The following is a 227,555-nucleotide window of genomic DNA, read 5'->3' as shown; positions in this document are numbered from 1 at the left end:
GTCTATCTCAACCCTTCCACATCGTTGAGCGAAGCCGCGCGCCTCGAACTCTAAAAGATATCGGGCCTTAGCCAAGCATTGCCTTCCCTGATCGCAGGATAGGCGCAGATGGCCAGCCGCGCCATTTCCTCAACTCGGCTCGCTCTATCATGGTCACGGCTGTTTTCGGCCACTTCGTAGAGGACCTTGCCGAACGCCGCGTATGCTGTCTTCAATCAGCGCTCGCAGGTCGTTGGATGGTTCTCTGTCTCGGCGCGGCGGCTCCGTGGCGAGAGCCCACAAGGTTTTTGTTCTATGTTTGTTCTCTTTGAAGAGAAACCCGGCTGCTAGCGGGGACCCCGGTATTGTTCCATTTCGGGACCAAAGTGCTGGCATTGCTCTTGCTTCGGACGTGGTGCCGGTTGATCCCGGTCCTGATCGCGAACTTTGATCAGGTGTAGGCTCGCCGGGCTTGAGGTGGTTGGGGTTTCTTCGCCCGGCGAGTTCCGCCACGCTAAGAACAAAGGCCGGCGCCCTCGCCGAAGCTTATCCGAATGGCGCCGGCCACGGGCGGGATTGGGATCCGCCGCGCCTCGACATAGCTGAGTCGTTACGTAGCGTCAGGTGGTGGCGGACACTTTGGCTTTCCGCTTCGCAGGTACCTTCTTGGCTGGTGCGACGGGTTCAGCCTTGCGGCCAAGCCCGGCGGACTTCGCCAGTTGCGAGCGCTGAGCGGCGTAATTCGGAGCCGTCATCGGATAGTCGCGCGGCAAGCCCCACTTCTCGCGATAGGCGTCCGGCGTCAGACCGAAGTCCGTGCTAAGGTGTCGCTTCAGGGATTTGAACTTCTTGCCGTCTTCGAGGCAGATAATGAAGTCTGGCGTCACCGACTTCTTCGGGTTGACCGCGGGAGTTTGCGGCTCAACGACAGGCGCGATCGGCGTACCAAGCCCGGACAGAGACATGTGCACGGATGCGATTAGTTCAGGCAGGCCGGTAGCCGGTACAGGGTTCTTACTTACGTAGGCGGACACAATCTCCGCAGTAAGCTCGGCTAGTTCGGCGGCGCGGTGGTCGGATTCTTCTGTCAATGTGTCGGTCCTTTTGTCTGATTTGTCCCATCTCTATTTGAGTAATGTCCAGTACGCAACTGGGCCTGATCTATTCTAGGCCAATGATGGCGGCCGGCTTTGCGGCGCTGGGCGAGAGCGACGCCGAAGTTGACGCGTTCTTTTTGGCCGTGACTAAGCTGTAGACCAATAAAACAGGCGGCCCGTCAGCCATCCAAGTGACGGGCCGATTACATGCGGATTATATAAAATAACGGAACGTCCAACGGACAAGTACGGAACCAAGGCGGTTACGTCAGACCTTTGCTCGCATGGCGCAAGACTTTGGTCCTGCCGTCTTTTTGTGAAGAACGGAAGTTGATCGGCACGACATGGGAGCATCCGCAACGGATCGATAGCAAACTGAATTTAGGCGGCTATGGTGTGAACGCGGAAGTCGGGTCAGATCCGCTTGAAGTCCTTAAGCCCTAGGCGTATCCGCTGGCCTTCCGCGAAGGCAAGGGCGACCGATTCCAGGTCGAATGATCGGGTAAGTTCTTCGCCGTTCCCAACAACACGGACGAACCACTCGCCCATGGCCTCGACTATCTCAACGGACGTGTGGTTTGCGCCGCCTTTGGTGTCGTCCATCGCAACTGCCTCGTGTCTGGATGGGGACAAGACGAAACAATATGACTGCTCGCCTTTCAAGCGCTAAAAGGCCGGCGCCTGCTTTTGCGGGGGGCTCTGGCAGGCGCCGGCCGGACGGTCCAATCAGGTCCGCCGCGATGATCCAGTTAGCTGATTCTTGACGTGACGTCATGTGGTCTGGCTGGCCGGAGCCGTGCATGACCGAAACGTGGCATCAACATGGGTAAGCAGTTCGGCGCGCCTCCTGCATCGCCTGCACCCGAGCGGCCTTGAACCTTTGCCGCCGGTCAATGGCTGACAATGATCGGCAGCCTGTATCGAGCCTGCTATGCGGCTTCACGCCGGTCCTGGCCATCAATCGAAGACGCAAGATCGGCTTCGATTTCCGCAAGCTGCCGGCGCTTATCGGCCAGTTCACCAGAGAATCCGAACTCGCCGCCCTGACGCGAGCGATAGGAGGTGAGCCTGAGCTCGGCATCCTCAAGACGCTGGCGGTATTGTACCTGCTCGCCCTCGAAGCCGGCCAAGGCATGCTCGAGGCGAGAAATCGCACCAAGCGGCGTGGTGGTCACCGGCAGCTCGATCTCATCATTGGCGCCGGTGCGCATCAGCAGGGTGGCATAGCGGTAGCCGTCCTTGCCGAAGCGCTCGCCGGAATATTCGAAGTCGAACCCGCCGATGGAGGCGATAGTGGTTTTTCCATCCTGCTGAAGCTGCACGAGGGTCAGGATTTCCTTCATCAGCGCACGACCGGCGAGTTTGCGCTGCGTGAACGCCTCGCCCCCGACCACCATGCTGAACCCATCGCCGGTCGTCGGCACGAGCCGCTCGATATCCTTCCCGACCTCGCCGATGCGCCGGGTCGAATATTCGATATCGCGCTCGGCATCGCGGATCTGCCGCCGAACGGCGTGCTCGTCATCAATGTGGGCCGCGCGAAGGCGCTCCAAACGAGCAATGTCTGCCTCCAGACCTGCCTTCTGCATCAGACGCGGATCGCCCGAGGCGATCGCCTTGGCCATCGCGAACTGGCTGGCCTGCCCCTCACCCATATCCTCCAACCGCCGAATGGACATGTCTCCGGACAGGGCGGCCGCGATGAACCGGGCCTTGCGCTCATTGTTCTGCCACATCTGGGCATCCATCGATCCTTCCGTGGCGTAGGCGAAGATATCGATGGCTTCGTGCTGGTTGCCCTGCCGCAGGATACGGCCTTCGCGCTGCTCGATCTGGGAGGGAAGCCACGGCACATCGAGATGATGCAGCGCCTTGAGGCGGAGCTGCGCGTTGACGCCGGTGCCCATCGTGTCGGAGGAGCCGATCAGGAACCGGATTTTTCCAGCCCGCACATCACCGAACAGGCGTTGCTTGGCCTCCGACTTCCTGAAATCCTGCATGAAGGCAATTTCCGATGCCGGAACGCCCCTGCGGATCAGCTCGTCGCGAATCCAGCGATAGGCCGAGAAGCCTCTGGTTTTCTCGACGCTGATCGTGCCGAGATCGGAAAAAATCATCTGCGCTGCGCCCGGAAGCTCGAACGGCTTGCCGTCGGCGCGGACATAGCTGCTTACCGCTGTTTCTTGCCAGATACGGAAGGCATTACCGATCAGGTCGTTGAGCTTGTTGTCCGGCTCATTGTCATTGTCCGGATCGACCAGGCGCAGGTCGATAGCAGCGTGCCGGCCATCGGTGATAACCGAGAGCAGGATGTCGTCACCAGGTTCTGCCGGACGGTCGCGTTCCTCGATGGCCTTGATGCGGGCGTCGAGCACCGTCTGGTAGCGCTTGAAGGCCGCGGACGGCTTGGCGGTGATGATCTGACGTGCGCCGGTCGAAAGCGTCGGCACCTTCACATATTCCCGAAGGTCTTGCGGCATCACCACATCCGCGAAGGAGCGGAACATGGCGATCAGCTCCGGCACGTTGACGAAGGTGGCGAAGCGCGTCACCGGCTTGTATTTGCCGGATGGCTGCAATTCGAGTTCAGTCGTGACGTCGCCGAAGGTCGAAGCCCAGGCGTCGAACTCGTGCAGGCCGCGCTGAAGCAGCGCCTCGTAACCGAGATAGCGCTGCACCGAGAACATCTCGCCAAGCGTATTGGTGATCGGCGTGCCGGAGGCGAGCACGAGCGCCCGGCCCGGGTTCTTGGTCTCGATGAAGCGGGACTTCACATAGAGATCCCAGGCCCGCTGCGAGCCGTTCGGATCGACGCCCTTGAGCGTCGACATGTTGGTGGCGAAGCTGAGCTTCCTGAACTCCTGGGCTTCATCGACGATGATCTGGTCGACGCCGATCTCGGAGATGGTGAGCAGGTCGTCCTTGCGGGTCGCCAGCGCCTCCAGCCGTTCCTTGAGCCCCTCCTTCAGCCGCTCAAGGCGCTTGCGCGAGACGCGGTCGTCGCTGTCGACCTTGGTCAGCAGCGTCTCGTAGAGTTCCAGCTCGTCCTGGATTATCTGTTGCTCGAATGCCGACGGTACGCCGATGAAGCGGAAGGCGCTGTGCGTGATGATGATCGCGTCCCAAGTGGCGGTCGCCGCACGCGACAGGAAGCGATGTCGCTTGGCTAAAGAAAAATTCGTCTCATCGGCCACGAGGATTCGCGCGGTCGGATAGAGCGCCAGAAATTCGCGGGCCGCCTGTGCAAGGCAATGGCCGGGAACGACCAACATGGCCTTGGCGATCAGGCCAAGCCGGCGCTGCTCCATGACGCCCCCGGCAATCGTCATGGTCTTGCCGGCGCCGACGGCGTGGGCGAGGTAGGTCGAGCCGGCCGAGACGATGCGCCAGATGCCGCGCTTTTGGTGCCCATAAAGAGAAAAGGCGCCGGAGGCGCCTGGAAGCTGCAGGTGATCCCCGTTGAATCTTCGGGGGGCGATGTTGTTGAAGCGGTCATTATAGACCCGCGCCAGCCGGTCGGTGCGGTCGGGATCGGACCAGATCCACCTCTGGAAAGCGGTCTTGATCTTCTGCAGCTTTTCCTTGGCGGCTTCCGTATCCACAACATTGAGCACGCGCTTTTCAACAGGACCCTCCTTCACCGTATCGAAGATCTGCGGCACCCGGCTGTTCAGTGCGTCGGCTATGAGCTCGCCGGCATGACGGCGATCGGTGCCCCATTCGGACGTGCCGGCCGCCATCCATCCGAATTGCCGCGCCTCTACGGTCCACGATGCCATCTCCGGCATATGATGGATCCTGATCTCGGCACCCATCGTCTCCTTGACGAAGGCGACGACATCGGCGGCGGGGATCCATGGTGCGCCAAGACGGGCGGTAATATCGGAAGGCCGAAGATCGGCCGGCTGAACCTCGACCAGGGCACGGACATTGCGCTCGAAGACGGGGTCGAGTGCGGCAGCGGCTTTTGCGGCCTTGAGCTTGTCGCGGACCTGACCGGAGAGATAGGCGTCGGCCGTTGGCCAGGAACCGGTCTCCGGATCGCGGTAGATGGCGTCGCCGAGTTCGCCAACGACGTCATCGACATCCTCATGCAGCAGCTCGGCGATGTGATCGATGTCAACATGGCCGCGTTCGTTGAGCACGACGGCAAGCGCATCGGCGGCACTTGTGATGATGGGTGCCGCGGGCGGCGCGATGACGCGCTCGGTGAAAATCGGACCCGGCTGGGCGGTGTTGGTTTCGAGATCGTAGTCTTCGATGGAGGCGACCAGCCAGCAATCGGGATCGTCGAGGAAGGGCTGCAGGTTCGGCCGGCGATGCACTTCGCGGACCTCACCGGTCTCGGCGTCCTCGCTGGTGGAAACGACGGTCGTGTTGATCGGGCCGAAGTCGCGCACAAAATTCGACCAGGCGATGCGCAGCCTGACTTGGGCCGGCTTCCAGGGCCGATCGAACTCCTGGCCCTTCAGGACTTCACGCACGGCATCACGGATGGGGATCAATTTGCGGAGGATGCGCGCGTGCTTTTCCGGCACGCCTTCGCTCGCCCTACCCTTGCGCACGGTGATGGTTACAGCAGCGCCATCGATCATCTGGACGAGGGCCGTGTTTTTCGCGACGAAGAAACTGCCCTCGCGCACGCCGGCGCCTGCCGGCAGGGCATCGACGATATCGGCACTGGGCTCGGCGTCATGATCAATTTCGTCCGGCTCGCCGTCATAAATTTCTTCCGGAAGGAGGGAGATCGCTGCGGTGAGCGCCCGCTCCAGATCGACACCGGGATGGGGCAGGCAGGAATAGGCCTCGCCGTAAGGCCCCGAGATCGTGGCATGCGTGCCGAGCACGAAATCCGGGTGGCGCGCGAACCAGCGGTTGACGCGGATGGCGCCTTCATCCTGCGTCGCCTGGCGGACTTCCTCGATGTCGAGCCAGGACAGATCACCTTCGGGCTCGGTGACCTTGCGCTTGCGGAAAAAGAGGATGTCGACCACGACGTCCGTGCCGGCGTCCGTTCGGAAACTGCCTTCGGGCAAGCGCATGGCGGCAATCAGGTCAGCCGTTTTCGCAATGTGTTGGCGCGCGGTGCTGTCTGCCTTGTCCATCGTGCCCGAACTGGTGACGAAGGCGGCAAGAGCCCCTGGCTTCAGCAGATCGACCGACCGGGCAATGAAGTAGTCATGCAGCCGCAATCCCATCGACCGATACGCCCGATCGGAGCGCACGGTTCGATCCGAAAACGGCGGATTGCCGATCGCAAGATCGAAATGTGCAGGCAGGTCGGTGCACAAGAAATCACCATTCACGATACGGGCACGAGGCTGCACCAGCCTGGCAATGCGCGCCGTGACGGGATCGATCTCGACACCGGTGACATGGCTCACGCTCCGTCGGTCTTCGGGCATCAGCGCCGGGAACAGGCCCGTGCCAATGCCGGGCTCGAGCACACGGCCCCCGCGCCAGCCGAGACGCTGCAATCCCGCCCAGATTGCCCGAATGACGAACTCCGGCGTAAAATGCGCGTACTGCGTGCAGCGCCCGAGCGAAACATATTCCTGGCCCGTCACCGCATCCTGCAGCTCCAATCCTATTTCGTCCCAGCCCTTCCGGAACCCGTTCTCGCCCGGGCGGCGGAACACGGCATTTGCAAGGTCGGATGCACCGAAGCCGGTGAACCGGATCAGCCGAGCCTGTTCTTCCACTGTCGCGGGACGATCCGCTGCCTCGATATCGGCAGCGAGACGGATCGCAGCGAGATTGTCGCGGGCGCGTTGTTTCCAGCCACGGGCCAGCCCACGGTCGCTTACGAGAAAGAAGTTCTCCCCTCGAGCCGCACATGTGTCTACCCGTGGGAAACCGGGAGCAGTTTGGGGACCGGTCTTCGGCTCTGGTTCGACAGGAGCCGGCGAAGGATCGTCGCCGAAGGCGGTGACGCCAAGACCGAGGCCTGACGAGAGTGCAGTATTTCCGAAGAGATCGAGCGTGAAGGGGTCGTCGTTGGACATTGAGATAGTTCCTTGCGAGAAGCCGCGCGCAAACCTCCGACCGAGCGGATCGGCCGGAGGACCGGCGGCACGGGTTGGAGGGATCAGCGGCTAATCAGCGAGAGGGAGATGTCGCTCTCGCTGAGCTGCACGTTGAGGTGCGTTGCGCGAAAATTCCGGTCGAAGAGCGGGGTCAGCCGGTCGGCCTCGATGAATTCGATGCCGTCATCGCCGCCGAAATGCCGGCGCTTGTAGTCCCACCAGTCGGGATTGCCGACAGGGTGGCATTGTTCCGAATAGACGACGAGCGCGCGGGCGCCCTCGGCGAGTTTGCCGTTGGACAATAGGTAGACACCCTCGTCGCCGACGAGCCAGAGGCCGGGCCGCTCGCCCTCGCCAGGCTTCGTCCCATAGTAAGGATTGCGGAAGCCGCCATTGGCGGCGGCATCGGCAATGCCGCGATCGATCACCTTGCGAACTGCAAGAATGGGAAAAGTGAACATCGCCCCACCTCACGCCGCCGCCTGGATCGGGAGATGGCGCAGATGCACCGGCAGCTTGGCCGCGATCTCATCATCAGTCAGCTCGTCGAGCAGCTTCAGCATGGTGCCCTGCCGGCCGCCATAACAGAGCACCGTGCGCTTACCGCGATGCTCCGGCAGCCAGCGGTCCCCGGCATAGCCACGGTAATCGTCGTCCGTGGCGCTCCAGATATGCTCCAGCCGCTCTTCGCGCGTCATCGCCTTCACCGGCCAGGACTCGCGCTCGACGATGGCATCGCGCATTTCGGCAGGCGATTGCGCGACATTCAGGTCGCAATAGGCATGATAGTAACGCGTTCTGCCGTCGATGCGCAGCGTGTAGAAGACGCTGGTGATGCTGTCGGCAAGGAACTCGCGTAGCGCGAACATATCGCCTCGCATCCAGAGCGGTGGCAGGATCTCCAGCATGTAGTCGTGCTCGACGCGGCCTACTCCAAACCACTCCCCGCTATAAAGAGATCCGGCATCGACGTGATCACGGTTCGGGCGCTGTGCATGGCGGTCGAATAAACGGAACATCTGCCGGCGGTCGGCAATGCCCTGGTAGACTTTACGGATGGGAGAAAAGGGGTTCATCGGCGGGCTCCTTCAGCCTCGTCGGGCTGAGCGCGCAGCACCCTCGTGGATGCCCATCATCTTCAGCCCTTCATGACCCCTCCCCTGCGGCCGCCTCTCCGTCCGGGCGGGTCAAGGGCCGGCGCAGCCGGGCGAAGCTTCACCCTTGCACGCGACCGGCGGGCATGCGGCAGCCGGGTTTCCCCTCCCTTTCTCCCTTCTTGCCCTCCCCAATTTGGCGGTGCGAACCGGCTGTCATGCCCGCGCGGGCGCACCCTTTCGAGTTGACATGACCATGGCAAAGCCGGGCCGGCGATCCTCAAGCCTGCGGCGGCGGTTGAGTGATCGGCATCGTCAGGCGGATGCAGCGTCCTGCAACATCGCGTTCCAGTCTTCGGCCAGCGGCTTCAGCCGCTCAAAGTCGCAGGCGACCTCGCCGGCAAGCTCACGCAGCCTCGAGACGAATGCCTCGCCCTGCGGGTTGGCGTCGGTGGCCGCTACAAGCCGCGTGTTCGGCCTCCCCGCCAACAGGCGAAGACCGGCGTCCGTCGCCGGCGACCAGCCGCCGCCGGTGCTGGCATACAGCGTGTCGCGCCGGATCCGTTCGATCGCGGCCAGGCTCATGGCGTCGATCGCCGCTTCGGTGACGCAGATGCGGGTGGCTGCCACCGTCCCCAACCGGAACAACACCTTGCCGCCTCCGGCCGCAAAACCACGCCATTGCGGGCCGCGCTCCTCCCAGCCGGTGACGATATCGGCCAAGTCGCTGTGGGCGGCCCACATGCTGCCGCGCGGGCCTTCCCTCAGAACGTTCTGACCGATCGCGGTTCGGATGACCTGTTCGGGAATTTGCCGCTCATCGCGCAGATAGCGCCAGGTCGCCGACCCGCGCCACGGCTTGCGTCGCGCCGCCCATCGTTGCGGGACGGACTGGTCGGGTTCGGTCTCGCGGGACTGCCGTTTCCATTCGGGCTCGCTCGGCACGAATCCCACAAGAGATGCTACCTGCACGAAGGCTTCCAGGAAATCGCCGCCGTCCAGATGCTGCACCAGCGAATAGACATCGCCCTTTGCATCCGACAACGGGTCGAACCATCCCTTGCCGTCATGGATGACGATGATGATATCGTCGCCACGGCGGTATTTGACCGCCTTGCGGGTGCTTTCCTTGAGGTCGACCGCGAAGCCGCCCGTCTCCAGCACGGCCGCACAGCCGACCCGGCCGCGCAGCTCTTCTATATCAGCCTTTTCCATTCTTCTCTCCCGGCAGCCTTCCGGCCGGCCTTTCTCCAAGTCTATCTCTTCCACACAATTCGCGGAACACTCCGCGACCGCCGCGAAGAGCAAAGGGCGCAAGGGCGCGGCTTCCGCCGCGGCGCAGCCTCCCTTGCGGCCTGCCGCTCGCAAGCGGCACGCCGTGGCATAGAGGGCCGGTTCAATGAACCGGCCGACCTCCTGTGTATGGGCAGTATTCGGCGATCGCGTCGACTTCGTCGCCGTCGAGGTCTTCGGCAGGAAGGACGCCGTATTCGTTGTCATCGACCTTGAACAGGATGACCGGCGTCATCAGGATTCGAGCGAGGTTCCAGGCGTGGCTCTGAGCGAGGCTGAGTTCGTGCGACATTTGTTTGGCTCCTTGGTCGCGGGGACCATTCCCCGCTCGACAGGCGCCCGTCGGGTCCAGCCGGGACCGCGATCATCGCGATGGCGAAGCCATGAGCGACGGCACGCTTTGCGTAGTCCGACCCCGCAGCGGGTTGATCGGCAAGGTCCGGGCTGGAACAAGGGAATTAAGCCGAAAGAGCGGGAAATGGGCTCTGCACAGGAGCCACGTCACTCGGCACGAAACCTCGCGGATTCATGCCTGCGGCGTTTGCAGCTGACTTACGCCGGCTTCATGAAGGTCTAGGCGACGAACCGTTCTTCCTGTCCCGACGATGGCGCCGGGATAGTGGCGTCCGCAGAAAGAACCCCATCCAGGGAACACCATGATCGGGCTGACCGCCGATAGCGTTGTCGCCTAGGATTGGCGGTGAAGGAAGCTGCCGAAGCCGCGTATCCAGGTCCTTGTAGGCATCGATGTGGAGTCTGGAAAGGCGACCGGAGTAATACTGCACGCCCATCGTCGGTACTGATCAAGTGAGGGACGTGCTGGATTTCATAAGCAACACGATGATTATTGCCGCAGTATGCTGCGAATGTTTTTGGCCCGAATGGCCGCCGCGGCCTCAGCAGCAACCTTCGCCATGAAACGTCGCGTGAACTGGCCTACCGGAACGATGGACTCCAAAGCCCATGAGGTCGCGAGGTCATCGACATTGAATTCGCCCACGATGACCCAGGCCGGCGTATAGAGTTTTGCCCTCTTCGCCTCAGTCTCCGGGATCTCGACGCAACGCCGGTCAGGTCCCGGAGCCTTACTCGTGATGGGAAAAAGCAGAGGCCGCGTGCGGCCATCCTTGCCTGCGACGATTACCTTCACGCAAGTCGGCCGAGCCTTTCGGCCCCCCTCTTCACCGCATCGAATTCGCGCGCCCACAAGTAGGAATAGAGAATGACGTGGCCGTGTTCAGGCTCGGTCATTCTCCACTGTCCCTCAAGGTGACGGCGTCCAGGCCAGCGAGAATTTCGTCACGCTCGGCTCCCCTGAGGTCTTCGACACGATACGCCCGCTGTGCGCTTCGTCCCGACAATCGATCGAACTGTTCAGCGGTCAGGAGCACAAATTTGCGCTTACCGCGCTTTGTGATCTCGACAGGCCCTCGGTATGCCGCCTCGACCACCTCGCCGGATTTATTGCCGAGGTCGGTTAGCGTAAAGCTGGTCATCCTAGCTCTCCATCTTTACCGCTAAAACAGGAAGTCGTCGAAGGCATGCAGTTCGACCGCGGGTACCAGTCGCCCTACTTCGTCACCAACGCCGACAAGATGGTTGCCGAACTCGAGGACGTCTACATCCTCCTGCACGAGAAGAAGCTCTCCAACCTCCAGGCCATGCTGCCGGTTCTCGAAGCCGTCGTGCAGACCTCGAAGCCGCTGCTGATCATCTCGGAAGACGTCGAAGGCGAGGCCCTGGCCACGCTGGTCGTCAACAAGCTGCGTGGCGGCCTGAAGATCGCCGCCGTCAAGGCACCGGGCTTGGGTGATCGCCGCAAGGCCATGCTGGAAGACATCGCCATCCTCACCGGTGGCCAGGTCATCTCGGAAGACCTCGGCATCAAGCTCGAGAACGTTGGCCTCAACATGCTCGGCCGCGCCAAGAAGGTGTCGATCTCCAAGGAGAACACCACCATCGTCGACGGTGCCGGCAAGAAGGCCGAGATCCAGGGCCGCGTTGCCCAGATCAAGCAGCAGATCGAGGAGACCACCTCGGGCTGATTTCTGTATCGTCTATCCGCCTATACGCAGTGACGGCCCCAGCCGCCAGCGGTCGAAGATGCGCGACAAATCGTGTGCAATTCATGTTGGGAAACCGACGCAAGGGCACGTGCGCGTCAATCGCATCCACCCCATTCACAAAACCGGCTCCGTGGAGTACTGGGAACGCAGAGAAATCTCCGGTCGCAGCCTTACCCGGTCAAAACAAGGACTCAAACCATGAATGCCCTCGTCATCTGCTCCGGCGGATTGGACTCAGTTTCGCTCGCTCACAAGGTGGCGACCGAGCAGAAACTCATTGGCCTGCTTTCGTTCGATTACGGCCAGAGGCACAAAAAAGAACTCGGCTTTGCCTCTATCTGCGCGAAGCGGCTGGGTGTTCCTCACCAGATCGTCGATATCCGCGATGTCGGCCGGAACCTGAGTGGCTCGGCGCTGACCGATGATGCGGACGTACCCGACGGGCACTATGCCGAAGACTCCATGAGGATCACGGTGGTGCCGAATAGGAACGCCATCATGCTGGCCATCGCCTTCGGGGTTGCCGCCGCGCAGAAGGCGGATGCGGTGGCCACTGCCGTCCACGGCGGCGATCATTTCATCTATCCCGATTGCCGGCCCGCTTTTATCGACGCCTTTCAGACGATGCAAAACCATGCGCTCGCAGGCTATGCCGATATCCGCCTTTACGCTCCCTATGTGAATATGTCGAAGGCCGACATCGTCAGCGAGGGGGCTAAGTACGCCACACCGTTCGAGGCGACGTGGTCCTGCTACAAGGGCGGCGCACGTCATTGCGGCCGCTGCGGGACATGCGTCGAACGGCGCGAAGCATTCGATCTGGCCCGCATCACCGACGCGACAGATTATGAGGACGCCGACTTCTGGCTCCACGCTATCCAGACAAGGAGCGCGTGATGTTCCGCATTACCAAGGAGTTCCACTTCTCGGCCTCGCATCAGCTCACCTCCCTGCCACCAGACCATCAGTGCGCGCGTCTACACGGCCACAACTACATTGTCGTCGTGGAACTTTCAGGGGGCGAGCTGGACGAACATGGCTTTGTGCGCGACTACCAAGACCTGTCGGCGCTCAAGCACTACATCGATGGGACGTTCGACCATCGCCATCTTAACGACGTTCTGGGGCATGACCGTGTCACGGCGGAATGTCTGGCCAGACACTTCCACGACTGGTGCAAGTTGCGGCTACCACAAACCTCCGCCGTGCGGGTGAGCGAGACGCCGAAAACCTGGGCGGAATACCGGCCATGACGTGCGCGTTGCATCCCGGAATCCGCGTCAGCGAGATTTTTGGGCCGACCATTCAGGGCGAAGGGATACTGATCGGCTTGCCGACGGTGTTCGTAAGAACGGGTGGGTGCGATTATCGCTGTTCGTGGTGCGACAGCCTGCATGCAGTGGACAGTCGCTTCCGCCATGATTGGGAGATGATGTCTGCCGACGCGGTCTGGCAAAAGGTCATCGCGCTTTCCGGCGGTCAGCCGGTGATGGTGTCGCTGTCGGGCGGCAATCCGGCCATCCAGCCGCTTGGACCGCTGATCGACCGCGGGCATGGTGAGGGCTACCGCTTTGCGTTGGAAACCCAAGGCTCGGTGCCTAAGGAATGGTTCACGGATCTCGACGTGCTGGTGCTCAGCCCCAAGCCGCCCTCAAGCGAAATGACGACGGATTGGGCCGCGTTCGACGCCTGCGTCGAGGCGGCGCTGGACAAGCCACAGATGGCGCTCAAGCTCGTCGTCTTCGACGATGATGACTATGCCTACGCCAAGGACGCCGCGGCGCGCTACCCGCAATTACCCGTCTATCTGCAGCCCGGCAACCACACGCCGCCGCGTCCCGGTAACGAAGACGCGTCCATCGACATGGCCGGTGTGATGAAACGCATGGAATGGCTGGTCGAAAAGGTAACCCGTGACAGGTGGTTCGAGGCGCGTGTACTGCCCCAGCTTCATGTTCTGCTGTGGGGAAACAAACGGGGCGTCTAGCCCAGGCGGAAGGATTGCCGACGACGAGCAGACAGACATCTATAGCAATCTCACCCAATTGGGTGAGATTGTAGCTGATCACCGCCGCGGGCCGAAGGCGCTTGACAAAGTAGCGCTGGCCCGTTCAATTCGGCGCATTCACCAGGGGAGTCCCGGCAAGGGGCTGAGATACTGCTGGCTTTCGCGGCGCAGTGACCCGTTGAACCTGATCCAGTTCATACTGGCGTAGGGACGGTGCAAGCGCTTTGCGGGAGTTTACGCCCGAGGTCCTGTTTCGGCAGGGCGACAGAAGCGTCTTTTCATCCTTCCGGCACAGAACTGGGTCTCCAATGCATGAGCAAAGGAGCATCAAGATGAATGCCCTCACCCCCACCGTGTCGACGGGACCACTGCCCGCCTCACGGAAAATCCACAAGCCCGGCGTCCTCCATCCGCAGATCAGGGTGCCGATGCGCGAAATCTCTGTCCATCCGACCGCCGGCGAGCCGCCCGTCACCGTCTACGATCCGTCCGGCCCCTATACCGACCCGACGGTCGAAACCAGCATCGAAAAGGGCCTTGCCCGGCTTCGCCACGAATGGATTACGGCACGCGGCGATGTCGAAGCCTATGACGGCCGCCACGTCCGGCCGGAAGACAATGGATTTGCGGCTGGCGAGCGGCTGACGCCAGAATTTCCGGTCCGCAACCGGCCGCTCAGGGCCAGATCAGGCAAGGCAGTGACCCAGCTCGCCTACGCGCGCGCCGGCATCGTCACACCCGAAATGGAGTTCGTCGCCATCCGTGAGAACCTCGGCCGCGAGATCGTCCGCGGCAAGCTGCAACGCGACGGCGAAGCCTTCGGCGCGGCGCTCCCCGATTTCGTCACGCCCGAATTCGTGCGCGATGAGGTGGCGCGAGGGCGGGCGATCATTCCCGCCAACATTAACCACCCGGAGAGCGAACCGATGATCATCGGCCGCAATTTCCTGGTCAAGATCAATGCCAATATCGGCAACTCCGCTGTCACCTCCTCGATGGCCGAAGAGGTCGAAAAAATGGTGTGGGCGATCCGCTGGGGCGCCGATACGGTGATGGACCTCTCGACCGGCCGCAACATCCACAACATCCGCGACTGGATCGTGCGCAACGCGCCGGTGCCGATCGGCACAGTGCCGCTTTACCAGGCGCTCGAGAAGGTCGGCGGCATCGCCGAGGATCTGAGCTGGGAGGTCTACCGCGACACGCTGATCGAACAGGCCGAACAGGGCGTCGACTATTTCACCATCCACGCCGGCGTGCGGCTGCACTACATCCCGCTGACCGTCGACCGGGTCACGGGCATCGTCTCGCGCGGCGGCTCGATCATGGCCAAATGGTGCCTGCACCATCACCGGGAAAGCTTCCTTTACGAGCATTTCGCGGAGATCTGCGACATCTGCCGCGCCTATGACGTGTCCTTCTCGCTCGGCGACGGTCTTCGTCCCGGCTCGATCGCCGACGCCAATGACGCAGCACAATTCGCCGAGCTGGAAACGCTCGGCGAGCTGACGCAGATCGCCTGGGCGAAGGATTGCCAGGTAATGATCGAAGGCCCCGGCCACGTGCCGATGCACAAGATCAAGGAGAACATGGAAAAGCAGCTCGCCGTCTGCGGCGAGGCGCCCTTCTACACGCTTGGACCGCTGACGACCGACATCGCGCCGGGCTATGACCACATCACCTCCGGCATCGGCGCGGCCATGATCGGCTGGTTCGGCACCGCCATGCTCTGCTACGTCACGCCCAAGGAGCATCTCGGCCTTCCCGATCGCAACGACGTCAAGATTGGCGTGATCACCTACAAGATCGCCGCCCATGCCGCCGACCTGGCGAAGGGCCATCCGGCCGCGAAAGTCAGGGATGATGCCCTTTCCCGCGCGCGCTTCGAGTTCCGCTGGGAGGACCAGTTCAACCTGTCTCTCGACCCCGAAACCGCGCGGTCCTTCCACGACCAGACCTTGCCCAAGGAGGCGCACAAGCTGGCGCACTTCTGCTCGATGTGCGGACCGAAATTCTGTTCCATGCGTATTTCTCACGACATCCGCGCCGAGGCACAGAAAGAGGGCATGGCGGCGATGGCGGCGAAATACCGCGAGGGCGGCGATCTCTACATGCCAGCTGGCGAGACCGACGCACCGCTCATGCCAGAGGCGCCGGTAACCGTCATGAGGGTGTTGGTCAAAGGGGCCGGCGTCGCCGGCCTCACCGCCGCCTTCGAGCTCGCCGCCCGCGGCGCGACGGTCACAGTCGCCGAGACCCGGCATGGCATCTGTGGCAACGCATCGTGGTTCGCCGGCGGCATGCTGGCGCCATGGTGCGAGCGTGAAAGCGCCGAGCAGCCTGTGCTGGATCTCGGATGCGACGCTGCCGACTGGTGGGATGCGGTGCTGCCGGGTCAGGTGACACGCGCCGGAACACTGGTCGTGGCCGCGCCGCGCGAGGCGGGCGAGCTTGACCGGTTCGCCAGCCGCACGTCCGGCCATCGGCGTGTCGATGAAGATGAGATTGCGCTCCTGGAACCCGACCTCGCCGGCCGCTTCAGGCGCGGACTGTTCTTCCCCGATGAGGCTCATCTCGACCCGCGGCACGCGATGGCGGCACTTCATGACAGGCTCGCTGCCATGGGTGTCGAATTCCGCTTCGGCGCCGATGCCCGGCACATTTCCGGTTTCGATCGCCGGATCGACTGCACGGGGATGGCGGCAGAAGACGACGGCCTGCGCGGCGTGCGCGGCGAGATGCTGATCCTGCGCACGCCGGACATTTCGCTGTCACGCCCGGTCCGGCTGCTGCATCCGCGCTTTCCGCTCTATGTGGTGCCGCGTACCGATCACCGTTTCATGGTTGGCGCGACGATGATCGAAAGCCAGTCCACAGGACCGGTCACGGCGCGTTCGATGATGGAGCTTTTGGGCGCGGCCTATGCTCTTCATCCGGCCTTCGGTGAGGCTGGCATCATTGAGACCGGCGCCGGCGTCCGTCCGGCCTTTCCCGACAATCTGCCGCGTGTCGAGGAATGTGGAAGCACCGTCGCGATCAACGGGCTCTATCGCCATGGTTTTCTTCTCGCCCCCGCCATGGCGCGCCAGGCGGCCGACCTGGTTTTCAATCAAGGAACCAAGGAGCTTGCGCATGAAACTGATGGTCAACGGCGAAGCGCATGAGGTTGCCGCCACCACGCTGGCGGAGCTGCTTGCCGCGCTAGACTATGAGGGCGATTGGCTGGCAACGGCCGTCAACAGCGACCTGGTGCACAAAGCCAACCGGGCGGAGTTCCAGTTGAGCGACGGCGACCAGATCGAAATCCTCTCGCCCATGCAAGGCGGTTAGACCATGTTCGAGCTTTATGGGACCGAGCTTGCGTCACGCCTGTTTCTCGGCACCGCTCAATATCCGTCGCCGGCCATCCTTGCCGATGCAGTCAAGGCGTCGGGCACGTCGGTGGTGACCGTCTCGTTGCGCCGTGAAATGGCAGGCGGCAGGGCCGGCGAACAATTCTGGTCATTGATCCGCTCGCTCGGCGTAAAAATCCTGCCCAACACCGCTGGCTGCCATTCTGTCAAGGAAGCGGTCACGACCGCGAAAATGGCGCGTGAGGTCTTCGGTACGACCTGGATCAAGCTCGAAGTGATCGGCAACCACGACACGCTACAACCGGACGTGTTCGGCCTGGTCGAAGCCGCCCGCCTCCTGTGCGAGGACGGTTTTGATGTATTCCCCTATACCACCGATGACCTTGTCGTCGCCGAGCGGCTGCTGGAGGCGGGCTGCAAGGTCTTGATGCCGTGGTGCGCGCCGATCGGTTCCGCGCTCGGGCCGGTCAACATCATGGCGCTGCGCTCGATGCGCGGACACTTCCCGGATGTCCCACTGATTGTGGACGCGGGGCTCGGACGGCCGTCGCATGCGGCCACCGTCATGGAACTCGGCTTTGACGCCGTGCTCCTGAACACGGCGGTTGCCAAGGCGGCTGATCCGGTCGGCATGGCGCGCGCGTTCAGCAAGGCGGTCGAGGCCGGTCGTGAAGCTTTCAGTTCGGGAATGCTCGAACCGCGCGACGTCGCCGTGCCATCGACGCCGACAATCGGCAAGGCGGTGTTTTCATGACGCTCGATCCTTTCTACCTGATCGTCGACAGCGCTGCCTGGGTCGAGCGGCTGGTGCCGCTCGGAGTCAAGCTGATGCAGCTTCGCATCAAGACCATGGATGAAGCCGGGTTGCGCGCGCAGATCCGCAAGGCGAAGGCTTCATGCGCCAAGCACCACTGCCAGCTGATCATCAATGATTACTGGCGGCTGGCGATCGAGGAAGGCTGCGACTTCGTTCATCTCGGCCAGGAGGATCTCCAGACCGCCGACCGCTTGGCAATACGGGCAGCCGACGTGAGGCTCGGACTGAGCTCACATGATGATATCGAACTGGAAACGGCGATGGCCGCCGAGCCCGACTATATCGCGCTCGGCCCCGTCTACCCGACCACCCTGAAGAAGATGAAATGGGCGCCGCAAGGGGTCGAACGGATCAGCGAGTGGAAGCGCCGGGTCACGTCGATTCCTCTGGTCGCCATAGGCGGCCTCAACCCTGACCGGCTCAACGGTGTCTTCGCGGCTGGCGCCGACAGCGCCGCGGTGGTCACCGACATCACGCTGAACGACGACCCTGAGGCGCGCACGCGGGAATGGATCGAAAAGACAGGCCAATGGCGCTGAGGCGTGAGCCTCACGTGCTTGTTGTAGGTGGATCGGATTCCAGCGGCGGTGCTGGAATTGCGCGCGACATCGAGACGATCTCCTCCATAGGCGTGCGCACCTGCCTTGCCGTCACCGCGCTGACTGTGCAGACGCACCAAGCCGTCACGGCGATCCATCCTTTGCAACTCGGTCTGGTAGCCGATCAGATGCGGGCGGCGCTGCAGGCCAACAAGGTGGCGGCCATCAAGATTGGCATGCTCGCAACGGCCGAGATCATCGTGGCCGTTGCCACAGTGCTGCGTGAAAATCCGCACGTGCCGGTAATACTGGACCCGGTGCTGGCGTCGACATCAGGCCGGACGCTTCTGGAAGCCGGCGCCATCGCCGTCATGAAGCAGGATCTGATGCCACTTTGCTGTATTGTTACACCCAATCTCATCGAGTTGGCGCTCCTTGTTGGCTCGGAACTGGCGGTGGATGAGGACGGCGCAGTGTTGCAAGGCCAGGAATTGCTGAACGCTGCAGCGCAGGCCCTGCTGATCAAGGGCGGCCACGCATCGGGACATCGATCAACCGATGTTCTGTTGCGCTTCGATCAAGAACCAATCCGCTTCGACACACCGCGCCTGATCTCATCGATGCGCGGGACGGGTTGCATGCTTGCCAGCGCGATTGCGGCGCATCTGGCCAATGCGAGATCGCTTCAAGATAGCGTGCGCGAAGGCAAGCTGTTCGTGTTCGAGAAGCTCCGGAAACATGCAGCCGAAAACAGCGAATGACCGTTTTGCGGCGGTTTGCCGACCACCACATGGGAGCGTCTGACGAGCGATCTCCCTTCTCCAAAGAAAGCGAGTTCGAGGGGCCTCTGAAGGAGCGGAAGAACTCGCGTTTCCTTTTTTCACGGTCCGCTGAAAAGTCTTCAGCCTAAACATGACTATTGTGGTTCGCCTGTCGTATTTCCGAACGCCATTGCACGGTAGAGTGACTGAACCTCATCACTTGCGTTGCACGGAAGGCCAGGAGGCCATCGTACAAGCTGAGGCACCACAAGACGGCGCAGACCGTCACGCTCTTCAAAGAAGAATATTCTCCAGGGGATCGTCATCATTGATCCGGCTGTCGGGAGGCTCGGGCAGCTGAAAGAGGGCGATGGCTATGATATGGTCAGGGACGGGCTGGCATCGTTTGCGTCAGACACCTGCGCGGATCGCCTCCCAAAAATGGCAGGCCGGTCCCGGCATCGAGACGCCGTCGCGAGATTTTCGAGGGGGCGGTGGCTTCGCTGTCAATTGTCCGCAGGGCGAAATCCGGAGCAAATGAGTGTGCGCTAAAAGGCATAGCCGCCTCCGCAAAGCGGAGGCGGCAACAAAAGCGCAATCAGCTGACGCGGCTTGATGCCCCTTTCCAGGATTGCCTTGGTGATGACGCCTGTCACTGCGCCCAGCTCAAGAACCGGCAATCCGGATGCCGGATTGATAACGCTTGCCATACGACGCGCGGCATGAATGACGTTGGCATGAGCGCGCCCACTCGTTTCTTGTCCTTCTGCCAGCCCTTGAAGAATTGCACTTCTTCTTCAAACTTCCTGGCGAGGCGCTCCTTCAATCGAAAGACCATATCTGCTCCCTGCTCCTGCTATTTGTCTGGGTCATTTTGACGACGCACTCTATCCCCTTGCCAGACTGGAGACCGCCGACAGCGGTGCTGTCGCAATAGACGGCTAGTGTACCGTCGCAGTGATTGTGACGGGTTAGTCTACGCCGAGAATGGGCAGGTCCTGTGGCGGGACGAGCAACTGGATGCTGCGAGCGACACCGGGCTGCTTGTCGATCAAGCCGAGTTGGTTGAGGGTCTTGAGCATCTGATGGACTGACGGTGCGGTGACCCTGAAGTAGCGCTGGAAGTCCGCCTCCGCCGGAGCGCGGCGATTGATCTGCGAATAGGCCCAGATGAAGGCGAGGTACTGGCCTTGTTTGGCGGTGAACCGTACTGTCGGCGCCGGCGTCTTTCGGTCAAGCAATTGATTGATCGGGATAGGGGGACGCCTCGCGACGCCACCCCTCCCACACCACCGGGCATACGGGTCCGTACCACGGCGGTTCGATCGGATTAAGCTTGGGCAGAGACATGGAGTCGAGGGAGGCCGAGAGACTCGAAGTAATGGTTGCGCAGGGCCTGTTGGACCGCCGGGTGTCCTGACATGCGCCAGAATTCCGTCGGCGAACCGGCGGCAGCCGCAGCACTGAACTTTGGGACGCCACGATGGCGCAGTTCCTTGAAGCGGTTGTGCCCGTTCCCCCATTGCCGCCAGAGATACATGCGTAGTCTTCGGCGGATCCACGCTTCCAAGTTCGTAAGCACCCGTGGGGTCTGGCAGAAGCCGAAGTAACCGCGCCATCCGATGAGGTATGGCTTCAGCTCTTTGATCAACTGCGGCAGACTGATCCCCCGTGTCCTGCGTGTCATGTCCCGGATCAGCGTCTTGAATTTGTCGAGGGCCTTCGGCGCGATGCGCCGCTCGCTCCCGTCATTCGAGATGCTGAACCCCAGGAACTTCCGCACCTCCGGTCGCGCCACAGCGCTCTTTTCCTCGTTGACCTTCAGCCGCAGCTTCTTGGTCAGGAACCGGCTGACGGAAGCCATGACCCGTTCGCCAGCGCGGCGGCTGCGAACATAGATGTTGCAGTCGTCGGCGTAGCGGCAAAAACGGTGGCCACGTTGGGTCAGTTCCTTGTCGAGATCGTCGAGCAGGAGGTTGCTTAGGAGGGGCGAGAGCGGGCCGCCTTGCGGGGTCCCCTCGTCCACCGGACGGACCAGGCCGTCCTCCATCACCCCCGCATTGAGGAATGCACGGATGAGTTTGAGCGCACGCTTATCGGACACCCTGGCGGCAACGCGCGCCATCAGGCTATCGTGATTAACCCGGTCGAAAAATCTTTCGAGGTCGAGGTCAACCACGTAGCTGTAACCCTCGGCAATGTAGCATTGCGCTTGGGCTACTGCCTGATGGGCGGAGCGTCCCGGGCGGAAGCCGTAGCTGTGCTCCGAGAACGTCGGGTCCCACTGCTCTTGGAGGACCTGCAGCATGGCTTGCTGGATCAGTCTGTCGACGACGCAAGGTACGCCGAGTTTTCTGACCCCGCCGTCCGGCTTGGGGATTTCGACCCGCTTGACCGGCTGCGGCTGATAGGTTCCCTCAAGCAATCGAGACCGGATGCTTGGCCAGTGCTCACGCAGGTAGCCCTTGGCATCGTCGATGGTCATCCCATCCACGCCTGGGCTACCCTTGTTGCTTCGAACGCGTTTCCACGCTGTTTCCAGATTCTCTCGGCTACATACCGTCTCCATTAGCTGTTCTGTCCAAACCGGGCTTTCGGGTGCCGACTTCGCCACGAGTGGTTCGGCCCCTTGGTAACCGTTGACAGGGGCTTCACCCCGATCCCTCGGTGCCAGGGCCAGTGAACACTGGGTCTTCTGCCGCTTTCCACTCATGAGTTGCCAGTCCTACTTGCCACTTCCAGTCGTTCGGGCCTTCGATCATCGTTTCCGGCTCGGCCTATCCATTTGCTCCGCCTTTCGGCCTTGGAGTGCCTCACTAGCCTTACCGACAGCATCACCTACTATGCCCTCTGCTGACTCCTGCATCACGGTCAGGTCACCTTGCGGTTCCCTCAGTTCCGAAGTCGGAACATGACGCAGGCCTCCCCAGGTAAGTTCAATCGCCTTCCCCGCGCACCTGCCGGATCTACAGCCCTGCCCCTTGATGGATATGGACTTCGCGACACGTTGCCCGCTCGTCCAGCCAGGGATGCCTCATATCCGGTTTCTGTTCGTCAGGTCGCGGTTTTGCTCCACGCTTCCTTCAGACACCACCTCGCGGTAATGCCCTTGCGCTTTGCTAAGCCTTCACCTCCATCAGGTTGGCTAAGGGACTCTCACCCCCAAGCGGTTGAACATGCTGGGCACACAACTAAACCGCTGCCGCGGTAGCTGACGCGCGGGTCTGGCCTGAGGAGGCCCCTGTCTGAGAAGATTTGGTGTCGAGCCAACCTTCCAGACAGGAGAACCCCAGATGGCCCAGATAAGCCCTCTGCGTCAGCGGATGATTGAAGATCTGACGATCCGCAATTTGTCACCGGAGACCCAGCGATCCTACGTGCATCACGTGGCGAAGTTCAGTCGATTTTTTGGACGATCACCCGATCAATTGGGATACGAAGAGGTGCGCGCCTATCAGGCCCACTTGGTGGGCCGAAGGGTCTCGTGGGGCGCGTTGAACCAGACCGTTTGCGCCTTGCGTTTCTTCTACGGCGTGACGCTGGGTCGATCTGATCTGCCTGAGCGGATCGCTTACGCCCGGACGCCGCGCAAGTTGCCGGTCGTGCTGAGCGCCGATGAGGTGGTCGGCTTTCTGCAGGCCGTGAAGGGGACGAGGAACCGGGTCGCTCTGATGACCACCTATGCGGCGGGCTTACGCGCCGCGGAGGCGGCGTGTCTGCGGGTGAGCGACATCGATAGCAGCCGGATGGTCATTCGCATCGAGCAGGGCAAGGGCGGCAAGGACCGCTATGTGATGCTGTCGCCGCAGCTGCTGGAGATTTTGCGCGTCTATTGGCGGTTGACCAAGCCGGGGCGATGGCTGTTTCCCCGGCGCGATGGCCGCGGCCCGATCCACCCGCAGACCTTGGGGATCGCCTGTCGAGCAGCCTGCGAGTTCCTGGGCGTTGAGAAGCGGGTGACGGTGCACACCCTTCGTCACAGCTTCGCCACCCACCTTTTGGAAGCCGGCACGGACATAAGGATCATTCAGGTGCTGCTGGGCCATCGCAGCCTGGCGACGACGACACTGTACGCCCAGGTCTCAACGGCAGTGATCGGCCGGACCGCCAGTCCTTTTGACCAACTCCACATGGAGATCACGCCGCCCGGCTGAGCCGCGCGCCATGCGCCCGGATCTGGAAGTGGCGGATGTATTCCACCGTCACGGGGATGATTATCGCCGCGACCATGCCGGCCATCTCGGGCGTGTCGAGCGCCGGGTCATGGCCGCGGTGGAGGCGTGCCGGACCGCGGCCCTGGGTGGTCACGCCGAACACTGCACCGACTGCGGCCTCGTGCGGCAAGCCTATAACTCCTGCCGCAACCGCCACTGCCCTAAGTGCCAGGGCCTAGCCCGCGCCCAGTGGCTGGCCGAGCGGCAGGCTGAGCTGCTGCCGGTCCCATACTTCCACGTGGTCTTCACCGTCCCGGCCCAGATCGCTGAGATCGCCTTCCAGAACAAGGCGGCGGTCTATGCGATCCTGTTCAAGGCCGCATCCGAAGCCTTGAGGGCGGCGGCGGCCGATCCCAGGCATCTGGGCGCCGAGATCGGCGTGGTCGCCGTGCTTCATACTTGGGGTCAAAATCTCCACCATCATCCGCATGTCCACTGCGTCGTGCCGGGCGGCGGCCTGTCGCTCGAGCCTGCCCCGGCGACGGCCGGGGACCGGCGATGGATCGCCTGCCGGCCGGGATTTTTCCTGCCCGTGCGGGTTCTGTCGCGCCTGTTCAGGCGGCTATTCCTGGAGCACCTGCAGGACGCCTTCGACGCCGGCCAGCTTCGCTTCTTCAGCGATCTCGCCAGCCTGGCCGACCCTGCCACTTTCTGCGCCCAACTGGCTGGACTGAAGCGGATCGAATGGGTCGTCTACGCCAAGCCCCCGTTCGGCGGTCCCGAACAGGTCCTCGCCTATCTGGGCCGCTACACCCATCGCGTCGCCATCGCCAACAGCCGCCTCGTGAGCCTGGACCAGGGAAAGGTCAGCTTCCGCTGGAAGGACTATCGCCACCACGACAAGTCCAAGCACAAGCTCATGACCTTAAGCGCCGACGAGTTCATCCGGCGCTTCCTGCTGCACGCTCTTCCAGACGGATTCCATCGCATCCGCCACTACGGCCTCTTCGCCAACGGCCACCGCGTCGCCAAGCTCGCCCAGTGCCGTCTTCTTCTGGCGGCGCCCACGCCGCCGACGCCGGACCCGACCGCCGACTATCGCCAGCGTTACCGCTGTCTCACAGGGCGCTCCCTGGACATCTGTCCGGGCTGCGGCGGCGCCATGGCCTCGCTCGGCCCGATCCCGCGCAAGGCCCAGACCTGGCCAGACACCTCATGACACGCCGCGCACCGACACGCTCGCACCGTCCATCCCGGCGTCTGCTACAGTCGCCGCCGGGCCTTTGCGCGCCGCTAGTCAAAGTCGCAGCCTGGCTATCGCCAGCAACGCTGCACCTCAGCGTCAACGACCCAATGGCGCCGTCTCTCGCGTCGCAGATGGTCCTGCATCGCGACGACGGGCGACTGCCCCAGAGCGATCGGCGAGCCCGCTCCGGCGCCTCGGACACACTGTCGACCCCTAAATCCCCATAGCCCCGCCCGCCATCCCGCGGTTCAGTTCAATCAGGCTTCAATGTAGTCGCGACCCATGCGTGCCCGCCCAATCGCGCCCGCGACCACACAGAACCCTCCAGATTCATTGTAGATTCACCTACGGCTCTTCCACCAAGAAGGGCTTTGGGAATGAACATACGATATCGGGTCGAACTCAGCCAATCCGAACGAGACGAGCTGCGTGCTTTGGTGAGCGGGGGTAAACTGCCGGTGCGGCGGCTCAAGCGGATGCAGATCCTGCTGGCCGCCGACGCCGGGGTCGCCGACGAGGCCATCGCCATCTCGGTGCAGACCAGCGACTCGACCATCTACCGCACCAAGAAGCGCTTTGTGGAGATCAGCCTGGAGGCCGCCCTCAGTGAAGGGCCGCGTCCGGGGGCGGCTCGCAAACTGAGCGGCAAGCAGGAGGTGCAACTGGTGGCGCTGGCCTGTTCTGATCCGCCGCAGGGATGCGCCCGGTGGACTTTGAAGCTTCTGGCCAACGCCCTGGTCGAAGTGATCGAACACCCGAGCGTCTCACGCGACACCGTCCGCCGGCGGTTGAACGACAACGATCTGAAGCCCTGGCAACAGAAGATGTGGTGCATCGCCAATATCGATGGGGAGTACATCGCCCGCATGGAGGATCTCCTCGATCTCTATGCCGAGCCGCATGATCCCAAGCGACCGGTGGTCTGCTTCGATGAAAGTCCGATCCAGCTCATCGGCGAGGTGCGCGTGCCCATCGTGCCGAAACCCGGAAAGCGATACCGCTACGACTCCGAGTACAAGCGTAACGGCACGGCCAACCTCTTTGTCATGGTCGACGCCAACCGGTCGTGGCGCAGGGTCAAGGTCACCGACCGGCGCGCAAACGAGGACTTCGCCGTCTGCATGCGCGACCTGGTCGACGTGGACTATCCCGGCGCCGACAAGGTCCGCGTCGTGATGGATAACCTATCAACCCACACGGCCTCCGCTGTCTATCAGACCTTTCCAGCAGTCGAGGCGCGTCGGATCTTGCGACGCCTGGAGTTCCACTACACACCCAGGCACGCCAGTTGGCTCAACATCGTCGAGATCGAAATCGGCGTTATGCGCCGCCAATGTCTTGATCGCCGCATCGCTAGCCGCGACCTCCTTGAAACAGAGGTCCGGACCTGGGAACGCCGCCGCACCGAAAGTGGCGCCCGCATCCGCTGGATGTTCTCCACACAGCAGGCCCGAGCGAAGATGGCAAAATCCTATCCCACGCCATCTCTCAAAGAGTCATAATCACCGCGACGCGACACTAGCCCCCCGTTCCACACTGCCATTTATGCGACAATTTCGAGCACAAATGGCGAACATACCGCAGGCTGAACGTCAACCTTTTGGCGCGTTCAACAGCGTTTCCAATTGTCGGACGCTTTCGAGCACCAAGTTGAAATTCGGCACAGGCCCAAAGATCATCGCGGCCATGGCAACATAATCTCGCCGCAGGGCGTCAACCATTTCGTCATTTGGCAGCAAGGCGAAGGTCGGCGGTTCGGCTGATGCAAGGTCGTAGTCCTTGCGGTTGAAAAACATGCGAGCATGAGCCACGCAGGCGGCGCCAAGATCCCTGTTCGCGAACGCCCGGCGGCCGGTTTCGGAGCCCATGAGCCGGTGAATGTCATAGTAGTGGCGCGAGATCCGTTGTCCGCCACCACGCAGTTCACCCCGACGCTCAAACCACCGCCGCAGGCCGTGAAGGATCACGACCTTGTCCCAAAAGGTCCGCTCCGGATCGACTGTAGTGACGTTGGCCACACTCAGATCGAGACCTGGCGCGTCCTCATCGACATAGGGTCGGATGATCTGCTGCGTGTTCGGATCGAGTGCCGACTTCGCGCCTGACTCAATCTTCACTGCCGGACGGACATACGTCTCAACAGGCGTTGCGGTCGGATACCAAAGCAGGAGAGTCTGCTTGTCATCGTCGTCAGCTCTTACCTGAAAGTCTTCGAGCGGCAGCCCCGTGCGCTCTGCGGCGGCAGCTACCAATGCAGTCAAGGCCGCCGCCGCCATCGGCCCTTGGATATGGGCCGTACAGGCGTCCCTGATGGCATCCAACTTGGCCTCACGCTTGGTACGGCTGAGGTTCTGAAGTTCGGCGATCGACGTCCCCTCCCCCAGATCATCGCGGAACACAGTGACGTGTAAAAGTAGGCGGCAAGCGCCGTGTCGCCTCTCGGCGACCGGTTTCTCACCGCCTCTTCCCGAACCGGACTTGCGACTTTCGTTACGCATCCGGCTCTCCAGAAGACATGGCGAACTCAGGCGTCCCCATCCAGGCGAGGCGGTATCGGCAGCTCGGGGTCATTGCGAGCAGAAATTGCTCGGTGAATCCGTCCCGCCAGACCGTGCGCGTGCACCGCAACTGACTAGGCCCACGAGAGGCCTGGAGTTCATGCGCTGACGCTTTTGGGCGCTTGTACCGCAGCCAACGCCATATTCGGTCTCCGACGTACCAGTCGAGACTGGTAAATACATCGCAGGCATAGGCGCAGTAGCGGTAGTAATTCGCCCATCCCCGTAGGATGGGATTGATCTCTTGGAGCTTTTCTTCAAGGCTGACGAGCGTGGTATTCCGCTTTGTCAGTTGCTTGATCCGGTGACGCAGATCGGCGACCTTGTGCTTTGGAACTTGAACGCGTGTGCCGAAGCCATAGCATTTGTTCCAATACGCGCCGAGGCGGAATCCGAGAAAATCGAACCCCTCGATCAAGGCCGTGACCTTTGTCTTTTCCGGCGACAGTTCCAGTCCCGTGGTCTCACGCAGGTATTCAGCCAGAGCGGATTTCTCCGCTAAGGCTTCCTCCCTAGTTCCTGATACCAGCAGGATGAAGTCGTCGGCGTAGCGCACGGGTAGGAATATGCAGCGACCGGCTTTCCGGTCGCTGCCCCGTGCACTTCGGGCCGCTGTAACCCCGTCGATCTTGCGATGAGGATAGAGTTTCGTGCGGTGATCCGTCCACCTCTCGTAACGCTCCTCGATCGCACTAAGCACGATATTGGAGAGCAACGGTGACTTCACTCCCTGAACGCAAAACGTAACTTTTGTCAGCCGATGGCGACTTCCCGTTGGAAGGCGATGACGCGTTGCCGGACGGCGGTATCGTCGTGTGCATCGGGAGCGAGTGGCAGATGATGACGGTATCGTCGTCGACCAAGACGTCCTTGACCAGCAAGCGGACAATCCTCTGTCGGTCGCTGACGTCCAGCGATTGCGCCGATGCCCGTAATTTCTGGAGGAAGGCGGTCAGCGTCTCGGCGAGACGCAGGAATATCATGCGATCGGCGGCCTGATCGCGGATTGCCTGCAATTCGGTGCGCATGGTCTGCTCGCGGGCACGTAGCTCCGGCATGCGACGGCGCAGTTCCTCCAGCGACAGGAGATCCTCTTGGAAGGCGGTCACCAGCCGTTCCATGCTCTTGCTGACGCGCAAGAGTTCCCGTTCGAGGGCCTCTTGCCGCCGTTTCGTCGGCTCGACCGCACGGGCCGCGTCAAGACGCCGGTCGAGCTCGGCGCGGATCAGCGTGGGGTCCTCGATCAAGCGCATCATCTCCCGCCACACCACTTCATCGAGCAGATCCTGACGGATCGGCCGGCTGTCGCATACAGATCCGCCGAGATGGCGCCAGCTATCCGCCCCGAGGCAGCGGTAGTAGTGGATTTTGCGCGCCGACGTACGGGTCGATGTGCGTGACAGCGCGTAGCCGCATTTGCGGCAGGACACCAGCCCCTGCATGATGCTCGGTTCGATCGTCCGGCGCGGGGCAAAGCGCTTGTTGTCGGTCAGGCGTTCGGCCGCCAACGCGAAGGTTTCTTCCGTCACGATGGCGGGAACGGGCACTTCGATCCATTCCTCGCGCGGCCGCTCGTGCTGGCTGGTATTCTCGCTGAAGCCCGCCCGGCCCGACAAGCGGAACGGCTTCGTCACCTTCTGCCGCGGTGCGACCTGTGTCTTGCCGAAGCAGGCCGTTCCCTTGTAGGCGGGATTGCGTAGCATCCCCCACACCACCGACCGTTCCCAGCGGGTGACGCGCCGGCGCGTCGGCAGTCCCATCTCGTTGAGAAGGCGGGCGAGGGCGCCAATGCTCAGGCCGCCGACCGTATAGTTCTCGAACACCAGTCGCACCACTTCCGCCTCGGCTGCATCGACTTCATAGCGCGCCGGCGCGTCATTCGTCTTACGAATATACCGATAGCCGTAGGGCGCCCCACACAGCACGGAGACTTCGCCGGCCCTGGCCCGGTGGCGCTTGCCGCGCCGCGAGCGTTCGAGAATTTGGGCCCGTTCGTACTCGGCGATCATGCCCTGGAACTGCAGCATCAACTGGTCTTCCGGGGTGTCGGCATGCGGTGCTTTGATGAAGACGGTCTCGACACCGCGGCGAGCGAACTCCTCCATCAAGAGAACCTGATAAGCATATTTTCTGCTCAACCGATCCGGGGAATGGATCAAGACAGCTTGGATGTGTCCCTCGGCCGCCAGGTCGCGCAATCTCTCCAGCCCCGGCCGCGCCAGGCTGGCGCCGCTGAACCCCGCGTCTTCGATGATCCATTCATCGGGCACGCTGACCCCTTGCTCGCGGGCGAACGCGACCAGCGCCGCCGTCTGGCTGGCAATCGTGTTGTCCTCCTTCTGCTGATCGGAGGACACCCGGGCATAGATCGCTGCGCACGTCATTGCTTGCCTCCCTTACCCGCGGACCCGCGCCGACGATGCGAATCCGCTCCGCAACCAGGATCCCGTAGACCTGTGCCAACTTGGCCGGCAGCAGGCGGTCAAAGACAGGCCCGAGAAGGACGCTGCGAACATCGCCCTCCCGCCGGTCAGCCATGGCCGTCGGCTTCGCCGAGAAACGCCCGAAGCGCCCGACCCACCATGGCGCTGATCGTCGTCCCTTCCGCCGCCGCCCGCGCTCGAATCGCGTCGACCAAACTGGGCGGAAGCTTGAACGTCACGGCCGTCGTGGGCTCGGTCACCGGCACCGGTCGGCCGATCGCATGCGCCTCCTCGATATACCGATAGGCCTGACGCCGGGACATGGTGAATTGGCGCGACAACGCCATGGCTGCCTCCGCCACGCTCAGCCCACGCGCGAGCAACCCATGGGCAGCATTGATCCGTTCGGTCTTCTGCAAATCCGTCGAGCGCGGCATATGACGTATACATATTACCTTTTAAGACGATAATCAAGCACAGAACGAGAACGATCGAGCGAAATCGACCGGTCAAACTCAAAGTTACCTTTTGCGTTCAGGGAGTGATGATTCCGCCTTGAGGCGTGCCATTGTCTGTACGGAGGAACTGATCCTCTGCCAGTACGCCGGCCTTCAAGAACCGCCCGACCAGCCGCGTCACCCGACGGTCATACGCGAGAGCGCAACCGATTCATCAAGTGGTGGTGCGAGATTTGGTCGAAACAGCTTTTGATGTCGCCTTCGATAACCCATGGGTACGGCAACCGGCTCCGTCGATTGTCCTGATCGCGTTTAAACGGCAGGGTGGCTCGGCGGAGGTACTCCAAAGCGCCATGGCTGCTCCTTCCGGGGCGAAACCCATAGGAAACATGCCAAAACTGCGCTTCGAAGATAGGCTCCAACAAGAGTTTGGCCGCGCCCTGTACGACGCGGTCCTTGATCGTAGGAATGCCCAGGGGTCGGTATTGTCCTGGTTTTCCGGCCTTTGGGATAAGGATGCGCTTCGAAGGGCTGGGCCGATATGCGCCGAGACGCAACTCAACCTGCAATCCTTCCAGAAAGCGCTCTTCACCACATTTGGCGCGGATCCGCCCTACGGTCATCCCGTCGACCCCAGCGGTGCGCACGCCTCGATTAGAGGCCACGCGCCGCCAAGCACAGCGGATCGTGCGGATGTCGGTTAACCAACCCCACATGTCCCGCCATTTGTCGTCAGGATTTGCCTGACTCCACTGATAGAGTTTGCGTTGAACGCTGAGTATCCAAGCCTCGTCAGCTTGACGATCCATGTCCATGGATCATTTCTCCGTCATACAAGTCTATCGTCTTCCTGCTTCCCTTCGCCATGTGCATGGCTTTCCCATGCTCCGACTACTACGAAAGCTCCGCCCTCAGACTCGTCCTTCTCCGGTCGTCGCGGCTAGCCCAGTTCCGATCTGGGCAGGCGAGCTGAGTTCCCGTGTTCCGATCTTCAACCTTTGTGCCGTTAGGCGGTGAGCTATACCCCTTGCGATGCGGGAGATGGGCCAAGGAGAACCACTCCCATCTCGAATGCTATGTTCGCATTCACCAGCGAGGAACATTGAGCCGCGCCAGTTCTGTTCGCATTATATTGCCTCCCACGCCATCGCGCGATTTGGAGACGGTCTCGGATATAGAGGCTTCCAACGCTCACTTCGTTATCTCACCATGGGCACTGCGGTAGCCCGACCTGCGCTCGATGGGCGCATCCGGTACAGTTAAGGCCGCTCTGCTTATGACACCCAACCGGCGACACCCGGTCGAGCTTTGCGGCCCCCTTCCATCTACTGTTCTCTGTAGAGGGGCGGCGTTACAGCCGCCGGTCGAAAATCAGCAAGTTTGGGAGGTGATACCTAATGAGACCTGTGCGCGGGTGTCTAGACTGGCGTGTTGATGTGTGATTCTCTCAATCAGTACAATGGATTGGGGGATGCGATGTGTAACCGGGGCAGATTACCGGGCGGTGGGGGTTTGCAGGCGCGTGCTTTCGTGATTCACCCTTTGCGTGACGCTACCACCGACTGATTCGCTTGAAGGCCTGTCGCTCGCGGAACTCCGCGGGCTGGTTTCTGCGCTGATCGGCGAAGTGCGCGGTCTTCAAGGCCGGGTCGAGAGCCTTGAGATCGAGAACCGGGCGCTACGCGCCGAGAACCAGACCCTGAAGGATGAGATCGCCCGGCTGAAGGACCTGCCGCCGCGTCCCCCGGTCAAGCCGACCAAGCCATCGGGCATGGAGAAGGCGACGCAGCCGACATCTGGCAAGGGCAAGCGCCGCCGGCGCGGCGCCAAGCGCGACGGCGGTCGCGTGAGCCGCGAGGTGACGGTTGCGGTGAGCGCTCCTGCGGGCTCTCGCTTCAAGGGGTATGAGACGATCCTGGTGCGCGATCTGGCGTTGTCGGCCGAGGTGGTGCGCTATCGCCGCGAGCGCTGGGTGACACCGACCGGCGAAACGATGGTGGCGCCCTTGCCGGCGGGGATCATCGGCGGCTGGGGCGCGAACCTGCGCCGCTTCATTCTGGCCTGTCACATTCAAGGCCAGGTGACGACGGAGCGGTTGACGGCGTTGTTGACCGGGATCGGGGTCGACATTTCGAAGCGCCAGGTGGTGCGGCTGATTTCGGAGGGCCTGGAGGCCTTCGCGGCGGAGGACCGTGACGTGCTGCGCGCCGGGCTGGCTACGGCGCCCTGGATCACCGTCGATGATACGTCGGCGCGCCACGCCCACCAGGACGGCTACACCACCCAGATCGGCGATCGCCGCTTCACCGCGTTCCGCACCGGGCGATCGAAGTCACGGGAGGCGTTCCTGGCGACGCTGCGTGCCGGGCACAGCGATTACTTCATCAATGAAGAGGCCCTGGCCTATATGCGCGGCCGCAACCTCGCCGGTCCGGTGATCGCGCGGCTGGCGGCTGCGCCGCACAAGGCATTTGCCGACAGCGCCGCATGGCAGGCGCATCTGGCCGCACTCGGCCTCGACCAGCTCGCGGTTGAGCCCAACCCAGTCAGGATCGCCACCGAAGGGGCGATGTGGGGAGCGATCCGCCACCACGGCTTTCTCGCCGATACCGTCGTCGTATCCGATGATGCCGGCCAGTTCCGCATCGGCGACCATGCTCTGTGCTGGGTCCACGCCGAGCGGCTCGTCCACAAATTGATACCCGTGACCCCGGATCAACGTCAGGCCGTCGACATCATGCGCCAGTTGATCTGGTGGTTCTATCGCGACCTCAAGAGCTACCAGCGTGCTCCTTGTCCGCGCCACGCGGCGGCCCTGCGCGCCCGCTTCGAGCGCCTGTTCAAACGACGAACCGGCTACGTCATGCTCGACCGGCTTCTTGCCAGGCTGCATCGCCGCAAGCATGAACTCCTGCGCGTTCTCGATCGTCCCGAGATCCCACTCCACACCAATGGTTCGGAAAACGACATCCGCACCTTCGTCACCAAGCGCAAGATCTCCGGCGGAACCGTCAGTGAGGCAGGCAAGAACGCCCGCGACGTCCTGCTCGGCCTGATGAAGACCTACATCAAGCTCGACGTCTCATTCTTCCGCTATCTCGGCGACCGCCTCGCCATACCAACACAAGAGTCGATTCCGCCGCTCCCGGATCTCGTTAGGCAAGCCGCTCAAGCCTGACTGCCCGGTAATCTGCCCCGGTTACATGCGATGTCACGTCGGCACATTGGTCAGGAAAAGTTTGGTTTTGTCGTTGATCGCGGCCAGCATTCGTCTTTGGATGCGCTTGCCAGACTGATTGACTGGGTGCCGATCGATCAGGCCCTTTGTGTGATTTCCTGCTCTTCGAAGGGCGAGCCTGCCTGGCCGCCAGAGGCGTTGTTCAAGGCGATGCTGCTGTCGATCTGGTACGACTTGTCCGACGTCAAGCTTGCCGAGGCGTTGGACGACAGAGGATCGTTCCGACGGTTCTGCGGGTTTTCGGCTCAAGAGCAGACACCTGAGCGAACGGCTTTCGTGCGTTTTCGAAAGGCTCTTGTGGCCCATGGTCTGGACAAGACGCTGTTCGACGAGATCACCGGCCAGCTCAAGGCCAAAGCGATTCAGGTGAAGACCGGCACGCTTGTCGATGCGACGATCATCGCCTCGGCCAGCGAGGATGACGAAGAGGGCCATTGGGTCAAGCATAAGGGCCGACCAGCGGTTCATGGCTTCAAGGCCCATGTCGGTGCCGACGCCGATACAGCTCTGGTCGAGGAGATCGCCGTCACACCCGCCAACATCAACGACGGCAAGGCCGGTCCCGATGCTCTGCCTGACAATCCCGGCCAGGTGTTTGCCGATAGCGCCTATCGCGGCAATCATTTCGGCGACGCGGTGCGTGCCAAGGGTGGAACGCCACGCATCGTCGCCACCGGCATGTGGGGACGGGACGAAGCCGAAACACTGGCACGCCTTGAGGCCTGGAACCAACCGATCCATCGCATTCGTGGCCGGATCGAGAAAATCTTTGGCACGTGGAAACGAAGCTACGGCCTTCGCCGGATGCGATGGCGAGGGCTTGCAAAGGCAGGCGTTCAAATTCGCCTCACTGCCATCGCCTACAATATGAAACGCAGTTTGAAGGTCATCGCTATGGCTGGATAGCGGGCAAAAACACCACTGACGCTCACACGAGAGCGTCAGAAGACACAGCCGACGACGTCGGCGCTGATATCTTTGGACCCTTTACCCCGGAAGCGGAAAAGATCAAACAAAATCAACGCTAAATGCTTCCTGCGCACAGGTCTCCCTAATAATAAGTCATACTTCACCTCCCGCGCCGTCACGGCGCACCGATGTCTTCCGAGAACCGGCTGATCAGGCCGAATCCCTTGGAAAGGGAAGTGCCGCCTTTGAACAGCAGCCGTGGACTACCGTCTGGCATGCCGTTGAACAGCGCGTCCAAGGTCCAGCAGACCCAAAAATCCTTTTCGATATTCTGCGGCGTGGAGCTGAGACGCTGAGCTGTTGTCGTAAACAGGCCCGCCCTTGTCTCGGTGTCGGCGCTCAGGACCTGGTCGTAAGCAGAATTCATTGGCTCGGCATTCTCGGAGGCGTAATCCCGCTCGGTTGGAGCCGGCCTTGGGAGACCTCAGCGGCTTCCTGCAGTAGGGGCTTCAACAGAACTTGCATCCAGGCGGGAAGGGTTGGCAGGCCGTCGGCCAAGTCGGCACGGAGGCGGTCACCTTGGTCGGGATCGTTCAGCAGTCGGCGCAGGCGCCGGAACAGTTTCCGGTTCCCTTCATCTTGGCCTAGCATATCGCGCATCCAATGCAGCGCCTGGACGACGCGCATTGCCGGACGCCCAGCCCAGTAGAGTTTGCTGGCCGACGTGGGCCGGAAGGTGATGTCGAGGTTGCCAAGGCGAATCGGCCGCAACCGTGCGTCGGCGTGTACGACAATGCGGGCCGGCACTGCGTCAGTCAGGCCGAGGTCATTTGCCGCGGTCATGCCGTCAACGAGAACCCGGATCTGATCGCGCCGCGCCACGGCGTCGATTACGCCACGTGGGTCTGGTGGGCTTTTCTGCTGGGTCAAGGTGTTGAATGTCGGTCGATCGTAGAGCCCGCGATCAATCCGCCGCAGTTCAGCTGCCTTGACCATCCGCTGCAGCACCTTATCCACCGCATCGCGATTGCCGAGGTCAAGAAAATCCGCAGGCGTCCAGACCGTGCGGGGTGAACTTGCCGCCATGCGATGCTGGATTAGAGCCTTCAGGTCTGATCGAGTTCCACTCATGTCCGAAATATGTATACGTATTTCGGACAAATGTGAACCTTCGAGTGTCCGAAATATGTCCACATATTTCGGACCAGCATGGGGTGACGACACAATCCCCCGTTACTATCCAAGTTCGTGAATTGCTACGCTCGGCACAACAGCCTTGGCGATCTCACATAGATGCTGGTGATGCGTAAGATAGATCACCTGACCGGCACTTGCCATTTCGCCAAACAACCTGAAGACCTCCTCGGAACGGACATGGTCGAAGGTTTCCATGATGTCGTCTGCGATGAAGGGTACGGAGGGCCGAAACTGCGCAAACTCGTAGTACCCCGCAAGCCTCAGGGCCAGATAGAGCTGAAAGCGCGCGCCCTTTGACAGCGCGTCGGCTACCTTGGATTGCCCATCGCGCTGCAACGCGATGAGCACTTCCCCACCCTTCACAGGTTGAGTTGTCAGGCCGGAGTACTGGCCGCGCGTCATGAGGGCGAATGCGTCTGATGCGCGCTCCATCATCCCGGAGCGGTGACGCTCGCGGTAGAGACGCAGAGCATTTCCAGCCGACATTATTCCCAATTTCAGCTCGATATAGCGGACGGCCTTTTCCTCGATTTCCAGAAGGACGGTGCGCCGTTCGGCATCTATGCGGGCAACAGCGCTGTCACCGCCAATAGCGTCCAGCTTGTCGGTCGCGCGCGTCTGTCGAATGAGCTGGTGCTGTATCGCCTCGTCAGAAGCGCGAAGCCGTTGCTCGGCTTCAGCCTCCTCGACTGCGAGGCTGTCGAGATCGACAGCATCCAGTATCGAACGCGCCTGCTCGAACCCTTCCACCGCGAGCTCGGCAGAAACCTGCTCCTCAAGTTCGGCGACCGCAACGCGCAGCCGGTCCCTGTCGCGCAGCAGCTGGTCGCGCTCGACGACTTCGGACAAGGTGGCCACGCCAAAGACGCTCAGGATCTCGTTCTTGCCGCGCTCATGTGCGGAAATCTCAGCATCGAGGAGTTCACGACCATCCTGCAGGCGCCGCAGGTCATTGACGAGGCTTGCCTTGGCCTCGCGCATGCGTTCGGCGCGCTCCAGGCGCTCGGCAAGCCGAATGGCCAGCTGTTCGGGTTCGTCGTCGGCCGCCTCGCCCGCTTCGGAAGCGACGGCGGTAACCTCAACGAGGAAACTCTCCCTGTCGGCCTCCATCTTGTCGACACGCAGCTGCATGGCCTCCCGGTCCTGAAGACATTTGGACAGTTCAGCCAATTGATCGAGGACGCCGCCGATGCCGGGCGCCGAGACGCCGTTCTCAAGCCAGGTGCCCTTGAGCGCTTCGGCAACGCCAGCCTCCCATTCATCCTCACGCCGCTCCGCGACCTCGATGGCGCGGCGCCTGGCGGCCAGATCCTCTTGCCTTGTGCCAACGGTCTTGAGCGCTTCGGTGCGCTCAGCGTCCACCTTGAATTGTCTCTCAAGGAACAGCTCTGCCACGGCCATGACCGTCTCCAGGCTGTCACCAGGATCGGAACCGACGCCGACGCTCGCCAGAGCACCGTTCAACTCCAGGCGTATTCGCCCTTCCTCATCAACCGCCCGCTCGGCTTTCTTGCGCGAAAGCTCGATCTCCTCCCAGGCCGCGAGCGCATCGATGCGGGCATCGATGCGGTCCTCGATCAGTTCGATCAGCTGTTCGGGGGATGTTTCCTGGCACGGTCCGAGCAGCTCTCTGGCGGCCGTGCGTATTTCCAAGAGCAAAGCCTCCCGATCTGAGCCGTTGCGGGCAAGTTGATCACCCGCATGCGCGGTGGTGGCCGCGGTTTCTGCGAGGTTGCGTTTTGTACTGCGAATCTCGACCAGTTCCCGGGCGTTGGCCAAGCGGCCTGCTCCGACACTGTCGTCTCGGGCCATTGCTGCCGCGAAATCATCCGCCGTTTCGCCAGTCAGGTCATTGCGATGCCTTGCCCAGGTCTCGTCGCGGGCACGCCGAATGACGTCGGCCGCATCATCGTCGGTGACATCGACAGAGGCACGAAGGGCTTCCAGCCGCGCCGAAAGCAAGTCGTGATTGCCCTGGTGCTCGGCAAGACGATCGGAAAGGACGCCCCTGCCCTTCCCCAGCACCGCAGCCAGCGCCTTCCATGCGCCAAGCTGCGCAGCATTAGGAATGGCGATCCGGGCCAGTGCCCGAGCATCTCCCGACCAGGGATGCAAGCGCCCGATCGCGGCCTCCCATCGAATTGCACCCGCATCCGCGGTCTCGCGTGCCGCCTTGGTTTCGCTTAGGTGCCCACTGGCCCTTGCCGTCGATAACGCCGAGACCAGCCTTGCCCTGGCAGGCTCGGGCACGGCCCGTTCTTCGCCGACACGTTCGCGTGCCGCCGGGAGCGCATCAGCAGCAGCCGCGGCCTCCTCGCGCGCAACGCGCACGCTTGTAACAATCCCGGATCGCTGCTCGACCATGGTGCGCACAGCGCCAATGGTTGCAGCAGGCAAGAGCAATTTGGCAGGGTCAGGCTCGGAGGACCTTCCCAGTGCGGCAAGGCAGGTCGCCACGGCATTCCCGAGGATTTGCAGCTCCGTCCTGCGGCTTGGCAGGTCCAGGCCGGCCGAGACGTGGCGCACCTTGCGGTCGGCCAGGCCGCGAACCCGTTCGGAAATCGCAAGGATCACCGCGTCCACGTCGACTGAGGCGATCTTCGTCGTTACCCGTTCGAGTTCTTCCACACTCGCGGACAGCCGCGTTCTCAGGCTGGCGTCGGCCTCGATCATGTCGGCCACACTGCCGGTCCAGGTCCGTGACGGTGAAGCGATCTCGGGCAACTTGGCCAATTGCGCTTGCTTGCGTCGGATATCGGCAAGGGTCGGGATCGCGCGAAGATACTTCGCGATGGTATCGAGCCTGGCCGACAGCACCGACCGTTCGGCGATGCTGCGGTCGTATTTTTCGGTCGCGTCGAGACGCTCGGCTTCAAGGCTCTCATAAGTCGACGCCAAGGTGTCGACCGCGTCCTTACTGGCCTTCAGTTCCGCAAGCCGCTTCTTGAGCAGCGCAAGTTCGGTTCCGTGTGCCTGTTTGCGATAGAGCCTGTCCGCTTCGGCCTCGAGCACGCTCAATGTATCGCTTGCGTGCCCGAGGCCGGCGCTGGCCGTGAACAGCAGCTTGCCTAGGTCGCCGCGCGATTCCAGGATTGATTTTCCACCTGCTTCCAGCGTTTCGTCGTCCAACGAGAACATGGTCTCGTATGCGTCGCGAGACAGGCCGGCCAGATGTGCCGATATCGCCATTTCGCTGACCGGTTGCCCAGTCTCGTTCAACAATGAGTTGGTGCGCTGTTTCGTGCGTGTGAAGGTGTGCTCCGCGCCGCCGAGTTCAAGCACCCCGCCGATGCGCATCGCGCTATACTCGTGCAGGAAATTGTAGCGGCTGCGTTCCTCGATGCCGAACAGCAGGTCGAGATAGCCGGCGAGCGCGGTCGACTTCCCGGCTTCGTTCAGGCCGAAGACGATATGCAGGTCGGGACCCGATTGCGGCTTCGGCCCGAGGTCGATCGTCCTGTCGGTGAACTTGCCATAACGGATGAGATCAAGTCGCCGGAGCCTCATTGTGATCCACCGGCCTTGAGGCGGGCGGTGACCAGGTCGGCGCCGTTGGCAAGCACCCTGTCGAGGAACAACTCCAGCTCAGCCTCGTCCTTGCCGGCGAAATCGCGCCCGTCAGGCGGAAGATCCGCGATCATCTTCTGTACCAACGCCCTCGCCTCGGCACGAAAAGCTTCCGATCTGGCATCGGCACGCATGGATTGAGCGAGTTCGAAAATCGGATCAGCGACGCCCTCAGATGTCTCGGCTGCGGGTGGCGAGACGTTAAGTTCGAGCTTCTCCACCCAGGTTTCGCCTACCTGTTCCGCGACCTGCTCAGCTTCCGCGAGCAGCAGATCCCGGTCGCGGATCAGTGCCCACGACGAAGGCGACATGCCGGTCAGACTGAGGCGTACCACGGCATGGCGGGATCTGACGGAGGCCCGGATAGCTTCGAGCGCGGATCGGACACGCCCGACGACTTCGGACCATTCCACCGTTTCGGTCAGGTTGACGCTCACCCGCTCGAATTGCGCGATACTGGTCAGCCTTTCCTCGATCTCGATGGTGCGGTCGTCTCGTATCGTCACCAGGGTGACGGATTTCTCTCCGGCCTCGTTGATGTCCCTGCCCTGCGGAATTCCTGGCATCACCACGGTGCTCGCCCCAGGATGGACTTGGCGGACATGGATGTGCCCGAGCGCCCAGTACTCGAAGCCATGACTGTGCAGGTCGGCGACGTTGCAGGGCGCGTAGACGTCGTGGCCGGGCGATCCGGCCAGGCTCGTATGCATGATGCCGACATTGACCGCGCCTTCACGCGGAGCTGAATACTTGGGAAGCAGACTGTCCGGCGCCTTTGGGCTCGCGAAGCTCAAGCCGTGGAACATGACGTCAAGCCCACCGGCTGTCTGCAGCGCTGACTGGGGACGGCCGCCGAAGATCGTGACCGTGTCCGGGAACACGAGCTGTTTCGATATCCGCGACATTGCGTCATGATTGCCACGGATCTTGAAAACCCTGATGCCGGCCTGGTGAAGTCGTGTCATCTGTGACGCCAGAAACCGCGCCGTTTTCATCGACGTCTGGTCGCCATCATAGAGATCGCCGGCAATGACCAGGGCATCGACACGTTCCGCAAGGCAGAGGTCAACTGCGGAGATGAATGCCTGACGGCTGGCGTCTCCGACAAGTTCGGCAAGGTCGGGGTTTCGCATCGCCAGCGAACGCAGCGGCGAGTCGAGATGGATGTCGGCCGTGTGTACGAATCGAAATGCCATTGAGCGGTCTCCGGCCGCGAACATACCGGTGTTCGACCGAGGCTCGATAGAAGAATTTCATAGCAGCGGTGTTGGCTTTCTATCGCGTTGGACGGTGTGATTGTTGAAACTCAGCCGAGCCCGGCAAGGGGGAAACGTGAGGTGGGGTTCAGGGCGTCACAAAAAACCACAGTCGCATGTACTGGGCAATCAAGTGTTGGACACAAGAAATAGTACCGCTTGTTTCGTTGGAGATTGACTTTGTACCCGATTACTTATCGGAATGACGGCTGATCGGGGGAGACAAATTGACAGTTCAGGACGTGCACGCGTCACCGCCCTCTCGGGTGACGGTTTGGGATGAGTTGGAGATTTGGGCGAAGGATTTCTCGCCCTGGCAAAAGCTGACACTTGCTTGGGCGGTGCGCTATGGCGTTCTTACTGCTGAGCAGATCAAACAGGTCTACGGTGTGTTCCTGCATGGATTTGGGTTGGCGCACGAACCAAGTCCTAAGCTAGAGATTCCAGCAACAATAACCGGCAAAGCGAGCGGGCTCGCCTCGCAAAAACCCCGGCTCTTGCGAATTCATGACGTCAGCGGCGTAAATGCGCTGACCCCATCTGCGGAGCTGGTTTTTTCGCCCCAGCTGACGCTCATCTATGGTGGAAATGGTGCTGGAAAAAGCGGCTTTGCACGCATCCTGACGAATGTGTGTTTCAGCAGAACTCGGCACGCGATCATTCCCGACATTTATGACGATACCGCTCCAAGAAAAGCCTCGGCTACCATTGTCTTGGTCGATCACGCTGGCAACGAAATCCCACTCGTCTTCGATGGAACGATGGAGCATGCCGAGCTAAAGAGGTCTTTTGCGGTTTTCGACAGTTCGGTGGCGGGAAAGCATTTGACAGACTCGGGACCTCTTGGCTTCAAGCCGGCAGGTTTTGACGTATTTCCCGAGATGGCGAGGGTGTATGGTCTGTTGGCTCAGAAGCTGGCCGCCGCCATCGACGCGCGACCAAAGCAAAATCGCTTCGTAAACGCTTTCATCGGAAACGTAACGGCCGCTTCCGCGGCTGTTGCTGCACTGGGGCCAAAAAACCGACCTGGCGGCTCTACGGAAGCTAGCCGAGTATGGCAAGGACGAACATGCCCGAGTTGAGGAAATCCAGCGTTTAACCTTGGAATTGCAGTCCACCTCGCCGGAGGAGAGCATTCGACGGCTCACGGAAGCGCGTATGCCAGTCGAGGTTCTGCGTGACACCTTAAAGCAGCTGCGCGCGGGTCTATCGCAGACTGAGCGGGATGGGGCGAAAAGCCTACTTGCGGAATTCAACGACACCGCCAGGAAGGTAGCGGCAACCGGTACGGCATCGTTCAAGTCGGAAAAGTTGAAGGGTGCCGGTGGGCCGGAATGGGAAAAACTCATTACAGCCGCTTACAAGTCGGCTGCCCTTGAACACGGTCATTATCCAAACGACGGTGACAGTTGTTTGCTTTGCCAGCAGCCGTTAGGCGACCAGGCCGTTGAACTTTTCGAGCGATATTGGGAATTCCTCACCAGTACGGACCGGACGGCGCTGGTGGCCTTGGACAACCAGATCAAGGCCAAGATCAAAGGTTTCGAGAGCCTAACCCTCGATATTTTCGGCGAAGACACCATTGCGCGAACATATCTCAAGACTGCGCACCCCTCGCTCAATGAGCAGATTATTCAGCTCCTTGCCATCCTCAAGCTCGACCGGGATGCCGTCGTTGTAGCCTTGCAAAAGGCCGGAGAGACATTTCCAGGCGACGGCACCATGGATTTGACGCCAGCATTTGAGGCTGTGATTACAAAGATTGACGCGGATATAGCAGATTTGAAGCTTCTCAGTGTCGCGGATGCCATCGCCAAGCTCGACGCCGAGAGGGTGGAGCTTCGTCATCGCGAAGTTCTAAGCAAGAATCTCGATGACATCGAAAAATACGTAGCGGATCTCAAATGGTGTGAGGTCGCTGACTCTAAGGCCAAGCCGGCTTTGAGCCCCCGCCGCCTCACCGAGAAAGAGGGGGAACTGTTTTCAAGGGTCATTGCAGAAACCTACAGATCGCGACTCGGACAGGAATGCTCCGGACTCGAATGTGCCATCCCGGTTGAGTTTCGCACCAAAGGCCAGAAGGGGCAGACGATCCGCTCGCTTGCCATCAAGGAATTCGCTTTGGATCAAATCCTGAGTGAGGGTGAGCAAAGGGCCGTTGCCTTGGCAGACTTTCTGACCGAGGCCGCTCTCAATGAGCTCAATGCCGGGCTAATTTTTGATGATCCGGTCAACTCCCAGGACCATCAGCGCAAGGAACGTATCGCTGGCCGGCTGGTAGAGGAGGCCAAGAGCCGGCAGGTTATCATATTCACACACGATCTCTTGTTCTTCACCAAGATTTGCGGCGCAGCAGAAAAAGCCCAGATCGAACCAATGATGCACTGGGTTCAAAGAGGCATCAACGACAAGCCTGGATTCGTCAGTCTTAACGACGCCCCGATTTCCACGCCCCAGTATCTCAAAACCAAGCTGGCGGAAGAAACGTTGGCCCAAGCGCAACAGCGGCTCGGCTCGGCTCGGGTAGATCTGGTGCGCAAGGGCGCCAACCAGCTACGGCGCACAATCGAGGAGGTGGTGCCACACCTGTTGCTCAAGCGTAAGCGCGAATTTCTCCGCACCTTTTTCCATTGAGCGTGTTTTGGCATGAAGTGTCCACTTAACGGAGGTGGACACCAAGTGATTGAGGACGATGAACAGAAACTGCTGGTGAGGCGGATTTTGCGCAACGGCCGCCGGCGGTACGACCCGGCGTCGAAAGAGCGGCTAGTTGCGGCCTGCCTTGAGCCTGGCGTGTCGGTATCGCGACTTGCGCTTGAATATGGGATCAATGCCAACCTTCTTCGGAAATGGATAAAGACGACCAAAGACGCCGGTGCTTTGCCGCCACCTGCACCGTCTGCGTTCATTCCAGTTCAAGTCACCGCTGCGGACCACAGCCTGCCTATGCAGAGCAATTCGGTGGACAGGCCTGCTGCGCGTGGTGAAGAGCGGCTGTCGAAGTCGGAAAGCATGGGCTCATTGCCACTCCCAGCCAAGGTGAGCGCGTCTTTGCCGAACGGCGTGAAGCTGGTGCTGGAATGCGGTGATGTAGACGCGTTGACGGCGATCATTGGAGCTCTGGGCCATGTTCAGACTGGGCGCTGATCTCAACGTCTACCTGCACCGCGAGCCGATCGATTTTAGGGCCGGCATCAACAGCCTTGCGGTCCTGGTTCAGGAGGTGATGGAGCTTGACCCATTTGCGCCTGCGGTCTTTGCATTTTGCAATCGCCGCCGCGACCGGATGAAACTCTTGTTCTTCGACCGGTCCGGCTTCGTGCTGGTTCTGAAGCGGCTGACCGAAGACAGGTTCCGATGGCCACGCCGGGAGACGGCGGTGGTTACGCTGACGACCGAGCAGCTCCATTGGATTCTCGACGGCATCGACATCGATGCAATGGTGCGCCATCCGGTGCGGCAATATCAGGTTGCGGGCTGACGGCTCCCGAATTGTGCGGTTGACGCGTCGGTGCGGTTCAGATTCAAAACTACGATGAATCGACCTGGCGAACCGACTGTTGAGGAGTTGATGGCGCGCATTGCTGTGCTGCAGGCGGAGAACCGTCAGCTCGCAGAACGCGTGGTTAAGCTCGAGGAAGAGTTGGCGCTGGCGCGCTCACATCGTTTTGCGCCCAAGAGCGAAAAGCACGTTGATCGCCTTTTCAATGAAGCCGAACAGGTTGCCGATGAAGACGACGCCGGCAGCGAAGATGGCAATGTGGTCGACCTGCCGGACACCGGCTTTCCGTCCACCGAAAAGCCGGAGGGAAAGAAGCGTGGCCGCAAGGCCCTGCCGGAACACCTGCCGCGCGAGCGCGTCGAGTATGACCTTCCCGAAGATCAGAAGGCCTGTCCTTGCTGTCGTCACCGGATGCACCACATGGGCGAGGCCATTACCGAGCAGCTTCATATCGAGGTGAAGGCGAAGGTCCTGCAGAATGTGCGCTTCAAGTATGCCTGCCGCCATTGCGACCGTACCGGCATCAATACGCCGGTCGTGATCGCGCCGATGCCCGCGCAGCCCTTGCCGGGCAGCATCGCCACGGCCTCGACACTGGCATTTGCTCTTGTTCACAAGTACGTCGACGGCACGCCGCTCTACCGCTTGAGCCAGGCATTCGAGCGAGCCGGCGTGCCCGTCAGCCGCGGCGCTCTGGGGCATTGGGTGATCGGATCGAGCGAGAAGCATCTCTCCCGCATCTATGACGCACTGAAGCTGCGGCTCAGGTCTCAAGCACTCATCCATGGCGACGAGACCACCGTCCAGGTCCTGAAGGAAAAGGACAGGGAGGCCACCAGCACATCATTTATGTGGGCATACCGGAGCGGCGAAGAGAGTAACGAGCCGATCGTGCTGCTCGATTATCAACCGGGTCGCGGCCAGATTTATCCGCAGGCCTTCCTCGGCGATTACCGCGGCATACTGATGAGCGATGGCTATACCGCATGGCGCACGCTGGCAGGGGCCACCCATGTGGGATGCATGGCCCATTCCAGACGTCGCTTCGTCGATGCCCTCAAGGCAAGAAAGAAGGGGGGCGGTCCGCCGGAGCAGGCGTTCAAGTTCTTCGAGCAGCTCTACCGGGTTGAAGGCCAAGTTCGGAACGAAAAGCCGGACAAGGGCGAAACACAAGCCGATTGCATTCGCCGCTTTCGCCAGCAACACAGCGTTCCCATCCTCAATGCTCTCAAGACATGGCTCGACGACATCGCGCCGAAGGTCTTGCCCGATAGCAAGATCGGCGACGCCGTGTCCTACACTCTGAACCAGTGGGAGTACCTGACGCGATACACAGAAGACGGCAGGATGCCGATCGACAACAACCTCCTCGAACGCGATATCAGAATCTTTGCAACGACCGATTCATACTGCACCTCTCCTCAAACGTCCGGAAACAGGGACTTTTGGTTTTCCATTTTGATGCGACACGGGCCCCTGTGACGCGGAAACTGGGTTACTTGATCCTTTTCCAGGTCCGTGGCTCGTATTTGGTGCGGCGCATCCGGAACAACCTGCTCGGTAGGGAGCACGCCCTCCTTGATCAGTCGACGGACACGATGGGCTGTAACTCCAAGCTTTTTGGCAGCTTCGGTCAGCGTGAGCCATTCGCCATTCTTTTCGGCGGATCGGTAGCCGTGGATTTTATGGACCGTGCGCAGTGCCCCGACACGGCGCGCCGTCCAGGTTTTGCCTTGTCCGGTCTGCATTCCCATCCGGTTGAGAGTGGCGGCAATGTTTGCGTCGGACCAGCGGGTAGCCATAGACCGCATGACGGCAAGGGCGGCCTCCGGAGTACTCTGGCCATGTTCGCCAGCTTTGGGTTTGCGAATACGCAGCTGGGAGTGCTGGCCACCCCTCCAGTGGATCGTCAAAATAACTTCACGTTGCTCTTCATCGACGTCAGCGATGATATCCGACACGAGGGTGCGGAGGAGCTGCTGACGGCAACGCATATCGACGTCAGGCGCGCGCCAGGCAGCCTCCAGGTCGGTGGCAATGCCAGCAAAATCGGGAACTGGGGTGACAAGATCGATTTGTCGCGCTTGGGCCAAACCCGCTTCACAGGCTTCCACGCGCCTGAGCGCTGCCTCCCAGCTCTTCTCAAGTTGGGCAGCGATCAGCCGGTTGTCGGGGTCGCAAGCGGCATAGCGACGCTCAGCGAGAGATGCCTCGTATCGAGCTTGCTGCAAGTCCAGCTCCACCATACGGTGTCGTTCTTCCAGATTATCCCGATGCGCACGATCAGCTTCCATTGCGGCCTCGATCGCCATTGGCGTCACGGCTCTCAATATCTCTTTGCCGATGGCAGGGTCGATGCGAGATGCGCCAAAAGTCATGCATCGCGGCTTGGCCAGCATCTGGTTGATACGTTCGCAGCGGTAATAGGGATGACCCGGAGGCCGGCCCGAATAGACAACGCCCAACCGCCTTCCACATCGGCCGCAGGTGAGCAGGCCCGCAAGCAGCGCACGGCCGCCACGACCCGACTTGATGCCGCCTTTCTGTCCAAAGGCATTGACGGCGATATGGCTCTGGTTCCGCTCAAACTCACTCCAATCGATATAACCTTCATGATGATCCTGGAGCAGCACTTCCCACGTTCCAAAGGGCTTGTTGTGGCCGTAGCTTTTGCGAGCCCTGCCATCGACAATCTCCGTTCGCTTCTCGCTTTTACCATAGACATAGACCCCGGCGTAGAATGGGTTCTTCAGGATCGAAATAACACTTCGATAGCGAACCGGCACCCAGTCGAAGGACACCGTTTTGCGCCCGTCAGAAGGGCGGGGAAAATGGAAATTATCAGCCGTCAGCGAAATCAGCACCTGGCGGGCGCTGCCAAGCTCGCGGAAGCGCGAAAAGATGAGGCGGATCGCCTGCTGTACCCGAAGATCAGGATCAAGCCCCAGACCGTATTCACGATGCCAGATATAGCCGATCGGAACACTGAGGCGCAGTTCCCCCCGCCGCGCTTTGGCGCGAGCCGCGTCAAGCATGCGCGTTCGCAATATGCCGAGCTCAAACTCGCTGATGCTGCCCTTCATACCCAACAACAATCGATCGTTAGGCCGACAAGGATCGTACACCCCGTCGAGATCTATGACGCGCGCTTCAACCAGGCCGCACAGTTCCAGGAGGTGGTGCCAATCCCGGCCGTTACGGGAAAGGCGCGATGCGTCGAGGCAGAGCACTGCGCCAACTTTGCCTGTGCACAGGCCGCTCACCAGTCGCTCGAAACCAGGGCGGTCGACAGCGCCGCTGGCGGTCCGACCAAGGTCATCGTCGATCACCTCGACATCATGGAATCCCCAGCGGCGCGCAACATCCACAAGTTCATATTGTCGCCGCTGGCTTTCCAGGTTGTTCTGGACCTGACCGGGGGTCGACTGTCGAACGTAGACCACAGCTTTGCGCTTCAGCACCGTCGCTGGAAGGAGATCATTGCCCGTCATCGCTCGTCTCCTTCGTCGCGACGCCGGCCGCGGCCATCAGGAGGGTCGCCAGCACGGCGACAACAACGCTTCGTTCCGGGTCGCTCAGGCCTCGCATCTGCGGCGTATCGAGCGGCATGCTCAGCTGCTGGGTCAGCACCGGTAATGTCGAGGGTGGTGGTGGTAAAGCCTTCATGGCGCGCCTCCTGGATGGCCGTGAGTCCATCCGTCGAAGTCTGCCTGAAACCGCGCTCGGTAAGCAGTCTATGAAGCTCTACAAGTCCAATCACCGCAACGCGCGGTTCGCCCATCTCCATGTTGGCGCAAAACGCCCGATCCAGCATCCACTCTGCGACCTGAATGATCTCACCCGGCCTAATCTCGACCCGAATGATCGAACCGTTAGCCCGATCCTCCCGACCTTCATGCCGGAATCGGCCGCCGTAATATGGATGCCAGCGATAATGAAACTCTACCATCTGCCCGACATGGGCAGAATGACCCTGCGATGGCCACCGGCAGAAAATCCTGGCTGTTCAGCGATACCGTGGATGGAGCCAGGGCCAGCGCCGTCATATACAGCCTGATGCTGACCTGCCGCGCCTGTGGCGTCGAGCCCTTGGCCTACTTGCGCTACGTCCTCAGCGAATTGCCGCAGCGCGCCACAGACGCCGACATCACCGACCTGCTGCCCTTCAACTTCGCCAAAACCGCCGCTGCATGATCCGATGCAGCCGTCTGACAGCGACCCCGTCAAACGGGCCGCGTCAACGCGCATGGAAATGAGCGCTTACGCTCAAGCAGGTTGTGAAACGCTGGGACGACCGCATCATGGTGACGGCGCTTCGACGCGTGATGTGGGATCAGGATCTGATTGAGGAAATCATTGATGTGTTCGAGATGTGTTCTGCCATTATGGAAGGGCATAGTCACACTGAGGCAGGTACAGAAGCGCCCCCAACCATCGAAAGGTTGGGGCAGCTTGTCGAGCGCGCCAAGGCAATCATCACCAAGGCAAAACCGGATAAGCCTAACCCGACTTGAACAGTTGGAGGTGAACGGATGGCGAACGCTGTCCGTTAAGCTATTGAATTCACTCGCCTTGAGTTTTCGGCGCGAAAATGTGTGGTAACAACATTTGATCTGCTAGCCGCATGTTGTATGGATTTTATGGCATTTATTCGCTAACAACGCTGGCATGTTTGTCGTTGAGAGAGTCGCGCGCGGCCACCGCTATCTTTACCTCGTGGAAAGTGTCCGCGACGGCAAAACCGTTCGCCAGCGCACGATAAAGGCGCTGGGCCGCAAGGATGCGCTGGTTGCCAGCGGCGAACTTGACAGATTGGCGGCCTCGATTGCGCGCCATGGCGAACGCAGCCTCATCCTGTCCGACATTGACGCGGGGCGAATTGCCTCTCGCCGCATCGGCGGTCCGCTGTTGTTCGGGCGGCTGTGGGAGCGGCTCGGGATCGGCGAGGTGCTGGAAGAGGTGCTGGAAGGGCGCCAGTTCGGCTTTGCGGTGGAACGGGCGGTGTTCGTTGGCACGCTGCATCGGCTGTTCGTCTCGGGCTCGGACCGCGACTGCGCGAACTGGATGGCCGATTATGGTATCGAGGGCGCCGAGGGTCTGGCGCTCCATCACTTTTACCGGGCCATGGCGTGGCTGGGCGAGGAACTCGGCGAAAAGGCGCAAGGCGCGCTGGTGGCGCGCTGCGTGAAAGACGCGATCGAGGAAAAGCTCTTCGCGCGCCGGCAGGACCTGTTCACCGACCTCAGCCTTGTGTTCATGGACACCACCTCGTTGTGCTTCTACGGCGCGGGCGGCGAGACGCTGGGCAAGCGCGGGCATTCCAAGGACTTCCGCCCCGATCTGGCGCAAATGATCCTGGCGCTGGTCGTTGATGCCGAGGGCCGGCCGATCTGCACCGAGATGGTGCCCGGCAACACCGCTGACGTGACCGTCCTGTTGCCGGTGGTCGATCGGCTGCGAACGCGCTTCGGCGTCACACGCGCCTGCGTTGTCGCCGATCGCGGCATGATCAGCGCCGATACCATCGCCGCGCTCGAAAAGCTGGGCATGGAATACATTCTGGGGGCCCGCGAACGCTCGAGCAGCGTGATCCACAACGTCGTGCTCAATGACGCGGCACCGATGGTTCCGCTCGTTCTCGAGCGCCAGCGCGGTGAAACTCAGTTGTGGGTCAAAGAGGTCAAGGTCGGTAAAGACCGCTATATTGTCAGCCGCAATGACGCCGAGGCCGAGAAGGACAAGGCCGACCGCCAGGCGATCATCGCCGGCCTCGAGGCACAGCTCAAGAAGGGCGACAAGGCACTGGTCGGCAACTCGGCCTACCGGCGTTACCTCAAGGCCAGCGGCAAGAACTTCAAGATCGATGTCGGCAAGCTTGCCGAGGAAGCCCGGTACGACGGCATCACCGTGGTGCGGACCAACGCGAAGGTGACCCCGCTCCAGGCCGTGCTGCGGTATCGCGATTTGCTCGAGGTCGAGAGCCTGTTCCGCGCCGCCAAGGCAACCTTCAATACCCGGCCGATCTTCCACCAATCCGATGCCGCCATCCGCGGGCATGTGTTTTGCTCGTTCCTGGGGCTCGTACTCAGCAAGGAACTGTACCGCCTCTGCCGGGCCAAAGGCCTGACGCCCGAATGGCAGCCGCTTCTACGCGATCTCGACCGCCTCCAGGAAGCCACCATCGAAAAGGATGGTCGCATCGTCACCACCAGAACCCACGTTACGGGCCAAGTAGGCAACGTCTTCAAGGCATCTGGCATCGCTCTGCCACACAACCTCGACGAACAACTCGCCTGAGATCATCCCCAAAATGTAGTGGTAACACGCGCCGGCGCGCGCCTAACGTGCTGATATAATAACATATTCTTACAGGCGGTGTTTAAGTGGGGTCACACAGCCTGATTTTTTTGGTTTTCCCGCGCTCCTTCGAGATGCAGGTTCTCGATCGCTTGGGCGTTGGTGCATGGGTCCGGACTTGAGCGGATGTCGATCTTTGAAGCGGCAGGCTATGCCGTGGCCGCCTTGCGGCGGGCGGATTTCGGGCGTGCGCAGGCAAGCATGCGGTTAAGGACGGCGCAGCCGATGGCGACTTCGGTCTGCTGAACGGGAAGCGACCGTGCCCGCAAACGCCGCCCGATGGTGGACTTGTATCGCCCTATGGCGGTCTCGACCAGCGAGCGTTTGCCATAACCGTTGGAGACCTGCCATTTCATCCGGCCGTCTCTGCCGATTGCGGCGATATGCTGGTCCCTTTGGCCGGCAGGTCTATCGTCGAATGGTTCGACCGCGTTGACGCGAGACGGAATGACGATTGCGGTGGCAGCGCTATGATCGATGACTGCGTCGTAAGTCGGTTTTCCGTCATAGGCGCCGTCAGCAGTAAACTGTCCGATCGGACCGCCAATCTGGTCGAGTAGTGGCTCAACTTGAGAGACATCGCCAGTGTCCTGATCAGTCAGGGTATGGGCAATGATCTCGCCGCTGTCGGCATCCAGTGCCAGATGCAGCTTGCGCCAACTGCGACGGGATCTGGCGCCGTGCTTCTCCTCCAGCCACTGACCCGCGCCGTAGACCTGCAGGCCGGTGCTGTCGACAAGAACATGCACTGGTCCCTCCGGCGCAACCTGGCGATCATGCCGTTTGTTGGGCGATTGCCATTTCCGCGCCCGACGGCTCAGGGTGGTATGATCGGGGACAGCGAGCGCCAGCCCCATCAGTTGCAGCACCGATTCCAGCAAGCCTTCTGCCTGGCGCAGCCGCAGGCCAAACACAAGGCCCAGCGTCAAGGTGGTCTCGATCGCCAGATCAGAATAGCGGTGCTGGCCGCCACGTGTCTTGCGTCGTGGCGCTTGCCACCTGGACAGGGCTTCCGGCGTCACCCAGAGGGTCAAACTGCCGCGATGACGAAGTCCTGCCTCATATTCTGGCCAGTTCGTCACCCTGAACTTCATCTTCTCAATATGATGGCGGCGGCTGGTATTGTGTTTGAAAGGCATGGCTACGCTACAAAGGCTATTGCGGTGACCGCTTGCCTAAACCCACACCAATAAACGATCCGTGCACCAACGCCGTGTGGCATCGCTTTTCCTCGGATGCCCCATTCTTTCCGCCGGCGCTAAATCCACAGGCGCGGCCGGTCTTGGTCGCTCACGCCCTCCATGGCCTCGTGCTGTCTGCCATTGAAATCCGTGTGCGGGACGCGTTCCGGAGCGAAGATGTTGGAGGCCAACCACGTTCATTGTGTGTCAAGCGAAGTGAGGATTTGACCCGGACAGTTTCTCAATTCGGCCGACACATTGTGAGCTTCACTGCTTGAGTGCTGCACGGTGTTACCGATCGGGCAGGAGGCTGACCCGGTGATTGCGGGGTGCGCTCGTTGTCGGATTCTCGACGATGTCGGACATGTGACACAACGCTGCCAGAGCGATCCCAGCGTTCCAAACGATTTCCCGGTTGGCACGACAGATGCAGTCCTGTGCGCAAAAGCACTGCGACGCCGTCCACTGAGGAGAGCCTAGCTGATGATCGCGTTTTTGGAACATGCGGGTGCAGCCGCCAAAACTGAGTGTTCCCGAGCAGACGGAAGCCATTGCGCTTTCATTTCTCTGGTTGTGCGGACATGACCGAATTCGATTTCCGCCCAACAGTGAATGCACCCGACGATGACCCCCATCTTTGGCTTGAAGATGTAGAAGGTGAACGGGCACTTGCGTGGACCGCCAGCCAGTCGGCAAAGACCCTGAAGCACTTTGGTGGAACGCAGTTCGATCGGGACCGGGCGGCACTGACGGCGATTTTCGACCGTCCCGACGGGGTTCCCCTGGTCATGCGCCGCGGTCAGTATCTCTACAATTTCTGGCAGGATGCCGGAAATCCCCGCGGGGTGTGGCGCCGGACCACCCTTTCCGTCTACGTGAAGGCGGATCCGCAGTGGGAGCTACTGCTCGATCTGGACTTCCTCGCCGCGAGAGACGGAGAGGACTGGATCTGGGGCGGCGCGTCGATCGAGCCGGAGAAACGGGAAAGAGCCGTTCTGCGCCTGTCGCGCGGCGGCAGCGATGCGGTCGTGCATCGCGAATTCGATCTAGGGACTCTGAGCTTAGTCACCGACGGTTTCAATCTCCCGGATGCCAAGGGCGGCATTGATTGGCTCGACCCTGACACGCTTCTGCTTTCCAGTGCGATTGGTGATGGCATGGCCACCCGCTCCGGTTACGCGCGCACCGTGCGGCTGTGGAAGCGTGGCGCGGATCCCCTCGCCGCGCCGGTAATCTTCGAGACCGGTTCCGAATCCCTCGGCGTGTCTGGCCATCTGGACCGTACCGCCGAAAGCGAGCGCCTATGGTTTATCGAAAAGCCGGCCTACTTCGAGAAGATAGCCCGCATTGGCGATAGAAGCGGGCCGAAGGTTGAGATCGACCTTCCTCGGGACGCCTGGTGGAATGGCTTCGATGACTGGCTGGCGGTAAAGCCGCGCAAACCCTGGACGGTTGGTGGGACGACCTATGCCGCCGACGCGCTGATCGGCATCTCGCTTTCCTCTTTCATGGCCGGCGAGCGCGGATTTAGTACCCTGTTTGAACCAGCCGAAAGGCGTTCCCTGCAGTCATTCTTCTGGAATGAGGGGAAACTCGTCAGCTCCTACTTCAGCAACCTCGTTCCGCGATTCGAGATGTTCACCCCCGGTCCCCAGGAATGGACGCGCCGAACCCTGGACACTGTGCCCGGCGCGAACAATGTCCAACTCTGGTCACTCGACGCAGAAGATCACGAAACCAATGGAGAGGTCTTGGTCTGGGCTCAGGATCCGATCACGCCGCCGCAGCTTTCCCTATTCGATCTCAATGCCGCGCCGCCTCTCAGCGCTTCACTAATCCTGAAGCGCAACCCGGAGAATTTCGACGCATCCCGACTGACGGTCACGCGCCACGAGGCAGTCTCGATCGATGGTGAGATGATCCCCTATACGCAGGTCGGTCCGGCGGACGGGAACGGCGATGCCCCGGTTCATCTCACCGCCTATGGCGGGTTCGGCATGTCGCTCCTGCCCTCCTACAACTCCGCGCTGGGCAAGCTGTGGCTCGAACGCGGCGGCACGTGCGTGGTGGCGAACATCCGTGGGGGCGGCGAGTTCGGCACCCGTTGGCACGACGCCGGGCGCAGACAGGGCAAGCGTCTCGCCCATGACGATTTCGCCGCCGTTGCGGCCGACCTCGTGCGAAGGGGCATTACGCGGCCGAGCCGGATTGCCGCCGAGGGCGGCTCAAATGGCGGCCTCCTGATCGCCAACATGCTTACCCGCTACCCCGAGCACTTCGGCGCGCTGTTCTGCACAGTTCCGCTTGTCGACATGCGCCGCTACACCAAGCTCCTGGCGGGCGCGAACTGGATCGACGAATATGGCGATCCTGACAAGCCGGCCGATTGGGCTTTCCTGAAGGAAATCTCCGCCTATCACGCCGCAACGCCGGGACAGCCTTATCCGCCTGTCCTGCTCGCCACGACGAAGCGCGACGACCGCGTCCACCCGGGCCATGCGCGCAAGATGGCTGCAAAGCTGCAGGCTCTTGGCTATCCCGCTTACTTCTACGAGCTCAGCGCGGGCGGGCACGGCTACGGCAAGGACAATCGCGAGCGGGCCGCATTCATCAGTCTTGGCACCAACTTTCTACGCAGCATGATCGGCTGGCAAGCCGATAGCGCTCATTGACGACCGGGGGCGCGACAGGAGCAAACTAGGAACAAGTGAGTACAGATCGACGTCTGCGACAACTGTACAAATAATGCGTGCAGAGTTTGCGTAAATGCGCGCCAGAGCTCTGTCGATCTCAACCAATACAGCAGACCTATTCACAGTGCGGCCCGTCATTTCTGACATGCAAGGAGACAATATCATGGCAACAAAGCGAACGAACGTGGCGCGGGGAGCAACAGCGGCCATCGTCCTGCGAGGTATACGGGTCGCAAGTAACGGAAGCCGACACGTTGTGTCGCCTTTGTCGGGTCCGCGACACAGTCTGGGTCTAACCGATCTATTGTTTTGCCCGAGGCTAAGCCACTGAAAGCAAACGCCATTTTTTTGCTTCGGCCCAACTCGACGAGCTGGCACGAGCCTTGAAACCATAAGGGCGAGGCGGCGAGAGCTGCCGGCCGGTATTCATGTCGCGGGCAGCCGCAAGAGAACAAAGGAAGGAAAGCTATATGGCAGGTCTGCGTCAGATCGCATTGTACGGCAAGGGGCATCGGGAAGTCGACCACGTCTTCGGCCGCAACGGCCGAAACGTTGCGCTCGTAGTTTCCCCAGTCGCGGCAAAGATGCCGCTTATCGAAAGGATGGGATGATGGAACCGAACCATCAAGAACCGGCCAGCCTCTCCGGCACCCCGCAGAAGAAGAGCTGGCGCAAGCGCATCGCCATAGGCGGCATTGCGATAGCGGCGCTTGCCGGCGTCGGCGTCGCCGGCGCGCTCAGCCAGGATTACGAGCGCATGCAGCGCTTCGGCATGGGCGGGGGCCATGGCGGACTCGACATGCACATGCAGGCCAACTTCCGGCGCGGGATGGGGTTCGGCCAGCATCGCTTTGAGCGCATGCTCGAAGAGGAGATCGACGCCACGCCCGAGCAGGAAGAGAAACTGAAGGCGATCAGGGACAAGTTCCTCGACGGTCTCCGCCCGATCATGCTCGGCTTAGTCTGTACCCTAAACGATGTCGACAAGCTGCCAACCATCGACCGCGAGGCAGCGGAGAAGCTGCGGGCCGCGCTCGTCGCGGCCTTCGACGAAGCCTCGCAAGCTGACGACGGCGCTGCTCGACGGCGCCGCGGTGCTGACGCCCGAGCAGATGGAGAAGCTTGTCGAATTCTGGGATTAGCCGGCACCCGCTGGTAAGCTTTGTACCTGCACAGTTTCGAATCGGAGCAGACAAACGAGCATGGCGGAACTAGGTTCTCATCGTAGACGACGACAGGCGCCTGTCCGCCATGCTCGCGAAATACCTGACACGCAACGGCTTTCGCGTGAGAGGCCGAGACGGCTGGTGCAGGCATTTCTCGACGTCATGCTGCCCGACATGGACGGCTTCCAGGCCCGCAACTACTGATCCCAAAAACAGGACCATTCACATGAAGAAGCCCAATCCAGTAGATCGCCGTGAAACCGCCCGCAGCCACGCCGGCGACCTGATCCACGAAGGTCTGCGCCAGCACATGCTGCGCGTCTACAACTACATGGGCGTTGGCCTCGTGGTCACCGGCCTGGTCGCCTTCATGGTGTCATCGACGCCGGCGCTCCACGTGCCGATCTTCTCCGGCCCGCTGAAATGGGTGGTGATGCTGGCGACGCTCGCCTCCGTCATGCTGTTTTCGTTCAAGATGCAGACCATGTCGGCGGCCAGCGCCCAGGCGATGTTCTGGGCGTTCTGCGCGGTCATGGGCCTGTCGCTTGCTTCCGTGTTCCTCGTCTTCACCGGAACCAGCATCGCGCGCACCTTCTTCATCGCCGCCACCATGTTCGGCGCAACCAGCCTCTACGGCTACACGACCAAACGCGACCTGACCCAGTTCTCGTCGTTCCTGATCATGGGCCTGATTGGCGTGGTGATCGCCAGCATCGTCAACATCTTCCTCGGCTCGACCGCGCTGCAGTTCGCCATCTCGGTGATCGGTATTGCCGTCTTCATCGGCCTGACCGCCTGGGAAACGCAGACAATCAAGGAACAGTATGCCGAGAACTTCGATTCGGAATCGCGCCAGAAGCTCGCCGTCTTCGGCGCCTTCTCGCTCTATCTGAACTTCATCAACATCTTCCAGCTGTTGCTGAATTTCACAGGCGAACGCGAATAGCCGCGCCGGGCAGAGCCGGCCAAGGTTGGCGCCCAGACTTGGATATAGAGCCATGGCCGGAGGGCGACCCTCCGGCCAACAATCGACCCGAAGGCCCGACCACACCTTGAGTCCGCAAGGGCTTTTGCTACATTGCCCGCTGCATCAGCCTGCACACCGGCCGCGCGAGGACATGTGCGCAAGACAGCCTAACGCTTCATGGCGACGGCATCTCGGCGACCGTCGTCCTACCGCGTGAGCGATCGCGTCTACGACGCCGTCATTGATCGGGCGCCGGTCCCAAGTATTGCGTGGGCGCTGCGTCCGTGAGCGGGTTGCTGCTCGCCGCGGCGTGCCCTGTACCCTGTACACGCATCGCCTCGCCGGAGCGCAGCCGGCCGCACTGTGACCAAGGCCTTCGAAGGCCTCGTCGATATCGGGGTGGTCGAAAGCCGCCGCGGCATGGGCATGTATGTTGCCGACGGGGCGCGCGAAAAGCTGCTCGCCCACGAGCGGCGCAAATTTTTAGCCGAGGACTGGCGCGCATAATCGCCCAGATCAAGGCCCTCGGAATCGATCCCGCAAAGCTGTTGAAGGAAAGCCAAGCACATGAGTGATACTGCTCTCGCCCCCATTGTCTCCGCCCGCGGGCTGCGCAAACATTTCGGCAAGACCGAGATCCTGCATGGGCTCGATTTCGATATCCCCGCCGGCCGCATCTATGGCTTGGTCGGTCATAACGGCGCAGAAGACCACGACGCTGAATGCGCTCCTCGGCCTCACTTCCTACGAAGGCACCGTTCGCGTCCTCGGCGAGGATCCGTACCAGAAACGCGCCGCGCTGATGGAGAACGTCGCCTTCATCTCCGATGTCGCCAGCCTGCCGCGCTTCCTCCGGGTCCGCGAGCTCTTCGCGCTCATCTCCAACATTCATCCCAGGTTTGATCAGGCCAAGGCCCGCGGCTTCCTCGAAGGCACCGACGTCAAGATGGAAGCCAAGATCAAGCACCTGAGTAAAGGCATGATAGCCCAGCTCCACCTTGCCGCGGTGATGGCCATCGACGCCAAGCTGCTGGTGCTCGACGAACCCACGCTCGGCCTCGACATCACCTATCGCAAGCGCTTCTACCGCCGCCTGCTCGATGACTATCGTTCCCGCTACGTGCGCCGCCATCATATTCGGCGACGTATCGCGGGCCAATCCGACGACGGTGCGCTGGTGGCAATTCGCCCAGTCGATGACCGACCCCGGTGAAGGGAATGCTCACTGGCCCCAACGCGATTGTCTATTTTCCCAAGATCTGCGATTGAGGTCGGGGTGTTGTCACCGTTTCAGCGGGTAAGATGGGATAGGCAATCTCCGGCAGCTTTCCGGTCAGCGAATTAAGGAAGGCAACGAGCAGGTCGAGTTGGTTTTCCGTAATTCTTCGCCAAGCTGGGTGGTCCCCATGATGGCGACGGCCCGTCTCAGGTCCCAAACCTTGCCCGAATGAAAGTATGGCGCGGTGATTGCTACGTTGCGCAGCGGCGCCACACGGAAGAATCGTCGGCTGCATTGGTGTCAAATCGGCCCTTGTCGTTCTCCTGCAGAACGTCGGCGCTAGGCTTCTCAACAAGGCCGAATGTGTAATACCCTTCCCCTCCAATGTTGGTACCGGAATGGCAAGACGACAGCCCTTTTCCATGAAAAGCGCTAGGCCCTGTTTCTCTTCGGGGCGTTGTCACGTTGTTTGAAATGTGGTCGCGTGAGGCCGATACCGCGCTTTTCAGGCAGGCCGTGCACTCACGGCTTCCCACGCGGCCATTGCCTGGCGTCGATGGTTCGAATTTGTGCTGCGGAGCGGTTGGTCTGGGATGGGACGAAGAGATTTCGGACGGCGGAGAAGATCGACACGAAATGCTGCAATGAGCCGACCGACCGGAAACCCTGTCGCGTTCGTTCCCGTTTTCGGAACGGCAGGTGAGAATTCTCCACCCGGTTGTTCAAGCCTTTATGCGAGCGGTGTTCCACGTTCGGCATGACCTGGCGTTGGGCCGCCCCGTAGGAGCGCAGTTTGTCGGTGATCATACGCTTTGGCGGCAGACCCTGCTTCTTCAGAAGTCGCGTCAGCAGGCGCCTGGCGGCCTTGGTGTTGCGACGCGTCTGGACAATCTCGTCGAGCACATATCCGTCCTGATCAACCGCTCTCCACAACCAGCATTTCTGACCGTTGATGCGCACCGCGACTTCATCCAGGTGCCAGACGTCGGCGACTTGCGGCGTATGCGGCGCGCATAATCAGGGCCGTGCTTTCGGCACCATCGGCGGATGGTCTCGTAGGAAACGACGATCCCGCGATCGAGCAGCATTTCCTCGACATCGCGCAAGCTCAGATTGAAACGGAAGTAGAGCCAGACAGCACGGGCCACGATTTCGATCGGATAGCGGTGGTTCTTGTAGGTCGGTGCACTCACGGTCATGGGTGCGCTGCTACCTCAATTTCCTTACCCCTCAATCAATGTGACACCACCTTCCGCAATGGTACCACGCGCGACCGCAAAAATCCTGCGGCCCACCTCGGATGGATACTGACTATGAGATGGCCGCGTTGGTTATTCGGTGTCTCGGAAAGCCTCATGCGAAGTGTTGCAGAAATGCTGATAAGGCGGGAGATGTGTTTTCGTGATGCCATGCCAGTGCCAGTTCGATAGTCGGTGCGTCGCCGTCAAGTTCAACCGCGACGACTCCTTTCGGAAACAGCAATGTGGACCGTTGCGGCAACAGACATATGCCGCCCGCTGTACTGATGAGCGATAAGGCCATTACCAAGTTCTCGGACTCATAAGCTGAAGTGAACTCGACGCCGTGCCGAGCTGCATATGTTTGAATAATATCGAAAAGTACCGGCGCATCGCTGGCGGACACACCGATCATTGGTGCCCCGACCAGCTGTCGAATGTTCAAGGAAGCTTCAGCGGCGAGTGGGTGGTTGACAGGCAGTGCGACGATGAGCCGCTCCCGACGAATGATTTTCGCCATCAAACCCTGAGATTGCTTGGATGGCCGAATGAAGCCGGCATCAACGCGCCTTTCACGAAGGGCCGAGATGAGCAATGGGGATGGTAGGCTCCGCAGTACAATCTCGCCACTGCCGAGGCTGCCGCCGACAGCACCCATGACGCGTGGGAGTTCCTCGATTTCGACGCCAGGGACAAAGCCTAGCGACAGTGAGTGCGCATTTGCCTTGGCCGCCTGCCGGACGCGCTCTAAGGCCATTTCGGAATGCTCTAGCAACAATCGAGCCTCAGCAAGAAGAATGACCCCGGCCGCCGTCAACGATATCCGACGACTGGTTCGCTCGAGGAGGCGCGCGCCGACATGCTCCTCCAGGTCGCGAATTTGACGGCTGAGTGACGGTTGAACCGTGTTGAGGCGACTTGCTGCGCGAGTGAAGCTGCCTTCATCGGCAACGGCAACGAAGTAACGGAGATGACGAAGTTCCATGGTGGTGATCTATAGCGAATTGGTATCGATCCAGCAAATCAAAGTATTGGCCCTTCCCCATTCGCGCCCCTATGTGAAGCTATGGCAGTCACGAATTGCTACCGCAATCAAGGAGCGCATAATGAATGATCCATTTGGATCAACCAAACCGGAGCAGTTGAAGGGCTTCATCGGCAAGCACTTCATCTATACCTACGAGAATGGCTGGCAGTACGAAATGTATCTCAAGGACTCTCGTACCATCGACTACCGTATCCACAGTGGCATGGTCGGTGGGCGGTGGGTCCGGGATCAAGAAGCGCATATCATCCGGTTGAGTGATGATGTCTGCAAAATTTCGTGGGACGAGCCCACCGGCACCACTGTGAGCGTGGCAATCAATTTCGCGGAGAGACAGCTACACGGAATTATTTTTTTTCCGCGATGGGTAGCTCAAGCCCCGGAAAAAACCATTTGTTTCCAGAATGATCACTTGGACGCCATGCTAACCTATCGAGATACCGGGCCCCACTATCCCAAGCTTGTGATCGACGAGTTTGCTCCTATTACATTCATCGAGGATCGGGGCGAGCGCGACGAGACCGTAATCGACTGCGCGCCGGCGGATCTTCCCGACGGCTATGCTGCGCGCCGCGGCTGATCTGGCGACTTCGCACCCTGCCGATCACGAGACTGTCGCTGCTTCCGCATGCGCCAGGTTCGATCTCGCCCACGTGCAGTCATATTTCATGGCCACGGACGACCGCATCAACAATGTCGCCGTTGCAATGCTTAAAGCCTGTAATCATACCACTGCTCAAGAAATGGGCGAGAAACAGACGAGGTCTATTTTCGATGTATATCGATCCTGAAGTGAAAAATCTCTTCGCGAAAATAAACGAACAACCCGCCCCGTCGATGGATCAGCTTAGCGTGGCTGACGCGCGGCAGCGATATTGCGATCAGAGCGCAGTATTGGGCGGACCGGTGGTCGCGATAAACCAGGTCGCGGACTTCGCCGCGGAAGGACCTGCGGGCGCAATTCCGCTTCGTCTGTACCGTCCTGATGGTGTACCCGAGGATGCCGCACCGGCATTGATCTACATCCACGGCGGTGGATGGGTTATAGGCAGCATCGAGTCGCATGACCGCGTATGCCGTCAGATTGCGCATCGTGCCAGCTGCGCGGTGATATCAGTCGAGTATCGCTTGGCTCCCGAGCATCCAGCTCCCGCCGCTGCGGAAGACGTTATCTCGGCCTTGATCTGGATTGTCGATCATGCCACGGAGATCGGCGTCGATGCCGGTCGTCTGGCTGTGGGCGGTGACAGCGCAGGCGGTAGCCTGACGGCAGTCGCGGCCCTCGCGGCAAGAGATGCCGGTATCCCTCTACGCTGCCAGATTTTGATTTATCCGGCCACCGACAACAGAGACAGCGCATGGTCGTATCCATCGCGGATCGCCTATGCTGAAGTTCCGCCTCTGACACGTCCCATAATGGAATATTTCCGGGAAAGTTTCTTACCCGACAAGACGGCTGCGCAGGATTGGCGAGTGTCGCCGCTGGTGGTCGAGTCTGTAGAAAATGTGGCGACAGCTCTGGTTATAACGGGGAGCTGTGACGTACTGCACGACGAGGGAGTGCTTTACGCAGATCGATTAGAAAAAGCCGGCGTGGCGGTCATACGCCGGAATTTCCCCGGCATGGTCCACGGCTTCATCGAAATGGCAGGCGTGCTGACGGCCACCCACCTCGCTCTCGACACCATCGCATTCGTACTGCGCGAGCAGCTGGTTCAATCAAAGTAACACTGTCAGTGCCTTTGCCTATCCAACTCAGCGACACCTTTTGCCGAAAGCACCGGCTCCGGCATCGTAAACTTAACGCTGCGAAGGCACGATTTGGAGTTCTGCCTTTGGTTCAGGCGGCATGAAGGCGTGCGATCTGGCGCCATGTTTCCATGGCTATTGCTCGCAGCTCGCGATGATGGGTGGATGAGATGTCGTGGCGGGGAATGTGAAAGAGGTTGGCGATCGGGTCGTGGATGGAAACAAAGCGTTGAAGCTGCCTGGCTGACTTGAAGCGCTTATCCTCTCACGCCTTCGGATCGGCTGATGGGAGTTTTCCGCCCGATTGTTCAGGCCTTTGTGCGAGCGATGTTCGACGCTGGGCATGATGTCGCGTTTTGCGGCGCCATAGGACCGGAGCTTGTCGGTGATCATCACACGGGGCGAACGGCCTTGTCCTCTCAGGAGTTTTCTCATCAACCGCTTTGCAGCCCTGGCACTCCGGCGGTTCTGGACCAGGACGTCAAGGATGAAACCATCCTGATCGACGGCACGCCATAGCCAGTGTTTCTTGCCGGCGATCGTGATCACAACCTCATCGAAGTGCCATTTGTCACCGAGCTTGCCGGCCGTTCGCCTCCGGATATCATTGGCAAAGTGTCTGCCAAACTTCTCCGCCCAGAGCCTCACGGTCTGGTGAGAGACGATGATGCCACGCGCTGCCAGCATATCCTCGACCATGCGCAGACTGAGCGGAAAACGGAAATAGAGCCACACCGCATGGGCAATCACTTCTGCAGGAAATCGATGGCGACGATAGAGAGGATCACGGGCAGGTTTGGTCATGCCGCTAAATCCCACATCTTTCTGGAAAACCAGTTAAGTTTACGATGCCACCCACACCAATAAAAGATCCGTGCACCAACGCCATTAGAAAGTGCTAAACTAATGGTCGGCCACGCGGTCGATGACCGGTAGCCTGAGGCACGCCAGGAATGCCGACCCTCTATGGATAGCCGCAGGCATGCGTTTCAAAGGGCTTGATCTGAACCTTCTCGTCGTGCTCGACGCCCTGCTGGCCGAGCGCAATCTCTCGGCGGCGGCACGCCGCATCAACCTCAGTCAGCCGGCCATGAGTGCGGCCGTCGCCCGGCTGCGCGATTTTTTCGGCGATGAACTGTTCAGCATGAGCGGCCGAGAACGTATTCTGACACCACGTGCGGCAGCACTTGGCCCCGCAGTCCGCGAGACTCTCCAAAACATCCAGTCCTCGTTTATTTCGTCGGATCCGTTTGACCCTGCTCGATCCGATCGCCGCTTCAGGATCATTATTTCCGATTTCGCCGCGCTCGTGTTTTTTGAAAAGGTCGTGGAGCGTGTTGCCCGGGAAGCCCCCGCCGTCAGCTTCGAATTGATGCCTCTCGACGGCAGCCCCGATGAGGTCCTCCGGCGTGGTGAGGTCGATTTTTTGATCACTCCGGATGTGTTCATGTCGAACGCGCATCCAAGAGTGGCGCTTTTCCACGAGAGGCTCGTATGCGTAGGCTGTCCCACGAACAAGCAGCTGCCACGGCACCTTACATTCGAGAGATACATGTCGATGAGGCACGTCTGCGTCAGGTTCGGACGTTTGCTGAAGCCCTCCATCGAGGAAGGGTTCTTGCTTGAGCATGGTCTTAAAAGACGTGTCGAAGTCGTCGTGCAGGGCTTCAGCATGATCCCGCCCATGGTGTCCGGCACAGCTCGTATAGCGACCGTGCCCCTCCGGCTGGTCAGGCATTTCGAAAACACGTTTCCCCTTCAGGTTGTCGAACTTCCGCTGCCGCTTCCCGGTTTCACCGAAGCCGCCCAGTGGCCGGCTCTCCACAATAGCGATCCGGCAAGCATCTGGATGCGAGAGATAATGATGCAGGAGGCAGAGCTGGATCGGGAAATTTGGACAGGGGTTATAAGTGGAATTTCTGCCTGAACACGGCGTTGGTACACGGATCTTTTATTGGTGTGGCTCAACTTGAGAGACATCGCCAGTGTCCTGATCAGTCAGGGTATGGGCAATGATCTCGCCGCTGTCGGCATCCAGTGCCAGATGCAGCTTGCGCCAACTGCGACGGGATCTGGCGCCGTGCTTCTCCTCCAGCCACTGACCCGCGCCGAAGACCTGCAGGCCGGTGCTGTCGACAAGAACATGCAGTGGTCCCTCCGGCGGAACCTGGCGATCATGCCGTTTGTTGGGCGATTGCCATTTCCGCGCCCGACGGCTCAGGGTGGTATGATCGGGGACAGCGAGCGCCAGCCCCATCAGTTGCAGCACCGATTCCAGCAACCTTCTGCCTGGCGCAGCCGCAGGCCAAACACAAGGCCCAGCGTCAAGGTGGTCTCGATCGCCAGATCAGAATAGCGGTGCTTGTCAAACGGCGTAAGCGCTCATTTCCATGCGCGTTGACGCGGCCCGTTTGACCGGGGTCGCTGTCGGCCAGTTGCATCGGATCAAGTAGCGGCGGTTTTGGCGAAGTTGAATGGCAAGAGATCGGTGATGTCGGCATTGTCCGCGCGCTGCGGCAATTCCGTGAGGACGTGGCGCAAATAGGCCAAGGGCTCGATGCCGCAAGCTCGGCATGTCAGCATGAGGCTGTAGACGACGGCACTGGCCCTGGCTCCGTCCACAGTGTCGCTGAACAGCCAACTCTTTCTTCCAGTGGCAAAAATCCTGATGTCGCGCTCAAGCAGGTTGTTGTCGATCGGCATCCTGCCGTCTTCGGTGTAGCGCGTCAGGTACTCCCACTGGTTCAGGGTGTAGGACACGGCGTCGCCGATCTTGCTGTCGGGCAGGACCTTCGGGGCTATGTCGTCGAGCCATGCCTTGAGAGCGTTCATGATGGGGACGCTGTGTTGCTGGCGGAAACGGCGGATGCATTGATGTCGCGTTTCGCCCTTGTCCGGCTTTTCGTTGCGCGTCTGGCTTTCAATCCGGTAGAGCTGTTCGAAGAACTTCAGCGCCTGCTCCGGCGGGCCGCCGCCTTTCTTTCTGGTCTTCAGTGCATCGACGAAGCGACGTCTGGCATGGGCCATGCACCCCAGATGGGTCGCTCCTGGCGTTGGTGCATGGGTCCGGACTTGAGCGGATGTCGATCTTTGAAGCGGCAGACTATGCCGTGGCCGCCTTGCGGCGGGCGGATTTCGGGCGTGCGCAGGCAAGCATGCGGTTGAGGACGGCGCAGCCGATGGCGCCTTCGGTCTGCTGAACGGGAAGCGACCGTGCCCGCAAACGCCGCCCGATGGTGGACTTGTATCGCCCTATGGCGGTCTCGACCAGCGAGCGTTTGCCATAACCGTTGGAGACCTGCCATTTCATCCGGCCGTCTCTGCCGATTGCGGCGATATGCTGGTCCCTTTGGCCGGGAGGTCTATCGTCGAATGGTTCGACCGCGCTGGCACGAGGCGGAATGACGATTGCGGCGGCAGCGCTATGATCGATGACTGCGTCGTAAGTCGGTTTTCCGTCATAGGCGCCGTCAGCAGTAAACTGTCCGATCGGACCGCCAATCTGGTCGAGTAGTGGCTCAACTTGAGAGACATCGCCAGTGTCCTGATCAGTCAGGGTATGGGCAATGATCTCGCCGCTGTCGGCATCCAGTGCCAGATGCAGCTTGCGCCAACTGCGACGGGATCTGGCGCCGTGCTTCTCCTCCAGCCACTGACCCGCGCCGTAGACCTGCAGGCCGGTGCTGTCGACAAGAACATGCACTGGTCCCTCCGGCGCAACCTGGCGATCATGCCGTTTGTTGGGCGATTGCCATTTCCGCGCCCGACGGCTCAGGGTGGTATGATCGGGGACAGCGAGCGCCAGCCCCATCAGTTGCAGCACCGATTCCAGCAAGCCTTCTGCCTGGCGCAGCCGCAGGCCAAACACAAGGCCCAGCGTCAAGGTGGTCTCGATCGCCAGATCAGAATAGCGGTGCTGGCCGCCACGTGTCTTGCGTCTTGGCGCTTGCCACCTGGACAGGGCTTCCGGCGTCACCCACAGGGTCAAACTGCCGCGATGACGAAGTCCTGCCTCATATTCTGGCCAGTTCGTCACCCTGAACTTCATCTTCTCAATATGATGGCGGCGGCTGGTATTGTGTTTGAAAGGCATGGCTACGCTACAAAGTTGCTATTGCGGTGACCGCTTGCCTAAGCCCGCACCAATAAAAGATCCGTGCCCCAACGCCAGTTCGCTATAGAGCGGCACGGTTGGAGCGTGTGCGTCGATCACCTTCACGACGGTGGCGGTGAGGGGGAGATTCCTCTTCTCAGCCTCCCACGCTTGCCGAAATCGCTGGACGGTTTCGGCGGCGGTGTCGATGACAAGCTTTTCCGGCAGCAACGCCTTCGCCGCCACATGCCGAAGCTCATCAGCGTCGAGTTCGGCCATCTTCTTTGTTCGCGAGAAATTGAGGGCGGCCGTATCCTCGCCCTCCATATAAGGAACGGTCGACACCAGGTCGTAGGCTGGCGAGAGCGCAGCCGTTCGTCGGTCCGGATAGATCAGCGACCAGTTCTTGAGGTGCATGTCGCCATTTCCGATCAGCGCACTGAATACGAGGCGCCGGATAAACTCAGCGGCGCCGGCATCGCCCGCTTCTGTGCCAATGACGCGTGCGATGTTTGCGTAGGTCGCACGCTTGTACTTGTTGTCCGGAAAGACACCGAAAACCTGCGCGAAATCCTCGGTGTGGACGGGACCGTCACCGGTCCGGTCGAAGCGGCTGACAGCGAGCGCCTGTCCCTTTAGTTCGCCAAGGCCGTCTGGAATGCCGGCGATCGCATCGAGATCGATCAGGTTGATGATCGGTACCTCCATGCCGATCATTCCGGCGATCGTCATCATCGAGAATTCGTTCTCCGGAACGCCGGCGAACTGCTGAGACGGAAGCTTCACGATCCAGGAACCACCGACTCCTTCGGCGGGAATGGTCAGGCCTCCGCCCTTTCCGGCGTTCTGGAACGCGGAGAACTTGAGTTGCACACCAGCGAGCGAAAAGCGCAGCGCATTAGGTTTGGCATTCTCCGGCAAATCCTCGTCGGCGCCAGGTGGAAGGGCGTCACCGGCTGCGGGATGAATAGACAGCGCTCCCGGCAGATCCAGGCCAAGCACCCAGAGCAGGAAGAATTCACGTTGCTGATTGACCCCAGCCCGCTCGGCGAGATAACGCCGCAGCCCTCCCTCGGGTAGCAGGTTCGAGAAGAATGGCGGCACAACCCGCTGTGTCGGGCGAATTTTGGTAATGAGGCCACCCAGATCGTCTTTGAACGAAAGGCTCAGGGTTGGCCGATCCGGGTTTTCGACATAGTCTTCGTTGAAGGCAAAGATCGTCCGGTCGCCCTGCAAATGGGTTAGCGTGCCAATGGGCTCACCGTAGAGCCGCACATCGAGAACCGAGACGTCAGGCATCGTCGTCACCTTCGTCGAGCGAATAGGCTGGCCTCGGTTCGACTGAACCGCCATGGGCGATCGAATTACGTAAGCGCTGCAGGTTCTGCGCGATGTCACGGATGACGGGCGCCGCTTGGTCGCTCGCCTGATAGCGCTCTAGCCGAGCGATCAGTTCGCGCACGAGCTGCATCTCCTGATCGGTGAGAGTCATTCGCCGCAGGAAACGCAGCGTATCTTCGACCCGATCGAGGTCAACCGAGCTTCCGTAGAGTTCCTTCATTTTCTTGACCAGCCGTTCGGCGCGGGCGAAGCGCTTGTCGTTGCGCTGACCGGCATGAATATACATGTCGGGCGTTGCCTGCGCCTTGATCAGGCCTAGTACCGCGGGCACCAGCTTCTTCGGCACGAGCATGAGCTCAAGATCGAGCGCGCGGGTTATGTCGATGAAACTCGACAACCCAGGCTCCATCTTGCCGCTCTCGATTTGGGAGATATGGCTCTGCGTCAGCCCGGCGCGCTTACTGAGGGCGCGCTGACTAAGACCGGAGGCCTCGCGGACCTCGCGTGTTTGCGTTATCAGGCTTTCGCTCTGGTAGGCCATGATACATAATCCTAGATCAAATGGGCCGAACGATCAGGATGAGGTATCTACCTTGACATGCCGCCGCCGTCAACGGCCTTGATGTAGAATAATGATCATCAGGCGCTACTTGATACAGGATCATGCATCAAATTATATCCCCCAATCCGAATGTGGCATTCTTCCTATGGAGTGAAGACATGGCGGCCAAGCCAACAGGTCAGTTGCGATCTTGGATAGAGGGACGCTACCCAGTCAAGTTACCGAAAAGTTTGCGACACATCCAGGCGGATGCCTCGTCGGTGACCGAGGCGGACCGTGCGGCTGAGCGGGTGATCCTTGAAGGGCTGCGCGAGGCGCTGGCCGGCGTAACTTGTGTGGCGGAAGAGGAAATCGCCGCCGGCGTGGTGCCGGTGCTCGAAGGCGATGCGATCCTGCTGATCGATCCGCTCGACGGCACCAAGGAATTCATCAACCGCAACAGCGACTTCACGGTGAATATCGCGCTTGTCCGCCAAGGCGTTCCGGAATTAGGCGTAGTTTATGCTCCGGCAAAGGGTGTGTTGTACTCCGGCCGTCCGGGCGAAGCGACCGAGGTATCAATTGCGCCGGATTTCCAGCCGGCGGCCCGCCGCAAGATATCCGTACGAAGGGCAGCCAAGCGGCTTACCATCGTCGCGAGCCGCCCCCACCGCACGCCCGAGACCGACGAATTCATCGCTAGGTTCCCGGGCGCGGAGATCGTCTCTGTGGGCTCTTCGTTGAAGTTCTGCCTTTTGGCGAGCGGAGCGGCTGATCTTTATCCGCGCTTCGGTCGTACTATGGAATGGGATACTGCGGCCGGCGATGCCGTGCTGCGGGCGGCTGGTGGACGAACAACGCTTCTCGAAGGCGGCCCGCTTCGCTACGGCAAACTGGGGCAACAGGACGAGGCGGATTTCGCCAATTCCTGTTCATAGCAGACACGTCACCGGCTGCGATTGATCAAAGTTCGCACTCTGGAGAATAACTCAACCGATTGGTCGGAGTGGAACAGACGCTCGTCACTTCATCAACATCTGCCAGTTGCTGCTGAATTTCACTGGCGAGCGTGAGCAGCGACTGTCCGTTGTGCGGCGATAGCGAGGTAACCGGAGAGATCCTCCGGCCACAATTTGTTCTCGCAAAACCCGGCCACACCTTGCGTCGCCAAGAGCTTTTGCTAGTCTGCCACAGCACCGGCCTTCAACAGCGGCCCGCGAGGATATGTGCCACAAGACAGTCAAACCCTTCATGGCGACGGCATCTCGGCTGTTATAGTCGGCCAGGGCGCCGAACTGGTGTCGCTGCAGGATGCGCAAGGATTTGAGTTCCTCTGGCAGGCCGGTCCGGCCTGGCGGCGCCATTCTCCGTTGCTGTTTCCGATTGTCGGCCGGCTGAAGGGCGATCAACTGCGTCACCGCGGCCAGACCTATACGATGAAGCAGCACGGCTTCGCGCGCGACAAGCCTTTTGTGTGGGCGGACAGGGGACCTCGATCCTGCACGCTGGTTCTTACCGACGACGCCGACAGCCGCGCGCACTACCCCTTCGCGTTTCGCCTGGCCGTGACTTACACGCTGGAACGCCAGCAACTCGGGGTGACCTTCGAGGTCACCAACACAGGCGACGAGCTGTTGCCGGCCTCAATCGGCGCGCACCCGGCGTTCAATTGGCCGTTGCTGTCGGAGTTACCTAAGGAGGCCTACCACCTGACATTTGCCGATGATGAGCCGGCGCCAGTTCCTCGCCTTAGCGATGGCCTCCTGCTCGCAGCACCGCGGCCGACGCCCATCGAAGGCAGGACGCTTGCACTATCCGAACGGCTGTTCGATGACGACGCCGTCATCCTGGATCGTCCCGCAAGCACCAGCGTGCGCTACGCGGCCGAGCGTGGTCCGGCGATCGAAGTATCATGGCAGGGATTTTCAGAACTGGGCATCTGGTCAAAGCCTGGCGGCGCCCCGTTCCTGTGCATCGAACCCTGGCATGGCATAGCAAGCCCTGTGGACTTCGATGGCAACTTCATCGATAAGCCGGGCCTGATGCTGGTCGCACCGGGGGCGAAGCGGTCGCTTAATTACGGGATCAGACTGGAGCAGGGGCCATGGTGATCCCCGGACCATCCGGAGAAGCAACGCTCGTGGGGTACCCAATCAAACTTGGCTTCGTCGGCAGCCATGCGCTTACTTCGCCATTGTTATCGGCTGAAATCCCATCAAGGGCGATCCGGTATCGATCTTGTTGTCGCCTTCCAGCGAAGAGATTGCGGCAAACTCGCTTCGCGCTATCCGAATGTGGGGGTTGCCGCAGACAACCAGGCTGTGCTCGAAGAACGCGACACTATCACGCTGGCGGTCCGGCCGCAGATTGCCCCCAGCTGTTGTCCGAATTGCGGTTTCGGCGCGACCACCACTTTATCAGCCTGATCGCCACGCTATCGGGATGTGTCGCAAACTTTTCGGTAACTTGACTGGGGCATGACAGCTCTTCGATTTTCGGGAGCGCTCAATGTTCAAAGGCAGGCACTTCGATCGATCCGTGATCCTTCAGTGCGTGCGGTGGTATCTGGCCTACAATCTGAGCTTGCGTGATCTGGAAGAGATGATGGCCGAGCGAGGCCTGAACGTCGACCACTCCACCGTGCATCGTTGGGTCGTCCACTTCTCGCCCCAGCTTCTGGAGCGTTTCAACAGTAAGCGCTCATTTCCATGCGCGTTGACGCGGCCCGTTTGACGGGGTCGCTGTCAGACGGCTGCATCGGATCACGCAGCGGCGGTTTTGGCGAAGTTGAAGGGCAGCAGGTCGGTGATGTCGGCGTCTGTGGCGCGCTGCGGCAATTTGCTGAGGACGTGGCGCAAGTAGGCCAAGGGCTCGACGCCACAGGCGCGGCAGGTCAGCATCAGGCTGTATATGACGGCGCTGGCCCTGGCTCCATCCACGGTATCGCTGAACAGCCAGGATTTTCTGCGTTCGAGGAGGTTGTTGTCGATCGGCATCCTGCCGTCTTCTGTGTATCGCGTCAGGTACTCCCACTGGTTCAGAGTGTAGGACACGGCGTCGCCGAGCTTGCTGTCCGGCAAGACTTTTGGGGCGATGTCGTCGAGCCATGCCTTGAGAGCATTGAGGATGGGGACACTATGTGTGAACGCGAATTTTGCCACACCGTCGCCGAAGTGATTGAACGGAAACAGATCGCGGCTTCCGGGCGAGGCCTCCACCTTACGGTACAGCTTCCTAAACCCTGCCCCACCCCGATGTCCGCTGCCGGCGCGGAATCCCACCCCCAACGATTGACCAATAACATAGCGTACTGGTGGTCCGGGCGGCGCCTACCAGGAAGGACGATGGACACTGTCCTCCCTTGGGCCTTGTGCACGCCGGCCGCCCGAGCCAATGTGGAAAAGGTCAGCGTCGAGGGGCGTTGGTGCGCGGATATGAAATCGAACGCATTTCGATCATTAATGTAGTTGGTTATGCCTGCGTGACTTGACGCCGGATAGACTCCGGGCGTGCCCATGCCAGCATGCGGTTGAGAACGATGCAACCGATGGCAACCTCGGTCTGTTGAGCCGGAAGAGAGCGTGCTCGCAGGCGCCGTCCGATCAGCCCCTTGTATCGTCCGATGGCTGTTTCGCTCAGCGCCCGCTTGCCGTAGCCGGTGGCTGCCTGCCATTTCAGCCGACCGTCGCTTGCGATTGCGGCAATGTGCTTGTCCCTTTGACCAGGCGGTCCGGTATCACCGCTTTCCACCGCCGTGGAACGCGGTGGAATGACGATGTTCGCGGTTGCGCTGTGCTGCAGGATAGACCGATAGGTTGGCTTGCCGCCATAGGCTCCGTCGGCTGTGAACTGGTCGATCTCGCCGTCGATCTGATCGAGCAGCGGTGCCACCTGGGAAGGATCATCCGTGTCCTGATCTGTCAGCCTTTGGGCAATGATCGCGCCACTTTTGGCATCCACTGCCAGATGCAGCTTGCGCCAGTTGCGACGTGATCTGGCGCCATGTTTCTGCTCCAGCCATTGCCCGGCGCCGTAGACTTTCAATCCCGTGCTATCGACAAGCACATGCAGCGGGCCGTCCGGCAGCGGCGGGTTTCGTCGGGCTGATGGCTCCCACTTCTGTGCCCGACGGCTCAGCGTCGTATGATCTGGAACTGGGACTTTCAGCCCCATGAGATCCAGCAGCGAGTGGAGCAATCCCTCGGTCTGGCGCAGCCGCATTGCCAAGACGCAACCCAGCGTCAGCGCTGTCTCAATGGCGAGATCGGAATACCGGGCTTGGCCGCCGCGGGTCTTGCGTCGCGGAGCGCGCCATCCCGCAAGTGCCTCCGGCGTTACCCATAAGGTCAGGCTACCACGCCGGCGCAGACCTGCTTCGTAGTCACGCCAATTCGTCACCCTGAATTTCATCTTTCCGACGTGATGACGACGATCTGCGTTGTGTTTGTACGGCATGGCACTCGCATCAAGCTGATTTCGATCCTGCCTGCCTATCGCCAAACCGTTGACAAAGGATCCATGCACCAACGCTGGCCAGCACCGCTATTCTGATCTGGCGATCGAGACCACCTTGACGCTGGGCCTTGTGTTTGGCCTGCGGCTGCGCCAGGCAGAAGGCTTGCTGGAATCGGTGCTGCAACTGATGGGGCTGGCGCTCGCTGTCCCCGATCATACCACCCTGAGCCGTCGGGCGCGGAAATGGCAATCGCCCAACAAACGGCATGATCGCCAGGTTGCGCCGGAGGGACCAGTGCATGTTCTTGTCGACAGCACCGGCCTGCAGGTCTACGGCGCGGGTCAGTGGCTGGAGGAGAAGCACGGCGCCAGATCCCGTCGCAGTTGGCGCAAGCTGCATCTGGCACTGGATGCCGACAGCGGCGAGATCATTGCCCATACCCTGACTGATCAGGACACTGGCGATGTCTCTCAAGTTGAGCCACTACTCGACCAGATTGGCGGTCCGATCGGACAGTTTACTGCTGACGGCGCCTATGACGGAAAACCGACTTACGACGCAGTCATCGATCATAGCGCTGCCGCCGCAATCGTCATTCCGCCTCGTGCCAACGCGGTCGAACCATTCGACGATAGACCTGCCGGCCAAAGGGACCAGCATATCGCCGCAATCGGCAGAGACGGCCGGATGAAATGGCAGGTCTCCAACGGTTATGGCAAACGCTCGCTGGTCGAGACCGCCATAGGGCGATACAAGTCCACCATCGGGCGGCGTTTGCGGGCACGGTCGCTTCCCGTTCAGAAGACCGAAGTCGCCATCGGCTGCGCCGTCCTCAACCGCATGCTTGCCTGCGCACGCCCGAAATCCGCCCGCCGCAAGGCGGCCACGGCATAGTCTGCCGCTTCAAAGATCGACACCCGCTCAAGTCCGGACCCATGCACCAACGCCGGTCGAGCCCGATCTGCGACGTCGCGGGCGCTGTGCTCGGCACCTTTGCCCTGTACTTTCCGGAGAAACGCGGCCCCACCCCTCGCGAGGAGAAGGTTGTCGCCTCTTGTACCTCTCTGTGCGCCATCGCGCTTGAGCGTCACCGGCGGGTCGTCGAGCGAGAGCACGGCGCCTATGTCGATGCGCTCACCAACCTGCCGAACCGGGCGAGTTTGGACGTAGCCCTGGAGCGGCTGTCCTTTGGCCAACCGAGCGCCTGGGCGGTCCTGATCATCGACCTCGACAACCTGAAGACCATCAACGACACCTTCGGCCATGCTGCCGGCGATGCTTTGCTACAGGCGGTGGGGTCACGTCTCGCCGAAAGCGTAGCGCCTGACCGTGTGTTTCGCATGGGCGGCGACGAGTTCGTCGTAATCCTTCAGCGAGCCGGAGCGCCCGCCGGCATCCAGAGCACGGCGCGTCATATTCTCGGCACTCTGGCTGTGCCCGCCAACTGCGACGGGCACATGATCCTGGCACAGGCCACCATCGGCGGCGCAGTGCTGTCGGCGGGGGACGTCGATGCGAAAAGCGTGCGCCAAAATGCCGATTTCGCGCTCTACCACGCCAAGGAAACTTCGCGAGGTGGCTTCGTGCTGTACTCGCCGGGAATCGGCAGCACAATCAAGACCCGGATCGAGGTGATCCGCGATGTTGACGCGGCTTTGCGCGAAGGCCGGATCGACGCGTTCTATCAGCCGATCCTGCGGCTCGACACCCGCGAGATCATCGGCATGGAGGCCCTCTGCCGCCTTCGCAAGCCGGATGGAGAGATCGTTTCCGCCGCCGCGTTTCACCAGGCGACCTCCGATGTCAGCGTCGCCTCGAATCTGACGGAATGCATGATGGCGATCGTCGCAGCGGACGCGCGCTCGTGGCTGGATCAAGGTATTCCGTTGCAGCATGTCGGTATCAACATTACCTCAGCCGATTTCCACAGCGGAACGCTCTATGCGCGTCTCGAAGCCGCGTTCGGCCGCGAGAACGTTCCGTTGAAGCACATCATTCTGGAGGTCACGGAGTCGGTCTATCTCGGGCAGCGCGACCCCCTCGTCGCTCGGGAAATCAAGGCGCTGCGCGCCCATGGCCTGCGCGTCGCGCTCGATGATTTCGGAACGGGCTTCGCTTCGCTCACGCATCTGCTGACCGTGCCGGTCGATATCGTCAAGATCGACAAATCCTTCATTGATCGCCTTGTCCAGGGAGATCCGAGCCTGGCCATCGTCGAGGGCTTGGTCGGCATCGCTCGCAAGCTCGACATTCAGGTCATCGCCGAAGGCATCGAGAACGAAGCCCAGGCCGTCTTACTTGCGGAGATCGGGTGCCAGTTGGGTCAGGGATACCTGTTTTCGCAAGCGGTACCACGTCAGATAGCGAAAGGCCTTCTGAAGCGGTTCGGGCGACCGCCTGCTGAGGAGACTAGGGTAGCGAGCGGGATAGCGAACCCAATCGATCGGATCGCCTGACAGAAATCCCTCCCTGGGGGTGGCTTGAACAACCGATAAGAATGCTGCGGCGCCCCGCAGAAACGTGTCCGAAAAGGAAACAAATATGCGCCTGCCATCCGCATCACAGCTCATTCGCAAGGCTTTCGGTCGCCCCGGGTCCGGGCAGTCATCGGCAGGCCTGGCTATCCGTTCGGACATTCATCCGGAAGAAACGGATTTCCGGATGCTCACTGAGAACAGCGGTGACGTCATCATGCAACTCGGGCCGGACACGAAGGCACGCTACGTTTCACCGTCATGCACCCGGCTTCTGGGATGGCTCCCGGAGGAAATGGTTGGGCATGGTCCGGAAATGTTCGTCCCGCCGGAGCATCTTCAAAACATCGCTGCGGCAGCCGCACTCTTGCTTGCCGGAGCAGACGAGGGCGAGCCGCTTGCAATCGAGATCCGGCGCAAGGATGGGAAAACTGTCTGGGTGGAGAGCAAGGCGCGCATCGTCCGTGATCCGCTAACTGGCGTTCCAGGCGACTTCGTGCTGATCATGAGAGATATCACAGAACGCAAACGGCTCGAAGAACAACTCCGCTCGCTTGCGATGACGGACGGACTGACCGGTCTGGGCAACCGCCGAGCCTTCGACGAGACCTTGGACAGGGAATGGCGACGCACCGTTGGCAGCGCTGGACAGATGTCCTTGCTGTTGCTCGATATCGATCGATTCAAAGGCTTTAACGACAAATACGGTCATCAGGTAGGCGATGATTGTCTTCGTGCCGTCGCTGCAGCTATAAGAGACGTGCTTCATCGTCCTGGGGATCTGGCGTCGCGATACGGCGGGGAAGAACTCGCCGTCATCTTGCCTGATACCGACAGCGAGGGAGCGCTTGAAATAGCGGAACGGCTGAGGCGCGCAATCGAAAACCTCGGCCTGCCTCATGGCGACAATCCGGAAGGCGGCGGACGCGTCACAGTCAGCATTGGTTCAGCGACCGCACTGTCACGATCGGGCGGGACAATCAGGATGCCGGAAGGCCTGCTTCTCGCCGCCGACACCGCCCTTTACAAGGCCAAGCATAAAGGTCGCAACCGCGTCGAAGTAGCGCTGCTCCTTGCATCGGAAGGTCCCGACGCGGCCTGATCAAAGGACGTTATAGCCTCGCGCCGACGCAGCCAGAAGGTCCCGGTTTCGTTGGTCTGGGCCATACACACGCATTGAGCGCGGGGGTTTTCGGCCATGAGCCATCACCTCGACTACGCTGAGTGTTCTTCTGGCGGACCCTTGAACGGGTTCAGTAGGCGGACACCGCGGCCAGCGAAATCCTTCAGGTTGCGCGTAACAAGGATGAGGTCGTGAACACGAGCTTAGTTTAGCCCAATAGCTTCTGCGACCGGGTCTGCCGCACTACACGCCGGGTAGCTTCATCTTTTTTCCGGATGGCTGAGGTCAGCTCATCATAGTCGACGCCGCGCTTCTTCAGCGCCCTGCGCGCATCGTCAATCTCGAAGCCCAGCAACTCGAATACGGTCATATTGAGCTTGGAAGCGATGCGCTCGATTGTCTTCAGGGTCGGATTTCCGATGCCGCGCAGCATCGTGTAGTAGGTCCCTCGCGCCAACCCCGTCTTGGAGAGGAAGGCCTCCATCCCACCATTCTGGATCTCAAGCTGCTGGAGGTGCAGCGCCAGCATTTCATTGAGGATGGAATGATCGACCGGCTGGGGCTTGCGGACGCGCGACATGAATGGACGAACTCCAGAGAGGCACCTCCCGCCTGCGGAGACCATCAATGCCGCAATGCGATTATATTGTATAGTGAATGTTCTCAGAATGCCGCACGGCGCGTTGGATCAAACCTCCTGGCTTACATCGAAACTCCGGGGACCAGGACTGCGGCGGTTTGCGGGCGTGCAACCGGACTAGCCGCCACGCGCTATTCGTTGAAAGGTTTGTCTCAATAAGGTTGCCTCTCAGTTGCCTTCGTCGTCGCCCCCGACGACCCGTTTCTGCCCCGAAATATGAGCGGCTGTTGAACCAACAGGCTTCCTACTCGTTTACGCAGATGGAAGATAGCCAACCTAGATTTAGCTGCGTTCCTGAGCAGTCTGGTAACGGACGGTATGGGACGACATCGCTGGTGCGCCTGCGATGTTGGGAGGAAAAATGCTTATCGGCTGCGCGCGCCAGCGTGCCGAGACTGCCTGCGACGTGCTAAAGCGGATTTACGAAAATGGGCTGGACGCACACCAGGGCATGCTTGAAGTATTCTTGTGTGTACCGACTATCTCTGCTTTGGCGCTCTCTCTTGCGATCAAAGGTCGGCTTCACTCGCGATTGCGCCAGCTCAGCTCGCTCGTCGGATGAATTCTTGCTGCCATCTTCGCATTTCCGCCAAAAGTGCGGCCTCATTGGTCATCCCATGCTGAAACAGGTGCAGCAATGTCGTTGCCGCAATCTCCGCATCTAGCGATTGTGCCGCGTAGGCGCGCTCGCAACACACCTGGTCAAACACACGCTGAAGCAGCGCTAGGTTGGCAGGATATAGCGTGCAACTAGGAAGGTAGCGTTTCAGCATCTCTTGCGCCTCATAGCCGGGCGAGAGTGCGTTCTTAGCTCTCAAGCAGCGACGCCCTTAAGTGGTCGCTGACGTTGATTACTAAGCGCGAGTGGGCAGGAAGAGTCAACGATTGAGGTTCGAGATGATTAACTCTTTCGCTGGACCCGTTTCCGAGCTTAGATGGGTGAGGATGACTGGATACGAGTCACCGAGAGGCCATTGAAGGTCCGAAGCATTAGCCGACTTCCGACCCGCTACGAATATCGCGGGCTTGGAAGGCGCCTTTAGGGCATGGTGGAATACGCCCTGCTTGCTCGACTGATCGGATCGGCTGCATGGGCCGGCCTACCACCAGTGGTCAGTCCTGGCGCCGCTACTGAAACTGGACCGGCCCGCCCGTCAATTCGGTAGAGGCTGTCGACATCTTCGTCGCTCTCCTCGGCTGATGCCAAGCGAGTTGGCTTCGGCAATCAGTTTGTGCGTGAGTTAGTTGGGACTGGTGTCGCAGCCTTTTGAAGGCGGTGGTCATATATTAGCACCGTGGTCCACCAAGCCACCACCAGCACCACGATCGGAATAACAACGAACGCGAGCCAGATGACGGTCATAGTCTCTTCGATCCTAATCTTGCAAGAAAGCGTGGCCGCGCCAACGTAGGGGAAGCGCGGACCGACCGGGATAAGCGAGGAGAACCCGATCAAGAGCATAGGGAACTGTGGCAGACCCCGATGCCTCCGGAAATGAACAAGTCGTCGGGAAAGAAGTTCCGATGGCGAACGAAAAAACCCGCCGGCCGAAGCCCGCGGGAGGCACCGTAAACTTAACGCTGTGAAAACAAGATCTGGGAGTGAGGCTTTGGTTCATTTGGCGTGAAGGCGCGCGATTTGGCGCCATGCTTGCATGGCAGTTGCTCGCAGTTCTCGATGGTGGGTGGATGGAATATCGTGGCGGGGAACGTTAAAGAGGTTGGCGATCGGGTCGTGGACGGAAACGAAACGCTGAAGATGTCGCGCTGACTTGAAGCGCTTCATGACCCTCTCCCGCCGTCGGACGGGTTGATGAGAGTTCTCCGCCCGATTGTTCAGGCCCTTGTGCGAGCGATGCTCGACGCCTGGCATGATCTCCCGCTTCGCCGCACCGTAGGATCGAAGCTTGTCGGTGATCATCACACGCGGCGAACGGCCTTGCCCTTTCAGAAGCTTTCGCATCAAGCGCTTTGCCGCCTTGGCATTGCGACGGCTTTGCACCAACACGTCGAGAACAAACCCGTCCTGATCAACGGCGCGCCAAAGCCAGTGTTTCTTTCCACCGATGGTGATGACAACCTCATCGAGATGCCATTTGTCGCCGAGCTTGCCGGCCGATCGCTTCCGGATATCATTGGCAAAGTCTGCCAAATTTCTCAGCCCAAAGTCGCACGGTCTGGTGAGAGACGATGACGCCACGAGCTGCCAGCATATCCTCGACCATCCGCAGGCTGAGCGGAAACCGGAAATAGAGCCAAACGGCATGGGCAATCACCTGCGCCGGAAATCGGTGGCGACGATAAAGAGGATCACGGGAAAATCTGGTCATGCCGCCAGATCCCACATTTTGATCGATGCCCGGTTAACGTTACGGTGCCGGCTGCTCGCCTTGTGGCCGCAGCGAGGGAAAGAATCTGCCGCCGGACATGACTTCAGTGGTTTAGAGAAGGCGGCTCGGCAGCGACCTCTGCGTAAACTTCAGACGCCTTGAAAATGTGCCCGATAAGCGTGCGTCCGGATTTTTGGTGGTGATCTTCATAAAATGCCGATGAGCTGCAAATTTCTGGCGACGGCCGCGCTAAGGGCGGGCCTCCAGCACCATGTTGAACGGCGTCTCCGCGGCGCGACGGAATCGCTTGAAGCCGCCGCCGGTCACCACCTTGCGCAGCCTCGCCTCGCCGGCCTGGGCGCCAAGCCCGAGCCCGACTTCCTGTGACACGGACGCAGGGGTACACAGGAACGTGGAAGCGGCATAGTAGACGCGTCCGACGGGATTGAGGTTCGCCGCCAGATGATCATGCGCGAACGGCTCGACGATCATCCACGTGCCATCCGGCTTGAGCGATCCGTGGACATGGGAGGCGGCGCCCGTCGGGTCGCCCATGTCGTGAAGGCAATCGAAGAAAGCGACGAGGTCATAGGTGTCGGGATAGGTCTTGGCGGTTGCGACCTCGAAGCGCGTGTTGGCGCCGACGCCGGCTTCCTCAGCGGCCTTGCGGGCGCGCTCGATCGACGGGGCGTGATAGTCGAAGCCGACGAAGCGCGAATTGGGGAAAGCACGCGCCATGAGCACGGTCGATGCGCCATGACCGCAGCCAACATCCGCAACGTCCACGCCGCATTCGAGCTTCTCGACGACGCCCTCCAAGGCCGGCAGCCAGGAGTCGATCAGATTGGCATTGTAGCCTGGACGGAAGAATCGTTCCGTACCGCGAAACAGACACGCGCTATGATCGTGCCACGCGACGCCCTTGCCGGACTGGAATGCCTGCCTCACCTTTTCTTCATCGAGCCACAGCGCGGACAGGAACTCGAATGCACCAGCCATGAAGGCCGGGCTATCTTCATCGGCGAACACCAGCTCCTGCTCGGCGTTGAGATAGAACTCGTCGCTCGCTTCATCGTAGTCGACGTAGCCCGCCGCCGCCTGCCCGGAAAGCCATTCCCTTACAAGGCGTTCCTGGGTGCCGGTGCGTGTCGAAAGTTCGGCGGCCGTCATCTTGCCGCCTTCGCGCAATGCCTTGAACAGGCCGAGTCTGTCCCCCAGCACGACTCCCGCGCCAGTAGCGATCGCACCGAGATCGCCGACCATTTTCCCTAAGAATGCGTCCAACTTTTCCTTACTCGCTTCAGACATTGGAATCTCCCTTTGGGTTCAATCTTTCCAGGCGATGGAGCCCTGCTCGTCATGAGGCGTGATTGGCCGTCGCCTTGAGCATCAGATGCTCGAAGACATGCGCGATGCCGGATTTCCCCCGCGGCTCATCCGCGCTGCCGATCCTGAACCAGACCATATGAGTGGCGACCGGCGCGGTGGTCGGTAACGGGCGGAGCCGGAGCGTTCGTCACCGGGCAAGCGCGGTCGCAGTAGGTATCCTGGGCAGCCCGTCAGACATCGATGGCTCCGGTTGTGGTGACGGGACGGGCGATAAGCAAGTTCGGGGCAAAGTGATTGTTCCGCGGCGGCTGTATGTTTTGGTGAGGTGATCATGCGACTTCTTGTTGGTCGGTCACGTGTTTGCGGATGACGAGCATGTACTGTGCCAAAGGAGAAACCATTCAAACGCAATCCAGTAGATCTGACTGTATCCGACATTGTCGGAAATTGGACATCGCCGAACGCGAAGCGTTCGGGGCTTGTGACGATGGCACCGTAAACTTAACGCTGTGAAAACAAGATCTGGGAGTGAGGCTTTGGTTCATTCGGCGTGAAGGCGCGCGATTTGGCGCCATGCTTGCATGGCAGTTGCTCGCAGTTCTCGATGGTGGGTGGATAGCGTTGGTGCATGGATCCTTTGTCAACGGTTTGGCGATAGGCAGGCAGGATCGAAATCAGCTTGATGCGAGTGCCATGCCGTACAAACACAACGCAGATCGTCGTCATCACGTCGGAAAGATGAAATTCAGGGTGACGAATTGGCGTGACTACGAAGCAGGTCTGCGCCGGCGTGGTAGCCTGACCTTATGGGTAACGCCGGAGGCACTTGCGGGATGGCGCGCTCCGCGACGCAAGACCCGCGGCGGCCAAGCCCGGTATTCCGATCTCGCCATTGAGACAGCGCTGACGCTGGGTTGCGTCTTGGCAATGCGGCTGCGCCAGACCGAGGGATTGCTCCACTCGCTGCTGGATCTCATGGGGCTGAAAGTCCCAGTTCCAGATCATACGACGCTGAGCCGTCGGGCACAGAAGTGGGAGCCATCAGCCCGACGAAACCCGCCGCTGCCGGACGGCCCGCTGCATGTGCTTGTCGATAGCACGGGATTGAAAGTCTACGGCGCCGGGCAATGGCTGGAGCAGAAACATGGCGCCAGATCACGTCGCAACTGGCGCAAGCTGCATCTGGCAGTGGATGCCAAAAGTGGCGCGATCATTGCCCAAAGGCTGACAGATCAGGACACGGATGATCCTTCCCAGGTGGCACCGCTGCTCGATCAGATCGACGGCGAGATCGACCAGTTCACAGCCGACGGAGCCTATGGCGGCAAGCCAACCTATCGGTCTATCCTGCAGCACAGCGCAACCGCGAACATCGTCATTCCACCGCGTTCCACGGCGGTGGAAAGCGGTGATACCGGACCGCCTGGTCAAAGGGACAAGCACATTGCCGCAATCGCAAGCGACGGTCGGCTGAAATGGCAGGCAGCCACCGGCTACGGCAAGCGGGCGCTGAGCGAAACAGCCATCGGACGATACAAGGGGCTGATCGGACGGCGCCTGCGAGCACGCTCTCTTCCGGCTCAACAGACCGAGGTTGCCATCGGTTGCATCGTTCTCAACCGCATGCTGGCATGGGCACGCCCGGAGTCTATCCGGCGTCAAGTCACGCAGGCATAACCAACTACATTAATGATCGAAATGCGTTCGATTTCATATCCGCGCACCAACGCCAAGCATGGCGCCAAATCGCGCGCCTTCACGCCGAATGAACCAAAGCCTCACTCCCAGATCTTGTTTTCACAGCGTTAAGTTTACGGTGCCGACATGCCCCATCGAGCCCGCCAATGGAGCACCGGGAAACAGGGGGGATAGGACATGGCAATAGCGGTCGCGCATGTTTGGATGACGGCTTCGATACCGGTGCGCCGGCTGGCTCCTCACACGGGTTTCAGCTCAGGCCGTACCACGTTCCGCGACCCGCCCCGTGAAGGGTCAGGTGTCCCTCATCGGTCAACGCGCGCAGATGATCTTTGACCGTGTTTCGGCTTGCGCCCGTGGCCTTGGCTGCGTCCATCACGGTCACCCTCCCACGCTCGCGCGCCAGCTCGAGGATCGACACCGACAACTCCGGAAGGTCGCCCAGAAGGATGCGCTCACGCTCCATCTTCCGCTCGAGGCGCTGCTTCTGCCGCTGCAGGCTTCGCAGGAAGAACTCGATCCAGGGGTTCCAGTCCTGCCGATCCGTGCGGATCGTGCCTTGGGTGCGGCGTAGCGCGAGATAATATGCCTCCTTGTTTTGCTCGACGATGCTTTCGAGCGAGCTGTAGGGCACGTAGGCATAGCCGGCCCGAAGCAGCAGCAGGGTGGTGAGCGCTCGCGACAGACGGCCGTTGCCGTCCTGGAAAGGATGGATTTCCAGAAAGACCACGACGAAGACAGCGACGATCAGCAGAGGGTGGAACGTCCCATCTGCCTCCTGAGCTTGCTGCCAGGCCACCAGCTCCGCCATTCGACCGGGCGTATCGAACGGAGAGGCTGTCGCAAAGACGACCCCAAGGCTCACACCGTTCTCGTCGAAAGCTTCCACATTGTTGGCAAGGGTCTTCCAGTTCCCCCGGTGTCGCTCATCCTTGGTCGAATGCGCGAGCAGATCCCGATGAAGTTGGCGTATATGATTTTCGTTGAGGGGGATCGCGTCGAAGGCTGAGAAGATTGTCTCCATCACCTCGGCATAACCTGCGACTTCCTGTTCGTCGCGGCTTGAGAAAGAGCCGATCCGGAGGTTTGCAAGCAGCCTCTCGACCTCGCGGTCACTCAGCTTGGCGCCCTCGATGCGTGTTGAAGATCCGATGCTCTCGATCGTCGCGACCCGACGCAAGCTTGACAGACGATCAGGTGCAATGCGGCCAAGGGCACGCCATGCGCCCTTGAACTCGTCGATCTCCGCGATCAGTGACAGGATCTCGGGCGTGATACGCAATGTCGAGAGATCGAGAGCCGTCATCCATTGTCCCATCCGTTTTCATCCGAATGGTTATGACACGGCGGGGTCCATTTTTCCATCCATTTTCATCCGATGATGGGTATGGAGGACTTGAAAGCAGAAAGGGAGAAGGCCCCGCCTGATGGGCGGAGCCTCGATGTATCAGTCCCGGTTCTGGCGGGACCAGATCAGCTGGTAGCCATCCTCGCCTTCGACTTCGGTGAGGGTTGCATAGATCGGAGCCGGGAAGCTCGGGTCATCCAGCTTGACCGAGAGGTAGTCGCGGTCGCTCTCGGTTGAGCGCTTCTGCCAGGCGGCACCCAGCTCGACGGCGCCTGCGTAGATGCGGAACTGCGGACCCTTATCGGAGGGGTTTTCGACGCGGGCGATGCGTGCCTTGACGTTGAGGGCGAGAGTGCGGATCGTGCCGGTGAAGCCGGATTAGGTCAGCTGTCAACTGTCTTTTTGCGTCGAAGCCGTTGATCTGGTTGCTGGATTCTCTGAATGACACTTTCCGGTGTCCTTTTGCCGGATCGCGGCGCTCCGGATGGAGCACCGCGTCCGGTGGTCGGTCGCCTCAGCGCGACCAGATGAGGGCGTAGGCGTCCTCGTTCTCGACGAGGCTGGCGTAGATCGGACCGGGGAAGCTCGGATCATCGAGCTTGACCGAGTGGTACTCCCGGCCGGTCTCCTTGGCGGTCTTCTTCCAGCCGGCGCCGATCTCGATGGTGCCCGCGAGGGCGCGAAGGTCGGGCGACTTGTCGCTTTCCTTCTCGGACACGACCAGGCGAGCCTTGATATTGAGGTTGAGTGTCTTGATAATTCCGGTGAAAGAGCCGTCTTCGTTGCGGTTGAAAGTGCCGATCTGAGCCATTTTGTCTTCTCCATCTGCTGTATCAGGTCGCGACCATCGCGGCCTTGATGGCGATCGGAAAACACCGGGCGACCGGCCCGCACCCGAAGGGCCGCAATGCAATGGAGGGCGGCGCGGGGCCGAGCTTCTTGCCTCGCGAGGAAGCCGCGCGCAGGCGTCAGCCGAGCACGGCGGGGAAGAAGGTCGGAAACGCGCTGTTGCGGGATCGAGGTCGGGCTGCGTAGCAGGCGAACCCGGTGTGAGATACGCCAGAAAGAAAGGCCTCAGTGGCCACACCTCAGTCAGCGGTCGAAGGAGAAGCCTGGGGCTCATGACGCCGAAACCGGGGAGATGACGGTATGACGGGGTCGGTCAAAACCAGCCTCAGTCCGGGGCCGTGCTCTTCAACGAGAAGGAAGACAGTCCCCGCCGCCATGTCCCACGACACCAGCCTGTCAGCGCATGGCGGAAAGCGCATGGAATGACCGGGAGCATCATAGGTCAGCTTTGTACCGAACCCTCCTTCGTCGATTGCAGTATCGTTGGGCGTTGCAGGCTGCAGATCTCCTTCGTCAACTGTGCGCTGCGGCGTTCCGCCCTGTCGGCGCGCTGTTCCGCTTCGATCGCGTGCCGCAGAAGCCCGGCATTCTCGGTCGCCAGTTGTCGGACCTGCTGCTGCATGCCGTCAATCAGACAACGCTGCTCGGTGATCTTGTCTTCGGCGGTGGGGCCGCTGGTGGGGGCACGCTGACGCTGGCGGGCCCCGGTGAGATCATCTAGAATATCGCGATGGTTGGTGTAGATGGCGTTGCGGCCGACGCCGGCTTCTCGCGCCAGGGCGGCGACTGTAAGGCGCGCGGTCGCAGAGGCGGAGCGTGATCCGCTGTCCCTGATCAGGCGGTCGAGCGCTTCCCGCAGCTTTTGCGCTGTGGCCCGCATGCGCGTATCAGCCGGGTTTGCAGTCGGTGGCTTGGCCATGGGATGCCCCTGTTGCGGAAAGATCGGAGAGGATGCGCTCGCATTCGGCGATGCGCGTACTGGCGAGAGTGCGGCTCGCGTCATCGAGACGCCGGTCGGTGATGAGCGCAAGATTGCGGTCGAGGCGCGCCTGCCAGACCGGCCGATGACGCTCGGTGACGGCGAAGTTGGTGCAGTTCATGCAGACGCTCTCGGTTCGCCAGACCGGGTTGGGGCCTCGCTCGTTGCCCATGCAGGCGGCGGACTCGGCACGGTAGACGCAGTATCCCCAATCGCAGACGCCGAGCCGCATGCCGCTTTCCTCGATCAGGAAATCGACATAGCCGGCAAGATCGCCGTCGCGAGTCCGACCGCGGAAGCGTGATCGCGCCGACAGCATGCGGCCAGCCTTGCCGCCGAGACGCGATGTGGTCAGCAGTTCCTCGAGGGCGGCCCGGGTCTCTTCAAGCGTCTGGTCGTCGACGAGTTCGCCGAGATCGAAGTCCGTCCCGACGTAGGCGCTGTCAGTCATGATGCGTGTCAGATGCCCGAAATGGTGTTGCAGGGCATGAAGGCCGGTGCGGTCGCGTTTGCCGACGAAGCGGGCGAAGGTTTTTCGGCCCTGATGGGTTGTCAGATGCCAGGGGCGGCCATCGGCATTGTCGGGAAGCGCGATGAATGGCGCGAAATGTCGGTTGAGGCGCGACACCAATGTGCTGCTGGTCACGACATCGACGGGGCGCGTGTCGATGATCCATGTCCCTGCATGGCGAGCCAAAGTTCCCGGCGGCCCGCCTGCTCGCGCAAGGGAGCTGAAAGGCGCTCCAGCACATCGATGGCCCGCGCGACGGCTTGAGGGGCGGCCCATAGATGCGGCTGGCCCGCGTCATCGACGGCGGTCTTGAAGACGCGGCCGCGCAGATAGGAGAATATCTCGGTTCCATCGGCAGAGCAGCGCTGCTCGATGCAATCGGCCAAGGCGAGAATCTCGGAGACTCTCGCGCCGACGAGGTAGGAAATGACGACAAAGCAGGCTTCGTAGATCCTGTCGACGAGGAAGCGCACCTGCTTGGTGCCGACGATCGGCGGATGCCAAGGGGCATCTTCACCATCGAGACAGGTGAACTTGAAAGCGGCGATCAGCTTCAATACGGGTTGCCGCACCGATGGCCTCGTAAGGCCTCGGGCACGTCGTTCTTCATAGAGGCTCGCCGCCTGGTCGCGAAGCGCGATCAGGTCGTCGGCCGGTTGAGCGATAAGGCGAATTGCGCTCGAAATGAGGGGGACGGCAACCGCATCGGGGGTAAAGGGCCATCGTTTGGCCGAGCGCCCGTTGAACCCGGAAAAGGCGCTGGGGCGCTCGCCGTCGAACGGGTGTTCCGGTGGCGGATCGCCGAGCTTGTGACGTTGTAGCCAAAGCGCAGCCTGCCGCTTCAAAGATCGACATCCGCTCAAGTCCGGACCCATGCACCAACGCCGAGCGCGCCCATAAAGGTTCGCGTGGGCAGTTGCACTCGTTGTCGGCTTTATGACAACAACGGACATCAAGCGCGAGCCTATCAGAGTGGTCCCATTGTTATAAATGGGTTTCCTGGATTGGTACGCCATTTGCTTGGCTAATGCACAACTTCCCGACCAGCAGGATACTTCCGTGAACAGCCCTGGCAAACATCCACTCGTGACCGCGACATACGAGACACTTCGGCTCCACCGCGAGGGTCAGGCAATAGCCTTCGACGCCATCGGCGATCGCTATGACGAGGCCTTTCCGCACAAGGAAGGCCAAGTCCTGGCGGGCGAATGGCTGATCAAGTCCTTGCCGACGGGTTCACGGGTTCTGGATCTTGGCTGCGGGACCGGCGTCCCAACCGCACGTCAATTGCTCGACGCCGGTTTGGAGGTCGTGGGTGTCGATCTGTCTGCCGTGATGGTGAAACTCGCCCGCGAGCATGTTCAGGGCGCGACGTTCCATCAACTGGAGCTTGCTGACTTGCGACCCGGCGGGCCGAGGGACCTCGGCCGGTTCCAGGCCGTTGCGGCCTTCTTCTCGCTGCTGATGCTTCCACGAGTGGAGATTCCCCTCGCGCTAACGACGGTCCGTCATCTGCTCGCTCCTGGGGGCTTGTTCGCCCTCTCGATGGTGGAGGCGGATGTGGACGATTTCCCGGTCCCATTCCTCGGAAATACTATCCGGGTCTCAGCCTATCCGCGAGAGGAGTTGCGTACGGCGGTCGAAGCGGCAGGGTTCACAATCGTGCAGGAGACGTCTTCCGCCTACGCCCCTGCGGCGGCCGACTTGCTGCCGGAGGAACAGATCTTCCTCTGCTGTGAGTTGCGCGGCTGAGTGCGAGCCAGCGTTGACCATTCAGGCTTGGTTCTGGCCGGCAGGCTCAGTGCGGCCGCTCTTAAAATGTGCTCGTTACCAGCGGCGGGCGTTCTGGGCGCCGTCGATGTAAGATGCGATACGCCTGCGTTTACGCATATATTGTAAACGGCTTTCCTTCGGCACGTCCGATTGTCGGGTGGGCGATTCCTGAATAGCCGAAAACGGACGGTGCACCGTCCCGGAATTCGGGTTGCCCTTGATCTACGTCAAGGATTACTCCTTCCAATCCTGTAGCCTCTCCTCTGGGTTCATGGAGATATCCAATGAACAGACTCAACGTGCTTATTGGCGGTTGCGCCGGGCTTCTGCTCTGACGAGCGAGCCGCGCTTTGGCGGGTTCCTGGGATCGGTGACGGCATACGCGGACTGCGCGCACCACCTTCGTTTACGGCGGTAAGTGAGCCAACTGGGGAAATCCGAGGAGCCGCTAAAGGGTCGAGAGGAGATCAGTTTGAGCTTTCTTGAAACGAGTTTGCAGCTGTTTCAGCAGAAATATGCGCCTGACTTAGGTCCTGAACAATACGCTCACCACACTGGAGTCGACCGGGATGGCAATCCAATGAGTGGCGCATTGTTATGGGCTAAGGCTGAAGCTCAGAGGATCAGTAATGCGCTCGTCACTGGCACGACCAATATGGTGGATGCTGAACTCAAGTTGACCCAAAAACTTCACGAGAGAGTGAGAGATTATGTTCAATGGTATCATCAGGACGAACGATGTCGTAAAGGGGTGTCGGTTCTGGAGTATGGGCCCGGAACAGTGCGAGCCTTCAAACAGAAAACGCTTCCCCTTGTAGCAGGTCTGCGCGGCGAAACCTCACGTTGCACGCTCGTCGACCGTTCAAAAGAGTTCCTCGGGGACATAGCGCAGTTGCCGTCCGCTTTGGGGTTGAAAATCGAGTTCATATGCGACGATATATTCTCTGGGCGACGCTATTTTTGCGACGGTGAAGCGGCATTTGTTGTCATGTTTGGCCGGACATTTGGAAATCTTCCCGCCCGAATAAATGATACGCCCCCCGTGGAGGCGGTCGTCGAGACGCTGAAGAAGATATCGAATAGTGCGAAGAGGTGCTGGGTTGCGATCTCAATTGGCTCAGATCTGAGGAGGGATGTGGCGAAGTCCTACTATGAAGCGCATCCTGAATTTCAGCTAAACGTTTTCCATAGAATGAAGGCAGAGCTGCCGGTCGACGCTAATTTCGAGCCAGAGGCATTTGAGTATGAGTCGGATGTAAGAGGTGACGACCAATTCATGCAAGTCATACACACTGCGATGGTCAAAAGGGATATGGACTTTTGCCTTGGTGGTAAAGAGATTATACTGTTAAGTGGTGATCGACTTCATCTAAAGAACTCGTTTTCTTTTTCTGAGTTGTTTTTCAAAAAATGTGCACACCGAGCGGGGTTTGTGTCAATCGATGTGCTCTCAGACAACGCCGGCTCAGACATTCACGTGTTAGAGAAGGTGAATTAAACAGAAAAAAAAATGACCAGGAGGCGTCAAGTCTCTGTCGCGACCACGCTGAAACGCTCGAAGGGCGGCCAGGTCGCGCTGTATGCCAAGGCTTTGCCCGGCAATCCCTATGACGGCCACACGCTGGCGACCGTCATTCCCGACATCGAGAAAACCATCGGCGATGAGATCGAGCGCCGCCAATATCGATGGGGAGTACATCGCCCGCATGGAGGATCTCCTCGATCTCTATGCCGAGCCGCATGATCCCAAGCGACCGGTGGTCTGCTTCGATGAAAGTCCGATCCAGCTCATCGGCGAGGTGCGCGTGCCCATCGTGCCGAAACCCGGAAAGCGATACCGCTACGACTCCGAGTACAAACGTAACGGCACGGCCAACCTCTTTGTCATGGTCGACGCCAACCGGTCGTGGCGCAGGGTCAAGGTCACCGACCGGCGCGCCAACGAGGACTTCGCCGTCTGCATGCGCGACCTGGTCGACGTGGACTATCCCGGCGCCGACAAGGTCCGCGTCGTGATGGATAACCTATCAACCCACACGGCCTCCGCTGTCTATCAGACCTTTCCAGCAGTCGAGGCGCGTCGGATCTTGCGACGCCTGGAGTTCCACTACACACCCAGGCACGCCAGTTGGCTCAACATCGTCGAGATCGAAATCGGCGTCATGCGCCGCCAATGTCTTGATCGCCGCATCGCTAGCCGCGACCTCCTTGAAACAGAGATTCGGACCTGGGAACGCCGCCGCACCGAAAGTGGCGCCCGTATCCGCTGGATGTTCTCCACACAGCAGGCCCGAGCGAAGATGGCAAAATCCTATCCCACGCCATCTCTCGAAGAGTCATAATCACCGCGACGCGACACTAGCGCCGATCATTGTTCACGGTCGACAAACCCAGAAACGGTCACAATCGTGCGCCACTCGTTGTTCGGCGAAGGCGCTCGCATCATCGCAGCTGTTCCGACAGCGTTATTCATACAGGCGGGTCCGACCACGCTCAGCCTTTGAGTGATCCGACAATTCTGTCGGCTTTGCCGATTTACATACGGCGCCTCGGCCGGCATCGCCAGATGCTAGGAGCCCCACAAAACCACAGTTTCAAGCAGGCCTATCTCGCAAGGCTGCAGCGCCCCAAAAATCGTGATTCGTTCACGGTCCAGACGCTCGCCGCCAACATCGGCGTCGTCGAACAGGGCCCTGGGCGCGGAGTGCGTTGACTGCGGTAGGTCAATGTCGCGTTAGGCTTGTCCGATGTACGACAATGCTGGACATGCGAGACCGCCTGTTTGAGCCATTTCGTTGTATTAGAAAGAGTTCTTCCTTTGGCACTCATATTGCTTCTAGCATTTGCAGGACACGCCACGGACCGACTTATCGCGCGGAGATATCGATATGCTAGCACAATGGTTTCTGCCGAGCCCAACTTCCGATCATCAAGGAGCGGATCGTTTCAGATGCAGAAGTAACTGGCTGTTCGCGCCTGGTCGAGGCAGCACAGGCGCATATTCCGCTGTCGTGCCCCGGCTACCGGCACGAGGACGCAGGTTTCGGGCGCTGCAATCTTGGCGCGGGCGTGGGAGAAGTGATCGATGCCGACGCGCTCAAGCGCGATTTGGATCAGAGATTCCGCAACTCGCTTGTCGAAGCTTCTCTGCTGCCGATAGCGGAAACTACGCCGAAGCCGAGGCAGGAAACATGCATTGAAGTGCAGCGTCTGGCGGGTGGATCCGGATACATGCAACAGTAGGAACCTAAATCATGGCTCACTCTGCGGACCTCGACCTGTTCCGCCAACGCATCGCCGAGGCGCTCCCTTCGGCCAATATCCCAACCCTACTACTCCTTCTGTACCAGTTCACAGGAAAGGAGTACTGGCTCAACCCGCCGTTTGTTCCCGTGAAGAGTGGCTGGGGCGACAACGATTCAGGGGGGCTCGCGGACGAATTGCAGACGAAGATTCGCAATGCAGCACTGGCCGCCATCATCTCTTGGCGCCGCGGCGCACAAGTCGCCAGGCAGGACCTGTCGGCAGAAGAGTTGATCCGCATGCTAACTGTGTCTGAGGCCGAGCCTATCCCGCCAGAATACGCTGAAATGATGCTTCATAAGCTGCGGAGATATTCAGGCGCCATTCCGGATCCGGTGTCCTTGCCGGAGGGGTTTCGTGTGCTCATCATCGGGGCGGGCATGTCCGGTGTCGCAGCCGCGATTCGGTTAAGTCAATTGGGCATCTCCTACATCCAGATCGAAAAGCAAGACAGCGCCGGCGGGGTCTGGCACTCACATCACTATCCTGGCTGCGGAGTGGACACGCCCGGGCATCTCTACTCCTACACTTTTGCCAGTGGCGACTGGAGCAAGTTCTTCCCGTTACAAAAGGAAATCGACAACTACTTCAACCGTGTTGCCCGCGACTTTGGGATCGAGAGCTCCATCCGCTACGGCACCGAGTGCCTGGTCACCCGCTATGACGAAGAGAGCCTAACTTGGCACTCCCGGTTACGCTTGCCCAACGGTACGGAAGAAACCCTCGTGACCAATGTGGTCCTCTCGGCCGTGGGGGGCTTCACCACGCCGAAATGGCCGAACGTTTCGGGCCTGCGCGACTTCGACGGCCCGGTGGTACACACCTCGGAATGGGATCCAGAAGTCGCGCTCGACGGTAAACGCGTGGCCGTGATTGGTAATGGGGCTTCGGCAATGCAGGTTGTTCCCGCCATCGCAGATCGGGTGGGTGCCTTGACAATCTTCCAGCGCTCACGCCAATGGGCAGCGCCCTTCCCGAAATTTCAAAAGCCGGTTCCGGAACCGGTGCAGTTCTTCTTCCGCGAGGTGCCACACTACGAATGGCTGTACAGGCTCCGGCTGAGTTGGATTTTCGACAGTGAAGTGCACGAGGCCCTGCAGAAGGATCCGGCTTGGCCGCATCCGGACCGTTCCGTGAATGCGGTCAACGACGGCGACCGCGAGACTTACACACGATACATCGAGGGACAGCTGGCGGGGCGCCCTGACCTTGTCGCCAAGGTCATACCGTCGTACCCGCCATTCGGCAAGCGGATGCTCCTAGACAACGGCTGGTATAGAACCCTACTGAAGCCGCATGTTACCCTGGTAGACGAAGCTGCTGCGCGTGTTGAGGGCAGGTCGATCCATGCGATTAATGGTGAAACGCATGGGGCAGACGTTGTCATCGTCGCCTCGGGCTACGATACCACACGCTATCTACTTCCGGTTCAGGTGATCGGACGCAATAGTCGGACGGTACGTGAGGTCTGGAACGATGATGACTGTCAGGCGTACCTTGGCACCGTTGTAGCGGGATTCCCGAATTTCTTCATGCTCTACGGCCCCAATACGGCGCACGGCCATCGCGGCAGCTTCATCTTCACAATCGAGAGCCAAATCGATTACGTGCTGAGTGTTCTGCGCCAGATGGGCGAGAATAAGCTTGTCGAAGTAGAATGCCGGCAAGATGTATATGAACGTTACAACCGGGAAATCCAACAAATGCACCAGCAGATGATCTGGAGCCATGCCGGCATGTCCACCTTTTTCCGCAACGATCGAGGACGAATCGTAACAAACAGCCCTTGGCGTCTGGTCGATTATTGGAAGTTGTTGAAGGAGGCGGATCTCGGTGACTACCGTACCGTGCCGCAGGTGGTTCCCGATTAGAGGCTTCGGATGAAGCGGTTTGAGAGGGCGGTCAACGACCCCCGCTCGCGACTACGACCTCGACCTTCTTGACCGAGGCGGCCTATCGGCATTGCGCTGCCATGACGAATGAGACCTATGGTCGTTCCCACGATCTCTCGAACAAGCGGGGGGGACGTCCATAGCGAATTGGCGCTGCCAACGGATGCGCCAGCATGGGCCCTTGAGCTAGGCCGTAGTGACGATTTAACTATCTGAGCCAGATAGCGATAGCGGCGAGTTTAACGAAGCCCATGAAGTTTGGCCAGCAGCTTATCGTAGCGAGTTGCGACACGGCGGAATTGCTTGAGCTTGTTGAAGAAGCGCTCGATGATATTGCGCTCTTTGTAGAGGTGAGTGTCGTAGGGACGCTGGACCTTGCGGTTGCGCTTCGGCGGGATGACGATTTCGGCCGGTTTCAGCGATCTTTTCGTGTAGGTGGTCGGCGTCATAGCCCTTGTCGGCGATCGTGGCGCCAGCCTCGCCTTGCGCCAACAATCCAGTGCTGACGCCCTCCAGGGTCAACCAGCAGCTAGCCGGTTCCACTGTACCGTCCAGAATTATCTGTCGTTGTCCGGAATTAAGCCGGGCTTCGGAGGTCGTGTGCGGTATTGTGCGCACCATGGCAAACCGTGGATCTACGCAGGCTGTACGCTGGCGGCCGCTTGGTTGAAACGATGAATGGCTGATTGACCGTAATTACCCACGCCCTTGTCAGGGGCAAGAATCCCTGAATCTATGGGGATATGGATCGCACTGATTTGCAGCGTCTGACGAAGGAAGAGTTGATCGATCTGGTGCTGCGGATGCAGCGGCCAGAGAAGACATCACGCACGTCGTCCAAGCCACCGTCGAGCGATCGCAAGGCGCGTCGGGACAGGGCAAAGCCTGGCGGCGCCAAGGCGGGTCATGAAGGTCACAGCCGCGCCATGAGTGAGAATGCCGATCGCATCATCGATCATCACCCCGACCAATGCCTTTGCTGCCGCGCCAGCCTGTCGAGCGACCTTGCTGCCGAAACCGTCAGCGAGCACGACAAGATTGAGCTTCCCGCGATCAGGCCTTTGATTGAGCGCCATCGGCGTCCGGCAGTCCGTTGCCCGTCCTGCGGCACGCTGGTCGTCGCGGCTGTGCCAGATGCGGCGAAGGGGACGCCCTTCGGGCCACGCGTGCACGCCGTAGCGACCTATCTCAAGACTTTCCAGGCCCTGTCCTACGAGCGGCTGCAGGGCGCGTTCGCGAACCTTTTCGGTCTCACCATCAGCCAGGGCGGACTGATGAACATGTTGCGCCGTGCGCAGGGCGCGTTCGCGGCCGAGTGCGACAAGGCCGTCGCGGCGTTGCGCCGGGCCAAGGTCATCGCCTCCGATGAGACCGGCGTGCGGATCGAAGGAAGCAACGCCTACCACTGTGTGTTTCGCTGCGCCGAAGCGGTTGTTCATCAAGCGGTCCCAACGCGGGGCGCCGTCGTGGTCCGGACCCTGATGGACGGCCATCGGCCCGACGTCTGGTGTTCCGATCGCTATGCCGCGCAACAAGGTCACGCAAATGCGCATCAGACCTGCCTGGTGCATCTCGCCCGCGACGTCGCCTATGCGGACGAGGCAAGTGAGGACATGCTGCCCTCACGGCTCAAGCGTTGGCTGCAAAGGGCCTTCGCCCTAGCCGACGGTATCGAAACCTTCGCCGCCTCGACCATCACCGGCAAGCGTCGCGCCCTGGAGCGAAGTCTGGACGATATCTTCGCCACCACAACGTCGTGCGATCTGGCCCGCGACATCCAAAACAAGTTCAGGCGAGCTCGCGATCAACTTTTGACCTTTGCCCAATGGCCAGGAATGGTCGACGCGACGAACAACGCCTGCGAACGGGCTCTAAGACCCGCCGTCGTTCAACGGAAGATCTCCAACGGCTATCGCGCCATGTGGGCCGCCCAGGGCGAAGCCGACATTCGAACCGTCGTCGACACGGCTCGTCTCGCGCCAGGCACGAACCCCTTCAAAATCATCCTTCAAACCGTCAGCGCCTGAAATCCGCTATGACCGAGCCCGCGACCTTGATCTTCCGAGCCTCTCTTCGGGCGCGGCTTTATCGGGACATCGAGGTGTCGAGTTCGAGCACGCTAGCGGATCTGGCCGAAGCCATGGTAGCGGCATTCGGCTTCGACATGGACCACGCCTACGGCTTTTATTCAAAGCTGACGGGAAAGCTGTTCGACTCGCCCCAGCGGTTCGAACTCTTCGCCGACATAGAGGGGAGCGGTTCTCGCAGCGTGAAGGGCACGCGCGTCACCACAGCCTTCCAGAAGGCGGGCTCGGCAATGACCTTCTTGTACGACTACGGTGACGAGTGGCGCTTCCGCGTTGAAGTTATTGGAACAGGGCAGGCGCAGCCCGATGCCAATTACCCGAGGATCGTTAGCAAGATCGGCAAGGCTCCCCCGCAGTACCCGGACATCGACGACGAGTGACGACGCACCGGGCCGCATCGAGGGGGCTAGGGGGTGGGTAATTACCTCAACTCCGGGCTCCATTTGGACACAGCACGATGTTCGTGGCTCACCGGCGAGGTCAGAGCGGAGCAGTCTCAACAACGCCATCCGACATCTTTTGTCGGGTTTGTCGAGTTCGCGATATGGCCATTTTCAGTCGATCTCTTGCTTTGCTTCGGGCTAATCGACTGAAAAGCAACCACAAAGTTCCTTCTTCAGCTCAATCAAGCAAGCTGGCATGACTCTTGAGAGCCTTCGTTGCCGGGCGGGCAACAGCTGCCGGCCATAACTCGTGTCACGGGTAGACACGATGAACAGGCGAAGGACCGCAATGCTTCAGGCTCTCGATCTAAGGCAACGTATTCCTTCGACCATGACAATGGTCGCACCAAAAACGCGAATCATATTTGGGTACATAATTTATCTTCGTCCTAACCGACGCAAAGTACATTTTCATGGCATAACAAAATGAACGCTCGCAGCATCTCGATCACTAATACGCGCCTTTTGTGGTACAGGCGCATGTTCATTGCTGAACGATCTCTGATTTCCTTCGCGATGGGCGTTTTTGCGCTGCTTCCAGTCTACCTGTTGTCGGTTGGGCGCGACGAGATATTTTTTGGTTCGATCTCAGCAGCAGGCATGGCGGTCGCTATATTAATAGTTTTGATCAGTCCTACGCTGATACGCCAGTTTAGTGTGCGGAGGCTCGCACCCATCGGCGGGCTTCTCTGTGCAGCAGCCTGCGCGACCATACTCTTGAACGAATTGTCGGGGGTTCGCGCGACATTCCCCTACTTCCTCAGCTACATGCTGCAATCAGGCGGATGGGCGCTGCACTTCACTATGGGCTCGATATGCATTTCCGCCCTCTCAAGCGATGCAGACCGGCCATCGAGCTTCATGGCCTACTCTGCATTCGCCACCTTAGGGTTAACCTGCGGACCGCTGCTGAGCAGCCTCCTTACCCGGTACGCCGGCTTGGGCACGCTGGATATGTTCATTCTGGCAATGCTCGCGGCGACGGCAGGGTCAGCGTTGTCATCGTGGGCAGCGCAACGTGCGGCGAACATCCGCGAAGCCGGTATTCCGAATAACGCCTCGATTGCGCGCGACCTTTTCGATCTCCTCTTCAGCAAATCTGCTCTGTTTTTTGTTCTTGTATTGTTGTCCGCAAGCATTTACACTAGTTTGATAAACTTCCAGGCTATATTTGCGAATAAATCAGGTCTTCCGTACGAAATATTCTTTGGCTTTTGGGCCATAGGAGTAGTCGGCTCCAGATTTGCAATTGGTCCGCGCGTAACCCGCAGTGCGGCCGACCGCACCTTGCCGCTACTCCTGGGCGGGATGGTTGTTTCGCTTCTCGGCTTTCACTACTCCCCGGGCCACCCCGTCATTTACGCAATGGCATCGCTGGCGACCGGCATAACTTATGGGCTATCCTATCCCCTGATGCAGGCAGAAGCCATCCGCGTGACTGCGCCGCAGTCCCGGACTTTGGTGCAGATCATCTTCAGCCTTTCCTATTTTCTTGGACTGTATTTCTTCCCCTTCGCCGCCGGGCTCGTCTCAGTCCAGCTGGGATACGACACGCTGACGCTGTTGATTGCCGGCTTGGCTCTAGTGCAAACGGCTATCGCTCTCCTTGGCTATCGCACGATCCGGCGCAAGCCGACCCCGACCGTAGTTGGCAGTAAAGGCTGAAGCAGGGCACTATGCACGGGAGATCACACGTCGTCATCGGAGCCGGGCCGGTCGGTCGGGCAGTGGCGCTGCAACTTGCGGACCAGTCGGACTCGTTCGTTGTCGTGATTGACAGGAGCCATTCTGCGTTTGCCGTGGCGCAAGGCGTTGGTGGACGGATCGTTTATTGGTGTGGGTTTAGGCAAGCGGTCACCGCAATAGCCTTTGTAGCGTAGCCATGCCTTTCAAACACAATACCAGCCGCCGCCATCGTATTGAGAAGATGAAGTTCAGGGTGACGAACTGGCCAGAATATGAGGCAGGACTTCGTCATCGCGGCAGTTTGACCCTGTGGGTGACGCCGGAAGCCCTGTCCAGGTGGCAAGCGCCAAGACGCAAGACACGTGGCGGCCAGCACCGCTATTCTGATCTGGCGATCGAGACCACCTTGACGCTGGGCCTTGTGTTTGGCCTGCGGCTGCGCCAGGCAGAAGGCTTGCTGGAATCGGTGCTGCAACTGATGGGGCTGGCGCTCGCTGTCCCCGATCATACCACCCTGAGCCGTCGGGCGCGGAAATGGCAATCGCCCAACAAACGGCATGATCGCCAGGTTGCGCCGGAGGGACCAGTGCATGTTCTTGTCGACAGCACCGGCCTGCAGGTCTACGGCGCGGGTCAGTGGCTGGAGGAGAAGCACGGCGCCAGATCCCGTCGCAGTTGGCGCAAGCTGCATCTGGCACTGGATGCCGACAGCGGCGAGATCATTGCCCATACCCTGACTGATCAGGACACTGGCGATGTCTCTCAAGTTGAGCCACTACTCGACCAGATTGGCGGTCCGATCGGACAGTTTACTGCTGACGGCGCCTATGACGGAAAACCGACTTACGACGCAGTCATCGATCATAGCGCTGCCGCCGCAATCGTCATTCCGCCTCGCGTCAACGCGGTCGAACCATTCGACGATAGACCTGCCGGCCAAAGGGACCAGCATATCGCCGCAATCGGCAGAGACGGCCGGATGAAATGGCAGGTCTCCAACGGTTATGGCAAACGCTCGCTGGTCGAGACCGCCATAGGGCGATACAAGTCCACCATCGGGCGGCGTTTGCGGGCACGGTCGCTTCCCGTTCAGCAGACCGAAGTCGCCATCGGCTGCGCCGTCCTCAACCGCATGCTTGCCTGCGCACGCCCGAAATCCGCCCGCCGCAAGGCGGCCACGGCATAGCCTGCCGCTTCAAAGATCGACATCCGCTCAAGTCCGGACCCATGCACCAACGCCGCGTGCCATAGGAGTCGTGCCCCTCATGGAAGCCGCAAAGATCAGCGAAGAGCGCTTCCTGAGATAACCGGTCACGACGGGCGGGCAGCGACCACTGTGATTTCGACGAGCGTCCCCGCCGACAGGACCGCCTGGACGCAGCAGCGTTGGGGCCAATTGTCCGGGTCATCGCCAACCCACGCCCTCCACTCGGCATCGAACTCTTTCTTCTGCTCGAGGTCCGACAGCAAGACATTTACGGAAATCAGGTAGCGCTTGTCGGTCCGAAAATGCGCTAGAACGCCCTCGATCTTGCTGAAGCTCGCCTCGATTTGCCCTTTCAGGTCGAGGGTCTTGTCGTCGGAGGTCGCAACAGCCCAGACGAGGTTGCCAAATGCCGATCCCGAGCTGCGTCCGGGAGCGACCCCCGGCGTACGCTCTATCGGAAACGAACTGTTCATCTCGCACTCCCGTTCGATGTTTCGAGAAATGATAACTTAACAAGAAAGTTCTTACTCAAGAACGGTGCTTGATTACCATAGCAGCGGCTGATCATCCCGCCGCCAGCCGTCCATGGCCACGCAAGACCATCCCGCAGCGTGTTGTTCTCTTCAAGAACTATGCCAGACGGAACCGGACACAATTGCGTATGATGGCTGACAAATCAAAGCCGATTCTTTACACATACAACGGCGAGCCAAATATCTTCGGCAGTCATGGAGCCGCCATATGGACATGAGCCGAGCGAAAAGCTCCCGAACTTACGATGTCGTTATCATAGGCGGCGGTATTGTTGGCCTGTGCATTGGCTATGGCCTCGCTAAGAGTCAACTGGGCGTCGCTATACTTGACGGTACCGATGCCGATTTCAGCGCCTCGCGCGGAAATTTCGGAATGATCTCCATCTCGAACAAGGGGGGCAACAATATCCCCTATTTCCGCCTTTCGCTGACCTCGGGGAAGTTATGGCCCTTGTTCGCGGAGGAGATACGCGAATGTTCCGGTATCGATCCGCATTTCGACGCCCGGGGCAAGGTTTATTTGTCTCTGGGAGAGCGGGAACTCGACGAACAGAGAAGACACATTGGAGAGTTTTCGCGGCGAGCGGGAGCCGAATACCGGAACGAGATTCTCGACAGAGAAAGCGTTGACGAGTTGTTGGGCCATGTCGGTCTGGGAGAGACCGTAAGTGGGGGGTCCTTCAGTCCGCTGGACGGCTCCGTCGACCCCCTGAAATTCTATTCCAGCCTCCTCCGGGCCTACCTTGTTAGCGGCGGGCATTATCTCTCCGGTCATATTGTCGATCGTGTTACTCGCGACGCTGCAACTTTTTCCGTGACGACATCAGCGGGTCGGTTCTCGGCTCCAAAAGTGGTCATCGCGGCGGGCCTTGGCATTCCGCATCTCGCCGAACAGGTCGGGCTTCGGGTGAAAGTCCGTCCAGAACGCGGCCAGATCATCGTGACCGAAAGGATCGACAAGGTGTTCAAGTACCCGATCAGCGGCTTCTTGCGACAGAACGTCGAAGGCACTGTGATGATCGGCAGCTCGAGCGAATATGCCGGCTGCGACGACCGCACCACGGTTGAAATCCTGAAGGAGCTCGCGAAAGGCGCGGTCGAGAGACTGCCCTTGCTGCGATCCGTGCAAATTAACCGGAGCTGGGCGGCTCTCAGGCCGCGTACGCAGGACGGCTATCCGATCTATCAGGAATCAGGCGAGCAGCCGGGGGCCTTCGTTGTCTCGTGCCACAGCGGTATTACTCTATCGGCTCTACATGCGCGTCTCCTGCCGCAGTGGATCATGGAGGGTGCAAGGGACCGCCTTCTCGAGCCGTTCGGAATGGAAAGGTTGCGTGATGAACAACCGGCATGATGCCACCAATCAGATCTCCTCCATAAGTTTGGACTTCGAAGGCAATACCATTCCCGCCCGGGAAGGAGAGACCGTAGCCACAGCCCTTCTCGCCGCCAATCCGGGCTACACAGGCACCAGCCCGGTGAGTGGACGCCGTCGTGGTCCGTACTGCCTGATGGGCGTCTGTTTCGAGTGTCTCGTCGAAATCGACGGCGTTCCAAATCAACGCGCTTGCTTGGTGCCGGTGCGGGAAAACATGATTGTCCGCAGACAGAACGGACTTCGGCCGCTCGACCCGAGGGGGCTGAAGAAATGAGCCCGGATATCGTCGTCATCGGTGCCGGTCCCGCCGGCATGGCCGCGGCAATCAAAGCGGCCGAGTTTGGGCTGTCCGTGCTGGTCCTCGACGAACAACCTGCTCCCGGGGGGCAGAGGTTTCGCGCGATCGAAATGGCGGAGCGACGGGCAACGGGAAGCGGAGGCGCCCTGGATAAGGACGAAGCCCACGGAGCATTGATCGCGAGGCGTTTTCAGGAAAGTGGCGTCACTTATTTGGCGCAGGCGTCGGTCTGGGACGTGGCAGCCGATCCATTCGAGGTTAGCTATTTGCACCAAGGCAGCAGTGTTTCCGTACGGCCTGAAGCCATCGTCGTTGCGACCGGCGCCCTTGAGAGACCCGTGCCGATACCCGGTTGGACGCTGCCTGGCGTGATGACCGCGGGCGCCGCCCAGCTAATGCTGAAGGAGTCTGGACGCATTCCCAAGGGGCGCGTTGCGCTGTTGGGATGCGGGCCGCTCCTCCTTCTTGCGGCAAAGCAGCTTTTGGACGCGGGAGCCGACATCGTCGCGCTGCTACAGACGACGACCTTCGTCGATTTCCTTCGAGCGACGCCTAATCTTCCGAGCGCATTTCTGGCACCGAAGGTTCTGTTGGAGGGATTGAAGCTGCTCGGCCGCACGATCGGAATTAACGCTGCCGCCTCGCTGCAAGGCGCAAGAATTCTCGGAGAAGATTGCGTGACCGGCATTGAACATACGATCGGTCGACGTACCACGGCCCTGGAGTGCGATGTCGTCCTCATGCATTTCGGCGTCATCCCCAATACCCAGATCACGCGATTGGTCAGGGCCGACCACATGTGGAATGGCCGCCAACTATGCTGGCAGGCGATGACCGATGCCTGGCAGGAAACATCGATCCCGAACTTGATGGTGGTCGGCGATGGAGGTGGCATCTTTGGCGCAGACGCGGCCGAACTGTCCGGCCGGCTGAGTGTTTTAAAGATCGCATCTCAGCGGGGGGCGATACCGGAAGCCATAAGAGATAGGCTCGCTCATGATCTCAGGACGAAACACAGTAGGCTTGCCCGCGCGAGGGCATTCGTGGGGCGTTGGTGCGCGGATATGAAATCGAACGCATTTCGATCTTTAATGTAGTTGGTTATGCCTGCGTGACTTGACGCCGGATAGACTCCGGGCGTGCCCATGCCAGCATGCGGTTGAGAACGATGCAACCGATGGCAACCTCGGTTTGTTGAGCCGGAAGAGAGCGTGCTCGCAGGCGCCGTCCGATCAGCCCCTTGTATCGTCCGATGGCTGTTTCGCTCAGCGCCCGCTTGCCGTAGCCGGTGGCTGCCTGCCATTTCAGCCGACCGTCGCTTGCGATTGCGGCAATGTGCTTGTCCCTTTGACCAGGCGGTCCGGTATCACCGCTTTCCACCGCCGTGGAACGCGGTGGAATGACGATGTTCGCGGTTGCGCTGTGCTGCAGGATAGACCGATAGGTTGGCTTGCCGCCATAGGCTCCGTCGGCTGTGAACTGGTCGATCTCGCCGTCGATCTGATCGAGCAGCGGTGCCACCTGGGAAGGATCATCCGTGTCCTGATCTGTCAGCCTTTGGGCAATGATCGCGCCACTTTTGGCATCCACTGCCAGATGCAGCTTGCGCCAGTTGCGACGTGATCTGGCGCCATGTTTCTGCTCCAGCCATTGCCCGGCGCCGTAGACTTTCAATCCCGTGCTATCGACAAGCACATGCAGCGGGCCGTCCGGCAGCGGCGGGTTTCGTCGGGCTGATGGCTCCCACTTCTGTGCCCGACGGCTCAGCGTCGTATGATCTGGAACTGGGACTTTCAGCCCCATGAGATCCAGCAGCGAGTGGAGCAATCCCTCGGTCTGGCGCAGCCGCATTGCCAAGACGCAACCCAGCGTCAGCGCTGTCTCAATGGCGAGATCGGAATACCGGGCTTGGCCGCCGCGGGTCTTGCGTCGCGGAGCGCGCCATCCCGCAAGTGCCTCCGGCGTTACCCATAAGGTCAGGCTACCACGCCGGCGCAGACCTGCTTCGTAGTCACGCCAATTCGTCACCCTGAATTTCATCTTTCCGACGTGATGACGACGATCTGCGTTGTGTTTGTACGGCATGGCACTCGCATCAAGCTGATTTCGATCCTGCCTGCCTATCGCCAAACCGTTGACAAAGGATCCATGCACCAACGCCATTGAACAGGCGAAGCTGTTGGCCTCCGTGCACAGCGTCGAAGGTGTCGTCAATGTCGAGTACGATCCGCTTCGGCACCTGCCGGAACGAGGCGCAATAGAGATCGACCATCGCCCGCCCCATCGCAACCAGCTCCCGCACGCCGGGCAGGTTCTCCAGCCGGCACAGCGTCGATTGCGACGCCAGATCCCGACCCGACGGCAGCGCATCCTGGGCCATCTTGAAGACCGGATCGCGGCGCAGCCGGTTGGCGTCGTTGCCGTCCTCGTAGCCGGCGGCAATCATCTTCATGCGAAAGCCGATCATGTCCGCCAGGCTGTGGACGACCTGGTCCGGGCAGCGCGGATCGTCGATGCAACGCGCCAGACGCTCGGCCACCCGCAACCGCTTTTCCACCTCGGCCAAAGCCAGAACGCCGCTGTTGGACGACAGCATGCCGCCGTCGAAACGGGCGACGACGGACTTGCCGCCGACTGATGACAAACCGCTCAGCGGCAGCGTAAGATCGTTCATGGTGGGTGTGGTCTCCGGGAAATGGTTCGGATCGGCTTAAGCAACCAAATCCTAAGTCATTTCAACGGCTTGCGCCACATCCACCAACCCCCAGTAGAGTCGAGGAAGGGCGCGGTGGCTTGGGCCGTGTTGGCATCGCTCCGTTTCCCTTCCCCGCTCATCAAACCGGACGTGCGGATTTCCCGCATCAAATGTGTTTGAGCACATTTGATGCGTAATGTGGCTTCGGTAGAGATGTGGCGTCGGCCGCCGCGGGCCAGAAGCGGCAGGCCGGTGAGGATGCCGAGCGCCACATAACAAACTGGATATAGGTGATCGGATTTCCCACCTCACTGGAGATCCGAGGCATGTTCGAGGACTTATTCGCCTACCCGAAGGTCGTAGCGCGTCACCATGACGGGCCCGAGGCCTCGAAGCGGCTGCGCTATCTCAAGCATCTCGCCGATCAGCGTGCGGCTCGTGAGACTTTGCTGCGCACGGCCCGCGAACTGCTGGTCATTGCGGAGCGGCTGGACCTGTCCGGCGGCAGGTGCGTCAGGCAGGCCGAGATCGACGCGGCCGCTCAATCTTGGGCCCGATACCAGCACGCGCGAAACAGAGCCTGCGGTGAGAAGTGGTCACGGCGTTTGTTCCATGACGTCGCCGCAGCGTGGCTTTGCTTTCTTGGCCAGCTTGACGAACCGGCTCCCAACGAACCGAAGGCCCATTGTGAAAAGGTCGACGACTTCATCGCCTATCAACATGATGAGCGTGGCTTGTCGGCGAGCACCCTAGCCAACCAGCGCTGGCAGGTAGAGACTTTCCTCGAACATTTAGGCGTCGAAAAATCGTCGATCGCCGACATCACCGTTGCAGACGTAGACGCTTTCCTCGACGTGAAGGGTCGTGGCGGGTGGTCTCGGGTGTCGGTAGCGACGAGCGCGCACGCCCTGCGCGCGTTCTTCCGCCATGCTCAGCGTCGACAATGGTGTTGCCCCGGAATCGCCGCAGCGATCGACGCGCCGCGACTGTTCAGGGAAGAAGCTTTGCCGATGGGCCCGGCATGGCCCGATGTCCAGCGGCTCCTTGAGAGCACGAGGGACAGGACCGCGCGTGACGTCCGTGACCACGCGATTCTAAAGCTGCTCGCGATCTACGGACTGCGAAGCGGCGAAGTCCGCGGTCTTTGTCTCGAAGACATCGATTGGACGAGAGAGGTCATCAAGGTGACCCGGTCCAAGCAGCGCAAGATGCAATACTACCCCCTGGTGACCTCCGTCGGCGACGCTGTTGTGAGTTACCTTCAGCTGGCGCGCCCCCGCTGCCGTCGCCATGAGGTCTTCCTCACCCTCAAGGCCCCGTTCCGGCCGCTGTCGGCGAGCGCAGTGTACCATGTGGTTGCAAGCCGACTGAGCGCCCTGGGGGTTCAGTCGATGCATTTTGGCCCTCATGGACTTCGCCACGCCTGCGCCACCCACCTTGTTGCGCAAGGTCTGAGCCTGAAGGAAATCGGGGACCATCTCGGCCATCGCAGCGCCTTTGCGACCCGCACCTACGCCAGGGTCGACCTTGCCGGACTGCGCGAGGTCGGGGCGTTCGATCTGGGAGGACTGGCATGATCCTTTCAGAAATTATCGCCAGCTTTGTCGATCACCGGCAAGCAATCGGAATGCGCTTCCGCACGGAGGTGCGCACGCTCAAGTCGTTCTGTCGCTTCGTCGGCGACAGACCTCTGCCGGAGGTGACGGCCGACCGAGTGTTGGCCTTTCTGGCGGGACGCGGCCCGGTGACCCGTTTCTGGGAACGAAAGCATTCTGTTCTGGCGGGCTTCTATCGGTTCGCGATGGCCCGGGGGCATACAAACATATGGCCGTTGCCACGCGCCGTCCCCAAGCCGACGGAAGCCTTCGTTCCCTACATTTACTCCCGCGAGGAGATCGGTCGTTTACTCGACGCCGTCGTCCTGATCGACCATCCTCGCTGTCCTATTGATCCGGACACATACCGAACGCTCCTGCTTCTCCTTTACGGCGCGGGCCTTCGCCTTGGCGAGGCACTGTCCCTCACCTTAGCCGACGTCGACCTCGAGGAAGGGATTCTGTGCGTCCGCGAGAGCAAGTTTTACAAGACCAGACTGGCTCCGATCGGCCACGACCTCGTGCGCATCTTATCCCGGCACGCTTCTCGCCGCCGCGAAGGCCAGTCTGCAGAATCCCTCTGGTTCCTCACGCGCCAGGGCGCCCCTGTGACCCTGCAACACGCTGAGAGGGAGTTCTGCCGATTACGCGTCAAAGCGAATGTCGTGTGCGCCGGCGCCGGGCCGCGACATCAGCCTCGCTTGCATGATCTTCGTCATAACTCCGAGTGCCGGATTATTCCGAGTGACGCCATCGCCGCGGCGTAATTTTCTCATGATTGCAAGTAATTGGATCAGCGTCGGCCGTTGATTGCGCGACATTATTCGGCTGCTCTTTCTGAGCGTGAACTTTCCCACGATATAGGGAGACAGACGATGATTGATCTGAATGAGGCGCTAGCCAAAGATCGCTGGATAGGCCGATTGGCTAGCCACCTGGATGGTTTCGAGGCTTTGCTCGATGGCCAGGGATACCCCAAAACGACTGTTCAGCAGAAGATTAAGCTCCTGGCTGGTTTCAGTGCTTGGGTGGAGAGGCAGGATGTTCCGCTGAGCTTGCTCGGGGAAGAGGACGCAGATCGATTTCTGACGGAACTTGGTCGGCGCCCGAGGCGTGGCGATGCCTGGACCATTCGGCAGTTGCTCCGATATCTGCGCGACACGGGCGGCGTGCCGGTACCGCTGCTGGAGGTCGATACGAGCGCCAAGGGTAAGCTGATCGACGCATTTGGGGAATTCCTGCGCACCGAGCGTGGTCTCTCGGCATCGACATTGACGAACTATCTGCCGATTGTTCGTGGGTTCCTGGACGAACAGTTTGGCGGCAACGATCCGGATTTTGACCGCTTGCGAGTGGGCGACGTTCATCGGTTCATCGTGCGGCGCGCCCAGGCCGGTTCGCCCGGCCGCGCCAAGTTGGCGGTCACGGCGCTGCGTTCGTTTCTGCGCTTCCTCCAGCAACGCGGGTTGCTTGCCACCGATCTCGCTGTCGCGGTGCCTGGGATCGCCGGCTGGCGCTTGGCACATCTGCCGAAGGCGCTGCCTGCCGAACAGGTCGAACGGCTCCTTGCGTCTTGCGACAGGAGAACACCGGCCGGCCGCAGGGACTACGCGGTTCTGATGCTGCTCGCGCGCCTCGGCTTACGGGGTGGCGAAGTCTCGGCCTTGACCCTGGACGATCTCGACTGGGATTGCGGCGAGATCGTCGTGCATGGCAAGGGTCAACGGCTGGCGCGGCTGCCACTGCCGGCGGATGTCGGTGCCGCCTTGGTCGACTATCTGCGGCAAGATCGGCCTGCTTGCTCAACACGCCGCGTCTTCATTCGCATAAAGGCGCCCAGACGGAGTTTTGTCAGCCCGTCGACTATTTGCTGCATCGTCCATCGTGCGCTCAAGCGCGCCGGTCTGACGCCGGCGTTCAAGGGTGCGCACCTGTTGCGTCACTCACTCGCCACCGATCTGCTGCGCCGCGGCGCCTCGCTCGTTGAAATCGGTCAACTTCTCCGCCACAGCCAGCCGAACACGACACAGATCTATGCCAAAGTCGACATCGCGGCGTTGCGTGCCATTGCGCTACCCTGGCCAGGAGTCGCATCATGAGCGCGTTGCAAGCGGCGCTCGAAGAGTACCCGGCCGCGCGCCGCGCCCTCGGCCATAAGCTGCGTCTTTCCGGACGGTTGCTGCAGCGCTTCGTTGTCTTTGCCGAATCTTCCGGCGCCACCGTCATCACCACCGAGATTGCCCTGGCCTGGGCCATGCAGCCGGCAGAGGCACAGCCCGCCCAGTGGGCCAACCGGTTGGCGATGGTTCGCCGGCTCGCGCGCTATTGCAGCGCCATTGACCCGCAGACCGTCGTCCCGCCGCCCGACCTTCTTCCTCACCGGTATCGTCGGCCATCGTCGCCCTATGTTTACCGCGACGAAGAGATCACCCGACTGATCGACGCGGCAAAGCGCTTGCCGTCGACAGTCGGCCTTCGCCCGCAGACCTATGCCACGCTCTTCGGCTTGTACGCGGCGACCGGCATGCGCTGTAACGAACCGCTGCGTCTCGATCGCGGCGACACCAATCTCGTTGATGGCGTGCTGACGGTTCGCGACACGAAGTTCGGCAAGTCGCGCTACGTGCCGCTTCACCCCTCGACGCAACACGCTCTCAAAATCTATGCGGCCAGCCGAGACCGGTCATGCCCCAATCCCCTGAGCTCCAGCTTCTTCCTTTCCGAGCGCGGCATGCGTTTAACCGAATGGGCCGTGCGGTGGACGTTCGTCAAGCTGTCGCGCGAGGTCGGCCTCCGCGGCGCCAATGACTCCCGCGGGCCACGCCTGCACGACCTTCGCCACCGACTGGCCGTGACAACATTGCTGCGCTGGTATCGCAACGGCATCGATGTCGAACGCCACCTGCCCGAGTTGGCGACCTATCTCGGCCATGCCCACATCACCGACACCTATTGGTATTTGACGGCAACGCCGGAGCTGCTGCAGCAAGCGCTGCTGCGGGCGGAACAATCTCAGCCGGAATCCCGCCCATGAGCGCCGCCCCAACGTTCCCCGCTCTTCTTGAGGCCTTCTTCACCGATCGCCTCATCAGACAACGACAAGCAAGCCCGCATACGCTGGCGAGCTACCGCGATACCTTCTGCCTGCTGCTGGCCTATGCCCAGCGGCAGCTACGCAAGGGGGCCTCGCACGTCACCTTGCCGGATCTCGACACCGCCTTCCTTGGCGCCTTCCTCGATCATCTCGAACACGAACGCGACAACTGCGCCAGGAGCCGCAATGTCCGTCTTGCCGCCATCCATTCCTTCTTCCGCTATGTGGCCTTGCATGCGCCGGAACACAGCGCATTGGCTCAGCGCGTGCTCGCCATTCCGAGCAAGCGTTACGTGCGCCGGCCGGTCGCCTTCCTCAGTAGCGTCGAAGTCGCCGCCTTGCTCGCCGCCCCCGACCTCGGCAGCTGGATCGGGCGCCGTGACCGGGCGCTTCTGTTGCTGGCCGTGCAGACCGGCCTGCGTGCTGCCGAAATCGTCGGCCTTCGCTGCGAGGACATTGTCCTTGGCCCGGCCGCCTATGTGCAATGTCAGGGAAAGGGCCGAAAACTCCGCAATACCCCGCTTCGCAAGGATACGGTCACGGTGCTGCGTGCCTGGCTTGCCGAGCGACGCGGGCGGAGCGCCGATCCTGCCTTCCCGACGATAAGCGGCACGTCATTGAGTCACGACGCACTTCAATATCTGCTGAACAAGCACCTCGCCGTCGCACGTCGCCACTGCCCATCGCTGGCCAGCAAGCACGTAACGCCGCATGTCCTGAGGCATACCCTGGCAATGGACCTGCTCCAGCACGGCGTCGACCGCTCGGTCATTGCTCTGTGGCTGGGCCACGAGTCGGTCGAAACCACCGCCATCTATCTTCAGGCCGACATGAAGCTCAAGGAGCAAGCTCTGGCGAAGACCGACACGGCCGACATCCGGTTGGGCCGCTACAAGCCCGACGACCATCTCCTTGCATTCCTGAAGAGCCTCTGATTATGCCGACCCAACAGCCACAGATCGCCCGCACTCTTTGGCCTCCCGGACCGTCACTCGGAATAATCCGGCACTCGGAGTTATGACGATAATTCCGGGTTCGGAATTATCGTCATAGTTTTGCAGTTCACCGCCTCCTCTCCTGGTATCGCCAAGGCGCCGACGTCCAACGGCTTCTGCCCAAGCTCTCCACCTACCTTGGCCACGTCAACATCTCGGGCACGCAGCGATACCTAACCCTAACCCCGGACCTTCTGCGTGAGGCCAGCGCGCGCTTCGAGCATTACGCCATGGAGATGCCCAATGCGTGACGAGGCGCTCCTTGGCCCCTGGATCCGGCGGTTCCTACTCGAACACGTGGTTGCCGAGCGCAATCTCGCCCGCAACACCCAGCAGGGTTACCGCGACGGCTTATGTCAGCTTCTCCCGTTCGTTGCGAAGCGGGTCGGCAAGTCTATTGATCGCCTGAATGTCGTCGATTTATCGGCCGAGCTAATCCGCGCCTTCTTGACCGATATCGAAGTGACGCGTCGATGTTCGATCGCCACCCGAAATCAACGTCTTGCCGCCGTTCGGGCGTTCGCTGGCTTTGTCGGCGAGCATAGCCCCGTCCACATCGAATGGTCGGGCCAGATCCGTTCGATCCCGTTCAAGAAGACCGATCAGGCGGTCGTTCCTTACCTCGAAAAGGCGGAGATCGACGCCTTGCTCGCCGCTCCAGATCGGCGGACGGAGCAGGGTCGGCGCGACTACGCCCTGCTGCTGTTCCTCTACAACACTGGTGCGAGAGCGTCAGAGGCGGTCGGCGTCAAGGTGGCGGACCTGGACCTGAACGCCCCCAGCGTCAAAATCCATGGCAAGGGCGGCAAGCAGCGATACTGCCCATTGTGGACCGCCACCGTCGTCGAGTTACGGGCACTCGTCGCTGACGGAGCCCCTTCTCGATCCGTCTTCCTCAATCGCTGCGGCCAACCCATCACTCGCTTCGGGATCCATACCGCCGTCGAGCGTTATGGCCTCAAGGTCGTCGCCAAAATGCCATCGTTGGCGACAAAGCGCGTAAGCCCTCACTCCATCCGCCACACCACGGCGACCCATCTCCTGCGCGCCGGCGTCGACATCAACACAGTCCGCGGATGGCTCGGGCACGTCTCGCTGGACACCACGAACGTCTATGCAGAGGTCGACTTCGAGACCAAGGCTAAGGCGCTCGAAAAATGCGAGGCGCCGAGTCTCGGCAAAATCCCAAAACGATGGCGTGACCAACCGGCGCTGATGGACTTCCTTCGGTCGCTGTAACCCGCTTTGTTATGTGGCGCTCGGCATCCTCACCGGCCTGCCGCTTCTGGCCCGCGGCGGCCGACGCCACATCTCTACCGAAGCCACATTACGCATCCGGCTTTCCGACTGGTTTCATCGTGAGGCACACGGCGGCGGTCCAATGTGCACGCGTCGAAGACGCAGGACACCAAGTTTTCCGAAGACAATGTCGTCGGAGAAACGCTGTGTGCCGCGTCCCTGCACCTTGTGCCGTTTGCGCAGGAAGGTGCGAACACGGTCATAGACGTGGTTGTCGACCGCTCGATAGGCCGGCAAGCGTGTTCCATAGCCAAAGTAGCCTGACCAGCCGCGCAGAAGCCTGTTCAGCCGGGTGCAGACCACGGGCCACGGCTCTTTGTTACCGTTTACCAAGTGATCGCCAATCTTCGTTTTGATCCGTTGCACGCTCTTCTTGGATGGGCTCGCACCCAGGTACCAATGGCCGTCTTTCCGGTAGCGGTGAGGTCCGAACGTATAGCCAAGGAAGTCGAAAGGCTCCGTGCGGGCATCCTTCACCGAGGTCTTGGCCTCGTTGAGTGTCAGCCCGAGTTTCGTCATCACCGTCCGCGTCCACGCCAGCGCCTCGACCGCGTGCCCGCGGCTGAGGATGACGAAGTCATCGGCATAGGAGATGACATGCGCACGGAACGCCTCGCCGCGTCCGGTGAGCCGCCAATGTTTCAGGAACCGGTTCATGTAGATGACCGAGAGCAGCGGGCTTGCGACCCCACCTTGCGGCGTGCCGCGCGTGCTGCTCTTACCACCGCTCACGTGCCGTTTCCCGTCACCGTCCCGCTCTTCGATCGGCGCTTTCAGCCACAGCTTGATCAGCCGCAGCACGTGCCGGTCGACAATGCGTCGGGCCACCGATTTGAGGAGGTCCGAATGCGGAATCGTGTCGAAGTATTTCGACAAATCGGCGTCTACCACGTCCGTGTGGCCCCGGCAGACAAGCCGGTGCACTTCCTTGATTGCGTCGGTCCCACTGCGTCTGGGCCGATAGCCATAGGCACCATCCTCGAAGTCCGCCTCGAATATCGGTTCCAGCACCAGCTTCGCGACGGTCTGAACCACCCGGTCCCGAATGGTCGGGATGCCGAGCGGACGTTCGCCGCCCCCCGGCTTCGGGATCATCACCCGTCGCACCGGCTGCGGCCGATAGGTCTTCGAGACAAGTTCCTCGCGCAGGCCCGCCAGCCACCTCTCCGCGCCTTCCGCCTCGATCTTCGCGAAGGTCACATTGTCCACGCCCGGCGAACCCGCATTGGCGCGGGCCAGCGCATAGGCATGGCGCAGCATGTCCTCACGGCAGATCTTGTCGTAGAGCACGTAGAAGCGGAAAGCGGGCTCCGCCTTCGCCTTACGGTACAGCTTCCTCTGAAGGTTCCTGATCTTTTCGGGTGTTTCGAGGCTCATCGCCAATCACCCCCTCCTCACCAACGTCAAAAGCACACCAGAAGTCAGGGCCCTTCCCTCCACCGGCATTACCCGGCTTCAGCGGTATTATGACCCTGTCCGACTCCCACCGGCACCGCCGCCCTGACGGCTGCGTTGAGGCCGCTACCCTCATGCCGAGCGGGTCTCCCCCTACCCGTATCACCCTTCCGACGTGCCGTGCCCATTACCCCGGCGGATCGAACGGGTGCACATGTCGATTGCTTCCCCGTTCGCGCGGCCTTCCCCGAAATTCAGGCGGGTCGGCATCCACATCATCACTTTCGAGGCCTGCTCAGGCTTCACTCACGTTACGGCCCATCGGATTGCTCAACCGCCCAAGGCGGCCTTTGTCACGAGGCTTCGACCCGGCCAGTTACCCGACCGAGCCGCTCGTCAGCTACCAGACCAATCGACTACTATCTGGGTGGAACCTTCCTCCACTGGTGATACGCGCCATCGGGGCGCACTGAATAGGACGGGTTAGCGGCTTCAATTATCAAAATAAACCGAGACGCGGGCAGCTGAGAAGCGGCCGATGCTGTAGTCGATCGGGGTTTCGTCGATCATTTTAACACTTTCCACTTCAAGGATGGGTTCGGTTTTTGGCTGTTCGAGCCGTCTGGCTTCTTCAGACGAGGGCAAGCGCGCTTCTATATGACAATGAGTGCGACGCGTATTTTCGTAGCCAAAGAGCCGATAGACTTCAGTGATGCAGGAAAAACTCGAGATCCGATTGAGTGCATCTGGAAAAAGGCGCAAAGGCAAATGATGCCGCGAAACTGAGATCGTCAGATCGCTTGCCTTACCAACCGTATCGATGACCAGGACGGGCTCACCTATCGGAATCTGCAGTCGATTTGCGATTTCCGTAGAGGCAGACACCTCAAACTTCGCAAGAATCTCTACCGCGGGCTCCAAGCTCGCGTCGCGAAGGTTAGCCATAAAGGAAGACCCGGCGCCAAGTCCGTACTGAATCCGACGCTCTACGAAGGCGCCACGTCCACGTTCAATACGCAGCACGCCCTTATTCTGTAGTTCTCCCAATGCCCGCCGGACCGTTGTCCTGGTGACGCCAAAATGAGGCGCAAGGACATTTTCGCCAGGTAGCTTCTGCCCAACCCTGAACGCGCCGGCATCGATTTCCTTCAGGAGTGTCAGTTCGATCTGCCTCCACCGCGGCAGCTCGTTCATCAACTCGTGGCTCATCTCATTCATTCGCTTCTCTTTCGAATAGTCATCTCACCGTCATGAAACCGTGCGATGTGCCCTCATGTTGACATGTCTGAACATGGTTGGCTATTCTATCCCGAGCAGGCACACTCGACAACCATGGATTTCGTAGCATGGCAACCAAACCGAGCCCGGCTGTCTTCCTCGAGGCTAGCCGGCGGCAACCTGACAGAATGACGGCTGAAAACTTGATCCATGGAGAGCTCGATGAGCCGTTGTTGCGCGCCGCCAGGCTGTCGCCGAAAGACCTAACCCGCCTAACAATTTTATTCCCATCGGCCGACAGGCTCGGGTCGTTTGCTGTCGCCAAACAAGCTGAAGGTGACAGCCAATGAGCTTGCAACTTAGCAATGCGCGGATCGTCCAGGAAGATCGCGTTACCGAAGGCACCCTGGAAATCCATGACGCAATGGTGTCTTCCATTGGCGCTGCAACGACGGGCCGGATCAATGTGCTCGATTGCGAGGGCGACTTCCTTCTGCCCGGCCTGATCGACCTGCACACCGACAATGTTGAGCAGTTCATGCACCCGCGGCCGGGCGTCCAATGGCCCATACCACTCGCCGCCTTGCTTGCACATGATTGGGAGTTGCTGGGCGCCGGCATCACGACCGTGCTCGATGCGCTGTCTCTGGGCGACTACGACAGCGGCCGCGCCCGCACTGCCATGCTGAACGAGGTGATCAACGGACTGACGACGGCGCGCGCCGCCGGTCTTCTCAAGATCGATCATTATTTCCATTTTCGTTGCGAGCTGTCAGACTCGGCCCTGCTGCCATTGGTCGAACGGCACATCGACAATCCCGGGCTGAAGCTGATCAGCATGATGGATCACACACCGGGCCAGCGGCAGTGGCATAATCTGACGCTCTATCGGGAGTGGCGCGCCAAGAAGAACGCCCGAGTCTGGACCGAGGACGAGTTCGCGCTCTACATCGCCGAACGCCGAGACCATCAGCAGCAATATGTACCGCAGAGCCGTTCGACAATCGGATGCCTCTGCCGCGAGCACAATATTCGCATCGCCAGTCACGACGACACGACGATCGGAAACGTCGAAGAATCTCATAGCGACGGCATCACGATCAGTGAGTTTCCAACCACCCTCACAGCGGCACGGCGCGCCCGTGAACTCGGCATGCAGATCGTCATGGGTTCGCCGAACATCATTCTTGGCGGCTCGCATTACGGCAATGTCAGCGCAATGGAACTTGCCGACCACGGTCTGCTTGACGTGCTCACCTCCGACTACGTGCCGGGAAGTCTGCTTCATGCCGTATTCGCGCTCGCGGCCAAAGGCTTCGATCTCCCGGAGGCGGTTGCCATGGTGACGAAAAATCCCGCCGACTTGCTTGGCTTTATCGATCGCGGCCGCATCGCTCCTGGTCTGCGCGCCGACCTAATCCGCGTGCGCCTCGTCGACGGCGTGCCGGTGATCCGCAACATTTGGGTCGCTGGAAAACAATATCTCTAAGGACACCAAAAGGAAGACAACTGATGAACTCGAAAATGGAGATGCAAGCCGAGTCGGTTGCCATTGCAAAGCGCTCCGAATGGCTCGGGATTTTGTCCCGCAGTGTTGGCAGCGAGCTTGAGGCCTTGGCGACCGACTTGGCGAGCGGCGTGCTCTTTGAATGGCTTCGGACTCCCAATGTCGGCCTGGTGATGGTTCGGGGCCGTGCCGGTGGCACGGGAAATGTGTTCAACCTGGGCGAGATGACGGTCGCCCGCGCCTCGGTCCAGCTCAAAGAGGGGACGGTCGGCCATGGTTATGTGCAGGGACGTGACAAGCGCCAGGCAGAACTGGCAGCGATCGTCGATGCGCTGTTGCAGCAACCGGACCGCCATGACGAGGTCATGGCCAAGGTAATCGAGCCGCTGCGCCAAAAAGCCGAAGTGCGGCGGATGGAGAAAAGCCGCAAGGCCGCATCCACCAAAGTCGATTTCTTCACCATGGTGCGCGGGGAGGATCTGCCATGACAGTCCAATCTGGTACGTTTGCCGAGGGCGCCATGTCGTCCGCCAGCGTTTCGTTGAAACCAGGCTTTGCCGATCCGGTCTTCGACGCCCAAGTCGTGTTTCGTGCCGCTCTGCTTGCGACGGCGTATCCCGGTCGCGTCGTGCCGCTCGACCGGACGCTGACGGCGCCGCGGCCCTTCTCGTCGGCAACCGCTGCTCTCTGCCTGTCACTGATGGATTTCGAAACACCGGCCTGGCTCGACAATAGGCAAGATTGTGGCGAGCTGACCGCTTGGCTTCGTTTTCATTGCAGCCTGCCGCTGACCGAGACTGCTGGAGAAGCTCGCTTCGCCATCGTTTCCGATCCGGCGAACCTGCCGCGCCTCTACGAACTCCATCCAGGCGATGTCGAATATCCCGATCGCTCGACGACGCTTATCATTCAGGTCCCTTCCTTCACCGATGGCCCGACAACGACCTGGACCGGTCCAGGTGTCAACGGAAGCATTACAGTCGGTATTGCCGGACTGCCATTCTGGTTCTGGGCGGACTGGGATCTCAACAGCGAACTTTATCCGCGGGGCATCGACGTGATCTTCACAGCGGGCAACGCCGTGATCGGTCTGCCACGTACAATCAAGGTGGAGGCTTAAAATGTATGTTGCCGTCAAAGGTGGCGAGCAGGCCATCCTCAATACACACAGACTGATCTCTGAGACGCGTCGAGGCGATCCCGAGATCGCTGAACTGACGCTGCCCCAGATCAGCGAGCAGTTTGGGCTCGCCGTGGATCGTGTCATGGCTGAGGGCTCCGTTTATGACCGCCAGCTCGCCGCGCTGGCGCTCAAGCAGGCGCAAGGCGATGCAATGGAGGCGATCTTCCTTCTTCGTGCCTATCGCACCACACTGCCGCGCATCGCCGTGTCGGAACCGATCGATACATCCAGGATGAGGATCCGCCGGCGCATCTCGGCGACATTCAAGGACCTTCCCGGCGGCCAGGTGCTTGGCCCAACCTACGACTATACCCATCGTCTGCTCGACTTCGCGCTTGCAGCGGAAGGTCTTGAGCGGGTGCGGGCGGTCCCGGCCGCCGAGCCGCTCGACCAGAGCGTCCCGCGCGTCGTTGACCTTCTCGATGACGAAGGCGTGATCCAGGAAGAGAATGATGACGATCAGGAGGAGGTCTTCGATCTAACCCGCCAGCCGAAGAGCTTTCCGGCCGGCCGCGACCAGCGGCTGCAAAATCTGGCACGCGCCGATGAGGGCTTTCTGCTCGGCCTCGCCTACTCGACCACGCGCGGTTACGGCTTCAACCATCCATTCGTTGGCGAACTCAGGCTCGGAGAAGTGACTGTCGAAATCGTTCCCGAGGAACTCGGGTTCCCCATCGTGGTCGCGGAGGTCACCGTCACCGAATGCCAGATGATTAACAGCTTCCGAGGAAGCGCTGAGCAGCCCCCGCAATTCACGCGCGGCTATGGTCTCACCTTCGGTCATAATGAAGGCAAGGCTATGTCCATGTCGCTGGTCGATCGAGCGATGCGTGCCCGGGAACTCGGCGAAGACGTACGTTACCCAGCCCAGGACGAGGAATTCGTCCTCTCTCACACGGACAATGTCGAGGCCAACGGGCTCGTAACCCACTACAAGCTGCCGCACTACGTCGACTTCCAGGCGGAGCTGCAGCTCGTGCGGCAATTGCGGGCGGAATACGAAACAGCCCGCGCGGCCGCGCAGACGAGGGAGGCTGCCGAATGAGCAGTATCACCACAAATTATAGCGACGACGGCTATAACTTCGCTTTTCTCGATGAGCAGACCAAGCGGATGGTCCGTCGGACGCTGCTTAAAGCCCTCTCCATCCCTGGATATCAAGTACCATTCGGCGGCCGTGAGATGCCCCTCGCCTCTGGTTGGGGTACCGGCGGGATTCAGATTACGGCGAGCGTCCTTGGCCCGAACGACCGCCTGAAGGTGATTGACCAAGGTGCCGACGACACCACCAACGCCGTCTCCATCCGCCGCTTTTTCCAGACGGTCGCCGACATATCTGTCACCGAATCTACCGAGGAAGCAACCATCATTCAGACGCGCCACCGTGTGCCGGAGGCACCGCTTACGGAACGCCAGATCCTTGTATATCAGGTTCCGGAACCTGAGCCTTTGCGCAAGCTGATCCCGCGCGAGAGCGAAACTCGCAAAATGCATGCCTATGCCGAGTACGGCGCCATGCAGGTGACGCTCTATGAGAACATCGCCCGTTTCGGCCGTATCGCCAAGACCTACGACTATCCCGCGATGATCAACGGCAGGTTTCTGATGTCGCCATCGCCGATCCCGAAGTTTGATAATCCAAAAATGGCAAACAACCCCGCTATTCAATTTTGGGGTGCGGGCCGAGAAAAACGTATCTATGCCGTGCCGCCCTACACTTCCGTCCGCAGCCTCGATTTCGACGACCATCCCTTCGAGGTGCAGACCTGGCAAGGATGCTGCGCACTTTGTGGGTCGACAGTGAGCTACCTCGACGAGGTGATCACCGACGACAAGGGGTCGCGCATGTTCGTCTGCTCCGACACCGATTTCTGCAACACTCGTCAGGCCGAGGCTGCGGCGCAACCGAACAGCGCCGGAGGGGAGTCATGACCATGAATGCGATCCCTAAGCTCGCCCCGAAACCGGCCCTGCTCGACGTCGTCGGTCTGTCGAAGTCCTATGGTGGGCAGATTGGGTGCCGCGATATTTCGTTCACGATCCGGCCCGGTGAGGTGCTTGGCATCGTCGGCGAAAGCGGTTCCGGAAAGTCGACGCTTCTTGCCTGCCTGGCAGGTCATTTGCCGCCCGATACCGGTACCGTCACTTATGACATGCGTGGCCGCGGTCCTGTGGACATCCTGACACTATCTGAACCCGAGCGCCGGCGGCTTGCACGCACTGACTGGGGCATCGTGCATCAGAACCCTCGCGATGGGCTGAGGATGGATGTAAGCGCCGGCGGCAATATCGGCGAGCGGCCGATGGCCATCGGCGCCCGGCATTACGGCAACATCCGGGCCGAGGCGCAGGACTGGCTGCAGAAGGTCGAAATCGACCTTGGTCGCACCGATGACCAACCGCGCACCTTCTCCGGCGGCATGCAGCAGCGCCTGCAGATCGCCCGCAACCTCGTCACACGGCCGCGCCTCGTCTTCATGGACGAGCCGACCGGCGGTCTCGACGTCTCGGTGCAGGCTCGCCTGCTCGATCTGCTGCGTGGGCTGGTGCGTGAACTCGGCATCGCCGCCATCATCGTCACCCACGATCTTGCCGTCGTGCGGCTGCTCGCCGACCGATTGATGGTCATGCAACGCGGTCGCGTCATCGAACAGGGTTTGACCGACCAGGTGCTGGACGACCCCCATCATCCCTACACACAGCTGCTCGTCTCCTCTGTCCTGCAAGTTTAAGACAAAAAGGACATCCCATGACCATTCGATTGCACGCCAAAGGTCTTGCCAAGACCTTCACGCTCCACACCCAGGGCGGCACCATCCTGCCCGTCTTCGACAATATCGAGCTTGCGGTAAAGGCCGGCGAATGCGTCTGCCTGCACGGACCGTCCGGTGCTGGCAAATCGACGCTGCTGCGCTCGCTCTATGCCAACTACAAGCCGGACGCCGGCAAGATCCTCGTCCAGCACATTGGCGACACCGTCGATCTCCTGGCTGCCGAACCCTGGGAAGTCGTTGAAATCCGTCGCCGCACCATCGGCTATGTCAGCCAGTTCCTGCGTGTCATTCCAAGGGTGCCGACGCTGGACATCGTGGCCGAGCCGGCGATCGTCAACGGCGTCACCCCGGAGAAAGCGCATGCCGCCGCCCACGCCCTGCTGTCCCGGCTGCGCATCCCCGAGCGTCTTTGGTCTCTAGCCCCTGCCACCTTCTCCGGTGGCGAGCAGCAGCGCGTCAACATCGCCCGCAGCTTCATCGCCGACTATCCAGTGCTGCTGCTCGACGAGCCGACGGCCTCGCTCGACGCAACCAATCGGCAGACAGTCATCGAACTGATCAACGAAGCCAAGGCACGCGGTGCCGCCATCGTCGGAATCTTCCACGACGAGGAGGTGCGCGAGGCTGTCGCGGACAGGTTATTCGAAGTTACACCTCGCTCGTCGGAATGGACGGAACGTTTGATACCGGAGCCGACCCGCGCTTGAAAGCGCGGCCGGGCACCGCAGAAGCTCGTTCGTCAGTGATTCCGTTTTGTCGAGCCTCTCTGCCCCGTTTGTCATTCGACTGTCATTCTATCATGCGAACGCTCTTATGTAGACATGTCTAACCAAGTTGCGAAGATCGGCTTCTGCTAACTTGACAATGGAGGGTAGCGCACCATGAATATGACTCGCCGAAACTACCTTAAGGTGATGAGTGCCATTCCACTGCTTGGCACAATCGCTCCGCGAATTGCCAACTCACAGCCCCGAACCGATTTGATCATTGCGGTTCAGGACAATCCGCCCCAACTCGATCCCCTTAGGCTCACTACGAATATCACATATCGTCTTGCGGCAAGCATCTACGACACGCTGATCCGTATCGATTACCTTAACGGCGAGCGCCTGGTGCCGGGCCTTGCGGAGTCTTGGCACCAGGTCGATGCACGCACCTGGGATGTAGTCATCCGCAAAGGGGTCCATTTCCATGATGGATCGGTGATGACCAGCGAAGACGTTGCCTATACGTTCGGACCGGAACGCATGTTGACGGAGGGCCTTCCGGGTCAAAGCATATCACGGCAGTTTTTCAGCGTGCTGGAAAAGGTGGCCGCCCTCAACGAAAGCACTGTGCGTTTCGTAACCAAACAGGCCGATCCGCTTTTCGAATTCAGGCTGTCCAACTGGACAAGTCAGATCATCAGCAAGGCTGCGTTCCAGAAGGCTGGAAACTGGGACAAATGGGCGCTATCACCGGTCGGCACCGGCCCTTATCGCGTTGCCGAAGTCAAGGCTGGCGATCGAATCCGACTGGTCGCGCATGACCAATACTGGGGCGGCCAGCCGCCGTTCTCTTCGCTGACTTTCAAGGTCATGCCGGAAGCGGCGAGCCGCGTCAACGCGCTCGCGGCGGGCGACGCCCACATCATTACGGAAGTTACGCCGGATCAGATCGCGACGATCAAGGGACACGGTAACCTTGATGTGGTCGGCGGGCCAATCAACAACATCCGTTGCGTCAACTACGGCACGTTCGGCGGGCCGCTGAAGGATGTTCGCATTCGTCAGGCGCTTAATCTTTCGATCGACCGCGAAGCCATTGCAAAACAATTGTTCTCAGGCATGGTTGATGTTCCCAGAGGCTTTCAGTGGCAGGCCTACGGCGACATGTTCGTCGAGAATTTTCCGATGCCGGCTTACGATCCCGATGCCGCGAAGAAACTCCTTTCCGAGGCAGGCTATTCCGGTGCGCCGATCGAATATCGCATTCTGGCCAACTACTATACCGCTGAGCTCGACGTGGCGCAGACGCTCCAGCAGATGTGGCAGGCCGTCGGCATCAATGTTCAGCTCAAGGTTTGCGAGAACTGGGGGCAGATGTTCGCTCAGCCAAATTACGCGATCTTCGACGGTTCGGCCGACATGATCTACCCGGATATATTGGGGTCGCTGTGGACCAACTACGGGCCAGATGGCTTTATCCGCTTCGAAGCCAAGAGCTGGAGCAATACGGAGTTCGACGAGATCGGCAAAAAACTGCAAACGCTGACTGACCGTACTGAACGCCGCACGCTTCACGAACGCGTGCTGAAAATCTTCAACGAGATCGATCCGCCTGGCACTGTGCTCTACAATACGCCCATGCTTTACGGGAAGCGGGGAGACATTGCCTGGCTGCCGCATCGCACCCCAATGATGGACTTCGGTCCATTCAACATGCCCGCATAGTCTAATGCTTACCGGGCATCATGCGCCCGTCAGGTCGTATGATGCCCATGCATTATCCAATCCATCCACCGAGTTTCGAGGTCGATTGAGGCTGTCGGTGGCGACTACTGAAAGGCAATGCTCCATGATCATAGCGCATCTCACTGATCTTCATATCCGCGAGACGGGCAGACCCTTGGCTTCCGGAAACGTAGATTGCACTGCACGGTCGGCGCAAGCCTTCGAGCGCGTCGCCAACATGAATCCAAGGCCGGACATGATGGTCGTCACCGGGGATCTGGCTGATAGCGGCCAAGTCGGTGAATATCAGCTGCTCAAGGAGATGATCGAAGGCTTGCCGTTCCCGGTCCATTTGGCGCTTGGCAACCACGACATCCGGGAGAATTTCCTGGCTGTTTTTCCCGAAAAGAAGGGCCCCGGCGGCTTCGTGCAGTTTTGCGTCGAACACGACAAGCTTCGTGTCATCGGGCTGGACACCCTTGTTGAAGGCGAGGGCCTGGGTCGCCTTTGCTCCGAACGACTTTCGTATCTTCGGGATTGCCTACAGGAGCGGCCCAATACTTCTACCCTCATTCTTCTTCATCATCCGCCTTTTGCCTTTGGTGGGGGTATCTACGACGCTGTGCGGCTGATCGACGGAGCGACGGAGCTAGGCGAGATCATCACAGCCAACAAGCAGGTCGTTCGTCTCCTCTGTGGCCATCATCACCGCGCGATCGACTGCCTATGGCATGGCACGCTCGCCTCAGTAGCGCCGTCGGTTGTAAGCTCCTGTCACCTTCAGTTGGGCGATGTACGGGTCTTTAAAAACATCAATGAGCCCCCGGCATTCAAGCTCCATGTGCTGGTACCTGAAAGTGGGTTCGTATCGCACAACGTCTTCGTCGAAGAGTTCGGTCCGGCCTACGAAAACATCCCCGATCCCAACTACCAGGCGCTGGCTTCCATGAGGAAGCAAACCGCGCTGGCAGCGTCTCGGTAATACGGTCATGCACGATACCAGAGTCGCACCGCTCCTGCAGATCAGGGACCTTCGCGTTCGGATCGATTCGACACGCGGATCAACCGAGATTTTGCGGGGCATCGATCTGGATATCGGCCGCGGCGAGATTCTCGGCCTTGTCGGGGAATCCGGATGCGGGAAAAGTGTCACCTGGCTTGCCATCCTTCGGGTCCTGGGACGGCAAGCAAAGACTACCGGTTCCGTTCTCTTCGAAGGATCGAACCTTCTGGATCTCAACGAAAAAGCCATGGCTGCCCTTCGTGGCCGGCGCTTGGCAATGATTGTCCAGGATGCCACTGCCTCTCTTAATCCGATCCACACGATCGGCTTCCAGCTTGCCGAAACACTGGTTTTGCATCGTAAGATCGGATGGGGCACCGCGCGCGGCGAAGCAAAGCGATTGCTCGATCGGGTTCGCATACCAGGCGCACAGCGGCGTCTCGGTCAATATCCTCACGAGCTTTCCGGGGGCACGAACCAACGTGTCGCAATCGCCATGGCTCTGGCCGGAGAGCCCGACCTCCTTGTCGCAGATGAGCCCACAACGGCGCTCGATGTTACGGTGCAGGCCCAAATCTTGGACCTGCTCAAAGAGATCAGAAGCGACACGGGTACATCAATCGTCCTCATCTCGCATGATCTAGGCGTGGTGCGCGAAACCAGCGACCGGATTGCCGTAATGTATGCGGGAAGACTCGTGGAGATGGCGCCATCGGCTGATTTCTGGCACAGGGCGCGACATCCTTATACGCGTGGTCTTCTCGCCGCCGCTCCCGATATCGATGAGCCGGTCGGCCGGTTACGAGCGATTCCGGGTCACGTTCCGGCACCAAGTGACATCTCGAGCGGATGCGCATTCGAGGCCCGATGTGCCGAGGCGATGCCGAGTTGTTTACTGATGACGCCGGCAATGGCCATGGTTGCGAACGGTCATTGCGTCGCCTGCCTTAGAACTCAGTCCTCCGACGCGGAGACGGATAAGGTGAAGGTTCCGGCATGACATCGTTTCTAACTGTGCAGGGGCTGACGAAGCATTTCAGTGTCCGATCCCGGGCGGGTCCATTTTCGCCCAAGGTTCCGTTAAAGGCAGTCGATGACGTGTCCTTTTCCCTGAAGCGGGGAGAAACGCTCGGCGTCGTTGGCGAGTCTGGTTGCGGCAAGTCGACAACCGGCCGCCTCGTTCTCGGGATGATGGCGCCGACACGTGGGTCGATCCTGCTTGACGGCATGCCGGTGCAAACGCGCCGCGATGCCGTCTGGCGAGCGCAAAGACAAAGAATGCAGATGGTCTATCAGGACCCCTTGTCTTTTCTTGATCGACGTCTCCCGATTGGCCGCCAGGTCATGGAACCGCTCGTCGTGCACGGCGTAGGTTCCTCCATGGCGGAGCGCAGAGAAAAGACCCAGGCTCTGTTGTCGACCGTCGGGCTGCGGCCGGACCAGTTTGCCAGCTACCCTCACGAACTCTCGGGCGGTCAGCGGCAGCGAGTGATCCTGGCGCGGGCACTGGTCCTCGATCCAGATCTTCTGGTATGCGACGAGCCGGTTTCCGCCCTCGACGTCTCTGTCGGGGCGCAGGTGGTCAATCTGCTCAAGGATGTACAGGCCAGCAGAGGTCTCACCTATCTGTTCATCAGCCACGATCTGAAGATCGTTCGCCAGATCGCTGACCGAGTGATCGTTATGTACCTCGGCAGGATCATGGAGGAAGCAGCCGCCACAGAACTTTTCCGGAATCCCCTGCATCCCTATACGCAAGCGCTGCTTTCGGCGGTCCCCAGCTTGAAACCACAGCCTCAGCGCCGCCTTATTATCCAAGGGGATCCGCCCAATCCGATGGAAGTCCCGAACGGATGCGTCTTGCATCCACGCTGCCCTCGCGCATCGACGCTGTGCCAAACAGAACGGCCAGAGCTGCGTATCGTCGCGCCAAACCGCTCCGTAGCGTGCCATCACCCCCAAGACGACATGGTTTCCTCGCGCGGGAAAATGGAGAACGCGTGATGTTGGAATATATCTCCGCGCGCTGCTTGCGTGCCTTGGCGACCCTTCTGTTGATCGTGACAATCACTTTCGTCGTCCTTCGCCTCTCAGGCGACCCGGCCATCAATATTCTGGGCCTCGATGCCTCGGGCGAGGCCATCCGCGAATTTCGCCGAAGCTGGGGGCTCGACCAGTCCATATGGATTCAATATGTCAGATATCTGCAGGCGGTCATGGAGGGAAATCTCGGACGCTCCATGCTTGACGGGCGCAACGCATTGGACGCCGTCATGGAACGCTTGCCGGCGACGTTGGCGATCACCGTTCCTGGCTTTATCCTGCAATTGCTGATCGGCATTCCGGCTGGCGTATTCAGTGCCCTTTGGCGCAACACTTGGGCTGATCGGCTCATCATGACCGGTTCGATTGTCGGCTTCACCATGCCGAGCTTCGTCCTCGGTCTGCTGTTGGTAATGCTGTTTGCCGTCAGATTGCACTGGCTCCCCTCTGGAGGTGCGGGCACTATCTTGCATGTTATCCTGCCCGTGCTGACACTCGGCGTGTTCGGTGGCGCAACGCTGGCCCGATTCACACGTTCGGCGATCATCGACGTACTAGGCCAGCCGCACGTGCGGGCCGCGACGCTCAGAGGGATTCCGCGTTCGCAAATTATGTTGCTCCACGTGGTTCCGAACGCTGCCCTACCGATCGTCACCATCATTGGACTGATGCTGGGTCGCCTGGTGGCGGGAGCGGTGGTCGTTGAAAGCGTGTTTTCCTGGCCAGGAATTGGTCGATTGCTGGTCTCTTCGGTCGCAAACCGGGATCTCGCCGTCGTTCAGACGATCCTGCTGATGATAGGCGCCGCCATGGTTCTCGCCAACTTCGGCGTGGACCTACTCTATGGGCATCTAGATCCCCGTCTGCGGCACGGGCAGAGCGACGGCGCAAGCAAAGGATGACCCAGATGGCTACGGTTGCGGCTCGCTCTATGCCCAGTTGGCGCCGCGTGGCGCGGCGTTTTCCTCCTTCAGTGCTCCTCGCCGTTCTCTGGATCGCGGTCATGGGTGTAATCGCGCTGTTGGCAAACCATCTCGCTCCCTTTGACATAGCGGCGACGGATTTGCGTGCACGCCTTCGCCCTCCCGTTTTCCTGGTCGGGGGAGACTGGACGCATCCTCTTGGAACCGACCAGTTGGGCCGCGATACGCTTTCGCGTCTGTGTTCGTCGATCCGAACGAGCATGACGATCGGGCTAATTTCGACATTCATCGCGGCTGCCATTGGAATCGGTCTCGGGTTCCTTGCAGCCCACAGCCGGGGTCGTCTCGAACAGATCATCCTGATGCTGATCGATGCTCAAGCCGCCATTCCCTTCATGATCGTCGCGCTCGCCGTTCTCGCCTTTTTCGGCAACAGTCTCGTCCTTTTCACGGTGCTCCTGGGCTTTTTTGGCTGGGAGCGCATCGCCCGCCTCTGCCGCGGACTGGCTCTGTCAGCATCCGAGCAGGGCTATACAATTGCAGTACGGGATATCGGTGCTTCGCCTATGCGCGTGTATGCGCTTCACATCCTCCCTAACGTTGCCTCCAGCGTGATCGTCGCTATGACGCTCAATCTGCCTGAAGTCATCTTGCTCGAAACGAGCCTGTCATTCCTTGGACTTGGTGTGCAGCCACCGCTATCGAGCCTTGGCAACATGCTTGGAGCTGCGCGTGATTATATGGAAGGGGCGCCTTGGCTGGTCTTCATCCCGAGCGCCGTTATCATGCTCACTGCGTTATCGATTTCCGTTATCGGTGATTGGCTGCGGGACCGGGCCGATCCCACCAACGAAAGCGGCCATTGAGCGATCGCCCTGACGACGCCGAGATAGCGTATCCAGCATGGTCGTCCATCCTTAGATGTCCGAGTGGTTCGTTCCCCTGAAGGCATTAGCATGAGTATTGCTCAACCGAGTGAACGCCGACACGCAATATATTACTCGCCAAGCCCCAGACACCCGCTGGCTACGGCGGCCGTGCATTGGCTTGGTCGGGATCCGTTTGGAAGTATTTATGCCACCGACGCTGCCCAACCCGAGGGCGAAACAGTTCTCACCTCGGAGCCGCGCCGCTATGGTTTCCACGCCACGCTCAAAGCACCGTTCCGATTAAGAGAAGATACTTCGGTCGAGGAACTAGAACACGCTCTCGGCAGCTTTGCTGCGTCCCGGCCGCCCTGCCCGATCGGATCTTTGAAAATCGATCTGATTGGTGGCTTCTTCGCACTCGTGCCCGTTTACCCGATCCCAACCTTGCGCGGTTTTGCGGCGCAGATCGTTGAAGAATTCGATCGGTTCCGCGCGCCGATGGATGCAGGCGAACTCGAGCGGCGCATGAGCCGCCAGCTCGACGAGGTCGAGATGACTAACCTCGTAACCTGGGGCTACCCCTACGTCTTGGACCGGTTTCGCTTCCACATGACCTTGACCGATCGCGTGCCCGAAGACGGGCGCGCAGCAACGCGGGCGCGCCTCAAGGAGAGGTTCGAGCCGTTTCTATCCGAAGATTACCATATCGATACCCTGTCGCTCTTCGTGCAGGAACACCGTGGCGCCGATTTCGCGGTCCGATCGCAGTTCGCACTGAAGACCGGCGCGGCCCTTATGTCGGTGGTTTGAAGCCCATGAAATTGTCTGGCGGCTTTGTCCTTGTCGTCGGTCCCAGCGGCGCCGGCAAGGATACCCTTATCGACTTTGCGCGCGTTCGACTTCGGGCCGTTCCGCGTATTCACTTCGTACGCCGGATCATCAGCCGCCCGGCAAGTATCGGCGAGGATCACGAACCTGTCGATACGATCGAATTCGACCGTCGTGCTCGCGAAGGTGGGTTCTCGCTCCATTGGCAGGCGCACGGCCTTTCCTACGGAATCCCATCGGACATCAACGAATGGCTCGAACGCGGCGATGTCGTGGTAGCCAATGGCTCTCGAGCCATCCTGCCGGAAGCGCGGAGGAAATACCCGCAATTGCTCGTCGTCAATATTACCGCGCCCATGGACGTTTTGGCGTTGCGTCTGGTCGAACGGGGGCGGGAAAATCTGGAGAGCATCAGGCAGCGGCTGCTTCGGAGCGAACAGCAAAGCATCGAAGGTGGAGATGTGCTGCATATCGACAATTCCGGTCAGCTGGAGATTGCCGGAGAACGCCTCCTTGCCGTGCTCACCGCACAACTTGGCGTGACCATATGAGGTGCGTCCTTGGCGAAGACGCCTCACCCTATCTCACGGTTATCGGATTTTCTGGTTCTCTCGATTGTGTCTTTGTTTTTTGTTGTAAGGCGCCCGCGCTCGTGAATTCGAGGCAGAGAACGAGAATAATCTCATGGTGAGATCACACAGTGCGAAGAGGTCAGTCGATCTCGACGAATTTGATCTGGCTATTTTAGATATTGTGCAGCGGGACAGGGAAACTCCGCTCCGCGTTATCGCTGAACGTGTGAACCGCTCTACTGCGGCGGTCCAGCGCCGCCTTCGTAGATTGGAGGAAGTTGGCGTCATCACCGCACACGTTGCGCTCGTCGACTCAACCTTGGTGGGAAAACCCATTACAGTGATCGTGGAAGTCCACATAGATCGAGTGCAGCTAGACCTGCTAAACGAAATCAAAAGACGGTTCTCTGGCCCTGAAGTGCAGCAATGCTACTATGTAGCCGGCGAAGCGGACTTCGTTCTCATCTTGTCGGTAGCAACGATGGAGGAATATAACTGTGTCGTACATCGACTGTTTTACACGAGCGAAGACGTAAAATGGTTTCGCTCCACGGTGGTGATGGATCGGGTCAAGGTTGGCCTTACTATTCCATTGGCCACTGAATGAGTGCGGGTACGCACTACGATATGTGTTCTCTCGTTCGGGCGCAAGATTTTTCGAGAGGCTCATCCGCCCAATGTATGCAGCCGCGAGCCCTCAAGCATGTTGTCCGGATACTCTGCTGAGATGAAGGTCTGGCACCGGACCGAGATTGGGATCGCTGCTCCTTTTCCGTTCGCGCCGCGCAGTCCAGCCAAGCGATTTGATCGTTGTTCTGATGGATTACGAGGACCGAAGATGAATAGGGTTATCGTTGTTCAGGCAAATGCAAAAAAATTTCATTGACCGGGCAAAAAACGCGCACACTTATCGTCCTTCGTGCAATACGTTCTCTCCCGCAAAGGGTGAAGAGGGATCGCCCTCGCCAAAAGTATAGACACTGACAAACCTCACACCCAGGCATAGCTATTTGTAGATAATCCAGGGAAAACGCCGTCATGCACTGGCGCTCGAAGCTTATTCACCCCACCGCTCAGGCCCCGTCGGGGTTCCGCTCGCTCGTGACGCCGACCTATCGGGCTTCGACCATTCTGTTCGAGCGGCAGGCCGATGCGGCAGACGATTGGCGTCAGAGCGAGGTCGGTTATACGTACGGCCTGTATGGAACGCCTACCGTGCTGGAACTTGGGGCGCGTATTGCGGAACTGGAGGGCGCACGCCACAGCTTTGTTGTCCCTGGCGGCCAAGCTGCTATTGCCTCGATCTATTTCGCCTTCTGCAAGGCTGGCAGTCACGCGCTCGTACCAGCTTCCGCCTATGGGCCGAACCGCGAGCTCGCGGACGGTCTGCTCGCACGGCTCAACATCGAGGTCGAAGCCTATGACCCTCTGATCGGCGGCGGCATTTCGGCCCTCATCCGTGACAACACGGCGCTGATCTGGACCGAAAGCCCAGGCTCGGTGACGATGGAGGTACAAGACGTGCCAGCCATAGTGGCAGCGGCGCATTCCCGGGGGGTGCCGCTTGCCCTTGACAATACCTACGCAGCCGGTGTGCTGTTCGACGCCTTCGCCAAGGGCGTAGATGTCAGCATGCAGGCGCTCACGAAGTACGTAGGGGGCCACAGCGACCTTCTGCTCGGCACGGTGTCGGTTGGGACGCAAGCGGCGTACGACGCGGTCGGACCCGTGCTGAAACAGCTCGGCGCGGCCGTCTCCCCGGATGATGCAAGCCTTGCCTTGCGTGGGCTACAGACGCTCGGCGTGCGACTGGAGCGCCTCGAATCATCGACGCTGCAGGTCGCCAATTGGCTGGTTGCCCAGCCGGGAATCGAAGCCGTCTTTCATCCCGCGCTCCCGTCATGCCCGGGCCACAAGTTTTGGCAGCGCGACTTCACAGGCTCGGCCAGCGTGTTCTCGATCCTGTTCTGCCGTGAGGTTGACCCTGGGCAGGTCGAAGCCTTCGTTGATAGTTTGAGGTTGTTCAAAATTGGCTTCAGCTGGGGCGGCACAACCGCACTGGCGATCCTCTATCCAAAGCTTGACCGACCGGGCAAGGACTATGACGGGCGCCTTGTACGGCTCAATATTGGCCTGGAGGAGCCTTGCGATCTCATTGCGGATCTCGAGCAGGCTCTCGGGCGCATCAATCGGCCCGGCGCGACCGCTGGCTGACCTCTCATCTACGAACGAGGAGCCGACACACTCATCGGTGTTGTCATGACGGCGGATGGCTGTCGCGGTGTTGTCACATCAAGTCCCTGGGGGTCTTTAGTTCTTAGTCGTCCGTGAAGAACTCGGAACGCTTTGATTCATTTTGCTTTTTCGTTCCATAACGGGGCTGGATTTTGCCGAATTTCGTGGCTTTGAGCGGCGATTTCCGGCAATTTGAAAGCGTGCCTGTACGCGTGATTCGACTGTTGTGGCGAAGCTGCGAGGGAGCGAGCGATGCGGCCGAAGGAACGGCGCGAGAGCGGCCAGACCGACCTGTTGCGATCCCGGCTCGACCAGATCCTCAATATGGATCATGCGCTTGTGCAACTGGCCAAGGCGATCGACTGGCGCTTTTTGGAAGAACGGCTTGGCGCGGTCTATGACGACGATCCCGGCCGGCCGCCGCTGCCGACACGGCTGATGGCGGGCCGGGCCATCCTCAAGTCGATGCACAACCTGTCCGACGAGGCGCTGTGCGAGCGCTGGCTGGAGAACCCCTATTACCAGCAGTTCTGCGGGGAAGAGTTCTTCCAGCACCGCCTGCCCTTCGACCGCACCTCGCTGACGCGCTGGCGTCTGCGCATGGGCGAGGAGCGGCTGATGGCCTTGCTCCAGGAGAGCCTTGCGGCAGCGACCCGGTTGGGCGCGGCCAAACCGGCGGACTTCCGTGCGGTGATCGTCGACACCACCGTGCAGGAGAAGGCCATCACTTTCCCGACCGACGCCAAGCTGATGCATCGCGCCCGCGAGCGGCTGGTGAAGCTGGCCAGGAAACATGGCATCGGCCTGCGCCAGTCCTATGCGCGGGTCGGCAAGTTCGCGCTGATCAAGCATCAGCGTTATGCCCACGCCAAGCAGTTCAAGCGGGCCAACCGGGCGCTCAAGCGACTGCGCACCATGCTCGGTGCGGTGATCCGCGACATCACCCGCAAGCTCGCCGGGCGGCCGGAACTGTCGCAGCCCTTCGCCCTGCCGCTGTCGCTGGCCCGACGTGTCAGGGACCAGCGCCAGCGCGAGCGGGGCAAGAAGCTCTACTCCCTGCATGCTCCCGAGGTGGAGTGCATCGGCAAGGGCAAGGCCCACAAGCCCTATGAGTTCGGCGTCAAGGTCTCGGTCGCCACCACGCTGCAGCGCAGCCGCGGCGGCCAGTTCGTCGCCCACGTCAAGGCGCTGCCCGGCAATCCCTATGATGGCCACACGCTGGCCACCGTCATCCCCGCCATCGAGACCGCGGTCGGCGTCACCCTCGGCAAGATCGTCACCGATGCCGGCTATCGCGGCCACAACGCGCCGAAGGACAAGATGTTCAAGGTTCATGTCGCCGGCTACAGGCGCGGCCTCACCAAGACCATCAAGCGGGCACTGCGACGCCGGGCCGCCGTCGAACCGGTCATCGGCCATCTCAAGAACGACCATCGCATGGGCCGCAACTTCCTGGCCTTCGCCGAAGGCGATGCCAACAACGCAGTGCTCGCCGCCGTCGGCTACAACTTCAGCCTCTTGCTCAACTGGCTGAGGCTTTTGTGTGCCTTCTTCCTGGCGCTGTTCGCAGCCGCCGCAACGCTGCCGCTCCAGTCACGATCAGCCTAACCGACGTGCCGATTGCTAGCCCCATCCGACCGAGCCCTGCTCGCAGCTCACCATCGGCGAATTGGGCCTTCTTCACGGACGACTTCTTAAGAGCCGGTATGGAAACAAATGGCCGGCTCTCGCGTCCGGGTGATCTTTGGTATCTGGACCGGCGGCAAAGCGGCGTTGCCTGAAACTAAGGTGCCTTAAGGCTTCGCAGGCACAGGAACCTAATGTGACAAAACCCATACCTGATGGACATCGCTTGCCGTCAGTCGGGCATCCAGTATCGCAAATATTGCGCCACCTGGGGCACGAGCGCATAGATATCGCATGAATGCGGTCTTCCCACGCACGGCAATCGTCCACCAGATTCTGGGCCGCCCTGAGGCGATTGTCGTCCTAGAGGCCCCCGCCGGCATGGGCAAGTCGGTGATTTTGAACCAGATCGCCCGGCAGAAAAAGCTCAGGGTTCATGCCGACGCCAACCCGCCGAAGCTGCAAACCAACGGGCTTGCGCTGTGGGACATCCCGCCCCATGCGATTGCGGGACCGTTGCCGGAGCAGCTTCTGTCCGGCGGCAGCGGGGCCATAATCGCTAAACGCCCGGACACGGAAATACCAGGCCTGCCCCGCGCTCTCGCCTATGGCGCGGCACATGTGCTGGATCGGGAGATGCTGCTGGTTTCCGCCGAGGAGGGCGAGCGATTCTTTGGACCGAAGCAGGCGAGGCGGATAATGGCGGTTTCGGGTGGATGGCCGCTCATTGCTTTCCGCGGCGACAGCTTTGGCAACCTGTCGCAGTTCCTGCGCTTCGAGTTTCTCGCTGATATGGTTGACGAAGAATTGGTAGATCTGAAGCTGCTTGCCGAAGGTGCCGCGCTACCGCCTCGCAGCAGTGATGGACTTTTTCCGATAGCGCGGGTGGGACAGAATCGCCGACTTCAGCTTTGCGCGCAGGGTCTCTCCAGCCACTTGTCCTCAGCTGTCGAGGCGGTGATATCGGAGCGCCTGTCGACACCGGCGGGCGCCAATGCGATTGCCGAAACCTATGCCGAACACGCAAGGCCGGTGGATGCGATCACCACATACCAACAGGTCGGCTTTTACGACAAGGCGCTGGCCGAGTTCAACCGCGCCGGCGGCCTGTTCTTCATCTACTTCCACGGCACTGCCGCAAACGACCGCGTGCTTGCCGGCTTTCCTGCTAGCTACGCGCATCAAAGCGAAATCCTTGTCCTGTCGCTGGCGCTGCAGTCGCTCAAGCGCGGGGATATTTCTCGGGCACGGCGGCTGATCGCCGACCGGTTCGGCGACAGCGCCAATGATGTCGAGACCGTGTTCGCCTCGCGCACGCTGTTCTCCCGCGAGTTCCGGGAATTCCGCTTCCTGATGCTGATCTATGAGGATCACCAGTTCAGTGAGGAACTGCTCGCCACACTTTTCAACTTGATTGCCGAATTCCCGGGTGACGCGCATCTCTTCCGCGGCACTTTTTACAATTCGATGCTGGAATATTACATCCGCCGCCGCGAATTCGCCAAGGCCGAGCAGATGGCGCAGCGGGCCATGCATCACTATCAGTCCGCCCATGCGCCGATACTCAGCTTCTATATCAGCCTGCACCAGGCGATGATGGCGTTGATGAAAGGCGACACGATCGCGGCCCGCAAACATGCGATGCTATCGGCGAAGAGCCTCTCGGAGGTGCCGTTCGAAACGCCGAACGACATGCGGCTGCAGGCGCTCTTGGAGGCTTGCGTCGAATATGACGGCGGCCGGGCCGAATCTTTGGCGCGCTTCCTCAACACCGAAATCGACGATTTTTCGCATAGCGAGATCTGGCCGAGCCTTATGGAATTCACCCTACTCTATGGCAGCCAGGCGATGGCCACCCATTTCTCGCTGCTGGCGGCGCGCGGGTTCCTTGACCGCTGGCGGGTGTATCAAATTTCCAACCATGCCTTCCAGGCCATGGTTAGCATCCGCGAGGCCATCATCCTCCAGAATGCCAATCGCTGGTCGGAGGCCGCGACGCGGCTGAGAAGCATCGGCACATCAATCGATAGCGACTGGGTGCTCGCCCATCCCGGCGACGTGTCCCGCCTGGTCGACCGCGACGATATCAGCTTGCTGCTAGCCTGGATGCGGCAAATCCTGCATGAGCAGCCCGATCTGCCGCAGATCGAAACGCTGCTCGCCGCTACATTGAGCAATTTGAGTATCACGGACCGGCAGCGTATGGGGGTCAACGTCTGGCTCGCCCATGTCCACCGCCGTCGGCGGGATCTCACCAAGGCGCGCGCCATCCTGCTGCGCGTGTTCGAGGATGCGGCCCGACTGGGTTCGATCGCGCCGCTTGCCGAGGAGAAACTCTTCCTCGGCGAACTGTTGGACAACAAGCGCATCAGCGAATTCCTCGGCGCTTCCTCATCGGCACGCCAGGTGATCCGCAAACTGCGCGACAGCGGCCATCTGAGCCCCGTCCCCGGCATCCGCAGCGAACTGTCGCGGCGTGAAAACAAGATTCTGGTGATCGTCTCCGAGGGTGCCGCCAACAAATCGATCGCCGTCATGCTCGGCGTCAGCGAGGCGACGGTGAAATTTCATCTGGGTAACGTCTATCGCAAGCTCGGCTGCCGGACCCGGCAGGAAGCGATCAGCATCGCCAGGGCTACCGGGATCGTGGGCTAGAGCCGCGCAGGCTTCTGTGTGCCCTAAGTCGACCCGCAATTTGCACATTGTATTTTAGGCCACGATTAGCGGTTTGTTTCGCTCGTCATGATATTCGTCACCGATAACTGATAATCATGCTCACCTCTGGACGGATGTTCCGCTCCCACTCGGTTACGCGTGCTCTTTGGTGCGTCTGCGCCTCTCCACAAATTGCTGATCGGGTTAATCGATGCTTGGCTGGCGGCGGGCCTGCTATGACGCCTTGGCTTAGACCTGTTTATTACCGCATCGCACCCTATGAACCGCGTCGCAAAAAACTGCCGCACATCATCCGGCATCGCCTGACGTACGGCTGAGGACGCCCCGTAGCAAACACCTCACGCCAGCCGACCAATGACCTAGCCATGCGACCGCAGTTCCGCAAAACCTATACCATTTAGATGAAAACCTAGACTTCCATCGCGTTGTCGCCGCGCCCGTTGGCTGCAATTCTGCCTCCAACGCAGAGGCAGTTGCCCCAAACGATCGACAAGACGGCCGAAGGCCGCTGGGAACGAAGCTAACCGGGAGTCGCTATGAACAAGCTCAGATTTTTCGCGTCCACCACGGCGTTGACGCTGATGATCGGCTCGGCCGGCGTTTCCACTGCTTCCGCGGAAACGGTCGTTACCATGAACACGGTGCAAATCTTCAGCACAATCGACCCGGCCAAGATCTCCGATTATACCGACTACATGGCCGCCGTGAACCTTTATGACGGCCTGGTCACCGTCGATTCCAAGGGCAATTTGGTGCCCGAATTGGCCGAAAGCTGGTCGATGTCGCCGGATGCCAAGGAGGCGACGTTCAAGCTGCGTGCCGACGCCAAATTCTCGGACGGCTCGCCGGTCACCGCCGCCGATGTCGTCTACACCGTCAATCGCCTGCTGAAGATCAACCAAGGTCCGGCGACGCTGTTTGCCGGCGTGCTCAGGCCCGGCTCGGTGACCGCCGTCGACGACAAGACGGTGAAGTTCACGCTCGAAAAGACCTTCGCGCCCTTCCTGAGCACGGTGCCGGCGATCTTCATCGTCAATTCCAAGGTCGCCAAGGCCAATGAAGGCAGCGACGACGGCCAGACCTATTTCGCCACCCATGCGGCCGGGGCCGGCGCCTATCAGCTCAAGGACTGGGACCGCAGCGCGAAGATGACGATCGTGCGCGACAAGAACTACTATAAGGGTTTTGGCAAAGGCCCGATCGACGAGGTGCGCTTCATCATCACGAATGACGAGGCAACGGTGAAATCGCTGGCGGCCTCCGGCGAACTGACGATGTCGAGCCAGTTCCAGTCCCCCGATACCTACAAGGCGCTTGAGGAAATGGGGCGGTTCAACATCGTCAGCCAGGACACGACGATCGCCTTCTACCTGAAGCTCAACACCAAGGTGCCGCCGACCGACGACGTGCATATCCGCCGGGCGATCGCGCTCGCCACCGACTACCAGACTGTCCGCCACGACATTTATCCTGGAGGCGAGATGCGTGGCCCGCTGCCAAACGGTTTCTCGGATTTCTATGCCTCGGACCTGCCGGAGCAGAAATACGACCTCGAAGCGGCAAAGGCGGAGATCGCGCAATCGAAATATGCCGGCCAGGAAATCCCGATCACGCTCGGCTGGGAGGCCGGCACCAAGTACGAGGAAGAAATCGGCCTGCTCATGCAATCCAATCTCGAGCAGATTGGCTTCAAGGTGACCCAACAATCCAATCCGTGGAACCGGGTGACCGAGCTCGCCTCGAAGGTGGAGACGACGCCGGCGATCAACCAGATATTCTTCGGTCCGACCTATCCTTCGCCGGATTCGATGTTTTATGCTCAGTACCATTCCAAATCGGCCGGCACCTGGATGTCGATGGAATGGCTGCAGGATAAGGATATCGACAAGATGATCGACGACGCCCGCTCGACAGTCGACGTCAAGAAGCAGGCCGAGATCTACAAGCAATTGCAGCACAAGATCGTCGAAGCGCAGCCGGATGTGTTCCTGCTGACTCAGCGCGTGCAGCATGCCATGGACAAGTGTCTGACTGGCTTCAATGCCGTGCCGATGCAGTCCTTCGATTATAATTTCGCCCGCTATTCCTGGATCTGCAAATAACCGCGTTGCCTCCCGAGACCGGCCTCTTCCGCGAATGGAAGGGGCCGGACCTCGAGACGCTGACTGGTGATCCGCCATCGACGGCTGCTCCCGGCGCAAACGCTGTTGTCCCATTCGCTCAGAGAAGGCTTCTTTAGTTGGAATTCCTGCTTTCCCTCGTCCGGCGAATACTGTGGTCGATCCTCGTCCTCGTGGGCCTGTCGATCGTGATCTTCGGCATCGCCCGCGGCATGCCGGGCGACCCGGCCCGGCTGGCGCTCGGGCCGCGGGCGACGCAGGAGCAGGTCAATGGGCTGTCCCACAGCCTCGGCCTCGACCGACCGCTCTACGAGCAATATGGCATGTTCGTCTCCGGCCTCGCCAAAGGCGATCTGGGCCTGTCGCTGCTCACCAAGCGGCCGGTTAACGACGACATCCGCGACACATTCGCGGCAACCTTCGAACTGGTACTGGCGACCATCAGTCTGGCCTTTGTGCTCGGTGTGCCGCTCGGCGTCATGGCCGCCCGCTGGAAGGACAAATGGCCGGATAATCTCGTGCGGCTGATCGCCATCGTCTCGGCTGTGACACCAAGCTTCTTCCTTGCGCTTCTCTTGCAGATTCTGGCCGGCTATGTGCTGCACATCCTGCCGACCACCGGGCGACTGCCGCCGACCATGACCTTTTCGGCCGACATTACCGGCCTGATAACGATAGACTCCCTTCTCCATGGTCGACTGGACGTTTTTGGCGAGGCATGGCGCTACCTGCTGCTGCCGTCGATCGCGCTTTCCGCCGCGACCATGGGCCAGATCGCCCGCATTACCCGCGCTTCGATGATCGATGTCTCCAGCCAGGACTATATCGAGGCAGCCCGCGCCTTCGGCATTCCAGAGCGGCTCAGGGTATTCAAATACATGCTGCGGCCCAGCTTCGTGCCGCCGCTCACCATATCCGGGCTGGAATTCGCGTCCTTGATCGGCAATGCCTTCGTGATCGAACTGGTGTTCGCCTGGCCGGGCATGGCGGCCTATGGCGTGCGCACGATCATGCAGAAGGATCTCAACGCCGTTATGGGCGTGGTGATCGTCTCCGGCGTGTTCTTCGTGCTGGTCAATCTCGTTATCGACGTGCTGGTAGGCTTCGTCGATCCCCGCGTCCGCATTTGGGGGCATCGCTGATGGCCGAGCTCGAAACCTTGGCAACTGAATCCTTGCGCCTCTCCAACGCCTATCAGAACTGGTATCGCTTCTCGCGCAATCCGACGGCGGCGATCGGGGCGGCGATCGTCATCCTCACGATCCTCGCGGCCATTTTCGCCCCCTACATCACGCCGCATCCCGAACATGTCGGCGCCGCCGTCAATTTCCGCGCCCGGCACCTGCCGCCTTCCGCAGAATATTGGTTCGGCACCGACAATGTCGGCCGCGACATCTTCACCCGGGTGTTTTTCGGCGCCCGCATCTCGCTGCTGCTGGCACTGGTGGTGGTCGGCACCGCCGTACCGTTCGGTACCGTGCTTGGCTTGCTGGCCGGCTATTTCGGCGGCTGGGTGGAGGCCGTAATCATGCGGTTGACAGACATCGCGCTTGCCATCCCGCCGCTGGTCATGGCGTTGGCCGTTGCCGCAGTGCTGTCGCCTGATCTCATCAACTCGATGCTGGCGATCGCCGGTCTCTGGTGGACTTGGCACACCCGGCTGATCTATTCGATCGCACGGCAATTGCGCAGCCAGGAATTTGTCGAAGCGGCGGAAACGCTGGGTGCCTCGAAATTCCACATTCTCTTCCACGAAATCCTGCCGAACTGCGTCTCGGCGCTCGCGGTCAAGACCTCGCTCGATTGTGGCTTCGTCATCCTTGTTGGCGCATCGCTCTCCTTCCTCGGTCTTGGCATCCAGCCGCCGACGCCCGATCTCGGTACCATGGTGTCCCAGGGCTCGGCCTTCCTGCCGGATTACTGGTGGGAATCGGTGTTGCCCGGCTTCGCCATCCTGTTCATAGCCCTCGGCTTCAACCTGCTTGGCGATGGCCTGCGCGATCTCTTCGATGTTCAGGAGGTCAAATGAGCGGGGCTTTGCTTTCCGTCCGGGATCTCTCTGTCGAGTTCACGACCTATGGCCGTACCAATCGGGTGCTCCACAACGTCTCGCTCGACGTGCCGGCCCATTCGCAGGTGGCTTTGGTGGGTGAGAGCGGTTCCGGCAAAACAGTGACGATGAAGGCGATCATGGGCCTGCTGCGCGAGCCGCCGGCCCGCATCACCTCCGGCCGTATCCTCTATGGTGGCGCCGACTTGATGACCATGCCGGTTAGTGAGCGGCTGAAGCTGCGCGGCACGGCGATGTCGATGGTGTTCCAGGACCCAATGAGTTCGCTCAATCCGGTCTTCACCGTCGGTGACCAGATGGGCACCATCCTCAAATATGCCGACAAACGTCTTGGCCGCTCGCGCGGCCGCCGCGAGCGTATGGCGCGGGTGCATGACGTGCTCGAACAGGTCAGAATGCACGATCCGGAGCGGCTGACCCGCTCCTACCCCATCCAGCTTTCCGGCGGTATGCGCCAGCGCATCCTGATCGCCATGGCCCTGCTCAGCGAACCCAGGCTCTTGATCGCCGACGAGCCGGGCACGGCCCTCGATGTGACCACGCAGGCGCAGATACTGAAGCTCCTGAAAGATCTTGTCCAGGCGCGCGGGCTGGCTCTCCTCATGATCACCCACAATCTTGGCGTTGTGCGCGAAACCTCCCATCATGTCTATGTCATGAACAAGGGCGCGGTGGTGGAGGAAGGTCCTACTGCCGCGATCTTCGAAGCACCGAAAAGCGATTACACCAGGAGCTTGATTGCCGCCGTGCCGCGGCTGACCGGCGGTATGCGGTTCGGATCGGCCGAGGTTGGAGCATGACTGGGCCGATGCTCGAAATCCGTAACCTGTCGCGGTGCTTCCCAATCCGCAACGCACTTGGCCGTCACATTGGCGAAGTGCGCGCGGTGGACGACGTCTGTTTCTCTATCGAGCGCGGCGCCGTCTATGGCCTCGCCGGCGAAAGCGGTTCGGGCAAGTCGACGATCGCACGGCTAATCATGGGGCTGGAGACGCCGAGCTATGGCGAAATCCGGATCGACGGCGAGATGATCGCGGCCGGTGCGCATTCGCGCGCCCATGGCAAGAAAGTCCAGATGGTGTTCCAGAACCCGGGCTCATCGCTGAACCCGCGGCGGACAGTGGGCCAGTCGGTCGCTGTCCCGCTCGACGCCCATGGCTTCCCGTCGCTGCAGCGCGCGCAACGGATTTCGGAATTGCTGGAAATGGTGCAATTGCCGGCAAATTTCGCCGAGCGTTTTCCGCATGAGCTTTCCGGCGGTCAGAAACAGCGCGTCGCCATTGCCCGCGCACTCGCTGTGGCGCCGAAACTGCTGGTGCTGGACGAGCCGACTTCGGCGCTCGACGTATCGGTACAGGCCAAGGTCATCGACCTGCTGGTCGATCTCGGCCGGCGGCTCGACCTGACCTATCTTTTCATCTCGCACGATCTCAGCCTGATGCGCAATTTCGCCAGCCGTGTCGGCATCCTCTATCGGGGCAAGCTCGTCGAGACCGGGAAGACCGACGAGGTCTTCTACCGTCCCCAGCATGCCTACACGCAACTGCTTCTCGCCTCGGTGCCGGTGATCTCGGCCGAGGAGGTTGCGATGCGCCCCAAGATTCAGCTGATCGACGGTGAGATTCCGACGGCCGAGAAACTCATCGAACTCAGGGGAGCCTCCGCCGCCGCTCAGGCGTCGAATGCAAACAAGACTTCAACGAGGAACAACCAGGATGATTAGAATTGGGATCGATGTCGGTGGCACCAATACCGATGCCGTCGTGATGGATGGCACGCAAGTGGTGGCCGGCGTCAAGTCCGCAACCACGGCCGATGTCATGAGCGGCGTCGTCAATGCGCTGAAGGATGTGCTGGCCGCATCCAGAATGGCGGCAAGTGCCGTCGATGTGGTGATGATCGGCACCACGCATTTCACCAATGCCGTCGTACAGCGCCGCGATTTGGCGCCGACGGCTGCGGTTCGCCTCGGCCTGCCAGCGACCGCCTCGCTGCCGCCGATGGTCGATTGGCCCGAGGACCTGAAGACGGCGATCGGCAACCATGCCTGGCTTGCCCATGGCGGCAATGAATTCGATGGTCGGGTGATCTCCCCGCTCAACGAAGAAGAGCTCTTGGGCATCGCCGCGGAGATCAAGGTGAGAGGCATCAATTCGATCGCTATCACCTCGGTCCTATCGCCGGTTTCCAACGAATTCGAGAAGCGCGCCGGCGAGATTTTCGCCAAGGCGCTGCCGGGTGCGCATATCACCCTTTCCTCCGATATCGGCCGCATCGGCCTGCTCGAGCGCGAAAATGCGGCGATCATGAATGCTTGCCTTCGCGATCTCTCGGCCCACGTAATCGAAGCCTTCCGCAAGGCCATTGCCGAGACCGGCATCAGGGGCCGCTTCTTCCTGACCCAGAATGACGGCACGCTTATGGACGCGGCCTTTGCCGAGAAATTCCCGGTGCTCACCTTCGCCTCAGGGCCGACCAATTCCATGCGTGGTGCCGCTTTCCTGTCGGGTGTCGATGACGCTATCGTTGTCGATATCGGCGGCACGACGTCGGACGTCGGTTCGCTGCAGAACGGCTTCCCGCGCCAGGCGACGGTTGCCGTCGAAGTGGGTGGGGTGCGCACCAATTTCCGCATGCCGGATGTGTTTTCGATTGGCCTCGGCGGCGGCTCGCTGGTGGTGGACGGCGAACATGGCGTCAAGGTCGGCCCGACCTCGGTCGGTTATCGCATCAACACCGAGGCGCTGATCTTTGGCGGCGAGACGCTGACCACGACCGACATCACCGTTGCTGCCGGCAATGCCGAGCTTGGCGACAAGGCCAGGGTGGCGCAATTGCCGAAAGACCTGCTCGACCGCACCCAGGCGAAAATCCTTTCCATGCTGGAGGATTGCGTGGAGCGCTCGCGCCTTTCGCCCGGCCCCCTTCCCGTCATCGTCGTCGGGGGCGGTTCGATCCTGGTCAATGGTCCGATCGGCGGCCTTGAGGTCATCAAGCCCAACCATTTCGGTGTCGCCAATGCCGTCGGGGCTGCAATCGCCCAGGTCTCCGGCGAGATCGATCGCGTCTACGCGCTGGCCGAAATCGGCCGCGATCAGGCGCTCGACGATGCCAAGGCGCGTGCCATCGATGCCGCTGTGGCAGCGGGCGCGTCGCGCGACAGCGTCGAGATCGTCGATGTAGAGGATGTGCCGCTCGCCTATCTGCCAGGCAATGCCACGCGCGTGCGCGTCAAAGCCGTGGGTGAATTGCATGTCGCGTGATCCTGTGAGACTCAAGGAACCAGGTAGGTCCCGTGCCGCTGGCGCTAGGCGCTGCGCCGCTCGGCGCCGACAGCGGCAATCGGTGTGTCGGCATGCTCCGGACTCGTGAAGTGCTCCGGCGTGCGAAGATCCTTGTCATGCCGCTCAAAGCACTGCCCGTCGATGGCCGGGTAGGCGAAGTCGGCGGTATCGGCGCGACCGCCATCATCGGCCTGGCAGCGTACGCCTGATGGATGCCGCCGCGGGCGCTGAAAATCGTCGGGCCGAAAGCCTCGGGCTATCCCGAACTCATTTTCAAACAGTTTTGACAGGATCAGAATCATGAAGACTCTACGGACCGTCTATGCCGAGGATATGGACGACATCGCCGTCGGCGGCGCGATCTTGGGCACCGGCGGTGGCGGCGATCCCTATGTCGGCAAACTGATGGCGCAGCAAGCGATCCGTAAGCATGGGCCGGTGAAGATCATCGATGTCGGCGAACTCTCCGACGATGCCTTGGTCGTGCCCGTTTGCATGATGGGCGCGCCGACGGTGATGACCGAAAAGCTCCCGCAGGGCAATGAGTTGATGAACGCCTTCCGGCAACTCGAACAGCGGATGGGCCGCAAGATCGATGCGGTCCTCTGCATCGAAGCTGGGGGCATCAACTCGACGATACCGTTCGTGGTCGCGGCCGCGAGCGGTCTGCCGCTGGTCGATGGCGACGGCATGGGCCGCGCCTATCCGGAACTGCAGATGGTAACTTTCACCATGCACGGCGTCTCGTCGACACCGATGGTGCTTTGCGATGACAAGGGCAACTCAATCGTGCTCGAAACCGTCAGCAACGCCTGGACCGAACGGCTAGCGCGCGCGGCCACGATCGAAATGGGCGGCTCGGCGCTGCTCGCCTTCTATCCGATGAGCGGAGCAGTGGCGAAAAGAGCGGTGGTGCGCGGCACCGTGACGCTCTGCGCCAATCTCGGCCTGACGCTGCGCGATGCCCGGGCGGTACATGAAGACCCAGTTGCGGCCGTTGTCGACATGCTCGGCGCCAAGATCGTCTTCCATGGAAGGCTCAAGGACATTGACCGACGCACGGTCGGTGGTTTCGCCCGCGGCACTGCCCGTTTTGACGGACTCGAAGACTGGCGCGGCCACACCTTCAAGCTCGACTTCCAGAACGAATTCCTGATGGCCGAGCGCGACGGTGAAGTTCTGGTCACCACACCAGATCTGATTACTCTGGTCGAACCCGACAGCGGCAACCCGGTGACAACAGATTCGCTGAAATACGGCCTGCGGTTGGTGGCCCTGGCCATACCATGCAATCCGCAATGGCGGACACCGGAGGGCATCGCCCTCGTAGGACCTCGCTATTTCGGCTACGACAGGGATTACAAGCCGTTCAATTTCGCATCGTAGGCATCGGATGGGGGCAGTTTGAGATCTTTTAGTAAGTCCGTTTGATTGCATCGCGCCTAAGCAGACAACAAGTTCCACTTGTCAGTGGAAAATGTCCTTCACGGAGGATCGGTGAGATGAGTTCGCTATCGCCGAGTACTGAACGCATTATCGTTATTGCGATTCCGTCTGATCATTGCAACGCTCGGGCGCGTAACGTGCGTCGGCCACCGTCTACACCAACCAGTGGTCGATAATAGACGAGCTACGCCGCGCATCTGATTGCAAGGGTAAGCTGGCTCTGCTCCGGGTTTGACGCCAAATAGCTTCTGCACCAAAAGGCACAAGCAAAACGACCCGGCGCCGAAACCGCCGCGCAATCCATCCCATCCAGCGAACAGGATACTTAATCCATAGCCTAACCGATTGCATGCGGCAGAGGAGGTCATTGCCTGCCACGACATTGTCGCTCCAGGCATGGCGGAATCTCGACAATCGGGTCGAACAATATCACCGGCGTGTCAAGCGCCGCATCCGATCGATGCTAGGCCTCAAGTCGCTAGCGAACGCCGTGGTTATCCCCTCCGGCATCGACATGACCCACATCATGCGCAAGCGACAGGCGACGTATGCCTACAAATCCCAGCCCGTCGACCGCCGAGCAGTTCCATATCCTCGCTGCCTGGCGGACAGGCAGAGGTGGTTCGGTTGACTACCGCGTTTCCAAGTGTGCGGCAGAGCGGGTCTGAGTGGCACGAATTTTGAGTTACCCGGGTATGAAGCAGAGAAAGCTGCTGCGCGCGACGCCAAGAACACAGGGAACAACACAGGACAAGTATATGGCCGCCTCACGTCGGTGATGTGATGGTGCTCCGGAAGCGTCCTCCGCGCACATCAATTGAGATGAAGAACATCGCCGACCGTTTTGGTGTCAGCGTCACCCCGGATTGGTGAAATAGAAAAGGCAATGGGCAATCTTGAGACGCAATACCGTAACAAACTCGATATAATACCCGAGGCGATCCGCGAGGCAACCATTTGCACGATAGAATTGGTCGACGTAATCAATAAGAATGCTTAGATCGTCGGTTTCCACAAAAGTTACGTCCCAGTTATGTTGGCTTGCGATGCAATCATTGCTTTCGGCTTCTTTTACCGATTGAGAAAATCCTGTAAGTCACGCTCACGTGTCGGTCGGAGCTAGATCCGAGAAGTACGGAGGCTAGACCGTTCGCCATGAGAATTTCTGAGAGGAGATCGTCGCGTGCATCGCTGGCCAAGCCTAGGAGGATACTGCCCGCTTCTGTGAGGAAGGCTGGGCCCTCTGAAAGAAAGCGGCGAAGCAATTTGTAACCTGGATTGATGGCCCCTCGTTCGAGGCTGTCCCTATACTCGTAGTCGCTTGGCGCAAAGATCGATGGGCAATTCCAAAATATAAAATCAAATTTTTGATCTGGCGAGATATTACTGAAGATGTCGCTTTGGATTACCTTTACATTCCGGATGCCGTTTCTTGCGGCGTTTTCTAGCGTATTAGCGACGGCCTTGGGGTCAATGTCACAAGCAACCAAGGATGTTGCGCCGAGTCTCGCGAGGTACAGTCCTGGGAGGCCGAAGCCGCACCCAATTTCCAGAACGCTTTTGCCAGCAACAGAAGGAAAGATCTCAGCATACCAGCGCCAACTGTGAAAATCGCGTGGGGAAAAAACGCCCTCGTTTACAACCAAGTCCATTCCAAACGCCTGCATGTGCAGCGGAAAGGTGTGCTGTTGGCTGAGTGCAAGCCTCGCCCTGACCCGATCAAGATCTGACATATCGTTCCTCCTCAAATAGGCTCAACGTATGAGCCTTTTCGAGTGATTGGATGGATTGGTGACTTGTGCAGCCGAGCCATTTATAAGTGAAGTTCCGGTGCGGTCGCCACGCAGTACCCTTTAGCGAGCCGCCCCATAAGATCTGCTATCCACGCATGGTAGGGGCTCTCAATCGTATCGACGCCGAACGATGGATCCGCGGTTCCGCTGAAGGGATCGATCGCTCCATGGGCCAACGTTGCTGTGATCCCAGCTTCATCCAAACTACCGGGAAAAGCCGCTGTGGGCGTAGCGGACAATCCTGCAAGCGCGGCACACAATGCAAAGGCTGCGCTATTGGCAGAGCTTCCCACGAGAAGGTTAGCAAAGTCGTTTGCCATGGGTGGATGCTTAACACGAGCGTCGTGAAGACGGCTCGTTCCAACCTCATTGGGATTGTCGACACACGAACCGCAAATTAGGCCCTCGGCCATGGCCTGGTCGAATAATGAATGTGTGAGCGCTATTCCTGGTTCTACAACGTTACCGGTCCCATGATACGGCTTGCCCTCAGCCGAAAAGCCGTAATGCTCAATCGCAATGACCGTCTTCGGTTTGATGTTTTGCAACAGTTCAGCAAAATAGTTCGACAGGTCGCAATCAATATCTAGCCCGACGATCGCAACGCCAAAGAGCCTTTCGTTCCCCTTTGAAAGCCTTTTGAACGCCTCAAAATCGATGATCGTGGCGCCTGCGGCTCTAAATGCTGCTGCAACTTGTGCAGCCAAAGGCGCGGGAGCCATCGCAAGGGAGACTGCACCAGTCGTCAAGTGAAGAGCACGCGCAATGGCCGCTGCCCCGATCGGCCCATCGGCCTCGCCGATCGAAACGTCAATCGAAGACCTAACCGGCCACCCGGTCACAAGAATAGCGACATCCTTTGAGGCGAGAGAGTTCAAGAGAAGCTGTGCAAAAGCGGTTGAACTCGCTTCCCCTGACCCATCCCGCTCCAGCGAATAGAGATACGATGGTCGCCCGGTTAGGTTTAAGTCAAGCGTCATTAACTTATCCAGCTCAAGTCCAAACCGTTGGATAAGTTCTTCTTTAGAATGTCGTAGACCTAAGTAGGAAAAGTAGTCGGCCACGGTTCGTCTCCAGTTGATATTGATTGTTTTGTCGAATCAGGTTGATAGTTAGCCAGGCGCCTCGTTATCCGCCAGGTAGATACTCGCCCATGTCGCAAGCGAGACCAGATTCCAAGCGGTTTTGAAGCTCTCTTCCGTAAGTGCGACATTACGGGGCGGGAGGATTGCTATCCGTTCGAGGTCTTCGAGGGAATGCTTCCGAAGAATGGCGTTTGAGCAAATCCAATCAATCCGCTCGGCCAACCAAGACCACATACTGTCGTCATAGAGGAGTTGTTGAATCCGCTTGGGACGCATGGTGATTTCGTCAGGCAGAATTTGCCGCGCCGCCTCACGAAAGATAATTTTATCATTCTCAGGGGTGAGTTTTTGAAAGTCAGGGACTTCAAGCGCCAAGTCTATAAGAATGCGTTCCGCATAGGGCATCCGAAAAGAGAGACCATGTCTACCAGCCAAGAGTTCCTGCGCAGCGAGGCGCTCGTCGCGAACAGTGAGGTCGTTGCATAGCCGCCGATAGATTGCGTCATCGGTCGAAAGCAAATCCCGATGATACGGCATGCCTGCAAACAACGTGTCAGCAGCATTGCCAGAGAATATGATGTCCACAAATTGTCGCGCTTCCTGATGCAGAGCATAAAGGCAAGGGAACTCTTCGTAACCGCCAGGATTGTCCACAGCGATAATAGTTTCCTTCAGTAGTTCGGTGAGGGCGTCGGGCCGAACTATGATTTCATGATGGCGTGTCCCAAGAAGGCTCGCCGTCGCGCTCGCGCCGATAATCTCCGGATCGTCGTAACCATAGCCGACAGTGAATGTGTGAATCTCAGAATCCCTGCGAATTCGCCTCAGGGTCGCCGCTATTACCGCGGAGTCGACGCCACTACTAAGCATCACCCCATATCTCGGTGAAAAATCATTCGCCTGCCAACCGATCGTCTCTCGAACCGCCATTTCTACGTGAGGAACTGAAATCGGTTTGAACGGTGGGCGTGTCTTGCACAAATCTTCACGCAGGTGGATCGTCTCAAGATTTCCATTCTGCCATATGAGGATTGATCCCGGCAGCACCATGGAAATGTGCCGCAGAAAGGTTCGCCCCGCTGGCGCCCAGCCGTCATCAACGAAGCGGTGGGCGGCATCGTGGTCAAGGTTTCGTTCAACCCACGGCAGTGACAACAGTGCCTTATACTCCGTCGAAAAGGCAAAATTTTCATTCGATGATGCCCACGAAAGGCTCTGCACACCGAACGCATCGCGAACAAGGATCAACTGGTGACGAGTCTGGCAGTAGACTGCGATTGCGTAGTGACCGCATAGAACTCGGAAGAAATCGGCGCCGAATCTGAGGAATTCCGTCCTGATGCCTTCTGCCGAAAGATAACGCGGTATCCTTGTCTCTTCATCGACGACAAATGGGAAACCGGAATAGACAACGGCGATGTCGTCATCGACAGAAATAGGCGAGATCTCACCGGAATGTCGGGCGCCAAAGGAGAATGTTGGTCCTTCCTCAATGGCCATGTCGCAACCGCGGTGTCTCAGCGCGGCCCCCATCTCCACCGTGCCGTGTGTCTTGGCGCCGACGATCCCCCACAGCGCCCCGATTGGGGAAAGGGCGATACTTGTCATAGGTGCACTCCAACGAGCGACATGGAGGCCGCCACACTGAAAACAATGATGGCAACGTACATCAGCGCCCCTGGAGTCGGGATTTGGATTGATGCGACACGGAATACCGCCATGCTAAGGAAATGTACTTTTAGAATGGTATCCAAATGGGCCCGAATCGTCGACTTGAGGAAATATAACACTGCGAACACAGGCACATCACAATAGAGCGGGTAACGCGAAACTTTGTCGTCTTTCGACAAGCGGAACATGCGAAAAGATCTGCGTCTTATCGAACCGTCTCGCAATAGGGATGCCAAAATAAGAAGCGCGCGTAAGGCGCGTAGCAAGCCATGATGATATCCGCACATCAGAATGCTCCTACCCATGTTGTCTCACCTCCACTATCTCTTTTGGCAAAACCGCCTGTAATGGCTGCCACACATAGGCGTGTCTCCACAAACCGCTTAGGGGTTGCCATTGCCATCTGCCTGCTGAGATCCGTCGAGCAAGTTGCATGCCGGATTCGGTTAGAGTCAGTTTGGAAAATCACGGATGGGCGTTTCTGCGTAGCATGATGCCGCCCATGGCGACGAGGATCATGGCCTGCGAGACATCGATGCGCTGCTCGTAATCGCGCACGAGGCGTCGCCACCGGATCATCCATCCGAACGTCCGTTCGACGACCCAGCGACGCGGTAGAACCTTGAAGCCTTTCTGGTCGTCGGAGCGGCGGATGATCTCGACGATGAAGTCGAGATAGCAGGCCTTATCCATCAGCTTGAGCCGGTCATAGGCCCCGTCGGCGAAGAGATGCTTGACCCACGGCCAGCGTTTGCGGATGCCGTCGAGTATCGCCTGCGCACCCGCGCTGTCGGAGATGTCAGCGGTGGTCAGGTTGACCATCAGGAGCCGTCCGTCCGTATCGACCGCAATATGGCGCTTGCGCCCGACGATCTTCTTACCCGCGTCGTAGCCTCGTGCTTTTGCATGGGGTGCCTTGATCGACTGACTATCAATCACACCAGCGCTGGGTGAAGGTTCGCGGCCCTGCCGCTCGCGGTCGAGCATCAGTTCCACGTCGTGGATCGTCTGAAACAGGAAGCGCCGTGCCAACTCGCGGAACCAGCTATAGACCGTCTGCCACGGCCCAAAATGAATGGGCAACATCCGCCACCCACAGCCTGAGCGCACCAGATAGCGCACCGCGTTGATTCCCTCCCGAAAATCCACCTCGCGGGGACGCCCACGCCGACCAGGAACCGGCATCAGTGGCGCGATCCGCTCCCATTCCTCATCTGTCAGATCACACGGATAACGCTTCGTCTTACGCGCGATCTTGGCAACACCGCCACGGCTCTGTTCGGTCCACATCCACGCTCTGAATCAGACTTCATGCGCAAACGAAACCCCTCAAATCCGATTTTCCAAACAGCCTCTTACTGGTTGCCTTGCACGACTTTTCTCCTGCAGCAGCCCGGATCTGGTCACCATTTTGTCGGACTTCCGACATTCGCGTTCGGCTTCGAACGCAAGAGGCTAGGTCCGGACAGGTCCGGACATCGCTGGTGGAAAAAACTGGCAACTGATTATGAAGCGATTTTCTTCGCCGCGCCGCGATGGTTTTTTGCCTGGTTCCCCTTGATTGCTCCCGTGACTTTGGCCGACGCTAGTTCGCAGAACATTTCTCGCCTGCTCCTTCCACGGAATTGGCACGAGTTTTGATGCTCCTTCGTCGCGACGGCGGTAGGAGCTGCCCACGAATATTCCTGTAGCGGGTGCCGTCGCGAACGCGGGCGCGACGGAAGGAGAGCGAAATATCAAAGGTCTGCTCGAGAACCAGCATATCGAGGGATGGGCATACCCCATGCGGTCCGAGCGCCCTCAATCGGCATGGTTGGCGGCGATAACCACAATCGCACAGCACCACCCAGCGAACGTCGTCGGCTTGAACGTGCCAAAGGTTAAGTCTTGCGAAACGCCGAGCGGCCTCAGTACTCGTGATGGGGAAGACAAGACACGCCCAAGAAATAGGTCACGCCAAATCACAGTGCGCCTTTGAAGGAGAACGTTATGCGTATAGACCAAATGGTACTAGGTGTCTTTCTGCGCCCTGGCGGCCATCATGAGGCTGGATGGCGTCATATGAACGCACATTCCGATGCGGGCGCTAATATCGAGCGGTATAAATCCTATACAGCGAAAGCGGAGGCTGCCGCACTACATTTTGTATTCATAGCTGACACTGCCGGTGTGCGCGAATCAACGGTTGAAGCGATGTCGCGATCTGGGCGAGTTGTTGGGTTCGAGCCCACGACCTTGCTGGCAGCCTTGGCCATGGCTACCAAAAACATCGGTTTGGTGGCTACAGCATCTACTACATTCAATGAGCCATATAATCTCGCGCGGGTATTTGCATCGATCGACCATCTGAGCTGTGGTCGGATCGGCTGGAACATTGTTACCTCGGCTAACCCGTTTGAAGCACAAAATTTCAACCTGCGGGCGCTACCACCCCACGAAGAACGATACGAACGCGCAGCCGAATTTGTCGAGGTCGTAGAAGGATTGTGGGACAGTTGGGCGGATGATGCATTCGTCAAACAGCGTGACGCCGGACTATTCTTTGATCCACATAAAGTGAACTTCTTGAACCACATTGGAAAATACTTTGCAACTCGTGGCCCTTTAAATATTTCGCGCTCGCCTCAAGGATATCCAGTCATTGCACAGGCAGGTAGCTCGCCCACTGGTACCAGGTTCGCGGGCCAATATGGCGAACTGATTTTTACGGCACAGCAAAGCATCGAAGATGCGAAAGCGTTTTATAAATCCGTCAAGGGGTTCGCAGGGGACTTTGGTCGATCTGATGCGGACCTTCTTGTGATGCCGGGGATTGTTCCAATCGTGGCACCGACGGCGCAAGAAGCTGGGGAAAAACTAAATGCACTTCAATCGCTAATCCACGAAGACATTGCTGTTGAACTGGCCAAGCGACTCCTTGGCTACGTAATCGATGTCGAGAAGTTTTCTCTTGACGAGCAGGTTCCCGATGACTTGGGTGAAACAAACAATATGCAGAGTCGCCAAAAACTGCTGCTCGATACTGCAAGGAATAAGCGGTTAACAATTCGGCAACTCGCGGCTAGCCTCGCCATTGGAAGAGGACATTTGGTCTGCGTTGGCTCGCCGGCCGAAATCGTCGACCAGATGGAGCAGTTTTATACGGGGGGCGCGGCCGATGGCTTTATTATAATGCCTCCAACGTTCCCTGACGGTTTGGATGACTTCGTTCAACTTATTGTTCCCGAACTTCGGCGGAGAAAGTTATTCCGCTCTGAGTATAGTGGAGCTACGCTGCGTGAAAATCTTGGATTAAGGCGACCCGGGAATAAACGGACGAACCAAATGGGAAATGAACCTATTGCGCCGGTGGTGTAACCCTCGTCGTGAATCGTAGACGGGGTCGGTCCACATTGGAACTTGTACCGAATTAGCTTCGCCGGACTCCGTCAGCGGAGCGTCGGCGCGCGGTTCGAAGACAATGTGCAATTTGACGGCGCGCGCACCTTGACGGTGTCAACCGTCCGTCGCTCAGCGAGGACAGTTGCACCCGCGTGGCATCGAGGATGCGTACGGCATCGGCCGACTGCTGGAGCTCGGGCGGCCGGCGACGGCGGCCATGTGCGCGAAGAGGCGCGCCGGCCGCCTGGCATTGGCATATGCCAGCGTCGTCCGCGCCACTGGGCGCCCGCGCGAATCATAAAGCCGCGCCGAGTGGCTCATCAGCCCTGCCTCGATCTCGCGCAGGCTCGCTTTTCAACAGGGCCAGGAATTGGCTCTTATGAGACCTGTGCGCGGGTGTCTGGACTGGCGTGTTGATGTGTGATTCTCTCAATCAGTACAATGGATTGGGGGATGCGATGTGTAACCGGGGCAGATTACCGGGCGGTGGGGGTTTGCAGGCGCGTGCTTTCGTGATTCACCCTTTGCGTGACGCTACCACCGACTGATTCGCTTGAAGGCCTGTCGCTCGCGGAACTCCGCGGGCTGGTTTCTGCGCTGATCGGCGAAGTGCGCGGTCTTCAAGGCCGGGTCGAGAGCCTTGAGATCGAGAACCAGGCGCTACGCGCCGAGAACCAGACCCTGAAGGATGAGATCGCCCGGCTGAAGGACCTGCCGCCGCGTCCCCCGGTCAAGCCGACCAAGCCATCGGGCATGGAGAAGGCGACGCAGCCGACATCTGGCAAGGGCAAGCGCCGCCGGCGCGGCGCCAAGCGCGACGGCGGTCGCGTGAGCCGCGAGGTGACGGTTGCGGTGAGCGCTCCTGCGGGCTCTCGCTTCAAGGGGTATGAGACGATCCTGGTGCGCGATCTGGCGTTGTCGGCCGAGGTGGTGCGCTATCGCCGCGAGCGCTGGGTGACACCGACCGGCGAAACGATGGTGGCGCCCTTGCCGGCGGGGATCATCGGCGGCTGGGGCGCGAACCTGCGCCGCTTCATTCTGGCCTGTCACATTCAAGGCCAGGTGACGACGGAGCGGTTGACGGCGTTGTTGACCGGGATCGGGGTCGACATTTCGAAGCGCCAGGTGGTGCGGCTGATTTCGGAGGGCCTGGAGGCCTTCGCGGCGGAGGACCGTGACGTGCTGCGCGCCGGGCTGGCTACGGCGCCCTGGATCACCGTCGATGATACGTCGGCGCGCCACGCCCACCAGGACGGCTACACCACCCAGATCGGCGATCGCCGCTTCACCGCGTTCCGCACCGGGCGATCGAAGTCACGGGAGGCGTTCCTGGCGACGCTGCGTGCCGGGCACAGCGATTACTTCATCAATGAAGAGGCCCTGGCCTATATGCGCGGCCGCAACCTCGCCGGTCCGGTGATCGCGCGGCTGGCGGCTGCGCCGCACAAGGCATTTGCCGACAGCGCCGCATGGCAGGCGCATCTGGCCGCACTCGGCCTCGACCAGCTCGCGGTTGAGCCCAACCCAGTCAGGATCGCCACCGAAGGGGCGATGTGGGGGGCGATCCGCCACCACGGTCACCAAGCGCAAGATCTCCGGCGGAACCGTCAAGCGAGGCAGGCAAGAACGCCCGCGACGTCCTGCTCGGCCTGATGAAGACCTGCATCAAGCTCGACGTCTCATTCTTCCGCTATCTCGGCGACCGCCTCGGCATACCAACACAAGAGTCGATTCCGCCGCTCCCGGATCTCGTTAGGCAAGCCGCTCAAGCCTGACTGCCCGGTAATCTGCCCCGGTTACATGCGATGTCACGTCGGCGCATTGGTCAGGAAAAGTTTGGTTTTGCCGTTGATCGCGGCCAGCATTCGTCTTTGGATGCGCTTGCCAGACTGATTGACTGGGTGCCGATCGATCAGGCCCTTTGTGTGATTTCCTGCTCTTCGAAGGGCGAGCCTGCCTGGCCGCCAGAGGCCTTGTTCAAGGCGATGCTGCTGTCGATCTGCTACGACTTGTCCGACGTCAAGCTTGCCGAGGCGTTGGACGACAGAGGATCGTTCCGACGGTTCTGCGGGTTTTCGGCTCAAGAGCAGACACCTGAGCGAACGGCTTTCGTGCGTTTTCGAAAGGCTCTTGTGGCCCATGGTCTGGACAAGACGCTGTTCGACGAGATCACCGGCCAGCTCAAGGCCAAAGCGATTCAGGTGAAGACCGGCACGCTTGTCGATGCGACGATCATCGCCTCGGCCAGTGAGGATGACGAAGAGGGCCATTGGGTCAAGCATAAGGGCCGACCAGCGGTTCATGGCTTCAAGGCCCATGTCGGTGCCGACGCCGATACAGCTCTGGTCGAGGAGATCGCCGTCACACCCGCCAACATCAACGACGGCAAGGCCGGTCCCGATGCTCTGCCTGACAATCCCGGCCAGGTGTTTGCCGATAGCGCCTATCGCGGCAATCATTTCGGCGACGCGGTGCGTGCCAAGGGTGGAACGCCACGCATCGTCGCCACCGGCATGTGGGGACGGGACGAAGCCGAAACACTGGCACGCCTTGAGGCCTGGAACCAACCGATCCATCGCATTCGTGGCCGGATCGAGAAGATCTTTGGCACGTGGAAACGAAGCTACGGCCTTCGCCGGATGCGATGGCGAGGGCTGGCAAAGGCAGGCGTTCAAATTCGCATCACTGCCATCGCCTACAATATGAAACGCAGTTTGAAGGTCATCACTATGGCTGGATAGCGGGCAAAAACACCACTGACGCTCACACGAGAGCGTCAGAAGACACAGCCGACGACGTCGGCGCTGATATCTTTGCACCCTTTACCCCGGAAGCGGAAAAGATCAAACAAAATCAACGCTAAATGCTTCCCGCGCACAGGTCTCATTACTGGTTGGCTGTGACTTGTCAACAAGCCGGCGAACACTCCCACGAACCGTGCCAAAAGGGCATGAAAAGCGCGATGGTGATGCCGCATGAAATGGACATCCTGCGCGTGTGTCAAACGCCGCGAGCCGCCAGAAATCGAGCAGAACCAATGTCATGCCTGCGGCGAGGATGACCGCCCGCGTACGGCTTGCTCCTGTCAATGTCCTTCTGATGGGAGGCACAGGCTGTCACTTTTTGGTCTTGAGGTTGTTCGACGTTTCGAGGAATTCTGCAGGCCCTGCTGGCTCGCATACCTCGCCAGTTCCCGAGAGAGCGAAGACATCGCCGCGAGATATCCAGTTCTCGCAGCATTCGCCAAAATGCGAGTTTTCACCCGGTTAGCGAAACGCCAGCAGAGCCGATGAGAGGACGCAGTAGGCCGTCACCACCCCGTACATTGCGCCCCTAGTCGGCGGCACTCGTAAGGGGCTGACATGGAAGATGGCGACGGTGAGCAGACTGATCCCCAGTGCATGAACAAAAAGGCTGCCGGGGAACCATGGCTTGAGCATGAAAATCGCTGCAACAACGGGCAGCACATAGGTCGTGGGAACACCGATAAAGTTGCCGCCCTGAAGGCCGACCGAACCGAAATAGCTGAGGCGGAGCGCACTTGCCAAGCCCAGCACGCCGGCGATTGCAATTGCCCACGTGGCGCCGCCACTAAGCGTGGTCAGGAGGATGCCTGGAAAAATCCCGGCGCTAACGAGGTCCGCAAGCGAATCTAGGCTCTTACCCACATTCTTCGTAATGTCGCTGCGGTTAGCGGTCCATTTGGCCACGACGCCGTCGAGATGATCCGCTAGGAGAGCCCAAAGAGCAGTTGCGACCGCCAACTCTGAACGTCCCTCGATCGCCAAATTGATGCTAAGGACGGAAATCAGCAGACCAGCGACTGTAACTAAATTGGCGGGGTCTTTCAGTTCTTTCAGCATTGATCTCTCCCATTCTGGTGTCCAATGGAGATGCCCGATCCCACCGCAGCGGCCGGAGTGAATATCTCTTCAGCAATCCGCAAGTCAGCCACGCAGTCAATTTCGTACCACCGAACGTGATCACATCGTGCCGCGGCGAGCTTCATTCCCCGTTTCGCGATCAAGTACGCAAGGAGTTGTTCCGTGTAGATCGACGTATCGCCAGCTTCGATGAATTCATTCAGCGTCGGAACAAGGGTCTTCGACAGAGTGCCAATCGAGAAACGAAACAGATTCATCGTCTTGAAAAGCTGGACTTCCGCCGAATGGAGGTCGCCACCGGTCTGCCCCATCCGGATCTCTACTATGTCGCCGTCATCATTCAATAGGACTGCCGAACCCTCCATTTCCTCCGTGAATGGTGCGACGGCGGCCACATCCGAGCGGCTGTCTATGGTCAATGATCTGATGGCCTCAAGTTCAAAGAAGACGTCGCCCTCCAACAAGTAAACGTCTCCGCGCAGGAGTGCGTCACGGGCGAGCCATAATGAATATGCGCTTCCGGTGCGATCAAAGATGGTGGATTCAACATAAGTGATGTCGATGCCAGCGAACTGCTCGCCGCAAGCATACTCAATTGCATCTTTACGATATCCCACGACAATCGTGACCGAGCCGACGCCAACGGAGCTAAGGTTCGCCAGAGCGTTGTGAATTATCGGAACGCCGTGGACCTCGACAAGGGGCTTCGGCCGCGTATTGGTATAGGGACGGAGTCGAGACCCCATGCCGGCCGCAAGTATAATTGCGGATTGAGGTACGTCCGAGTTCAACATCGTACTCTCTCCTCAGACTTTGCGCTCTCAATTCCAGGAATTGAGAAGCTTCGTGAGGCGAGCGAGGCCGCTCACCAATTGGCTTGTTGGGATGCCATAGGACAGACGAAGGCCCATAGGGTCACCGAAAGCGGACCCCGAGACCGCCGCCACACCAGCGTCCGTGAGCAATGCGCTCACGATTTCGTCGGGGGAGCGGATGCCGTCCTCCTGCCGCGCCGGCCGAACGAGCGCGGAGATGTCGAGGTAGAAATAAAATCCGCCTTGTGCCTTTGGGATTGGAACCCGTGTGAGCGAGGAAAGTACACTGAGGCCTATCTGTCTGGCACTTGCAAGTTGTGCTCGAAGCCCAGCCTCGTAAGAGCCGTCACTGCGTTGGAGATGCGCAAGCACGGCGTGCTGGGCTACGACGTTTGGGTTTGATGTCGTGTGCGACTGCAACGCCTTCACAGCGTCGATGACTTCTTTGGGGCCCGCCAGATAACCGATCCGCCATCCCGTGAGCGCCAGAGACTTACTGAATGCGTTGACGATGAGGGTGCGCGATCGAACTTCCGGAACGAGCGAGACAATAGGCTGATGCGCTTCTTCTCCATGAACGAAATCGGCGTAGCACTCATCGAAAATGATCAAGAGATCCCTTGCTATTGCGAGCTGGGCAATCGCTGTCAGCGTCTGGGTGTCATAGACCGAGCCCGTCGGATTGTTCGGCGTGTTGACGACGATCGCTCGTGATCGCTCGGTGATGGCGGCTTCGATGTCTTCGATGCGCGGCACGTAGCCATTGGAGCGAGTATCGACGAAGATCGGTTTGCCGCCGGCGATCAGCACCTGGACCGGAAACGTTGTCCAATACGGTGCCGGGATGATAACTTCGTCGCCTGGGTCAAGAAGCACCATTGCGGTATTGAACAAGGCCTGCTTGGCTCCGGCAGTAACTGCAATTTCCTCGGCCTTCCAGATCTGCCCCGTGTCGCGGGAGACCTTCCGCGCCAGCGCCTCGCGAAGCTCCGTCGTGCCAACTGAGTCGGTGTAGCGGTTTACACTCTTGTTGATCGCCTCAATCGCGCCCTGGCGAATCGTTGGAGCAAGCTCGCTCCAGATTTCGCCGGCCGCGAGGTCAACGATCTCCATCCCGGCATCAGCCGCAGCCTTCGCCGCGGCGCGGGCGGCCGCAGTCCCCGACGATTTCAACAAAGTTGTCCGTTGCGCTAACATTCGCATCTTCATCCATCTTCTTCGAAGGAACCACCTGCCACAGCTTATCCCGGACCATCCACTGCCCGCGGAAGGTATTTCCTTCTGCCGCAGAGAGCTCGCCGTAGTTCCCTAGTTCGAATAGCTCCTCGATCATCGCGACCTCGCTCTCGATCCCGGCAATGCGCTCTACTTGGATGATCCGATCGCAAACCGGGGGCATGGTCGATATCGCCGCGCATGTTGTGGTTCGCCCGGATCACCGTAGAAATTCGAGCCTTGCGATACTCGGAGATGGGCGTGCGGTAATATTTCGCCGGCGCGATCACGACCGGAAGGCGGTTCTGATACACGCGCGTGAAGGCGAAAATCTCTTCGGCATCGGACTTACGAGAATGGATTAGGATGGCATCGGCGCCGGCCTCTGCATAGGCGTGCGCCCGCACCAACGCCTCGTCCTGTCCATCGCAAGCGATGAGCGCCTCGATCCGGGCGAAGAGCACGAACTCCGGATTCGGTACCTGGTCCTCCACGGCCTTGAGCCGGCCACAGACCTCACCAATGTCAGCCAGCGGGTGCCGGCCGCAGACGAACGAGTTCATTTTCGGTAAAGCTTTGTCCTCGAGGCGAGATGCCACTCGCACAGTGCTGGCGCAGCTTCCGGGCGACCAGGCGCGCATTGTTGAGATACCCGAACCCACTATCCCCATCGACGAGAACCGGAATATGTGACGCGTCCGCCATACGCGCGACGACCTCGGACCAGGATGCTTCGCTCGCATCGCGATAGCCGAGGCTCGACGAGATCGAGAGCCCGAAGGCGCCCACAATGCTTTAAACCCAGCGCGTTGCGCGATTGCTGCAGAAAGACCGTCATGCGCCTCCATTGCAAAGGCGAGATCGCTGGACAGGATCAGGCTGCGCAAGCTCTCGCGCGGGCCTTTGGCTGGAATAACGTTATCAGTTGACTTCTTTAGGAGCGCGCCATGCATTGTCATATCTCCGTCACGACAGCAATAGAGGTATTTCTGGGTTCGACGTCAATACGTAGTACCTATATGTAGCGTTATTTATCAGTATAGTAACCACTTCGAAGCAAAAACGTAACATGTCTTTCACAGATTTGGCTTTGCGATGGCTATGTCATCTCGTGATGCTGGGCGTTTTGGCTGGCAGTCGCGCTGAAAGGGCGCGAGAGTGCGACGGTGAGCTCTTATGTTCATTTGCAAGATCTATATGCGCATTATCGCCGCCGATCCCAAGCACTTGGACACCTCTAACTACCGGCATTTCCAGGGGGGTGGTTTGGCAATGAAGTTGCGAACAGCTTGACGCGCGGCGGTGGCTGGATGTCGGTAGTTGGGGCTGATGCTGGTTGCCGATTTCGGCATCGCGGCGGCGTTTTACGCCGCTCTCGCCATCATGCGAACGCAGTTCGCCCCTGGTGCCAAACGAAGCGGGTGAGATTGTAGGCGAGGTTGGCCATGCCGATCTTGGTGCGAGCGCGGGCGCCCGGCGTGCGGCATCGGCGCTGCTGTCGGGCTTGCCTTGCCGACACCGAGGCCATGCAACTCCATATCGACGAGATCGCCGGCACGTCGAAAGGGTGTGCATGCCGTGTTCGTCATGGATCGCGCTTCGAACGCTGTTCAGGGGCGCACTGGCTGGCGCACCAACTCATCGCAATGGGGCAACAGCCGGCTGCTCTGGTGCAAGTGCTCCTCACCCGGGTCGTGTCTTCCGATGCGTTCCGACCTCTCCATGCGGGAAGAGGTGACCAGAATCCACCGCTCGCACCGAGTAAACGAAGGCACATCTCTCTTTCTAGCTTGTGGCCCGTTGGATGAACGTCTCACTCACGCCCACTTCACGCGCGGTGTTCACTATTTCGACCCAGGTATCATCAAGCAACGGGATGCCATTCTTGGTTCGCTCGGCGCGGGTTCTGCGTTCAGGATCGCCCGGGATCAGCACCTCCTCGATGCCGGCGACCGGCTTCGTCGCGCGGATGAAATCGGTATAGCGGGTGACCTCGCCGTCGAAAAAATTGGCGGGATCGACCACCTTTGGATCGATATAGAACGCCAGCATGCCGTTGGCAAAGCGTCGATTAGCGCCGGTCGCCCCCGTGCCTGTCAGGGCTCCACCTAGCAGTTCGCAGATCAGCGCAAGCCCAGAGCCTTTGTGCTCGCCAAAGGCTCGGATGGCCCCTGTACCCCTGGTATGATCGCGCGTCCCATCGGGGGTGTATGGGCCGTAGAGCAATCGTGGATCGTCGCTAAGGGTGCCGTCGGAATCGATCAGCGCGCCATTGGGCAGCTTCTTGCCGCCAAGGCTTGCGACGAAGCACTTGCCCTCCGCGACAATAGAGGTCGCGAAATCGAGCACGATTGGATCCTGGCCTTGCCGAGGGATTCCCACGCAATAGGGCGCGGTCGACATGCGCTTCTCGACACCGCCGAAAGGTGCAACCAAAAGCGAATCGGTGGCATTGACGAAGTGCACGGAGACGAGACCATCGGCTGCCGCCATCTCCGCCCAGTCGCCGATGCGGCCAATATGGCCGGCATTGCGCAGCGCCACGGCCGCCAGGCCAGCCTCCTTGCACTTCTCGATGCCGAGCTTGACGGCAACCGGCGCCACCGTCTGCCCGTAGCCGAACTTGCCGTCGAGCACTGCGAGCGAGGGCGTGTCGACAATGACCTCGACCGTCTGGTTCGGCACCACCGAGCCTATATTTTTCCAGCGAATATAGCCGGGCACGCGGATCACGCCATGACTGTCGTGGCCAGCGAGATTGGCTGTCGTCAGATAGGTTGCTATGCGACGTGCCTCGTCGGGCGAGGACTCGGCGTGACCAAAGACTTCTGCGATGAAATCGATGAGATTTTCAACCTTGATCGTAACCATGCTCGCTTGTCCTCTCTCCGTTTGAGCACGATCATCGGACCACCGGGTGCTCACTTTTCTGGATCATGCGTCTGACGTAGTCACTTTGGCGGGGCCGCCGAGATCGCTAACCGGCGCGACTAACTTCGTTGCCCATAACTCACCAAGCTTACATGCGTAACTCTGGGCTCGCAGAACACTACTTAGTAGGCTCCTTATTCCCGATTTTCGGCTAACCTGCTTCTCTCACCGAATCTAGCACCGGGCTCCGCTGAAAGGCGGTAGCGAGTCTTCAGGCTGTTTAGGGTCTCGACGACGCGTCTCAGTCCCTGCTCCAGCAAGTCTGGCGGAACGCCGAAGGAAAGACGCAATCCATTCATGTCGCCAAAAAACCCGCCGGCAACGGATGCCACATCAGCTTCTTCCAGGAGTAATCGTGCAATATCGTCCGCGGATCGAACGGGACCTCCAGCCGACAGGTCGGAAATAAACCTCCCTAGATCGAGATAGAAGAAGAATGTGCCATCGGCTCGCGGCACAGTCACGCCCTCCAGACCAGCCAGGATGCGAAGACCAGTGTTGCGGGCTTTCGATAGCCGATGATGCATCTTTCGTTCAAAGCTGCGGTGTCCGACCTGTAGGTGATGCAAAACCGCATGCTGCGCGATCACATTAGCATTCGAGGTCATATCGCTCTGCAGCTTCTTCGCTGCGGCAACGATCTCGGGGGGGCCTGCGAGATAGCCCAACCGCCAGCCGGTAATCGCCAGTTCCTTGGAGAAGGTGTTGACTAGGATCGTGCGTGAACGCACGCCAGGATGCACGGTGACGATCGACTCGTGGCGCCCAGTGAATACAAAGCAGGAATAACATTCGTCGGAAACGATCCAGAGTTGGTGCTTGATTGCGAGATCACCGATAGCTCGCAACGTAGTTGGATCATAGACAATGCCCGTCGGATTGTTGGGCGAGTTGACGATAATGGCTTTCGTGCGCGCGGTGACCGCGGCGCGGATTGCGACGATGTCGGGAAGGTAAGTTGGCGGGCGGACATCAACGAATACGGGCTTTGCGCCAGCGAGAAGAATCTGGGACGCAAAAGTCGGCCAGCAGGGGCGAATGATGATGACCTCGTCACCCGGATCGAGCACGGCTAGAGCAGCATCGAGCAATGCTTGCTTTGCACCGGCAGTGATAACGATGTCTTCCAAATTCCAGTTGACGCCCGTTTGCGCCGACAGTTTTTCGGCGACCGCCTTGCGAAGCAAAGTCAAACCGATGGCATCGGTATAGCGGTTCGTCCCGGCATTGATCGCGGCAATCGCTCCCTCGCGCACCGACAATGGTGGCTCAATGATAATTTCGCCGGATGCAAGGTCGATGATTCGACGGCCGGCTGCGGCAGCCAGCTGAGCTAGCTCAGCTGGCTCTTGGGCGGCGACAGTGCCCGGACCTGAAAGCAAAGACATCCGTTGCGCAAGCATGTGCGCCTCTCCTGAGCTAATTGTCGATTTTTTGAAATTGGTCCGGGTCGCTCGGACGCCGCTCTACTGCCCGCTTCGGCAGATACTGTTCTTCCGCCTGAGCCAGTTCGTCGTAGCCGATGAGCCTGAACAGCTCGTCGAGGCCGGCAACATGGTCCTCGATCCCGGCGACGCTTTCTTCCAACCGAATGCGGCCGCAGATGTCACGCATGCCAGCGATCGCCGCCCGCATCGAATGGTTGGCCCAGATGACGGTCGAAATGCCGGCATCACGATAGACTGAAGTTGGGGTTTTGTAGTATTTGGTGGGGACGATGACGACCGGCAGCTTGTTGTTCCATTCCTTGGCGAAGGTCAGGATCTCGTCTGCGACGGCCTCGCGGGAGTGGATTAGGATCGCGTCGGCGCCGGCCTCTGAATAAGCGTCGGCCCGGCATAGCGCCTCATCGAGACTGTGACCGGCGATCAGCGCCTCGATCCGTGCGACGACGACGAAATCCGGTCCCGTCGTGTCTTTCACGGCCTCAAGACGGCCGCAGAACTCGTCAATGTCAGCGAGCAGATGCCGATCGCCGACGAAGGAGTTCATTTTAGGGAACCTCTTGTCTTCAAGGCAGATGCCGCTGGCGCCGCGTTGCTCAAGCTTCCGTGCAAGCAAGCGAGCATTGTTGAAATTTCCGAAGCCGCTGTCACCGTCAACAAGAACGGGGATGTTCGTCGCATCGACTATGTGCTCGACGACGTCGACGACTTGCGTCCAACTCGCTTCGTTGGCGTCCCGATAGCCAAGTGCCGAGGCGATGGAAAGACCAGAAGCCCAGAGCCCGCGAAAACCGGCACGCTCGGCAATTGCTGCCGAAAGCCCATCATGCGCTTCCATCAAAAATGTCAGGTCGCTAGAAAGAATGAGCTCCCGTAGGGTCGTCGATGACGTCGTCACCGGCAAAACTTCCGCTCCGAACGAGATCGCCTTGCTCATTGTATGACCGCCTCCATAAACCCAGGCCCAATGAACTCGCCGAAACGGGACGATTACTCATTGTCGCCCTGACCGCGCTATAGAAAAGTCCTTTGGCCTACATATGCGCAATGGTCGTGAGATCCGCTGGAAGCGGCTCTGTGCCGGAGCGCACGTTACAGTTCAGGCAGCAAGAGCCATGCCAGCTAAAAGCCGTCGTTATTGCAATAGCTTGGCTTTGCGCGGCTGGTTCCGTTTGTTAGCCACGATACAATTTTGTCGGGATGGCGACAGTGGACAAGCTATATCGCGGTGCGAGGTTGGCAGGTCGCCCCTATCGTGATGTTCTTGGCCACCCCAGTGGCCGGCCCCCATCGGGTGATCCATGTTGAATGTTAGTGCATGCTTGGTCTTGGCGCTACGGCCGGGGTGGCCGGCGAAGCGGATGTGTCGCAAACTTTTCGGTAACTTGACTGGGGCATGACAGCTCTTCGATTTTCGGGAGCGCTCAATGTTCAAAGGCAGGCACTTCGATCGATCCGTGATCCTTCAGTGCGTGCGGTGGTATCTGGCCTACAATCTGAGCTTGCGTGATCTGGAAGAGATGATGGCCGAGCGAGGCCTGAACGTCGACCACTCCACCGTGCATCGGTGGGTCGTCCACTTCTCGCCCCAGCTTCTGGAGCGTTTCAACAAACGCAAGCGGACCGTCACCGGCAAGTGGCATATGGACGAGACCTATATCAAGGTTCGCGGCCGTTGGATGTACCTTTACCGCGCCATCGACAGCGTCGGCGACACGGTCGAATTCTTCTTCAGCGAACACCGTGATCTTCCGGCGGCCAAACGCTTCCTGCGCAAGGCGCTTGCACACCATGGACGCCCGAACCGCATCGTCGTCGACGGCAGTCAGACCAATCGTGAGGCAATCATTTCCTGCGATACTGAAAGCCGTCTGCGGGAGCGATCACACAAACCACCGATCCATATCCGCAAGAGCCAATACCTCACGGATGTATTTGACAAGGGCCGTTCTGCTCCGATGTGCGGAGGTGTGCTCTCAGGCGTTCTGTCCCGGCGGACGGTCGAGATAGCGGCGCGCGCAGCAAAGTCAGGGCTGGGCCGGCAGGCCAGCGAGCAGTATGCACGACTTGGCCTTGACGGAGCGAGCACGTCGCTATCGTTCGCCGGCTGCGGGATGGATCGGCGAAGCTGATTTTGCTATTCTGTCGCGGCTCGGGTGACCGCGTGGCGAAGAGCAGGGTCGAGGTTGCAACCCTGTCGCGCAGCCTATGATCGTCGCACCTCATGTGCGGCGCCCGAGCGCCCCTTCGGCGATTGCTGTTTCCATGTAGCGACGAAGCGACGGTAGACTTCCTCGGCGTTGCCGATCGTCTCGCGCTCGCTCTCGCGTACCGACTTGTTGCTGTAGTCGGCAGCAGATCCCTTTGTCTTGCCGCCGCGAAGAGACGGATAGCCGGCGGTCAATTCCAGCTTTCGGAGCTTCCAATCCAGGAGCGCCGAGCGGCTCCTGATGTAGTTTTCGTCCTTGGTCAGCATGTGCCAGACGATGACCGCCAGCTTGCGCGCCGTCGCGACCGCAGCAACATGTTTGCCGCGCTTGTCGCGGATGCGCATGAAGAAGGCGCGCAGCGGACCAGGCACACCGGAAATGACCCACGCCGCCTCGACCAGCATCGACCGCGCGTGGGCTCGGCCTTGTTTGGTGATGCGGCCGTGATAGGCCGGCTTGTCGCCGGACTGCCGGACCCGCGGGTTGAGCCCAAAATAGCTGACAAGCTTTTCCGGTGATGAGAACCGTTCGACATCGCCAATGGCCGCCACGATACTCAGCGCGACCGTGACGTTCACGCCGGTGATCGTCATCAGTCGCTTGACCCGAGGCTCCTGGAGGGCCGTCTGCGCGAGACTCTTGTCTACTTGTGCAAGCTCACCAAGGCGATCGAGTTCACCGGCATGGCGAAGGACGACACGGCGCTGATCCTCGGCGAGCGGCTGAGCCTCCAGCCAAGCCCTGCCCCGCTTTGAGAACAGGGTGCCCTTGTAGGGCGGGATCAGGTTGGCGTGCAGAACGGAATGGATTCGGTTTTTGAGACGGGTCATCTGGGAGACGAACTGCGTTCGTTCGGCCACCACGCGACGACGCGTCTCGGTTTCCTCGTCCGGCATCCAGACTTCAGGCAGAAAGCCACTCGCATGAAGCTTCGCCAGCACTGCCGCGTCGATCTTGTCGGTCTTGACCTTGGCCCAGGCGATGGCCCGGACCAGGATCGGATTGGCTATAACCACGCGGCCCACAAAAGGCGACAATAGTCGCACGATCGCACTTGTATTGCCTGTTGCCTCGATGACGATCTCGTCATCCGGCTTGAGCTTCATGGCGAACTGCAACAGGCGGCTGCGTTCAAGATCGATCCTCCCCGCATCCCGGATTTTGCCTTTCTCCAAGATCGCCATTTGGGCGAATGATCCGTGAACATCAAGGGCAATGATTCTCATTCCCGGCTCCTTTCCAGGGTCAGCAACCATGGGAGCCGGCGGGCTACACGACAACTACGGATCCGCGCTCGCAGCGCAACCGGGCAAGTCGAAGGGGGCGGCCAGATAACAACTCGAACTCTCAGTTCATCAGGTACTTCGGCCTGCCCGCCATGCGTGCTCCCGACACCCCAATCCCGGTAGGTGGACGGTAGTCGATCCATCCGTGCAAGAAAATACGGATTGGCGCGTCGCGCCTATTCATGCCTGATAACAATCGGATCGAACAGGATCACCGGCGCATCAAGCGCCGCGTTCGATCCATGCTCGGCTTCAAGTCTATGGAGAATGCCCAGATCACCCTCTCCGGCATCGAGCTGGTCCGCATGATGCGAAAGCGACAGGCGAGGTTCGCCTACAATCCGAGTCCGTCAATTGCCGAGCAATTCGAAATGCTCACCGCCTGATCAATGCTCCCAGGCGACGCTCTTCCCGTCCACATCCCGGAATTGCGACAGAGCCGCCGACAGTCCTGCCGATCCATTCGCTCTCGCAACTGAAGGGTAAGACGATCTCGGTGCCGTTCGCATCCACCTCGCATGGCGTGCTGCTGCGTGCGGTTAAGTGGCTGATCAGCGCGACACGCCGAAATCAAGAAGGAACTGATCGGTGTCCGGGTCGGTGTGCGCGAGAATGTGCGGAGCTGGCGTGAGCTGCTGATCGGCATGTGTTGCAACGCTTTTGTTACTCGCGAGCGGCAAGGGATGCTTCACCCATTTCAGAGGATTGCAAACAACGGATCTTCGATACTCAACCGCCTCGATGACATGGGCGACGAACTTCGGTTTGCGCTGATTGCGGCCATCGCCATTGGTCTGCCTGCCCTTGCGCAGCCGACCAAGCGCCTCGTTGATGATGATACGCGACAGCCGGCTATGGCACTGCAAGAGAAGACAGGCTGTACAATACAAAGTAGCCCGACCGTCGCACCAGCAGCTTGAATGCGGCAATGCTTTGCGATCGCGGCAATTCGGATCGGCACGGGGCGCCATGTGCTCTGACCTCAGGGGCTGCTCCGGTCGGCGCAAGACCCATCGCTCAGCGGCGATCAAGTCATCGGCTTCCGGAATGACCGGCGACGCTTCGTCTCAACTATTATGCCGCTCGGGCTGTCGGCCGTATTCTTCGCCTTGAACACGGCCGTTTGCTTCGGTTTCAGTTTGTGTGGCGCTTCAGGCTCTGCCCTCGGCTCCGGCGGTTGCTTGGTCTCTTGCCTGTCCTTGCGGGCGCAAAGCAAAGCCTTGGCGGTCGCTGCGTCCGCATCCGAGACCTCGCCGGCCGGCTTGCCATCGAGATCGACCCGTGCGGCGCCGGCACCCAGTCTCGCCAAATATTTGGCCATCCTGGTGTAGGCGAGCAGGGCTCTCCTCACTTCATCATCAGACAGTTCGCCGTCAAGCACCCGAATGTCATGATGGATGCCGATCTTGAGCGGCCTGGGCGCTTTCGGATTGAATGCCGCAGGCCACTTTGCCGATAGATGGCGGAAAAGCTGCGCCGGCGATTTCCCTCGGCTAGCGGTCGACATGATCAAGCCTCGCCCGATTTGTTTTCGTTTCCCAATTCGGACGTTCGTAGCACGCATATATGCAAGGATTATGGAAATGGATATTCGTCCCACAGGGCAAAAGCAGTGGGCGCTCACGTCTCCCCATTCGGGCAGACAAAGCGCCTGCTGCAGCGAGCAGGATCCGGTAGCAATCAGCCGTCCCCGGTCGAGGTCATAGCCAAGACAGTTGAAAAACGCTCTTGCCCCATCTCTCCGCCAGCCCCTCAACGTTGGCAGCGTATCTGAAACGCCGGTGGCGAAAAAGCCGGCCCTCCGCCGAGCGCCCCGTCGGCGAGTAGGATGCCGAAGGCGTCGCGGCCCCCTACCCGTTCGGCCGTTCCGTCGTATCAGGCGAGCGTCTCGTAGCGCGAAAGCTGCTCACGCGACCGTTTCGCGATCTGGGCCCGTCCAACGCCGTCCTGGGACGGGAAACCATGCAAATGGCTGGCGAAACGGCTCCGCCGCAGCCCGGCGATCACAAGAACCTGGCGTCGGGCGTGAGCAACTCGACGTCGGATTGCATCGAAGCTTCAGTCAGGGCGGCTCAGTTCGGATCGTTGTGAGCGACACGCTTTGGACTCCCATTCGATCGCCCGACTCGGCTCATGCCGGGACGGGCTGTATTCTGAGGGTGTCTGCGCACCATGTTCATGGTGGCCGACTCTGAAGCGGCGCCCAATCGGAAACATTAGCACCTCCGCGTTTTGGCGTGGCTGCTTAAACTCTTCGACGGCAACCGCCTCAAGTAGCAGGTCCAAGGCTTCGCGCCCCCTCCGACTTATCGGGTCATCGCCACGCAGGTAGTGATACGCTCGATCTAAATGCACCCGCGCGGCGGAAAAATCGCTTGTCATTTGACCCTCTTAGTTACCGCCCGCATTAGCCGTCTACGAGGTGAGGGACACGCCATCGTTAATATCCACAGGCGGATTTGATTTAAATCGCTGATGATCCGGGAAAAACCAGGGCGCTGGCTTGTCTTGATGCGAGAGCCTCGCCGGATGGGTAGTATGCCACGACTAGGGACGGTTTTAATCGAGATGATGGTTGAGGCTGCGGACTTCCCGGCGGACAGCTTCGATTCCGTTCTAGGCGTCTGCGCCGATAAATCAGGCGGGCGAATGCTCTTCCATGTCCGCGTTGACAGCCATGCGAATACCGCTTCGTTCTAAATCTGTGAACAAGGACCGAATACTGGCCCCGGCAAGTCGGCCAGTCGAGCTCTAATCCCTTGCCATCACAAAACGCGCGTTCACGAGGGGTCATCGCGAATGCCGATCATCATCGGCTTAGGGAAGCCATCCCTGAGCACTCTTCAACCAGCGCGAGGACGAGATTGTGGCACCTCTCCTGTTAGGGTTCGTTGTCTCACCGTCTGTGAACAAGTGGGGTCAAGCTGCGCTCTTCACCCGGCCCGGTTGCGCTGGTCGCCCCAGGGTTGATTGTGGAGCATGCGGAAGCGGGTGCTGGGTCATCCACTGGAAGTACTGACCGATTACACAAATCGCAGGGACAAAAAGTCAGTACTGGCAGCCGTGAATTAAATGATCGGCTCGTCAAAGGTAAAACCGTGCAGCACGGACATCCTCATCCGTCCGTTCAAACGACGCTTGCCCCGCTTCGCAACCCGGCATTCCGCTCGATATGGACAGCCACGCAGATTTCCAGCCTTGGGTGGCTTGTGCAGACGGTGGCCATCAGTTGGCTGATGGCCACCATTTCGGCTTCCGACCTGATGGTCGCACCTCGTCCAGGCCGCATCCACATCACCGGTGTTTTTCCTTTCAATTCTCGCCGGCGCCATCGCTGATAACTTCAGCCGCCGGTGGGTGATGTTTGCGGGACACTGCTTGATCGCATTGGCGTCAACGACGCTGATGATTGCCGTGGGCCTGGGATTTGTCGATCCCTGGCTCCTACTCGCATTGGGTTTCCTGGCCGGCTGCGGCTTCGCTTTGAATGATCCGGCTTGGCATGCCTCCGTGGGCGATATCCTCTACAAGCGCGACATTCCGGCCGCGGTGACGCTTGTGTCCGTCGGATACAACATCGTACACAGCATAGGACCTGCTATGGGTGGGACGATCCTGGCCTTCTTTGGACCGCTGGCCGCTTTTGCCCTGGCCGCGCTGAGTGACTTGGTCCCTCTAGGCGCAATATGGCGCACCGAATGGAAGGTCCGCTCTTCGCCTCTCCCTCGCGAGAGTATGATGACGGCGATTCATGACGGAGTGCGCTTTACGGCGATGTCCTTGGAGATCAGGGCGGCGATCGCCCGCGCAACCCTTTTCGGGTTGGCTAGCATTTCGATCCTGGCGCTGCTCCCTCTCGTCGTTCGGGATCAGTTGAAGAGCGGGCCGATCGTCTACGGCATTTTATTGGCAAGCTTCGGCACCGGGGCTTTCATCGCGGGCATGGGCAACGGCATGCTCAGGCGGATCACGTCTCAAAACAGGCTGGTGGCGTTCGCCTCCATCGCTTGTGCGGCATGCTGCCTTTCGCTTGCACTAACATCGTCGGTCCCTGTGGCGGCAGTCGCGCTTGCCTTAAGCGGCGCGGGTTGGCTTGTCACCTGGACCGGCATAGACGTGGCGGTGCAACTCGCAAGCCCACGGTGGGTAGTCGGCCGTACACTCTCCATCTACTACGCCTTGAGCGCTGGCGGTATGGCTGCCGGCAGCTGGATTTGGGGTTCCGTCGCGCAGAATTACTCCCTGACCTGGGCTTTGGAGGCCGCCGCCGGGGGTCTGTTGCTGGTTGCAGCAGCGGGAATGGTGTTGCCGATACGTCCATGGGAAGAAACGGATCAAGAAAGTTCGGATTTTCGCGCACCGGAGCTGGCACTCGATCTGAAGCCAAGGAGTGGCCCTATCGTTGCCAAAATCGACTATTGCATATCCGAGGGAAATACCGACGCCTTTCTGGCCTGCATGCGTGCAAAGCGCCACGCTCTTAGCCGCACCGGCGCGCGAAACTGGACGCTCCAGCGCAACCTCCAAACGCCTTCACTTTGGACAGAGACATTTCGCACGCCAACCTGGATGGACTTTCTCCGCCTGAATCATCGGCTCACGGCAGCGGACAAGGAAGTAGCCCAGCAGCTTCTCGTCTTGCATGATGGAGAGCTTTCTCCACACACAGTACTTTCGATCGAGCGAACGACCGAGGCAGCTCGTACGCGTGCGTCAACAGTCGCTTCTCGTCCTCCGAGATGACGTCATGATGAAGCTGTTAGCCGATGAACAGGCGCGATCATCCTTTGGGCTCCAGAGCACAAGGTTCGCACGCAGGCCCACTCTGCAGGAACCGATCTGTAGACCGACGCTTCATCGCCGCGTAATCGAAAGGGGCTTGGGCTCACGCCCAGGCACCTTTTTCTCGCCTTCCGCTCTGCTCAACCGCGCATAAACTGCGTTCCTTTCTCTGACCAGCCAAGGCTGGTCCGGCTCCCCCGAAGAGAACCGCCTAAGAGCGCCGGCGTTACTATTTCCACAAGCTCATAGTCGATAAGGACGCGAAGTCTACGCCATGGAAGGTCGAGCTCCTCGCCGCGCGCGATCAAGGCCATGTCCTCACTTACCTGCTCGGCAACGACCCCGGTCAATTCCGGCAGTTCAGTCAATTTTTCGAAGACGGTCATTCATCTGATCCTTTCGGCAAGGTTGCCACGTCTGTCTGACGCAAAAGCTGGTCCAGCGTGAGCAGCGGCGAGCGCATCGCCTTGGCATAGGCGTAGTGGAAGCAATCGAAATTGCTGAGGCGCCGCTTTCCTATGCCGTGCTGTTCGGCGACAGCGACCGCGTAGGACAGGACGCGTCGGGGCGAACCGGGCTCCCGGAGTCGAATCTTTCGAGCTTCGAGCCATTCGACGACAACCGCCTCAGCCGCTTTGTAGGCGCAATTCAACTGATCCGGCCGTGAAAGGACGATGATGGCTTCCCAGGCAGCAAGTGTCGATGTGAACGGCGATGCCGCATCGAGCAGCGCCGCTTCATAGGCGTCGGCCGTGTCCTCCCCCGCCATCATCGAGACGATCGCACATGCATCGACGAACATTATTCGTCACTACCTGTGAGGTCATGGTCGAGCTCGTGATAGGCCTCCGGTGGAACCGGTTTTCGACCTGGCTGAAAAGACAGGCCGTGCTTAGCCAGAATCTTTTGCGCCGTTTCCCTCGGGCTTTCCTTGTTCATCCGGTTGCGGATGGTTTCCCGCAGGGCGACAATCACAGCATCGGTGATGCTTGTGCGGTCAATGCGCGCAAGCTCCCGAGCGAGAGTGTCGGCCTCCGGATTGCGAATGTTCAGCGTCATGTGTGTAGCTCCAAGCGTGTAGCACACTTTACATCACTGTGTGGCTTGGAGCAAACCCGCAGTGTCGGTCGATCAGGCTGGCTCATACTTCACCGGCGGCTTGTTCATCCTCCTCTTCAAAACTGTTAGCGGCGAGCTACCCCAGTAATGTCACTGAGGCGAACGGCCTAGGGAAGACGGCAGAGGCTGCGTGCCGCACGCGTCCTTATGGCCTTGGCGCTTCGGGACCGTGCGGACGGGCCACGCTTTTCTGGGCGGTGCGAAGCGTGTCCAAAGCCTGACAGCGGCAGACAAAATGGCAGGTTCAGAACAAACATTGGCAAAAATGTCAGGTTCATTACAACCGGCCATCTTGGGCACTGCGGAGGTTTTCAAAGCAATCAGGCGCTTACTGCGCGCTGAGCGCGCTGGCACGGGCTTTGCAGTCTTGATGGTGACTGCACGCAATGGGGCAAGACAGCGATGCTCTCTCCCCTGAACCCGTGGCCGTCTCTGAGCGGGAACAAGCTCGCGCAGAAAGCAAGCCTTGGAGAGCAACATTGGCCGCATTACAGATCGAGTCCCCGGCTCCTTCGATTATAGTCGAGAGCTGGCTGCGTGGCGAGCCCCTCACGAGCTTTCAGCCCGGCAAAGTTTACATCGTCGAATTTTGGGCAACTTGGTGCGGCCCGTGTGTGGACGGGATGCCCCATCTGATGCAGCTGCAGGAGAAATACAGGGACAGCGGCGTTGAGATCGTCGGAGTCGCGGCTTCTGAAGACGCTGCAACGGCCGATGAGGCCCGAAACAAGCTGGACGCTTGGTTGACCGAAAAGTTCTCGAATCTGAACTATCGGATCGCGTTCGACTCAACAGGCGAAATGAACAAGCTTTGGATGGAGCCCAGTTTTTCCGTGGGGATCCCGAGCTCGTTCGTGGTCGACCGGGACGGCCACATCGCCTTTATTGGTCAGCCGATGGAACTCGATGAGGCCTTGCCGAGAGTGCTTAACGGCAGCTGGCGCACCAGCGATCAGGTGAAAGCCGCCGATGCGGAGCGGATCGCCCGCAACGAACCCAGAGCGCGAGAACAAGCGCTGATCAAGGCCATATACGACAAACTTCAGCCGGCAATGAAGGCCGAGGATTGGAAGACGGCGCGCTCGGCAATCGAAGAAGGCATCGCCTTGCTGCCGGACAAGCTCGGTTTCCGCCGGTCTCAGGTGAATCTGTTGCTTCACAAAATGCGCGACATGCAGGCCGGCTTGCCCGTCATGCGCCAATTCGTTCGCGACGCGATCAACAGAAACTCCGAGGATTGGATGGTTGCGGCGCTAGACGAACTCTTCTACCCGAACTTTGACCATTCGCACTTTCCGCCTGCTGAGCGCTTGACGATGGGAAAACAGCTGTCCGAACACATCCTGGCACTGAATCCCCCGGAAAGCGACCAATGTAAGCTCCTGCCCTATCCGGTGACAGCCCTGTACTATCACGAGAGCGGCAACAAAGATCGGGCGATCGAGCTGATCGAGCTGGCACTGAAGTCGCAGGGCGGTCCGGAGCTTAGCCGGGACGAAGATAAACAGTACGCAATATCGCATTTGCTGCAGTTCCTGGCCTACTTCAAGGGTGAGAAGGTTTGTTACGGCGGCCTCTGTGTTGCTCCTAACGATGGCCGATTCGACAGCTGGATTTTCCCTCGCGGCTGACCGTCAGGTTTGTGTGAGGGACAGAATTGGCCGGGCGGACAGCTCTTTGATGCGAAAGGCGCAAACCCGCGCCCGGCTTGCGAAATCGCCTGGCCTAGGTCCGAAGTACGGCGGCCTGCTAGATGCCCGCCTTTGGCTGGGCAGGCTTATGAGCTACCGATTTGCCCACTTCGAACCCTTCGCCAGTCTGGCGCAAGTGGCTCTCAACACCTCCACCACGCTGAGGCTTCATGCCGGTAGCGAAATCGATCTTGGCGGCATCGCCATCAAGGCACATGGGATCGCTTTGCTGGCGCCATGCCTGTGATCTGGTGCTGCAGCCCACGCTTGCCTTCGCCGGCGGTCCGACGGGGCAGCCCGGTCGTACACATCGATATCAGGACTTCAATGCCGGAACACCGGCGCCATTCTCAATGAATCCATAAATGAGGTGTCGCGCTTACGGCTTGGTCCAGGCAATTCCGGCCGCCGTCATCCTCGATGAGGTAACCCCGACCAGAGCCGCGGCCTTGAATGGTATGATGGAGGTGCATGGGATCGCGCCAACGTCACAATCCGACCGGGATTTCTTGCAACGGCTGCGGCTTTATCAACACGCCAAGGGCCACGCTGTCCGACAGGCGGCGCGAGCTTGGCGCGGATCAAGAGACGGTCGAACGTGCAGCCGGCGTGCCCCGGAAAGGCGCGCCAAGTGGGGGCTATCGGCAAGCCGCCGCCCGGCGTGACGGGCTCATTCCGAGGTAAACAGCGACCGGACTTTGCCCCACTGATCGTTGGTGCGGAAGGCGCCGCGATTGGTGTAGCATTCGACCGGGAATTCATGCAGCGCGGCAGCCTGGTCTCGAGTTTCTGGAGGCCGTTCTCGCCCGAAAGGAACTCGCGGATAATCTTCTTCTGCGTCTTGGCCTTCTCGGCGGCATTGCCGCTCGGCGCCCCGAACAACCTCGCGCCGTTTTCCGCTCCCGGGTCGAGCTTGAACGTCTCGTCGATGATGTTCTGGCGTGGCGAGCTCAACGCCGAGGCGCTTGGCATCGATGCATGACACGACGTCATGCGGCGGTGTCGCACGGGTTCTCACGGTGTTGGCGCTTCGGTACCGTGCGGACGGGCCACGCTTTTCTGGGCGGCGCGAAGCGTGTCCAAACCTGGCAGCGGCAGACAATATGACAGGTTCAGAACAAACACTGGCAAAAATGTCAGGTTCAATACAACCGGCCACCTTGGGCCTTGCTGAGGTTTTTCAAAGCATATTCATGCACTATGCGCGCTGAGCTCGCTGGCATGACCCTTGCACAAATAATGGAGCAAGAGAGGCCTCTCCCCTGAACCCGTGTGCCGTCTCTAAGAGGGAAATTAAGCTCGTGCAGAAAATCTCACAAACTTTGACAACAGCTTTGGAGAGCAACGTGGTGTTGCAGATCGAGTCCCCGGCGCCTTATCCGGTGGCAGCCCTGTACTATCACGAGAGCGGCAACAAAGATCGCGCGATCGAGTTGCTCGAGCTGGCACTGAAGTCGCTGGACGGTCCGGAGCGGATCGCGCACGACCTGAACAGTACCTTCTACGGAGTTGCTGCAGGCTTTGGCCAACTACAAGGGTGAGAAGGTTTGCTACGGCGCTCTCTGTGTGGCTCCGCAAAGGGATTCTCCCAAAAGCTCAAAGCGGCGGCCAAGGAGGAAACCAAAGAAGGGGCGATAATCGGAATGGCTTACTGGCCGATTCGTCCATTTCCCTGGCGTGGTTGTGCAAATAGGCCGGCCCAGGCGGCCAGCCCAGCCTCGCCGTCATCCGAAAACACGTGACCGACTAAGGAGAAGACGTCCCCTGATCACCTCACCAAAACATATTGCCGCTGCGGGTCTCCCGGACCCCGTCAAAGATGGCACTGGAGTAAGGCTTGGCAACATGAAGAAGGTTACTCAGCCAGCTCGGGCGCTGCCCACCGATCCACCTGCTCCCACAGGCGGCGAAGACGCCTGTCTCAGCGCCACGATAGCACTCGCACGCTCCGGCAACGGAGCACCGTTCAACATCCGCACCAGGGACATCCAAAAAATGGCTAAGACGAATTTCCGGCCGCTGCATGACCGCGTGGTCGTTCGCCGGGTCGAATCCGAAGCGAAGACCGCCGGCGGGATCATCATCCCGGATACGGCGAAGGAAAAGCCGCAGGAAGGCGAGATCATCGCCGTTGGCTCCGGCGCCCGCGACGAAGCCGGCAAGCTCGTCCCGCTGGACGTCAAGGCGGGCGACCGCATCCTGTTCGGCAAGTGGTCGGGCACCGAAGTCAAGCTCGATGGCGAAGACCTTCTGATCATGAAGGAATCCGACATTATGGGCATCATTCTGACCGCCGAAATCCAGTTCGCCTCTTCCACAGACCTTCGGAGCTAAAAAATGGCCAAGGAAGTAAAATTCTCCCGTGACGCCCGCGAGCGCATGCTTCACGGCATCAACATCCTGGCCGACGCGGTGAAGGTCACGCTCGGTCCCAAGGGCCGTAACGTCGTTATCGACAAGTCGTTCGGCGCCCCGCGCATCACCAAGGACGGCGTCACCGTCGCCAAGGAAATTGAACTTTCCGACAAGTTCGAGAACATGGGCGCGCAGATGATCCGCGAAGTCGCGTCCAAGACCAACGACATCGCCGGCGACGGCACCACGACCGCGACCGTTCTGGCGCAGTCGATCGTCCACGAAGGCCACAAGGCGGTTGCCGCCGGCATGAACCCGATGGACCTGAAGCGCGGCATCGATCTGGCCGTGACCGAAGTCGTCGCTCACCTCGTCAAGAACGCCAAGAAGATCAAGACCTCGGAAGAAGTCGCCCAGGTCGGCACGATCGCCGGCAATGGCGATGCTTCGGTCGGCAAGATGATCGCGGAAGCGATGCAGAAGGTCGGCAACGAAGGCGTCATCACGGTTGAAGAAGCCAAGACCGCCGAGACCGAACTCGAAGTCGTCGAAGGCATGCAGTTCGACCGCGGGTACCAGTCGCCCTACTTCGTCACCAACGCCGACAAGATGGTTGCCGAGCTCGAGGACGTCTACATCCTCCTGCACGAGAAGAAGCTCTCCAACCTCCAGGCCATGCTGCCGGTTCTCGAAGCCGTCGTGCAGACCTCGAAGCCGCTGGTCATCATCTCGGAAGACGTCGAAGGCGAGGCTCTGGCCACGCTGGTCGTCAACAAGCTGCGTGGCGGCCTGAAGATCGCCGCCGTCAAGGCGCCGGGCTTCGGTGATCGTCGCAAGGCCATGCTGGAAGACATCGCCATCCTCACCGGTGGCCAGGTCATTTCCGAAGACCTCGGCATCAAGCTCGAGAACGTCGGCCTCAACATGCTCGGCCGCGCCAAGAAGGTGTCGATCTCCAAGGAGAACACCACCATCGTCGACGGCGCCGGCAAAAAGGCCGAGATCCAGGGCCGCGTTGCCCAGATCAAGCAGCAGATCGAGGAGACCACCTCGGACTACGACAAGGAGAAGCTGCAGGAACGTCTGGCCAAGCTGGCGGGCGGCGTTGCCGTCATCCGCGTCGGCGGTGCGACCGAAGTCGAAGTCAAGGAGAAGAAGGATCGCGTCGACGACGCGCTGAACGCAACGCGTGCGGCCGTTGAAGAAGGCATCGTTGCTGGCGGCGGCGTCGCCCTGCTGCGCGCTTCGCTGGCCATCACCGTCACCGGCGCCAATGCCGATCAGACGGCCGGCATCGCCATCGTCCGTCGCGCCCTGCAGGCTCCGGCCCGCCAGATCGCTGCCAACGCCGGTGCCGAAGCTTCGATCGTCGCCGGCAAGATCCTCGACAACAAGGATGCAACCTTCGGCTACAACGCCCAGACCGGCGAATATGGCGACATGATCGCCATGGGCATCGTCGATCCGATGAAGGTCGTGCGCACGGCTCTCCAGGACGCGGCCTCGGTCGCCGGCCTGCTCGTCACCACCGAAGCCATGATCGCCGAAGCTCCGAAGAAGGACTCCGCCGGCGGCATGCCGGGTGGTATGCCCGGCGGCGGCATGGGCGGCATGGGCGGCATGGATTTCTAAGGAAATCCATAAGCACGCCCATGAATTAAAGTTGCTCAAGCCCGCAAGCGGGCTTGAGTGGCGGCATGGAATTCTAAGGTCCACGTACCTCAACGATCTCGGAAAGGGCGGCAGCGATGCCGCCCTTTTCTGTGACGCGGGTCCAAGCCGGCTGCCCGACCCACAGGGCTACATGCGGCGGCAGTTTTATGGTGGACGCCAATGACTGACTTCATTCTGTTCGCCATAGTCGGCTTTCTCGCCCAGGCGGTCGACGGTGCGATCGGCATGGCCTATGGCGCGGTCTCCTCCACGGTTCTGCTTTCCTTCGGCGTTCCGCCGGCGCAGGCTTCGGCCGCGGTGCACGCGGCGGAAGTGTTCACCACGGCCGCTTCCGGCACGGCGCACCATTACCACCGCAATATCGACTGGAAGCTGTTCTGGCGGCTTGCACCGTTCGGCATTCTTGGCGGCTGCCTCGGCGCCTTCGTGCTGACCTCCTTCGACGGCGACATGGTGAAACCCTACGTCACGACCTATCTCGCCGTGATCGGGCTCTGGCTGTTCCTCCGGTCGTTCCGCAAGATTCCCAGCAATCCGGTTCCCACCCGCCTGGTGCCGCCGCTGGGCGCCGCCGGAGGTTTCCTCGACGTGGCGGGGGCGGCGGAGATGGGGTCCGATGGTGGGTGGCTGCAACGCCGCTGCGGGCAATGTTCAATCATATCGACGAGCAACTGGATGCCGACCCCGAAAGCTTCAGCCTCTATGCGCCGCGAGAGCCGACCGACCGGAACCGTTCGCGCCTCCCTCGCCTATCTCGGGATGAGAACCGCGGCGGCTCCGGACCGACGGGCCGCCTCGATGTCTGCAGTCGACGACGGCAAAGACCGACGAGGGTTCTTCTATTGCCAAGGCAATCGTCACCACCGTTGGGGAACGCAATGTGGTGCTTCTCACGCCGGACATCATCGAACGGATCGGGCTGGCGGTATGCTCCGTGGCGCGACAGCGAGCGGAAGCGGCGTCGATTTGCGGCTTTTCCCCTGAACACCTTCAGGAATCGACGATTTGCTGAAGTTGGATCCTGCAATCGCACAGACGGGGTTTGCCGGCGCGCCCATCAAGCAGGCTGCCCAGATAGATCGTGCTGCCGACGCAACGCACCGATATTTGTCGCGGTCGAGCCGATCCTCAATACGTAGCGCAAGTCTTAAACGGCCATGCTCGTCCTGCGGGCACCATCTGCTCGCGCGTCGCTCTGATTACCGCCAGGAAGGCGAGCTAATAATTGCACGCGGCACAAGCTACCGGTCGTCATCGTCGTCATGACGAGCCTTCTGCAGCTCGAGCGGTGTGGTGTTCCAGTTGGGTGGCGTCTGACCGAGAATATTGCGAACGAAGAAGTCCAGGAGTTTGAGCTGGGCATAGGTGCCTGGCGTACCGTGACCGGCGCCAGGAACGTAGACCATGTCGAAATCTTTGCCCGCCTTGATGAGCCGGTCGGCAAGCTGGAACGCGGAGGAGGGGTCGACATTGTGGTCCATTTCGCCCACCACGATCATAAGCTTGCCCTGCAGCCTGTGAGCATTGTCGATGGCGGAAGATTGCGAATATTCAATTCCGACCGGCCATCCCATCCACAGTTCGTTCCACCAGATCTTGTCTATCCGGTTGTCGTAGCAGCCGCTGTTGGCGACCGCAGCCTTGTAAAATTTGGGATGGAAGAGCAGCGCGCCCACCGCGCTCTGGCCACCGGCGGACGTTCCGAAAATGCCAACATTGGAGACGTCGTACCACGGAAACATTGCGGCCGCCGCCGTGTGCCACAGAATGCGGTCTGGGAAGCCTGCGTCCTTCAGATTTTTCCAGGCAACATCATGGAAGGCGCGCGAGCGGTTGTTGGTACCCATGCCATCGATCTGCGCAACGACGAAGCCCAACTGCGTGAGCGGCTCTATCCACCTTGAGAAGGATTTCGGGACAAAGGAGCCCTGGGGCCCGGCATAGATATTCTCAACCACCGGGTACTTCTTGTTCGGTAAGCGCTCATTTCCATGCGCGTTGACGCGGCCCGTTTGACCGGGGTCGCTGTCGGCCAGTTGCATCGGATCAAGTAGCGGCGGTTTTGGCGAAGTTGAATGGCAAGAGATCGGTGATGTCGGCATTGTCCGCGCGCTGCGGCAATTCCGTGAGGACGTGGCGCAAATAGGCCAAGGGCTCGATGCCGCAAGCTCGGCATGTCAGCATGAGGCTGTAGACGACGGCACTGGCCCTGGCTCCGTCCACAGTGTCGCTGAACAGCCAACTCTTTCTTCCAGTGGCAAAAATCCTGATGTCGCGCTCAAGCAGGTTGTTGTCGATCGGCATCCTGCCGTCTTCGGTGTAGCGCGTCAGGTACTCCCACTGGTTCAGGGTGTAGGACACGGCGTCGCCGATCTTGCTGTCGGGCAGGACCTTCGGGGCTATGTCGTCGAGCCATGCCTTGAGAGCGTTCATGATGGGGACGCTGTGTTGCTGGCGGAAACGGCGGATGCATTGATGTCGCGTTTCGCCCTTGTCCGGCTTTTCGTTGCGCGTCTGGCTTTCAATCCGGTAGAGCTGTTCGAAGAACTTCAGCGCCTGCTCCGGCGGGCCGCCGCCTTTCTTTCTGGTCTTCAGTGCATCGACGAAGCGACGTCTGGCATGGGCCATGCACCCCAGATGGGTCGCTCCTGCCAGCGTGCGCCAGGCGGTATAGCCATCGCTCATCAGGATGCCGCGGTAATCACCGAGGAAGGCCTGCGGATAGATCTGGCCGCGGCCGGGCTGATAGTCGAGCAGCACGATCGGTTCGTCGCTGTCCTCTCCACTCCGATACGCCCACATGAAGGATGTGCTGGTGGCTTCCCTGTCCCTTTCCTTCAGGACCTGGACCGTCGTCTCGTCACCATGGATGAGCGGTTGTGACCGAAGCCGTAGCTTCAGGGCATCATAGATGCGGGAGAGATGCCTCTCGCTCGATCCGATCACCCAATGGCCCAGAGCGCCGCGGCTGACGGGAACGCCGGCACGCTCGAAGGCCTGGGCCAGACGGTAGAGCGGCGTGCCATCGACATATTTGTGGACGAGCGCAAAGGCCAGCGTCGAGGCCGTGGCGATGCTGCCCGGCAAGGGCTGCGCGGGCATCGGGGCAATGACAACAGGCGTATTGATGCCGGTCCGGTCGCAATGGCGGCATGCATACTTGAACCGCACATTCTGCAGGACCTTCGCCTTCACCTCGATATGGAGCTGCTCGGTGACGGCCTCACCCATGTGGTGCATCCGGTGACGACAGCAAGGACAGGCCTTCTGATCTTCGGGAAGGTCATACTCGACGCGCTCGCGCGGAAGGTGTTCCGGCAGCGCCTTGCGGCCACGCTTCTTTCCCTCCGGCTTTTTTTCGGTGGACGGAAAGCCGGTGTCCGGCAGGTCGACGACATTGCCATCTTCGCTGCCGGCGTCGTCTTCATCGGCAATCTGTTCGGCTTCATTGAAGAGGCGATCAACGTGCTTTTCGCTCTTCGGCGCAAAACGATGCAGCCGCGCTAGCGCCAACTCTTCCTCGAGCTTGGCCACGCGTTCTGCGAGCTGGCGGTTCTGCGCCTGCAGCGCAGCAATGCGCGCCATCAACTCCTCAACAGTCGGTTCACCAGGTCGATTCATCGTAGTTTTGAATCTGAACCGCACCGACGCGTCAACCGCACAATTCGGGAGCCGTCAGCCCGCAACCTGATATTGCCGCACCGGATGGCGCACCATTGCGTCGATGTCGATGCCGTCGAGAATCCAATGGAGCTGCTCGGTCGTCAGCGTAACCACCGCCGTCTCCCGGCGCGGCCACCGGAACTTGTCCTCGGTCAGCCGCTTTAGAACCAGCACGAAGCCGGACCGGTCAAAGAACAAGAGTTTCATCCGGTCGCGGCGGCGATTGCAAAATGCAAAGACCGCAGGCGCAAATGGGTCAAGCTCCATCACCTCCTGAACCAGGACCGCAAGGCTGTTGATGCCGGCCCTAAAATCGATCGGCTCGCGGTGCAGGTAGATGTTGAGATCAGCGCCCAGTCTGAACATGGCCCAGAGCTCCAATGATCGCCGTCAACGCGTCTACATCACCGCATTCCAGCACCAGCTTCACGCCGTTCGGCAAAGACGCGCTCACCTTGGCTGCGAGTGGCGATGAGCCCATGCTTTCCGACTTTGACAGCCGCTCTTCACCACGCGCAGCAGGCCTGTCCACCGAATTGCCCTGCATAGGCAGGCTGTACTCCGCGGCGCTGACTTGAACTGGAATGAACGCCGACGGCGCAGGTGGCGGCAAAGCAACGGCGTCTTTGGTCGTCTTCATCCACTTCCGAAGAAGGTTGGCATTGATCCCATGTTCAAGCGCAAGTCGCGATACCGACACGCCAGGCTCAAGGCAGGCCGCAACGAGCCGCTCTTTTGACGCCGCGTCGTACCGCCGGCGGCCGTTACGCAAAATTCGCCTCACCAGCAGTTTCTGTTCATCGTCCTCAATCACGTGGTGTCCACCTCCAAAGTGGACACTTCATGCCAAAACACGCTCAATGGAAAAAGGTGCAGAGAAATTCGCGCTTTCCTTGTTCGGATCGAAATTGGCGGGAAGGTGGATCACGCCCCAGATATCAGTCTTGCCGTCGCGCCCCTTGGCGTGGAAGCTGAGTGGCGGCTGCCAGCCGGCGGCGACGAGCTCGGACAGGTCGGCGGTCTCCACCTGCATGAGCTTGGCATCGTCGCTGGCGCGGTAGAGCGCCATGCTCGGCGGCAGATCGATGCGTGACCAGAGATCGACATAATAGCGGCCGTCAGGAGAGAACTCGATATGGTGGTTGGCCGGCTCGGGCGTGAGCTCAGTCAGCCCCTTCCCGTCGAAGCCGATGCGGTAGGCATGGACGAAATAGGGGTCCTCCCCCGGGTTCATCCCGCTCGCCTCGAACCAGATCTGACGGTTGACCGGATCGACACGGTTGACCCCCCGGACCACCCATTCACCGCAGGTGATCTGGTTCTTGAGCGCACCCGTCCGACCGTCGAACAGGTACAGGTGCTCGTGCCCGTCGCGCTCGGATGGCTGAGCTGCCGAAGGCCCGGGGCGTCCAGACCTGATGTGGTGCGGGTACAGTCATAGCTTGCGAGGTCGCAGCTCCACCGGACATTCTCAATCTGGAAGTCGAGCCTGCGATCATGGTCGCTCAGTTCGAAATGGTCGAAGGGAAGATCGTCAGCCTGATACCGCTTATGGCTCGCCCTGTTTAGCCCCGCCGCCAGGCGGGCCTGATCGAAGGGCGGCCGCTTTACGCCCGTGGCGACTTCGACCAGCATGAACTGGCGCTTGCCGTGGCTGGTCCGGCGGTAGACGAACGCTGCACCCCCAGTCAGCCAGAAAGGCATTTCGGGGACATTGACAGTGAGTCCGCTATAGCGATCGTTGATCGTAAGTGCCCGCTCGAAATCGGCCGGCGCTAGCGGCGGATGTGCACCATTCGAACCATTGGCCAGCTCCTGAGTGGTTGCCGATCCCCATGCCCGCCGAGTTAATAGCGCGCGCGTCAAAGCCCCGATCTTGTACATATCTATTCACTCTTTCGGAATGGGAATTTTTGAGTTGGCTTCTCATCGCCGCTCTGCAGCAGCGCCGAGCGTCGCCTTTGGAGGAGAGCCTGCACGCGGGTGCAGCCCGGGCGGCAGTCAGGATGGCAAGTCGCTCCTTGAGCACAATCCAGGAGCTGATCGGACCGATTGCAGAGTGGGCGAACCGCGCCGATCAACAGCTGCGGAAAAGCGCCTATGCAGCCCTCACGCGACTAGTCATTGGCGAATACGGCCTCTTTTTTCTGCGTCTGAAGGTCTTGAGCAAGGCCGGATGTCGCCCCGGCAGAAATCATTGTGGCTACCATTTCGACATTCTCTCGGTGGTCCATGACGTGCTTGCGGATGACACGAAGCAATAAGCGCGCCAAAGAAAAAAGTCGTTTAGAAACAAGGCGAGCGATCGAACCGGCTATGTCGCATCTCCAACATCGTCGTACATCACACAATGTCACGCGACATGTCGCAGGGGAATCAAATTGCCCCTCTTGCTCAATACTGTGTGGCTAGCTCTAGACTTCCTGACGGGCAACCTGCGTGCTCTAGCAGGCTGTTGAAGAAGGATCACGTTTGGCCTTGAGGATAGCCTCGTCGCCGTTCTGATAGGCGAAGGTGATGTCGATCGAGCCGTCGTCGAGCAATTCTGCGGAGCCGTCGCCGGTAACTTCGTCCATCTCATCGAAGCCGGCCCATGTGAAGAAGACCATTGACGGCCCGTACCCGAGATCGAGGCCGGCTAGCAGGGCGCCAAAGGCGATCTCACCGTGGTTGTCGGCCCCAATGGTGACCGTGGCGGGTCCGCCGAGGTCGAGATAGCCGCGATCCCACAGGTCAGCTTCGATGATCCGCCAGCGGCCGATCAGTTGACAGCCCGCGGGCGCGGTCATGTCGGCACCGCCAGCAGCTTCGGCAACCGCACGAGATTGTAGGCGGCGGCGTTGAAGGTGAAGGCCCATCCGACGCGGTCGCGGCCACGCAACTTCGTCTTCGCCTGTCCGGCGACCGTCTTGATCCACCCGAACGCCTCTTCAATGCGCTTGCGAATACGCTGACTGACAGCATAGCCGCCATGCCGCGTCGTGCGCCCGTCGATCGCCGAACTCCGGCCGCTGGTGTTCTGCGCCACATGCGGCGTCACCTTCATCGAACGCAGCTCATTGATGAAGTCTTGCGCGTCATAGGCCTTGTCGGCACCGAGTGTGATCGCCTGTGGCCGCTCCGCTCGCGGTTCGATCATGTGCAGTGCGGCCACCCGCTCAGCATGCCCGTCGGCAAACGTCAGGCAGGCGTCGACCAGAAGGCCATGGCGGTTCTCCATCAGCCCATGCCCCATGAAGCAGAGCTTCGCCTCCTTGCCCCGCCCTTTGCGATAGAGCCGGGCATCCGGATCGGTGGTCGAGGCATGTGTGTCGTTGGATCGCTTGTGGCCATGGAAGTCCGCTTCCGCGTTTCGCCCGCCCCCTTCAGCCGGCGGCTCGCCATGACCACCGCTTGGGCCGTCCTTCGGTTTGACGCTCTTCATCGATGCCCACGCCTCGATCAGTGTGCCGTCGACCGAGAAGTGATCCGTCGACAGAAGCTTCTTCACCTTGGGTTGCGCCAGCACCGCCGCCAGGAACTTTGCAGCGATGTCGCCCTCCAGCAGCCGGTCACGGTTCTTGGAGAACACCGAATGATCCCAGGCCGCATCGTCGACGCCAATCCCGACGAACCAGCGGAACAGAAGGTCGTATTCCAGCCGCTCCGAGCGGATCGAGTAGAACGCCTGCAGCAGCATCGCACGCAGCAGCTTCTCCGGTGGGATCGACGGCCGCCCAATCGGCGAGTACAGCGCCGCAAACTCCCGCTCCAACGCCGAAAGCGCCTCATTCACAATCGCCCGAATACGGCGCAACGGATGATCGCGCCGCACCCGAGCCTCGAGGTCCACATAGCTGAACAGTTCGCCCGTCTGTCCGTCACCACCCCGCACGATTCACTCCCACCTCTTCGTGGTCAGAGTGAATCACGAACCTGAGACTGTCGCGAGCCCTTTTTCAACAGCCTGCTAGGAGTTCTGGCCTTAGGTGCTCCTTTATGGCCGGAACCCTCCTCGCGGAGAAGCCGGAAAGAATCCCGGCAAAGTAAAGCGGAACATTCCGAGATGATCTCGAATGTCGGCGCTCCATCTGTTGCCATGGATACACGACCCGGTACGCACTGGAGCTGGGCGATGGCCGCTCGCTCAATCTCCCGGATGAGGAAACGGATGCCCTCCAGAAGTCATTACGCAAACAGAACGCCGGCATCCAAGAATCGCTCGACCTTTGGCGCCGCTAATGTCCGCCCCGATCTGCACTGACGAAAACCACTGGGGCTAAATCTGGCCAATACTGACGTTCCGGCCGGAAGCCATAGGACAGGCGATGGAAGTCGCTTTCCCAGATCGGCTCCATGGCCATCGGCATGGCGCGCTGGACAATGCGGTCTGTCAGGGACGGAATAGCGAATCTCGCAGCACCGTCACCTCAAACTATCATGATGTTGCTATCGCCATGGGCCATGATTGAATAGAGAGCCGTATGCGCTGAAAGGTGCACGTACGGTTCGGGGAGGAGATGCGCAGCAGCGCTTCTTACTCCACTCGAAAGCACCACCGATGACCGGCCACTGATACAGCGCACCTCGTGACACGCTAAAGTTCGAACTTTGATGAACGGCACTGCTGCGGCGGTTATTCGTGCAGCTCAAGCGGCTCCGGTCAATTTACGAATATGGGTGGGGCGGTCATTCATCTGTTCGAGCGGGGAATACTAGATGCAGCACCCTTCCACTGCGAGTGGCCCGACCGGCTCCTGTTCCCTACCGGCCACGCTCCTGACTCCTCTGCTCGTTGCGACCCTGGCCTGCTATCGAGAATAGGGTTCCGCGACGATCACCATCGCCTCCATGCCTTCACCAGCTTCGCCACTCAATTCGAACGCCACCCGCAGGCAGTTCGAGGCGCATCCTATCCCGCTTGCGCGGCAGCACGCTCAATCCTCGTCCGCACGAGCAAGATATCGTCCCCACCGCCAAGCGCTTCGCGTTGTCCAATGTCCGACAATGTCGGGAAGGCAACGTAGCAGTGTCATATCAATCTCCTTGCGTTTGAACGGTTTGTCATTTGGCACGGTAAGTGCACATCCACAAACACGTTAGGGACCAAGGAGAAGACGTTCCATGATCGCCTCACCGAAAGCCACCGCCGTCACGGGTCTCCCGATAATTCCAAGGGTGAGGCCCGAGTCCCCACCCGCAAGCGCTTCGCGTTGTCCAATCTCAGACAATGTCGGGAAGGCAACGTAGCAGTGTCATATCAATCTCCTTGGGTTTGAACGGTTTGTCATTTGGCACGGCACGTGCGCTGTCATTCCGCAGACACAGGACCAAGGAGAAATCGTTCGATGATCGCCTCACCGAAAGCTACCGCCGCCGCGGGTCTCCCGGATAAATCCATGGGTGACGCTCGAGTGAGGCCTGGCAACATGAATACGGCTGCTCATCCGGCTCGGCGCTGCCCCCGATCCACCTTCTCCCACAATCGGGGGGACAGGGCGCAGCGTGTTCAACTGAGGAGTAACTCACTTGCCCCGAACCTTTCCTCTCGTCCCGCCACCACAACTGGAGCCATCGATGAACATGTCTGACGGGCTGCGCAGGATGCCTGCTGCGACCACCCTGGTGACGACCGCTCCGGCTCTGGCCGCCAGCGGCGACGGCAAGGCGACGAATTTCCTTCTCGACAACGGCATGGAAGTGGTCGTCATCCCCGATCACCGTGCGCCGATCGTCACCCATATGGTGTGGTACAAGGTCGGCAGCGCCGACGAGCCGCTGGGCAAATCTGGCATTGCCCATTTCGTCGAGCATCTGATGTTCAAGGCGACCACCAATCATGCTGCCGGCGAGTTGGACCGCGCCGTCTCGGCCATCGGTGGGTCGAACAACGCCTTCACCTCCAACGACTACACCGCCTTCCATGAGACCGTAGCGCCTTCGGCATTGGAGCAGATGATGAGCTTGGAGGCCGATCGCATGCGCAATCTCGTCCTCACCGACGATGATATCAAAACCGAACGGGACGTGATCCTGGAGGAGCGCCGCTCGATGATCGACAACAATCCGGAGGCGGTGCTGGAAGAGCAGGTCGACGCGACGCTCTGGCAGAACCAGCCCTACCGCATCCCGGTCATCGGCTGGATGCAGGAGATGGAGAAGCTGAACCTCACGGACGCCAAGGCCTTCTACGACAAACATTACAGGCCCAACAACGCCGTCATGGTGGTGGCAGGCGATGTCGACCCGGAGAGGGTGAAGGCGCTTGCCGCGAAGACCTATGGCAAGGTCCCGCGTGGACCGGATCTGCCGCCACGCGCCCGGCCGGCTGAGCCGGTCCAGAACACCAGGCGCACGGTGACGCTGACCGACGCGCGCATTTCGGTGCCCGACTTTTCCACGCAATGGGTGGTGCCGTCCTATCACACGGCCGAACCCGGCGAGGCCGAGGCGCTGGACCTCTTGGCGGAGATCCTCGGCGGCGGCAACCGCAGCCGGCTCTACCAGCAGCTGGTGGTGAAACAGGGCATTGCCGCCGGGGCCGGCGCTGATTTCGGGGGCACCATGCTGGATGCCACCAGCTTCACCATCTACGGCTCGCCGCGCGGCGATGCCAAGCTCGCCGATGTGGAGGCGGCGGCCTATGCCGAGATCGCTCGCATCGTCAAGGACGGTGTGACCGATGACGAGCTGGAAAAGGCCAAGAACCGCTATGTTCGCTCGCTGATCTTCGCCCGCGACAACTCGGCCCACATGGCCGAGATGTATGGCTCCACGCTTGCCACGGGCGACAAGGTGCAGGACCTCGAGGAATGGCCGGACCGCATCCGCAAGATCACCGCCGACCAGGTGAAGGCCGTCGCCGCCCGCTATCTCGTGCCCGACCATTCGACCACGGGCTATCTCTTGCCCAAGACGGAGAGGTGATGTGATGACGAACCAACGCTGTGGCGTCTTTGCAGAGGCGCGCTCCCCATGGAGAAAGGAGGGCCCCGCGCCTCGCCACGCCGCTGGCGACCCTTCTCCTCGCCATTCTCTGCCTCTTCTGGCCGGCGATCAACGCCTGAACATTCAGGAGTTGAGATCTGAAAACGGCATCAACGCCTGGCTGGTGGAGGACCATGCGGTGCCTATCATCGCCATCCAGTTCGTCTTCGATGGCGGCACCACGCAGGATCCGGCCGCCAAGGAGGGGCTCGCCAATCTGATGACCGCCCTGTTCGACGAGGGCGCCGGCGATCTCGACAGCGATGCCTTCCAGGTTAAGCTCGACGACGCCGGCGCCGAGATGAGCCTCCACGCGCAGCGCGACGGCATTTATGGCTCGATGCGCATGCTGTCCGAGCAGCAGAACGCCGCTTTCGATTTGCTTCGACTCGCGGTCAACAGGCCGCGCTTCGACCAGGCGCCGATCGACCGCACCCGCGCCCAGATTCTTTCCGGCATCATCGCCAACGAGCGCGACCCTGAGGCGATCGCCGAGCGCAAATGGCTGCGCGCGATCTACGGTACGCATCCCTATTCGCGGCCGGAGGAAGGCACCAAAGAGAGCCTCGCTGCCATAACACCGGCCGATCTCAGCGCCTTCCACAAGGCTACTTTTGGCCGCGACGGCCTGCATGTGGCGGTGGTTGGCGACATCGATGCGAAGACGGTGAGTAAAAAGCTCGACCAGCTGTTCGGCGATTTGCCTCAGAAGCAGACGCTCGCCCCCGTCGCCGATGTCGATCCCAAACTCGACCAGCAGCTGGCGGTCGACTACGACCTGCCGGAGACCTCGCTGCAGCTGGCCTTTCCCGGCGTCAAGCGCCACGCGCCGGACTTCTACGCCGCGAAGGTGATGAACGAGATCCTCGGCGGCGCGCCCTTCACGTCGCGCCTGTGGGAGGAGGTGCGCGAAAAGCGCGGCCTTGCCTATGGCGTCAGCTCCCATCTAGACGATGACGAGCATTCCAACACGCTCGTCGTCACCACGGCGACGCGCTCGGACCGCGCCGCCGAGACGCTCAGCCTGGTGCGCAAGGTGGTGAAGCAGATGGCGGAAGAAGGTCCGACCGAGGCCGAGCTCGAGGCGGCCAAGAAATATCTGATCGGCGCCTATGCCATCCGCAAACTGGGCTCCTCCAGCTCGATTGCAGCCACACTTGTCGAATGGCAGCTCGACAAGCTCGGCATCGACTACATCCAGCGCCACGCTGCCCTCATCGATCAGGTGACGCTCGACCAAGTCAAGGCAGCGGCCAAGAAGCTGCTTTCGCCCGAGCCCGCCATTATGATCGTCGGCCCGCCGCTGGGGGGCGAAGGATGAGCCCAGGACCCATTTCGCCTTCCTTCTCCCCATGGGAGGCCTTTGCAGGGGAAGAAGTCCGGTTCGGTGGGGCGTTGGTGCATGGGTCCGGACTTGAGCGGATGTCGATCTTTGAAGCGGCAGACTATGCCGTGGCCGCCTTGCGGCGGGCGGATTTCGGGCGTGCGCAGGCAAGCATGCGGTTGAGGACGGCGCAGCCGATGGCGACTTCGGTCTGCTGAACTGGAAGCGACCGTGCCCGCAAACGCCGCCCGATGGTGGACTTGTATCGCCCTATGGCGGTCTCGACCAGCGAGCGTTTGCCATAACCGTTGGAGACCTGCCATTTCATCCGGCCGTCTCTGCCGACAGCGGCGAGATCATTGCCCATACCCTGACTGATCAGGACACTGGCGATGTCTCTCAAGTTGAGCCACTACTCGACCAGATTGGCGGTCCGATCGGACAGTTTACTGCTGACGGCGCCTATGACGGAAAACCGACTTACGACGCAGTCATCGATCATAGCGCTGCCGCCGCAATCGTCATTCCGCCTCGTGCCAGCGCGGTCGAACCATTCGACGATAGACCTGCCGGCCAAAGGGACCAGCATATCGCCGCAATCGGCAGAGACGGCGACTTCAGGTCCGAGTGGGGCAATGCGCGAGGGGCGCGTCTTGTCGCGCAACAGTCCCTCGAAGCCTTCCGCGGCGAAGCGCTCCTGCCAGCGCCACACGCAGGTCTTGGACTTACCAGTTTGCCGCATGATCTCGACGGTGCCCACGCCGTCGCTGCTCAACAGAATGATCTCGGCGCGCCAAACGTGCTTCTGCGGCGCATTGCGATCTCTGATCAGCGCGCCCAGACGCTGACGATCAATCGAAGAAACGGTGAGGAATATTCCTGTGCGCATGCGCCAGACTCGCATGCGCACTCACAAAAGGGAATCCCCAGCCGGACTCTTATGTCAGGCGTAAACCACTAGCGAAACAGCGGGAGCGGCGTGGCGGACTGTAGGCATTGAAACCATCTTGTCGAAACCTTCACTCACAACTCCTTCTGGCTCTTCGGCTAGTCGAGGTATAGGCACCTCGATCGACCCTTTCCGACATTGATTGTCGCGTTTGCACCGTCCGCCATACCCATTATCTGGCCTAGCCTCAGACGAAATAGCTGAAAGCCGGCGAAAAAGGTCTTCTTCGAGGCGAACCGACAAATTGGCACGGATCTTGATACATTTTTACAAGGGAACTGACGGTCTCATAGAGCAGATCCGTGCCTAATTTGAAGTGTCATCATGGAAGAATCGTGACGTGCCAAATCCACGCGTAAAGAATTGCGCCTCTATCTTATCAGACGATGTTGGCTGTGCGAGGCGCATCAATGTCCGTAACGTGCAACATCGTGCAACTACCGTTTCCGTCGACCGCGACGCCTCATCCCGGCATCACGGCATACTATGCCGACTATAGTCACGTCTTCGCCCACGAGATGAGCAGTTATTTCATCCCGGCCGGAAGCCTCTGGGAACTTCCACTTTGGGTTGCGCACTTGAGTGGCATGATCGAACACCTCGGTCTCACCGCGCAATTCATCGACCTCTCCCAGTTTCCGGCTGACGCAGATGCATGCGCGCGTCGGATAATCGCATCGACCGAACCTGGCCAAGCCGTACTGCTGTCACCATTGGCGCAGAACTACGCGATTGCCCTGCAGGTTTCACGACGCCTCATAGCAGCTGGACGCAGGACGATCCTCGGCGGAAACATGGCCGGTCTTTCGGAGCCAGCCGACGCTACGGTGATTCATCGCGGGCTTGCGACCCCCCATAGTCTGCTCGCATGCCTGCGCAGCACGGCTCCGGTCGTCACGCACATGATCCGCCAAGGGGACCAGGCTGATTGGTTTCCGGACTACACTCTGCTGGAATCCTATCGGGGTAAGGTCCCGCTCTTGCGGCTGAATGCAAGCCATGGATGCCTATACACCTGCGATTTCTGCGGTGATGCTTGGTCGCGAAGCCTCACGCTCGTTTCGCCTGCCGTACTAGAGCACGAAATTGGCCAGTTCGAGCGTCTGTTTCCCGAGACGCGCTTGATCTACATCGGCGACAAGACCTTCGGTCAGTCGAAAGCGGCCGTCCGCAATCTTCGTGACGTCTTCGCGGAACGTAAGAATTATCGCTTCATCGTCCAGACGCACGTGGCAGCTATCGACGAGCAACTGCTGGACAACATGCAGGCCTTGGGGGTCTTGGTCGTCGAGCTCGGTTTTGAGACAGCCTCTGCGGATGTGCTCAGAGCCAATCGTAAATCCAACCGCTCCTTGGAGTTCTTACAGCGGACCATGCGCCGCCTCACCGACCGAGGGTTCCGTATCGTCCTGAACGTCCTCAGCGGCCTGCCGGAAGAAACCCGTGAGTCACATACGGAGACACTGGCTTTCATCCATGACGCCAGAAGAGAGATCTGGTTGTTCAATCTCTATAATTTCGTACCTTACCCGTTGACGGCACAGTTCAACAGGTTGCGAGATCGCATCGTCGATTGGGAGTTCAGCAACTGGGTCGAGGATGGTCCGCCCGTGTTCATCCCATGGCACGTCACGCGAGAGGAAAGCTATGGCTTCTTCCTCGAGAAGGTAGCGGCTGCGCATGAAACGATCAGTCGGCGGGTTAGCGCCGGAGGGGCGGACGAAGGACCGGTCGCTCCATCGTTCACAGAGGCAGCCATCCCATGACTCTGGATTTCATCCGGTTGCTTGAAACCACCTCCTCCTCGGAGTTCAGTCGCGATCCGCGACCTGGGTGGTCGGGGCCGGCCTTGCTCTTTGGCGCCCGGTCGGTCCGCCTCGATGCGCTGGCCGAAGTCGTGCCAATCCTCGTTGCGGGCATTCCTTTCGACGCGACGTCAAGCTCGCGACCCGGCGCCGCTGACGGTCCAACGGCCATCCGGCAAGCGAGCTTGGTGTATTCAAGCTATATCGACAGTCTCGGCGAGACTGAGATGCTCGACACCCGCACTGGCCAACGTTTTCGCTATTGTGCTCCTCATCTCGCCGACGTTGGCGATCTCCACGTCTACCCGACCGACCCCACGAGGAACTTCCGCGCGATAGCCTCGGAAGCCCGCGACTTGGCAACTGCCGGACAGCTACTGGTCCTTCTGGGTGGAGATCACTCTATTACCTTTCCGGCATTTGCCGGCTGGCAGGCGGCCCGCATGTCTACTCGCCTCGGCTATATTCATGTCGACCATCACTTTGATTTCGGTGACGTCAGCGCCATCCATGGCAAGCTTTATCACGGATCGACCGCGCGACGGATCAGCGAACTGCCGGCAATGGTGCCGCAGCGCATCGCATTCGTGGGACAAGGCTCGGTCACACGTAGCGTGCAATTCGAGAATCTCCAGGCGGACGGCTACCACATCGTGTCTGCCCGCAGGATTCGAGAGCAGGGCGCTCGCGTGGCTCTCGCCGACGTCTTGGCAGGTATGAAGCAGGATTGTGATGAGGTGTACTTGTCGGTCGACATCGACGTCCTCGATTGCAGTGTTGCTCCGGGCACCGGCAATGTCACGCTGGGGGGGCTATGGGGCAGCGAACTGCTGGATGTTATGTTTGAACTGGGCCACTTGCCCATCGGCGCCTTCGACATTTCTGAAGTCGCACCGCGTTATGACTCAACCGGGCGTACTGCCCAAATCGCGGCCAGGATTCTCTTCGAACTCCTGTACAAAAGGCGCAGCGACGCGCCAATCGCTGCTTCCTTCGCTCCATCTGGAAGCACGAGATGAGCACCGATGACAGCTCCGATCGGCTCGTACGACTGTCGCGTAGCATCAGCCTGCACTTTAGCGGGACATGCCCTGTCAAACTGACGCCTTACCGCGAAGGCGTTGACTGTTGGGTTGACCTCGTCGAACGATTCAATGCTCCTCTAGCCGTCGTCCGCAGTGCCAAGAGCGAGATTGCTGTGACGCGCTACGATGGCATCGTCGACTTTGGCGTCGAAATTGAGAAGCAGGTTCGAGCGGCGGCGCTCCTCCGTCTCCGAGGCGTAGCAACCCCGGCTGTGCTGGAATGGAACCGCACGACCGACTTGGTGCGTGAGCCATCCTGGATGCTTTTGGAATTCGTCGAACACGCCGTCGCCAACTGGGAAGAGCTGGACCTGCATTTTCAGCTCGGCACAATCGCCCGCTGCATTCATGCTATCGAGACAACCGATCCAACGCTGGCTCTGTTCCGCCGCAGCGGCTCCTGGAGTGATTGGATCACCGAGCGCATTCTCATGCGTGCCGCAGCTGCTGGGCGCTACATCCATATGCCGAAACCTGATGCGTTGCGCCTCGCCTTGTTGACACTGATCGGTCGGCGGGACGAAGCGGCCAAGGTCCTCCTCCATCTCGACCTTCGCCCGCCCAACCTAGCCGTACGAGGCGGTCGCATCGTCAGCGTACTCGACCTTGGCAATGCGATCGTCGGCGATCCTCTGCTTGAACTGGCGCGCATCCGCGGCTGCGGTCTGCTGTCCCCTGTATTCCTTCGAGGCTATGGATTGGCCCCAACAGGGCTCGACAAGGAAGCAGCGATTCTCGATGCATTTGAGTTGGACCTTGTGCTGCTGCTGGTCGTCGTGAGCCTGGAGGGTGCTGTCACATTGATTGAGGGGTAAGGAAATTGAGGTAGCAGCGCGCCCATGACCGTGAGTGCACCGACCTACAAGAACCACCGCTATCCGATCGAAATCGTGGCCCGTGCTGTCTGGCTCTACTTCCGCTTCAATCTGAGCCTGCGCGATGTCGAGGAAATGCTGCTCGATCGCGGGATCGTCGTTTCCTACGAGACCATCCGCCGATGGTGCCGAAAGCACGGCCCTGATTATGCGCGCCGCATACGCCGCAAGGCACCAACGAAAGACGATGTCTGGCATCTGGATGAAGTCGTGGTGCGCATCAACGGTCAGAAATGCTGGTTGTGGAGAGCGGTTGATCAGGACGGATATGTGCTCGACGAGATTGTCCAGACGCGTCGCAACAGCAAGGCCGCCAGGCGCCTGCTGACGCGACTTCTGAAGAAGCAGGGTCTGCCGCCAAAGCGTATGATCACCGACAAACTGCGCTCCTACGGGGCGGCCCAACGCCAGCTCATGCCGAACGTGGAACACCGCTCGCATAAAGGCTTGAACAACCGGGCGGAGAATTCTCATCTGCCGTTCCGAAAACGGGAACGAACGCGACAGGGTTTCCGGTCGGTCGGCTCATTGCAGCATTTCGTGTCGATCTTCTCCGCCGTCCGAAATCTCTTCGTCCCATCCCAGACCAACCGCTCCGCAGCACAAATTCGAACCCATCGACGCCAGGCAATGGCCGCGTGGGAAGCCGTGAGTGCACGGCCTGCCTGAAAAGCGCGGTGTCGGCCTCACGCGGCCACATTTCAAACAACGTGACAACGCCGTCCGGTTTCGTCTCGGAATCACTGTCCGGAATCTGGAGGGTTATGTGAGGTCGCATCGGTCGTCGCGGCGAGCTCGAGCGACCTCACATAAGCCGGATTGAAGTAAGGCGCGGGTTGTTAGCCGCTGTTATGGAGATAGTAGGGCACGCTGTTTGACGGCGATAGCGAATTCGTCGCGTGCAGCGGTGGCACGACCGAATTTTGGCTTGATCCGGCGACCTTCGCGAGCAGCTTGGCGGGCGATCGGTGGCGATTTTTGCGCTCTCAATGCACACTGTCGGTCTTTCGGTGTGACCAGGGCCAAGCGGTGTCGCGCGCAGGCGGGGCGCTTGGTTTTGCGGGCATATCGGAGGGGGTGCGGATTGTCGGAGTTCATGATGTATCGCACCAGAAAGATGATGGCCGGGGCGGCGAAACAGGCGCAACAGTGATCCCTGTCCTGTGCATGGGACGCCGGCAGTCAGGGCATTCGTAGGACTGCCTGTGCTGTGATTTGCCGGCCTGCTGCTGCCCGCCTGCTGGTGATGGCTGGTCGAGGAGCTGCCTGCAGAGACCGATCCGATCCCGTCGGTGGCTATTGGCGAGAAAGCCGAAGTGACGCATGCGGTGGAAGCCGGCGGGAAGCACGTGAAGAAGAAAGCGCCGGATGAACTCGCGCGGGTCAAGGCGCATGATCTTCTCGCGGTCCCGACCATTGCCACGGTAATCCTTCCATCTGAAGGCAACATGGCCGTCATCGACCTCGACGATGCGGCTGTTGGCGATGGCAACACGATGGGTGTAACGGCCGAGATAGGCGAGCACCTGGTCAGGGCCGCCGAACGGTGGCTTCGAATAAACAACCCATTCGACGCGGCGAGCACGCGCGAGATGGCGGGTGAACGCCTCGTCGTTGAGATGGCTGAGTTCGTTGGAGAAGCGGAGTTCACCGTGAGCGAAGACGTCGGCAAGGGCAGTCAGAAAGAGCCGCCGAAACAGGCGCGACAGCACGCGCACGGGCAGAAAGAAGCCCGGCCGGCAAGCGACCCATCTTGACCTGCCGGGCGAGAGACCGCCGCCGGGCACGACGCAATGGACATGGGGATGATGGGTCATGGCCTGGCCCCAGGTGTGAAGCACGGCGACGATGCCGATCTCGGCGCCCAGCCGCTTGGGGTCGGCGGCAACGGCCTGCAGCGTCTGGGCTGCGATCCGCATCAGCAATGCATAGACGACCGCCTTGTTGTGAAAGGCGATCTCGGCGATGCCAGGTGGTAGCGTGAAGACCACATGAAAGTACGGGACCGGCAACAGATCGGCGACGCGTGCATCGACCCACTCCTTGCGGGCCGCGCCTTGACACTTCGGGCAATGGCGATTGCGGCAGGAATTATAGGAGATGCGGGTCCTGCCGCAATCGTCGCAGGCATTGACGTGACCGCCGAGCCTGGGTGTCCGGCAAGCTTCGATCGCGCCCATGACGCGTCGCTCGCCGCGGCCCAGATGGCCGGCGTTCTCACGCCTGTAGGAGCTCCCATGTCGTCGAAAGATGTCGGCGACTTCGAAGGTGGGGCGCAACCGATTACGATTCCGGCGGCGTCACCTCCAGTCGTAATCGATCGAGCGGACTGGCCGTCGACCGGATCGTGTCAGTGGAGACCTGCGTATAGCGCGCTGTTGTCGAGAGGTGGGCGTGGCCGAGCAGGACCTGGATGATGCGGATATCGGTCCCGTTCTCGAGCAGGTGAGTGGCAAAGGAATGCCGCAGCGTATGGACGGTGACGTGCTTGGAAAGACCCGCCGCCGTAACCGCCGAACGGCAGGCGGAATGCAGCACCCACGGCTCGATCGGCTTGTCAGGATCGCGCCCAGGAAACAGAATGTCCTTGGGCCGCGCCAAGCGCCAATAGCTGCGCAGGATACCGAGCAGTTCCGGCGACAGCATGACGTAGCGGGCTTTGCCGCCTTTGCCACGCGTGATGTGGATCACCATCCTTGAGCTGTCGATATCGTTGGCGCGAAGACCACAGACCTCCGAGACCCTGAGACCGGCGGCATAAGCTGTTGTCAGAGCCACCCGCGCCTTCAAGCTGGAGACAGCTTGAAGAAATTCGACGACCTCGTCGCTGGAAAGAACAACCGGCAACCGGCGAGGCTCGCGCGCATACGGAATATGCTCCGGGATTGTATCCTGGCCGAGCGTTACGCCATAGAGGAACCGGAGTGCACAGACGATCTGGTTCAATCCCGACCAGGAAATGCCCTTCGACACGAGGTGAACCTGGAAGGCATGGATATCGTCAAGGCCTAGCCGATCGGGCGATCGGCCAAAATAGCGGCTAAACTTTGCGACTGCATAAAGGTAGGATTGCTGCGTGGCCGGAGATAGATTGCGGACTGTCATGTCCTCGATCATCCGGCGACGCAGAGGGCTCATCTCAGCCATCTGGATCTCCTGTCTGAAGGATGGGTTTGCAACACCCAAATCCTCTCAGACAGGAGGCGTCTCTCAAAGCGGGCACCAATTGCCGCGACTAGCGGCTTAGTTCAATCATTGGAATACGCAGCAGGATGACGGATCGATTCGTAAGCGCTCATTTCCATGCGCGTTGACGCGGCCCGTTTGACGGGGTCGCTGTCAGACGGCTGCATCGGATCATGCAGCGGCGGTTTTGGCGAAGTTGAAGGGCAGCAGGTCGGTGATGTCGGCGTCTGTGGCGCGCTGCGGCAATTCGCTGAGGACGTAGCGCAAGTAGGCCAAGGGCTCGACGCCACAGGCGCGGCAGGTCAGCATCAGGCTGTATATGACGGCGCTGGCCCTGGCTCCATCCACGGTATCGCTGAACAGCCAGGATTTTCTGCCGGTGGTCATCGCAGGGTCATTCTGCCCATGTCGGGCAGATGGTAGAGTTTCATTATCGCTGGCATCCATATTACGGCGGCCGATTCCGGCATGAAGGTCGGGAGGATCGGGCTAACGGTTCGATCATTCGGGTCGAGATTAGGCCGGGTGAGATCATTCAGGTCGCAGAGTGGATGCTGGATCGGGCGTTTTGCGCCAACATGGAGATGGGCGAACCGCGCGTTGCGGTGATTGGACTTGTAGAGCTTCATAGACTGCTTACCGAGCGCGGTTTCAGGCAGACTTCGACGGATGGACTCACGGCCATCCAGGAGGCGCGCCATGAAGGCTTTACCACCACCACCCTCGACATTACCGGTGCTGACCCAGCAGCTGAGCATGCCGCTCGATACGCCGCAGATGCGAGGCCTGAGCGACCCGGAACGAAGCGTTGTTGTCGCCGGGCTGGCGACCCTCCTGATGGCCGCGGCCGGCGTCGCGACGAAGGAGACGAGCGATGACGGGCAATGATCTCCTTCCAGCGACGGTGCTGAAGCGCAAAGCTGTGGTCTACGTTCGACAGTCGACCCCCGGTCAGGTCCAGAACAACCTGGAAAGCCAGCGGCGACAATATGAACTTGTGGATGTTGCGCGCCGCTGGGGATTCCATGATGTCGAGGTGATCGACGATGACCTTGGTCGGACCGCCAGCGGCGCTGTCGACCGCCCTGGTTTCGAGCGACTGGTGAGCGGCCTGTGCACAGGCAAAGTTGGCGCAGTGCTCTGCCTCGACGCATCGCGCCTTTCCCGTAACGGCCGGGATTGGCACCACCTCCTGGAACTGTGCGGCCTGGTTGAAGCGCGCGTCATAGATCTCGACGGGGTGTACGATCCTTGTCGGCCTAACGATCGATTGTTGTTGGGTATGAAGGGCAGCATCAGCGAGTTTGAGCTCGGCATATTGCGAACGCGCATGCTTGACGCGGCTCGCGCCAAAGCGCGGCGGGGGGAACTGCGCCTCAGTGTTCCGATCGGCTATATCTGGCATCGTGAATACGGTCTGGGGCTTGATCCTGATCTTCGGGTACAGCAGGCGATCCGCCTCATCTTTTCGCGCTTCCGCGAGCTTGGCAGCGCCCGCCAGGTGCTGATTTCGCTGACGGCTGATAATTTCCATTTTCCCCGCCCTTCTGACGGGCGCAAAACGGTGTCCTTCGACTGGGTGCCGGTTCGCTATCGAAGTGTTATTTCGATCCTGAAGAACCCATTCTACGCCGGGGTCTATGTCTATGGTAAAAGCGAGAAGCGAACGGAGATTGTCGATGGCAGGGCTCGCAAAAGCTACGGCCACAACAAGCCCTTTGGAACGTGGGAAGTGCTGCTCCAGGATCATCATGAAGGTTATATCGATTGGAGTGAGTTTGAGCGGAACCAGAGCCATATCGCCGTCAATGCCTTTGGACAGAAAGGCGGCATCAAGTCGGGTCGTGGCGGCCGTGCGCTGCTTGCGGGCCTGCTCACCTGCGGCCGATGTGGAAGGCGGTTGGGCGTTGTCTATTCGGGCCGGCCTCCGGGTCATCCCTATTACCGCTGCGAACGTATCAACCAGATGCTGGCCAAGCCGCGATGCATGACTTTTGGCGCATCTCGCATCGACCCTGCCATCGGCAAAGAGATATTGAGAGCCGTGACGCCAATGGCGATCGAGGCCGCAATGGAAGCTGATCGTGCGCATCGGGATAATCTGGAAGAACGACACCGTATGGTGGAGCTGGACTTGCAGCAAGCTCGATACGAGGCATCTCTCGCTGAGCGTCGCTATGCCGCTTGCGACCCCGACAACCGGCTGATCGCTGCCCAACTTGAGAAGAGCTGGGAGGCAGCGCTCAGGCGCGTGGAAGCCTGTGAAGCGGGTTTGGCCCAAGCGCGACAAATCGATCTTGTCACCCCAGTTCCCGATTTTGCTGGCATTGCCACCGACCTGGAGGCTGCCTGGCGCGCGCCTGACGTCGATATGCGTTGCCGTCAGCAGCTCCTCCGCACCCTCGTGTCGGATATCATCGCTGACGTCGATGAAGAGCAACGTGAAGTTATTTTGACGATCCACTGGAGGGGTGGCCAGCACTCCCAGCTGCGTATTCGCAAACCCAAAGCTGGCGAACATGGCCAGAGTACTCCGGAGGCCGCCCTTGCCGTCATGCGGTCTATGGCTACCCGCTGGTCCGACGCAAACATTGCCGCCACTCTCAACCGGATGGGAATGCAGACCGGACAAGGCAAAACCTGGACGGCGCGCCGTGTCGGGGCACTGCGCACGGTCCATAAAATCCACGGCTACCGATCCGCCGAAAAGAATGGCGAATGGCTCACGCTGACCGAAGCTGCCAAAAAGCTTGGAGTTACAGCCCATCGTGTCCGTCGACTGATCAAGGAGGGCGTGCTCCCTACCGAGCAGGTTGTTCCGGATGCGCCGCACCAAATACGAGCCACGGACCTGGAAAAGGATCAAGTAACCCAGTTTCCGCGTCACAGGGGCCCGTGTCGCATCAAAATGGAAAACCAAAAGTCCCTGTTTCCGGACGTTTGAGGAGAGGTGCAGTATGAATCGGTCGTTGCAAAGATTCTGATATCGCGTTCGAGGAGGTTGTTGTCGATCGGCATCCTGCCGTCTTCTGTGTATCGCGTCAGGTACTCCCACTGGTTCAGAGTGTAGGACACGGCGTCGCCGATCTTGCTATCGGGCAAGACCTTCGGCGCGATGTCGTCGAGCCATGCCTTGAGAGCATTGAGGATGGGAACGCTGTGTTGCTGGCGAAAGCGGCGAATGCAATCGGCTTGTGTTTCGCCCTTGTCCGGCTTTTCGTTCCGAACTTGGCCTTCAACCCGGTAGAGCTGCTCGAAGAACTTGAGCGCCTGCTCCGGCGGACCGCCCCCCTTCTTTCTTGCCTTGAGGGCATCGACGAAGCGACGTCTGGAATGGGCCATGCATCCCACATGGGTGGCCCCTGCCAGCGTGCGCCATGCGGTATAGCCATCGCTCATCAGTATGCCGCGGTAATCGCCGAGGAAGGCCTGCGGATAAATCTGGCCGCGACCCGGTTGATAATCGAGCAGCACGATCGGCTCGTTACTCTCTTCGCCGCTCCGGTATGCCCACATAAATGATGTGCTGGTGGCCTCCCTGTCCTTTTCCTTCAGGACCTGGACGGTGGTCTCGTCGCCATGGATGAGTGCTTGAGACCTGAGCCGCAGCTTCAGTGCGTCATAGATGCGGGAGAGATGCTTCTCGCTCGATCCGATCACCCAATGCCCCAGAGCGCCGCGGCTGACGGGCACGCCGGCTCGCTCGAATGCCTGGCTCAAGCGGTAGAGCGGCGTGCCGTCGACGTACTTGTGAACAAGAGCAAATGCCAGTGTCGAGGCCGTGGCGATGCTGCCCGGCAAGGGCTGCGCGGGCATCGGCGCGATCACGACCGGCGTATTGATGCCGGTACGGTCGCAATGGCGGCAGGCATACTTGAAGCGCACATTCTGCAGGACCTTCGCCTTCACCTCGATATGAAGCTGCTCGGTAATGGCCTCGCCCATGTGGTGCATCCGGTGACGACAGCAAGGACAGGCCTTCTGATCTTCGGGAAGGTCATACTCGACGCGCTCGCGCGGCAGGTGTTCCGGCAGGGCCTTGCGGCCACGCTTCTTTCCCTCCGGCTTTTTTTCGGTGGACGGAAAGCCGGTGTCCGGCAGGTCGACCACATTGCCATCTTCGCTGCCGGCGTCGTCTTCATCGGCAACCTGTTCGGCTTCATTGAAAAGGCGATCAACGTGCTTTTCGCTCTTGGGCGCAAAACGATGTGAGCGCGCCAGCGCCAACTCTTCCTCGAGCTTAACCACGCGTTCTGCGAGCTGACGGTTCTCCGCCTGCAGCACAGCAATGCGCGCCATCAACTCCTCAACAGTCGGTTCGCCAGGTCGATTCATCGTAGTTTTGAATCTGAACCGCACCGACGCGTCAACCGCACAATTCGGGAGCCGTCAGCCCGCAACCTGATATTGCCGCACCGGATGGCGCACCATTGCATCGATGTCGATGCCGTCGAGAATCCAATGGAGCTGCTCGGTCGTCAGCGTAACCACCGCCGTCTCCCGGCGTGGCCATCGGAACCTGTCTTCGGTCAGCCGCTTCAGAACCAGCACGAAGCCGGACCGGTCGAAGAACAAGAGTTTCATCCGGTCGCGGCGGCGATTGCAAAATGCAAAGACCGCAGGCGCAAATGGGTCAAGCTCCATCACCTCCTGAACCAGGACCGCAAGGCTGTTGATGCCGGCCCTAAAATCGATCGGCTCGCGGTGCAGGTAGACGTTGAGATCAGCGCCCAGTCTGAACATGGCCCAGAGCTCCAATGATCGCCGTCAACGCGTCTACATCACCGCATTCCAGCACCAGCTTCACGCCGTTCGGCAAAGACGCGCTCACCTTGGCTGGGAGTGGCAATGAGCCCATGCTTTCCGACTTCGACAGCCGCTCTTCACCACGCGCAGCAGGCCTGTCCACCGAATTGCTCTGCATAGGCAGGCTGTGGTCCGCAGCGGTGACTTGAACTGGAATGAACGCAGACGGTGCAGGTGGCGGCAAAGCACCGGCGTCTTTGGTCGTCTTTATCCATTTCCGAAGAAGGTTGGCATTGATCCCATATTCAAGCGCAAGTCGCGATACCGACACGCCAGGCTCAAGGCAGGCCGCAACTAGCCGCTCTTTCGACGCCGGGTCGTACCGCCGGCGGCCGTTGCGCAAAATCCGCCTCACCAGCAGTTTCTGTTCATCGTCCTCAATCACTTGGTGTCCACCTCCGTTAAGTGGACACTTCATGCCAAAACACGCTCAATGGAAAAAGGTGCGGAGAAATTCGCGCTTACGATCGATCGAAATGGCGCCCCTTGAACATCTGAAACCTCCGAAACCCATCGAAGGCCATTGCCAGACAACCCGTGACCAAAGAGTTTGCAACAGAGCCAAACAATGGGGTCTCTCTAACGCTACAATGAATCTTTGTGCCCTTTGCTGGGAAGACGTCGGGTAGCCGACACGTACTGTCGGGTTTGTCGAGTCCGCGACATGGGCCTGCTCGGCCTGAGCTCGTGCTCAACTCTGACGTAAACCGTTGAATAGCATGCAGAAAATGTTTTCTGAGCTTGCTTCGACGCAATTGGCACGACGTTTGAAGCTCCCTTAGGCGAGGCGGCAAGAACCGCCGGCCGATCATCGTATCGCGGGCGTCCCCTCGCGACGGATGGAACGAAGGAAGGAAAGCAACATGTCAGATCTGGGTCAGATCCGCTTTCTATCGGAAAGCAGACCGCCCGCGCAATCCGATTGCCCCATCGGCCAATTGGCGTTGACACCCACAATCGCTCACCACCACCTGGTGCCCATTGACCGACTTGGGATCGCATTCGACCGGCATTTGCCGGTCAGTGTCATTGCGTTTCGCCGTTCAAGCAGCACGCCCGGTTGCAAAGCGATGCGCACGCTCTCCAGCAACACTCCGTTCCTGGCGAGTACGCGATCGGGATCGAGCATTGCCGGCGCGCTCTGTCGGCTGAAGATCACCCGGCAGGGCAGCTGATCCTCAACAAGTATGCGGATCAGCTATTTCTAGGTGCAGACAGAAGACAGACAGGTGGACGACATGGACCAGCGCGTGAAACGCTCGCCGGCCGAAATCCGGCGGGCGCAGGAGGACATGCCGAATATACGCGAGCGCGATCTCGCCGCCCAGTTGGGCATTTCGGAAGCGGAACTGGTTGCGGCGCATTGCGGTTTTGGCGATGTGCGCATCGAGCCCCGCGTCAATGATCTGCTGACCGGCCTCGAAGCGGTCGGCGAGGTGATGGCGCTGACCCGCAATGAAAGTGCCGTGCATGAGAAGATCGGCATCTATGACAAAGTGGTCACCGGCAACCAACATGCCATGGTGCTCGGCGACGACATCGACCTGCCCATTTTCCCGGAAGCGTGGGCTTATGGCTTCGCAGTCGAGAAGCGCGATGGCAGCAACATCCGTCGCAGCCTGCAGTTCTTCGACGCCACCGGCGAGGCGGTGCACGGAGTGCATCTCAGGCCCGCTTCAAACCTCTATGCCCAGCAAATTGCGCTAGGCATCCATGAATAGCTGGCGCGGATCCCACCTTTCGAATCAAGGAAAGCACGTTCTAACATACAGCAAGTCGCTGACCTTTGCGCAATGCTTTCAGGCATTGTCAGTTCTGGCCGCTATACAAGTTCCGTTCGACTTGACGATCGCGAAACGGATGCGATGGCGGACAATTCACAAACGAGCACAAGGAAATCCTTACATGAGATCCTCACCGAAAGAGACCGCCACCGCGGCCATCCCGATTCATCGAGTGCATCCCCCGTCTTTCTGGAAGGGGATGATCCTTGCTGCGACCGTGATCGTCCTCGTACCGAGTAGTCAGGTTTCGGCTGAGGACAAGGGGCAAACCGTTCACCACATACATCAGGCAGCCTCAGTTGATTGGGAGAGGAAGAAGATGGAAGAACTTCCGGCGGGAACAAAGTTCAACCACGCTAATAGGGATGGGGTGTGGGGCGGTTCGGGGCAAAGCGGGCACACGGGCAAAGCAATTTGGATGACCTCAGAAAACGATGTAAACGCGGCACGCGGCTATGCAGGTAGTTCTGGCAAGTACTTTGTTGTCAAGGCGCAAAAGCCCCTCAAATTAGCGGTCATGGACGAGCAGGGTGATCAAGTGCACCCTGATGAACTAGGCGCATGGGCCACCTTGGCGCAGAGATACGGCTTGGATGGAGTGAAGACGGAATATGGAAGCTCGTACGAGGTGGTTTTATTTAACAGAAGCAAGATTGCACCTGTGGAAGAACGTCATTTCGATTAGCACAGACGCCAGCGCACGACGCCATCGAGATAGGTGCCGTCCTCGTTGAGGCGGATGAAGTTTGCGAGTTCGGTCATGGTCTGTGTCCTGAAATGTGTGTTTCCCGAAGGGAAAGCCCTTTCGGGCGAAGCCTCCCCGGTCTTTCCGGGGGAATGGCGAAAGCCCGCCCCACGGCGGCGGGCGGGACTGTCAAGTGGCGTGGTGCGGAAGGTGGGGGATCTTCTCGGGTCCGCTCGCGGACTGGCGCGGAAGATTTTCCACCTTCACGGGCCGCTTGACCGGCCTGGCCGGCGATGTCATGGGGCGGAAACAAGCAATGTGGCCCGGAGCGGGCCTCCGTGCCGGGTGCGCAAGCAGCCGCTGGACAAGCGATCGTTACCGGGATCGGCGGAGACGGGCGCCGGCCGGCTCCGTGCCCTCGGCATAGAGAGCGGCCACCGGAACGGGCGGTGGCCTTCTCCTGATTCAGTGCCCGTGATGAACAAGGGCTACGTAGGTCGGGATGTGCGCCACTTCGTAGGCCGTGACGTTGTCGAAGTCTGGTGATCCTTATCGATCGCGATTTGACGTGGAAGCCGGCCCTCTGGGCAATGCTTCCGTTTGTGCCGGAGGCGCGTCGACATGGCGGCCAATCGAGGTCAAGTACGCCGCGATCTCGTAACGCAGGTAATCGCGGCTACCGTAGCGCACCTCGATTTCGGCGAGCTTCTTGTACAGCCCCCTACGCTTGCCCCGCGGAACATCACTATCGCCCAAGGAGTAGTACCCCGGACCGACGGCACAGATATCGCAGCCGGTCGCGGCCACCTCACGCACGAACGCCGGAATGTCCTCTTCTCGCATCTGCTTCATTTCAAAGCCTCTTCGCATCCAATGCCCTATCACAACGTTCCGGGCTTGCAACCATACCGTGCGCCCGGGCAACAGACCGATTTTGCGCCGATGACCTGGCCTTATTTGTTGGCCTTGTTCAGCGCCGACCCTCAATGTGCATGGATGCACGCAGCTCGCTACCTGTGCACTTGCACAGGTTGCAGGGCGAAATCGTAACCGGGGTTGCTGGCGCACCATTTTGCTTCTCGAAATAGCGTGCTCCCTGCAGAGGGAGCGGCCGAAGATATCGCAGGGAACCTCGATCCCTCCTTGTGGCGGAATTTCGACCCAGGAGAGGGCCCGGAGGACTCTGGATCCCAGCAATGGGCTTACTGTCCGTTCTCTGACTTGGATGTGGCGGAATACGACAGAACGCGTTCTGGGCTCTGGACTCCGGGGCTCTTGATCCGACGCAATGCGAACCAGGCCCTCTCCTACTTTTCAACATGGTCTCCAGCGGGAACCCAGACCGAAACACTGATCGCAGTGCAGCAATGTTGCGGGATTATCGAGGAAGGCCTTCGCACTGCAAAGAGAGAACTGGGCCTTGACCATAACATAACCCGTTCTTGGCACGGATGGCATCGCCACGTCTCGCTGGTCATGCTGGCATTCACGATGATGTCAACGGTTCGTCACAAGGCAAGCCACGAGCGCCACGAAGCGGTCGGAAGGCTCACTCTGACCAGTCGCCGGTTCGAACGCCTACCGAGGAGCTCCGAGAAGCCGAAACCGGCATCGCTCGGCGCCGCGGCCACCATCGCACGACAAGATCAATCCGGCGAACGTCGCCGCAAGCCCTTCCGGAGGAACTTGCCGGTCGAAAAGCAATAAAAAGGGGGGTCTCAACCGTGACATTATCCATGAAAAAGACCTCCCCCGCCGTATTTCGGATCGATTTCGAAAGGACCGGATTCGCCTGGATCGACAGAAATGAAGAGATGGTCATGCGACAAAATGCCGTAATCGGTGTGCCCCAGTTCACGAGAACGACCTGGCCCAGGGCGAAGCTACTAAACGCTCGCAGAGTCGGGGCGGCGGTAGCTGTCGCGCGGCGGGTCCCACAGATAACCCACGAAATGGGTGATCTTGGCGCCCGAAGCCTTGTCGGCCTCGCCATCCCACGGTCCGGGCTCGAGGCAAGCGCCCGGGCGGAGAATCCTCACCTGCCGTTCCGAAAACGGGAACGAACGCGACAGGGTTTCCGGTCGGTCGGCTCATTGCAGCATTTCGTGTCGATCTTCTCCGCCGTCCGAAATCTCTTCGTCCCATCCCAGACCAACCGCTCCGCAGCACAAATTCGAATCCATCGACGCCAAGCCATGGCCGCGTGGGAAGCCGTGAGTGCACGGTCTGCCTGAAAAGCGCGGTATCGGCCTCACGCGGCCACATTTCAAACAACGTGACAAAGCCCCACCCACCCCGAAGGGGCGTGCGGATCCGCGTCAGCAGATCCGCGTGTCCTGCACCGAATGAATGCGGCCGGACCTGGCCGGCGCCATGAGTGAGGGAAGGATGGGGGATGCCGGTTTTCGGCTTGCTGGGGAGAGGGGCCGCGCCCTCTTTCCCCGTCTTAAGGATCAAAAGCGGCCGCCCTGGGCGGCCCCATTCCTCTTCGGATTATCAACCGTTTTGAACAGGTACGGCCTACAAGTCCTGTAGCGACTTGACGAGGCCGTCATTTCGACCTATTTATACTGAAATCGGTATATCCTGAGAGATAAGAAAAATGAAAGAAAAGCTCGAATACACCAACATTTTCGAGTCGATCACAGATGACTCAACGCTCGCTGCTGACCTACAATTCAGGTCCGACGTGCTCATGACGTTGATCGACATATTCGAAGACAAAGGTTGGAAACAGGCTCAAATAGCTGAGGCGCTGGATATCGCCCAACCCCGCGTTAGCGAACTGTTGCGCGGGAAAATCAGCCTGTTCTCGTCAGATCGCCTGATCGGATACCTGGCTAAGCTGGGATACCGCCTGCGGCCATCAGTAGATGAGGATCACAAGGTGATCTGCGAAGTGGAGATGGAGGCGGCGTAAACCGCCTCCGCTCCCGTCTATTTTTTCTTTTTTTCGGCCTTTTCCGCTTCTCGGACGATTGCCATCATTTCCTTGTAGCGGTCCTTCACCGTGTCCATTGCCTTCTTATCGACCCCGTTGGTGGTCTTTGTGAAAGCGTGGAGAACGAAGACGGTGTCGAGGAACTTTGCGCAGTAGACCGCCCTGTAAGCCGGTGATCCGTTCTCGATAAGCTCGATTACTCCTGCGCCCAATTCGGGCAAATGTTTAAAAGGTGACCTTGGGTCTTTCCCTGCCGCAACGAAGTTTAGGTCGTTGAGGAAGTCTGTTGCAATGTTTTCCGGCAGCTTCTTAACCGCCTTCTTTGCTGAATTATTTACGTATCTAATTGTTTTTCTTGGCATTCTTCCCACTTTTTATTTGTCATGCGCACTCCTATATTCCCGCCGAATGGCAGGGGTTGCTGTTAACCGGTCATTTTTGAAAACACAAAAAACCGTAACAGGGAACTATATAGTCCGCCTGACGGTGATTTTCAAATAATAATTAGGAATTCGCTATTAATTACATACATACCGCGATCTGACGATGCCGTCAAATGATTTTTTTGAAAAAATAATGAGCCCTATATAGGCCCTGTCGGCTCGAAGCTGGGATTTTGGCCAAGTTGAAGAACGATTGGTGAACGTCAGGGTTCGACCTGAGCTTTGAGCAACATGGTAACATTGTCGGCGGTGAACTTGAAGCCGCGGCGATCGGGGATACGCTCGACGGAGATGGGATATTTAGGTCTTCGTGGATCAATGCCGGTGATCCGGAAACGCTCGCCACCAGCGATAAACTCGCGTTCGAAGTCAGCAGCCTCCAGGCCGTACTGTTCGGCCAGCAGGGCGAACATCTCCTTATCCAGATTGAGCGTCTTGCCGTCTGGCGCGGGAATACTGATGCGGAATGCTGGTTCGAATGAGAAGCCAGGTTCCAGGCCACGCCACCCGGTACTTTCGATGACCAGTCCGTGATCTGAGGCGATCTTTCTGCAAGCCTCAAGCATGCGGGCCTGAATCTGCTCGCAGGCGGCGGATGTTAAACGGGTGATGCGGTTGGCCTTGCTCATTCGGAAGCACCGTTGCGTACCTGATAGACCGTGCCGCGTGATATGGCGAGATCGCGGGCGATCTTGCTGGGTCCCTGACCCTTTTGGAGGCGAAGCAGGATTTCTGCGCGGTCAATCTTCGGTGGGCGACCTTTGTAGATGCCACGTTTCCTGGCGACGGCGATACCTTCAGCCTGCCGCTCGCGCCGCAGGTTAGTTTCGAATTCCGCGAAGACGCCGAGCATGTCGAAGAACGCCTTGCCGGCGGCTGTGGAGGTATCGACGGGCTGCTCGGCGGCCACCAGATGCGCGCCCTTGGCCTTGAGTCGGTCGACTATCACCTGAAGATCTCGCAACGATCTGGCCAGCCGGTCGATGCGGGTGATGACAAGAGTTTCGCCGGCATGGATGAAGTCGAGAATGGTCATCAGTTGCGGACGACCTTCGAGCGATGCACCACTTTTCTGCTCCTCGCGGATGACCTCGCAGCCGGCGTTCCTGAGCGCGGCGATTTGCGCGGCGAGGTTTTGGTCTGTTGTGGATGTACGGGCATATCCGATGCGAGCCATGTCCTAACCATGCTAACTGTTCAATTTGGGTGTGCCATCGTGTCAATTTGTTCAATATATCGTTTTTGACCCAAAATAAACAGGAAACCACGAACGCGACCTGTTTATTGACAATGTTCATGATGGGTATACCAAAAATATTCACTACAAAGGTGCACCGCCTGCATCCAGTGTGGTCATAACGATATCTTCCATGAGCGGGATGCCCTGTAGGGGATGCTTGTGTATCAGTGCAAAGGCTGCGGCTGCCAGTGCTTTTGACAGTCGCTCCTTTTTAGCCGATTTGACAATGATCGCGGTTTGCAGAAATCGCCTTGCCCAGATGTCTCGTCGGCCTTCGAGAAAGGCCCAGATTCTTTTTTCAACAGTCCGCGCCGAGCGGGATCCCCGAATGATATCGCGTGTCTCTCCTGTGTCTTCAAACCAGCTGTCGGTGAACGGGACGAGCGCATCCAGTACAGTCTCGTTGCGGAGCATCCGATCCAGTTGTGCCGCTGTCGCATTCTGGATTTCCTTTTGCGGATCGACGTGATCCAGCAAAGCCTGCAGATCCCTTTCCTGGGGCCGCAATTGGCTCAAGCTGCAAGCCTCCATGACGTCAATGAAGCCTGGCGCTGGTGGATGGCCGTTTTCTATCCCATCCGCCAGAGCCGCCTCCAGCAGCAGCTCGGCAGTCATTCGATCTATTCGGACGCTGTTTGATTCCTGGCGGGCATAAGAGACGATGCTGGCCGCTTCGCGCTTTGAGCGGCAACGAATGACAAAGGCATCTTTGATGCCGTATCCGGTCTTTAACAGGATCATCGCGACAAATGTCTGGGCTTGCAGTTTTCCCACAATCGTTAGGCCTTGCGCTCCGACCCCGTCAGCGGTGGTCGCCAGGATGTCGCTGACGATCGGCTCTGCCCTGTTTTGTTTGGAAACATCGGCGAGACCTTGTCGCAGCGCCAGCTTGCCAATGTCATCGATAGCCGCCCGGGCGGCGCTCGCCGACAGCCAGCCGCGAATGATCGGCAGATAGGATAAAGTTTCAGGCTCCAGCTTCCCGCGCATGAGCCTTTCTCGTAGGCCGGCGGCCACGGCCTCTCCCGTCAATGATGTGCCGGATACCAGCCAATAGAGTGCACAGCGCTCCAGAAAGGGATTGTCGAGGCTCAACAGATGATGGACAAACTCGGCTTTGAACTCCTCCGGCATTCCTGCCGACATCTCATCCAGGCCACTGAAGAACTCATACGCGCCGCCGCCTTCAGCTTCAACTTCCGCCGCTAAAACGGCAAGCGCGCCATCAAGATCCGGCATCGGGATCTCCTCGGCGGGGCTTTCCCCAACCGGGTCAAGCATCAGTATGTCCGGCACGGGTAGACCGGCACGCCGATACAAGCCAGCGATTTTCAAACGGTGAAGCGGCTCGCGAGCGCCGGCAGCAATGCGAGCCTTGATCGCCTTCTCCGCATTTTCCAGGAAGGCTTTTCCATATGGGCTGTCATTCTCGATGCCCATTCGTGCCTCATCCAGCAACAATCCGAACAAGGTTGCCACATCCGGATGATCGTCCATGGACTGCATAACCTCCGCAACGATGGCGTCGCAGGCCATGTCATTGGCCAGAAGATCATGCTTTGCTCTCTCGAAACAAAACTGGAACTGCACCGACGACAGCCCATGTTGGTGGAGAACATTCAGGCATGATTCAGCAATTTCAACCATTGGCTTCTCCAAAAATTATGCCGCCAGCCGATCAAAATCGATCCGACTATTCAAGTCGAGATCGAAACGGCCATAAGGATTGACGTGACTGTAGATCAGAGGCGTGAGGCCGCGATAGTCTTCCGGCGGGCGTTGGTGCGCGGATATGAAATCGAACGCATTTCGATCTTTAATGTAGTTGGTTATGCCTGCGTGACTTGACGCCGGATAGACTCCGGGCGTGCCCATGCCAGCATGCGGTTGAGAACGATGCAACCGATGGCAACCTCGGTTTGTTGAGCCGGAAGAGAGCGTGCTCGCAGGCGCCGTCCGATCAGCCCCTTGTATCGTCCGATGGCTGTTTCGCTCAGCGCCCGCTTGCCGTAGCCGGTGGCTGCCTGCCATTTCAGCCGACCGTCGCTTGCGATTGCGGCAATGTGCTTGTCCCTTTGACCAGGCGGTCCGGTATCACCGCTTTCCACCGCCGTGGAACGCGGTGGAATGACGATGTTCGCGGTTGCGCTGTGCTGCAGGATAGACCGATAGGTTGGCTTGCCGTCATAGGCTCCGTCGGCTGTGAACTGGTCGATCTCGCCGTCGATCTGATCGAGCAGCGGTGCCACCTGGGAAGGATCATCCGTGTCCTGATCTGTCAGCCTTTGGGCAATGATCGCGCCACTTTTGGCATCCACTGCCAGATGCAGCTTGCGCCAGTTGCGACGTGATCTGGCGCCATGTTTCTGCTCCAGCCATTGCCCGGCGCCGTAGACTTTCAATCCCGTGCTATCGACAAGCACATGCAGCGGGCCGTCCGGCAGCGGCGGGTTTCGTCGGGCTGATGGCTCCCACTTCTGTGCCCGACGGCTCAGCGTCGTATGATCTGGAACTGGGACTTTCAGCCCCATGAGATCCAGCAGCGAGTGGAGCAATCCCTCGGTCTGGCGCAGCCGCATTGCCAAGACGCAACCCAGCGTCAGCGCTGTCTCAATGGCGAGATCGGAATACCGGGCTTGGCCGCCGCGGGTCTTGCGTCGCGGAGCGCGCCATCCCGCAAGTGCCTCCGGCGTTACCCATAAGGTCAGGCTACCACGCCGGCGCAGACCTGCTTCGTAGTCACGCCAATTCGTCACCCTGAATTTCATCTTTCCGACGTGATGACGACGATCTGCGTTGTGTTTGTACGGCATGGCACTCGCATCAAGCTGATTTCGATCCTGCCTGCCTATCGCCAAACCGTTGACAAAGGATCCATGCACCAACGCTGAGCGGGGGAGAAACCGTTCGCCGCCGCATCGAATGACGAACTGGCCGTTGATATTGTAATCCGAACGGGAGAGCAGCGACCGTCACGTTACAAAACTGCAGCAATAACTTAACAAAAAGTTAACCCCCGTTTTCCGAGCGGGCGGCCATACTGCCGCCAATTCGACGTCACGCGAGAGTGGCAAGCTTTAGGATGGAGGCTGCCATCATGGCTATAGTTAGCCCCAGGCTTGCAGTCCTTCCATCGCTTAGAGAGTGAAGTGCCGCCATTTCCGAACAACCCTTGCCGACGCTGCCGATGTGGCGCGTCGATCACATCGAGCCCTCGCCCGAGATGTTGGCGCTACGCGCCAACGGTCCGATCCACCGCGTGCGCTTCCCGTCCGGGCACGAAGGCTGGTGGGTGACAGGCTACGACGAGGCCAAGGCGGTGCTGTCCGACGCGGCGTTCCGGCCCGCGGGAATGCCGCCGGCGGCTTTCACCCCGGATTCGGTGATGCTCGGTTCGCCGGGGTGGCTGGTCTCGCACGAGGGGGGCGAGCATGCCCGGTTACGCACGATCGTGGCGCCGGCCTTCAGCAACCGCAGGGTGAAGCTGCTCGCGCAGCAGGTCGAGGCGATCGCCGCGCAGTTGTTCAAGACGCTGGCGGCCCAGCCCCAGCCCGCCGACCTGCGGCGCCACCTATCCTTTCCGCTTCCGGCCATGGTCATCAGCGCGCTGATGGGCGTACTCTACGAGGATCACGCCTTTTTCGCCGGGCTGTCCGACGAGGTGATGACGCACCAGCATGAAAGCGGCCCGCGCAGCGCGTCGCGCCTGGCCTGGGAAGAACTGCGCGCCTACATTCGCGGCAAGATGCGGGACAAGCGCCAGGATCCGGGCGACAACCTGCTGACGGATCTGCTCGCGGCGGTCGACCAGGGCAAGGCGACCGAGGAAGAGGCGATCGGCCTGGCGGCGGGCATGCTGGTGGCGGGGCACGAGAGCACCGCCGCGCAGATCGAATTCGGCCTGCTGGCCATGTTCCGCCATCCGCAACAGCGCGAACGCCTGGTCGGCGATCCATCCCTGGCGGACAAGGCGGTGGAGGAAATCCTGCGCATGTACCCGCCGGGCGCGGGCTGGGACGGCATCATGCGCTATCCGAGGACCGACGTGACCATCGCGGCCGTGCATATTCCCGCGGAGAGCAAGGTGCTGGTCGGCCTGCCGGCGACGTCGTTCGATCCGCGCCATTTCGACGACCCGGAAATCTTCGACATCGGACGCGACGAAAAGCCGCACCTGGCGTTCTCCTCCGGGCCGCACACCTGCACCGGCGCGGCGCTGGCCAGGCTGGAACTCAAGGTGGTGTTCGGTTCGATCTTCCAGCGCTTTCCCGCGCTGCGCCTGGCCGTGGCGCCCGAAGAACTGAAGTTGCGCAAGGAGATCATCACTGGCGGGTTCGAGGAGTTCCCGGTGCTCTGGTGATGCGCGGACGCCGCCGGAATCACGATCTTCTCCGCAATTTGCCGGCGCGCCTGGCGCGCGCCGGTCAGATCAGCCAGCCAACAAGGTAACCAAGATGGACATGCAAGAAACCACGGCAGCATGCCGGGACGCCTTCGCCGAACTGGCGTCGCCAGCGTGCATCCACGACCCGTATCCGTTCATGCGGTGGTTGCGCGAGCACGATCCGGTGCATGGCGCGGCGTCGGGCCTCTTTCTGTTGAGCAGCCACGCCGACATCTACTGGGCGCTCAAGGCCACGGGCGATGCGTTTCGGGGACCGGCGCCGGGCGAACTGGCGCGCTATTTCCCGCGTGCGGCGACCAGCCTGTCGGTCAATCTGATGGCGTCCACGCTAGCGATGAAGGACCCACCGACGCATACGCGTCTGCGCCGGTTGATCTCGCGCGATTTCACCATGCGCCAGATCGACAACCTGCGGCCGAGCACCGCGCGCATCGTCGCAGCGCGCCTGGACGGCATGGCACCCGCGCTGGAGCGCGGGGAGGCGGTGGACCTGCATCGGGAATTCGCGCTGGCCTTGCCCATGCTGGGCTTCGCCGAACTGTTCGGCCTGCCCCAGGACGACATGTTCGGGCTCGCCGCCGGCATCGGCGCCATTGTGGAAGGCCTAGGCCCGCACGCCAGCGATCCCCAGCTCGCCACGGCGGACGCGGCCAGCGCCAGGGTGCTGGCCTACTTCGGCGACCTCATACAGCGCAAGCGCACCGATCCCCGCCACGACATCGTGTCGATGCTGGTCGGCGCACACGACGACGATGCCGACACGCTGTCGGATGCGGAGTTGATCAGCATGCTGTGGGGCATGCTGCTGGGCGGCTTCGCCACCACTGCTGCGACCATCGACCATGCGGTCCTGGCGATGCTGGCGTATCCCGAACAGCGGCACTGGCTGCAGGGAGACTCCGTGGGGGTGAAGGCATTCGTCGAAGAAGTCCTGCGCCGCGACGCGCCCGTCCTGTTCAGCGCCACTCCGCGTATCGCCCAGCGCGACATCGAACTGGGCGGCGTGGTGATCCCGAAGAACGCGGACGTGCGGTTGCTGATCGCGGCCGGCAATCGCGACCCGGACGCCTTCGCCGATCCCGACCGCTTCGATCCCGCGCGGTTCTACGGCACCAATCCTGGCATGTCGACCGACGGGAAGATCATGCTGACTTTCGGCCACGGCATCCACTTCTGCCCCGGTGCGCAACTGGCCCGGATGCAGTTGGCCGAGAGCCTGCCGCGGATCCAGGCGCGCTTCCCCACGCTGGCATTGGCCGAGCAGCCGACCCGGGAGCCCTCCGCGTTCCTTAGGACGTTCCGCGCGCTGCCGGTGCGGCTGCATGCGCATGGGAGGGCCTGAGATGCGCGTCGTGGTCGACCAGGATCTGTGCGGAACCACCGGGCAGTGCGTGCTGACGCTGCCGGGCACCTTTCGCCAGCGCGAACCGGACGGCGTGGCCGAAGTATGCGTGGCGACGGTGCCGCAGGCGTTGCACGCCGCCGTGCGGCTCGCGGCCAGCCAGTGCCCGGTCGCCGCCATTCGGGTCGTCGAAAGCGGCGCTGGCGATGACGAGCGCGCCAGCGCCGACCCTACGCCTTCTCCGGCGGAGGCCGAGCGGCATGCCGCGAAAGACCAACGCAATCCAGGAGGACACGATGGGACGGTTTGAAGGCAAGGTGGCCGTGGTGACCGGCGCCGGCATCGGCAGAGCATGCGCCCTCGCCATCGCGCGCGCGGGCGGCAGAGTGGTGGTGGCCGACATTGATGGCTCGGCGGCCATCGCCTGCACCGCGCAGATCGCGGCCGAAGCGAGGCACGCGCTGGCCCTGGCCATGGACATCGCCGATGCGCCGGCGGTGGCAGCGCTGTTCGAGACGGCGGAGCGGCACTTCGGTGCGGTCGACCTGCTGGTGAACAACGCGAGCGCCATGCATCTGACCCCGCGCGATCCTCGACCTGGACCTGGCGGTCTGGGATCAGACCATGGCGACCAATCTGCGCGGCACGCTGCTCTGCTGCCGGCAGGCAATCCCACGAATGATCGCCCGCGGCGGTGGCGCGATCGTCAACATGTCGTCGTGCCAGGGGCTCAGCGGTGACACCGCGCAGACGTCCTACGCCGCGTCGAAGGCGGCGATGAACATGCTGTCGGCCTCGCTCGCCACCCAGTACGGTCATGCGCAGATCCGCTGCAACGCGGTTGCGCCGGGTCTCATCATGACCGAGCGTCTCCTCGCCAAGCTGGACGAGTGCATGCAACGGCATCTGCGCCGGCACCAGCTCCTGCCGCGCGTCGGCAACCCCGAGGACGTGGCCGCGCTGGTGGCGTTCCTGCTCTCCGACGATGCCGCGTTCATCACCGGCCAGGTCGTGTGCATCGACGGCGGCATGCTGGCGCATGTGCCGACGTACGCCGACGGTGGCAACAGCCGCGCCGCGCGGCCTGCCGGCGACACCGCCGAAGCGGCCGCGGCGCCGCGCTGCTGATGGAGCTGGATGGACATGCTGCTTAACCCGCTGAACCGTCGCCACCGGCTGCGGTACGACATCCCGGTCGTGCCCGGCGCTTTCCCCCTGGTTGGGCATCTTCCCGCCATCGTCGGCGACCTGCCGCGCCTGCTGCGGCGCGCGGAACGGACGCTGGGCAGCCACTTCTGGCTGGATTTCGGCCCTGCCGGACACCTGATGACCTGCGTGGATCCGGCTGCGTTCGCACTGCTCCGGCACAAGGATGTGTCCTCCGCGCTGATCGAAGAGATCGCGCCCGAATTGCTCGGCGGAACGTTGGTCGCCCAGGACGGCGGCGCGCACCGGCAGGCGCGCGATGCGATCAAGGCGGCGTTCCTGCCCAAGGGGCTGACCCAGGCCGGCATCGGCGACCTGTTCGCGCCCGTCATCCGGGCGCGGGTGCAGGCGTGGCGCGACCGCGGCGACGTAACCATCCTGCGCGAAACCGGCGACCTGATGCTCAAGCTCATCTTCAGCCTCATGGGAATCCCCGCGCAGGACCTGCCGGGATGGCATCGCAAGTACCGGCAACTGCTGCAGTTGGTCGTCGCGCCCCCGATCGACCTGCCCGGACTGCCCTTGCGGCGCGGCCGCGCCGCCCGCGACTGGATCGACGCGCAGTTGCGCCAGTTCGTCCGCGACGCGCGCGCGCATGCCGCGCGCACCGGGTTGATCAACGATATGGTGAGCGCCTTCGATCGCAGCGACGATGCGCTCTCCGATGACGTCCTGGTCGCCAATATCCGCTTGCTGCTGCTTGGCGGTCACGAGACCACCGCCTCGACGATGGCCTGGATGGTGATCGAGCTGGCGCGGCAGCCTGTGCTGTGGGACGCCCTGGTCGAAGAGGCGCAACGCGTGGGCGCCGTGCCGACCCGGCACGCGGACCTGGCGCAGTGTCCGGTCGCCGAGGCGCTGTTCCGAGAAACGCTGCGCCTGCATCCGGCGGTCACGCTCCTGCCGCGTCGCGCGCTGCAGGAATTGCAACTCGGCCAAAGGCGCATTCCCGCGGGCACCCATCTGTGCATCCCGCTGCTGCATTTCTCGACCTCGGCGCTGCTGCACGAGGCGCCTGATCAGTTCCGCCTGGCGCGGTGGCTGCAACGCACGGAGCCGATCCGGCCCGTGGACATGCTGCAGTTCGGTAGCGGCCCACACGTCTGCATCGGTTACCACCTGGTATGGCTGGAACTAGTGCAGTTCTGCATCGCCTTGGCGCTGACCATGCACAAGGCCGGGGTGCGGCCGCGGTTGCTGAGCGGCGCCGAAAAAGGCCGGCGCTATTACCCGACCGCACAGCCGTCCATGAAAATCCGCATCGGATTCTCATGAGCTGGCATCGCATGCCCCGTGTGGCGAGGCAGCGGCGCCGGCGACGCGCGGCATTGCTGCACTCGGCGCGCGGGCTCGGTGCGACGCCGGCAACACCGCGGCGGCTCGCCGCTCGCCGTGGCCGTCTCCTGTCGGGTACAAGGGCATGAACAACATGCAGACCGGTTCCACGCTACACGACGACCGAACTGGCGTTTCCGCGCTCGGCGGATTGAGCGCGCAGGCGCGCGGCGCATCCGGCAGGCTGGTGCCGGAGATCTGGATGCAGGACGGCGCAAAGCGGGTCGAACAGGCGCTGGCGCGTCTTCTCTGCGCCGAAGACGACGGTGAGACCGAGCTGATGGCCGCGATGCGCTACGCCACCTTGCATGGTGGGAAGCGCACCCGCGCCTTGCTCTGTCTGGCTGCCGGCGCACTGGCCGACACGCCGGCGCACATGCTCGACGACGTCGGCGCCGCCATCGAGATGATTCACGCCTGTACCCTGGTCCACGACGACCTGCCCGCGATGGACGACGACGTGCTTCGCCGCGGCCTTCCGACCGTGCACGTCAAGTTCGGCGAAGCCACTGCGATCCTGGTCGGCGATGCGCTGCAGGCGCACGCCTTCCTGACCCTGGCGAGCCTGGATGCGCCGGGCGACAACCGTATCGCGCTCGTGCGCGAACTGGCGCAGGCGGTGTCCGCCGAGGGTGCCGCAGGCGGGCAGGCCATGGATCTGTCGCTGGTCGGAAAGCACGTCGAGCTGGACAGGATCGTGGCGATGCACCGGATGAAGAGTGGAGCGCTAGTGCGCGCGTCCGTTCGCATGGGCGCGCTATGCGCCATCGCGGAGGATGCCGCGCACGCTGCGCTGTACTGTGCGCTCGATCGCTACAGCGCCTGTTTCGGCCTGGCGTTGCAGGTGGTCGACGACATTCTCGACGCGACAGCGGATACCGCGGCGCTGGGCAAGACCCCCGGCAAGGACGCGGCGGCGCAGAAGCCGACCTGCGCGTCGATCATGGGGCTGCAGGCAGCGCGCCAGTTCGCGCTGGATCTGTTGCGCGACGCCGGGGAGGCCATCGCCCCGCTTGGGCCGCGTGCGGAACGGTTGGCGCAGATGCTGCAGCGGGCCAACGCGTATCTGTTCAAGCACGCGCCATGCGCATGAGAGCGCCCGTCCGCATGGAGTCGCCCCTGTGCCGCTGCGATCGGCCGGCGGCAGCGGTGTATGCTGCACTGTGTCCGAGTCCGCAGCGCCGATCGCAGCGGTTGCCCAGCACGGCCGCGGCGCACGCGGCGCGCTACGCACAAGCCTATGCGGCGGATCGGCGCCAGCATCGGGGCGCGTCGCCGCGCCGGAGCAGGGCGGCCGTCCGGCGCTGCCCATGCGCCGGGCCGCGACAGGCCTGCGGCGACGTGCGCGGCGTCTGCCCGATCCTGGTTCTCGTCAACCGTCTGCAGAAGCAACATCCCGCGTGAACGCGCTGTCCGAACAGATCCTTTCCGAATTGCGCTACCTGCTGAGCGAGATGAGCGACGGCGGCAGCGTCGGTCCGTCCGTCTACGACACGGCGCGAGCTCTGCAGTTCCACGGCAACGTCACCGGTCGGCAGGACGCATACGCGTGGCTCATCGCGCAGCAACAGGCCGATGGCGGATGGGGAAGCGCGGACTTCCCGCTGTTCCGCCATGCGCCCACGTGGGCGGCGTTGCTGGCATTGCAGCATGCCGATACTCTTCCCGGCGCTGCCGACGCAGTCCAGGCTGCAACCCGGTTCCTCGAGCGCCAGCCCGATCCCTACGCGCATGCGGTGCCGGAAGACGCGCCGATCGGCGCGGAGCTGATCCTGCCGCAGTTGTGCGGCGAGGCCGCATCCTTGCTGGGCGGCGTGGCGTTTCCGCGCCACCCGGCGCTATTGCCGTTGCGGCAAGCGTGCCTGGTCAAGCTGGGGGCGGTGGCGACGTTGCCGAGCGGCCATCCGTTGCTGCACTCCTGGGAAGCCTGGGGGACGTCGCCGACCACCGCATGCCCGGATGACGACGGCAGCATCGGCATCAGTCCGGCGGCCACCGCCGCGTGGCGTGCGCACGCCGTGACGAGCACGCCACAGGTCGGGCGCGCCGACGCGTATCTGCAGGCGGCATCGCGGGCGACGCGCAGCGGCATCGAAGGTGTCGTTCCCAACGTCTGGCCGATCAATGTGTTCGAGCCATGCTGGTCGCTGTACACCCTGCATCTGGCCGGGCTGTTCGCGCATCCCGCGCTCGCCGAGGCGGTGCGCGTGATCGTCGCGCAGCTCGACGCCCGCCTGGGCGTGCGCGGTCTGGGCCCGGCCTTGCACTTCGCGGCCGATGCGGACGACACCGCCGTTGCGTTGTGCATCCTGCGCCTTGCAGGCGGCGACCCGGCGGTCGATGCGTTGCGCCATTTCGAAATCGGCGAGCTGTTCGTCACCTTCCCCGGCGAGCGCAATGCCTCGGTGTCGACCAACATCCATGCCCTGCATGCGTTGCGACTGTTGGGAAAGCCCGCCGCCGGCACCAGCGCCTACGTCGAGGCCAATCGCAACCCGCACGGTCTATGGGACAACGAAAAATGGCACGTTTCGTGGCTGTATCCAACCGCGCATGCGGTCGCTGCGCTGGCGCAAGGCAAGCCCCAGTGGCGCGACGAGCGCGCGCTGGCGGCGCTGCTGCAGGCGCAGCGCGACGACGGCGGCTGGGGCGCCGGTCGCGCGTCCACATTCGAGGAAACCGCCTATGCGCTGTTCGCGTTGCACGTGATGGACGGGAGCGAAGAGCCGACAGGGCGCCGGCGCATCGCGCAGGCGGTGGCGCGTGCGCTGGAGTGGATGCTCGCCCGCCATGCGGCGCATGCATTGCCGCAGACGCCGCTGTGGATCGGCAAGGAACTGTATTGCCCCACCCGGGTCGTGCGCGTGGCCGAACTCGCCGGGTTGTGGCTGGCGCTTCGTTGGGGGCGGCGCGTCCTGGCCGAGGGAGCAGGAGCGGCGCCATGATCCAGACCGAACGCGCGCTGCAGCAGGTGCTGGAGTGGGGGCGTTCCCTGACCGGGTTCGGCGACGAGCATGCCGTGGAAGCGGTCAGGGGCGGCCAGTACATCCTGCAGCGCATCCACCCGAGCCTGCGCGACACCAGCGCCCGCACCGGCCGCGATCCGCAGGACGAAACGCTGATCGTGGCGTTCTATCGCGAACTGGCGCTGCTGTTCTGGCTCGACGATTGCAACGACGTTGGCCTGATCGCGCCGGAGCAGCTCGCCGCCGTGGAGCAGGCGCTGGGGCAGGGCGTGCCGTGCGCGCTACCCGGATTCGAGGGCTGCGCTGTGCTGCGCGCTTCGCTGGCCGCGCTCGCCTACGATCGTCGCGACTATGCTCAGCTTCTCGACGATACCCGTTGCTACTGCGCGGCGCTGCGCGCCGGACACGCGCAGGCGGCAGGGACGGAACGCTGGTCCTACGCCGAGTACCTGCACAACGGCATCGATTCGATCGCCTACGCGAACGTGTTCTGTTGCCTGTCGTTGCTGTGGGGGCTGGACATGTCGACCTTGCGCGCGCGTCCGGCGTTTCGCCGGGCCCTGCGGCTCATCTCCGCGATAGGGCGCCTGCAGAACGATCTGCATGGACGCGACAAGGACAGGTCGGCCGGCGAGGCCGACAACGCGGCGATCCTGCTGCTGCAGCGCTATCCGGCTATGCCTGTGGTGGAGTTCCTCAACGACGAGCTGGCCGGCCATACGCGCATGCTGCACCGGGTGATGGCGGAAGAACGCTTTCCCGCGCCGTGGGGACCGTTGATCGAGGCCATGGCGGCCATCCGCGCGCAGTACTACCAGACCTCGACCAGCCGCTACCGCAGCGACGCTGCGGGGGGAGGCCAGCGTGCGCCGGCCTGAACGCGCGGGAGGCGGCGGCGTGCGCGCGCTGCCGTCGGTCCGATCCGACGCAACGCCGTCGCCCGATGCGACGGATGGAGCGAGCATGAGCGACACCGCCCTGAGCCGGCGCAAGGACGGCCATCTGGACATCGTGCTGGATCGGCGAACGGCGCCGGCCACGGTCGCCGCCGGCTGGGAGTACATCCGTTTCGAACACTGCGCATTGCCCGAGTTGGACCTGACGCAGATCGACCTGCGCGCCTCGCTGCTGGACAAGACCATGCGCGCACCGCTGCTGATCAGCTCCATGACCGGCGGCATGCCACGCGCCGAGGCCATCAACCGGCATCTGAGCGAGGCAGCGCAAGCCTTGGGGATCGCCATGTGCGTCGGTTCGCAGCGCGTGAGCCTGCAATCCCGCAACTCCCAGGGGCTGACGCGCGCGCTGCGCCGCCTGGCCCCAGACATTCCCTTGCTGGCCAATATCGGCGCCGCGCAACTGCGCGAGGCCGACGGCCTGGACCTGGCGCGCCGGGCGGTGGATGCGCTGGAGGCCGATGGACTCATCGTCCATCTCAATCCGCTGCAGGAAGCGGTACAGCCGGAGGGCGACCGCGACTGGCGCGGCGTCCTGGCGCAGATCGCTCGCGCCGCGCGCAGCGTGGGCGTGCCGATCGTAGCCAAGGAAGTTGGGTCGGGCCTGTCCGCCTCGGTGGCCTGTGCGCTCGTCGAGGCGGGCGTGGCGGTGATCGATGTCGCCGGCGCCGGCGGCACCAGTTGGGCCGCGGTGGAGGGCGAGCGCGCCCGCGATGCCGCCGACCGTGCAGTGGCGATGGCGTTCGCCGATTGGGGGATTCCGACCCCGGCCAGCGTGCAGGCGGTACGTCGGGCGCTGCCAACGGTGAAGCTGATCGCGTCGGGCGGGATCCGCGACGGCGTCGACGTGGCCAAGGCCATCCGCCTGGGCGCGGACATCGCCGGGCAGGCGGCCGGCGTGCTGCGCGCGGCGACGGTGTCCACCGAGGCGGTTGTCGCCCATTTCGAGATCGTCATCCGCCAGTTGGCCGTCGCCTGCTTCTGCACCGGCTCGGCTGATCTGGCGGCGTTGCGTCAGGCGCGCTTGTTGCCCTCGGCGCATCTGCCCGCCGGTTGATGCCGGTGTCGCCCGCACGTGGCGGCGGGCGCCTAGTCTTACTGAGTCAGAAAGTCGCGGATGCGGGGGGATTCGCGCTGGACGCGGATTTGTTAGCGTGCTGATTCGATTTCATATCCGCGCACCAACGCCGTTCGGCATCATAAAGTTTATTGACGATGGCCTTATCGCCATATCGGACCTTGTCGACATCTACGAGTGCTGAATTCATGGCGTTGATCTGAAGCGCCTGATCGTTCGTCGGTGGCGAGAACACAAAATCCTGCTCCTCCGGTTGGTCAGCGTCGTTGTTGGCAAGCGCGGCCGAGCTTTTTCCCGTGATGCAGTGCGCGGCGGTCAGTACCCAGTTGGCGCCGACGGTTGTCCCCGTGCATCCCTCGACGCCCAAAGTCCCGGGCCGGGTGATCGAAAGCTTCACCACTTCCGGGAACTGGCGCCAGGAGAATTCCGGGCGCTTGTGGCTGAGCGTCTTCAGGAACGAACTGGTCCCTATATTGCACCCCAACACCTCGCTGTCGTCTCCGCCCCACGCAGCGGCTTCTCGGAAGACGCTCTGTGCATTCACACCTGGTTGAAGGTGAGCAAGTGTGTCGGGAGGAAGCTTGATCGGAGCGTCTTTGGGAAGAGGATCGAGAGGGAAGATGATGCACGTTGGGCAATGATCTGGAGTGTCGAAACCCAGGTGGAATTTCGTGACTTTGGGTTTAAGGTCAAACGTGTCGAAGCCGAAACTGAGCCCCTCACCCGGTTGGTTATGAACAGCATCTGACCATGAAGGATTAGACCATGTCGCGATTGAGTGTGGGGCGACATTGAGTTTTGTAAGTGCACCACCGTCGAAGGCGCCTTTGAGGCCTGCCCCAAATTCTATCTGGGGGTCAATTCCGACGTCTCCGGCAAAGCTTGGTCCGGCCACGACGAAAAACACCAAAGCCGCCAATAGTTGCTTCATTGTAAGCCATCCCAACAACCCCAATCATGAGATCGCATTTCAAAGACGACGACAAGTATGGATGGATAAAATATTTCAATTGACTGGGGCCGGGTCTCTCCGTCTCGACGACGCCTGCCACGACCGTCTGCATCGGTGAAAAAGAAAAGCGCACCGTCCTGGACGGTGCGCTGTGGCACAATGGCAGAGTAGCCGGCTCCTAGGGCGATGCCTAGCAACCCAGATCTGCGCCATCGGCTACACATTGATGCGGCCGAGCCTACGGGCGTCGTCGGCCCAAACGGATAGCTTCTTGGTAGCCGTCCAGTGGATGTAGCGCTCGATGCCAAGCCCGAAAGGGCCGCGCACCGACTCCGGCTCTTGTTAAATTGCAGCGCAAAGCTTGGTATGGCCGGGAAATTGCCCCAGAGCCATCCGTTGATAGCATTGCCTCAAACTGGTCTCCTCGACCACCTTTTATGATCGAGGAGATGAGGCCGTTGGAGGGGCAATTTCCGCTCAGGCATCGACGAGGCCGACGCCTACTTCTGTGATGGAGGCGGGGGTGGCGCAACGGTGGACGGGACGCCGGGGTAGCCGCCCGGCACCGGGTTCGGCCCCGGCTTACCGCCAAGCGAGCCAACATTCATCGTGTTGCAGCTATTGCCATCCTGGCAGGGCGAAATGTACTGCCCATGAGCCGGGGGATTGTCGGTGTGGTTCTGAGCCTCGGCCGAGATAACGGGGAGCCCAACGATGAAGCCGACGGTGAGAATGAAATAGCGCATTGTGTTCTCCTGATAATTTCGAGGGAAAGGACAGCCTTCGCCTGGCTCGCGATGTGCGCGAGCCAGGCGCAATGGCTGGTCAGAGGATGCGCCCGCGCATCATCCAGAATTTCGTTCCGTTGGCGAAAACGGTCTCCGTCCAGCCCGTCGGAGCAATGGTGAGCTTGTTATCAGGCAGGACGGGACCAGAGATCGTGCGCTCTTCGCACTGCCGTAGATTGGTAACCGTTACGGTGCCGTTCTGCTGATACTGCGCGGGCCGGAAGGGGTAGAACCAGGCAATTGCGCCGCCCTGCCCGTCGGGCTGCACGCAGATCGAGGTCGCGCTGTCCGAGTCCGCAACCGGCGAGGTCTTAGCGTCTCCAGGCATGTTCTCGCTGCGGCACTTCTGCGGCGAGCCCCAGCAGACGGGGAGGATCTCCCCCGGGTTCTTCACAATGGAGTTGAACGTTTTGTTGATCCCCCTGCCGACGGGAGCGACATTCCTGCTCCACCAGTCCGCCGCGTGCGCAGCGGGCAGAAAGCTGGTCATGCTCAGCACGAAGATCCCAGCGGCGGTGTACTTCTTAAGATGACGATTCATTTCGATTCTCCTCTCTCTGCTGCGTTGGCGTCATTGCCCATGAGCGAAGGAAGCCAAAGCCGTCTGATAAGCGGTAAGCATGATGGAAAGGGTACGCTTCGAAGCTCCTCAGGATTGCCCCGGTTCCGTTCGGAACCTCGCCTAAGCAATCCATGCTTCTTTTCTAGCGGCGGCATTGCGCCGACGCAGGGCGTTTCAAGAGTCTTGAACTTTTCTCCTAAAGACGATGCCAGGCCCCTGCCCGGCATCGCGATGTCATTTGGACGACCACAGAAAGCCCGGAGTGTTGCGCTCCGGGCTTTTTCGGCGTCAGCTACACGCTGATGCGGCCGAGCCTACGCGCGTCGTCGGCGTAAGCGGATAGCTTCTTGGCAGCCGTCCAGTGGATATCGCGCTGGATACCAAGCCCGAAAGGGCCGCGCACCGATTCCAGCTCTGCGATCGACACGCTGCGGAATTCGGGGAAGCCGAGATCGCAGAAGCCTAAGGTGCTTCATGCCCTGCAGTGCGACGCTCGGACAGGTTGCACGGGTCTGTCGACGGCGCCGGATCGAGCGCTTCCTATGTTCCAGTAGGGCAGCATTGACCCGCGGAACGCTTCCATTGCGCGCGCACTGGGAGACGGCGCCGGTGCCAAAGCAGATCAGGCAGTCAAGGTCTGTCATGCCGAGGCGCGCCCATCCTGTTTCCTCGCCAGTTGCTTGAGCCGCGCCCGCTTTTCGTTCTGGAGTCCAGTAGGCTGGGTAGTGGTTGGCGCGATCGAGGGATTCCGCGTCCTTCAATCTAGCTATAGGCTGGGAAGGGCTCCTTTGGGTCCCGTGGTCAGGATCGTTCGAGATGGCTGCGACCCGCGTTCAGGCCCGAGTGGCTCCTCCGACGGATCGAACCCAATACCGGCGCCATCTTTTCTTCGTTGGCTTCGTCGAACCACGTGTCAGTTAGCTAGTGTACCGTCGCAGTGATTGTGACGGGTTAGTCTACGCCGAGAATGGGCAGGTCCTGTGGCGGGACGAGCAACTGGATGCTGCGAGCGACACCGGGCTGCTTGTCGATCAAGCCGAGTTGGTTGAGGGTCTTGAGCATCTGATGGACTGACGGTGCGGTGACCCTGAAGTAGCGCTGGAAGTCCGCCTCCGCCGGAGCGCGGCGATTGATCTGCGAATAGGCCCAGATGAAGGCGAGGTACTGGCCTTGTTTGGCGGTGAACCGTACTGTCGGCGCCGGCGTCTTTCGGTCAAGCAATTGATTCATTGTAGATTCACCTAGGCTCTTCCACCAAGAAGGGCTTTGGGAATGAACATACGATATCGGGTCGAACTCAGCCAATCCGAACGAGACGAGCTGCGTGCTTTGGTGAGCGGGGGTAAACTGCCGGTGCGGCGGCTCAAGCGGATGCAGATCCTGCTGGCCGCCGACGCCGGGGTCGCCGACGAGGCCATCGCCATCTCGGTGCAGACCAGCGACTCGACCATCTACCGCACCAAGAAGCGCTTTGTGGAGATCAGCCTGGAGGCCGCCCTCAGTGAAGGGCCGCGTCCGGGGGCGGCTCGCAAACTAAGCGGCAAGCAGGAGGTGCAACTGGTGGCGCTGGCCTGTTCTGATCCGCCGCAGGGATGCGCCCGGTGGACTTTGAAGCTTCTGGCCAACGCCCTGGTCGAAGTGATGGAACACCCGAGCGTCTCACGCGACACCGTCCGCCGGCGGTTGAACGACAACGATCTGAAGCCCTGGCAACAGAAGATGTGGTGCATCGCCAATATCGATGGGGAGTACATCGCCCGCATGGAGGATCTCCTCGATCTCTATGCCGAGCCGCATGATCCCAAGCGACCGGTGGTCTGCTTCGATGAAAGTCCGATCCAGCTCATCGGCGAGGTGCGCGTGCCCATCGTGCCGAAACCCGGAAAGCGATACCGCTACGACTCCGAGTACAAGCGTAACGGCACGGCCAACCTCTTTGTCATGGTCGACGCCAACCGGTCGTGGCGCAGGGTCAAGGTCACCGACCGGCGCGCAAACGAGGACTTCGCCGTCTGCATGCGCGACCTGGTCGACGTGGACTATCCCGGCGCCGACAAGGTCCGCGTCGTGATGGATAACCTATCAACCCACACGGCCTCCGCTGTCTATCAGACCTTTCCAGCAGTCGAGGCGCGTCGGATCTTGCGACGCCTGGAGTTCCACTACACACCCAGGCACGCCAGTTGGCTCAACATCGTCGAGATCGAAATCGGCGTTATGCGCCGCCAATGTCTTGATCGCCGCATCGCTAGCCGCGACCTCCTTGAAACAGAGATCCGGACCTGGGAACGCCGCCGCACCGAAAGTGGCGCCCGCATCCGCTGGATGTTCTCCACACAGCAGGCCCGAGCGAAGATGGCAAAATCCTATCCCACGCCATCTCTCAAAGAGTCATAATCACCGCGACGCGACACTAGGCGATCCGACTAGGGGATTTCTGTAGCAACAGCGACGGCTTTATTAGTATTTTGCGTTCTACACTCCATGATATGCCGCTTCGCATAATCTCGAGCCGAACTTTGACACCCCCTAGACCATCTTCGATTGAGGACATTTCAACATCCTTTGGCCCAGCACCAATCGGGAGGCTGGTTTGGCGTGGATACGCTTTGTTACCAAACGAAAGTTCGTTGTAACCCTGCGTCATACAGAAATGCCAAATATCCGGCTTGATCGGGGAAAGTGCGAGTGGCATAGGTTGGTGGCATATCGTCTCTTTGACGGATATGAGGATGTGATGATTGAAGGAGCACGTCGATGCCCGGGGAACCAAGCAATAATATGATTGAACTTACTGCAGATATCGTTGCCGCCTATGTCCAGAAAAACGCGGTGCCAGTCTCTGTATTGCCCGATTTGATTGCGAGCGTGAATTCGGCACTGTCTAATATTGGTGCGTCAGCTCCCATCGCAGAACCCGCCCCGACGCCGGCAGTCAACCCCAAAAAGTCAGTGTTTCCGGATTATATCATCAGCCTTGAGGACGGTAGGAAATACAAGTCGCTTAAGCGCCATCTTGCGACCAGTCATGGGCTGACGCCTGATGAATACCGGGCGAGATGGGGTTTGCCGAAAGACTATCCCATGGTTGCGCCAAGTTATTCGGCGACCCGATCGGCTTTGGCAAAGTCGCTGGGCTTGGGAAGGAAGGCAACTCCAGTCAAGAAACCTGCGGCGAAACGCAAGGCGAAGGCCTGATGCAAGGCCATCAAGGCCAGGGGGAGCTTTTTTGGCATGCTGAGAAATCACCGGGATAATGTCGGCGCCGATGCATCGGACCGTGACGATGTTACCCTTTGGGATCTGGCCGACCCGGATGAGGCGGTCAAAGCCGCTCTCGAAGTTTATGGGCCGAGCGCGGCTTCTGCCGCGGCCGACTGCGCCTTGACGGCACACTTCGACGGTCGCGATCGCGACTACCGCTTTTGGTCTGCAGTTTTCTCGAAGCTGAATGACGGTAAATCTCCAGGCACGCAGCTCGCAAGTTAGTTGGCGGCATTAAGAAAGCCGCGGAACGGCTATCGCCCTCGACACTCAACGCCATCCCGAGGATGGCGTTGAGCATCGTGACGGACGTTACACCCGGATGCGACCGAGGCGCCGAGCCTCGCTGGATCACAGTGAATGGCATTTCATAGAGCTTAAATCTAGGAATCAAGTCTAGCAGGCATCGAAACAGAAAACGCGATTGCCAACCGCCACAATTGCGAAAGCATGGATCACGTTAGGTCGGCGATGTCCTAAGGGAGCATCGCGTTTTTTGCTATCTTCGAATTCAGGGAGTCCTTTGGCTTGCGGGTCTCCGTCAACTTGTCGGTAGTGCAGCTTAAGAACAAGGCCTTGCTGGATGGAATTGTAGAGGCCTTGGCATGCGTACTTTTACCATCATGCTCGTCGCCTTCGGCATCGCGAGCCCGATAGGGGATTGACCAAAAGCTGCAGCGTTCGTGCTTAAAGCGCATCGCTTTGAAAGAGCCCTCCGACGCGCTTTAAGCCTTCAAAAAGGGCCAGCGATGAAAATGAGGGCCATGGGCGATTTGTTCGCCGGTCGGGCCGAGCTACCTTCCAGTTGTAGCAAATATTGACAATATTTGCGACGCTCACCATAATTCAGGAGGACGAAAAGGAATTGGCTCATGGCCGCAGACAACAGCATTCATGTCCGCGTCGGCGGGCAACTCCAGGCCCATCTCCAGCAGCAGATTGGTGAGAACGGCCTCTATGAAAACGCGAGCGAATATATCCGCGCCCTGATTCGCCGCGATCTGCAGACCCGCAACGAAGCATGGGATTGGCTGAAAAGGCAGCTGGAGCCGGGCCTGAGGGCTGACGAAAGCGAATTCAAGGCCGTATCGGCCCAGGATGTCATTCGGCGCAACCAAAGCCGAAGCCTCTAGGCATGGCAGGGTTCCTGTTTTACCCGCCAGCGGACGCGGCGCAGGACGGGATCTGGAATGATACCGTTGAGCAATGGGGCGAAGCGCAGGCCATCCGCTATATCACCGACCTGCATAAGCACTTGCAGACCCTTTCCGAAACACCTGCGCTCTGGCGAAAGCTCCCCGGCAACCTGGCGATTTCGGCCGATTTGAACCTGGACGCCTATTTCAGCCACCACGGCCGGCATTACGTGTTCTTTCGGAAGCTAACCGGTGACCGGATCGGCGTCATAAGCATCCTGCATGATCGAATGGATGTGCCTGTACGGCTGGCCGAGGATCTCCAGGCCCTGGCAGCGCGATCCGAAGACACGTAGCAGGCTCGGTCGGCCCGAAGCCGCGATTTGGCGCCACCGGTGGCCGCATCCAGCTTTTGGTCGCTGGTGCGAGAAAGGCTACCCAAATCTACTCGGTAACGGACTTCGCAAGATTGCGTGGCTGATCGACGTCTAAACCCATGCATGCGGCCGTATGGTAGGCGATCATTTGGATCGGCAGCGCATAGAACAATCGAAGCAAACAGCGGATTCATCTCCGGCAAGATGATGGTTGTCTCGGGCGTAATGCCACATTCAGCCGCGCCCCTCGAATCCGCAAACAGAATGATGCGGCGGCCGCCCGCGGCGACCTCTTAGCAAGTGCTGCTCGCGCTCGAGCTGCGCAACCCTGACCATAGTCCGACTTCTGCAGCCTGTGCCTGCCATCGGCCCAAGCGCTCCCTTGTCTTGACACCTCGCAACCGGGGTCTATGCCGAGATACGACAAGGGCCAGGCTTCACGCATCTGATGCTGTCGAGGCAAAAAAACGGCCGGTGCCAAGCAGGGGGAGGTTACCTGATGGCGCCGGCCAAGCGGCGGGATAGAGGTCCGCCGCGCACCCAAACCTAGCTGAGTCTTTACGCAACGTCACTTGTGGTTGGCTTGCGCGCGTCGGATCGCCGCTCGCTTAACACGTGAGGGAATGCGCTCCGCCGATCAAATACTCGTGATCTCTGTGAACGTGCTGCTGCAAAAGGCTCAGCTAGCCCGGATTGTTAGGACGGCAACGTCCCGAACGGATCGGGCGAAGATCCGCGGCGGCGCCTG

The 227,555-nt window shown here is 60.3% G+C and carries 194 protein-coding genes, 36 pseudogenes and 1 riboswitch; of the genes and pseudogenes, 128 read left to right on the top strand and 102 right to left on the bottom strand.

What is annotated here, in order from left to right; all coding sequences use genetic code 11:
- Positions 1 to 599 precede the first annotated feature (599 nt).
- From DBIPINDM_RS03145 to DBIPINDM_RS03105, 9 genes are all read right to left on the bottom strand, one after another.
- Entirely contained in the window at positions 600 to 1,070 is a 471-nt protein-coding gene (locus DBIPINDM_RS03145; protein ID WP_258580721.1) for a MucR family transcriptional regulator, read from the bottom strand.
- 420 nt (positions 1,071 to 1,490) lie between these two features.
- Entirely contained in the window at positions 1,491 to 1,679 is a 189-nt protein-coding gene (locus tag DBIPINDM_RS03140; RefSeq protein WP_006205775.1) for a hypothetical protein, read from the bottom strand.
- Between the two features lie 326 nt (positions 1,680 to 2,005).
- Positions 2,006 to 7,081, bottom strand: a complete 5,076-nt coding sequence (locus DBIPINDM_RS03135) for a helicase-related protein (RefSeq protein WP_258580720.1) — start codon at positions 7,079 to 7,081, stop codon at positions 2,006 to 2,008.
- Between the two features lie 83 nt (positions 7,082 to 7,164).
- Positions 7,165 to 7,563: a DUF3085 domain-containing protein gene (locus tag DBIPINDM_RS03130; protein ID WP_258580719.1), complete on the bottom strand. Its 399-nt coding sequence runs from the start codon at positions 7,561 to 7,563 to the stop codon at positions 7,165 to 7,167.
- 9 nt (positions 7,564 to 7,572) lie between these two features.
- A complete protein-coding gene (locus DBIPINDM_RS03125) occupies positions 7,573 to 8,178 on the bottom strand; it encodes a DUF1419 domain-containing protein (RefSeq protein ID WP_258580718.1) in 606 nt (201 codons plus the stop codon).
- A 333-nt stretch (positions 8,179 to 8,511) separates the two neighbouring features.
- Positions 8,512 to 9,411 carry a DUF3991 and toprim domain-containing protein gene (locus DBIPINDM_RS03120; protein WP_258580717.1) on the bottom strand — a complete coding sequence of 300 codons (900 nt, stop codon included), beginning with the start codon at positions 9,409 to 9,411 and terminating at the stop codon, positions 8,512 to 8,514.
- A 181-nt stretch (positions 9,412 to 9,592) separates the two neighbouring features.
- On the bottom strand, positions 9,593 to 9,781 hold the full coding sequence (locus DBIPINDM_RS03115) for a hypothetical protein (protein WP_258580716.1): 189 nt from the start codon (positions 9,779 to 9,781) through the stop codon (positions 9,593 to 9,595).
- Between the two features lie 552 nt (positions 9,782 to 10,333).
- Positions 10,334 to 10,639: a hypothetical protein gene (locus DBIPINDM_RS03110; RefSeq protein ID WP_258580715.1), complete on the bottom strand. Its 306-nt coding sequence runs from the start codon at positions 10,637 to 10,639 to the stop codon at positions 10,334 to 10,336.
- A 97-nt stretch (positions 10,640 to 10,736) separates the two neighbouring features.
- The gene (locus DBIPINDM_RS03105; RefSeq protein ID WP_258580714.1) at positions 10,737 to 10,985 is read right to left on the bottom strand and encodes a type II toxin-antitoxin system Phd/YefM family antitoxin; all 249 of its coding nucleotides are present in this window, start codon (positions 10,983 to 10,985) and stop codon (positions 10,737 to 10,739) included.
- A 30-nt stretch (positions 10,986 to 11,015) separates the two neighbouring features.
- On the opposite strand from DBIPINDM_RS03105, the pseudogene groEL reads away from it, so the two are divergent.
- From groEL to DBIPINDM_RS03055, 10 genes and pseudogenes are all read left to right on the top strand, one after another.
- A pseudogene (gene groEL, locus DBIPINDM_RS03100) lies at positions 11,016 to 11,528 on the top strand (chaperonin GroEL); the annotation flags it as partial.
- 225 nt (positions 11,529 to 11,753) lie between these two features.
- Positions 11,754 to 12,452: a 7-cyano-7-deazaguanine synthase QueC gene (gene queC / locus DBIPINDM_RS03095; RefSeq protein ID WP_258580713.1), complete on the top strand. Its 699-nt coding sequence runs from the start codon at positions 11,754 to 11,756 to the stop codon at positions 12,450 to 12,452.
- A complete protein-coding gene (gene queD / locus DBIPINDM_RS03090) occupies positions 12,452 to 12,808 on the top strand; it encodes a 6-carboxytetrahydropterin synthase QueD (protein ID WP_258580712.1) in 357 nt (118 codons plus the stop codon). The genes queC and queD overlap by 1 nt, the downstream gene beginning before the upstream one ends.
- Positions 12,805 to 13,542: a 7-carboxy-7-deazaguanine synthase QueE gene (gene queE, locus DBIPINDM_RS03085; RefSeq protein WP_258580711.1), complete on the top strand. Its 738-nt coding sequence runs from the start codon at positions 12,805 to 12,807 to the stop codon at positions 13,540 to 13,542. Before queD ends, queE begins: the two co-directional genes overlap by 4 nt.
- Positions 13,543 to 13,675: 133 nt before the next feature.
- Positions 13,676 to 13,792: riboswitch (TPP riboswitch) on the top strand.
- Positions 13,793 to 13,895: 103 nt separating this feature from the next.
- Positions 13,896 to 15,701, top strand: a pseudogene (gene thiC / locus DBIPINDM_RS03080) (phosphomethylpyrimidine synthase ThiC); the annotation flags it as partial.
- Entirely contained in the window at positions 15,675 to 16,727 is a 1,053-nt protein-coding gene (gene thiO, locus DBIPINDM_RS03075; RefSeq protein WP_318036886.1) for a glycine oxidase ThiO, read from the top strand. The pseudogene thiC and the gene thiO, both read left to right, overlap by 27 nt.
- Complete coding sequence (gene thiS, locus DBIPINDM_RS03070) at positions 16,696 to 16,893, top strand: sulfur carrier protein ThiS (RefSeq protein ID WP_258580710.1); 198 nt, start codon at positions 16,696 to 16,698, stop codon at positions 16,891 to 16,893. Before thiO ends, thiS begins: the two co-directional genes overlap by 32 nt.
- Before the next feature lie 3 nt (positions 16,894 to 16,896).
- Positions 16,897 to 17,670 (top strand): thiazole synthase, encoded by a 774-nt coding sequence (locus tag DBIPINDM_RS03065; protein ID WP_258580709.1) that lies wholly within the window; start codon positions 16,897 to 16,899, stop codon positions 17,668 to 17,670.
- A complete protein-coding gene (locus DBIPINDM_RS03060; protein ID WP_258580708.1) occupies positions 17,667 to 18,272 on the top strand; it encodes a thiamine phosphate synthase in 606 nt (201 codons plus the stop codon). Before DBIPINDM_RS03065 ends, DBIPINDM_RS03060 begins: the two co-directional genes overlap by 4 nt.
- A complete protein-coding gene (locus DBIPINDM_RS03055; protein ID WP_258580707.1) occupies positions 18,263 to 19,033 on the top strand; it encodes a hydroxymethylpyrimidine/phosphomethylpyrimidine kinase in 771 nt (256 codons plus the stop codon). Before DBIPINDM_RS03060 ends, DBIPINDM_RS03055 begins: the two co-directional genes overlap by 10 nt.
- A 590-nt stretch (positions 19,034 to 19,623) precedes the next feature.
- Here the strand turns inward: DBIPINDM_RS03055 and DBIPINDM_RS03050 are convergent.
- From DBIPINDM_RS03050 to ltrA (DBIPINDM_RS03040), 3 genes and pseudogenes are all read right to left on the bottom strand, one after another.
- A pseudogene (locus tag DBIPINDM_RS03050) lies at positions 19,624 to 19,871 on the bottom strand (SAM-dependent methyltransferase); the annotation flags it as partial.
- 133 nt (positions 19,872 to 20,004) lie between these two features.
- Positions 20,005 to 20,283, bottom strand: coding sequence for a LexA family protein (locus DBIPINDM_RS03045; protein WP_258581105.1), 279 nt, complete (start codon positions 20,281 to 20,283; stop codon positions 20,005 to 20,007).
- Between the two features lie 80 nt (positions 20,284 to 20,363).
- Positions 20,364 to 21,746 (bottom strand): group II intron reverse transcriptase/maturase, encoded by a 1,383-nt coding sequence (gene ltrA, locus DBIPINDM_RS03040; RefSeq protein ID WP_318036874.1) that lies wholly within the window; start codon positions 21,744 to 21,746, stop codon positions 20,364 to 20,366.
- Between the two features lie 580 nt (positions 21,747 to 22,326).
- Here ltrA (DBIPINDM_RS03040) and DBIPINDM_RS03035 point away from each other — a divergent pair.
- From DBIPINDM_RS03035 to DBIPINDM_RS03025, 3 genes are all read left to right on the top strand, one after another.
- Complete coding sequence (locus DBIPINDM_RS03035) at positions 22,327 to 23,187, top strand: site-specific integrase (protein ID WP_258580706.1); 861 nt, start codon at positions 22,327 to 22,329, stop codon at positions 23,185 to 23,187.
- Positions 23,188 to 23,197: 10 nt separating this feature from the next.
- Positions 23,198 to 24,406, top strand: coding sequence for an IS91 family transposase (locus DBIPINDM_RS03030; protein ID WP_258580705.1), 1,209 nt, complete (start codon positions 23,198 to 23,200; stop codon positions 24,404 to 24,406).
- Positions 24,407 to 24,810: 404 nt separating this feature from the next.
- Complete coding sequence (locus DBIPINDM_RS03025) at positions 24,811 to 25,935, top strand: IS630 family transposase (protein WP_258580704.1); 1,125 nt, start codon at positions 24,811 to 24,813, stop codon at positions 25,933 to 25,935.
- 90 nt (positions 25,936 to 26,025) lie between these two features.
- On the opposite strand, the gene DBIPINDM_RS03020 is transcribed toward DBIPINDM_RS03025, so the two are convergent.
- From DBIPINDM_RS03020 to DBIPINDM_RS03000, 5 genes are all read right to left on the bottom strand, one after another.
- Positions 26,026 to 26,931, bottom strand: coding sequence for a nucleotidyl transferase AbiEii/AbiGii toxin family protein (locus DBIPINDM_RS03020; protein ID WP_258580703.1), 906 nt, complete (start codon positions 26,929 to 26,931; stop codon positions 26,026 to 26,028).
- Positions 26,924 to 27,718, bottom strand: coding sequence for a group II intron maturase-specific domain-containing protein (locus DBIPINDM_RS03015; protein WP_323806031.1), 795 nt, complete (start codon positions 27,716 to 27,718; stop codon positions 26,924 to 26,926). The genes DBIPINDM_RS03020 and DBIPINDM_RS03015 overlap by 8 nt, the downstream gene beginning before the upstream one ends.
- Positions 27,684 to 29,375: a recombinase family protein gene (locus tag DBIPINDM_RS03010; RefSeq protein ID WP_258580702.1), complete on the bottom strand. Its 1,692-nt coding sequence runs from the start codon at positions 29,373 to 29,375 to the stop codon at positions 27,684 to 27,686. Before DBIPINDM_RS03010 ends, DBIPINDM_RS03015 begins: the two co-directional genes overlap by 35 nt.
- Before the next feature lie 146 nt (positions 29,376 to 29,521).
- The gene (locus DBIPINDM_RS03005) at positions 29,522 to 29,851 is read right to left on the bottom strand and encodes a ribbon-helix-helix protein, CopG family (protein WP_258580701.1); all 330 of its coding nucleotides are present in this window, start codon (positions 29,849 to 29,851) and stop codon (positions 29,522 to 29,524) included.
- Between the two features lie 209 nt (positions 29,852 to 30,060).
- Positions 30,061 to 30,687 (bottom strand): reverse transcriptase domain-containing protein, encoded by a 627-nt coding sequence (locus DBIPINDM_RS03000; RefSeq protein WP_258580700.1) that lies wholly within the window; start codon positions 30,685 to 30,687, stop codon positions 30,061 to 30,063.
- A gap of 731 nt (positions 30,688 to 31,418) precedes the next feature.
- On the opposite strand from DBIPINDM_RS03000, the gene DBIPINDM_RS02995 reads away from it, so the two are divergent.
- Both DBIPINDM_RS02995 and DBIPINDM_RS02990 read left to right on the top strand, forming a co-directional pair.
- The gene (locus tag DBIPINDM_RS02995; RefSeq protein WP_416361677.1) at positions 31,419 to 33,050 is read left to right on the top strand and encodes an IS66 family transposase; all 1,632 of its coding nucleotides are present in this window, start codon (positions 31,419 to 31,421) and stop codon (positions 33,048 to 33,050) included.
- A 30-nt stretch (positions 33,051 to 33,080) separates the two neighbouring features.
- Entirely contained in the window at positions 33,081 to 34,016 is a 936-nt protein-coding gene (locus DBIPINDM_RS02990; protein ID WP_258580699.1) for an IS5 family transposase, read from the top strand.
- A 190-nt stretch (positions 34,017 to 34,206) separates the two neighbouring features.
- Here the strand turns inward: DBIPINDM_RS02990 and DBIPINDM_RS02985 are convergent.
- From DBIPINDM_RS02985 to DBIPINDM_RS02970, 4 genes and pseudogenes are all read right to left on the bottom strand, one after another.
- A pseudogene (locus DBIPINDM_RS02985) lies at positions 34,207 to 34,446 on the bottom strand (nucleotidyl transferase AbiEii/AbiGii toxin family protein); the annotation flags it as partial.
- Positions 34,443 to 35,105, bottom strand: a complete 663-nt coding sequence (locus DBIPINDM_RS02980; protein ID WP_258580698.1) for a DUF6088 family protein — start codon at positions 35,103 to 35,105, stop codon at positions 34,443 to 34,445. The pseudogene DBIPINDM_RS02985 and the gene DBIPINDM_RS02980, both read right to left, overlap by 4 nt.
- Positions 35,106 to 35,255: 150 nt before the next feature.
- Entirely contained in the window at positions 35,256 to 38,723 is a 3,468-nt protein-coding gene (locus DBIPINDM_RS02975) for an ATP-binding protein (RefSeq protein ID WP_258580697.1), read from the bottom strand.
- Positions 38,720 to 39,979: a metallophosphoesterase family protein gene (locus DBIPINDM_RS02970; RefSeq protein ID WP_258580696.1), complete on the bottom strand. Its 1,260-nt coding sequence runs from the start codon at positions 39,977 to 39,979 to the stop codon at positions 38,720 to 38,722. The genes DBIPINDM_RS02975 and DBIPINDM_RS02970 overlap by 4 nt, the downstream gene beginning before the upstream one ends.
- A 287-nt stretch (positions 39,980 to 40,266) precedes the next feature.
- Between DBIPINDM_RS02970 and DBIPINDM_RS02965 the strand changes: the two genes are divergently transcribed.
- The 5 genes and pseudogenes from DBIPINDM_RS02965 to tnpC (DBIPINDM_RS02945) all read left to right on the top strand — a co-directional run.
- On the top strand, positions 40,267 to 41,121 hold the full coding sequence (locus DBIPINDM_RS02965) for an ATP-binding protein (protein ID WP_258580695.1): 855 nt from the start codon (positions 40,267 to 40,269) through the stop codon (positions 41,119 to 41,121).
- Between the two features lie 76 nt (positions 41,122 to 41,197).
- Positions 41,198 to 42,673, top strand: a complete 1,476-nt coding sequence (locus tag DBIPINDM_RS02960; protein WP_258580694.1) for an AAA family ATPase — start codon at positions 41,198 to 41,200, stop codon at positions 42,671 to 42,673.
- 48 nt (positions 42,674 to 42,721) lie between these two features.
- Complete coding sequence (tnpA, locus tag DBIPINDM_RS02955; RefSeq protein WP_258581239.1) at positions 42,722 to 43,186, top strand: IS66-like element accessory protein TnpA; 465 nt, start codon at positions 42,722 to 42,724, stop codon at positions 43,184 to 43,186.
- Complete coding sequence (gene tnpB / locus DBIPINDM_RS02950) at positions 43,167 to 43,520, top strand: IS66 family insertion sequence element accessory protein TnpB (protein WP_258580693.1); 354 nt, start codon at positions 43,167 to 43,169, stop codon at positions 43,518 to 43,520. The genes tnpA (DBIPINDM_RS02955) and tnpB (DBIPINDM_RS02950) overlap by 20 nt, the downstream gene beginning before the upstream one ends.
- Before the next feature lie 54 nt (positions 43,521 to 43,574).
- Positions 43,575 to 44,939: pseudogene (gene tnpC / locus DBIPINDM_RS02945) on the top strand (IS66 family transposase); the annotation flags it as partial.
- 23 nt (positions 44,940 to 44,962) lie between these two features.
- Here the strand turns inward: tnpC (DBIPINDM_RS02945) and DBIPINDM_RS02940 are convergent.
- Together DBIPINDM_RS02940 and DBIPINDM_RS02935 are read right to left on the bottom strand one after the other, a co-directional pair.
- The gene (locus DBIPINDM_RS02940; RefSeq protein ID WP_258580692.1) at positions 44,963 to 47,032 is read right to left on the bottom strand and encodes a recombinase family protein; all 2,070 of its coding nucleotides are present in this window, start codon (positions 47,030 to 47,032) and stop codon (positions 44,963 to 44,965) included.
- Positions 47,019 to 47,207, bottom strand: a complete 189-nt coding sequence (locus DBIPINDM_RS02935; protein ID WP_258580691.1) for a hypothetical protein — start codon at positions 47,205 to 47,207, stop codon at positions 47,019 to 47,021. The genes DBIPINDM_RS02940 and DBIPINDM_RS02935 overlap by 14 nt, the downstream gene beginning before the upstream one ends.
- A gap of 315 nt (positions 47,208 to 47,522) precedes the next feature.
- On the opposite strand from DBIPINDM_RS02935, the pseudogene DBIPINDM_RS02930 reads away from it, so the two are divergent.
- From DBIPINDM_RS02930 to DBIPINDM_RS02920, 3 genes and pseudogenes are all read left to right on the top strand, one after another.
- A pseudogene (locus tag DBIPINDM_RS02930) lies at positions 47,523 to 47,735 on the top strand (transposase domain-containing protein); the annotation flags it as partial.
- Positions 47,736 to 47,818: 83 nt separating this feature from the next.
- Entirely contained in the window at positions 47,819 to 48,055 is a 237-nt protein-coding gene (locus DBIPINDM_RS02925; RefSeq protein ID WP_258580690.1) for a hypothetical protein, read from the top strand.
- 154 nt (positions 48,056 to 48,209) lie between these two features.
- On the top strand, positions 48,210 to 49,838 hold the full coding sequence (locus tag DBIPINDM_RS02920) for an IS1634 family transposase (RefSeq protein WP_258580689.1): 1,629 nt from the start codon (positions 48,210 to 48,212) through the stop codon (positions 49,836 to 49,838).
- 209 nt (positions 49,839 to 50,047) lie between these two features.
- Here the strand turns inward: DBIPINDM_RS02920 and DBIPINDM_RS02915 are convergent, their stop codons facing one another.
- Positions 50,048 to 51,037, bottom strand: a complete 990-nt coding sequence (locus DBIPINDM_RS02915; protein WP_258580688.1) for an IS5 family transposase — start codon at positions 51,035 to 51,037, stop codon at positions 50,048 to 50,050.
- A 623-nt stretch (positions 51,038 to 51,660) separates the two neighbouring features.
- Between DBIPINDM_RS02915 and DBIPINDM_RS02910 the strand changes: the two genes are divergently transcribed.
- The 5 genes from DBIPINDM_RS02910 to DBIPINDM_RS43295 all read left to right on the top strand — a co-directional run bounded on the left by DBIPINDM_RS02910 (position 51,661) and on the right by DBIPINDM_RS43295 (position 57,118).
- Complete coding sequence (locus tag DBIPINDM_RS02910; protein ID WP_258580687.1) at positions 51,661 to 53,751, top strand: prolyl oligopeptidase family serine peptidase; 2,091 nt, start codon at positions 51,661 to 51,663, stop codon at positions 53,749 to 53,751.
- Positions 53,752 to 54,379: 628 nt separating this feature from the next.
- Positions 54,380 to 54,931 (top strand): hypothetical protein, encoded by a 552-nt coding sequence (locus DBIPINDM_RS02905; RefSeq protein ID WP_258580686.1) that lies wholly within the window; start codon positions 54,380 to 54,382, stop codon positions 54,929 to 54,931.
- Positions 54,932 to 55,164: 233 nt separating this feature from the next.
- Positions 55,165 to 55,884: a Bax inhibitor-1/YccA family protein gene (locus DBIPINDM_RS02900; protein ID WP_258580685.1), complete on the top strand. Its 720-nt coding sequence runs from the start codon at positions 55,165 to 55,167 to the stop codon at positions 55,882 to 55,884.
- A 384-nt stretch (positions 55,885 to 56,268) separates the two neighbouring features.
- A complete protein-coding gene (locus DBIPINDM_RS02895) occupies positions 56,269 to 56,412 on the top strand; it encodes a hypothetical protein (RefSeq protein ID WP_258580684.1) in 144 nt (47 codons plus the stop codon).
- Between the two features lie 136 nt (positions 56,413 to 56,548).
- The gene (locus DBIPINDM_RS43295) at positions 56,549 to 57,118 is read left to right on the top strand and encodes an ATP-binding cassette domain-containing protein (RefSeq protein ID WP_416361676.1); all 570 of its coding nucleotides are present in this window, start codon (positions 56,549 to 56,551) and stop codon (positions 57,116 to 57,118) included.
- Positions 57,119 to 57,149: 31 nt separating this feature from the next.
- On the opposite strand, the pseudogene DBIPINDM_RS02885 reads toward DBIPINDM_RS43295, so the two are convergent.
- The 3 genes and pseudogenes from DBIPINDM_RS02885 to DBIPINDM_RS02875 all read right to left on the bottom strand — a co-directional run.
- Positions 57,150 to 57,575, bottom strand: a pseudogene (locus DBIPINDM_RS02885) (cytochrome-c peroxidase); the annotation flags it as partial.
- Between the two features lie 54 nt (positions 57,576 to 57,629).
- Positions 57,630 to 58,323 (bottom strand): annotated as a pseudogene (locus DBIPINDM_RS02880) (IS6 family transposase).
- Positions 58,324 to 58,477: 154 nt separating this feature from the next.
- The gene (locus DBIPINDM_RS02875) at positions 58,478 to 59,347 is read right to left on the bottom strand and encodes a LysR substrate-binding domain-containing protein (RefSeq protein WP_258580683.1); all 870 of its coding nucleotides are present in this window, start codon (positions 59,345 to 59,347) and stop codon (positions 58,478 to 58,480) included.
- A 121-nt stretch (positions 59,348 to 59,468) separates the two neighbouring features.
- On the opposite strand from DBIPINDM_RS02875, the gene DBIPINDM_RS02870 reads away from it, so the two are divergent.
- Both DBIPINDM_RS02870 and DBIPINDM_RS02865 read left to right on the top strand, forming a co-directional pair.
- The gene (locus DBIPINDM_RS02870; protein ID WP_318036885.1) at positions 59,469 to 59,987 is read left to right on the top strand and encodes a phenolic acid decarboxylase; all 519 of its coding nucleotides are present in this window, start codon (positions 59,469 to 59,471) and stop codon (positions 59,985 to 59,987) included.
- Positions 59,988 to 60,181: 194 nt separating this feature from the next.
- A complete protein-coding gene (locus DBIPINDM_RS02865) occupies positions 60,182 to 61,135 on the top strand; it encodes an alpha/beta hydrolase (RefSeq protein ID WP_258580682.1) in 954 nt (317 codons plus the stop codon).
- 112 nt (positions 61,136 to 61,247) lie between these two features.
- Here the strand turns inward: DBIPINDM_RS02865 and DBIPINDM_RS02860 are convergent.
- Positions 61,248 to 61,960: pseudogene (locus DBIPINDM_RS02860) on the bottom strand (IS6 family transposase).
- A gap of 178 nt (positions 61,961 to 62,138) precedes the next feature.
- Here DBIPINDM_RS02860 and DBIPINDM_RS02855 point away from each other — a divergent pair.
- Positions 62,139 to 63,083 (top strand): LysR family transcriptional regulator, encoded by a 945-nt coding sequence (locus DBIPINDM_RS02855; protein ID WP_258580681.1) that lies wholly within the window; start codon positions 62,139 to 62,141, stop codon positions 63,081 to 63,083.
- A 33-nt stretch (positions 63,084 to 63,116) separates the two neighbouring features.
- On the opposite strand, the pseudogene DBIPINDM_RS02850 reads toward DBIPINDM_RS02855, so the two are convergent.
- The 5 genes and pseudogenes from DBIPINDM_RS02850 to DBIPINDM_RS02830 form a co-directional block, all read right to left on the bottom strand.
- A pseudogene (locus tag DBIPINDM_RS02850) lies at positions 63,117 to 63,514 on the bottom strand (transposase); the annotation flags it as partial.
- Positions 63,515 to 63,601: 87 nt separating this feature from the next.
- Positions 63,602 to 64,204, bottom strand: a pseudogene (gene tnpC, locus DBIPINDM_RS02845) (IS66 family transposase); the annotation flags it as partial.
- Between the two features lie 55 nt (positions 64,205 to 64,259).
- The gene (locus tag DBIPINDM_RS02840) at positions 64,260 to 65,249 is read right to left on the bottom strand and encodes an IS5 family transposase (RefSeq protein WP_258580680.1); all 990 of its coding nucleotides are present in this window, start codon (positions 65,247 to 65,249) and stop codon (positions 64,260 to 64,262) included.
- 18 nt (positions 65,250 to 65,267) lie between these two features.
- A complete protein-coding gene (locus DBIPINDM_RS02835) occupies positions 65,268 to 66,548 on the bottom strand; it encodes a type II toxin-antitoxin system HipA family toxin (RefSeq protein WP_258580679.1) in 1,281 nt (426 codons plus the stop codon).
- A complete protein-coding gene (locus tag DBIPINDM_RS02830; protein ID WP_258580678.1) occupies positions 66,541 to 67,131 on the bottom strand; it encodes a helix-turn-helix domain-containing protein in 591 nt (196 codons plus the stop codon). The genes DBIPINDM_RS02835 and DBIPINDM_RS02830 overlap by 8 nt, the downstream gene beginning before the upstream one ends.
- Before the next feature lie 179 nt (positions 67,132 to 67,310).
- Between DBIPINDM_RS02830 and cysQ the strand changes: the two genes are divergently transcribed.
- The 3 genes and pseudogenes from cysQ to DBIPINDM_RS02815 form a co-directional block, all read left to right on the top strand.
- The gene (gene cysQ, locus DBIPINDM_RS02825; protein WP_318036873.1) at positions 67,311 to 68,069 is read left to right on the top strand and encodes a 3'(2'),5'-bisphosphate nucleotidase CysQ; all 759 of its coding nucleotides are present in this window, start codon (positions 67,311 to 67,313) and stop codon (positions 68,067 to 68,069) included.
- Positions 68,070 to 68,357: 288 nt separating this feature from the next.
- Positions 68,358 to 69,242 carry an aldose 1-epimerase family protein gene (locus DBIPINDM_RS02820; RefSeq protein WP_258580677.1) on the top strand — a complete coding sequence of 295 codons (885 nt, stop codon included), beginning with the start codon at positions 68,358 to 68,360 and terminating at the stop codon, positions 69,240 to 69,242.
- A 397-nt stretch (positions 69,243 to 69,639) separates the two neighbouring features.
- Positions 69,640 to 69,831, top strand: a pseudogene (locus tag DBIPINDM_RS02815) (IS6 family transposase); the annotation flags it as partial.
- A 62-nt stretch (positions 69,832 to 69,893) separates the two neighbouring features.
- On the opposite strand, the pseudogene DBIPINDM_RS02810 reads toward DBIPINDM_RS02815, so the two are convergent.
- Together DBIPINDM_RS02810 and DBIPINDM_RS02805 are read right to left on the bottom strand one after the other, a co-directional pair.
- Positions 69,894 to 70,271: pseudogene (locus tag DBIPINDM_RS02810) on the bottom strand (IS66 family transposase); the annotation flags it as partial.
- 331 nt (positions 70,272 to 70,602) lie between these two features.
- Positions 70,603 to 71,586 carry an IS5 family transposase gene (locus DBIPINDM_RS02805; protein WP_258580676.1) on the bottom strand — a complete coding sequence of 328 codons (984 nt, stop codon included), beginning with the start codon at positions 71,584 to 71,586 and terminating at the stop codon, positions 70,603 to 70,605.
- A gap of 67 nt (positions 71,587 to 71,653) precedes the next feature.
- Here DBIPINDM_RS02805 and DBIPINDM_RS02800 point away from each other — a divergent pair.
- From DBIPINDM_RS02800 to DBIPINDM_RS02790, 3 genes and pseudogenes are all read left to right on the top strand, one after another.
- Positions 71,654 to 72,481 (top strand): annotated as a pseudogene (locus DBIPINDM_RS02800) (IS5 family transposase); the annotation flags it as partial.
- A 41-nt stretch (positions 72,482 to 72,522) separates the two neighbouring features.
- Positions 72,523 to 74,043, top strand: coding sequence for a putative bifunctional diguanylate cyclase/phosphodiesterase (locus DBIPINDM_RS02795; protein ID WP_258580675.1), 1,521 nt, complete (start codon positions 72,523 to 72,525; stop codon positions 74,041 to 74,043).
- 85 nt (positions 74,044 to 74,128) lie between these two features.
- On the top strand, positions 74,129 to 75,163 hold the full coding sequence (locus DBIPINDM_RS02790) for a diguanylate cyclase (protein ID WP_258580674.1): 1,035 nt from the start codon (positions 74,129 to 74,131) through the stop codon (positions 75,161 to 75,163).
- Positions 75,164 to 75,392: 229 nt separating this feature from the next.
- Here DBIPINDM_RS02790 and DBIPINDM_RS02785 read toward each other — a convergent pair whose 3' ends face one another.
- From DBIPINDM_RS02785 to DBIPINDM_RS02765, 5 genes and pseudogenes are all read right to left on the bottom strand, one after another.
- The gene (locus DBIPINDM_RS02785; protein WP_183465477.1) at positions 75,393 to 75,764 is read right to left on the bottom strand and encodes an XRE family transcriptional regulator; all 372 of its coding nucleotides are present in this window, start codon (positions 75,762 to 75,764) and stop codon (positions 75,393 to 75,395) included.
- A 602-nt stretch (positions 75,765 to 76,366) separates the two neighbouring features.
- Positions 76,367 to 76,597, bottom strand: a complete 231-nt coding sequence (locus tag DBIPINDM_RS02780) for a hypothetical protein (RefSeq protein WP_258580673.1) — start codon at positions 76,595 to 76,597, stop codon at positions 76,367 to 76,369.
- 842 nt (positions 76,598 to 77,439) lie between these two features.
- Positions 77,440 to 78,154 (bottom strand): annotated as a pseudogene (locus DBIPINDM_RS02775) (IS6 family transposase).
- Between the two features lie 249 nt (positions 78,155 to 78,403).
- A complete protein-coding gene (locus DBIPINDM_RS02770; protein ID WP_258580672.1) occupies positions 78,404 to 79,462 on the bottom strand; it encodes a class I SAM-dependent methyltransferase in 1,059 nt (352 codons plus the stop codon).
- Positions 79,463 to 79,514: 52 nt separating this feature from the next.
- Positions 79,515 to 79,637 (bottom strand): annotated as a pseudogene (locus tag DBIPINDM_RS02765) (insulinase family protein); the annotation flags it as partial.
- Positions 79,638 to 80,176: 539 nt separating this feature from the next.
- Here DBIPINDM_RS02765 and DBIPINDM_RS02760 point away from each other — a divergent pair.
- Positions 80,177 to 81,160, top strand: a complete 984-nt coding sequence (locus DBIPINDM_RS02760) for an IS5 family transposase (RefSeq protein ID WP_258580676.1) — start codon at positions 80,177 to 80,179, stop codon at positions 81,158 to 81,160.
- Positions 81,161 to 81,431: 271 nt separating this feature from the next.
- On the opposite strand, the gene DBIPINDM_RS02755 is transcribed toward DBIPINDM_RS02760, so the two are convergent.
- From DBIPINDM_RS02755 to DBIPINDM_RS02730, 6 genes are all read right to left on the bottom strand, one after another.
- Entirely contained in the window at positions 81,432 to 82,487 is a 1,056-nt protein-coding gene (locus DBIPINDM_RS02755) for a Fic family protein (protein WP_258580671.1), read from the bottom strand.
- Positions 82,488 to 82,628: 141 nt separating this feature from the next.
- Positions 82,629 to 82,889: a DUF736 domain-containing protein gene (locus tag DBIPINDM_RS02750; protein WP_258581250.1), complete on the bottom strand. Its 261-nt coding sequence runs from the start codon at positions 82,887 to 82,889 to the stop codon at positions 82,629 to 82,631.
- 154 nt (positions 82,890 to 83,043) lie between these two features.
- Positions 83,044 to 83,340: a DUF736 domain-containing protein gene (locus DBIPINDM_RS02745; RefSeq protein ID WP_258580670.1), complete on the bottom strand. Its 297-nt coding sequence runs from the start codon at positions 83,338 to 83,340 to the stop codon at positions 83,044 to 83,046.
- A gap of 480 nt (positions 83,341 to 83,820) precedes the next feature.
- Positions 83,821 to 84,297, bottom strand: coding sequence for a hypothetical protein (locus DBIPINDM_RS02740; protein WP_258580669.1), 477 nt, complete (start codon positions 84,295 to 84,297; stop codon positions 83,821 to 83,823).
- Positions 84,266 to 84,985 carry a hypothetical protein gene (locus DBIPINDM_RS02735; RefSeq protein ID WP_258580668.1) on the bottom strand — a complete coding sequence of 240 codons (720 nt, stop codon included), beginning with the start codon at positions 84,983 to 84,985 and terminating at the stop codon, positions 84,266 to 84,268. Before DBIPINDM_RS02735 ends, DBIPINDM_RS02740 begins: the two co-directional genes overlap by 32 nt.
- Positions 84,986 to 84,999: 14 nt before the next feature.
- Entirely contained in the window at positions 85,000 to 85,821 is an 822-nt protein-coding gene (locus DBIPINDM_RS02730; protein ID WP_258580667.1) for a hypothetical protein, read from the bottom strand.
- A 106-nt stretch (positions 85,822 to 85,927) separates the two neighbouring features.
- On the opposite strand from DBIPINDM_RS02730, the gene DBIPINDM_RS02725 reads away from it, so the two are divergent.
- The 6 genes and pseudogenes from DBIPINDM_RS02725 (at position 85,928) to DBIPINDM_RS02700 (ending at position 91,815) form a co-directional block, all read left to right on the top strand.
- Positions 85,928 to 86,620 carry a class I SAM-dependent methyltransferase gene (locus DBIPINDM_RS02725; RefSeq protein WP_258580666.1) on the top strand — a complete coding sequence of 231 codons (693 nt, stop codon included), beginning with the start codon at positions 85,928 to 85,930 and terminating at the stop codon, positions 86,618 to 86,620.
- A gap of 493 nt (positions 86,621 to 87,113) precedes the next feature.
- Entirely contained in the window at positions 87,114 to 88,139 is a 1,026-nt protein-coding gene (locus DBIPINDM_RS02720) for an L-histidine N(alpha)-methyltransferase (protein ID WP_258580665.1), read from the top strand.
- A 27-nt stretch (positions 88,140 to 88,166) separates the two neighbouring features.
- Positions 88,167 to 88,316 (top strand): annotated as a pseudogene (locus DBIPINDM_RS02715) (IS5/IS1182 family transposase); the annotation flags it as partial.
- A gap of 7 nt (positions 88,317 to 88,323) precedes the next feature.
- Positions 88,324 to 88,983: pseudogene (locus DBIPINDM_RS02710) on the top strand (IS630 family transposase); the annotation flags it as partial.
- Positions 88,984 to 89,719: 736 nt separating this feature from the next.
- Entirely contained in the window at positions 89,720 to 89,884 is a 165-nt protein-coding gene (locus DBIPINDM_RS02705) for a hypothetical protein (RefSeq protein ID WP_258580664.1), read from the top strand.
- Between the two features lie 11 nt (positions 89,885 to 89,895).
- On the top strand, positions 89,896 to 91,815 hold the full coding sequence (locus DBIPINDM_RS02700) for a flavin-containing monooxygenase (protein WP_258580663.1): 1,920 nt from the start codon (positions 89,896 to 89,898) through the stop codon (positions 91,813 to 91,815).
- 229 nt (positions 91,816 to 92,044) lie between these two features.
- Here DBIPINDM_RS02700 and DBIPINDM_RS02695 read toward each other — a convergent pair.
- Positions 92,045 to 92,313, bottom strand: a pseudogene (locus DBIPINDM_RS02695) (transposase); the annotation flags it as partial.
- Positions 92,314 to 92,579: 266 nt separating this feature from the next.
- Between DBIPINDM_RS02695 and tnpC (DBIPINDM_RS02690) the strand changes: the two are divergent.
- The 5 genes from tnpC (DBIPINDM_RS02690) (at position 92,580) to DBIPINDM_RS02675 (ending at position 97,238) form a co-directional block, all read left to right on the top strand.
- The gene (tnpC, locus tag DBIPINDM_RS02690) at positions 92,580 to 93,863 is read left to right on the top strand and encodes an IS66 family transposase (RefSeq protein ID WP_258580662.1); all 1,284 of its coding nucleotides are present in this window, start codon (positions 92,580 to 92,582) and stop codon (positions 93,861 to 93,863) included.
- Positions 93,864 to 93,871: 8 nt separating this feature from the next.
- On the top strand, positions 93,872 to 94,303 hold the full coding sequence (locus tag DBIPINDM_RS02685) for a plasmid pRiA4b ORF-3 family protein (RefSeq protein ID WP_258580661.1): 432 nt from the start codon (positions 93,872 to 93,874) through the stop codon (positions 94,301 to 94,303).
- A 489-nt stretch (positions 94,304 to 94,792) separates the two neighbouring features.
- Positions 94,793 to 96,031 (top strand): MFS transporter, encoded by a 1,239-nt coding sequence (locus DBIPINDM_RS02680; RefSeq protein ID WP_258580660.1) that lies wholly within the window; start codon positions 94,793 to 94,795, stop codon positions 96,029 to 96,031.
- A gap of 11 nt (positions 96,032 to 96,042) precedes the next feature.
- Positions 96,043 to 96,246, top strand: a complete 204-nt coding sequence (locus DBIPINDM_RS43560; RefSeq protein WP_416361675.1) for an NAD-binding protein — start codon at positions 96,043 to 96,045, stop codon at positions 96,244 to 96,246.
- Between the two features lie 2 nt (positions 96,247 to 96,248).
- Positions 96,249 to 97,238: an IS5 family transposase gene (locus DBIPINDM_RS02675; RefSeq protein WP_258580659.1), complete on the top strand. Its 990-nt coding sequence runs from the start codon at positions 96,249 to 96,251 to the stop codon at positions 97,236 to 97,238.
- Positions 97,239 to 97,363: 125 nt separating this feature from the next.
- Here DBIPINDM_RS02675 and DBIPINDM_RS02670 read toward each other — a convergent pair whose 3' ends face one another.
- Entirely contained in the window at positions 97,364 to 97,732 is a 369-nt protein-coding gene (locus tag DBIPINDM_RS02670; protein WP_258580658.1) for a Rid family hydrolase, read from the bottom strand.
- 268 nt (positions 97,733 to 98,000) lie between these two features.
- Between DBIPINDM_RS02670 and DBIPINDM_RS02665 the strand changes: the two genes are divergently transcribed.
- From DBIPINDM_RS02665 to DBIPINDM_RS02655, 3 genes are read left to right on the top strand one after another with little or no spacing between them, the layout of a single operon-like run.
- Positions 98,001 to 99,146 (top strand): NAD(P)/FAD-dependent oxidoreductase, encoded by a 1,146-nt coding sequence (locus DBIPINDM_RS02665; protein ID WP_258580657.1) that lies wholly within the window; start codon positions 98,001 to 98,003, stop codon positions 99,144 to 99,146.
- Positions 99,130 to 99,444, top strand: coding sequence for a (2Fe-2S)-binding protein (locus tag DBIPINDM_RS02660; protein ID WP_258580656.1), 315 nt, complete (start codon positions 99,130 to 99,132; stop codon positions 99,442 to 99,444). The genes DBIPINDM_RS02665 and DBIPINDM_RS02660 overlap by 17 nt, the downstream gene beginning before the upstream one ends.
- A complete protein-coding gene (locus tag DBIPINDM_RS02655) occupies positions 99,441 to 100,565 on the top strand; it encodes an FAD-dependent oxidoreductase (RefSeq protein WP_258580655.1) in 1,125 nt (374 codons plus the stop codon). Before DBIPINDM_RS02660 ends, DBIPINDM_RS02655 begins: the two co-directional genes overlap by 4 nt.
- Positions 100,566 to 100,569: 4 nt before the next feature.
- Here the strand turns inward: DBIPINDM_RS02655 and DBIPINDM_RS02650 are convergent, their stop codons facing one another.
- From DBIPINDM_RS02650 to DBIPINDM_RS02640, 3 genes and pseudogenes are all read right to left on the bottom strand, one after another.
- Positions 100,570 to 101,553 (bottom strand): IS5 family transposase, encoded by a 984-nt coding sequence (locus DBIPINDM_RS02650; RefSeq protein WP_258580676.1) that lies wholly within the window; start codon positions 101,551 to 101,553, stop codon positions 100,570 to 100,572.
- A 76-nt stretch (positions 101,554 to 101,629) separates the two neighbouring features.
- Positions 101,630 to 102,142 (bottom strand): annotated as a pseudogene (locus DBIPINDM_RS02645) (transposase); the annotation flags it as partial.
- A 56-nt stretch (positions 102,143 to 102,198) separates the two neighbouring features.
- Positions 102,199 to 102,435, bottom strand: a complete 237-nt coding sequence (locus DBIPINDM_RS02640; RefSeq protein ID WP_258580654.1) for a hypothetical protein — start codon at positions 102,433 to 102,435, stop codon at positions 102,199 to 102,201.
- 54 nt (positions 102,436 to 102,489) lie between these two features.
- Here DBIPINDM_RS02640 and DBIPINDM_RS02635 point away from each other — a divergent pair, with 54 nt between their 5' ends.
- From DBIPINDM_RS02635 to DBIPINDM_RS02605, 7 genes and pseudogenes are all read left to right on the top strand, one after another.
- Positions 102,490 to 103,740, top strand: a complete 1,251-nt coding sequence (locus DBIPINDM_RS02635; RefSeq protein WP_258580653.1) for a site-specific integrase — start codon at positions 102,490 to 102,492, stop codon at positions 103,738 to 103,740.
- Positions 103,737 to 104,525 carry a tyrosine-type recombinase/integrase gene (locus DBIPINDM_RS02630; protein ID WP_258580652.1) on the top strand — a complete coding sequence of 263 codons (789 nt, stop codon included), beginning with the start codon at positions 103,737 to 103,739 and terminating at the stop codon, positions 104,523 to 104,525. Before DBIPINDM_RS02635 ends, DBIPINDM_RS02630 begins: the two co-directional genes overlap by 4 nt.
- 108 nt (positions 104,526 to 104,633) lie before the next feature.
- Positions 104,634 to 105,857: a site-specific integrase gene (locus DBIPINDM_RS02625; RefSeq protein WP_258580651.1), complete on the top strand. Its 1,224-nt coding sequence runs from the start codon at positions 104,634 to 104,636 to the stop codon at positions 105,855 to 105,857.
- Positions 105,854 to 106,792, top strand: a complete 939-nt coding sequence (locus tag DBIPINDM_RS02620; protein WP_258580650.1) for a tyrosine-type recombinase/integrase — start codon at positions 105,854 to 105,856, stop codon at positions 106,790 to 106,792. Before DBIPINDM_RS02625 ends, DBIPINDM_RS02620 begins: the two co-directional genes overlap by 4 nt.
- On the top strand, positions 106,789 to 107,787 hold the full coding sequence (locus DBIPINDM_RS02615; protein ID WP_258580649.1) for a site-specific integrase: 999 nt from the start codon (positions 106,789 to 106,791) through the stop codon (positions 107,785 to 107,787). Before DBIPINDM_RS02620 ends, DBIPINDM_RS02615 begins: the two co-directional genes overlap by 4 nt.
- A 95-nt stretch (positions 107,788 to 107,882) precedes the next feature.
- A pseudogene (locus tag DBIPINDM_RS02610) lies at positions 107,883 to 108,098 on the top strand (integrase); the annotation flags it as partial.
- On the top strand, positions 108,091 to 109,086 hold the full coding sequence (locus DBIPINDM_RS02605; protein ID WP_258580648.1) for a tyrosine-type recombinase/integrase: 996 nt from the start codon (positions 108,091 to 108,093) through the stop codon (positions 109,084 to 109,086). The pseudogene DBIPINDM_RS02610 and the gene DBIPINDM_RS02605, both read left to right, overlap by 8 nt.
- A 114-nt stretch (positions 109,087 to 109,200) precedes the next feature.
- Here DBIPINDM_RS02605 and ltrA (DBIPINDM_RS02600) read toward each other — a convergent pair whose 3' ends face one another.
- Both ltrA (DBIPINDM_RS02600) and phnF read right to left on the bottom strand, forming a co-directional pair.
- Positions 109,201 to 110,523: a group II intron reverse transcriptase/maturase gene (gene ltrA / locus DBIPINDM_RS02600; protein ID WP_258581230.1), complete on the bottom strand. Its 1,323-nt coding sequence runs from the start codon at positions 110,521 to 110,523 to the stop codon at positions 109,201 to 109,203.
- A 510-nt stretch (positions 110,524 to 111,033) separates the two neighbouring features.
- The gene (phnF, locus tag DBIPINDM_RS02595; protein WP_258580647.1) at positions 111,034 to 111,759 is read right to left on the bottom strand and encodes a phosphonate metabolism transcriptional regulator PhnF; all 726 of its coding nucleotides are present in this window, start codon (positions 111,757 to 111,759) and stop codon (positions 111,034 to 111,036) included.
- 128 nt (positions 111,760 to 111,887) lie between these two features.
- On the opposite strand from phnF, the gene DBIPINDM_RS02590 reads away from it, so the two are divergent.
- From DBIPINDM_RS02590 to DBIPINDM_RS02465, 26 genes are all read left to right on the top strand, one after another.
- Positions 111,888 to 112,109, top strand: a complete 222-nt coding sequence (locus DBIPINDM_RS02590; RefSeq protein WP_258580646.1) for a hypothetical protein — start codon at positions 111,888 to 111,890, stop codon at positions 112,107 to 112,109.
- The gene (locus DBIPINDM_RS02585; protein ID WP_258580645.1) at positions 112,106 to 113,248 is read left to right on the top strand and encodes an alpha-D-ribose 1-methylphosphonate 5-triphosphate diphosphatase; all 1,143 of its coding nucleotides are present in this window, start codon (positions 112,106 to 112,108) and stop codon (positions 113,246 to 113,248) included. Before DBIPINDM_RS02590 ends, DBIPINDM_RS02585 begins: the two co-directional genes overlap by 4 nt.
- 41 nt (positions 113,249 to 113,289) lie before the next feature.
- Positions 113,290 to 113,754, top strand: coding sequence for a phosphonate C-P lyase system protein PhnG (phnG, locus tag DBIPINDM_RS02580; protein ID WP_416361700.1), 465 nt, complete (start codon positions 113,290 to 113,292; stop codon positions 113,752 to 113,754).
- Positions 113,751 to 114,386 (top strand): phosphonate C-P lyase system protein PhnH, encoded by a 636-nt coding sequence (gene phnH, locus DBIPINDM_RS02575; RefSeq protein WP_258580643.1) that lies wholly within the window; start codon positions 113,751 to 113,753, stop codon positions 114,384 to 114,386. Before phnG ends, phnH begins: the two co-directional genes overlap by 4 nt.
- 1 nt (position 114,387) lies before the next feature.
- Positions 114,388 to 115,494: a carbon-phosphorus lyase complex subunit PhnI gene (locus DBIPINDM_RS02570; RefSeq protein WP_258580642.1), complete on the top strand. Its 1,107-nt coding sequence runs from the start codon at positions 114,388 to 114,390 to the stop codon at positions 115,492 to 115,494.
- Complete coding sequence (locus DBIPINDM_RS02565) at positions 115,491 to 116,381, top strand: alpha-D-ribose 1-methylphosphonate 5-phosphate C-P-lyase PhnJ (protein WP_258580641.1); 891 nt, start codon at positions 115,491 to 115,493, stop codon at positions 116,379 to 116,381. Before DBIPINDM_RS02570 ends, DBIPINDM_RS02565 begins: the two co-directional genes overlap by 4 nt.
- 2 nt (positions 116,382 to 116,383) lie before the next feature.
- Positions 116,384 to 117,181 carry a phosphonate C-P lyase system protein PhnK gene (gene phnK, locus DBIPINDM_RS02560; protein WP_010916004.1) on the top strand — a complete coding sequence of 266 codons (798 nt, stop codon included), beginning with the start codon at positions 116,384 to 116,386 and terminating at the stop codon, positions 117,179 to 117,181.
- A 17-nt stretch (positions 117,182 to 117,198) separates the two neighbouring features.
- Positions 117,199 to 117,930 carry a phosphonate C-P lyase system protein PhnL gene (gene phnL, locus DBIPINDM_RS02555; protein WP_258580640.1) on the top strand — a complete coding sequence of 244 codons (732 nt, stop codon included), beginning with the start codon at positions 117,199 to 117,201 and terminating at the stop codon, positions 117,928 to 117,930.
- Positions 117,931 to 118,104: 174 nt separating this feature from the next.
- Positions 118,105 to 119,655 carry an ABC transporter substrate-binding protein gene (locus DBIPINDM_RS02550; protein WP_258580639.1) on the top strand — a complete coding sequence of 517 codons (1,551 nt, stop codon included), beginning with the start codon at positions 118,105 to 118,107 and terminating at the stop codon, positions 119,653 to 119,655.
- 124 nt (positions 119,656 to 119,779) lie between these two features.
- Complete coding sequence (locus DBIPINDM_RS02545) at positions 119,780 to 120,637, top strand: phosphodiesterase (RefSeq protein ID WP_258580638.1); 858 nt, start codon at positions 119,780 to 119,782, stop codon at positions 120,635 to 120,637.
- Positions 120,638 to 120,644: 7 nt separating this feature from the next.
- Positions 120,645 to 121,658: an ABC transporter ATP-binding protein gene (locus DBIPINDM_RS02540; protein WP_258580637.1), complete on the top strand. Its 1,014-nt coding sequence runs from the start codon at positions 120,645 to 120,647 to the stop codon at positions 121,656 to 121,658.
- On the top strand, positions 121,655 to 122,662 hold the full coding sequence (locus DBIPINDM_RS02535; RefSeq protein WP_258580636.1) for an ABC transporter ATP-binding protein: 1,008 nt from the start codon (positions 121,655 to 121,657) through the stop codon (positions 122,660 to 122,662). Before DBIPINDM_RS02540 ends, DBIPINDM_RS02535 begins: the two co-directional genes overlap by 4 nt.
- The gene (locus DBIPINDM_RS02530; RefSeq protein ID WP_258580635.1) at positions 122,662 to 123,603 is read left to right on the top strand and encodes an ABC transporter permease; all 942 of its coding nucleotides are present in this window, start codon (positions 122,662 to 122,664) and stop codon (positions 123,601 to 123,603) included. Before DBIPINDM_RS02535 ends, DBIPINDM_RS02530 begins: the two co-directional genes overlap by 1 nt.
- On the top strand, positions 123,600 to 124,490 hold the full coding sequence (locus DBIPINDM_RS02525) for an ABC transporter permease (protein WP_416361674.1): 891 nt from the start codon (positions 123,600 to 123,602) through the stop codon (positions 124,488 to 124,490). The genes DBIPINDM_RS02530 and DBIPINDM_RS02525 overlap by 4 nt, the downstream gene beginning before the upstream one ends.
- Before the next feature lie 90 nt (positions 124,491 to 124,580).
- The gene (locus DBIPINDM_RS02520) at positions 124,581 to 125,303 is read left to right on the top strand and encodes a DUF1045 domain-containing protein (protein ID WP_258580633.1); all 723 of its coding nucleotides are present in this window, start codon (positions 124,581 to 124,583) and stop codon (positions 125,301 to 125,303) included.
- A 5-nt stretch (positions 125,304 to 125,308) separates the two neighbouring features.
- A complete protein-coding gene (phnN, locus tag DBIPINDM_RS02515) occupies positions 125,309 to 125,872 on the top strand; it encodes a phosphonate metabolism protein/1,5-bisphosphokinase (PRPP-forming) PhnN (RefSeq protein ID WP_258580632.1) in 564 nt (187 codons plus the stop codon).
- Positions 125,873 to 126,005: 133 nt separating this feature from the next.
- Positions 126,006 to 126,500 carry an Lrp/AsnC family transcriptional regulator gene (locus DBIPINDM_RS02510; protein WP_258580631.1) on the top strand — a complete coding sequence of 165 codons (495 nt, stop codon included), beginning with the start codon at positions 126,006 to 126,008 and terminating at the stop codon, positions 126,498 to 126,500.
- Between the two features lie 431 nt (positions 126,501 to 126,931).
- Positions 126,932 to 128,107 carry a cystathionine beta-lyase gene (locus tag DBIPINDM_RS02505; RefSeq protein ID WP_258580630.1) on the top strand — a complete coding sequence of 392 codons (1,176 nt, stop codon included), beginning with the start codon at positions 126,932 to 126,934 and terminating at the stop codon, positions 128,105 to 128,107.
- Positions 128,108 to 128,380: 273 nt separating this feature from the next.
- Complete coding sequence (locus DBIPINDM_RS02500) at positions 128,381 to 129,736, top strand: IS5 family transposase (protein ID WP_258580629.1); 1,356 nt, start codon at positions 128,381 to 128,383, stop codon at positions 129,734 to 129,736.
- 312 nt (positions 129,737 to 130,048) lie between these two features.
- The gene (locus DBIPINDM_RS02495) at positions 130,049 to 132,409 is read left to right on the top strand and encodes a helix-turn-helix transcriptional regulator (RefSeq protein ID WP_258580628.1); all 2,361 of its coding nucleotides are present in this window, start codon (positions 130,049 to 130,051) and stop codon (positions 132,407 to 132,409) included.
- 557 nt (positions 132,410 to 132,966) lie between these two features.
- Positions 132,967 to 134,532 carry an ABC transporter substrate-binding protein gene (locus DBIPINDM_RS02490; RefSeq protein WP_258580627.1) on the top strand — a complete coding sequence of 522 codons (1,566 nt, stop codon included), beginning with the start codon at positions 132,967 to 132,969 and terminating at the stop codon, positions 134,530 to 134,532.
- Between the two features lie 137 nt (positions 134,533 to 134,669).
- Positions 134,670 to 135,692: an ABC transporter permease gene (locus tag DBIPINDM_RS02485; RefSeq protein ID WP_258580626.1), complete on the top strand. Its 1,023-nt coding sequence runs from the start codon at positions 134,670 to 134,672 to the stop codon at positions 135,690 to 135,692.
- A complete protein-coding gene (locus tag DBIPINDM_RS02480) occupies positions 135,692 to 136,579 on the top strand; it encodes an ABC transporter permease (protein ID WP_258580625.1) in 888 nt (295 codons plus the stop codon). Before DBIPINDM_RS02485 ends, DBIPINDM_RS02480 begins: the two co-directional genes overlap by 1 nt.
- Positions 136,576 to 137,421, top strand: a complete 846-nt coding sequence (locus DBIPINDM_RS02475) for an ABC transporter ATP-binding protein (RefSeq protein WP_258580624.1) — start codon at positions 136,576 to 136,578, stop codon at positions 137,419 to 137,421. Before DBIPINDM_RS02480 ends, DBIPINDM_RS02475 begins: the two co-directional genes overlap by 4 nt.
- Entirely contained in the window at positions 137,418 to 138,344 is a 927-nt protein-coding gene (locus DBIPINDM_RS02470) for an ATP-binding cassette domain-containing protein (protein WP_258580623.1), read from the top strand. Before DBIPINDM_RS02475 ends, DBIPINDM_RS02470 begins: the two co-directional genes overlap by 4 nt.
- Positions 138,337 to 139,884, top strand: a complete 1,548-nt coding sequence (locus DBIPINDM_RS02465) for a hydantoinase/oxoprolinase family protein (RefSeq protein WP_258580622.1) — start codon at positions 138,337 to 138,339, stop codon at positions 139,882 to 139,884. Before DBIPINDM_RS02470 ends, DBIPINDM_RS02465 begins: the two co-directional genes overlap by 8 nt.
- 44 nt (positions 139,885 to 139,928) lie before the next feature.
- On the opposite strand, the gene DBIPINDM_RS02460 is transcribed toward DBIPINDM_RS02465, so the two are convergent.
- Positions 139,929 to 140,207, bottom strand: a complete 279-nt coding sequence (locus DBIPINDM_RS02460; RefSeq protein ID WP_258580621.1) for a hypothetical protein — start codon at positions 140,205 to 140,207, stop codon at positions 139,929 to 139,931.
- Here DBIPINDM_RS02460 and DBIPINDM_RS02455 point away from each other — a divergent pair.
- Positions 140,206 to 141,291 carry a DUF917 domain-containing protein gene (locus DBIPINDM_RS02455; RefSeq protein WP_258580620.1) on the top strand — a complete coding sequence of 362 codons (1,086 nt, stop codon included), beginning with the start codon at positions 140,206 to 140,208 and terminating at the stop codon, positions 141,289 to 141,291. The genes DBIPINDM_RS02460 and DBIPINDM_RS02455 overlap by 2 nt on opposite strands.
- Before the next feature lie 466 nt (positions 141,292 to 141,757).
- Positions 141,758 to 141,953 (top strand): annotated as a pseudogene (locus tag DBIPINDM_RS02450) (IS6 family transposase); the annotation flags it as partial.
- A gap of 450 nt (positions 141,954 to 142,403) precedes the next feature.
- On the opposite strand, the gene DBIPINDM_RS02445 reads toward DBIPINDM_RS02450, so the two are convergent.
- The 4 genes from DBIPINDM_RS02445 to DBIPINDM_RS02430 form a co-directional block, all read right to left on the bottom strand.
- The gene (locus tag DBIPINDM_RS02445; RefSeq protein WP_258580619.1) at positions 142,404 to 143,084 is read right to left on the bottom strand and encodes a methyltransferase; all 681 of its coding nucleotides are present in this window, start codon (positions 143,082 to 143,084) and stop codon (positions 142,404 to 142,406) included.
- Positions 143,085 to 143,164: 80 nt separating this feature from the next.
- Positions 143,165 to 144,208 carry a DUF4392 domain-containing protein gene (locus tag DBIPINDM_RS02440; protein ID WP_258580618.1) on the bottom strand — a complete coding sequence of 348 codons (1,044 nt, stop codon included), beginning with the start codon at positions 144,206 to 144,208 and terminating at the stop codon, positions 143,165 to 143,167.
- Between the two features lie 48 nt (positions 144,209 to 144,256).
- Complete coding sequence (locus tag DBIPINDM_RS02435) at positions 144,257 to 145,837, bottom strand: asparagine synthetase B family protein (protein ID WP_258580617.1); 1,581 nt, start codon at positions 145,835 to 145,837, stop codon at positions 144,257 to 144,259.
- Between the two features lie 528 nt (positions 145,838 to 146,365).
- Complete coding sequence (locus DBIPINDM_RS02430) at positions 146,366 to 147,190, bottom strand: IS5 family transposase (RefSeq protein WP_258580616.1); 825 nt, start codon at positions 147,188 to 147,190, stop codon at positions 146,366 to 146,368.
- A gap of 771 nt (positions 147,191 to 147,961) precedes the next feature.
- Here DBIPINDM_RS02430 and DBIPINDM_RS02425 point away from each other — a divergent pair.
- From DBIPINDM_RS02425 to DBIPINDM_RS02415, 3 genes are all read left to right on the top strand, one after another.
- Positions 147,962 to 149,257, top strand: a complete 1,296-nt coding sequence (locus tag DBIPINDM_RS02425; RefSeq protein WP_416361673.1) for an LLM class flavin-dependent oxidoreductase — start codon at positions 147,962 to 147,964, stop codon at positions 149,255 to 149,257.
- A 552-nt stretch (positions 149,258 to 149,809) separates the two neighbouring features.
- The gene (locus tag DBIPINDM_RS02420) at positions 149,810 to 150,934 is read left to right on the top strand and encodes a transposase (RefSeq protein ID WP_318036872.1); all 1,125 of its coding nucleotides are present in this window, start codon (positions 149,810 to 149,812) and stop codon (positions 150,932 to 150,934) included.
- A 152-nt stretch (positions 150,935 to 151,086) separates the two neighbouring features.
- Positions 151,087 to 152,022 (top strand): IS5 family transposase, encoded by a 936-nt coding sequence (locus DBIPINDM_RS02415; RefSeq protein WP_258580614.1) that lies wholly within the window; start codon positions 151,087 to 151,089, stop codon positions 152,020 to 152,022.
- A 525-nt stretch (positions 152,023 to 152,547) separates the two neighbouring features.
- On the opposite strand, the gene DBIPINDM_RS02410 is transcribed toward DBIPINDM_RS02415, so the two are convergent.
- From DBIPINDM_RS02410 to aepX, 7 genes and pseudogenes are all read right to left on the bottom strand, one after another.
- The gene (locus tag DBIPINDM_RS02410; protein WP_258580613.1) at positions 152,548 to 153,144 is read right to left on the bottom strand and encodes a CDP-alcohol phosphatidyltransferase family protein; all 597 of its coding nucleotides are present in this window, start codon (positions 153,142 to 153,144) and stop codon (positions 152,548 to 152,550) included.
- Entirely contained in the window at positions 153,138 to 153,959 is an 822-nt protein-coding gene (locus DBIPINDM_RS02405) for a phosphocholine cytidylyltransferase family protein (RefSeq protein WP_258580612.1), read from the bottom strand. The genes DBIPINDM_RS02410 and DBIPINDM_RS02405 overlap by 7 nt, the downstream gene beginning before the upstream one ends.
- Before the next feature lie 27 nt (positions 153,960 to 153,986).
- Positions 153,987 to 155,177: an aminotransferase class I/II-fold pyridoxal phosphate-dependent enzyme gene (locus DBIPINDM_RS02400; protein ID WP_258581248.1), complete on the bottom strand. Its 1,191-nt coding sequence runs from the start codon at positions 155,175 to 155,177 to the stop codon at positions 153,987 to 153,989.
- Between the two features lie 44 nt (positions 155,178 to 155,221).
- Positions 155,222 to 156,043 (bottom strand): annotated as a pseudogene (locus tag DBIPINDM_RS02395) (isocitrate lyase/phosphoenolpyruvate mutase family protein).
- A gap of 937 nt (positions 156,044 to 156,980) precedes the next feature.
- On the bottom strand, positions 156,981 to 158,066 hold the full coding sequence (locus tag DBIPINDM_RS02390) for a malate/lactate/ureidoglycolate dehydrogenase (RefSeq protein ID WP_258580610.1): 1,086 nt from the start codon (positions 158,064 to 158,066) through the stop codon (positions 156,981 to 156,983).
- 194 nt (positions 158,067 to 158,260) lie between these two features.
- A complete protein-coding gene (locus tag DBIPINDM_RS02385; protein ID WP_258580609.1) occupies positions 158,261 to 159,529 on the bottom strand; it encodes a pyridoxal phosphate-dependent aminotransferase in 1,269 nt (422 codons plus the stop codon).
- Between the two features lie 16 nt (positions 159,530 to 159,545).
- Positions 159,546 to 160,508, bottom strand: coding sequence for a phosphoenolpyruvate mutase (aepX, locus tag DBIPINDM_RS02380; protein WP_258580608.1), 963 nt, complete (start codon positions 160,506 to 160,508; stop codon positions 159,546 to 159,548).
- Between the two features lie 490 nt (positions 160,509 to 160,998).
- Between aepX and DBIPINDM_RS02375 the strand changes: the two genes are divergently transcribed.
- On the top strand, positions 160,999 to 161,703 hold the full coding sequence (locus tag DBIPINDM_RS02375) for an IS6 family transposase (protein ID WP_416361672.1): 705 nt from the start codon (positions 160,999 to 161,001) through the stop codon (positions 161,701 to 161,703).
- 74 nt (positions 161,704 to 161,777) lie between these two features.
- Here DBIPINDM_RS02375 and DBIPINDM_RS02370 read toward each other — a convergent pair whose 3' ends face one another.
- The gene (locus tag DBIPINDM_RS02370) at positions 161,778 to 163,007 is read right to left on the bottom strand and encodes an IS110 family transposase (RefSeq protein ID WP_258580607.1); all 1,230 of its coding nucleotides are present in this window, start codon (positions 163,005 to 163,007) and stop codon (positions 161,778 to 161,780) included.
- 251 nt (positions 163,008 to 163,258) lie between these two features.
- Between DBIPINDM_RS02370 and DBIPINDM_RS02365 the strand changes: the two are divergent.
- A pseudogene (locus tag DBIPINDM_RS02365) lies at positions 163,259 to 163,453 on the top strand (DDE-type integrase/transposase/recombinase); the annotation flags it as partial.
- 165 nt (positions 163,454 to 163,618) lie between these two features.
- On the opposite strand, the gene DBIPINDM_RS02360 reads toward DBIPINDM_RS02365, so the two are convergent.
- Positions 163,619 to 164,038, bottom strand: coding sequence for a hypothetical protein (locus tag DBIPINDM_RS02360; protein WP_258580606.1), 420 nt, complete (start codon positions 164,036 to 164,038; stop codon positions 163,619 to 163,621).
- 56 nt (positions 164,039 to 164,094) lie between these two features.
- On the bottom strand, positions 164,095 to 164,574 hold the full coding sequence (locus tag DBIPINDM_RS02355) for a ProQ/FinO family protein (protein ID WP_258580605.1): 480 nt from the start codon (positions 164,572 to 164,574) through the stop codon (positions 164,095 to 164,097).
- Positions 164,575 to 166,165: 1,591 nt separating this feature from the next.
- On the opposite strand from DBIPINDM_RS02355, the pseudogene DBIPINDM_RS02345 reads away from it, so the two are divergent.
- Positions 166,166 to 167,810, top strand: a pseudogene (locus tag DBIPINDM_RS02345) (MFS transporter).
- A 179-nt stretch (positions 167,811 to 167,989) separates the two neighbouring features.
- Here DBIPINDM_RS02345 and DBIPINDM_RS02340 read toward each other — a convergent pair.
- From DBIPINDM_RS02340 to DBIPINDM_RS02330, 3 genes are read right to left on the bottom strand one after another with little or no spacing between them, the layout of a single operon-like run.
- Positions 167,990 to 168,235: a hypothetical protein gene (locus DBIPINDM_RS02340; RefSeq protein ID WP_258580604.1), complete on the bottom strand. Its 246-nt coding sequence runs from the start codon at positions 168,233 to 168,235 to the stop codon at positions 167,990 to 167,992.
- Positions 168,232 to 168,651: a type II toxin-antitoxin system VapC family toxin gene (locus DBIPINDM_RS02335; protein WP_258580603.1), complete on the bottom strand. Its 420-nt coding sequence runs from the start codon at positions 168,649 to 168,651 to the stop codon at positions 168,232 to 168,234. Before DBIPINDM_RS02335 ends, DBIPINDM_RS02340 begins: the two co-directional genes overlap by 4 nt.
- A complete protein-coding gene (locus DBIPINDM_RS02330; protein ID WP_258580602.1) occupies positions 168,651 to 168,908 on the bottom strand; it encodes a type II toxin-antitoxin system VapB family antitoxin in 258 nt (85 codons plus the stop codon). The genes DBIPINDM_RS02335 and DBIPINDM_RS02330 overlap by 1 nt, the downstream gene beginning before the upstream one ends.
- A gap of 539 nt (positions 168,909 to 169,447) precedes the next feature.
- On the opposite strand from DBIPINDM_RS02330, the gene DBIPINDM_RS02325 reads away from it, so the two are divergent.
- The 7 genes from DBIPINDM_RS02325 (at position 169,448) to DBIPINDM_RS02295 (ending at position 175,672) form a co-directional block, all read left to right on the top strand.
- Positions 169,448 to 170,599: a TlpA disulfide reductase family protein gene (locus DBIPINDM_RS02325; protein WP_258580601.1), complete on the top strand. Its 1,152-nt coding sequence runs from the start codon at positions 169,448 to 169,450 to the stop codon at positions 170,597 to 170,599.
- A 148-nt stretch (positions 170,600 to 170,747) separates the two neighbouring features.
- A complete protein-coding gene (locus DBIPINDM_RS02320; protein ID WP_258580600.1) occupies positions 170,748 to 170,906 on the top strand; it encodes a hypothetical protein in 159 nt (52 codons plus the stop codon).
- A 324-nt stretch (positions 170,907 to 171,230) separates the two neighbouring features.
- The gene (locus DBIPINDM_RS02315) at positions 171,231 to 171,641 is read left to right on the top strand and encodes a hypothetical protein (RefSeq protein WP_258580599.1); all 411 of its coding nucleotides are present in this window, start codon (positions 171,231 to 171,233) and stop codon (positions 171,639 to 171,641) included.
- Between the two features lie 319 nt (positions 171,642 to 171,960).
- A complete protein-coding gene (locus DBIPINDM_RS43290) occupies positions 171,961 to 172,200 on the top strand; it encodes a hypothetical protein (RefSeq protein WP_318036871.1) in 240 nt (79 codons plus the stop codon).
- Between the two features lie 454 nt (positions 172,201 to 172,654).
- Positions 172,655 to 172,993: a co-chaperone GroES gene (groES, locus tag DBIPINDM_RS02305; RefSeq protein ID WP_258580598.1), complete on the top strand. Its 339-nt coding sequence runs from the start codon at positions 172,655 to 172,657 to the stop codon at positions 172,991 to 172,993.
- A gap of 3 nt (positions 172,994 to 172,996) precedes the next feature.
- A complete protein-coding gene (gene groL / locus DBIPINDM_RS02300) occupies positions 172,997 to 174,646 on the top strand; it encodes a chaperonin GroEL (RefSeq protein ID WP_258580597.1) in 1,650 nt (549 codons plus the stop codon).
- Positions 174,647 to 174,847: 201 nt separating this feature from the next.
- Positions 174,848 to 175,672 carry a sulfite exporter TauE/SafE family protein gene (locus DBIPINDM_RS02295; RefSeq protein WP_258580596.1) on the top strand — a complete coding sequence of 275 codons (825 nt, stop codon included), beginning with the start codon at positions 174,848 to 174,850 and terminating at the stop codon, positions 175,670 to 175,672.
- Between the two features lie 257 nt (positions 175,673 to 175,929).
- Here DBIPINDM_RS02295 and DBIPINDM_RS02290 read toward each other — a convergent pair.
- The 5 genes and pseudogenes from DBIPINDM_RS02290 to DBIPINDM_RS02270 all read right to left on the bottom strand — a co-directional run.
- Positions 175,930 to 176,664: pseudogene (locus DBIPINDM_RS02290) on the bottom strand (S9 family peptidase); the annotation flags it as partial.
- Positions 176,665 to 176,734: 70 nt separating this feature from the next.
- Positions 176,735 to 178,309 carry an IS66 family transposase gene (tnpC, locus tag DBIPINDM_RS02285; RefSeq protein WP_258580595.1) on the bottom strand — a complete coding sequence of 525 codons (1,575 nt, stop codon included), beginning with the start codon at positions 178,307 to 178,309 and terminating at the stop codon, positions 176,735 to 176,737.
- 54 nt (positions 178,310 to 178,363) lie between these two features.
- On the bottom strand, positions 178,364 to 178,717 hold the full coding sequence (tnpB, locus tag DBIPINDM_RS02280) for an IS66 family insertion sequence element accessory protein TnpB (protein ID WP_258580594.1): 354 nt from the start codon (positions 178,715 to 178,717) through the stop codon (positions 178,364 to 178,366).
- A complete protein-coding gene (gene tnpA, locus DBIPINDM_RS02275) occupies positions 178,698 to 179,162 on the bottom strand; it encodes an IS66-like element accessory protein TnpA (protein ID WP_258581247.1) in 465 nt (154 codons plus the stop codon). The genes tnpB (DBIPINDM_RS02280) and tnpA (DBIPINDM_RS02275) overlap by 20 nt, the downstream gene beginning before the upstream one ends.
- A gap of 81 nt (positions 179,163 to 179,243) precedes the next feature.
- A pseudogene (locus tag DBIPINDM_RS02270) lies at positions 179,244 to 180,235 on the bottom strand (DPP IV N-terminal domain-containing protein); the annotation flags it as partial.
- A 137-nt stretch (positions 180,236 to 180,372) separates the two neighbouring features.
- On the opposite strand from DBIPINDM_RS02270, the gene DBIPINDM_RS02265 reads away from it, so the two are divergent.
- On the top strand, positions 180,373 to 180,615 hold the full coding sequence (locus DBIPINDM_RS02265) for a hypothetical protein (protein WP_258580593.1): 243 nt from the start codon (positions 180,373 to 180,375) through the stop codon (positions 180,613 to 180,615).
- A gap of 180 nt (positions 180,616 to 180,795) precedes the next feature.
- On the opposite strand, the gene DBIPINDM_RS02260 is transcribed toward DBIPINDM_RS02265, so the two are convergent.
- From DBIPINDM_RS02260 to DBIPINDM_RS02250, 3 genes and pseudogenes are all read right to left on the bottom strand, one after another.
- Positions 180,796 to 181,140, bottom strand: a complete 345-nt coding sequence (locus DBIPINDM_RS02260) for a hypothetical protein (protein WP_258580592.1) — start codon at positions 181,138 to 181,140, stop codon at positions 180,796 to 180,798.
- Entirely contained in the window at positions 181,137 to 182,225 is a 1,089-nt protein-coding gene (locus tag DBIPINDM_RS02255) for an IS5 family transposase (RefSeq protein ID WP_258580591.1), read from the bottom strand. The genes DBIPINDM_RS02260 and DBIPINDM_RS02255 overlap by 4 nt, the downstream gene beginning before the upstream one ends.
- A 403-nt stretch (positions 182,226 to 182,628) precedes the next feature.
- A pseudogene (locus tag DBIPINDM_RS02250) lies at positions 182,629 to 182,736 on the bottom strand (hypothetical protein); the annotation flags it as partial.
- 1,171 nt (positions 182,737 to 183,907) lie between these two features.
- On the opposite strand from DBIPINDM_RS02250, the gene DBIPINDM_RS02245 reads away from it, so the two are divergent.
- A complete protein-coding gene (locus DBIPINDM_RS02245; RefSeq protein ID WP_258580590.1) occupies positions 183,908 to 185,257 on the top strand; it encodes a M16 family metallopeptidase in 1,350 nt (449 codons plus the stop codon).
- A gap of 151 nt (positions 185,258 to 185,408) precedes the next feature.
- Positions 185,409 to 186,638: a M16 family metallopeptidase gene (locus tag DBIPINDM_RS02240; protein WP_416361671.1), complete on the top strand. Its 1,230-nt coding sequence runs from the start codon at positions 185,409 to 185,411 to the stop codon at positions 186,636 to 186,638.
- Positions 186,639 to 186,762: 124 nt separating this feature from the next.
- Here the strand turns inward: DBIPINDM_RS02240 and DBIPINDM_RS02235 are convergent.
- Positions 186,763 to 186,975: pseudogene (locus DBIPINDM_RS02235) on the bottom strand (IS5/IS1182 family transposase); the annotation flags it as partial.
- Here DBIPINDM_RS02235 and DBIPINDM_RS02230 point away from each other — a divergent pair.
- Positions 186,898 to 187,326: pseudogene (locus DBIPINDM_RS02230) on the top strand (transposase); the annotation flags it as partial. The pseudogenes DBIPINDM_RS02235 and DBIPINDM_RS02230 overlap by 78 nt on opposite strands.
- Here DBIPINDM_RS02230 and DBIPINDM_RS02225 read toward each other — a convergent pair.
- Positions 187,255 to 187,530, bottom strand: a pseudogene (locus DBIPINDM_RS02225) (helix-turn-helix domain-containing protein); the annotation flags it as partial. The pseudogenes DBIPINDM_RS02230 and DBIPINDM_RS02225 sit on opposite strands and share 72 nt — an antisense overlap.
- Before the next feature lie 470 nt (positions 187,531 to 188,000).
- Between DBIPINDM_RS02225 and DBIPINDM_RS02220 the strand changes: the two are divergent.
- The 4 genes from DBIPINDM_RS02220 to DBIPINDM_RS02205 are packed head-to-tail and all read left to right on the top strand — an operon-like array spanning position 188,001 to position 192,024.
- Positions 188,001 to 189,356 carry a B12-binding domain-containing radical SAM protein gene (locus DBIPINDM_RS02220; protein WP_258580589.1) on the top strand — a complete coding sequence of 452 codons (1,356 nt, stop codon included), beginning with the start codon at positions 188,001 to 188,003 and terminating at the stop codon, positions 189,354 to 189,356.
- Entirely contained in the window at positions 189,353 to 190,414 is a 1,062-nt protein-coding gene (locus DBIPINDM_RS02215; RefSeq protein ID WP_258580588.1) for an agmatinase family protein, read from the top strand. The genes DBIPINDM_RS02220 and DBIPINDM_RS02215 overlap by 4 nt, the downstream gene beginning before the upstream one ends.
- Positions 190,411 to 191,295 carry a phosphotransferase family protein gene (locus tag DBIPINDM_RS02210; RefSeq protein WP_258580587.1) on the top strand — a complete coding sequence of 295 codons (885 nt, stop codon included), beginning with the start codon at positions 190,411 to 190,413 and terminating at the stop codon, positions 191,293 to 191,295. Before DBIPINDM_RS02215 ends, DBIPINDM_RS02210 begins: the two co-directional genes overlap by 4 nt.
- A gap of 24 nt (positions 191,296 to 191,319) precedes the next feature.
- The gene (locus DBIPINDM_RS02205) at positions 191,320 to 192,024 is read left to right on the top strand and encodes an IS6 family transposase (RefSeq protein ID WP_258580586.1); all 705 of its coding nucleotides are present in this window, start codon (positions 191,320 to 191,322) and stop codon (positions 192,022 to 192,024) included.
- A gap of 425 nt (positions 192,025 to 192,449) precedes the next feature.
- Here DBIPINDM_RS02205 and DBIPINDM_RS02200 read toward each other — a convergent pair whose 3' ends face one another.
- From DBIPINDM_RS02200 to DBIPINDM_RS02185, 4 genes and pseudogenes are all read right to left on the bottom strand, one after another.
- Entirely contained in the window at positions 192,450 to 193,634 is a 1,185-nt protein-coding gene (locus DBIPINDM_RS02200; protein ID WP_258580585.1) for an IS91 family transposase, read from the bottom strand.
- 4 nt (positions 193,635 to 193,638) lie between these two features.
- Positions 193,639 to 194,502, bottom strand: coding sequence for a tyrosine-type recombinase/integrase (locus DBIPINDM_RS02195; protein WP_258580584.1), 864 nt, complete (start codon positions 194,500 to 194,502; stop codon positions 193,639 to 193,641).
- Between the two features lie 210 nt (positions 194,503 to 194,712).
- Positions 194,713 to 194,922 (bottom strand): annotated as a pseudogene (locus tag DBIPINDM_RS02190) (transposase domain-containing protein); the annotation flags it as partial.
- Positions 194,923 to 194,924: 2 nt separating this feature from the next.
- The gene (locus DBIPINDM_RS02185) at positions 194,925 to 195,242 is read right to left on the bottom strand and encodes a hypothetical protein (RefSeq protein WP_258581211.1); all 318 of its coding nucleotides are present in this window, start codon (positions 195,240 to 195,242) and stop codon (positions 194,925 to 194,927) included.
- Here DBIPINDM_RS02185 and DBIPINDM_RS02180 point away from each other — a divergent pair.
- Both DBIPINDM_RS02180 and DBIPINDM_RS02175 read left to right on the top strand, forming a co-directional pair.
- Entirely contained in the window at positions 195,241 to 195,429 is a 189-nt protein-coding gene (locus DBIPINDM_RS02180; protein ID WP_258581210.1) for a hypothetical protein, read from the top strand. The genes DBIPINDM_RS02185 and DBIPINDM_RS02180 overlap by 2 nt on opposite strands.
- Complete coding sequence (locus DBIPINDM_RS02175) at positions 195,416 to 197,485, top strand: recombinase family protein (RefSeq protein WP_258580692.1); 2,070 nt, start codon at positions 195,416 to 195,418, stop codon at positions 197,483 to 197,485. The genes DBIPINDM_RS02180 and DBIPINDM_RS02175 overlap by 14 nt, the downstream gene beginning before the upstream one ends.
- Positions 197,486 to 197,508: 23 nt before the next feature.
- Here the strand turns inward: DBIPINDM_RS02175 and tnpC (DBIPINDM_RS02170) are convergent.
- From tnpC (DBIPINDM_RS02170) to tnpA (DBIPINDM_RS02160), 3 genes and pseudogenes are all read right to left on the bottom strand, one after another.
- Positions 197,509 to 198,876 (bottom strand): annotated as a pseudogene (gene tnpC, locus DBIPINDM_RS02170) (IS66 family transposase); the annotation flags it as partial.
- 54 nt (positions 198,877 to 198,930) lie between these two features.
- Positions 198,931 to 199,284 carry an IS66 family insertion sequence element accessory protein TnpB gene (tnpB, locus tag DBIPINDM_RS02165; RefSeq protein WP_258580693.1) on the bottom strand — a complete coding sequence of 118 codons (354 nt, stop codon included), beginning with the start codon at positions 199,282 to 199,284 and terminating at the stop codon, positions 198,931 to 198,933.
- On the bottom strand, positions 199,265 to 199,729 hold the full coding sequence (tnpA, locus tag DBIPINDM_RS02160) for an IS66-like element accessory protein TnpA (RefSeq protein ID WP_258581239.1): 465 nt from the start codon (positions 199,727 to 199,729) through the stop codon (positions 199,265 to 199,267). The genes tnpB (DBIPINDM_RS02165) and tnpA (DBIPINDM_RS02160) overlap by 20 nt, the downstream gene beginning before the upstream one ends.
- A gap of 481 nt (positions 199,730 to 200,210) precedes the next feature.
- Here tnpA (DBIPINDM_RS02160) and DBIPINDM_RS02155 point away from each other — a divergent pair, with 481 nt between their 5' ends.
- The 3 genes and pseudogenes from DBIPINDM_RS02155 (at position 200,211) to DBIPINDM_RS02145 (ending at position 201,816) form a co-directional block, all read left to right on the top strand.
- On the top strand, positions 200,211 to 200,522 hold the full coding sequence (locus tag DBIPINDM_RS02155; protein WP_258581209.1) for a hypothetical protein: 312 nt from the start codon (positions 200,211 to 200,213) through the stop codon (positions 200,520 to 200,522).
- A gap of 63 nt (positions 200,523 to 200,585) precedes the next feature.
- Positions 200,586 to 201,044, top strand: a pseudogene (locus DBIPINDM_RS02150) (ChuX/HutX family heme-like substrate-binding protein); the annotation flags it as partial.
- A 208-nt stretch (positions 201,045 to 201,252) separates the two neighbouring features.
- The gene (locus DBIPINDM_RS02145) at positions 201,253 to 201,816 is read left to right on the top strand and encodes a hypothetical protein (RefSeq protein ID WP_258581208.1); all 564 of its coding nucleotides are present in this window, start codon (positions 201,253 to 201,255) and stop codon (positions 201,814 to 201,816) included.
- Between the two features lie 549 nt (positions 201,817 to 202,365).
- Here the strand turns inward: DBIPINDM_RS02145 and DBIPINDM_RS02140 are convergent.
- Together DBIPINDM_RS02140 and DBIPINDM_RS43555 are read right to left on the bottom strand one after the other, a co-directional pair.
- Complete coding sequence (locus DBIPINDM_RS02140; RefSeq protein ID WP_318036882.1) at positions 202,366 to 202,668, bottom strand: hypothetical protein; 303 nt, start codon at positions 202,666 to 202,668, stop codon at positions 202,366 to 202,368.
- Positions 202,669 to 203,702: 1,034 nt separating this feature from the next.
- Entirely contained in the window at positions 203,703 to 203,855 is a 153-nt protein-coding gene (locus tag DBIPINDM_RS43555) for a hypothetical protein (protein WP_258581259.1), read from the bottom strand.
- Between the two features lie 563 nt (positions 203,856 to 204,418).
- Between DBIPINDM_RS43555 and DBIPINDM_RS02120 the strand changes: the two genes are divergently transcribed.
- Positions 204,419 to 204,736, top strand: coding sequence for a helix-turn-helix domain-containing protein (locus DBIPINDM_RS02120; RefSeq protein WP_258581206.1), 318 nt, complete (start codon positions 204,419 to 204,421; stop codon positions 204,734 to 204,736).
- Between the two features lie 17 nt (positions 204,737 to 204,753).
- Here DBIPINDM_RS02120 and DBIPINDM_RS02115 read toward each other — a convergent pair whose 3' ends face one another.
- The 5 genes from DBIPINDM_RS02115 to DBIPINDM_RS02095 all read right to left on the bottom strand — a co-directional run bounded on the left by DBIPINDM_RS02115 (position 204,754) and on the right by DBIPINDM_RS02095 (position 209,253).
- Positions 204,754 to 205,119 carry a type II toxin-antitoxin system RelE/ParE family toxin gene (locus tag DBIPINDM_RS02115; protein WP_258581205.1) on the bottom strand — a complete coding sequence of 122 codons (366 nt, stop codon included), beginning with the start codon at positions 205,117 to 205,119 and terminating at the stop codon, positions 204,754 to 204,756.
- Between the two features lie 284 nt (positions 205,120 to 205,403).
- Positions 205,404 to 205,829, bottom strand: a complete 426-nt coding sequence (locus DBIPINDM_RS02110; protein WP_258581204.1) for a hypothetical protein — start codon at positions 205,827 to 205,829, stop codon at positions 205,404 to 205,406.
- Positions 205,826 to 206,377 (bottom strand): recombinase family protein, encoded by a 552-nt coding sequence (locus DBIPINDM_RS02105; protein WP_258581203.1) that lies wholly within the window; start codon positions 206,375 to 206,377, stop codon positions 205,826 to 205,828. Before DBIPINDM_RS02105 ends, DBIPINDM_RS02110 begins: the two co-directional genes overlap by 4 nt.
- A 144-nt stretch (positions 206,378 to 206,521) precedes the next feature.
- A complete protein-coding gene (locus DBIPINDM_RS02100) occupies positions 206,522 to 208,087 on the bottom strand; it encodes a hypothetical protein (RefSeq protein WP_258581202.1) in 1,566 nt (521 codons plus the stop codon).
- A 182-nt stretch (positions 208,088 to 208,269) separates the two neighbouring features.
- Positions 208,270 to 209,253, bottom strand: coding sequence for an IS5 family transposase (locus DBIPINDM_RS02095; protein ID WP_258581246.1), 984 nt, complete (start codon positions 209,251 to 209,253; stop codon positions 208,270 to 208,272).
- A 344-nt stretch (positions 209,254 to 209,597) separates the two neighbouring features.
- Here DBIPINDM_RS02095 and DBIPINDM_RS02090 point away from each other — a divergent pair, with 344 nt between their 5' ends.
- The 9 genes and pseudogenes from DBIPINDM_RS02090 (at position 209,598) to fni (ending at position 219,707) form a co-directional block, all read left to right on the top strand.
- A complete protein-coding gene (locus DBIPINDM_RS02090) occupies positions 209,598 to 210,800 on the top strand; it encodes a cytochrome P450 (RefSeq protein ID WP_258581245.1) in 1,203 nt (400 codons plus the stop codon).
- 94 nt (positions 210,801 to 210,894) lie between these two features.
- Entirely contained in the window at positions 210,895 to 212,187 is a 1,293-nt protein-coding gene (locus DBIPINDM_RS02085) for a cytochrome P450 (protein ID WP_258581201.1), read from the top strand.
- A 1-nt stretch (position 212,188) separates the two neighbouring features.
- The gene (locus tag DBIPINDM_RS02080) at positions 212,189 to 212,497 is read left to right on the top strand and encodes a ferredoxin (protein ID WP_258581200.1); all 309 of its coding nucleotides are present in this window, start codon (positions 212,189 to 212,191) and stop codon (positions 212,495 to 212,497) included.
- Positions 212,484 to 213,315, top strand: a pseudogene (locus tag DBIPINDM_RS02075) (SDR family oxidoreductase). Before DBIPINDM_RS02080 ends, DBIPINDM_RS02075 begins: the two are co-directional and overlap by 14 nt.
- A gap of 9 nt (positions 213,316 to 213,324) precedes the next feature.
- A complete protein-coding gene (locus DBIPINDM_RS02070; RefSeq protein WP_258581199.1) occupies positions 213,325 to 214,668 on the top strand; it encodes a cytochrome P450 in 1,344 nt (447 codons plus the stop codon).
- Between the two features lie 154 nt (positions 214,669 to 214,822).
- Entirely contained in the window at positions 214,823 to 215,821 is a 999-nt protein-coding gene (locus DBIPINDM_RS02065) for a polyprenyl synthetase family protein (protein WP_258581244.1), read from the top strand.
- A gap of 307 nt (positions 215,822 to 216,128) precedes the next feature.
- Positions 216,129 to 217,673: a hypothetical protein gene (locus DBIPINDM_RS02060; RefSeq protein WP_258581198.1), complete on the top strand. Its 1,545-nt coding sequence runs from the start codon at positions 216,129 to 216,131 to the stop codon at positions 217,671 to 217,673.
- Entirely contained in the window at positions 217,670 to 218,572 is a 903-nt protein-coding gene (locus DBIPINDM_RS02055; protein WP_258581197.1) for a terpene synthase family protein, read from the top strand. The genes DBIPINDM_RS02060 and DBIPINDM_RS02055 overlap by 4 nt, the downstream gene beginning before the upstream one ends.
- A gap of 85 nt (positions 218,573 to 218,657) precedes the next feature.
- Positions 218,658 to 219,707 (top strand): type 2 isopentenyl-diphosphate Delta-isomerase, encoded by a 1,050-nt coding sequence (gene fni, locus DBIPINDM_RS02050; protein ID WP_258581196.1) that lies wholly within the window; start codon positions 218,658 to 218,660, stop codon positions 219,705 to 219,707.
- Positions 219,708 to 219,753: 46 nt separating this feature from the next.
- Here the strand turns inward: fni and DBIPINDM_RS02045 are convergent, their stop codons facing one another.
- The 6 genes from DBIPINDM_RS02045 to DBIPINDM_RS02020 all read right to left on the bottom strand — a co-directional run bounded on the left by DBIPINDM_RS02045 (position 219,754) and on the right by DBIPINDM_RS02020 (position 223,260).
- On the bottom strand, positions 219,754 to 220,659 hold the full coding sequence (locus DBIPINDM_RS02045) for a S1 family peptidase (protein ID WP_258581195.1): 906 nt from the start codon (positions 220,657 to 220,659) through the stop codon (positions 219,754 to 219,756).
- 237 nt (positions 220,660 to 220,896) lie between these two features.
- A complete protein-coding gene (locus DBIPINDM_RS02040; RefSeq protein WP_258581194.1) occupies positions 220,897 to 221,007 on the bottom strand; it encodes a DUF2958 domain-containing protein in 111 nt (36 codons plus the stop codon).
- 173 nt (positions 221,008 to 221,180) lie between these two features.
- On the bottom strand, positions 221,181 to 221,426 hold the full coding sequence (locus DBIPINDM_RS02035; protein ID WP_258581193.1) for a hypothetical protein: 246 nt from the start codon (positions 221,424 to 221,426) through the stop codon (positions 221,181 to 221,183).
- 79 nt (positions 221,427 to 221,505) lie between these two features.
- On the bottom strand, positions 221,506 to 222,009 hold the full coding sequence (locus DBIPINDM_RS02030; RefSeq protein WP_258581192.1) for a hypothetical protein: 504 nt from the start codon (positions 222,007 to 222,009) through the stop codon (positions 221,506 to 221,508).
- 313 nt (positions 222,010 to 222,322) lie between these two features.
- Complete coding sequence (locus DBIPINDM_RS02025) at positions 222,323 to 222,457, bottom strand: DUF2958 domain-containing protein (protein WP_318036881.1); 135 nt, start codon at positions 222,455 to 222,457, stop codon at positions 222,323 to 222,325.
- A gap of 524 nt (positions 222,458 to 222,981) precedes the next feature.
- Complete coding sequence (locus DBIPINDM_RS02020; RefSeq protein WP_258581105.1) at positions 222,982 to 223,260, bottom strand: LexA family protein; 279 nt, start codon at positions 223,258 to 223,260, stop codon at positions 222,982 to 222,984.
- 42 nt (positions 223,261 to 223,302) lie between these two features.
- Between DBIPINDM_RS02020 and DBIPINDM_RS02015 the strand changes: the two genes are divergently transcribed.
- From DBIPINDM_RS02015 to DBIPINDM_RS01995, 5 genes are all read left to right on the top strand, one after another.
- Positions 223,303 to 224,427, top strand: a complete 1,125-nt coding sequence (locus DBIPINDM_RS02015) for an IS630 family transposase (protein WP_258580779.1) — start codon at positions 223,303 to 223,305, stop codon at positions 224,425 to 224,427.
- Between the two features lie 360 nt (positions 224,428 to 224,787).
- Positions 224,788 to 225,228 carry a MucR family transcriptional regulator gene (locus tag DBIPINDM_RS02010; protein WP_258581191.1) on the top strand — a complete coding sequence of 147 codons (441 nt, stop codon included), beginning with the start codon at positions 224,788 to 224,790 and terminating at the stop codon, positions 225,226 to 225,228.
- A 36-nt stretch (positions 225,229 to 225,264) separates the two neighbouring features.
- Positions 225,265 to 225,519: a hypothetical protein gene (locus DBIPINDM_RS02005; protein ID WP_258581190.1), complete on the top strand. Its 255-nt coding sequence runs from the start codon at positions 225,265 to 225,267 to the stop codon at positions 225,517 to 225,519.
- Between the two features lie 647 nt (positions 225,520 to 226,166).
- A complete protein-coding gene (locus DBIPINDM_RS02000) occupies positions 226,167 to 226,427 on the top strand; it encodes a ribbon-helix-helix domain-containing protein (protein WP_258581189.1) in 261 nt (86 codons plus the stop codon).
- Positions 226,428 to 226,429: 2 nt separating this feature from the next.
- Positions 226,430 to 226,786 (top strand): type II toxin-antitoxin system RelE/ParE family toxin, encoded by a 357-nt coding sequence (locus DBIPINDM_RS01995; protein WP_258581188.1) that lies wholly within the window; start codon positions 226,430 to 226,432, stop codon positions 226,784 to 226,786.
- Positions 226,787 to 226,874: 88 nt separating this feature from the next.
- Here DBIPINDM_RS01995 and DBIPINDM_RS43550 read toward each other — a convergent pair.
- Positions 226,875 to 227,100, bottom strand: a pseudogene (locus DBIPINDM_RS43550) (glutamine--fructose-6-phosphate aminotransferase); the annotation flags it as partial.
- Between the last annotated feature and the right edge of the window lie 455 nt (positions 227,101 to 227,555).

Origin of the sequence: Mesorhizobium sp. AR02, from assembly GCF_024746835.1 — a bacterium.
Lineage (GTDB): Bacteria > Pseudomonadota > Alphaproteobacteria > Rhizobiales > Rhizobiaceae > Mesorhizobium.
Note: the sequence above shows the minus strand (reverse complement) of the source record. Positions and strands in the feature narration are given on the sequence as shown.

Excerpts from the sequence above, each read along its gene's own strand:
- DBIPINDM_RS03010 (WP_258580702.1), bottom strand. The coding sequence starts at position 29,375 with ATGACGTGCGCAGCGATCTATGCCCGGGTGTCCTCCGATCAGCAGAAG.
- DBIPINDM_RS02545 (WP_258580638.1), top strand. The coding sequence starts at position 119,780 with ATGATCATAGCGCATCTCACTGATCTTCATATCCGCGAGACGGGCAGA.
- DBIPINDM_RS03120 (WP_258580717.1), bottom strand. The coding sequence starts at position 9,411 with ATGGAAAAGGCTGATATAGAAGAGCTGCGCGGCCGGGTCGGCTGTGCG.
- DBIPINDM_RS02070 (WP_258581199.1), top strand. The coding sequence starts at position 213,325 with ATGGACATGCTGCTTAACCCGCTGAACCGTCGCCACCGGCTGCGGTAC.
- DBIPINDM_RS02760 (WP_258580676.1), top strand. The coding sequence starts at position 80,177 with ATGCCGTACAAACACAACGCAGATCGTCGTCATCACGTCGGAAAGATG.
- DBIPINDM_RS02590 (WP_258580646.1), top strand. The coding sequence starts at position 111,888 with ATGGCAACCAAACCGAGCCCGGCTGTCTTCCTCGAGGCTAGCCGGCGG.
- DBIPINDM_RS02035 (WP_258581193.1), bottom strand. The coding sequence starts at position 221,426 with ATGCGCTATTTCATTCTCACCGTCGGCTTCATCGTTGGGCTCCCCGTT.
- DBIPINDM_RS02620 (WP_258580650.1), top strand. The coding sequence starts at position 105,854 with ATGAGCGCGTTGCAAGCGGCGCTCGAAGAGTACCCGGCCGCGCGCCGC.
- DBIPINDM_RS02425 (WP_416361673.1), top strand. The coding sequence starts at position 147,962 with ATGAACGCACATTCCGATGCGGGCGCTAATATCGAGCGGTATAAATCC.
- DBIPINDM_RS02650 (WP_258580676.1), bottom strand. The coding sequence starts at position 101,553 with ATGCCGTACAAACACAACGCAGATCGTCGTCATCACGTCGGAAAGATG.
- DBIPINDM_RS03135 (WP_258580720.1), bottom strand. The coding sequence starts at position 7,081 with ATGTCCAACGACGACCCCTTCACGCTCGATCTCTTCGGAAATACTGCA.
- phnN (WP_258580632.1), top strand. The coding sequence starts at position 125,309 with ATGAAATTGTCTGGCGGCTTTGTCCTTGTCGTCGGTCCCAGCGGCGCC.
- DBIPINDM_RS02360 (WP_258580606.1), bottom strand. The coding sequence starts at position 164,038 with ATGGCGCCCCGTGCCGATCCGAATTGCCGCGATCGCAAAGCATTGCCG.
- DBIPINDM_RS02155 (WP_258581209.1), top strand. The coding sequence starts at position 200,211 with ATGTCAGATCTGGGTCAGATCCGCTTTCTATCGGAAAGCAGACCGCCC.
- DBIPINDM_RS02335 (WP_258580603.1), bottom strand. The coding sequence starts at position 168,651 with ATGTTCGTCGATGCATGTGCGATCGTCTCGATGATGGCGGGGGAGGAC.
- DBIPINDM_RS02745 (WP_258580670.1), bottom strand. The coding sequence starts at position 83,340 with ATGGCTCAGATCGGCACTTTCAACCGCAACGAAGACGGCTCTTTCACC.
- DBIPINDM_RS03005 (WP_258580701.1), bottom strand. The coding sequence starts at position 29,851 with ATGCCGCGCTCGACGGATTTGCAGAAGACCGAACGGATCAATGCTGCC.
- DBIPINDM_RS02530 (WP_258580635.1), top strand. The coding sequence starts at position 122,662 with ATGTTGGAATATATCTCCGCGCGCTGCTTGCGTGCCTTGGCGACCCTT.
- DBIPINDM_RS02790 (WP_258580674.1), top strand. The coding sequence starts at position 74,129 with ATGCGCCTGCCATCCGCATCACAGCTCATTCGCAAGGCTTTCGGTCGC.
- phnH (WP_258580643.1), top strand. The coding sequence starts at position 113,751 with ATGACAGTCCAATCTGGTACGTTTGCCGAGGGCGCCATGTCGTCCGCC.
- DBIPINDM_RS02245 (WP_258580590.1), top strand. The coding sequence starts at position 183,908 with ATGAACATGTCTGACGGGCTGCGCAGGATGCCTGCTGCGACCACCCTG.
- DBIPINDM_RS02085 (WP_258581201.1), top strand. The coding sequence starts at position 210,895 with ATGGACATGCAAGAAACCACGGCAGCATGCCGGGACGCCTTCGCCGAA.
- DBIPINDM_RS02110 (WP_258581204.1), bottom strand. The coding sequence starts at position 205,829 with ATGAGCAAGGCCAACCGCATCACCCGTTTAACATCCGCCGCCTGCGAG.
- DBIPINDM_RS02185 (WP_258581211.1), bottom strand. The coding sequence starts at position 195,242 with ATGGCGCGCCTCCTGGATGGCCGTGAGTCCATCCGTCGAAGTCTGCCT.
- DBIPINDM_RS02550 (WP_258580639.1), top strand. The coding sequence starts at position 118,105 with ATGAATATGACTCGCCGAAACTACCTTAAGGTGATGAGTGCCATTCCA.
- DBIPINDM_RS02970 (WP_258580696.1), bottom strand. The coding sequence starts at position 39,979 with ATGGCATTTCGATTCGTACACACGGCCGACATCCATCTCGACTCGCCG.
- DBIPINDM_RS02445 (WP_258580619.1), bottom strand. The coding sequence starts at position 143,084 with ATGTCAGATCTTGATCGGGTCAGGGCGAGGCTTGCACTCAGCCAACAG.
- DBIPINDM_RS02915 (WP_258580688.1), bottom strand. The coding sequence starts at position 51,037 with ATGCCTTTCAAACACAATACCAGCCGCCGCCATCATATTGAGAAGATG.
- DBIPINDM_RS02660 (WP_258580656.1), top strand. The coding sequence starts at position 99,130 with ATGAACAACCGGCATGATGCCACCAATCAGATCTCCTCCATAAGTTTG.
- DBIPINDM_RS02005 (WP_258581190.1), top strand. The coding sequence starts at position 225,265 with ATGCTGAGAAATCACCGGGATAATGTCGGCGCCGATGCATCGGACCGT.
- DBIPINDM_RS03055 (WP_258580707.1), top strand. The coding sequence starts at position 18,263 with ATGGCGCTGAGGCGTGAGCCTCACGTGCTTGTTGTAGGTGGATCGGAT.
- DBIPINDM_RS02585 (WP_258580645.1), top strand. The coding sequence starts at position 112,106 with ATGAGCTTGCAACTTAGCAATGCGCGGATCGTCCAGGAAGATCGCGTT.
- fni (WP_258581196.1), top strand. The coding sequence starts at position 218,658 with ATGAGCGACACCGCCCTGAGCCGGCGCAAGGACGGCCATCTGGACATC.
- DBIPINDM_RS02685 (WP_258580661.1), top strand. The coding sequence starts at position 93,872 with ATGACCGAGCCCGCGACCTTGATCTTCCGAGCCTCTCTTCGGGCGCGG.
- DBIPINDM_RS02565 (WP_258580641.1), top strand. The coding sequence starts at position 115,491 with ATGAGCAGTATCACCACAAATTATAGCGACGACGGCTATAACTTCGCT.
- DBIPINDM_RS02410 (WP_258580613.1), bottom strand. The coding sequence starts at position 153,144 with ATGCTGAAAGAACTGAAAGACCCCGCCAATTTAGTTACAGTCGCTGGT.
- DBIPINDM_RS02340 (WP_258580604.1), bottom strand. The coding sequence starts at position 168,235 with ATGACCGTCTTCGAAAAATTGACTGAACTGCCGGAATTGACCGGGGTC.
- DBIPINDM_RS43560 (WP_416361675.1), top strand. The coding sequence starts at position 96,043 with ATGCACGGGAGATCACACGTCGTCATCGGAGCCGGGCCGGTCGGTCGG.
- DBIPINDM_RS02330 (WP_258580602.1), bottom strand. The coding sequence starts at position 168,908 with ATGACGCTGAACATTCGCAATCCGGAGGCCGACACTCTCGCTCGGGAG.
- DBIPINDM_RS02465 (WP_258580622.1), top strand. The coding sequence starts at position 138,337 with ATGATTAGAATTGGGATCGATGTCGGTGGCACCAATACCGATGCCGTC.
- DBIPINDM_RS02435 (WP_258580617.1), bottom strand. The coding sequence starts at position 145,837 with ATGACAAGTATCGCCCTTTCCCCAATCGGGGCGCTGTGGGGGATCGTC.
- DBIPINDM_RS02260 (WP_258580592.1), bottom strand. The coding sequence starts at position 181,140 with ATGACCGCGCCCGCGGGCTGTCAACTGATCGGCCGCTGGCGGATCATC.
- DBIPINDM_RS02180 (WP_258581210.1), top strand. The coding sequence starts at position 195,241 with ATGAAGGCTTTACCACCACCACCCTCGACATTACCGGTGCTGACCCAG.
- tnpB (WP_258580594.1), bottom strand. The coding sequence starts at position 178,717 with ATGTTCAGACTGGGCGCTGATCTCAACATCTACCTGCACCGCGAGCCG.
- aepX (WP_258580608.1), bottom strand. The coding sequence starts at position 160,508 with ATGAGCAAGGCGATCTCGTTCGGAGCGGAAGTTTTGCCGGTGACGACG.
- queE (WP_258580711.1), top strand. The coding sequence starts at position 12,805 with ATGACGTGCGCGTTGCATCCCGGAATCCGCGTCAGCGAGATTTTTGGG.
- DBIPINDM_RS02900 (WP_258580685.1), top strand. The coding sequence starts at position 55,165 with ATGAAGAAGCCCAATCCAGTAGATCGCCGTGAAACCGCCCGCAGCCAC.
- DBIPINDM_RS02495 (WP_258580628.1), top strand. The coding sequence starts at position 130,049 with ATGAATGCGGTCTTCCCACGCACGGCAATCGTCCACCAGATTCTGGGC.
- DBIPINDM_RS02960 (WP_258580694.1), top strand. The coding sequence starts at position 41,198 with ATGCCAGTCGAGGTTCTGCGTGACACCTTAAAGCAGCTGCGCGCGGGT.
- DBIPINDM_RS02935 (WP_258580691.1), bottom strand. The coding sequence starts at position 47,207 with ATGAAGGCTTTACCACCACCACCCTCGACATTACCGGTGCTGACCCAG.
- phnG (WP_416361700.1), top strand. The coding sequence starts at position 113,290 with ATGCAAGCCGAGTCGGTTGCCATTGCAAAGCGCTCCGAATGGCTCGGG.
- DBIPINDM_RS02030 (WP_258581192.1), bottom strand. The coding sequence starts at position 222,009 with ATGAATCGTCATCTTAAGAAGTACACCGCCGCTGGGATCTTCGTGCTG.
- DBIPINDM_RS02015 (WP_258580779.1), top strand. The coding sequence starts at position 223,303 with ATGAACATACGATATCGGGTCGAACTCAGCCAATCCGAACGAGACGAG.
- DBIPINDM_RS02665 (WP_258580657.1), top strand. The coding sequence starts at position 98,001 with ATGGACATGAGCCGAGCGAAAAGCTCCCGAACTTACGATGTCGTTATC.
- DBIPINDM_RS02210 (WP_258580587.1), top strand. The coding sequence starts at position 190,411 with ATGAGCACCGATGACAGCTCCGATCGGCTCGTACGACTGTCGCGTAGC.
- DBIPINDM_RS02570 (WP_258580642.1), top strand. The coding sequence starts at position 114,388 with ATGTATGTTGCCGTCAAAGGTGGCGAGCAGGCCATCCTCAATACACAC.
- DBIPINDM_RS02655 (WP_258580655.1), top strand. The coding sequence starts at position 99,441 with ATGAGCCCGGATATCGTCGTCATCGGTGCCGGTCCCGCCGGCATGGCC.
- tnpC (WP_258580595.1), bottom strand. The coding sequence starts at position 178,309 with ATGAATCGACCTGGTGAACCGACTGTTGAGGAGTTGATGGCGCGCATT.
- DBIPINDM_RS02455 (WP_258580620.1), top strand. The coding sequence starts at position 140,206 with ATGAAGACTCTACGGACCGTCTATGCCGAGGATATGGACGACATCGCC.
- DBIPINDM_RS02940 (WP_258580692.1), bottom strand. The coding sequence starts at position 47,032 with ATGACGGGCAATGATCTCCTTCCAGCGACGGTGCTGAAGCGCAAAGCT.
- DBIPINDM_RS02920 (WP_258580689.1), top strand. The coding sequence starts at position 48,210 with ATGTTTGTCGTTGAGAGAGTCGCGCGCGGCCACCGCTATCTTTACCTC.
- DBIPINDM_RS03140 (WP_006205775.1), bottom strand. The coding sequence starts at position 1,679 with ATGGACGACACCAAAGGCGGCGCAAACCACACGTCCGTTGAGATAGTC.
- DBIPINDM_RS02385 (WP_258580609.1), bottom strand. The coding sequence starts at position 159,529 with ATGCTTGCGCAACGGATGTCTTTGCTTTCAGGTCCGGGCACTGTCGCC.
- tnpB (WP_258580693.1), bottom strand. The coding sequence starts at position 199,284 with ATGTTCAGACTGGGCGCTGATCTCAACGTCTACCTGCACCGCGAGCCG.
- DBIPINDM_RS02785 (WP_183465477.1), bottom strand. The coding sequence starts at position 75,764 with ATGTCGCGCGTCCGCAAGCCCCAGCCGGTCGATCATTCCATCCTCAAT.
- DBIPINDM_RS02215 (WP_258580588.1), top strand. The coding sequence starts at position 189,353 with ATGACTCTGGATTTCATCCGGTTGCTTGAAACCACCTCCTCCTCGGAG.
- DBIPINDM_RS02980 (WP_258580698.1), bottom strand. The coding sequence starts at position 35,105 with ATGGCGGCAAGTTCACCCCGCACGGTCTGGACGCCTGCGGATTTTCTT.
- tnpC (WP_258580662.1), top strand. The coding sequence starts at position 92,580 with ATGGATCGCACTGATTTGCAGCGTCTGACGAAGGAAGAGTTGATCGAT.
- groES (WP_258580598.1), top strand. The coding sequence starts at position 172,655 with ATGGCTAAGACGAATTTCCGGCCGCTGCATGACCGCGTGGTCGTTCGC.
- DBIPINDM_RS02835 (WP_258580679.1), bottom strand. The coding sequence starts at position 66,548 with ATGCCTGACGTCTCGGTTCTCGATGTGCGGCTCTACGGTGAGCCCATT.
- DBIPINDM_RS02525 (WP_416361674.1), top strand. The coding sequence starts at position 123,600 with ATGACCCAGATGGCTACGGTTGCGGCTCGCTCTATGCCCAGTTGGCGC.
- DBIPINDM_RS02460 (WP_258580621.1), bottom strand. The coding sequence starts at position 140,207 with ATGATTCTGATCCTGTCAAAACTGTTTGAAAATGAGTTCGGGATAGCC.
- phnL (WP_258580640.1), top strand. The coding sequence starts at position 117,199 with ATGACCATTCGATTGCACGCCAAAGGTCTTGCCAAGACCTTCACGCTC.
- DBIPINDM_RS02140 (WP_318036882.1), bottom strand. The coding sequence starts at position 202,668 with ATGAAGCAGATGCGAGAAGAGGACATTCCGGCGTTCGTGCGTGAGGTG.
- DBIPINDM_RS02865 (WP_258580682.1), top strand. The coding sequence starts at position 60,182 with ATGTATATCGATCCTGAAGTGAAAAATCTCTTCGCGAAAATAAACGAA.
- DBIPINDM_RS02625 (WP_258580651.1), top strand. The coding sequence starts at position 104,634 with ATGATTGATCTGAATGAGGCGCTAGCCAAAGATCGCTGGATAGGCCGA.
- cysQ (WP_318036873.1), top strand. The coding sequence starts at position 67,311 with ATGGCGGCCAAGCCAACAGGTCAGTTGCGATCTTGGATAGAGGGACGC.
- queC (WP_258580713.1), top strand. The coding sequence starts at position 11,754 with ATGAATGCCCTCGTCATCTGCTCCGGCGGATTGGACTCAGTTTCGCTC.
- DBIPINDM_RS02065 (WP_258581244.1), top strand. The coding sequence starts at position 214,823 with ATGCAGACCGGTTCCACGCTACACGACGACCGAACTGGCGTTTCCGCG.
- DBIPINDM_RS02490 (WP_258580627.1), top strand. The coding sequence starts at position 132,967 with ATGAACAAGCTCAGATTTTTCGCGTCCACCACGGCGTTGACGCTGATG.
- thiO (WP_318036886.1), top strand. The coding sequence starts at position 15,675 with ATGCCAGCTGGCGAGACCGACGCACCGCTCATGCCAGAGGCGCCGGTA.
- queD (WP_258580712.1), top strand. The coding sequence starts at position 12,452 with ATGTTCCGCATTACCAAGGAGTTCCACTTCTCGGCCTCGCATCAGCTC.
- DBIPINDM_RS03035 (WP_258580706.1), top strand. The coding sequence starts at position 22,327 with ATGGCCCAGATAAGCCCTCTGCGTCAGCGGATGATTGAAGATCTGACG.
- DBIPINDM_RS02740 (WP_258580669.1), bottom strand. The coding sequence starts at position 84,297 with ATGGCCAAGCCACCGACTGCAAACCCGGCTGATACGCGCATGCGGGCC.
- DBIPINDM_RS02370 (WP_258580607.1), bottom strand. The coding sequence starts at position 163,007 with ATGAGAATCATTGCCCTTGATGTTCACGGATCATTCGCCCAAATGGCG.
- DBIPINDM_RS02730 (WP_258580667.1), bottom strand. The coding sequence starts at position 85,821 with ATGTCCGTTGTTGTCATAAAGCCGACAACGAGTGCAACTGCCCACGCG.
- DBIPINDM_RS02510 (WP_258580631.1), top strand. The coding sequence starts at position 126,006 with ATGGTGAGATCACACAGTGCGAAGAGGTCAGTCGATCTCGACGAATTT.
- thiS (WP_258580710.1), top strand. The coding sequence starts at position 16,696 with ATGAAACTGATGGTCAACGGCGAAGCGCATGAGGTTGCCGCCACCACG.
- DBIPINDM_RS02870 (WP_318036885.1), top strand. The coding sequence starts at position 59,469 with ATGAATGATCCATTTGGATCAACCAAACCGGAGCAGTTGAAGGGCTTC.
- tnpB (WP_258580693.1), top strand. The coding sequence starts at position 43,167 with ATGTTCAGACTGGGCGCTGATCTCAACGTCTACCTGCACCGCGAGCCG.
- DBIPINDM_RS02910 (WP_258580687.1), top strand. The coding sequence starts at position 51,661 with ATGACCGAATTCGATTTCCGCCCAACAGTGAATGCACCCGACGATGAC.
- DBIPINDM_RS03115 (WP_258580716.1), bottom strand. The coding sequence starts at position 9,781 with ATGTCGCACGAACTCAGCCTCGCTCAGAGCCACGCCTGGAACCTCGCT.
- DBIPINDM_RS03060 (WP_258580708.1), top strand. The coding sequence starts at position 17,667 with ATGACGCTCGATCCTTTCTACCTGATCGTCGACAGCGCTGCCTGGGTC.
- DBIPINDM_RS02990 (WP_258580699.1), top strand. The coding sequence starts at position 33,081 with ATGTCACGTCGGCACATTGGTCAGGAAAAGTTTGGTTTTGTCGTTGAT.
- DBIPINDM_RS02975 (WP_258580697.1), bottom strand. The coding sequence starts at position 38,723 with ATGAGGCTCCGGCGACTTGATCTCATCCGTTATGGCAAGTTCACCGAC.
- DBIPINDM_RS01995 (WP_258581188.1), top strand. The coding sequence starts at position 226,430 with ATGGCAGGGTTCCTGTTTTACCCGCCAGCGGACGCGGCGCAGGACGGG.
- DBIPINDM_RS02100 (WP_258581202.1), bottom strand. The coding sequence starts at position 208,087 with ATGGTTGAAATTGCTGAATCATGCCTGAATGTTCTCCACCAACATGGG.
- DBIPINDM_RS02105 (WP_258581203.1), bottom strand. The coding sequence starts at position 206,377 with ATGGCTCGCATCGGATATGCCCGTACATCCACAACAGACCAAAACCTC.
- DBIPINDM_RS03000 (WP_258580700.1), bottom strand. The coding sequence starts at position 30,687 with ATGGACATGGATCGTCAAGCTGACGAGGCTTGGATACTCAGCGTTCAA.
- DBIPINDM_RS02390 (WP_258580610.1), bottom strand. The coding sequence starts at position 158,066 with ATGGTTACGATCAAGGTTGAAAATCTCATCGATTTCATCGCAGAAGTC.
- DBIPINDM_RS02430 (WP_258580616.1), bottom strand. The coding sequence starts at position 147,190 with ATGTGGACCGAACAGAGCCGTGGCGGTGTTGCCAAGATCGCGCGTAAG.
- DBIPINDM_RS02400 (WP_258581248.1), bottom strand. The coding sequence starts at position 155,177 with ATGTTAGCGCAACGGACAACTTTGTTGAAATCGTCGGGGACTGCGGCC.
- phnK (WP_010916004.1), top strand. The coding sequence starts at position 116,384 with ATGAATGCGATCCCTAAGCTCGCCCCGAAACCGGCCCTGCTCGACGTC.
- DBIPINDM_RS02045 (WP_258581195.1), bottom strand. The coding sequence starts at position 220,659 with ATGAAGCAACTATTGGCGGCTTTGGTGTTTTTCGTCGTGGCCGGACCA.
- phnF (WP_258580647.1), bottom strand. The coding sequence starts at position 111,759 with ATGAATGAGATGAGCCACGAGTTGATGAACGAGCTGCCGCGGTGGAGG.
- DBIPINDM_RS02080 (WP_258581200.1), top strand. The coding sequence starts at position 212,189 with ATGCGCGTCGTGGTCGACCAGGATCTGTGCGGAACCACCGGGCAGTGC.
- DBIPINDM_RS02630 (WP_258580652.1), top strand. The coding sequence starts at position 103,737 with ATGATCCTTTCAGAAATTATCGCCAGCTTTGTCGATCACCGGCAAGCA.
- DBIPINDM_RS02520 (WP_258580633.1), top strand. The coding sequence starts at position 124,581 with ATGAGTATTGCTCAACCGAGTGAACGCCGACACGCAATATATTACTCG.
- DBIPINDM_RS03125 (WP_258580718.1), bottom strand. The coding sequence starts at position 8,178 with ATGAACCCCTTTTCTCCCATCCGTAAAGTCTACCAGGGCATTGCCGAC.
- DBIPINDM_RS02840 (WP_258580680.1), bottom strand. The coding sequence starts at position 65,249 with ATGCCTTTCAAACACAATACCAGCCGCCGCCATCATATTGAGAAGATG.
- DBIPINDM_RS02095 (WP_258581246.1), bottom strand. The coding sequence starts at position 209,253 with ATGCCGTACAAACACAACGCAGATCGTCGTCATCACGTCGGAAAGATG.
- DBIPINDM_RS03025 (WP_258580704.1), top strand. The coding sequence starts at position 24,811 with ATGAACATACGATATCGGGTCGAACTCAGCCAATCCGAACGAGACGAG.
- DBIPINDM_RS02115 (WP_258581205.1), bottom strand. The coding sequence starts at position 205,119 with ATGCCAAGAAAAACAATTAGATACGTAAATAATTCAGCAAAGAAGGCG.
- DBIPINDM_RS03130 (WP_258580719.1), bottom strand. The coding sequence starts at position 7,563 with ATGTTCACTTTTCCCATTCTTGCAGTTCGCAAGGTGATCGATCGCGGC.
- DBIPINDM_RS02535 (WP_258580636.1), top strand. The coding sequence starts at position 121,655 with ATGACATCGTTTCTAACTGTGCAGGGGCTGACGAAGCATTTCAGTGTC.
- DBIPINDM_RS02205 (WP_258580586.1), top strand. The coding sequence starts at position 191,320 with ATGACCGTGAGTGCACCGACCTACAAGAACCACCGCTATCCGATCGAA.
- DBIPINDM_RS02700 (WP_258580663.1), top strand. The coding sequence starts at position 89,896 with ATGGCTCACTCTGCGGACCTCGACCTGTTCCGCCAACGCATCGCCGAG.
- DBIPINDM_RS02855 (WP_258580681.1), top strand. The coding sequence starts at position 62,139 with ATGCGTTTCAAAGGGCTTGATCTGAACCTTCTCGTCGTGCTCGACGCC.
- DBIPINDM_RS02500 (WP_258580629.1), top strand. The coding sequence starts at position 128,381 with ATGCGGCCGAAGGAACGGCGCGAGAGCGGCCAGACCGACCTGTTGCGA.
- DBIPINDM_RS02635 (WP_258580653.1), top strand. The coding sequence starts at position 102,490 with ATGTTCGAGGACTTATTCGCCTACCCGAAGGTCGTAGCGCGTCACCAT.
- DBIPINDM_RS02475 (WP_258580624.1), top strand. The coding sequence starts at position 136,576 with ATGAGCGGGGCTTTGCTTTCCGTCCGGGATCTCTCTGTCGAGTTCACG.
- DBIPINDM_RS02905 (WP_258580686.1), top strand. The coding sequence starts at position 54,380 with ATGATGGAACCGAACCATCAAGAACCGGCCAGCCTCTCCGGCACCCCG.
- DBIPINDM_RS02055 (WP_258581197.1), top strand. The coding sequence starts at position 217,670 with ATGATCCAGACCGAACGCGCGCTGCAGCAGGTGCTGGAGTGGGGGCGT.
- DBIPINDM_RS03030 (WP_258580705.1), top strand. The coding sequence starts at position 23,198 with ATGCGCCCGGATCTGGAAGTGGCGGATGTATTCCACCGTCACGGGGAT.
- DBIPINDM_RS03065 (WP_258580709.1), top strand. The coding sequence starts at position 16,897 with ATGTTCGAGCTTTATGGGACCGAGCTTGCGTCACGCCTGTTTCTCGGC.
- DBIPINDM_RS43295 (WP_416361676.1), top strand. The coding sequence starts at position 56,549 with ATGGGCTCGATTTCGATATCCCCGCCGGCCGCATCTATGGCTTGGTCG.
- DBIPINDM_RS02010 (WP_258581191.1), top strand. The coding sequence starts at position 224,788 with ATGCCCGGGGAACCAAGCAATAATATGATTGAACTTACTGCAGATATC.
- DBIPINDM_RS02480 (WP_258580625.1), top strand. The coding sequence starts at position 135,692 with ATGGCCGAGCTCGAAACCTTGGCAACTGAATCCTTGCGCCTCTCCAAC.
- DBIPINDM_RS02505 (WP_258580630.1), top strand. The coding sequence starts at position 126,932 with ATGCACTGGCGCTCGAAGCTTATTCACCCCACCGCTCAGGCCCCGTCG.
- DBIPINDM_RS02220 (WP_258580589.1), top strand. The coding sequence starts at position 188,001 with ATGTCCGTAACGTGCAACATCGTGCAACTACCGTTTCCGTCGACCGCG.
- DBIPINDM_RS03020 (WP_258580703.1), bottom strand. The coding sequence starts at position 26,931 with ATGCGTAACGAAAGTCGCAAGTCCGGTTCGGGAAGAGGCGGTGAGAAA.
- DBIPINDM_RS02770 (WP_258580672.1), bottom strand. The coding sequence starts at position 79,462 with ATGTCTGAAGCGAGTAAGGAAAAGTTGGACGCATTCTTAGGGAAAATG.
- DBIPINDM_RS02295 (WP_258580596.1), top strand. The coding sequence starts at position 174,848 with ATGACTGACTTCATTCTGTTCGCCATAGTCGGCTTTCTCGCCCAGGCG.
- DBIPINDM_RS02145 (WP_258581208.1), top strand. The coding sequence starts at position 201,253 with ATGAGATCCTCACCGAAAGAGACCGCCACCGCGGCCATCCCGATTCAT.
- DBIPINDM_RS02670 (WP_258580658.1), bottom strand. The coding sequence starts at position 97,732 with ATGAACAGTTCGTTTCCGATAGAGCGTACGCCGGGGGTCGCTCCCGGA.
- DBIPINDM_RS02540 (WP_258580637.1), top strand. The coding sequence starts at position 120,645 with ATGCACGATACCAGAGTCGCACCGCTCCTGCAGATCAGGGACCTTCGC.
- DBIPINDM_RS02680 (WP_258580660.1), top strand. The coding sequence starts at position 94,793 with ATGAACGCTCGCAGCATCTCGATCACTAATACGCGCCTTTTGTGGTAC.
- ltrA (WP_318036874.1), bottom strand. The coding sequence starts at position 21,746 with ATGAGTGGAAAGCGGCAGAAGACCCAGTGTTCACTGGCCCTGGCACCG.
- DBIPINDM_RS02605 (WP_258580648.1), top strand. The coding sequence starts at position 108,091 with ATGCGTGACGAGGCGCTCCTTGGCCCCTGGATCCGGCGGTTCCTACTC.
- DBIPINDM_RS02875 (WP_258580683.1), bottom strand. The coding sequence starts at position 59,347 with ATGGAACTTCGTCATCTCCGTTACTTCGTTGCCGTTGCCGATGAAGGC.
- DBIPINDM_RS02805 (WP_258580676.1), bottom strand. The coding sequence starts at position 71,586 with ATGCCGTACAAACACAACGCAGATCGTCGTCATCACGTCGGAAAGATG.
- DBIPINDM_RS02795 (WP_258580675.1), top strand. The coding sequence starts at position 72,523 with ATGCACCAACGCCGGTCGAGCCCGATCTGCGACGTCGCGGGCGCTGTG.
- DBIPINDM_RS02415 (WP_258580614.1), top strand. The coding sequence starts at position 151,087 with ATGTCACGTCGGCGCATTGGTCAGGAAAAGTTTGGTTTTGCCGTTGAT.
- DBIPINDM_RS02320 (WP_258580600.1), top strand. The coding sequence starts at position 170,748 with ATGAGCTACCGATTTGCCCACTTCGAACCCTTCGCCAGTCTGGCGCAA.
- groL (WP_258580597.1), top strand. The coding sequence starts at position 172,997 with ATGGCCAAGGAAGTAAAATTCTCCCGTGACGCCCGCGAGCGCATGCTT.
- DBIPINDM_RS02355 (WP_258580605.1), bottom strand. The coding sequence starts at position 164,574 with ATGTCGACCGCTAGCCGAGGGAAATCGCCGGCGCAGCTTTTCCGCCAT.
- DBIPINDM_RS02470 (WP_258580623.1), top strand. The coding sequence starts at position 137,418 with ATGACTGGGCCGATGCTCGAAATCCGTAACCTGTCGCGGTGCTTCCCA.
- DBIPINDM_RS02615 (WP_258580649.1), top strand. The coding sequence starts at position 106,789 with ATGAGCGCCGCCCCAACGTTCCCCGCTCTTCTTGAGGCCTTCTTCACC.
- DBIPINDM_RS02120 (WP_258581206.1), top strand. The coding sequence starts at position 204,419 with ATGAAAGAAAAGCTCGAATACACCAACATTTTCGAGTCGATCACAGAT.
- DBIPINDM_RS02405 (WP_258580612.1), bottom strand. The coding sequence starts at position 153,959 with ATGTTGAACTCGGACGTACCTCAATCCGCAATTATACTTGCGGCCGGC.
- DBIPINDM_RS02000 (WP_258581189.1), top strand. The coding sequence starts at position 226,167 with ATGGCCGCAGACAACAGCATTCATGTCCGCGTCGGCGGGCAACTCCAG.
- DBIPINDM_RS02195 (WP_258580584.1), bottom strand. The coding sequence starts at position 194,502 with ATGGCTGAGATGAGCCCTCTGCGTCGCCGGATGATCGAGGACATGACA.
- DBIPINDM_RS03105 (WP_258580714.1), bottom strand. The coding sequence starts at position 10,985 with ATGACCAGCTTTACGCTAACCGACCTCGGCAATAAATCCGGCGAGGTG.
- DBIPINDM_RS02780 (WP_258580673.1), bottom strand. The coding sequence starts at position 76,597 with ATGCTGAAACGCTACCTTCCTAGTTGCACGCTATATCCTGCCAACCTA.
- DBIPINDM_RS02755 (WP_258580671.1), bottom strand. The coding sequence starts at position 82,487 with ATGACGGCTCTCGATCTCTCGACATTGCGTATCACGCCCGAGATCCTG.
- DBIPINDM_RS02175 (WP_258580692.1), top strand. The coding sequence starts at position 195,416 with ATGACGGGCAATGATCTCCTTCCAGCGACGGTGCTGAAGCGCAAAGCT.
- DBIPINDM_RS02830 (WP_258580678.1), bottom strand. The coding sequence starts at position 67,131 with ATGGCCTACCAGAGCGAAAGCCTGATAACGCAAACACGCGAGGTCCGC.
- DBIPINDM_RS02675 (WP_258580659.1), top strand. The coding sequence starts at position 96,249 with ATGCCTTTCAAACACAATACCAGCCGCCGCCATCGTATTGAGAAGATG.
- ltrA (WP_258581230.1), bottom strand. The coding sequence starts at position 110,523 with ATGAGCCTCGAAACACCCGAAAAGATCAGGAACCTTCAGAGGAAGCTG.
- DBIPINDM_RS02375 (WP_416361672.1), top strand. The coding sequence starts at position 160,999 with ATGTTCAAAGGCAGGCACTTCGATCGATCCGTGATCCTTCAGTGCGTG.
- DBIPINDM_RS02020 (WP_258581105.1), bottom strand. The coding sequence starts at position 223,260 with ATGAATCAATTGCTTGACCGAAAGACGCCGGCGCCGACAGTACGGTTC.